General features: G+C 58.8%; 211 protein-coding genes and 3 pseudogenes (2 of these 214 running past the window's edge). 110 read left to right on the top strand and 104 right to left on the bottom strand.

Annotated elements, in window-relative coordinates:
- On the bottom strand, positions 1–1,566 hold the start of the coding sequence (gene nifJ, locus ACUW6V_RS01325; protein ID WP_454037902.1) for a pyruvate:ferredoxin (flavodoxin) oxidoreductase. 1,956 nt of this gene lie to the left of the window's left edge; 1,566 of the gene's 3,522 nt are visible here — the first part of the coding sequence; it begins with the start codon at positions 1,564–1,566; its stop codon lies off the left edge, out of view.
- 278 nt (positions 1,567–1,844) lie between these two features.
- Here nifJ and ACUW6V_RS01320 point away from each other — a divergent pair, with 278 nt between their 5' ends.
- On the top strand, positions 1,845–2,111 hold the full coding sequence (locus ACUW6V_RS01320) for a putative hemolysin (protein WP_015386690.1): 267 nt from the start codon (positions 1,845–1,847) through the stop codon (positions 2,109–2,111).
- Here the strand turns inward: ACUW6V_RS01320 and hslJ are convergent, their stop codons facing one another.
- Complete coding sequence (hslJ, locus tag ACUW6V_RS01315) at positions 2,112–2,534, bottom strand: heat shock protein HslJ (RefSeq protein WP_007896943.1); 423 nt, start codon at positions 2,532–2,534, stop codon at positions 2,112–2,114. It lies immediately after the preceding gene.
- Between the two features lie 53 nt (positions 2,535–2,587).
- A complete protein-coding gene (locus ACUW6V_RS01310; RefSeq protein WP_004388292.1) occupies positions 2,588–3,577 on the bottom strand; it encodes a 2-hydroxyacid dehydrogenase in 990 nt (329 codons plus the stop codon).
- A 211-nt stretch (positions 3,578–3,788) separates the two neighbouring features.
- Here ACUW6V_RS01310 and ACUW6V_RS01305 point away from each other — a divergent pair, with 211 nt between their 5' ends.
- The 4 genes from ACUW6V_RS01305 to ACUW6V_RS01290 all read left to right on the top strand — a co-directional run bounded on the left by ACUW6V_RS01305 (position 3,789) and on the right by ACUW6V_RS01290 (position 7,357).
- A complete protein-coding gene (locus ACUW6V_RS01305; RefSeq protein ID WP_454037901.1) occupies positions 3,789–6,431 on the top strand; it encodes a YdbH family protein in 2,643 nt (880 codons plus the stop codon).
- Positions 6,428–6,619 (top strand): YnbE family lipoprotein, encoded by a 192-nt coding sequence (locus ACUW6V_RS01300; protein WP_004388543.1) that lies wholly within the window; start codon positions 6,428–6,430, stop codon positions 6,617–6,619. Before ACUW6V_RS01305 ends, ACUW6V_RS01300 begins: the two co-directional genes overlap by 4 nt.
- An 11-nt stretch (positions 6,620–6,630) precedes the next feature.
- Positions 6,631–6,951, top strand: a complete 321-nt coding sequence (locus ACUW6V_RS01295) for a YdbL family protein (RefSeq protein WP_454037900.1) — start codon at positions 6,631–6,633, stop codon at positions 6,949–6,951.
- 79 nt (positions 6,952–7,030) lie between these two features.
- A complete protein-coding gene (locus ACUW6V_RS01290; protein WP_105600747.1) occupies positions 7,031–7,357 on the top strand; it encodes a hypothetical protein in 327 nt (108 codons plus the stop codon).
- A 59-nt stretch (positions 7,358–7,416) separates the two neighbouring features.
- Here ACUW6V_RS01290 and azoR read toward each other — a convergent pair whose 3' ends face one another.
- Complete coding sequence (azoR, locus tag ACUW6V_RS01285; RefSeq protein ID WP_454037899.1) at positions 7,417–8,022, bottom strand: FMN-dependent NADH-azoreductase; 606 nt, start codon at positions 8,020–8,022, stop codon at positions 7,417–7,419.
- A gap of 204 nt (positions 8,023–8,226) precedes the next feature.
- Between azoR and hrpA the strand changes: the two genes are divergently transcribed.
- Both hrpA and ACUW6V_RS01275 read left to right on the top strand, forming a co-directional pair.
- Positions 8,227–12,132, top strand: coding sequence for an ATP-dependent RNA helicase HrpA (hrpA, locus tag ACUW6V_RS01280; RefSeq protein ID WP_454037898.1), 3,906 nt, complete (start codon positions 8,227–8,229; stop codon positions 12,130–12,132).
- Between the two features lie 264 nt (positions 12,133–12,396).
- Positions 12,397–12,903 (top strand): REP-associated tyrosine transposase, encoded by a 507-nt coding sequence (locus tag ACUW6V_RS01275; protein WP_454037897.1) that lies wholly within the window; start codon positions 12,397–12,399, stop codon positions 12,901–12,903.
- Positions 12,904–13,122: 219 nt separating this feature from the next.
- On the opposite strand, the gene ACUW6V_RS01270 is transcribed toward ACUW6V_RS01275, so the two are convergent.
- The 5 genes from ACUW6V_RS01270 to ACUW6V_RS01250 are packed head-to-tail and all read right to left on the bottom strand — an operon-like array spanning position 13,123 to position 18,448.
- Positions 13,123–13,779, bottom strand: coding sequence for an O-methyltransferase (locus ACUW6V_RS01270; RefSeq protein WP_080322253.1), 657 nt, complete (start codon positions 13,777–13,779; stop codon positions 13,123–13,125).
- Between the two features lie 39 nt (positions 13,780–13,818).
- Positions 13,819–15,243 carry an efflux transporter outer membrane subunit gene (locus tag ACUW6V_RS01265; protein ID WP_454038051.1) on the bottom strand — a complete coding sequence of 475 codons (1,425 nt, stop codon included), beginning with the start codon at positions 15,241–15,243 and terminating at the stop codon, positions 13,819–13,821.
- The gene (locus tag ACUW6V_RS01260) at positions 15,243–16,325 is read right to left on the bottom strand and encodes an HlyD family secretion protein (RefSeq protein ID WP_454037896.1); all 1,083 of its coding nucleotides are present in this window, start codon (positions 16,323–16,325) and stop codon (positions 15,243–15,245) included. The genes ACUW6V_RS01265 and ACUW6V_RS01260 overlap by 1 nt, the downstream gene beginning before the upstream one ends.
- A gap of 36 nt (positions 16,326–16,361) precedes the next feature.
- The gene (locus ACUW6V_RS01255; RefSeq protein WP_454037895.1) at positions 16,362–18,017 is read right to left on the bottom strand and encodes an MFS transporter; all 1,656 of its coding nucleotides are present in this window, start codon (positions 18,015–18,017) and stop codon (positions 16,362–16,364) included.
- Positions 18,017–18,448 carry a MarR family winged helix-turn-helix transcriptional regulator gene (locus ACUW6V_RS01250; protein WP_004388354.1) on the bottom strand — a complete coding sequence of 144 codons (432 nt, stop codon included), beginning with the start codon at positions 18,446–18,448 and terminating at the stop codon, positions 18,017–18,019. Before ACUW6V_RS01250 ends, ACUW6V_RS01255 begins: the two co-directional genes overlap by 1 nt.
- A gap of 188 nt (positions 18,449–18,636) precedes the next feature.
- Here ACUW6V_RS01250 and ACUW6V_RS01245 point away from each other — a divergent pair, with 188 nt between their 5' ends.
- From ACUW6V_RS01245 to aldA, 4 genes are all read left to right on the top strand, one after another.
- Complete coding sequence (locus ACUW6V_RS01245; protein WP_105588752.1) at positions 18,637–19,125, top strand: GNAT family N-acetyltransferase; 489 nt, start codon at positions 18,637–18,639, stop codon at positions 19,123–19,125.
- The gene (gene fos, locus ACUW6V_RS01240) at positions 19,109–19,516 is read left to right on the top strand and encodes a FosA family fosfomycin resistance glutathione transferase (RefSeq protein ID WP_454038050.1); all 408 of its coding nucleotides are present in this window, start codon (positions 19,109–19,111) and stop codon (positions 19,514–19,516) included. The genes ACUW6V_RS01245 and fos overlap by 17 nt, the downstream gene beginning before the upstream one ends.
- 136 nt (positions 19,517–19,652) lie before the next feature.
- Entirely contained in the window at positions 19,653–20,456 is an 804-nt protein-coding gene (locus ACUW6V_RS01235; protein ID WP_454037894.1) for a YdcF family protein, read from the top strand.
- Between the two features lie 203 nt (positions 20,457–20,659).
- Complete coding sequence (aldA, locus tag ACUW6V_RS01230; RefSeq protein ID WP_454037893.1) at positions 20,660–22,099, top strand: aldehyde dehydrogenase; 1,440 nt, start codon at positions 20,660–20,662, stop codon at positions 22,097–22,099.
- Positions 22,100–22,133: 34 nt separating this feature from the next.
- On the opposite strand, the gene ACUW6V_RS01225 is transcribed toward aldA, so the two are convergent.
- On the bottom strand, positions 22,134–23,054 hold the full coding sequence (locus ACUW6V_RS01225) for an alpha/beta hydrolase (protein WP_142969064.1): 921 nt from the start codon (positions 23,052–23,054) through the stop codon (positions 22,134–22,136).
- A 100-nt stretch (positions 23,055–23,154) separates the two neighbouring features.
- Here ACUW6V_RS01225 and cybB point away from each other — a divergent pair, with 100 nt between their 5' ends.
- Both cybB and ACUW6V_RS01215 read left to right on the top strand, forming a co-directional pair.
- The gene (gene cybB / locus ACUW6V_RS01220; RefSeq protein ID WP_454037892.1) at positions 23,155–23,685 is read left to right on the top strand and encodes a cytochrome b561; all 531 of its coding nucleotides are present in this window, start codon (positions 23,155–23,157) and stop codon (positions 23,683–23,685) included.
- Between the two features lie 163 nt (positions 23,686–23,848).
- Positions 23,849–25,174: an MFS transporter gene (locus tag ACUW6V_RS01215; RefSeq protein ID WP_014728805.1), complete on the top strand. Its 1,326-nt coding sequence runs from the start codon at positions 23,849–23,851 to the stop codon at positions 25,172–25,174.
- Positions 25,175–25,195: 21 nt separating this feature from the next.
- Here the strand turns inward: ACUW6V_RS01215 and ACUW6V_RS01210 are convergent, their stop codons facing one another.
- Positions 25,196–25,555 carry a hypothetical protein gene (locus ACUW6V_RS01210; RefSeq protein WP_069682190.1) on the bottom strand — a complete coding sequence of 120 codons (360 nt, stop codon included), beginning with the start codon at positions 25,553–25,555 and terminating at the stop codon, positions 25,196–25,198.
- Between the two features lie 351 nt (positions 25,556–25,906).
- Between ACUW6V_RS01210 and ACUW6V_RS01205 the strand changes: the two genes are divergently transcribed.
- Complete coding sequence (locus tag ACUW6V_RS01205; RefSeq protein ID WP_029039387.1) at positions 25,907–26,131, top strand: DUF2188 domain-containing protein; 225 nt, start codon at positions 25,907–25,909, stop codon at positions 26,129–26,131.
- A 356-nt stretch (positions 26,132–26,487) separates the two neighbouring features.
- Here the strand turns inward: ACUW6V_RS01205 and ACUW6V_RS01200 are convergent, their stop codons facing one another.
- The 3 genes from ACUW6V_RS01200 to ACUW6V_RS01190 all read right to left on the bottom strand — a co-directional run bounded on the left by ACUW6V_RS01200 (position 26,488) and on the right by ACUW6V_RS01190 (position 28,863).
- Positions 26,488–26,970, bottom strand: a complete 483-nt coding sequence (locus tag ACUW6V_RS01200) for a DUF2778 domain-containing protein (protein WP_097640646.1) — start codon at positions 26,968–26,970, stop codon at positions 26,488–26,490.
- A 502-nt stretch (positions 26,971–27,472) separates the two neighbouring features.
- Entirely contained in the window at positions 27,473–28,345 is an 873-nt protein-coding gene (locus tag ACUW6V_RS01195) for a Kiwa anti-phage protein KwaB-like domain-containing protein (protein ID WP_312590343.1), read from the bottom strand.
- A gap of 2 nt (positions 28,346–28,347) precedes the next feature.
- The gene (locus tag ACUW6V_RS01190; protein ID WP_312590342.1) at positions 28,348–28,863 is read right to left on the bottom strand and encodes a hypothetical protein; all 516 of its coding nucleotides are present in this window, start codon (positions 28,861–28,863) and stop codon (positions 28,348–28,350) included.
- A 285-nt stretch (positions 28,864–29,148) separates the two neighbouring features.
- On the opposite strand from ACUW6V_RS01190, the gene ACUW6V_RS01185 reads away from it, so the two are divergent.
- The 4 genes from ACUW6V_RS01185 to ACUW6V_RS01170 all read left to right on the top strand — a co-directional run bounded on the left by ACUW6V_RS01185 (position 29,149) and on the right by ACUW6V_RS01170 (position 33,142).
- Positions 29,149–29,424, top strand: coding sequence for a metal/formaldehyde-sensitive transcriptional repressor (locus tag ACUW6V_RS01185; RefSeq protein ID WP_004386881.1), 276 nt, complete (start codon positions 29,149–29,151; stop codon positions 29,422–29,424).
- A gap of 31 nt (positions 29,425–29,455) precedes the next feature.
- Positions 29,456–30,574: an S-(hydroxymethyl)glutathione dehydrogenase/class III alcohol dehydrogenase gene (locus ACUW6V_RS01180; protein WP_007901873.1), complete on the top strand. Its 1,119-nt coding sequence runs from the start codon at positions 29,456–29,458 to the stop codon at positions 30,572–30,574.
- Positions 30,575–30,748: 174 nt separating this feature from the next.
- The gene (locus tag ACUW6V_RS01175; protein ID WP_038880353.1) at positions 30,749–32,446 is read left to right on the top strand and encodes a methyl-accepting chemotaxis protein; all 1,698 of its coding nucleotides are present in this window, start codon (positions 30,749–30,751) and stop codon (positions 32,444–32,446) included.
- A 195-nt stretch (positions 32,447–32,641) separates the two neighbouring features.
- Positions 32,642–33,142 carry a YciE/YciF ferroxidase family protein gene (locus ACUW6V_RS01170; protein WP_004385277.1) on the top strand — a complete coding sequence of 167 codons (501 nt, stop codon included), beginning with the start codon at positions 32,642–32,644 and terminating at the stop codon, positions 33,140–33,142.
- Positions 33,143–33,263: 121 nt separating this feature from the next.
- Here ACUW6V_RS01170 and ACUW6V_RS01165 read toward each other — a convergent pair whose 3' ends face one another.
- The 3 genes from ACUW6V_RS01165 to ACUW6V_RS01155 form a co-directional block, all read right to left on the bottom strand.
- Complete coding sequence (locus ACUW6V_RS01165; RefSeq protein ID WP_105595934.1) at positions 33,264–34,331, bottom strand: alkene reductase; 1,068 nt, start codon at positions 34,329–34,331, stop codon at positions 33,264–33,266.
- A 113-nt stretch (positions 34,332–34,444) separates the two neighbouring features.
- Complete coding sequence (locus ACUW6V_RS01160) at positions 34,445–35,374, bottom strand: LysR substrate-binding domain-containing protein (protein WP_014728810.1); 930 nt, start codon at positions 35,372–35,374, stop codon at positions 34,445–34,447.
- Between the two features lie 8 nt (positions 35,375–35,382).
- Positions 35,383–35,712 carry a hypothetical protein gene (locus ACUW6V_RS01155; protein ID WP_087599756.1) on the bottom strand — a complete coding sequence of 110 codons (330 nt, stop codon included), beginning with the start codon at positions 35,710–35,712 and terminating at the stop codon, positions 35,383–35,385.
- Between the two features lie 15 nt (positions 35,713–35,727).
- Between ACUW6V_RS01155 and hglS the strand changes: the two genes are divergently transcribed.
- The 4 genes from hglS (at position 35,728) to rimL (ending at position 41,559) form a co-directional block, all read left to right on the top strand.
- The gene (hglS, locus tag ACUW6V_RS01150) at positions 35,728–37,071 is read left to right on the top strand and encodes a 2-oxoadipate dioxygenase/decarboxylase HglS (protein ID WP_454037891.1); all 1,344 of its coding nucleotides are present in this window, start codon (positions 35,728–35,730) and stop codon (positions 37,069–37,071) included.
- Between the two features lie 44 nt (positions 37,072–37,115).
- Positions 37,116–38,627, top strand: coding sequence for a carboxylesterase/lipase family protein (locus ACUW6V_RS01145; protein ID WP_319705869.1), 1,512 nt, complete (start codon positions 37,116–37,118; stop codon positions 38,625–38,627).
- Between the two features lie 562 nt (positions 38,628–39,189).
- Entirely contained in the window at positions 39,190–40,845 is a 1,656-nt protein-coding gene (locus ACUW6V_RS01140; protein ID WP_454037890.1) for a glucan biosynthesis protein, read from the top strand.
- A gap of 153 nt (positions 40,846–40,998) precedes the next feature.
- Positions 40,999–41,559, top strand: coding sequence for a 50S ribosomal protein L7/L12-serine acetyltransferase (gene rimL / locus ACUW6V_RS01135; protein ID WP_097565637.1), 561 nt, complete (start codon positions 40,999–41,001; stop codon positions 41,557–41,559).
- Here rimL and ydcK read toward each other — a convergent pair.
- Entirely contained in the window at positions 41,556–42,536 is a 981-nt protein-coding gene (gene ydcK, locus ACUW6V_RS01130; protein ID WP_087599760.1) for a YdcK family protein, read from the bottom strand. The genes rimL and ydcK overlap by 4 nt on opposite strands.
- A 147-nt stretch (positions 42,537–42,683) precedes the next feature.
- On the opposite strand from ydcK, the gene tehB reads away from it, so the two are divergent.
- Together tehB and ACUW6V_RS01120 are read left to right on the top strand one after the other, a co-directional pair.
- On the top strand, positions 42,684–43,277 hold the full coding sequence (gene tehB, locus ACUW6V_RS01125; RefSeq protein WP_007868032.1) for a tellurite resistance methyltransferase TehB: 594 nt from the start codon (positions 42,684–42,686) through the stop codon (positions 43,275–43,277).
- Between the two features lie 215 nt (positions 43,278–43,492).
- Entirely contained in the window at positions 43,493–44,161 is a 669-nt protein-coding gene (locus ACUW6V_RS01120; protein WP_012124689.1) for a DUF3313 domain-containing protein, read from the top strand.
- 31 nt (positions 44,162–44,192) lie between these two features.
- Here ACUW6V_RS01120 and ACUW6V_RS01115 read toward each other — a convergent pair whose 3' ends face one another.
- Positions 44,193–45,356, bottom strand: a complete 1,164-nt coding sequence (locus ACUW6V_RS01115; RefSeq protein ID WP_454037889.1) for a benzoate/H(+) symporter BenE family transporter — start codon at positions 45,354–45,356, stop codon at positions 44,193–44,195.
- A 93-nt stretch (positions 45,357–45,449) separates the two neighbouring features.
- Here ACUW6V_RS01115 and ACUW6V_RS01110 point away from each other — a divergent pair, with 93 nt between their 5' ends.
- The 4 genes from ACUW6V_RS01110 (at position 45,450) to umuC (ending at position 50,072) form a co-directional block, all read left to right on the top strand.
- Positions 45,450–45,980 carry a helix-turn-helix domain-containing protein gene (locus ACUW6V_RS01110; protein WP_454037888.1) on the top strand — a complete coding sequence of 177 codons (531 nt, stop codon included), beginning with the start codon at positions 45,450–45,452 and terminating at the stop codon, positions 45,978–45,980.
- A gap of 236 nt (positions 45,981–46,216) precedes the next feature.
- The gene (locus tag ACUW6V_RS01105; protein WP_454037887.1) at positions 46,217–48,181 is read left to right on the top strand and encodes a peptidase U32 family protein; all 1,965 of its coding nucleotides are present in this window, start codon (positions 46,217–46,219) and stop codon (positions 48,179–48,181) included.
- A gap of 201 nt (positions 48,182–48,382) precedes the next feature.
- Positions 48,383–48,802 (top strand): translesion error-prone DNA polymerase V autoproteolytic subunit, encoded by a 420-nt coding sequence (gene umuD / locus ACUW6V_RS01100; RefSeq protein WP_007775328.1) that lies wholly within the window; start codon positions 48,383–48,385, stop codon positions 48,800–48,802.
- 1 nt (position 48,803) lies between these two features.
- A complete protein-coding gene (gene umuC / locus ACUW6V_RS01095) occupies positions 48,804–50,072 on the top strand; it encodes a translesion error-prone DNA polymerase V subunit UmuC (protein WP_097649483.1) in 1,269 nt (422 codons plus the stop codon).
- Between the two features lie 111 nt (positions 50,073–50,183).
- On the opposite strand, the gene ACUW6V_RS01090 is transcribed toward umuC, so the two are convergent.
- Positions 50,184–50,591, bottom strand: coding sequence for an ASCH domain-containing protein (locus tag ACUW6V_RS01090; RefSeq protein WP_032989487.1), 408 nt, complete (start codon positions 50,589–50,591; stop codon positions 50,184–50,186).
- A gap of 275 nt (positions 50,592–50,866) precedes the next feature.
- Between ACUW6V_RS01090 and ACUW6V_RS01085 the strand changes: the two genes are divergently transcribed.
- From ACUW6V_RS01085 to mdtI, 3 genes are all read left to right on the top strand, one after another.
- The gene (locus ACUW6V_RS01085; RefSeq protein WP_419669701.1) at positions 50,867–50,971 is read left to right on the top strand and encodes a protein YdgV; all 105 of its coding nucleotides are present in this window, start codon (positions 50,867–50,869) and stop codon (positions 50,969–50,971) included.
- A 126-nt stretch (positions 50,972–51,097) separates the two neighbouring features.
- Positions 51,098–51,457 (top strand): multidrug/spermidine efflux SMR transporter subunit MdtJ, encoded by a 360-nt coding sequence (mdtJ, locus tag ACUW6V_RS01080; RefSeq protein WP_454037886.1) that lies wholly within the window; start codon positions 51,098–51,100, stop codon positions 51,455–51,457.
- Entirely contained in the window at positions 51,444–51,773 is a 330-nt protein-coding gene (mdtI, locus tag ACUW6V_RS01075; protein WP_007775321.1) for a multidrug/spermidine efflux SMR transporter subunit MdtI, read from the top strand. The genes mdtJ and mdtI overlap by 14 nt, the downstream gene beginning before the upstream one ends.
- A gap of 40 nt (positions 51,774–51,813) precedes the next feature.
- Here mdtI and ACUW6V_RS01070 read toward each other — a convergent pair whose 3' ends face one another.
- The 3 genes from ACUW6V_RS01070 to ACUW6V_RS01060 all read right to left on the bottom strand — a co-directional run bounded on the left by ACUW6V_RS01070 (position 51,814) and on the right by ACUW6V_RS01060 (position 55,835).
- Positions 51,814–52,635: a trypsin-like serine peptidase gene (locus tag ACUW6V_RS01070; RefSeq protein ID WP_012124695.1), complete on the bottom strand. Its 822-nt coding sequence runs from the start codon at positions 52,633–52,635 to the stop codon at positions 51,814–51,816.
- Between the two features lie 391 nt (positions 52,636–53,026).
- Positions 53,027–54,511, bottom strand: coding sequence for a carboxypeptidase M32 (locus tag ACUW6V_RS01065; RefSeq protein ID WP_454037885.1), 1,485 nt, complete (start codon positions 54,509–54,511; stop codon positions 53,027–53,029).
- Positions 54,512–54,584: 73 nt separating this feature from the next.
- The gene (locus tag ACUW6V_RS01060) at positions 54,585–55,835 is read right to left on the bottom strand and encodes an MFS transporter (RefSeq protein WP_454037884.1); all 1,251 of its coding nucleotides are present in this window, start codon (positions 55,833–55,835) and stop codon (positions 54,585–54,587) included.
- 121 nt (positions 55,836–55,956) lie between these two features.
- On the opposite strand from ACUW6V_RS01060, the gene ACUW6V_RS01055 reads away from it, so the two are divergent.
- From ACUW6V_RS01055 to bioD, 3 genes are all read left to right on the top strand, one after another.
- On the top strand, positions 55,957–56,889 hold the full coding sequence (locus tag ACUW6V_RS01055; protein WP_454037883.1) for a LysR family transcriptional regulator: 933 nt from the start codon (positions 55,957–55,959) through the stop codon (positions 56,887–56,889).
- 94 nt (positions 56,890–56,983) lie between these two features.
- Complete coding sequence (mlc, locus tag ACUW6V_RS01050) at positions 56,984–58,201, top strand: sugar metabolism global transcriptional regulator Mlc (RefSeq protein ID WP_454037882.1); 1,218 nt, start codon at positions 56,984–56,986, stop codon at positions 58,199–58,201.
- Between the two features lie 115 nt (positions 58,202–58,316).
- Positions 58,317–59,009: a dethiobiotin synthase gene (bioD, locus tag ACUW6V_RS01045; protein ID WP_105622209.1), complete on the top strand. Its 693-nt coding sequence runs from the start codon at positions 58,317–58,319 to the stop codon at positions 59,007–59,009.
- 130 nt (positions 59,010–59,139) lie between these two features.
- Here bioD and osmV read toward each other — a convergent pair whose 3' ends face one another.
- The 4 genes from osmV to osmY are packed head-to-tail and all read right to left on the bottom strand — an operon-like array spanning position 59,140 to position 62,577.
- Positions 59,140–60,285, bottom strand: a complete 1,146-nt coding sequence (osmV, locus tag ACUW6V_RS01040; protein ID WP_004387233.1) for an osmoprotectant ABC transporter ATP-binding protein OsmV — start codon at positions 60,283–60,285, stop codon at positions 59,140–59,142.
- Positions 60,285–60,932, bottom strand: coding sequence for an osmoprotectant ABC transporter permease OsmW (gene osmW / locus ACUW6V_RS01035; RefSeq protein ID WP_004387234.1), 648 nt, complete (start codon positions 60,930–60,932; stop codon positions 60,285–60,287). Before osmW ends, osmV begins: the two co-directional genes overlap by 1 nt.
- A gap of 9 nt (positions 60,933–60,941) precedes the next feature.
- Positions 60,942–61,847, bottom strand: a complete 906-nt coding sequence (osmX, locus tag ACUW6V_RS01030; RefSeq protein WP_104672532.1) for an osmoprotectant ABC transporter substrate-binding protein OsmX — start codon at positions 61,845–61,847, stop codon at positions 60,942–60,944.
- A gap of 16 nt (positions 61,848–61,863) precedes the next feature.
- On the bottom strand, positions 61,864–62,577 hold the full coding sequence (osmY, locus tag ACUW6V_RS01025) for an osmoprotectant ABC transporter permease OsmY (RefSeq protein WP_054624777.1): 714 nt from the start codon (positions 62,575–62,577) through the stop codon (positions 61,864–61,866).
- A gap of 328 nt (positions 62,578–62,905) precedes the next feature.
- Between osmY and ACUW6V_RS01020 the strand changes: the two genes are divergently transcribed.
- Positions 62,906–63,241 carry a GlpM family protein gene (locus tag ACUW6V_RS01020; RefSeq protein WP_004387237.1) on the top strand — a complete coding sequence of 112 codons (336 nt, stop codon included), beginning with the start codon at positions 62,906–62,908 and terminating at the stop codon, positions 63,239–63,241.
- On the opposite strand, the gene dmsD is transcribed toward ACUW6V_RS01020, so the two are convergent.
- The 5 genes from dmsD to ACUW6V_RS00995 all read right to left on the bottom strand — a co-directional run bounded on the left by dmsD (position 63,238) and on the right by ACUW6V_RS00995 (position 68,381).
- The gene (gene dmsD, locus ACUW6V_RS01015; protein ID WP_032989495.1) at positions 63,238–63,846 is read right to left on the bottom strand and encodes a Tat proofreading chaperone DmsD; all 609 of its coding nucleotides are present in this window, start codon (positions 63,844–63,846) and stop codon (positions 63,238–63,240) included. The genes ACUW6V_RS01020 and dmsD overlap by 4 nt on opposite strands.
- Positions 63,847–63,891: 45 nt before the next feature.
- Positions 63,892–64,740 carry a dimethyl sulfoxide reductase anchor subunit family protein gene (locus ACUW6V_RS01010; protein WP_063265612.1) on the bottom strand — a complete coding sequence of 283 codons (849 nt, stop codon included), beginning with the start codon at positions 64,738–64,740 and terminating at the stop codon, positions 63,892–63,894.
- Between the two features lies 1 nt (position 64,741).
- A complete protein-coding gene (locus ACUW6V_RS01005; RefSeq protein ID WP_007867979.1) occupies positions 64,742–65,359 on the bottom strand; it encodes a DMSO/selenate family reductase complex B subunit in 618 nt (205 codons plus the stop codon).
- 9 nt (positions 65,360–65,368) lie between these two features.
- A complete protein-coding gene (gene dmsA / locus ACUW6V_RS01000; RefSeq protein WP_105583650.1) occupies positions 65,369–67,804 on the bottom strand; it encodes a dimethylsulfoxide reductase subunit A in 2,436 nt (811 codons plus the stop codon).
- A gap of 280 nt (positions 67,805–68,084) precedes the next feature.
- A complete protein-coding gene (locus tag ACUW6V_RS00995) occupies positions 68,085–68,381 on the bottom strand; it encodes a DUF1161 domain-containing protein (RefSeq protein WP_007867972.1) in 297 nt (98 codons plus the stop codon).
- A gap of 116 nt (positions 68,382–68,497) precedes the next feature.
- Between ACUW6V_RS00995 and ACUW6V_RS00990 the strand changes: the two genes are divergently transcribed.
- Positions 68,498–69,205: a YnfC family lipoprotein gene (locus ACUW6V_RS00990; RefSeq protein ID WP_105583652.1), complete on the top strand. Its 708-nt coding sequence runs from the start codon at positions 68,498–68,500 to the stop codon at positions 69,203–69,205.
- Between the two features lie 52 nt (positions 69,206–69,257).
- On the opposite strand, the gene speG is transcribed toward ACUW6V_RS00990, so the two are convergent.
- Together speG and ACUW6V_RS00980 are read right to left on the bottom strand one after the other, a co-directional pair.
- A complete protein-coding gene (gene speG, locus ACUW6V_RS00985; protein ID WP_004387243.1) occupies positions 69,258–69,818 on the bottom strand; it encodes a spermidine N1-acetyltransferase in 561 nt (186 codons plus the stop codon).
- A 66-nt stretch (positions 69,819–69,884) separates the two neighbouring features.
- Positions 69,885–70,214, bottom strand: a complete 330-nt coding sequence (locus ACUW6V_RS00980; protein WP_454037881.1) for a DUF1283 family protein — start codon at positions 70,212–70,214, stop codon at positions 69,885–69,887.
- A 115-nt stretch (positions 70,215–70,329) separates the two neighbouring features.
- Here ACUW6V_RS00980 and ACUW6V_RS00975 point away from each other — a divergent pair, with 115 nt between their 5' ends.
- From ACUW6V_RS00975 to ACUW6V_RS00960, 4 genes are all read left to right on the top strand, one after another.
- Positions 70,330–70,656, top strand: a complete 327-nt coding sequence (locus tag ACUW6V_RS00975) for a YnfA family protein (protein ID WP_004387245.1) — start codon at positions 70,330–70,332, stop codon at positions 70,654–70,656.
- 155 nt (positions 70,657–70,811) lie between these two features.
- A complete protein-coding gene (gene manD, locus ACUW6V_RS00970) occupies positions 70,812–72,026 on the top strand; it encodes a D-mannonate dehydratase ManD (protein WP_004387246.1) in 1,215 nt (404 codons plus the stop codon).
- 57 nt (positions 72,027–72,083) lie between these two features.
- Positions 72,084–73,361: an MFS transporter gene (locus tag ACUW6V_RS00965; RefSeq protein ID WP_032973132.1), complete on the top strand. Its 1,278-nt coding sequence runs from the start codon at positions 72,084–72,086 to the stop codon at positions 73,359–73,361.
- A 165-nt stretch (positions 73,362–73,526) separates the two neighbouring features.
- Positions 73,527–74,993 (top strand): mannitol dehydrogenase family protein, encoded by a 1,467-nt coding sequence (locus ACUW6V_RS00960; RefSeq protein WP_454037880.1) that lies wholly within the window; start codon positions 73,527–73,529, stop codon positions 74,991–74,993.
- Positions 74,994–75,148: 155 nt separating this feature from the next.
- Here ACUW6V_RS00960 and ydfZ read toward each other — a convergent pair whose 3' ends face one another.
- The 4 genes from ydfZ to ydfG all read right to left on the bottom strand — a co-directional run bounded on the left by ydfZ (position 75,149) and on the right by ydfG (position 77,931).
- Complete coding sequence (gene ydfZ, locus ACUW6V_RS00955) at positions 75,149–75,352, bottom strand: putative selenium delivery protein YdfZ (RefSeq protein WP_007867949.1); 204 nt, start codon at positions 75,350–75,352, stop codon at positions 75,149–75,151.
- A gap of 124 nt (positions 75,353–75,476) precedes the next feature.
- Positions 75,477–76,370 carry a hypothetical protein gene (locus tag ACUW6V_RS00950; RefSeq protein WP_454037879.1) on the bottom strand — a complete coding sequence of 298 codons (894 nt, stop codon included), beginning with the start codon at positions 76,368–76,370 and terminating at the stop codon, positions 75,477–75,479.
- 39 nt (positions 76,371–76,409) lie between these two features.
- Complete coding sequence (locus ACUW6V_RS00945) at positions 76,410–77,096, bottom strand: GntR family transcriptional regulator (protein WP_007901433.1); 687 nt, start codon at positions 77,094–77,096, stop codon at positions 76,410–76,412.
- 88 nt (positions 77,097–77,184) lie between these two features.
- Complete coding sequence (ydfG, locus tag ACUW6V_RS00940) at positions 77,185–77,931, bottom strand: bifunctional NADP-dependent 3-hydroxy acid dehydrogenase/3-hydroxypropionate dehydrogenase YdfG (protein ID WP_007775248.1); 747 nt, start codon at positions 77,929–77,931, stop codon at positions 77,185–77,187.
- A 159-nt stretch (positions 77,932–78,090) separates the two neighbouring features.
- Here ydfG and dcp point away from each other — a divergent pair, with 159 nt between their 5' ends.
- Positions 78,091–80,136, top strand: coding sequence for a peptidyl-dipeptidase Dcp (gene dcp, locus ACUW6V_RS00935; protein WP_454037878.1), 2,046 nt, complete (start codon positions 78,091–78,093; stop codon positions 80,134–80,136).
- A 131-nt stretch (positions 80,137–80,267) separates the two neighbouring features.
- Here the strand turns inward: dcp and mgtS are convergent, their stop codons facing one another.
- The 4 genes and pseudogenes from mgtS to ACUW6V_RS00915 all read right to left on the bottom strand — a co-directional run bounded on the left by mgtS (position 80,268) and on the right by ACUW6V_RS00915 (position 82,580).
- Positions 80,268–80,363, bottom strand: a complete 96-nt coding sequence (gene mgtS / locus ACUW6V_RS00930) for a protein MgtS (protein WP_454037877.1) — start codon at positions 80,361–80,363, stop codon at positions 80,268–80,270.
- Between the two features lie 95 nt (positions 80,364–80,458).
- Positions 80,459–81,260 (bottom strand): annotated as a pseudogene (locus ACUW6V_RS00925) (MerR family transcriptional regulator).
- A gap of 163 nt (positions 81,261–81,423) precedes the next feature.
- The gene (locus ACUW6V_RS00920; RefSeq protein ID WP_004386222.1) at positions 81,424–82,335 is read right to left on the bottom strand and encodes a bestrophin family protein; all 912 of its coding nucleotides are present in this window, start codon (positions 82,333–82,335) and stop codon (positions 81,424–81,426) included.
- An 80-nt stretch (positions 82,336–82,415) separates the two neighbouring features.
- Entirely contained in the window at positions 82,416–82,580 is a 165-nt protein-coding gene (locus ACUW6V_RS00915) for a hypothetical protein (RefSeq protein WP_004386223.1), read from the bottom strand.
- 313 nt (positions 82,581–82,893) lie between these two features.
- Between ACUW6V_RS00915 and ACUW6V_RS00910 the strand changes: the two genes are divergently transcribed.
- From ACUW6V_RS00910 to ACUW6V_RS00850, 13 genes are all read left to right on the top strand, one after another.
- Entirely contained in the window at positions 82,894–83,064 is a 171-nt protein-coding gene (locus tag ACUW6V_RS00910; RefSeq protein ID WP_004386224.1) for a con-10 family general stress protein, read from the top strand.
- Positions 83,065–83,177: 113 nt separating this feature from the next.
- Positions 83,178–83,951: an OBAP family protein gene (locus ACUW6V_RS00905; protein WP_054624795.1), complete on the top strand. Its 774-nt coding sequence runs from the start codon at positions 83,178–83,180 to the stop codon at positions 83,949–83,951.
- Between the two features lie 209 nt (positions 83,952–84,160).
- Complete coding sequence (locus ACUW6V_RS00900) at positions 84,161–85,264, top strand: cobalamin-independent methionine synthase II family protein (protein WP_454037876.1); 1,104 nt, start codon at positions 84,161–84,163, stop codon at positions 85,262–85,264.
- 881 nt (positions 85,265–86,145) lie between these two features.
- Complete coding sequence (gene atzF / locus ACUW6V_RS00895) at positions 86,146–87,960, top strand: allophanate hydrolase (protein WP_454037875.1); 1,815 nt, start codon at positions 86,146–86,148, stop codon at positions 87,958–87,960.
- 10 nt (positions 87,961–87,970) lie between these two features.
- A complete protein-coding gene (uca, locus tag ACUW6V_RS00890) occupies positions 87,971–91,579 on the top strand; it encodes an urea carboxylase (protein ID WP_454037874.1) in 3,609 nt (1,202 codons plus the stop codon).
- A 174-nt stretch (positions 91,580–91,753) separates the two neighbouring features.
- A complete protein-coding gene (locus ACUW6V_RS00885; protein ID WP_032989506.1) occupies positions 91,754–92,455 on the top strand; it encodes a GntR family transcriptional regulator in 702 nt (233 codons plus the stop codon).
- A 35-nt stretch (positions 92,456–92,490) separates the two neighbouring features.
- Positions 92,491–93,762 carry an urea ABC transporter substrate-binding protein gene (gene urtA / locus ACUW6V_RS00880; RefSeq protein ID WP_012124719.1) on the top strand — a complete coding sequence of 424 codons (1,272 nt, stop codon included), beginning with the start codon at positions 92,491–92,493 and terminating at the stop codon, positions 93,760–93,762.
- Positions 93,763–93,945: 183 nt separating this feature from the next.
- Positions 93,946–95,511 (top strand): urea ABC transporter permease subunit UrtB, encoded by a 1,566-nt coding sequence (urtB, locus tag ACUW6V_RS00875; RefSeq protein ID WP_454037873.1) that lies wholly within the window; start codon positions 93,946–93,948, stop codon positions 95,509–95,511.
- The gene (gene urtC / locus ACUW6V_RS00870) at positions 95,508–96,581 is read left to right on the top strand and encodes an urea ABC transporter permease subunit UrtC (RefSeq protein WP_007900124.1); all 1,074 of its coding nucleotides are present in this window, start codon (positions 95,508–95,510) and stop codon (positions 96,579–96,581) included. Before urtB ends, urtC begins: the two co-directional genes overlap by 4 nt.
- Complete coding sequence (urtD, locus tag ACUW6V_RS00865) at positions 96,581–97,378, top strand: urea ABC transporter ATP-binding protein UrtD (protein WP_063265598.1); 798 nt, start codon at positions 96,581–96,583, stop codon at positions 97,376–97,378. Before urtC ends, urtD begins: the two co-directional genes overlap by 1 nt.
- Positions 97,379–97,387: 9 nt before the next feature.
- Positions 97,388–98,086 carry an urea ABC transporter ATP-binding subunit UrtE gene (gene urtE, locus ACUW6V_RS00860; RefSeq protein ID WP_319703837.1) on the top strand — a complete coding sequence of 233 codons (699 nt, stop codon included), beginning with the start codon at positions 97,388–97,390 and terminating at the stop codon, positions 98,084–98,086.
- Between the two features lie 149 nt (positions 98,087–98,235).
- Positions 98,236–99,027 carry a hypothetical protein gene (locus tag ACUW6V_RS00855; protein ID WP_097642002.1) on the top strand — a complete coding sequence of 264 codons (792 nt, stop codon included), beginning with the start codon at positions 98,236–98,238 and terminating at the stop codon, positions 99,025–99,027.
- Positions 99,028–99,033: 6 nt separating this feature from the next.
- Positions 99,034–99,444: a hypothetical protein gene (locus ACUW6V_RS00850; RefSeq protein ID WP_081396379.1), complete on the top strand. Its 411-nt coding sequence runs from the start codon at positions 99,034–99,036 to the stop codon at positions 99,442–99,444.
- A 37-nt stretch (positions 99,445–99,481) separates the two neighbouring features.
- On the opposite strand, the gene ydeE is transcribed toward ACUW6V_RS00850, so the two are convergent.
- Positions 99,482–100,675, bottom strand: a complete 1,194-nt coding sequence (ydeE, locus tag ACUW6V_RS00845) for an efflux MFS transporter YdeE (RefSeq protein WP_097647646.1) — start codon at positions 100,673–100,675, stop codon at positions 99,482–99,484.
- Positions 100,676–100,882: 207 nt separating this feature from the next.
- Between ydeE and eamA the strand changes: the two genes are divergently transcribed.
- Positions 100,883–101,779, top strand: a complete 897-nt coding sequence (gene eamA, locus ACUW6V_RS00840; protein WP_454037872.1) for an O-acetylserine/cysteine exporter — start codon at positions 100,883–100,885, stop codon at positions 101,777–101,779.
- A gap of 26 nt (positions 101,780–101,805) precedes the next feature.
- Here the strand turns inward: eamA and marB are convergent, their stop codons facing one another.
- The 4 genes from marB to ACUW6V_RS00820 form a co-directional block, all read right to left on the bottom strand.
- Complete coding sequence (gene marB / locus ACUW6V_RS00835; RefSeq protein ID WP_004384917.1) at positions 101,806–102,018, bottom strand: multiple antibiotic resistance protein MarB; 213 nt, start codon at positions 102,016–102,018, stop codon at positions 101,806–101,808.
- A 70-nt stretch (positions 102,019–102,088) separates the two neighbouring features.
- Positions 102,089–102,463: an MDR efflux pump AcrAB transcriptional activator MarA gene (gene marA / locus ACUW6V_RS00830; protein ID WP_004384918.1), complete on the bottom strand. Its 375-nt coding sequence runs from the start codon at positions 102,461–102,463 to the stop codon at positions 102,089–102,091.
- 18 nt (positions 102,464–102,481) lie between these two features.
- Complete coding sequence (gene marR / locus ACUW6V_RS00825; RefSeq protein WP_004384919.1) at positions 102,482–102,916, bottom strand: multiple antibiotic resistance transcriptional regulator MarR; 435 nt, start codon at positions 102,914–102,916, stop codon at positions 102,482–102,484.
- A gap of 246 nt (positions 102,917–103,162) precedes the next feature.
- A complete protein-coding gene (locus ACUW6V_RS00820) occupies positions 103,163–104,362 on the bottom strand; it encodes a sugar transporter (protein ID WP_105622198.1) in 1,200 nt (399 codons plus the stop codon).
- Between the two features lie 210 nt (positions 104,363–104,572).
- On the opposite strand from ACUW6V_RS00820, the gene ACUW6V_RS00815 reads away from it, so the two are divergent.
- Complete coding sequence (locus ACUW6V_RS00815; RefSeq protein WP_319703841.1) at positions 104,573–105,370, top strand: PhzF family phenazine biosynthesis protein; 798 nt, start codon at positions 104,573–104,575, stop codon at positions 105,368–105,370.
- Positions 105,371–105,405: 35 nt separating this feature from the next.
- On the opposite strand, the gene ACUW6V_RS00810 is transcribed toward ACUW6V_RS00815, so the two are convergent.
- A complete protein-coding gene (locus ACUW6V_RS00810; RefSeq protein WP_097583658.1) occupies positions 105,406–106,350 on the bottom strand; it encodes an L-lactate dehydrogenase in 945 nt (314 codons plus the stop codon).
- Positions 106,351–106,519: 169 nt separating this feature from the next.
- Between ACUW6V_RS00810 and ACUW6V_RS00805 the strand changes: the two genes are divergently transcribed.
- Positions 106,520–106,993, top strand: a complete 474-nt coding sequence (locus tag ACUW6V_RS00805; RefSeq protein WP_454037871.1) for a GNAT family N-acetyltransferase — start codon at positions 106,520–106,522, stop codon at positions 106,991–106,993.
- On the opposite strand, the gene ptrR is transcribed toward ACUW6V_RS00805, so the two are convergent.
- Positions 106,953–107,825 carry a putrescine utilization regulator PtrR gene (ptrR, locus tag ACUW6V_RS00800; protein ID WP_069682227.1) on the bottom strand — a complete coding sequence of 291 codons (873 nt, stop codon included), beginning with the start codon at positions 107,823–107,825 and terminating at the stop codon, positions 106,953–106,955. The two genes, ACUW6V_RS00805 and ptrR, sit on opposite strands and share 41 nt — an antisense overlap.
- A gap of 141 nt (positions 107,826–107,966) precedes the next feature.
- Here ptrR and sad point away from each other — a divergent pair, with 141 nt between their 5' ends.
- From sad to ACUW6V_RS00750, 10 genes are all read left to right on the top strand, one after another.
- On the top strand, positions 107,967–109,355 hold the full coding sequence (sad, locus tag ACUW6V_RS00795; protein WP_454037870.1) for a succinate-semialdehyde dehydrogenase: 1,389 nt from the start codon (positions 107,967–107,969) through the stop codon (positions 109,353–109,355).
- Positions 109,356–109,744: 389 nt separating this feature from the next.
- Positions 109,745–111,334 carry a Tar ligand binding domain-containing protein gene (locus ACUW6V_RS00790; RefSeq protein WP_454037869.1) on the top strand — a complete coding sequence of 530 codons (1,590 nt, stop codon included), beginning with the start codon at positions 109,745–109,747 and terminating at the stop codon, positions 111,332–111,334.
- A 51-nt stretch (positions 111,335–111,385) separates the two neighbouring features.
- Positions 111,386–112,312, top strand: coding sequence for a glutaminase B (gene glsB, locus ACUW6V_RS00785; RefSeq protein WP_105623750.1), 927 nt, complete (start codon positions 111,386–111,388; stop codon positions 112,310–112,312).
- Between the two features lie 9 nt (positions 112,313–112,321).
- Positions 112,322–112,669, top strand: coding sequence for a DUF4186 domain-containing protein (locus tag ACUW6V_RS00780; RefSeq protein ID WP_012124763.1), 348 nt, complete (start codon positions 112,322–112,324; stop codon positions 112,667–112,669).
- Positions 112,670–112,800: 131 nt separating this feature from the next.
- Positions 112,801–114,243, top strand: a complete 1,443-nt coding sequence (locus tag ACUW6V_RS00775; RefSeq protein WP_454037868.1) for a diguanylate cyclase domain-containing protein — start codon at positions 112,801–112,803, stop codon at positions 114,241–114,243.
- A gap of 223 nt (positions 114,244–114,466) precedes the next feature.
- Positions 114,467–115,459, top strand: a complete 993-nt coding sequence (locus ACUW6V_RS00770) for a diguanylate cyclase (RefSeq protein ID WP_454038049.1) — start codon at positions 114,467–114,469, stop codon at positions 115,457–115,459.
- A 69-nt stretch (positions 115,460–115,528) separates the two neighbouring features.
- Positions 115,529–116,500, top strand: coding sequence for a sensor domain-containing diguanylate cyclase (locus ACUW6V_RS00765; RefSeq protein ID WP_032989521.1), 972 nt, complete (start codon positions 115,529–115,531; stop codon positions 116,498–116,500).
- Positions 116,501–116,587: 87 nt separating this feature from the next.
- Positions 116,588–117,115, top strand: a complete 528-nt coding sequence (locus ACUW6V_RS00760) for a GNAT family N-acetyltransferase (protein WP_054625318.1) — start codon at positions 116,588–116,590, stop codon at positions 117,113–117,115.
- A gap of 117 nt (positions 117,116–117,232) precedes the next feature.
- On the top strand, positions 117,233–118,684 hold the full coding sequence (locus ACUW6V_RS00755) for a tagaturonate reductase (RefSeq protein WP_454037867.1): 1,452 nt from the start codon (positions 117,233–117,235) through the stop codon (positions 118,682–118,684).
- Positions 118,685–118,952: 268 nt separating this feature from the next.
- Positions 118,953–120,932 carry an autotransporter outer membrane beta-barrel domain-containing protein gene (locus tag ACUW6V_RS00750; RefSeq protein WP_454037866.1) on the top strand — a complete coding sequence of 660 codons (1,980 nt, stop codon included), beginning with the start codon at positions 118,953–118,955 and terminating at the stop codon, positions 120,930–120,932.
- A gap of 64 nt (positions 120,933–120,996) precedes the next feature.
- Here the strand turns inward: ACUW6V_RS00750 and ACUW6V_RS00745 are convergent, their stop codons facing one another.
- The 8 genes from ACUW6V_RS00745 to ACUW6V_RS00710 all read right to left on the bottom strand — a co-directional run bounded on the left by ACUW6V_RS00745 (position 120,997) and on the right by ACUW6V_RS00710 (position 134,182).
- Positions 120,997–122,637 (bottom strand): alpha,alpha-trehalase, encoded by a 1,641-nt coding sequence (locus ACUW6V_RS00745; protein WP_063265588.1) that lies wholly within the window; start codon positions 122,635–122,637, stop codon positions 120,997–120,999.
- 145 nt (positions 122,638–122,782) lie between these two features.
- Positions 122,783–124,990 (bottom strand): glycosyl hydrolase 2 galactose-binding domain-containing protein, encoded by a 2,208-nt coding sequence (locus ACUW6V_RS00740; RefSeq protein WP_454038048.1) that lies wholly within the window; start codon positions 124,988–124,990, stop codon positions 122,783–122,785.
- Positions 124,990–127,671 (bottom strand): response regulator, encoded by a 2,682-nt coding sequence (locus ACUW6V_RS00735; RefSeq protein WP_454037865.1) that lies wholly within the window; start codon positions 127,669–127,671, stop codon positions 124,990–124,992. Before ACUW6V_RS00735 ends, ACUW6V_RS00740 begins: the two co-directional genes overlap by 1 nt.
- A complete protein-coding gene (locus tag ACUW6V_RS00730; RefSeq protein ID WP_004386465.1) occupies positions 127,668–128,105 on the bottom strand; it encodes a globin family protein in 438 nt (145 codons plus the stop codon). The genes ACUW6V_RS00735 and ACUW6V_RS00730 overlap by 4 nt, the downstream gene beginning before the upstream one ends.
- Positions 128,102–129,499 carry a DUF3131 domain-containing protein gene (locus tag ACUW6V_RS00725; protein WP_032989528.1) on the bottom strand — a complete coding sequence of 466 codons (1,398 nt, stop codon included), beginning with the start codon at positions 129,497–129,499 and terminating at the stop codon, positions 128,102–128,104. The genes ACUW6V_RS00730 and ACUW6V_RS00725 overlap by 4 nt, the downstream gene beginning before the upstream one ends.
- Positions 129,484–131,034, bottom strand: coding sequence for a DUF3131 domain-containing protein (locus tag ACUW6V_RS00720; protein WP_032989530.1), 1,551 nt, complete (start codon positions 131,032–131,034; stop codon positions 129,484–129,486). Before ACUW6V_RS00720 ends, ACUW6V_RS00725 begins: the two co-directional genes overlap by 16 nt.
- Positions 131,031–132,371, bottom strand: a complete 1,341-nt coding sequence (locus tag ACUW6V_RS00715; RefSeq protein ID WP_014728870.1) for a DUF3131 domain-containing protein — start codon at positions 132,369–132,371, stop codon at positions 131,031–131,033. Before ACUW6V_RS00715 ends, ACUW6V_RS00720 begins: the two co-directional genes overlap by 4 nt.
- Positions 132,368–134,182, bottom strand: coding sequence for a glycosyltransferase family 2 protein (locus ACUW6V_RS00710; protein ID WP_319738166.1), 1,815 nt, complete (start codon positions 134,180–134,182; stop codon positions 132,368–132,370). Before ACUW6V_RS00710 ends, ACUW6V_RS00715 begins: the two co-directional genes overlap by 4 nt.
- Before the next feature lie 327 nt (positions 134,183–134,509).
- Here ACUW6V_RS00710 and opgC point away from each other — a divergent pair, with 327 nt between their 5' ends.
- From opgC to ACUW6V_RS00685, 5 genes are read left to right on the top strand one after another with little or no spacing between them, the layout of a single operon-like run.
- Positions 134,510–135,730 carry an OpgC domain-containing protein gene (gene opgC / locus ACUW6V_RS00705; RefSeq protein WP_454037864.1) on the top strand — a complete coding sequence of 407 codons (1,221 nt, stop codon included), beginning with the start codon at positions 134,510–134,512 and terminating at the stop codon, positions 135,728–135,730.
- A gap of 14 nt (positions 135,731–135,744) precedes the next feature.
- Entirely contained in the window at positions 135,745–136,659 is a 915-nt protein-coding gene (locus tag ACUW6V_RS00700) for a hypothetical protein (protein WP_007848641.1), read from the top strand.
- Positions 136,660–136,668: 9 nt separating this feature from the next.
- Positions 136,669–137,889, top strand: a complete 1,221-nt coding sequence (locus ACUW6V_RS00695; RefSeq protein ID WP_454037863.1) for a PP2C family protein-serine/threonine phosphatase — start codon at positions 136,669–136,671, stop codon at positions 137,887–137,889.
- Entirely contained in the window at positions 137,879–138,220 is a 342-nt protein-coding gene (locus ACUW6V_RS00690) for an STAS domain-containing protein (RefSeq protein ID WP_007775124.1), read from the top strand. Before ACUW6V_RS00695 ends, ACUW6V_RS00690 begins: the two co-directional genes overlap by 11 nt.
- Positions 138,221–138,224: 4 nt before the next feature.
- Entirely contained in the window at positions 138,225–138,638 is a 414-nt protein-coding gene (locus tag ACUW6V_RS00685; RefSeq protein ID WP_454037862.1) for an ATP-binding protein, read from the top strand.
- Positions 138,639–138,655: 17 nt separating this feature from the next.
- Here ACUW6V_RS00685 and ACUW6V_RS00680 read toward each other — a convergent pair whose 3' ends face one another.
- Complete coding sequence (locus tag ACUW6V_RS00680) at positions 138,656–139,255, bottom strand: helix-turn-helix domain-containing protein (RefSeq protein WP_007867785.1); 600 nt, start codon at positions 139,253–139,255, stop codon at positions 138,656–138,658.
- Between the two features lie 43 nt (positions 139,256–139,298).
- On the opposite strand from ACUW6V_RS00680, the pseudogene ACUW6V_RS00675 reads away from it, so the two are divergent.
- From ACUW6V_RS00675 to ACUW6V_RS00665, 3 genes and pseudogenes are all read left to right on the top strand, one after another.
- Positions 139,299–139,969, top strand: a pseudogene (locus ACUW6V_RS00675) (B3/B4 domain-containing protein).
- A gap of 19 nt (positions 139,970–139,988) precedes the next feature.
- Complete coding sequence (locus tag ACUW6V_RS00670; RefSeq protein WP_454038047.1) at positions 139,989–140,507, top strand: GrpB family protein; 519 nt, start codon at positions 139,989–139,991, stop codon at positions 140,505–140,507.
- Positions 140,504–140,836 carry a DUF1493 family protein gene (locus tag ACUW6V_RS00665; RefSeq protein ID WP_007900259.1) on the top strand — a complete coding sequence of 111 codons (333 nt, stop codon included), beginning with the start codon at positions 140,504–140,506 and terminating at the stop codon, positions 140,834–140,836. The genes ACUW6V_RS00670 and ACUW6V_RS00665 overlap by 4 nt, the downstream gene beginning before the upstream one ends.
- Here ACUW6V_RS00665 and ACUW6V_RS00660 read toward each other — a convergent pair.
- Positions 140,796–142,024 (bottom strand): annotated as a pseudogene (locus tag ACUW6V_RS00660) (MFS transporter). The gene ACUW6V_RS00665 and the pseudogene ACUW6V_RS00660 sit on opposite strands and share 41 nt — an antisense overlap.
- Positions 142,025–142,127: 103 nt before the next feature.
- On the opposite strand from ACUW6V_RS00660, the gene ACUW6V_RS00655 reads away from it, so the two are divergent.
- Complete coding sequence (locus ACUW6V_RS00655; protein ID WP_312599780.1) at positions 142,128–143,045, top strand: LysR family transcriptional regulator; 918 nt, start codon at positions 142,128–142,130, stop codon at positions 143,043–143,045.
- A 454-nt stretch (positions 143,046–143,499) separates the two neighbouring features.
- On the opposite strand, the gene ACUW6V_RS00650 is transcribed toward ACUW6V_RS00655, so the two are convergent.
- Positions 143,500–144,411, bottom strand: a complete 912-nt coding sequence (locus tag ACUW6V_RS00650; protein WP_105622182.1) for an alpha/beta fold hydrolase — start codon at positions 144,409–144,411, stop codon at positions 143,500–143,502.
- 82 nt (positions 144,412–144,493) lie between these two features.
- On the opposite strand from ACUW6V_RS00650, the gene ACUW6V_RS00645 reads away from it, so the two are divergent.
- On the top strand, positions 144,494–144,871 hold the full coding sequence (locus tag ACUW6V_RS00645) for a MerR family transcriptional regulator (protein ID WP_454037861.1): 378 nt from the start codon (positions 144,494–144,496) through the stop codon (positions 144,869–144,871).
- Between the two features lie 441 nt (positions 144,872–145,312).
- On the top strand, positions 145,313–145,882 hold the full coding sequence (locus tag ACUW6V_RS00640; RefSeq protein ID WP_105545915.1) for a C40 family peptidase: 570 nt from the start codon (positions 145,313–145,315) through the stop codon (positions 145,880–145,882).
- 37 nt (positions 145,883–145,919) lie between these two features.
- Here the strand turns inward: ACUW6V_RS00640 and ACUW6V_RS00635 are convergent, their stop codons facing one another.
- The 6 genes from ACUW6V_RS00635 to ACUW6V_RS00610 all read right to left on the bottom strand — a co-directional run bounded on the left by ACUW6V_RS00635 (position 145,920) and on the right by ACUW6V_RS00610 (position 150,350).
- Positions 145,920–146,279 carry a hypothetical protein gene (locus ACUW6V_RS00635; protein ID WP_454037860.1) on the bottom strand — a complete coding sequence of 120 codons (360 nt, stop codon included), beginning with the start codon at positions 146,277–146,279 and terminating at the stop codon, positions 145,920–145,922.
- Positions 146,280–146,371: 92 nt separating this feature from the next.
- Positions 146,372–147,673: a PQQ-dependent sugar dehydrogenase gene (locus ACUW6V_RS00630; RefSeq protein ID WP_454037859.1), complete on the bottom strand. Its 1,302-nt coding sequence runs from the start codon at positions 147,671–147,673 to the stop codon at positions 146,372–146,374.
- 12 nt (positions 147,674–147,685) lie between these two features.
- Complete coding sequence (locus tag ACUW6V_RS00625) at positions 147,686–148,111, bottom strand: DUF2231 domain-containing protein (protein WP_004384940.1); 426 nt, start codon at positions 148,109–148,111, stop codon at positions 147,686–147,688.
- A 168-nt stretch (positions 148,112–148,279) separates the two neighbouring features.
- A complete protein-coding gene (locus ACUW6V_RS00620; RefSeq protein ID WP_007867754.1) occupies positions 148,280–149,494 on the bottom strand; it encodes an EAL and HDOD domain-containing protein in 1,215 nt (404 codons plus the stop codon).
- Positions 149,495–149,678: 184 nt separating this feature from the next.
- A complete protein-coding gene (locus ACUW6V_RS00615; RefSeq protein ID WP_454037858.1) occupies positions 149,679–149,852 on the bottom strand; it encodes a hypothetical protein in 174 nt (57 codons plus the stop codon).
- 162 nt (positions 149,853–150,014) lie between these two features.
- Positions 150,015–150,350 carry a hypothetical protein gene (locus ACUW6V_RS00610; RefSeq protein WP_080320778.1) on the bottom strand — a complete coding sequence of 112 codons (336 nt, stop codon included), beginning with the start codon at positions 150,348–150,350 and terminating at the stop codon, positions 150,015–150,017.
- Between the two features lie 147 nt (positions 150,351–150,497).
- Here ACUW6V_RS00610 and ACUW6V_RS00605 point away from each other — a divergent pair, with 147 nt between their 5' ends.
- A complete protein-coding gene (locus ACUW6V_RS00605; RefSeq protein ID WP_454037857.1) occupies positions 150,498–151,472 on the top strand; it encodes a UV damage endonuclease UvsE in 975 nt (324 codons plus the stop codon).
- A gap of 198 nt (positions 151,473–151,670) precedes the next feature.
- Here ACUW6V_RS00605 and ACUW6V_RS00600 read toward each other — a convergent pair whose 3' ends face one another.
- Positions 151,671–152,606 carry an AraC family transcriptional regulator gene (locus ACUW6V_RS00600; RefSeq protein WP_454037856.1) on the bottom strand — a complete coding sequence of 312 codons (936 nt, stop codon included), beginning with the start codon at positions 152,604–152,606 and terminating at the stop codon, positions 151,671–151,673.
- A 185-nt stretch (positions 152,607–152,791) separates the two neighbouring features.
- On the opposite strand from ACUW6V_RS00600, the gene ACUW6V_RS00595 reads away from it, so the two are divergent.
- The 4 genes from ACUW6V_RS00595 (at position 152,792) to ACUW6V_RS00580 (ending at position 155,448) form a co-directional block, all read left to right on the top strand.
- Positions 152,792–153,529, top strand: a complete 738-nt coding sequence (locus tag ACUW6V_RS00595) for an SDR family oxidoreductase (protein ID WP_007697843.1) — start codon at positions 152,792–152,794, stop codon at positions 153,527–153,529.
- 298 nt (positions 153,530–153,827) lie between these two features.
- Positions 153,828–154,025, top strand: coding sequence for a hypothetical protein (locus tag ACUW6V_RS00590; protein ID WP_004384946.1), 198 nt, complete (start codon positions 153,828–153,830; stop codon positions 154,023–154,025).
- A 1-nt stretch (position 154,026) separates the two neighbouring features.
- The gene (locus tag ACUW6V_RS00585) at positions 154,027–154,791 is read left to right on the top strand and encodes a hypothetical protein (protein ID WP_007867746.1); all 765 of its coding nucleotides are present in this window, start codon (positions 154,027–154,029) and stop codon (positions 154,789–154,791) included.
- Positions 154,792–154,854: 63 nt separating this feature from the next.
- On the top strand, positions 154,855–155,448 hold the full coding sequence (locus tag ACUW6V_RS00580) for a flavin reductase family protein (RefSeq protein WP_454037855.1): 594 nt from the start codon (positions 154,855–154,857) through the stop codon (positions 155,446–155,448).
- A 191-nt stretch (positions 155,449–155,639) separates the two neighbouring features.
- Here ACUW6V_RS00580 and ACUW6V_RS00575 read toward each other — a convergent pair whose 3' ends face one another.
- Positions 155,640–156,023, bottom strand: coding sequence for a TfoX/Sxy family protein (locus ACUW6V_RS00575; protein WP_097649531.1), 384 nt, complete (start codon positions 156,021–156,023; stop codon positions 155,640–155,642).
- A 452-nt stretch (positions 156,024–156,475) separates the two neighbouring features.
- Between ACUW6V_RS00575 and ACUW6V_RS00570 the strand changes: the two genes are divergently transcribed.
- Positions 156,476–157,240, top strand: a complete 765-nt coding sequence (locus tag ACUW6V_RS00570; protein ID WP_014728900.1) for an SDR family NAD(P)-dependent oxidoreductase — start codon at positions 156,476–156,478, stop codon at positions 157,238–157,240.
- Positions 157,241–157,295: 55 nt separating this feature from the next.
- On the opposite strand, the gene ACUW6V_RS00565 is transcribed toward ACUW6V_RS00570, so the two are convergent.
- Positions 157,296–158,381 carry an NAD(P)-dependent alcohol dehydrogenase gene (locus tag ACUW6V_RS00565; RefSeq protein WP_076726927.1) on the bottom strand — a complete coding sequence of 362 codons (1,086 nt, stop codon included), beginning with the start codon at positions 158,379–158,381 and terminating at the stop codon, positions 157,296–157,298.
- Positions 158,382–158,542: 161 nt separating this feature from the next.
- Positions 158,543–159,079: a carboxymuconolactone decarboxylase family protein gene (locus ACUW6V_RS00560; RefSeq protein WP_175568337.1), complete on the bottom strand. Its 537-nt coding sequence runs from the start codon at positions 159,077–159,079 to the stop codon at positions 158,543–158,545.
- 119 nt (positions 159,080–159,198) lie between these two features.
- Between ACUW6V_RS00560 and ACUW6V_RS00555 the strand changes: the two genes are divergently transcribed.
- Complete coding sequence (locus tag ACUW6V_RS00555; RefSeq protein WP_454037854.1) at positions 159,199–160,113, top strand: AraC family transcriptional regulator; 915 nt, start codon at positions 159,199–159,201, stop codon at positions 160,111–160,113.
- On the opposite strand, the gene ACUW6V_RS00550 is transcribed toward ACUW6V_RS00555, so the two are convergent.
- Positions 160,110–160,931, bottom strand: a complete 822-nt coding sequence (locus ACUW6V_RS00550) for an arylamine N-acetyltransferase family protein (RefSeq protein WP_454037853.1) — start codon at positions 160,929–160,931, stop codon at positions 160,110–160,112. The genes ACUW6V_RS00555 and ACUW6V_RS00550 overlap by 4 nt on opposite strands.
- Before the next feature lie 474 nt (positions 160,932–161,405).
- Between ACUW6V_RS00550 and ACUW6V_RS00545 the strand changes: the two genes are divergently transcribed.
- A complete protein-coding gene (locus tag ACUW6V_RS00545; protein ID WP_004384953.1) occupies positions 161,406–161,915 on the top strand; it encodes a ferritin-like domain-containing protein in 510 nt (169 codons plus the stop codon).
- 73 nt (positions 161,916–161,988) lie between these two features.
- Positions 161,989–162,894, top strand: coding sequence for a manganese catalase family protein (locus ACUW6V_RS00540; RefSeq protein WP_004384954.1), 906 nt, complete (start codon positions 161,989–161,991; stop codon positions 162,892–162,894).
- A 44-nt stretch (positions 162,895–162,938) separates the two neighbouring features.
- Here ACUW6V_RS00540 and pptA read toward each other — a convergent pair whose 3' ends face one another.
- Positions 162,939–163,169, bottom strand: coding sequence for a tautomerase PptA (pptA, locus tag ACUW6V_RS00535; RefSeq protein WP_080320787.1), 231 nt, complete (start codon positions 163,167–163,169; stop codon positions 162,939–162,941).
- Positions 163,170–163,431: 262 nt separating this feature from the next.
- Between pptA and nfsB the strand changes: the two genes are divergently transcribed.
- A complete protein-coding gene (nfsB, locus tag ACUW6V_RS00530; RefSeq protein WP_004384956.1) occupies positions 163,432–164,076 on the top strand; it encodes an oxygen-insensitive NAD(P)H nitroreductase in 645 nt (214 codons plus the stop codon).
- Positions 164,077–164,127: 51 nt separating this feature from the next.
- On the opposite strand, the gene blaCSA is transcribed toward nfsB, so the two are convergent.
- Positions 164,128–165,255, bottom strand: a complete 1,128-nt coding sequence (blaCSA, locus tag ACUW6V_RS00525) for a CSA family class C beta-lactamase (protein WP_454037852.1) — start codon at positions 165,253–165,255, stop codon at positions 164,128–164,130.
- Positions 165,256–165,616: 361 nt separating this feature from the next.
- Here blaCSA and ansP point away from each other — a divergent pair, with 361 nt between their 5' ends.
- The 6 genes from ansP (at position 165,617) to ACUW6V_RS00495 (ending at position 172,009) form a co-directional block, all read left to right on the top strand.
- A complete protein-coding gene (gene ansP / locus ACUW6V_RS00520; RefSeq protein WP_007848558.1) occupies positions 165,617–167,074 on the top strand; it encodes an L-asparagine permease in 1,458 nt (485 codons plus the stop codon).
- A gap of 122 nt (positions 167,075–167,196) precedes the next feature.
- On the top strand, positions 167,197–168,243 hold the full coding sequence (locus ACUW6V_RS00515) for a DUF1176 domain-containing protein (RefSeq protein ID WP_454037851.1): 1,047 nt from the start codon (positions 167,197–167,199) through the stop codon (positions 168,241–168,243).
- 174 nt (positions 168,244–168,417) lie between these two features.
- Positions 168,418–169,416 carry an ABC transporter substrate-binding protein gene (locus tag ACUW6V_RS00510; RefSeq protein ID WP_454037850.1) on the top strand — a complete coding sequence of 333 codons (999 nt, stop codon included), beginning with the start codon at positions 168,418–168,420 and terminating at the stop codon, positions 169,414–169,416.
- Positions 169,417–169,444: 28 nt separating this feature from the next.
- Entirely contained in the window at positions 169,445–170,329 is an 885-nt protein-coding gene (locus tag ACUW6V_RS00505; protein WP_080320790.1) for a TauD/TfdA dioxygenase family protein, read from the top strand.
- Between the two features lie 11 nt (positions 170,330–170,340).
- Positions 170,341–171,183 (top strand): ABC transporter ATP-binding protein, encoded by an 843-nt coding sequence (locus tag ACUW6V_RS00500; protein ID WP_454037849.1) that lies wholly within the window; start codon positions 170,341–170,343, stop codon positions 171,181–171,183.
- Entirely contained in the window at positions 171,143–172,009 is an 867-nt protein-coding gene (locus ACUW6V_RS00495; RefSeq protein ID WP_105547259.1) for an ABC transporter permease, read from the top strand. The genes ACUW6V_RS00500 and ACUW6V_RS00495 overlap by 41 nt, the downstream gene beginning before the upstream one ends.
- Positions 172,010–172,038: 29 nt before the next feature.
- Here ACUW6V_RS00495 and yncE read toward each other — a convergent pair whose 3' ends face one another.
- Entirely contained in the window at positions 172,039–173,097 is a 1,059-nt protein-coding gene (gene yncE, locus ACUW6V_RS00490; RefSeq protein WP_454037848.1) for a 7-bladed beta-propeller protein YncE, read from the bottom strand.
- Positions 173,098–173,374: 277 nt separating this feature from the next.
- On the opposite strand from yncE, the gene pqqU reads away from it, so the two are divergent.
- Positions 173,375–175,492 (top strand): TonB-dependent receptor PqqU, encoded by a 2,118-nt coding sequence (gene pqqU / locus ACUW6V_RS00485; protein WP_105622172.1) that lies wholly within the window; start codon positions 173,375–173,377, stop codon positions 175,490–175,492.
- 59 nt (positions 175,493–175,551) lie between these two features.
- Here pqqU and ACUW6V_RS00480 read toward each other — a convergent pair whose 3' ends face one another.
- Together ACUW6V_RS00480 and ACUW6V_RS00475 are read right to left on the bottom strand one after the other, a co-directional pair.
- Positions 175,552–175,839, bottom strand: coding sequence for a HigA family addiction module antitoxin (locus ACUW6V_RS00480; RefSeq protein ID WP_004388462.1), 288 nt, complete (start codon positions 175,837–175,839; stop codon positions 175,552–175,554).
- A complete protein-coding gene (locus ACUW6V_RS00475; RefSeq protein ID WP_032989567.1) occupies positions 175,839–176,117 on the bottom strand; it encodes a type II toxin-antitoxin system RelE/ParE family toxin in 279 nt (92 codons plus the stop codon). The genes ACUW6V_RS00480 and ACUW6V_RS00475 overlap by 1 nt, the downstream gene beginning before the upstream one ends.
- Positions 176,118–176,415: 298 nt before the next feature.
- Between ACUW6V_RS00475 and ACUW6V_RS00470 the strand changes: the two genes are divergently transcribed.
- Entirely contained in the window at positions 176,416–178,020 is a 1,605-nt protein-coding gene (locus tag ACUW6V_RS00470; RefSeq protein WP_454037847.1) for an alpha-amylase family protein, read from the top strand.
- Position 178,021: 1 nt separating this feature from the next.
- Here ACUW6V_RS00470 and ACUW6V_RS00465 read toward each other — a convergent pair whose 3' ends face one another.
- From ACUW6V_RS00465 to ACUW6V_RS00450, 4 genes are all read right to left on the bottom strand, one after another.
- Positions 178,022–179,008, bottom strand: coding sequence for an SDR family oxidoreductase (locus tag ACUW6V_RS00465; RefSeq protein ID WP_007888785.1), 987 nt, complete (start codon positions 179,006–179,008; stop codon positions 178,022–178,024).
- A 108-nt stretch (positions 179,009–179,116) separates the two neighbouring features.
- Complete coding sequence (locus tag ACUW6V_RS00460) at positions 179,117–181,054, bottom strand: methyl-accepting chemotaxis protein (RefSeq protein ID WP_105622170.1); 1,938 nt, start codon at positions 181,052–181,054, stop codon at positions 179,117–179,119.
- Positions 181,055–181,266: 212 nt separating this feature from the next.
- Positions 181,267–181,446, bottom strand: coding sequence for a hypothetical protein (locus ACUW6V_RS00455; protein ID WP_004387071.1), 180 nt, complete (start codon positions 181,444–181,446; stop codon positions 181,267–181,269).
- Positions 181,447–181,555: 109 nt separating this feature from the next.
- Positions 181,556–182,215: a GntR family transcriptional regulator gene (locus tag ACUW6V_RS00450; protein ID WP_012124825.1), complete on the bottom strand. Its 660-nt coding sequence runs from the start codon at positions 182,213–182,215 to the stop codon at positions 181,556–181,558.
- Positions 182,216–182,392: 177 nt separating this feature from the next.
- Between ACUW6V_RS00450 and ACUW6V_RS00445 the strand changes: the two genes are divergently transcribed.
- The 5 genes from ACUW6V_RS00445 to ACUW6V_RS00425 are packed head-to-tail and all read left to right on the top strand — an operon-like array spanning position 182,393 to position 187,981.
- The gene (locus tag ACUW6V_RS00445; RefSeq protein ID WP_454037846.1) at positions 182,393–183,886 is read left to right on the top strand and encodes an ABC transporter substrate-binding protein; all 1,494 of its coding nucleotides are present in this window, start codon (positions 182,393–182,395) and stop codon (positions 183,884–183,886) included.
- Positions 183,883–184,728, top strand: coding sequence for an ABC transporter permease (locus tag ACUW6V_RS00440; RefSeq protein ID WP_454037845.1), 846 nt, complete (start codon positions 183,883–183,885; stop codon positions 184,726–184,728). The genes ACUW6V_RS00445 and ACUW6V_RS00440 overlap by 4 nt, the downstream gene beginning before the upstream one ends.
- Entirely contained in the window at positions 184,728–185,642 is a 915-nt protein-coding gene (locus ACUW6V_RS00435; protein WP_007888796.1) for an ABC transporter permease, read from the top strand. Before ACUW6V_RS00440 ends, ACUW6V_RS00435 begins: the two co-directional genes overlap by 1 nt.
- Complete coding sequence (locus ACUW6V_RS00430; RefSeq protein ID WP_454037844.1) at positions 185,639–186,985, top strand: M20 family metallopeptidase; 1,347 nt, start codon at positions 185,639–185,641, stop codon at positions 186,983–186,985. Before ACUW6V_RS00435 ends, ACUW6V_RS00430 begins: the two co-directional genes overlap by 4 nt.
- Positions 186,986–187,003: 18 nt before the next feature.
- Positions 187,004–187,981, top strand: coding sequence for an ornithine cyclodeaminase family protein (locus ACUW6V_RS00425; RefSeq protein WP_454037843.1), 978 nt, complete (start codon positions 187,004–187,006; stop codon positions 187,979–187,981).
- Here the strand turns inward: ACUW6V_RS00425 and ACUW6V_RS00420 are convergent.
- From ACUW6V_RS00420 to ACUW6V_RS00410, 3 genes are all read right to left on the bottom strand, one after another.
- Complete coding sequence (locus ACUW6V_RS00420; RefSeq protein ID WP_171964610.1) at positions 187,978–189,591, bottom strand: dipeptide ABC transporter ATP-binding protein; 1,614 nt, start codon at positions 189,589–189,591, stop codon at positions 187,978–187,980. The two genes, ACUW6V_RS00425 and ACUW6V_RS00420, sit on opposite strands and share 4 nt — an antisense overlap.
- 75 nt (positions 189,592–189,666) lie before the next feature.
- Positions 189,667–190,707: an NADP-dependent oxidoreductase gene (locus ACUW6V_RS00415; RefSeq protein WP_004387850.1), complete on the bottom strand. Its 1,041-nt coding sequence runs from the start codon at positions 190,705–190,707 to the stop codon at positions 189,667–189,669.
- A gap of 49 nt (positions 190,708–190,756) precedes the next feature.
- On the bottom strand, positions 190,757–191,332 hold the full coding sequence (locus ACUW6V_RS00410; RefSeq protein ID WP_454037842.1) for a helix-turn-helix domain-containing protein: 576 nt from the start codon (positions 191,330–191,332) through the stop codon (positions 190,757–190,759).
- A gap of 38 nt (positions 191,333–191,370) precedes the next feature.
- Here ACUW6V_RS00410 and ACUW6V_RS00405 point away from each other — a divergent pair, with 38 nt between their 5' ends.
- Positions 191,371–191,889, top strand: a complete 519-nt coding sequence (locus ACUW6V_RS00405) for a GNAT family N-acetyltransferase (RefSeq protein WP_007888804.1) — start codon at positions 191,371–191,373, stop codon at positions 191,887–191,889.
- On the top strand, positions 191,886–192,335 hold the full coding sequence (locus tag ACUW6V_RS00400) for a DMT family transporter (RefSeq protein WP_097570543.1): 450 nt from the start codon (positions 191,886–191,888) through the stop codon (positions 192,333–192,335). The genes ACUW6V_RS00405 and ACUW6V_RS00400 overlap by 4 nt, the downstream gene beginning before the upstream one ends.
- Positions 192,336–192,338: 3 nt before the next feature.
- Here ACUW6V_RS00400 and ACUW6V_RS00395 read toward each other — a convergent pair whose 3' ends face one another.
- Genes ACUW6V_RS00395 through ACUW6V_RS00385 form a run of 3 tightly spaced genes read right to left on the bottom strand, consistent with a single transcriptional unit; the run spans position 192,339 to position 195,128 of the window.
- Positions 192,339–193,223, bottom strand: coding sequence for an NAD(P)-dependent oxidoreductase (locus ACUW6V_RS00395; protein ID WP_007888806.1), 885 nt, complete (start codon positions 193,221–193,223; stop codon positions 192,339–192,341).
- A 16-nt stretch (positions 193,224–193,239) separates the two neighbouring features.
- Entirely contained in the window at positions 193,240–193,485 is a 246-nt protein-coding gene (locus ACUW6V_RS00390) for a DUF2526 family protein (protein WP_007793270.1), read from the bottom strand.
- 47 nt (positions 193,486–193,532) lie between these two features.
- The gene (locus ACUW6V_RS00385; protein WP_454037841.1) at positions 193,533–195,128 is read right to left on the bottom strand and encodes an ABC transporter substrate-binding protein; all 1,596 of its coding nucleotides are present in this window, start codon (positions 195,126–195,128) and stop codon (positions 193,533–193,535) included.
- A 313-nt stretch (positions 195,129–195,441) separates the two neighbouring features.
- On the opposite strand from ACUW6V_RS00385, the gene ACUW6V_RS00380 reads away from it, so the two are divergent.
- From ACUW6V_RS00380 to ACUW6V_RS00365, 4 genes are all read left to right on the top strand, one after another.
- Positions 195,442–196,863: an SrfA family protein gene (locus ACUW6V_RS00380; RefSeq protein WP_012124838.1), complete on the top strand. Its 1,422-nt coding sequence runs from the start codon at positions 195,442–195,444 to the stop codon at positions 196,861–196,863.
- Positions 196,864–196,866: 3 nt separating this feature from the next.
- Positions 196,867–199,854: a virulence factor SrfB gene (locus ACUW6V_RS00375; protein ID WP_454037840.1), complete on the top strand. Its 2,988-nt coding sequence runs from the start codon at positions 196,867–196,869 to the stop codon at positions 199,852–199,854.
- Positions 199,851–202,049: a virulence factor SrfC family protein gene (locus ACUW6V_RS00370; RefSeq protein ID WP_454037839.1), complete on the top strand. Its 2,199-nt coding sequence runs from the start codon at positions 199,851–199,853 to the stop codon at positions 202,047–202,049. The genes ACUW6V_RS00375 and ACUW6V_RS00370 overlap by 4 nt, the downstream gene beginning before the upstream one ends.
- A 301-nt stretch (positions 202,050–202,350) precedes the next feature.
- A complete protein-coding gene (locus ACUW6V_RS00365) occupies positions 202,351–202,842 on the top strand; it encodes an anti-virulence regulator CigR family protein (RefSeq protein WP_454037838.1) in 492 nt (163 codons plus the stop codon).
- Positions 202,843–202,889: 47 nt separating this feature from the next.
- Here ACUW6V_RS00365 and ACUW6V_RS00360 read toward each other — a convergent pair whose 3' ends face one another.
- The gene (locus tag ACUW6V_RS00360; RefSeq protein ID WP_041460954.1) at positions 202,890–203,951 is read right to left on the bottom strand and encodes a sugar phosphate isomerase/epimerase family protein; all 1,062 of its coding nucleotides are present in this window, start codon (positions 203,949–203,951) and stop codon (positions 202,890–202,892) included.
- A 227-nt stretch (positions 203,952–204,178) separates the two neighbouring features.
- Here ACUW6V_RS00360 and ACUW6V_RS00355 point away from each other — a divergent pair, with 227 nt between their 5' ends.
- Complete coding sequence (locus ACUW6V_RS00355) at positions 204,179–205,717, top strand: methyl-accepting chemotaxis protein (RefSeq protein ID WP_004385750.1); 1,539 nt, start codon at positions 204,179–204,181, stop codon at positions 205,715–205,717.
- Between the two features lie 51 nt (positions 205,718–205,768).
- Here the strand turns inward: ACUW6V_RS00355 and ACUW6V_RS00350 are convergent, their stop codons facing one another.
- The 11 genes from ACUW6V_RS00350 to ACUW6V_RS00300 all read right to left on the bottom strand — a co-directional run bounded on the left by ACUW6V_RS00350 (position 205,769) and on the right by ACUW6V_RS00300 (position 216,870).
- The gene (locus tag ACUW6V_RS00350) at positions 205,769–207,124 is read right to left on the bottom strand and encodes an esterase-like activity of phytase family protein (RefSeq protein ID WP_454037837.1); all 1,356 of its coding nucleotides are present in this window, start codon (positions 207,122–207,124) and stop codon (positions 205,769–205,771) included.
- Positions 207,125–207,224: 100 nt separating this feature from the next.
- On the bottom strand, positions 207,225–208,079 hold the full coding sequence (locus ACUW6V_RS00345) for a 4Fe-4S binding protein (RefSeq protein WP_454037836.1): 855 nt from the start codon (positions 208,077–208,079) through the stop codon (positions 207,225–207,227).
- A complete protein-coding gene (locus ACUW6V_RS00340) occupies positions 208,079–208,915 on the bottom strand; it encodes a dimethyl sulfoxide reductase anchor subunit family protein (RefSeq protein ID WP_097565481.1) in 837 nt (278 codons plus the stop codon). The genes ACUW6V_RS00345 and ACUW6V_RS00340 overlap by 1 nt, the downstream gene beginning before the upstream one ends.
- Entirely contained in the window at positions 208,908–209,537 is a 630-nt protein-coding gene (locus ACUW6V_RS00335) for a DMSO/selenate family reductase complex B subunit (RefSeq protein WP_454037835.1), read from the bottom strand. The genes ACUW6V_RS00340 and ACUW6V_RS00335 overlap by 8 nt, the downstream gene beginning before the upstream one ends.
- Complete coding sequence (locus ACUW6V_RS00330) at positions 209,524–211,908, bottom strand: DMSO/selenate family reductase complex A subunit (protein WP_454037834.1); 2,385 nt, start codon at positions 211,906–211,908, stop codon at positions 209,524–209,526. Before ACUW6V_RS00330 ends, ACUW6V_RS00335 begins: the two co-directional genes overlap by 14 nt.
- A 172-nt stretch (positions 211,909–212,080) precedes the next feature.
- A complete protein-coding gene (locus ACUW6V_RS00325; protein WP_454037833.1) occupies positions 212,081–213,277 on the bottom strand; it encodes a c-type cytochrome in 1,197 nt (398 codons plus the stop codon).
- The gene (locus ACUW6V_RS00320) at positions 213,274–215,172 is read right to left on the bottom strand and encodes an NAD(P)-binding protein (protein WP_454037832.1); all 1,899 of its coding nucleotides are present in this window, start codon (positions 215,170–215,172) and stop codon (positions 213,274–213,276) included. The genes ACUW6V_RS00325 and ACUW6V_RS00320 overlap by 4 nt, the downstream gene beginning before the upstream one ends.
- A 102-nt stretch (positions 215,173–215,274) precedes the next feature.
- Positions 215,275–215,475 (bottom strand): hypothetical protein, encoded by a 201-nt coding sequence (locus tag ACUW6V_RS00315; protein WP_004388074.1) that lies wholly within the window; start codon positions 215,473–215,475, stop codon positions 215,275–215,277.
- A 55-nt stretch (positions 215,476–215,530) separates the two neighbouring features.
- Positions 215,531–215,869 carry an FxLYD domain-containing protein gene (locus ACUW6V_RS00310; protein WP_109996132.1) on the bottom strand — a complete coding sequence of 113 codons (339 nt, stop codon included), beginning with the start codon at positions 215,867–215,869 and terminating at the stop codon, positions 215,531–215,533.
- Positions 215,870–215,995: 126 nt separating this feature from the next.
- Complete coding sequence (locus tag ACUW6V_RS00305) at positions 215,996–216,418, bottom strand: GNAT family N-acetyltransferase (RefSeq protein ID WP_105517237.1); 423 nt, start codon at positions 216,416–216,418, stop codon at positions 215,996–215,998.
- Positions 216,415–216,870, bottom strand: coding sequence for a GNAT family N-acetyltransferase (locus ACUW6V_RS00300; RefSeq protein ID WP_454037831.1), 456 nt, complete (start codon positions 216,868–216,870; stop codon positions 216,415–216,417). The genes ACUW6V_RS00305 and ACUW6V_RS00300 overlap by 4 nt, the downstream gene beginning before the upstream one ends.
- Positions 216,871–217,127: 257 nt before the next feature.
- On the opposite strand from ACUW6V_RS00300, the gene ACUW6V_RS00295 reads away from it, so the two are divergent.
- Positions 217,128–217,607, top strand: coding sequence for a hypothetical protein (locus tag ACUW6V_RS00295; RefSeq protein WP_454037830.1), 480 nt, complete (start codon positions 217,128–217,130; stop codon positions 217,605–217,607).
- Between the two features lie 115 nt (positions 217,608–217,722).
- Here ACUW6V_RS00295 and patD read toward each other — a convergent pair whose 3' ends face one another.
- The 6 genes from patD to ACUW6V_RS00265 all read right to left on the bottom strand — a co-directional run bounded on the left by patD (position 217,723) and on the right by ACUW6V_RS00265 (position 224,893).
- Positions 217,723–219,150: an aminobutyraldehyde dehydrogenase gene (patD, locus tag ACUW6V_RS00290; protein WP_454037829.1), complete on the bottom strand. Its 1,428-nt coding sequence runs from the start codon at positions 219,148–219,150 to the stop codon at positions 217,723–217,725.
- 17 nt (positions 219,151–219,167) lie between these two features.
- Positions 219,168–219,974: an ABC transporter permease gene (locus ACUW6V_RS00285; RefSeq protein WP_007774780.1), complete on the bottom strand. Its 807-nt coding sequence runs from the start codon at positions 219,972–219,974 to the stop codon at positions 219,168–219,170.
- On the bottom strand, positions 219,964–220,908 hold the full coding sequence (locus ACUW6V_RS00280; protein WP_454037828.1) for an ABC transporter permease: 945 nt from the start codon (positions 220,906–220,908) through the stop codon (positions 219,964–219,966). Before ACUW6V_RS00280 ends, ACUW6V_RS00285 begins: the two co-directional genes overlap by 11 nt.
- A gap of 1 nt (position 220,909) precedes the next feature.
- Positions 220,910–221,923 (bottom strand): ABC transporter ATP-binding protein, encoded by a 1,014-nt coding sequence (locus ACUW6V_RS00275; RefSeq protein WP_054625753.1) that lies wholly within the window; start codon positions 221,921–221,923, stop codon positions 220,910–220,912.
- A gap of 13 nt (positions 221,924–221,936) precedes the next feature.
- Positions 221,937–223,082 carry a putative ABC transporter substrate-binding protein YdcS gene (gene ydcS, locus ACUW6V_RS00270; protein ID WP_054625434.1) on the bottom strand — a complete coding sequence of 382 codons (1,146 nt, stop codon included), beginning with the start codon at positions 223,080–223,082 and terminating at the stop codon, positions 221,937–221,939.
- A 389-nt stretch (positions 223,083–223,471) separates the two neighbouring features.
- The gene (locus tag ACUW6V_RS00265; protein ID WP_097641456.1) at positions 223,472–224,893 is read right to left on the bottom strand and encodes an aminotransferase-like domain-containing protein; all 1,422 of its coding nucleotides are present in this window, start codon (positions 224,891–224,893) and stop codon (positions 223,472–223,474) included.
- A gap of 197 nt (positions 224,894–225,090) precedes the next feature.
- Here ACUW6V_RS00265 and ACUW6V_RS00260 point away from each other — a divergent pair, with 197 nt between their 5' ends.
- A protein-coding gene (locus ACUW6V_RS00260) for a cytochrome ubiquinol oxidase subunit I (RefSeq protein ID WP_004387119.1) crosses the window boundary here: on the top strand, positions 225,091–225,792 show its beginning. It continues 708 nt past the right edge of the window; 702 of the gene's 1,410 nt are visible here — the first part of the coding sequence; it begins with the start codon at positions 225,091–225,093; its stop codon lies beyond the right edge, outside the window.

The raw sequence follows: 225,792 nt of genomic DNA, 5'->3' as shown, positions 1-225,792 counted from the left end.
CCACACCTCATCCGGCGCGTAAGGCGTGTTAATCAGAAAAATACCGCCGGGTTTCAGGCGCTCGGCCATCTGGTATTTATCGATAAACTGCAGCTGATGGCAGCCGACGAAATCCGCCTGGCTCACCAGATACGCGGAGTTAATGGGCCGCTCGCTGACGCGCAGGTGGGAAACGGTCAGGCCGCCCGCCTTTTTGGAGTCATAAACGAAATAGCCCTGGGCGTACCACGGCGTCGCGTTACCGATAATTTTAATGTTGTTCTTGGTGGCCGAGACGCTGCCGTCACTGCCAAGCCCGTAAAACAACGCCTCCAGGCGCGCGTGAGAGGGCAGCGTATTCTCCGGCAGCGGCAGGGAGAGATGCGTCACGTCGTCATAAATACCGACGGTAAAGCGCGGTTTCGGTTTTTCGGCGCGCAGTTCATTGAATACCGCCAGTACGCAGTCCGGCCCGAACTCTTTGGAGGAAAGCCCGTAACGGCCGCCGATGACGCGCGGCAGGCTGTCGCGCTCGCCGCGGTTAAAGGCTTCCGCCAGCGCGGTCATCACATCCAGATAAAGCGGCTCCGCCTGCGCGCCAGGCTCTTTGGTGCGATCAAGTACCGCGATGCGCTGGACGCTCTGCGGCAGCGCCGCCAGCAGGTGACGCGCGCTGAACGGGCGGAACAGGCGGACTTTCAGCACGCCCACTTTCTCGCCCTGGGTGAGCAGTTCATCCACCACCTCTTCACTGGTGCCGCTGGCGGAACCCATCAGGATAATCACCCGTTCGGCCTCCGGATGGCCGTAATACTCAAACGGCCGGTACTGGCGGCCCGTGGCGGCGGCGAAATCGTTCATCGCCTGTTCGACATGGTCATAGACCGCGTCATACCAGGGGTTGGTCGCCTCGCGGGACTGGAAATAGGTATCCGGGTTGGCGGAGGTGCCGCGGATCACCGGGTGTTCCGGGTTGAGCGCGCGGGCGCGGTGGGCGTCGATTTCCGCCTGCGGCAGCAGGGCGCGGATTGTGTCATCGGCGAGCGGCGCGATTTTGTTGATTTCGTGCGAGGTACGAAAACCATCAAAGAAATGAATAAACGGCACGCGGCTTTTCAGCGTGGCGATATGGGAGATCAGCGCGAAATCCTGCGCCTCCTGAACGCTTGAGGCGCACAGCATCGCGCAGCCGGTCTGGCGTACGGCCATGACGTCAGAGTGATCGCCGAAAATAGAGAGCGCATGGGTAGCGACGGTGCGCGCCGCCACGTGCAGCACAAAAGGCGTGAGCTGGCCCGCGAGCTTATAGAGCGTCGGGATCATCAGCAGCAAACCCTGGGAAGACGTAAACGAGGTGGAGAGCGCGCCGGTCTGGAGCGCGCCGTGGACGGTCGCGATAGCGCCCGCCTCGGACTGCATCTCGACCACGCGCGGGACGTCGCCCCAGACGTTTTTCATCCCGTTGCCGGCCCAGGCGTCGGCCTGTTCCGCCATCGTGGAGCTCGGCGTGATGGGATAAATAGCGATAACTTCACTGGTGCGAAAAGCGACTGAAGCGACTGCGCCGTTGCCGTCGATAGTAATCATAAAAGACCCTTACATTGCGCAACATTGTCAGATCTGTGCGGACGCAACAGACCCTGTAGTAATAAGGGAATTTTAGCAAAGCCCTGAAGCCGGGATTTTCGTTTTTGTGTACTGACTATTCGCGAGGTGAATCATTTCATGCGCAGGATCAAGAGAAAGAGGCCGAAAAGCGCAAAAAAATGTGTCTTCGTCCAAAAAAGCAGCAGCGGGAATCTCGACGCGCCGCGTCGGGCGGCCTATGATGCTCAGGTTTTGCTTGTCAACGAAAGGGGAGAAACATGCGAGCAGCGTTTTGGGTAGGATGTGCCGCGTTACTATTATCGGCATGCAGCAGCGAACCCGTTCAGCAGGCCACCGCGGCCCATGTGCCGCCGGGAATGCGGGCTGCGTTGTCGAGTGCAGGGCAGGCGAACTGCGCGATGGTCGGGGGCTCGCTGTCGGTCGCGCGCCAGCTTGACGGCACGACCACCGGTATGTGCGCGCTGCCCAACGGCAAACGTTGCAGCGAAGCGGCGCTCGCCTCTGGCGCCTGCGCCGCGTACTGATTACGACATCAGATCCGCCAGTTTATAGACCAGACTGTACTGGCGGTATTTCAGGGTGAGCTGCTGTTTCTCCACGCTCACCGTCGCTCCCTGGCTTAACATCTCATTCATCAGCTTATCCAGCTCGTTGAGCTGCGGTTCGGCGCACAGCATGCGCGTTGACGCGAGCCCCTGCACCTTCAGCGTATCGCCATGCAGTTCACCCTGACCCATAAAGCGGTTGCACATGCTGCCGGAGACATGCATACGCTCGCCAAAGCTCAGCTCCGGCACGCGGTGCGTTGAGTCGAGCGGCGCGCCGTTGACGGTTTGCAGCACGTAGCGGTGGTGTTGCAGCGTTTCAGGCGTCACGTTTGACGTCGCCGTGTTCTGGCAACCGGCGAGCGTCATTCCCGCCAGCAAGGTGAAAAGGATTTTTTTCATGGTCGTCTCCCTGAGGTAAAAAACGCGACGCGCCAGGCGGCGCGTCGGCGGTGTTACACCAGCTCGTTCGGGCAGGGCTGGCCCTGTTCCAGCTGGCGCAGATTTCCAAGCGTGGTTTCAGAAATGCTGATCAGCGCCTCTTCCGTCAGAAACGCCTGGTGGCCGGTGAACAGCACGTTGTGGCAGGCGGAAAGACGGCGGAACACGTCATCCTGAATCACATCGTTGGATTTATCTTCAAAGAACAGATCGCGTTCGTTTTCATACACGTCCATCCCCAGCGCGCCGATTTTCTGGCGTTTGAGCGCTTCAATCGCGGCCTGGGAATCGATCAAAGCACCGCGGCTGGTGTTGATGATCATTACGCCGTCTTTCATCTGCTCGAACGCGCTCTGGTTCAGCAGGTGGTAGTTTTCCGGCGTCAGCGGACAGTGGAGGCTGATGACATCCGATTCCGCCAGCAGGGTCGGCAGGTCGACATATTCCACGCCAATCTCCAGCGCGGCGGCGCTCGGGTACGGATCGAACGCCAGCAGGCGCATGCCAAAGCCTTTCAGAATGCGCAGCGCCGCGACGCCGATTTTACCGGTGCCGATAACGCCTGCGGTTTTGCCGTACATCGTAAAGCCGGTCAGCCCTTCGAGGTTAAAGTTAGCGTCGCGGGTGCGCTGATACGCGCGGTGAATGCGGCGGTTGAGGCACATCATCATGCCCACCGCGTGTTCAGCCACGGCTTCCGGTGAGTAAGCCGGCACGCGAACGACTTTCAGCCCTAGCTCTTTTGCCGCGTCGAGATCGACGTTGTTAAAGCCCGCGCAGCGCAGCGCGATAAATTTCACGCCATGCTTTTTCAGCTCTTCCAGCACCGGACGGCTGGCGTCGTCGTTAACGAAAATGCAGACGCCGTCGCAATGAATGGCGGTTTTCGCCGTGCGCTCGGTTAACAGGAAGTCATAAAATTCAAGATCGAAGCCATATTCCTGGTTAACATGCTGCAAATACTTTTTGTCGTACTGCTTTGTGCTATAAACCGCCAGTTTCATAAGACTTTCTCCAGTGATTTGCTGTGATCACGTTAGCATAATTAAAAATATCGTACAAAGTTTAAAAATTAATTGTCGAACAGGTGCTTACCTCTAATTCTAGGTCAACTATGCTTTCAGAGCCGCCCTGGCTTCACCTCGCCTGGCAAAGCTGTCAGAATAATGGCTTTCTTCGGCATAATTTCTCGCTGAATCAGGATATTAACGGCCCATGAAGGGTAAATACAGAGCCGTCATCGCTTTATTACTTCTGGTTGTGCTGCTGCCTCTGGCGCTGCTGTTAACCGCGGGCTACTGGCTGCCGACGCTCGCGGGCGTCTGGCTGCCGCAGGGAACGCGCATTGCGCTGGAGCAGCGCCCGCGCCTGACCCGCTCCGCTATTGTGCTGCCGGATCTGCGTTATTTCGCGGGCGATTGCGAACTCGCCCACGCGCAACATGTCGTGTTGAGCCACCCGACGCGCTGGCGGCTGCATCTGGACGCGCTCACGCTCAATACCGGCTGTTTCAGCGCCATACCTGACGACCCCGCGCCCGGCGCGCCGCGCACGCTCGCCCAGTGGCAGGCGATGCTGCCGGAAAGCGAGGTGGAGATAGCGCGCCTTAAACTCGCCGACCTGCCGGACTATGTCGGCACACTGCAGGCGAGCCTCAGCCCGCAGGCGCAGCGCATTGCTTTTACCGGCGACAAGCTGGACGTGAGCGCCAGGCTTGAAAGGCAGGCGCTGAAGGTGGAGCGCCTGCGTCTGTACCTCTTTGACGGCCAGCCGCCGGTGTCGCTGCTCGGCGATTTCACGTTAGGGCTGATGCCAGACGGTATTCCGACCAAAGGCGAGGCGCAGGCGCGTTTTTCACTCCCCCAGGCGCCGCATGACGCCCGCGCCGAAGTGACGTGGCGCGGCGGCGAAGGGCAGTTATTACTCTTTGCGCAGGATGATCCCGATCCGCTGCTCGATCTCCCGTGGCAGGCCGGTCACGATTCGTTTGCTTTCAGCGACGGGCGCTGGCGCTGGCCGTATGAGGGCTTTCCGCTAAGCGGTCGCGCCGCGCTGCGCGTGGAGAACTGGCGCGGCGGGCTGGATGCCGCGCGCATCAGCGGACGCGTGAATGTGGTGACGCAGGGGAATGCCGGGAAGGGCAACGCAGTCATGACCTTCGGCCCCGGCACCCTGAGCCTGCGCGAGAGCGCGATGCCGCTGCGCATTACCGGCGAGGCGAAACAGGACGCGCTGGCGTTTTACGCCAGCCTCCCCGCCATGCTGCGCGGTCCGCTGCTGTCGCCTGCGCTGCATTTTATGCCGGGCGCGCTGCTGCGCTCGCGCGGCCGGGTCATTGATGCGCTCAATATTGAAGAGATCCGCTGGCCGCTGGCGGGCGTGACGGTGACGGAAAAGGGCATTGACGGGCGTTTGCAGGCCATCGCGCGCGCCAGCGAGCCGGGTCAGGGCGATATGCTGCTGCATCTTGATGGCCGCGCCGAGGATTTTCTCCCCGATGCGGGCCTGTGGCGCTGGCGCTACTGGGGCAACGGCACCTTTGAACCGATGCGGTCGCGCTGGTCTGTCGGCGGGCGCGGCGAGTGGCGCGACGAGGTGATCACGCTCAGTGAACTCAACACGCGTTTCGACAAATGGCAGTACGGGAGCCTGACGGTCGACCATCCGCAACTGGCGTTGAGCACACCGGTGCGCTGGGCGCGGGGAGCCGCGACTCAGGGGCTGGAGGGCGCGCTGAAGCTGGATGCCGGCGCCACGCGCTTTACCAGCGGTGCCAGCCTGCCGCCGTCAACGCTTAATTTCAGCGTCCAGGGGCGCGACCCGAGCGCGTTCCAGTTTAAAGGCGATCTGCACGCGGGTGAGATTGGCCCGGTGCGCGTCAATGGCCGCTGGGATGGCGAGCGCCTGCGCGGACAGGCCTGGTGGTCGCCGCAGCCGCTCGCCGTCTTCCAGCCGCTGCTGCCGCCGGACTGGAAACTGCTGCTGCGCGACGGCGGTTTTTACGCGCAGGTGGCGTTTTCCGCCGCGGCAGGCCAGGGATTCGAGGCGGGCGGTCACGGCGTGGTGAAACAGGGCAGCGCCTGGACCAAAGACAACCAGTTTAACGGCGTGGACTTCGTGCTGCCGTTCCGCTTTCGCGATTCGACCTGGCAACTCGGTACGCGCGGGCCGGTGCGGCTGAACATCGCGGAGATCCAAAGCCAGGTGCCGGCGCGGGATATTACGGCGTCACTGCAGGGCAGCTATCCGTGGAGCGAGGCGAGCCCGCTGGTGTTAAGCGACGTCAGCGCGTCGCTGCTCGGCGGCAAAATCCGCATGCAGCAGTTGCGCCTGCCGCAGCACACAGCGGCGCTGCTGCGTCTTGAAAATATCTCGTCGAGCGAGCTGATTACCGCGACCAACGTCAAACAGGTGGCGCTCTCCGGTGCCATTAACGGCGCGCTGCCGCTGTGGGTCGATAACCCGCAATGGATTGTGCATGACGGCTGGCTCACCAGCCCCGGCCCGCTGACGCTGCGCATGGATAAAGAGATGGCGGACGCGATGGCGCGGGATAACGCGGCGGCCGCGGCGGCGGTCAACTGGCTGCGCTATATGGAAATCTCCCGCTCCTGGACGCGGCTGGATGTTGATAATCTCGGCGTGCTGCGCATGCGCTCGGAGTTCCAGGGCGAAAGCCACGTGGACGGCAAAACCAGCGGCGTGCGGCTTAACTATCAGCATCAGGAAAATCTTTTCACACTGTGGCGCAGCTTGCGTTTCGGCGATAATTTACAGTCCTGGCTTGAGCAACACGCGACGCTGCCCGCCGCGCGTTGCAAGGCAACGTCAGGGAAGACCTGCGAGGAACAACCATGAAAACCGCAATCACGCTGCTGGCAGGCGTCATCACCCTGATGCTGTGCGGCTGTACGCCGCGCATTGAGGTGGCGGCACCCAAAGAGCCGATTACCATTAATATGAACGTCAAAATTGAACACGATATCCATATTAAAGTGGATAAAGACGTCGAAGCGTTGCTGCAAAGCCGCAGCGATCTCTTCTGAGGAGGCGACCAATGAAAAGCTTGCTGGTCGTGATGCTGGCGCTGCTGCTGGCAAGCCCCGTCAGCTATGCGTTGAAGCTTGACGAGGCCCGCGCGCAAGGGCGCGTGGGCGAAACGTTCACCGGTTATCTTGCGCCGGTGGCGCAGGATGCCGAAACGGCGGCGCTGGTGGCGCGCATTAATCAGGCGCGGGCTGAAAGCTACCGCGATGTCGCTCAACAGAACGGATTGCCGGTCGATGAAGTGGCGAAAATGGCAGGGCAGAAGCTGGTGGCGCGCAGTAAACCCGGCGAATATGTCCGCGGCATCAATGGCCGGTGGATGAAAAAATAATACCGCTACTCCCCACGGGTAACAGACGAGGCTGCGCGCCTGTGTCAGGCTCGGCAAACACGCTTACAGGAGAAACGTCATGACAACCGAATACACTCTGCCGCTGGACGACGCGCAGGCGTCATCGTTACCGGCTATTGCGCAGGTGCTGCGCGCTAACGCCGGGTTGTTTAAACATCTGGTGATGTCCGAGCACCCGGACGATATCCGCTACGCGTATCAGCCGGAGTCGTTCGAGATAACCGACATTACCGACCGCACCTTTACGTTCCGCTGTCTGGTGCACTATTTCGAGCCGTGCTGCGATCGCGATATGCATGATGCGCGCACTTACACCATTCCCTATCAGGTGCGGGATAACACGCTGGTGTTTGCGCTTGATGAAACGCCGTGGGTGGTGGCGTAACGCGGGCTGCGCCCATAAAAAAACCGCCCCGGAGGGCGGTTTTTTCGTCTGGACGTCTCTTATGCAGAAACCAGTGCGTCGATAGCGGCTTTGGCGTCGCTCTGCGCTTTGGTCGCCATTTCCGGGCCGTAAGCCACGCCTTCGGCAAACACAAAGTTCACGTCGGTGATACCGATGAAGCCCAGGAACAGGGAGAGGTACGGGGTCACCAGATCGGTCGGGGTATCTTTATGGATGCCGCCGCGGCTGGTCAGCACGATAGCGCGCTTGCCGGTTACCAGACCTTCCGGCCCTTTCTCGGTGTAGCGGAACGTCACGCCAGCGCGGGCCACCAGGTCAAAATAGTTTTTCAGCTGGGTCGGGATGTTGAAATTGTACATCGGCGCCGCAATAACAATCACGTCATGCGCCTGCAGCTCAGCAATCAGTTCATCAGAGAGCGAGAGCGCGTCCTGCTGACGCGGAGTCAGCGGCGCGTCTGACGGGCGCAGGGCACCAACCATCTCGCCATCCAGTACCGGCACCGGGTTTGCTGCCAGGTCGCGCACGGTGATTTCATCCGCGCTGTGCTTTTCACGCCACTGCTCCACGAAGTAGTCGGAAAGCTGGTTGGACTGGGAGTAACCTGCCAGAATACTGGACTTCAGAACGAGTACTTTGCTCATGGGATGTTCCTTTTTGATTTGGTTGTCAGGGCCGTTGCCCCTTGCCTGACGACAACTCTATTCACAAACCGATTACAGTGATAGCGCAATATATCGAAGTCTATGTTCTAAATTTTTGAACAAGGCGCGCCAGAAAGCGGTGTGGTACTCTACGCTTAACGAAACCCTAAGATTTAACGGGCCGTGCACAGGCCGTATAACACAATGATGGAAAAACAAAATATTACTCTCTCCGCCCTGATGGCACGTCTCGACTCGCTGATGCTGCGCGATAAAAGCCGCTTCGCCCGTCGCCTCCACGGGGCCAAAAAGATTAAAAATACTGAATCTCAGCAGGCGCTTTTCGAACAGCTTTCTCAGGAGATGAGCGAGGCGGCAGGGAGAGTCCTGCTGCGCGAAGCGGCGCGCCCGGCCATTACGTACCCGGAAAACCTGCCGGTCAGCCAGAAGAAACAGGATATCCTCAACGCCGTGCGCGACCACCAGGTGGTGATCGTGGCGGGGGAGACCGGCTCCGGGAAAACCACCCAGTTGCCGAAAATCTGTATGGAACTCGGGCGCGGCGTGAAAGGGCTAATCGGCCACACCCAGCCGCGTCGGCTCGCGGCGCGTACTGTGGCGAACCGCATCGCCGAAGAGCTGCAAACCGAGCCGGGCGGTTGCGTCGGTTATAAAGTGCGCTTTAGCGATCACGTCAGCGACAATACCATGGTTAAGCTGATGACCGACGGTATCCTGCTGGCGGAAATCCAGCAGGATCGCCTGCTGATGCAGTACGACACCATCATCATCGATGAGGCGCACGAGCGCAGCCTGAACATCGATTTTCTGCTGGGTTACCTGCGCGAACTGCTGCCAAAGCGCCCGGATCTGAAAGTTATTATTACGTCGGCGACCATCGATCCTGAGCGTTTCTCGCGCCACTTTAATAACGCGCCGATTATTGAAGTCTCTGGCCGTACGTATCCGGTTGAGGTGCGCTACCGGCCGATTGTAGAAGAAGCAGACGACACCGAGCGCGACCAGCTACAGGCGATTTTCGACGCCGTGGAGGAGCTGGGCCGCGAAGGGCCGGGCGATATCCTGATCTTTATGAGCGGCGAGCGCGAAATCCGCGACACCGCCGACGGGCTGATGAAGCTCAACCTGCCGCACACCGAGGTGCTGCCGCTCTATGCGCGGCTCTCCAACAGCGAACAGAACCGCGTCTTTCAGCCGCATGCCGGGCGACGCATTGTGCTGGCGACCAACGTCGCCGAAACGTCGCTGACCGTGCCGGGCATTAAATATGTGATAGACCCAGGGACGGCGCGCATCAGCCGTTACAGCTACCGCACTAAAGTGCAGCGACTGCCGATTGAGCCGGTGTCGCAGGCGTCCGCCAACCAGCGTAAAGGCCGCTGCGGGCGCGTCTCGGAAGGCATCTGTATCCGCCTTTATTCGGAAGACGATTTTCTCTCGCGCCCGGAATTTACCGACCCGGAAATTCTGCGCACCAACCTGGCGTCCGTCATTCTGCAAATGACGGCGTTGGGGCTTGGCGATATCGCCGCGTTCCCGTTTGTCGAAGCGCCGGATAAGCGCAACATTCAGGATGGCGTGCGTCTGCTGGAGGAGCTCGGCGCTATCACCACCGACGCGCAGGCGTCAGTGTATAAACTGACGCCGCTGGGCCGTCAGCTTTCGCAACTGCCGGTGGACCCGCGTCTCGCGCGCATGGTGCTGGAGGCGCAAAAGCATGGCTGCGTGCGCGAGGCGATGATCATCACCTCGGCGCTGTCGATTCAGGATCCACGCGAGCGTCCGCTTGATAAACAGCAGGCGTCGGATGAGAAACACCGCCGCTTCCATGATAAAGAGTCCGATTTTCTGGCCTTCGTGAACCTGTGGAACTACCTCGGCGAGCAGCAGAAAGCGCTGTCGTCCAATCAGTTCCGCCGCCTGTGCCGCACCGATTATCTTAATTATCTGCGGGTGCGCGAATGGCAGGATATCTACACCCAGCTGCGCCAGGTGGTCAAAGAGCTTGGCATTCCGGTGAACAGCGAACCGGCGGGCTACCGCGAAGTTCACACGGCGCTGTTGACCGGACTGTTGTCGCACATCGGCATGAAAGACGCGGATAAACAGGAGTACACCGGCGCGCGCAATGCCCGTTTCTCCATTTTCCCGGGCTCCGGGCTGTTTAAAAAGCCGCCGAAGTGGGTGATGGTGGCGGAGCTGGTGGAAACCAGCCGCCTGTGGGGGCGCATCGCGGCGCGTATCGACCCGGAGTGGATCGAACCGGTGGCGCAGCACCTGATTAAGCGCTCATACAGCGAGCCGCACTGGGAGCGCGCGCAGGGTGCCGTGATGGCGAGCGAGAAAGTGACGCTCTACGGCCTGCCGATCGTGGCCGCGCGCAGCGTTAACTACAGCCAGATCGATCCGGTGCTTTCGCGTGAGCTTTTCATCCGCCACGCGCTGGTGGAAGGCGACTGGCAGACGCGTCACGCCTTTTTCCGCGAAAACCAGAAACTGCGCGCCGAAGTGGAGGAGCTGGAGCATAAATCGCGTCGCCGCGACATCCTGGTGGACGACGACACGCTGTTTGAGTTTTACGATCAACGCATCAGCGTTGATGCGATTTCCGCGCGCCACTTCGACAGCTGGTGGAAAAAAGCGAGCCGTGAAACGCCGGATTTGCTCAACTTCGAAAAGAGCATGTTGATTAAAGAGGGCGCGGAGAAGGTCAGCAAGCTCGATTACCCGAACTTCTGGCATCAGGGCAACCTGAAGCTGCGCCTGTCCTATCAGTTCGAGCCAGGCGGCGACGCCGACGGCGTGACGGTCCATATTCCGCTGCCGCTGTTAAACCAGGTGGAAGACGCGGGCTTCGAATGGCAGGTGCCGGGAATGCGCCGCGAACTGATCATCGCGCTGATCAAATCGCTGCCAAAACCCGTACGCCGCAATTTCGTTCCGGCACCTAACTACGCCGAGGCGTTTTTAGGCCGCGTTACGCCGCTGGAGCTGCCGCTGCTGGACGCGCTGGAGCGCGAACTGCGCCGTATGACCGGCGTGACGATTGACCGCGAGGCGTGGCAGGCCGAACAGGTGCCCGATCATCTTAAAATGACTTTCCGGGTTGTGGATGAGAAAGGCCGCAAGCTGCGCGAGGGCAAAGATCTCCACGCGCTGAAAGAGGGGCTGAAAGAGAAAGTGCAGGAAACCCTTTCAGCGGTAGCGGATGACGGCATCGAGCAGAGCGGGCTGCATATCTGGAGCTTCGGCACGCTGCCCGAGCGCTATGAGCAGAAGCGCGGCGGCTATCAGGTGAAAGCCTTCCCGGCGCTGGTGGATGAGAAAGAGAGCGTCGGCATCCGGCTGTTTGATAACCCGCAGGAGCAGCAACATGCCATGTGGCGCGGGCTGCGCCGTCTGCTGTTGCTGAACATTCCGTCGCCGATTAAATATCTGCATGAGAAACTGCCGAACAAAGCGAAGCTCGGGCTTTATTTCAACCCATACGGCAAGGTGCTGGATCTGATTGACGACTGCATCTCCTGCGGCGTTGATAAGCTTATTGCCGAAAACGGCGGGCCGGTCTGGAGCGAAGCGGGCTTTGCGCAGCTTCACGATAAAGTGCGTGCGGAACTGAACGACACCGTGGTGGATATCGCCAAGCAGGTCGAGCAGATCCTGACGGCGGTGTTCAATATCAACAAGCGTCTGAAAGGGCGCGTGGATATGACGATGGCGCTCGGTCTTTCTGATATCAAAGCCCAGATGAGCGGCCTGGTGTACCGGGGTTTTGTCACCGGCAACGGTTATAAGCGCCTCGGCGATACGCTCCGTTATCTTAACGCCATTGAGAAACGGCTTGAGAAGATGGCCGTTGACCCGCACCGCGACCGCGCGCAGATGCTCAAAGTGGAAGCTGTACAGCAGGCGTGGCAGCAGTGGCTTAACAAGCTGCCGCCCGCGCGGCGCGATGACGACGACGTGCAGGAGATCCGCTGGATGATCGAGGAGCTGCGCGTCAGTTATTTCGCCCAGCAGCTCGGCACGCCATACCCGGTATCCGACAAGCGCGTGTTGCAGGCGATGGAGCAGGTGAGCGGGACGTAGTTGCGCACAGTGGGTGCGGAATATTGTTATGGTGGGTGCGCTTACGCTTACCCACCCTACAAGTTCCTACAACGCCCACCGTATTCCGTAGGGCGGGTAAGCGGAGCGCACCCGCCGTTCCGGAATCTATATCGCAAACCTGACATCCCCAAAAAGCGAACGCCCATCGTACATGTTATAAACCCGCGACAACCCCCGTAGGGTGGGAGCGCAGCGCACCCACCATGAAAACGGCAACGGGTCTCATGGAAGGAGGCGAATCGTATGTCCCGCTATCGCAGGCTTTATATCCCTGGCAACACCTGGTTTTTCACCGTCAATCTGCGCAACCGTCGCAGCCTCCTGTTATGCCGTTACATTGACCTGTTGCGTGCGCAGGTCGCTCGGGTGAAACGCCGCTATCCCTTCACCATTGACGCCTGGGTGGTGCTGCCTGAACACATGCATTGCATATGGACGCTGCCGGAAGGAGACCACAATTATTCCGTGCGCTGGCAGGAGATTAAAAAAGGGTTTACCCGCGCGTTAACGCCGCCACGCGCGGCAGACACGGTCTGGCAGCGACGCTTCTGGGAGCATGGTATCCGGAATGAAGAGGATTTGCGGCGGCACTTGGATTATGTTTATTTCAATCCGGTGAAACATGGTTGGGTGCGCGAGGTGTGCGAATGGCCATTTTCATCGTTTCACCGCGATGTGGCGCGGGGGGTGTATCCGAAAACCTGGGCGGGAGACAGCGGGGAGTTTTGCGTTGGTGAACGGCGAAGGTAGCCGCGTCCTAGGGTGTGGTTGGATTGGGTGATGGCGGGTGCGCTTCGCTTACCCACCCTACATTACCCACATTGACCTGTGCGTAGGGCGGGTAAGCGGAGCGCACCCGCCGGGGCAACCCCCACGTTAACCTATATGTAGGGCGGGTCAGCGTAAGCGCACCCGCCGTTCCACCAAACCATACCCGCCGCCCCTCAAACCGCACCCGCCGCGCCGTAATTATTTTACCACCGCGAGCGTAAAACCGTCCCAGCCTTTGCTGCCGACGGTTTGCAGCGCGGTAGCGCGCAGGCGCGGGTGGTTGCCGAGCATCTCAATAAACGTTCGCACGCCCTGTACGCGCAAATCATCGCTCTGTGGATCGGTCACGGCACCGTCGCGCACCACGTTATCACCTACAATCACCGTTCCGGTGCGTGAAAGCGTCAACGCCCACTCCAGGTACAGCGGGTTATTCGGCTTATCGGCATCGATAAAAATCAAATCGAAAGGCGGCTCGTCGGCATACAGCGGCAGGCTCTCCGCCGCTGGCCCCACGCGCAGCTGCACTTTCGGCGTCACGCTCGCCAGCGCCAGGTTGGCGGCCGCCACTTCGGCGTGTTCGGCACTCGCCTCAAGCGTCACCACCAGTCCGTCCTCCGGCAGCGCACGCGCCAGCCACAGCGTGCTGTAACCGCCAAGCGTGCCGATTTCCAGTACGCGCTTTGCGCCGGTCATCATCACTAACAGCCCGAGAAACTGTCCCTGCAAGGGCGAGACGTCATGCGGCGGCAGGCCCGCCAGACGATTGTTCTCCAGCACCTGCGTCATCAGCGGATCGGCGGGGATCAGCGCCTGCGCCAGATATTCATCGACTTCACGCCATTGTTGCTGCATCGAACCGCTCCCCTGAAAGCGCCGTGCAGGCGCGTGAAATTACGGACTGGCTACTTTAGCAGCATAGCTGTGATTACCGTTTTGCGCAGCGGCACCGGGCCACCCGCCGCCGAGTGACCGGTAGAGATCCACCTGCGCCAGCAGCAGATTATTTTTCACCTGCACCACATTGAGCTGTGCCGAAAACAGCGTGCGGCGGGCGTCCAGCTCGTCAAGATAAGAGGCGTACCCGTTCTGGTAACGGTTGTGAGCAATGCGCAGCGTCTCCTGCGCCGCCTGCTCCTGCGCCTGTAGCTCAACAAGCTGTTCCCCAAGACGCTGCACCGCGTCCAGACTGTCGTTCACTTCCTTAAAGGCGTTGCGCACCGTGCTCTCATAACTGTAAAGCGCCTGATTTTTCTGTGACGTTGTCACGTCAACCTGCGCATTCAGCGCCTCGCGGTTGAGCAGTGGCGCGAGAACGCTGGCACCCACGCTCCAGAGCCGCAGCGGATTGGCGAGCAGTTCCGGCAGCGTATTCTCCTGCAGCGACCCCGACGCGGTGAGATTAATGCCCGGCAGCAGGCGCGCGCGAGCCACGTTGAGTTGGGCGTCGCTCGCTACCAGCGTCTGCTCGGCCTGGACGATATCCGGGCGGCGGTTCAGCAACGATGATGGCAGCTGCGACGGAATCGTGAGCGGGCTTAAAGCGTCAAATTCACCGCCGCGCGCGATCGGGCCAGGATTCTGGCCGATGAGAATGCTGAGCGCGTTCTCCTGCTGGGTTATCTGGTGCTGAATCTGCGGGATTTGCGCACGCGTGGCGCGCAGTTCAGATTCCGACTGCATCAGCTCCAGCCGAGAGCTATAGCCGGTTTCATACTGGCGTTTCGCCAGCTTCAGCGCGTCTTCGCGCGCGCTAAGCGTCGACTGCGTCACCCGAAGCTGCTCATCCAGCGCCAGCAGGGTGATATAGCCGCTCGCGACCTGCGAGGCCACCGTCAGGCTGGCGGCCGCGGCGGCGGCTTTCTGCGCCTCCAGGCTCGCCTTTGCGGCGTCGGCGGCGCTGGCGTACTGGCCCCAGATATCGACGTTATAACTGGCGTTCAGGCTGCCTTTGTAGAGATCGCCATACACCGGCAGGCCGGTCGCGGCAGATTGCGAACGGCTGCGACCGGCGCTGAAGCCCGCGTCAAGCGTCGGGAAGCGATCGCCGAGCGCCGCCTGTACCTGCGCCTGATACTGATTAACACGCTCGCGGGCGAGCAGCACATCGCTGTTGTAGCGCAGCGCCTGATCCACATAGCGGTTCAGCGCCGAATCGTGAAAATTGCGCCACCAGAAACCTTCTGTGGGCGAGGACGGGCCGATGGCGGCGCGCCAGGCGGGCGGAATGATGAGCGAGGGGCGAGCCTGCTCCACGTTGCCAGAATGACAGCCCGCGAGCAGGAGGGTGGTTGTCAGCAGAGTCAGAGCGCGGCGCATCATTTCGCCTCGCTGCGGGTGTTAATGGTCACCTGTACCGACATGCCGGGGCGCAGGCGCGCGCGTTTTCCGGCGTCGCCCAGTACCTCGATGCGTACCGGGATACGCTGAGCGATTTTCACAAAGTTGCCGGTCGCGTTATCGGGCGTGATGGCGCTGAATTCCACGCCGGTTGCCGGAGAGATACTCTGCACGCGGCCTTCGAATTTTTCATCGTTGAGCGCGTCCACAGTGAATGTGACCGACTGGCCGGTTTTTACGTCGGCGAGCTGCGTTTCTTTCAGGTTAGCGATGACCCAGTTCTGCGGCGGCACCAGCGAGGTGAGTCGCGTACCGGCGGTCACGTAGCCGCCCTGGCGCACGGCAATCTGCCCGAGCTGACCGTCGCGCGGGGCGATGATGCGGGTGTTTTGCAGATCGATTTGCGCAAGCTCCAGCGCCGCGCGGGCGTTTTCCACATCCGCCTCCAGCGACGCACGGTTCACAATCACGCTTTGCAGGTTCTGGCGCGATACCTCTAGCTGCGCGGCGGCCTGCTCTACGCTGGCGCTGCCCTGCGCGGCGCTGGCGATGGCGGCGTCGCGCTCGCGCACCGACAGCGAGCCGTCCTGCGTCAGTTCCTTCACGCGGCGTAAATCGGCCTGGTTATGCAGGCTCTGGGCGCGGGCGCTGGCGAGCGCCGCTTTATTCTGGGCGATGGTCGCCTCGGCGCTGCGGCGCTGTTGCAGGTTATTAGCCAGCGCCGCCTCGCGCATGGCGAGCGTCGCCTGCGCCTGATGTACCCGCTGTTTGTAAATGCGGTCATCGATGGTCATCAGCACGCCGCCCTGTTTCACATGCGCGAAATCCTGCACGTTGACGGCGGTGATATAGCCGTTTACCTGCGGGCTGATAAACGTCGTCATGCCGCGCACGTAGGCGTTATCGGTCGAGGCGGCGTGGCGGGTAAACGGCGGAAGCTGCCAGGCGTACATAATCACCAGCAGGCCGACCAGCCCGATGGCACCGGCGGCGAAAAAGGAAACCACGCGCAGGTTGTTTTTTTCCGGCGACGCGGGGGTCGGGGCGCCTTGTTGGCTCATCACTACTCCAGAATATGTCAGTCAAAAATCGTCAGGTTACTGGCCGCTCTGCATCGCCTGCTTCAGTGCACGGCGTGCGGCGAGCCGCAGGCGGATAAGCCGCCAGAAAATCCACAACAGCGTCGAGGCGGCGATGGCCGCCGTCAGCAGACAGGTATCGTTATAGGCCAGAATATTGGCCTCGGTTGTCGCCACGCTCTGCAACTGCTGCACCGCCTGGGTGTTTAACAGCGTCGGGTCGTTAAGCAGGTTGCTCCAGATCTGGCTGTACTGCGCTATCCGCTCGTTCACCAGCGGGCTGAGCGAGGAGAGCTGGTCGGCCAGCAGGCTGGAGTGATATTTCTCTCGCCAGGTCTGAAAGGTGCCGAGCAGCGCCGAGCCGATAAGCCCGCCCAGGTTCTGGCTCATGCCGAACAGCACGGAGAAGCTCACCAGGTTGCGCGGATCGGCGATAACACCACCAATGCCCGCGAGCATCGCCGGTGCCAGGAAAAAGGCGCTGCCGAAGCCGAGCAAAAACTGGCTTATCAGCATCTGGTCGGCGCGGGTCTGGCTGGTGGCCTGGCTGTCCATCAGCGAGGCGACAATCATCAGCGCCAGCGAGACCATAATCGGCCAGACGGTTTTCTGCGGATTGATAGTGAGCGCGCTGGTGACGATGCCGCAAATGACACCTGCCAGGATCGCCAGCGCCAGGTTAGTCATCTGTTCATTCTGCAAACCGATGTACTGCAACCAGCCGATAGCGCCGGTGTTCTGCTCCGCCAGCACGATGCGGATCAGCACCATAATCAGCCCGAGGCGCACAATACTGCCGCTGGAGAGCCAGCGGGTGTTCAGCAGCGGATTCGTGCGGTTATGCTCGAACGTGATAGCGGCGACGATAAGCACCAGCGACGCGCCAAGCGCCCAGCCTATCCACGGCGCTTCAAACCACCAGTCGAGCCGTCCGAGCGACAGCGCGCCGCAGAGCAGCGCCATGCCGGGCGCCATCAGCAGAAACGTAATAAAATCTTTTTTCTCAAACACTTTGCGCCGATCGCCCGGCGGCAGTTTTAACGCAATCACACAGGCGAGCGAAATCATCGCCAGCCCCAGTTCGAACAGATACAGACCGCGCCACTCTTCAAGTTGCAGCAGCTCGGTGGAGAAGAGGCGAGCGATGGGGATCGCGAGCTGCGAGCCGGTAATGCCGATGGTGAGCGCCTTCAGGCGATGCTTCGCGGGCCAGGCCTGGATCTGGTAATAAATGCCGAGCGAACTCAGCGCCGCGCCCACCATGCCGTGCGCGGCACGCACCATGAGGGCGGTGTTGAGATCGTTAACGAACAGATGGAAAAACGTCACCAGCACATAGAGCACCAGAAACCCTTCGGTAAAAGCGCGCAGCCCGTACTGCTGGCGAAATTTCACCAGCAGCAGGTTGATAGAAACGTTGGTCATAACGTAAACCGCGGGCAGCCAGGCGATTTCCGTCGACCAGGCGGCGAAGGTGCCCTGTAAATTTTGCAGGTTCGCCGTGACCATCGCGTTACCGAGCGCGCCGGTAAGACACACCAGCAGCCCGACGATGCCATAGGCGATGCGCTTCCAGGGCGCATGGTGCGGCGTCGACGGCGAGCCGAGCAGCATCGGTTTTTCATGGGGCGCCCACTCGCGTGGCGCATAAGGGTCGTGTTTCACCGATCGCATTACTGTTTTTCAATTTCCTGCAACAAACGGTCCAGTACGCGACGCGTGACGGCCAGTTCTTCCGGGGGAATGGTGGAAAGGATAGTCTCCCTGAGGCTATCTGCCTCGACTTTCACCTTTTCAAACAGCGCCTGGCCTTGTGGTGTGGCGACCAGCAGCCGCTTGCGGCGATCGCCAGGCGGCGTCACGCGCTCAATGAGTTGCTGTTCCACCAGGCGATTCAGCAATGGCACCAGCGTCGCGCTCTCCACGCCGAGCTGTTGTGCCAGCTCACCCTGCGACAGCGGCGTTTCATGCCGCGCAATCGCGGCGACGGCCACCCAGCTTGCCTGGCTCATGCCAAGCCCTTTCAGCCGCCGATCCATCGCGAGACGCCAGTGGTGGGCGGTCATCCACAGCAAATGTGAGAAAGTCAGGTCACGCGTATCCACGGCGGTTATCCAATCGTTAGTGCTCTAACTATTCTAGAGCGCGCCATTTTGATAATTCAAGTGAAGGTAAATTAATCTTTAAAAAATATTGTGAATGTATTGCGGCGGGTTGTCTGAATTGCAGCCACACCCATTGCCGCTGCGCTATGCTCTGATGCGGCCTGACGCCGCATGAATGAGAGGGAAAGATGCCTGATTACCTGATTGAACCGAGCGACCCGACGCACCCTGACGCTATCGTTTTGCTGGCGGCGCTCTCTGAAACGCTGGCCGCGCTGACTGGCAGCTCGGGCAGGCAGTCGTTTAATAATGACGATGTGCGCGCTGAGGGGGCCACCTTTTTACTGGCGCGCAACGCCAGCGGCACGGCCATCGGCTGTGTGGCCTGTCGGCCTCTGAAGCCGGGCATCGCCGAAATCAAACGCCTGTTCGCACTGCCGGATAACCCCGGCGCGGGCAGCCAGTTATTAAGCGCGGCGGAGCGCTTCGCGCGCGACGCTGGTTACGATCAGGCGTGGCTTGAGACGCGGCGCACCAATCCGCGCGCGGTAGAGTTTTACCTGCGCCGCGGTTACGAGATTATCGACAACTACGGGCGCTACGTCGGGCAGCAGGATGCGGTCTGCTTCGCAAAACCACTTCAGGAAGAAGGCGAAGATGATGCTCAGCGGGCTTAATCATCTGACGCTCGCCGTGCACGATGTGGCGCAAAGCCTGGCGTTTTACCACTCGCTGCTGGGGCTGCGGCTGCATGCGCGCTGGGACGGCGGGGCGTATCTCTCCTGCGGCGATCTCTGGCTCTGTCTGTCGCAGGATGACAGCGCCGGGCAGCCTGCGGCGGACTACACGCATTATGCCTTTACCGTGAGCGAGACGGATTTCCCGTTAATGGTGGATAAACTCACCGCCGCGGGCGTGAAAACCTGGAAAACCAACCGCAGCGAGGGCGACTCCTGGTATTTCCTCGACCCGGACGGGCATCAGCTCGAACTGCACGTTGGCAGTCTCGCCACCCGGCTCGCCGCCTGCCGTGCCGAGCCCTATAAGGGGATGCGGTTTTATGATTAATCACCGCGTGTTTTCTATCACGTGCACGATAAGCGGTGCGGTGATTGTCCGGCATATCGCAGATTAGGAGCTCTCCGGTAGGGGAGCCGAACGCCAGTCGGTACGCTGGATGCTGGCTTTGACTATGGAGGTGACCATGAACATGATGCCTTTTCCTTTGCTGTCGGAAGGCACGCTGCAGCGTGTTAACCTCATCGGCGCGTGGCTCGCCCGGAACGATTTTGCCGCCGCTCCTGCTGCCGGGGATGCTGAGCTGATTGTGCTGGCGGGTAACGCCGTTCTGCCCACCGTGGACGCCGCTGCGCGTCTGGCTAAAGAGAGCGGGCTGCCGCTGCTGATAACCGGCGGGCTGGGTCACTCGACCACGTTCCTCTATGCCGCCGTGGCGCAGCATCCACGCTACAACCATCTGCGCACCACCGGCCTTACGGAGGCGGGAATACTCGCCCGTATCGCCCGCGAGTTTCACGAGGTGCCGGAAGAGCAGATTATTGTTGAAGAAAAATCCACCAACTGTGGCGAGAACGCCCGTTTTACCCGCGAGCTGCTGGATGCGCGCGGTGAACTGCCTGCGCGTGCGGTGCTGATTCAGGACCCGACCATGCAGCGCCGCACCCACGCCACGTTTACCCGCGCCTGGCGCGACGCGCCGACCTCGCCGGAGTGGTTGAGTTACCCCGGCATTCAGCCGGTGCTGGAAAATGGTGCCAGGGCGGTGCAGTTCCGCGAGCCGTCGGAAGGGCTCTGGCCGGTAGAGCGGTATCTGTCGCTGGTGCTGGGGGAGATCCCGCGCCTGCGTAACGACGCAGACGGCTACGGCCCGGCGGGCCGTGATTTCATTGACGAAGTGGTGATACCGCCTGAGGTGCTGAACGCCTGGCAGGCGCTGCACGAGGAGCCGCAGCTCACCAGCTTTCTGCGTCATCGTTCACTCGCCTGACGGCCGACTGCCCGTTTGCGCGATTTATGGCGCAAACGGGCAGCGGCGTGTTGAATAATTGTTATCTCCCGGCGGGATCTCCGCCGTTTTTCCCGACCTGATTCACATTTTCAGCCAAAACGCTTCGTATACGCATTTGCTGCTCGTAATTTTTTAACAATTAATTCACCTGTTAAAAACCAATGCGACAGCAGGAGCATGCGATGACAGCACCCGTACAACATCCGATGTATATCGACGGTCAGTTCGTTCAGTGGCAGGGCGAGGCGTGGATCGATGTCGTGAATCCCGCCACAGAGGCGCTGATTTCCCGTATCCCGGACGGAACGGCAGAGGACGCGGGCCGCGCCATTGACGCCGCCGCCCGCGCGCAGGCGGGCTGGGAGGCGCTGCCCGCCATCGAGCGCGCCGGATGGCTGCGTAAAATCGCCGCCGGCATCCGCGAAAAGGCGGCGGAAATCAGCGCGCTGATTGTGGCGGAAGGCGGCAAAACGCAGCAGCTCGCGAGCGTTGAAGTCAGCTTCACGGCGGATTACATCGACTATATGGCCGAATGGGCGCGCCGTTATGAAGGCGAAATCCTGCAAAGCGACCGGCCGGGTGAAAACATTCTGGTGTTTAAGCGCGCGCTCGGTGTTACCACCGGCATTCTGCCGTGGAATTTTCCGTTCTTCCTGATCGCCCGCAAAATGGCCCCTGCGCTGATCACCGGCAACACCATTGTGATAAAACCGAGCGAATTCACGCCGAATAACGCCATCGCGTTTGCGCAGATTGTTCATGACGTGGGCCTGCCGGCGGGCGTGTTTAACCTGGTCCTGGGGCGCGGCGAAACCGTCGGGCAGGAGCTGGCCGGTAACCCGAAAGTGGCGCTGGTGAGCATGACCGGCAGCGTCGGCGCGGGTGAGAAAATCATGATGGCGGCTGCGAAAAACATCACCAAAGTCTGCCTTGAGCTTGGCGGCAAAGCGCCTGCTATCGTGATGGACGATGCTAATGTGTCGCTTGCGGTAAAAGCGATTGTTGATTCGCGCGTGATTAACTCCGGTCAGGTCTGTAACTGCGCCGAGCGCGTTTATGTGCAAAAGGGCATTTATGACCGTTTTGTCAGCGCGCTTGGCGAGGCGCTGAGCGCGGTGACATTTGGCGATCCGGCAGCGCGTGATGATATCGCGATGGGGCCGCTGATTAACGCGGCTGCGCTGGCGCGCGTGAAAGAAAAAGTGGCGCGCGCGGTCAGCGAGGGCGCGACGGTGGCGCTCGGCGGCAAGGCGGTGGAGGGCAAAGGCTTTTTTTACCCGCCGACGCTGCTGGTAGATGTGCGCCAGGAGATGAGCATCATGCATGAAGAGACGTTCGGCCCGGTGCTGCCGGTCGTCACGTTCGATACGCTGGAAGAGGCCATTGCGATGGCGAATGACAGCGAATATGGCCTGACGTCGTCGATTTACACGCAGTCGCTCGCCACCGCGATGAAAGCGATTAACGGGCTGAAGTTTGGCGAAACTTACATCAACCGTGAAAACTTCGAAGCGATGCAGGGGTTCCACGCGGGCTGGCGTAAATCCGGGATCGGCGGGGCGGATGGCAAACACGGGCTGCATGAATATCTGCAAACCCAGGTTGTCTATCTGCAAAGCTAACCGTTTCAGGGCCGCCTGCGGGCGGCCCGCTGCGTCAGAGCTTGCTTTCAATCCAGTTCATCAGCAGCGCTGGCCAGATGTGCGCGGGCAGCCCCAGGGCATCGCGAATGCCAAACCCGTGTTGCCCCTGTTCAAAAAGATGCATCTCCACCGGCACGCCCTGCGCGTGTAGCGCGTTAAACATCAGCAGGCTGTTTTCCACTTTCACCGCCGGGTCATCCACCGCGTGCAGTAAAAACGCGGGCGGGGTGTTGCGGGTGATCGCTTTTTCCGGCGAATAGCGGTGGATGGCGTGGTCATCGGGCTGTGTGCCGATAAGCGCTTCACGCGAGCCGGGGTGCGCCACCGGTTCCTCCATCGTCATCACCGGATAGACCAGCCCCATAAACGCCGGGCGGGCGCTGAACGCGTCGGTTTCATCCAGCGGCGCGTAGACCGCGTCGTTCCAGCGCGTGCCGAGGCTTGCGGCAGCATGACCGCCTGCGGAAAAGCCCAGCACGCCGAGTTTATCCGGGTCGAGTTGCCAGCGTGACGCCTGGGCGCGGATAAGCCGCATGGCGCGCTGGAGATCGGCGAGCGGAGCGTCGGCACCTTCGGCGTGGCCGTCGGCGGGCAGGCGATAGGTCATCACAAACAGCGTATAGCCGCGGTCGTTAAACGCGGGTGCCAGCGCGCTGCCTTCTTTGTCGAGCACCACGCGGCGGTACGAGCCGCCGGGCGTCACCAGAATGCCGGTGCCGTTGGGATGTTCCGGCGCGTAAACCACAATACGCGGCGCGCGCACGCCGGTGACGGAACGGTCAAGCTCGCTGTCGCCGGTCAGGCGTTCCTCAAGGGTGAACACCGCCCGGCTCTGGCGCGCGCCCGGCGCGTCGCCCTGTGGCCAGACGGATATTTCGTGGCTGCGCGCGACCGCTTCGCGCATACGGGTTAACAGAACCTCGTGGGCATTCATATGCTCTCCTTTAATATGCGGTGGCGGCATGAAAACTAATGAATATTTAATCTTCAGCCGTTATCCTGGTGTTTTCGTTGCGTTTAATCAGGATAGTCTTATGCGCAGTAAATACACGTCATTGCAAATCACGCTTCACTGGCTGGTGTTTGTTCTGGTGGTTATGGCTTATGCGGCGATGGAGCTGCGCGGGCTGGTGCCGCGTCCTGTCGGGCGGCTCTTTATCTGGACGCACTTTAGCTGCGGCATCGCGATTCTGGTGCTGATGGTCACACGCCTGCTGGTGCGCATTAAATATCCCGCGCCGCCCATCGTGCCGAAACCGCGGGCGATGTATAGCGGGCTTTCCCATCTGGTGCATCTGGTCATCTACCTGATGTTTATCGGCCTGCCGCTGCTCGGGATCGTTGCCAAATATTATGGCGGCAGCCCGTGGTTTGCGTTTGGCATCAGCATGCCGGTGGCCGCCGAGCCGGATGAAGATCTCGAAATGCAGTTGCGCGCCATTCACGCGTTTATCGCGAATCTCAGCTACTTTGTCATAGGGCTTCATGCCGCGGCGGCGCTGGCGCATCACTACTTCTGGAAAGACAACACGCTGCTGCGCATGATGCCGGGCAAGCGCGATTAACCTGCTTTGAAGTGTGATCCGGGTGGCTTTTTATGCCGGGCTGCGTGGCTTAGCTCACAATTTAAGCAGCGCGACGTGGGCGGTCTGGCGACGGCGGCTTATAGATCTATATCTATTATAGAAACACTTGCGCCCTATCAGCGCACCAGCCGGGAGAGTCAGCATGACGCAGTCAGTGCAACGTGAAGCGACAGGAGTGGAAGTGGACGAACAGGCGCAACTGGCGCGTAAACTGCGAAAGGTGCTGCTGGCGACGGGCGTGGGGCATTTTGTCGAGTGGTTCGATTTTGGGCTTTACGGCACGCTGGCGGCCATTATCGGGATGCAGTTTTTCCAGACCGGCGACCCGGCGGCGGCGCTGCTCTCGTCCTTCGCGGTATTTGGCGCAGGGTTTATCATGCGACCGCTCGGCGGGCTTTATTTTGGCTCGCTTGGCGACCGCATTGGCCGCAAGCGCGTGCTGGCGACGGTCATTCTGCTCACCTCCGGCGCCACCTTCATTATGGGCCTCTTGCCGACGTATCATCAGATTGGCCTGCTGGCGCCCGCGCTGCTGGTGCTGACTCGCCTGGTGCAGGGCTTTGCGGCGGGCGGTGAGACGTCCGGCGCGACCACGTTTCTCGCGGAGTACGCGCCGGTGGATAAACGCGGGTACTTCACCTGCTGGATCGATAACTTCGGTTTTATGGCGTTTGTGGCGGGCTCCGGGCTGGTATTTTTACTGACCGCCAGTCTTGGCGAAACCGCGATGAACGACTGGGGCTGGCGCATTCCGTTTTTGATCGCCGGGCCGCTCGGCTGGGTAGGGCTTTACCTGCGAACACACCTTGAAGACACGCCGGAATTCCAGGCGGCGGCCAAAGCAGGCACCACAAAGGCCGCGCCGCTGCGCAGTACGCTTAAAAGCGCCCGCGGCGCGCTGCTGTTTTGCGTCGGGTTTGTGGTTATCAAAGCGGTCGGCCACTGGATGCTGCAAACCTTTATGCCGGGCTACCTGATAACGCAGATGCACTTCAGCAAGCTCGACGCTTACGCCATTACGACCATCGGACTGTTCGGCATCGCGGTGCTGGTGCCGTTTATGGGCTGGCTCTCCGACCGCTATGGACGCCGGCCCCTGATGCTCGCAGGCTGCGGCGGATTTATTCTCTTTACCTACCCGGCGCTGATGGTGATGGCGAACGGCGATATGCTCTCCGCGGTGCTCGCGATGCTGCTGCTGGGCGCGTTTATCGCCGCCTTTGACGGCGCGTGCAGCGCAGCGATGGCCGAACTGTTCCCGACCAGCGTGCGCTACGGCGGGCTGTCGGTCGCCTATAACCTGTCGGTGGCCTTTTTCGGCGGCATCACGCCGTGGTTCTCGGCGTTTCTCATCGCTTCCACCGGAAATCTTTTCTCACCTGCGTTTTATGTCATGGGCGCGGCGCTGATCACCTTTATTACCGTGATGCGCGCTCGCGAAACCGCCGGGCTGCCGCTGCGCCGCTAAACCTCTACGCTTCGGCCGGGTTTATTCCCGAAACACCGGGAGATCCACCGGCCAGGCGTTGCGCAGGCTCAAAAGCTGGCAGTGGACGAATCTCGCTTCACGCTGATACCAGAAGCCGAAAGACTGCGTCATCTGGTCATACACCATGCTGTCCAGATTCGCGAACGAGAAAATCACTAAACTTCCCCGCTGCGTGCGTCCGCCGCCGGTTTCAAAATGATCGCGGCCCCACGCCTCCTGCGTATGTTCATAGCGATGCAGTATCACTTCAATGGTCTCCCTGCCGGGGCAGCGCAGCATCAGCACACTGTTGTCAAACGCGAAGGGGTAAACGGATGGGGGGAAGATTGCGAGTAAAGCCACTAACAATAATTTTTTCATACCACTCCTGTCCTCTACAGGGCGGCAGTTATGTCATCCTGCAAAGGTGTTGGTATTGAGATATATCATGCTGTTAGTTTGGTTGAGGGTTATATATACAACTGGTGAATGATTTTTAGGCAGATAAATAGTTGATGAATTTACTGGTGATAAAAAGAACTTTGCTATCATTAATTTCGTCTTACCAAGTCATAGAGATTCACAGCTAAAGAATCGTGTCTGTGTAGGATAAGTAAAATACAGCAGAGAAACTAGACTCGTAAATACAAGATCTATTTCACAAACGGCACTTTCCATTTTAAATAAAATCTTATGGCTATGTAAGTCTATAAACAATGCAGGAGGTTTTATATGGATAACTATCACATCACAAAAGAGGGTGATAAGTGGAAATTACAAAAAGAAGGTAATACGAAGCCGAGCAAGACGGCAGGCACTAAGGCTGATCTGATTAGACAGACCCAGGATTTTATGGCTGATAAAAAAGCGTCAGTCAAAATTCACACATCAGATGGCAGGATCCAGGAAGAAAGAACTTATCACAGGAAAGATGATCCAAAAAAATCGAAAGGATAGGGTAAAAATAGCCGCTTTACTCGCGGCTATATTCATTAAAAAACGAATGCGTCCAAATTTTGCTTTTTATTGATATGCAAATTTATCTATTGCGTGTCTCAGGTCTTGCTGTTTTAAAATATCATCAACTTATTCGCGTTTCATAAGGCGAAACAGGAGATAAAGCATAAGTGAACTGATCACTATAGCAGTGCAGGTAAAAACATATAAGATAAAGTCCATTACGCTTTCATCGCCGTAATACCCCATATGCTCTGCAAAGGCATATTGAAGTGTTGCTGGTATGAAAAAGTAGAGGGTCTTCACCGTGACAATGAAGATAATGAACCATGTAAATATCATTAATAAATATTTCATTAGTAAACCTGTATAACGCCATGCGCTATTAAATAATTTCCTACGTATTTCCCGCTTGTTCGGAGAATAGCTCTGGCAAGTATATCAAAATCCTGCTGACTATAAAGCGTGATGCATCCTTTACTTAACCCACTTGGACCAATCGGATGGAGACGGAACATTCCCCTAAGTACACCATTGATAAGTGTACTGTCATCAATTTTCCCATCGTCGCGATACAAAGCAAACCAGGTGCTGCGATCCGAGCCAGTAAAAAAAGCATTTGCATCATCCCTGAATCGGGCAAAGGTACCGCCCCTACCACGTAAAATAATGTAGTAACGCCCACACGGTAAGGGGCCAATATCTTTTAGCTCCGTTTTAGTTGGGTTATTAGTAGCAGAACTATTACCAGAAAAAGCTGAGAAAAAACCGACACCCGGACATGAAAGCGTGCCAATACTTTTCCCATTAAGATGGAAAGTACACCGTAGTAGATCCATTACCATCACTCCATGTGAATGTTATCGCTAAAATTTTTAACTCTTAAATGTAAGGTTGTTTTTAACAAATGTTTGGTGCATTAACGGCGATTGTTAAGTCATATAAAGATATAAAGATTGAAAAGGCATAAAAATCCTGAAAGTAGAGGAAAAATAAAATGCCGGTTTTAACGCCTGTACTTTTGATTAATTGTGCTATAAGTTTTATAGAATCAATAAATTGAATTGTATTTGTTGTATTTATTCACCGGCTCAATTACCTGTTCGCGTATTTATCCAAAGCCGTTTGCCTTCTGGCCAAAACTTTTCGCCTGAGAATGATCATTTGCAGAGATAGATGCTCTTCTATACCATACCCATTCTATATGAGTGGTCATTTAAGTCATTGATATTATTGTTTTATTTTGTTTTTTTTGTTTTCAGAGAAATATTGGGGCAAGTGTGATAATTCTACTCGCCCATGGGAAAGAGTTCTGTGCTGAAAGCTAACAAGGCTCAATTATTACACAATTCTTGTTTTAGAGTTAGAACGATATTTTATTCCGTTAATTGCAGATATATATATATCTGAATCAAGGAAGCTAAGTAACATTTTTATCTCTTTTTTGTTGTTTGGAAGTTTTATTTTATTTTCACCCTCAAGCTGTATTATATCTAATGGGTGGTTTAGCTCACTTGCAGCCTCTTGAAGAGTTTCTATTGTATGCTCTTTCAAAACACCAGACATATTGAGTAACGTAACTTTTCTACGAATTACGGTGTCGTCAAAGTCTGAAAGTTTAAAACCATCTTCACAATGGAAAACATCACTTTCTTGAAATGATTTTAGTTCACCATCAGTAGCTTCACGATAGTATTTGTCCATATTAAAAATACGTCTTAAGTTATTGAAATTTCTAAATAATAAAGTGTTTTTTTCTATTATGGCTGTTAATTTAGAACCTATAGTTAAGCCATTGTGCTCGGGGGAGGCAAAAGTTTTAGTATTATCAAAGAAAAAAAAGCTATTTGTCGTGGTTATTACTTGCCCTTTGTCAAATTTTTGTATGTAGATATGTTGCCCATTAGAGGAACCAGTGAAAAGAGCCTTAATTTTATCAAGACCAATATCATTAATATCTAATGCAGAAATGCCCTTTGGCGAGATTAAAGCTTCTGATAAAGGTGTGTGTTGATCAAAACCAGTCAACCTATAGTGTTCATTTTTTTCAAGCTTGTAATCAGCAGAATAATCCATAGAATTCGGACATGTTTCATGGAAAGCTGTTATCATATCCGTGAAAAGTTTGTTTACTTTCCCAGATGTCTTTTTCTCTAATGAAATTTTCACCACATCTGGTGTAATGTCATCTTCGGTTAGAGCAAATAATTCCATAATTAGACCTTCATGAATGTATGATCAGTAAGTTGGACGACTTTTAGTCCTTTCACATTACCTTTCTGTAATGCCTTTTTAGATATCAAAACGAAGGAAACATTTGTATCATCCTCTGCTTCATAAAACTTATAGCCCAGGAATGACATTATAGGATTAAAAGAGTAGCTGCCTGAAAACCCAATATATACGAAAAGACTAATGTAAAAAAAGACGGCCAGCCAAATATTTTCTATTAACTTGTCGTCAGTAATCAAGGGAAATAAATATGCTAAAAAATAATTGGTGATCTCCTTATTAGCAGGGGTTAAGGAAGTTAAATTAACATGGGTTTCGCTTACTGCTTTTCTGACAATACGCAAAGTTAACCAACACAAAAAGAAGCTTAATAAAGCTAGACTTAAGCTGAAGATAGAATATAACTGGTTGCCATTTAGCCATGCAACAAATGAAAGCGTAATGCACACTGGGGCAACAGCGCTGGCTGTAAGTATATATTTCGCTATGAAGCTCAGCATAGAACCCTCCATATACTGTTGATATATACAGTGTACGCATTTTCCTTTCGATAATTAACCATGACTTTAATGTGGTTAAGGTGTAACACAGATACTGCCTTGAAATCAATGGATTATAATTTTCAACTGTCTGCCTTACAGTCATAAAGTGAGGAAAAAAAGTGCTGAAGTCTAAAAAATTTTACTGAATGTCGGGAAAATAATCTTGCTATGTCACGTTACTTCTAGATTCGTAGTAGTAAAATGAATACAATACCCCCCTATAGTATCCATGAGGCGAAAACCATGCCGCATTCTCCTGAAGACAAAAAACGCATTCTTACCCGCGTACGCCGCATTCGCGGGCAGGCGGAGGCGCTGGAGCGCGCGCTGGAAGCGGGTGAACCCTGTCTCCACATCCTCCAGCAAATCGCCGCCGTGCGCGGCGCCGCCAACGGCCTGATGGGCGAAATGGTGGAAATTCACTTAAAAGATGAGCTGGTCAGCGGCGACACCACGCCGGAGCAGCGCGCGCAGCGGATGGCGGAAATCGGCCAGCTTTTGCGTGCTTATCTAAAATAACTACGACGACTCACTACAACGGAAGGACATTATGAAATCACGTGCAGCAGTCGCATTTGGCCCTGGCAAACCGCTGGAAATCGTTGAGATTGACGTCGCGCCGCCGAAAAAGGGCGAAGTGCTGGTCAAAATTACCCACACCGGCGTGTGCCACACCGATGCGTTCACGCTCTCCGGCGACGATCCGGAAGGCGTCTTCCCGGCGGTGCTCGGCCATGAAGGCGGCGGCGTGGTCGTGGAAGTGGGCGAGGGCGTTACCAGCCTGAAGCCGGGCGACCATGTGATCCCGCTTTATACCGCCGAATGCGGCGAGTGTAAGTTCTGTAAATCCGGTAAAACCAACCTTTGCCAGGCCGTGCGCGCCACCCAGGGCAAAGGCCTGATGCCGGATGGCACCACCCGTTTCTCATATAACGGCGAGCCGGTTTATCACTATATGGGCACCAGCACCTTCAGCGAATACACCGTTTGCGCTGAGATTTCACTGGCGAAAGTAAACCCGCAGGCGCCACTCGATAAAGTCTGCCTGCTGGGCTGCGGCGTCACCACCGGTATCGGCGCGGTGCATAACACCGCTAAAGTCAAAGAGGGCGATACGGTTGCCGTGTTCGGTCTCGGCGGTATTGGCCTTGCGGTAATCCAGGGCGCGGTACAGGCGAAGGCCGGGCGCATTCTGGCCATCGACACCAACCCGGAGAAATTCAAGCTGGCGGGCGAAATGGGCGCGACCGATTTCGTTAACCCGAAGGATTACGACAAGCCGATTCAGGACGTTATCGTTGAGATGACCGACGGCGGCGTCGATTTCAGCTTCGAGTGCATCGGCAACGTCAACGTGATGCGCGCGGCGCTGGAATGCTGCCATAAAGGCTGGGGTGAAAGCGTTATCATCGGCGTGGCGGGCGCAGGCCAGGAGATCAAAACGCGTCCGTTCCAGCTGGTGACAGGCCGCGTCTGGCGCGGTTCGGCGTTCGGCGGCGTGAAAGGGCGCACCCAGCTGCCGGGCATGGTGGAAGACGCGATGGCGGGCAAGATTCGCCTCGATCCTTTCATCACCCACCGCCTGCCGCTTGAGAAAATCAACGAGGCGTTTGACCTGATGCACGAAGGCAAATCGATTCGTACCGTTATCCACTTCGGCGACAAATAACCTTATCTGCCAGCGGTTTAGCGACCGCTGGCCTCTTCACTTCCCCCGGTTTTAGCCCCTCTTTTCGAATCTGTGAGCCAGGTATCGCTTTTAAGGGTAAGCGTTTACGCCATTCTGCCGATGTCCTAAAGGCAAGACTCTATATTGCATCTTACCCAAAGGGAAATCGTGGCCATGAATAAAACAACAACCCGTGATGCCGGGGCGCTCAGCTTCTGGCATCACATTCGGCTTGTCCCGCTGTTCTCCGTCATCCTGGGAGGGATTCTGGTGTTGTTCGCGCTTTGCGGCGGGCTGGCTGGATACTTCCTTATGCAGGGCGACAGCGCGCTCAACAACGTAACGCAGGAAATACAGATCCGCAGTGGGCTTGCGGACAGCGCCAACCAGCTTCGCACCGCGCGTATCAACATGATCCACGCCGGTGCGGCCAGCCGTGTCGCGGAGATGGACGCGATGAAACGCAACATCGCCGATGCGGAAAAAGCGATAGCGCAGGCCAACGTTGGCTTTAAACAGTATATGGATCGCGAGACGCACGCGGATTCAGAAGCGGCGCTCGACAGCGAGCTGAAAGCCCGTTACGACGCCTACATCAGCGGCCTTGCGCCGATGCTGAAATATGCCAAAAACGGCATGTTCGAAGCGATTATCGAACATGAAAACGAAACCGCCCGCAAGCTTGACGACGACTACAACCAGGTGCTGGCGAAAGCGCTGGCGAGCCGCACCGAGCGCGTTGAGCAACTGCGCAGTGACGCCAGCAGCCGCACCCATTTCAGCCTGATGGTGATGGTCGCCGCGTTTATTGTTGCGCTGGTGATGTCGCTGCTCACCTTCGTGGTCCTGCGTCGCGTGGTTATCGTTCCGCTGCAACATGCGGCGACGCGCATTGAAACCATCGCCAGCGGCGATCTGACGCTGCCGGAAGAGGCGACAGGGCGCAGTGAAATCGGCCGCCTGAGCCAGCACCTGCAAATGATGCAGCGATCGCTGGTGAAAACCGTCAGCGCCGTGCGCGAAGGCGCGCAGGCGATTTACCAGGGCACCAGCGAAATCTCTGCGGGCAACACCGATCTCTCTTCACGCACCGAACAGCAGGCCGCCGCGCTGGAGCAGACTGCCGCCAGCATGGAACAGCTGACCGCCACCGTGAAACAGAACGCCGATAACGCCCACCACGCCAGCAAACTGGCGCAGGACGCCTCCGGTAAAGCCACCACCGGCGGGCAGATCGTCTCCGGTGTCGTCACCACGATGGGCAATATCTCCAGCAGCTCGAAGAAAATCTCTGAAATCACGGCGGTGATTAACAGCATCGCCTTCCAGACCAACATCCTCGCGCTTAACGCCGCGGTGGAAGCGGCGCGCGCGGGCGAACAGGGCCGCGGCTTCGCGGTCGTCGCCAGTGAAGTGCGCACGCTGGCGAGCCGCAGCGCCCAGGCGGCGAAAGAGATTGAAGGGCTTATCAGCGAATCGGTAGCGCTCATCGATCGCGGCTCCAGCGAAGTGGTTAACGCGGGCGATACCATGAAGGGCATCGTCGAGGCGGTGAAACGTCTGACCGACATCATGCTGGAGATCGCGGCGGCGTCGGATGAACAGCGCCAGGGCATTGAGCAGGTGGCGCAGGCCATCGCCGAAATGGACAACGTGACGCAGCAGAACGCCTCGCTGGTAGAAGAGGCGTCGGCCGCGGCGGTATCGCTCGAAGAGCAGGCCGGACGTCTCACCCAGGCCGTCGGCGCGTTCCGCTTAAGTGGCGCTTCAGCCGCGCGTAAAAACGAGCCGCAACCGCCTGCCGCACAGCCGCTGGCGCCGGTTGTACCGCGCGCGGCGCTCGCCCAAAGCGAGCACTGGGAAACCTTCTGATCTATCAAGGGCAGCGCAGTCTGCCCGTCGCCATACTCTTAGCCTGACCTTTGCCGCTCCCGTGAGCGGCTTTTTTTTTGCGCACCGTTTTCGGATTATGCTGTATCACTTTTCGCGTTTGCCGCCTGGCTTATTTCCGCATTCCTTGTCCATGCTTAAAGGGCTTTACTTTTGACAACCCTATGGAGGCAAGAGATGCAGATCAAAACCGCTCAGGATCTTTTTGTACATTTACTTTCAGACACCTATAGCGCAGAGAAACAGCTGACCCGCGCTCTGCCGAAGCTTGCACGCGCGGCTTCTGATGAAAAGCTGGCCGCGGCATTCCGCGCTCATCTCGAGGAAACCCGGGGCCAGATTGAACGCATCGATCAGGTGGTAGAAAGCGTGCCTGAGCTCAAACTGCGCCGCATCAAATGCGTGGCGATGGAAGGGCTGATTGAAGAAGGCCAGGAAGTGATCGACGAAATTGAGCAGGGCCCGGTGCGTGACGCAGGCCTTATCGCTGCCGCGCAGAAAGTGGAGCACTATGAAATTGCCGCCTACGGCACGCTCTGCACCCTGGCAGAACAGTTGGGCTATAAAGACGCGAAAAAACTGCTGGCAGCCACGCTTGAGGAGGAGAAATCCACCGACGGCAAGCTGACCACCATCGCAGAAACGGCGATTAACGCGAAAGCCTCCAAAGCGGCGTAACCCCCGCTTACCTGCGCTTTACCCTCAAAGCGCGCACGCCCCACCCCCGGCTTACCGGGGGTTTTTTTATGCCTGCGCAAAAAGAAAAGGGCGCCGTAGCGCCCGGAAGAGAGGTTTATTTTTACTGCGTATTGTCATCAAGGAACGGATAGTCGGTATAGCCCGTCGCGCCTTCGGCGTAGATGGTCGCGTCGTTAAGCGGGTTATAAGGCCCGTTTCTGCGAAACCGCTCCACCAGATCGGGGTTTGCGATATAAAGTTTGCCGAACGCCGCCGCGTCCGCTTCGCCGCTCGCAATGACCGCCTCGGCGCTCTCTTTGGTTAACCCTTCGTTGGCAATCCACGCGCCGGTGAATTTATGGCGGATCTGCGGGCCGACGCGGTTGGGCGTGTCCAGCGCCTCACGCGAGAAGATAAACGCCAGACGGCGCGTGTTCAGTTGCTCCAGCACGTAGCCGAACATCGCCACCGGGTTGGAATCGTGCATTGAATAGGAGTTAGACATCAGGTTGAGGTGCACCCCAACGCGGTCGGCGGGCCATTCGGTCAGCAGCGCGTCCACCGTTTCCAGCAGGAAGCGGGCGCGGTTTTCAATGCTGCCGCCGTATTGATCGGTACGCTGGTTGGAGCCGTCATGCAGGAACTGATCGAACAGATAGCCGTTCGCCGCATGAATTTCCACGCCGTCAAAGCCCGCGCGTTTGGCGTTGATCGCCGCCCGGCGGAAATCTTCCACGATGCCCGGAATTTCATGGGTTTCCAGCGCGCGCGGGGTGTCGTAAGGGCGTTTCGGGCGCACCGTCGTCACGTGGCCTTCCGGGGCGATAGCGCTCGGCGCGACAGGTTTTTCACCGTTCAGAAAGACCGGGTCGGAGACGCGGCCCACGTGCCAGAGTTGCAGTACCATCTTGCCGCCCGCCTGGTGCACCGCATCAACGATTTCGCGCCACGCGCTGACCTGTTTTTCCGACCAGATCCCCGGCGTGTTCGGGTAGCCGACGCCCTGCGGCGTCACAGAGGTGGCTTCAGTGAAGATAAGCCCGGCGCTGGCGCGCTGTGTGTAATACGTTTTGACGATTTCGCCCGGCGTGCGGTCATTCACTGCGCGCATGCGCGTCAGCGGCGCCATCACGACGCGGTTTTTTAACTCCAGCGCGCCGATGTTTACCGGTTCTAACAGCGTTGACATAACAGAACTCCCGTCAGGATAAAGGCGTGTCTGTCATTTAAACGATATCACGCGCCGGATGGCAAGCCTCGGGGCTTATTACTTTTCACGCTAACGTATTCCCCGGCGCGCGTTCAGCCGCCGTTGAGCATTGATTTACGAATCGACGACAGCAGCGCCCGCGCGCCCTGAGAGAGCGGGGCATCGACGCGCGTCAGAATGCCGATAGGCTCGCCGGGGCCGGGAATGGCAATGGGCAGCGCCGTCAGCGTTCCCTGGCGTAAATCTTCTTTCACCGCGCCCGACGGCACAAACCAGACGTAGTTGTAATCGACGGTCAGCTGGCGCGAGAGCGACGCCGAAAGCGTTTCGATACAGGTGGAGGGAAGCTGGCAGCCCTGGCTTGCCAGCAGCGTTTCCGCGTTGTCGCGCGGCACGGTGCCTTTCGGCGAGACCACCACCGGCCACTCCATCACGCGGCTCAGGGTAACGGTATCCTGTAACAGCGGGTGTCCGGGGCGCACGACCAGCTTCAGGGATTCCATAAACAGCAGCTCGTAATTCAGCCCGTTCATCAGTTCCGGATCGGACATCCGGCCCACGCCGATATCCAGCTCGCCCGATTTCAGGCCCGCCAGCAGCATGGTGTTATTCATAATGGCCACCTGCAGCGTGATATCGCTCTGCTGCTTGTGAAACGGGCCAATCACTGCAGGCAATACGCCGAGCGCGGCGGTCGGCAGCGCGCCGACGCGCACCACATCGCAGCCTTCGTCCGGCTTGCGGTTGAGCGCCTGGCCTGCGTGATTGAGAGCATCGAGGATTTTCAGCGCATGCGTCAGAAACTGCTCGCCGGGCAGCGTCAGCTGCGCGCCGAGGCGTCCACGTTCAAACAGCCGCGCGCCGGTGAGTTGCTCCAGCTCGTTGAGTGTTTTTGATAGCGCTGGCTGGCTAAGATTAAGGGTTTCAGCCGCACGCCCGAGGGTTCCCTGCTGAGCGACGGCGACGAAAGTGTGCAAGTGGCGCAAGCGAATGCGCTGGGAGAACAAACCGTTTTTTTCCATAACTGATGTTAAAAACAGAGCGGGAGCCGTGACAAGGTAAGTTGTTTAATTTTGATAACTTGATAGCAAAATAATATTAACAAAACAGATAAATATGCAACATCATCGTCCGGTGAAAAGCGCAAACCGTAACGTGCGGATCGCCAGAGGATTTTCATATGACGGCCGGTAAACCCGACGGCGCAAGGCGGACGGGTTAAAACCGCCGTTCCCGTTTGTTTTGTCGCGCGTTTTGCCTGGCGTGCAGCGGCGGATGCCTTGTTACGTTTTGGATCACAAATTGTGAATTCTTCACCGCTGAAACTGCCGCGATTCTCTACAATCTCAGCAATATTCACTGGAGGCACGACACCATGGCGAACAGCATCACGGCAGATGAGATTCGGGAACATTTTTCGCAGGCCATGTCGGCCATGTATCAGCAAGAGGTGCCGCAGTACGGCACGCTGCTGGAACTGGTGGCCGACGTGAATCTGGCGGTACTGGAAAGCCACCCGCAGCTGCATGAGCAGCTCGCCAACGCTGATGAACTGGCGCGGCTGAACGTCGAGCGCCACGGCGCGATTCGCGTCGGCACCGCTGAGGAGCTGGCGACGCTTCGACGCATTTTCGCCATTATGGGGATGTACCCGGTCAGCTATTACGATCTCTCTCAGGCGGGCGTGCCGGTGCACTCCACGGCGTTTCGCCCGGTGGATGACGTGGCGCTGGCGCGAAATCCGTTTCGTATTTTCACCTCGCTGCTGCGCCTTGAGCTTATCGAAGATGAAAAGCTGCGTAAGCGCGCCGCCGCCGTGCTCGCCCGGCGCGATATCTTTACGCGCCGCTGCTATGAGCTGCTGAACATTTACGACGAGCAGGGCGAGTTTAACGCCGACCAGGCGCAGGAGTTTGTGCGCGAAGCGCTGGAAACGTTCCGCTGGCACAGCCATGCGACGGTGGACGCCGCCACCTATCAGGCGCTTCATGATGAACACCGGTTAATTGCCGATGTGGTCTGCTTTCGCGGTTGTCACATCAACCACCTGACGCCGCGCACGCTGGATATCGACCGCGTGCAGGCGCTGATGCCGGAGTATGGCATCGAGCCGAAAGCCGTGATTGAAGGCCCGCCGCGCCGCGAATTTCCTATTCTGCTGCGCCAGACCAGCTTTAAAGCGCTGGAAGAGCCGATTCGCTTTGGCGGCGACAGCCCCGGCACGCACACCGCGCGCTTTGGTGAGATCGAACAGCGCGGTATGGCGCTGACGCCCAAAGGCCGCGCGCTTTATGACGAACTGCTGGCGGCGGCGGGCAGCGGGAAGGATAACCTCACGCATCAGTTACATTTGCAGGAGGCGTTCAGCCGCTTCCCGGACAGCGACACGCTGCTGCGCCGCCAGGGGCTGGCCTATTTCCGCTACCGCCTGACGCCGGTGGGCGATACGCACCGTCACGCCATTCGCCCCGGCGACGATCCGCAGACGCTCATCGAGCGCGGCTGGCTGGTGGCGCAGCCGATTATCTATGAAGATTTTCTGCCGGTCAGCGCGGCGGGAATTTTCCAGTCTAATCTCGGCGAGGATGCGCGGGCGCGCCGCCACGGCAACGCCAGCCGCGACACCTTTGAAGCGGCGCTCGGCTGCCCGGTGCTGGATGAGTTTGCGCTCTATCAGGAGGCGGAAGATCGCAGCAAACGACGTTGCGGTCTGCTCTGAAACGGCTACGCTCCCAGGATTGCCATTAAAAAAAGGAAGCCGTAATGCGCAACCTGGATATGCCGATTGTCACCACCACGCACGGCGACGTGCGTGGGCTTACTGAAAATGATATCGCCGTGTGGCGGGGCATTCCGTATGCCGCGCCGCCGGTGGGAGAACGCCGCTGGCGCGCGCCGCAGCCGCTAACCGCCTGGCAGGGCGTGCGCGACGCGACCGCCTTTTCTGCCGCCAGCTGGCAGAACGCCGGGTTTTGCCGCGAGCTTGCCGGGGGCGATCCGGGCGCGTTCAGCGAAGATTGTCTCTATCTCAACGTCTGGGCACCGGTGGCGCGCGAGACGCCGCTGCCGGTGATGGTCTGGCTGCACGGCGGCGGCTTCACGCTCGGCGCGGGCAGTCTGCCGCCGTATGACGGCCAGGCGCTGGCGCGTCGCGGCGTGGTGCTGGTAACGATTAATTACCGGCTCGGGCATCTGGGGTTTTTCGCCCATCCGGCGCTCGAAGGCGACGATCCCGCCGGGCCGGTTTATAACTTTGCGCTGCTCGATCAAATCGCCGCGCTGCGCTGGGTGCAGGATAACATCGCTGCTTTTGGCGGAGACCGTGACAATGTCACGTTATTCGGGGAATCCGCAGGCGCGCGCAGCGTGCTGTCGCTGATGGCCTCACCGCTTGCGAAAGGGTTGTTCCATAAAGCGATCATTCAGAGCGGCTATACGCTGCCGGATATCCCGCGCCGTAAAGCGCTCATTAATGGCGCGGCGCTCAGCCGCCATCTCGGGCTTGATAACCCCACAGCCGCCGATTTGCGCGCGCTGCCCGCCGATGCCTTCTGGCCGCTCACCGCGCCGTATGTCACCGGGCCTGCGCCGATTGCGGGCGATATCGTGCTGCCGGAGCCGATGCTGGAGACCTTCTTCGCGGCGCGCCAGCATCCGATGCCGGTAATGGTTGGCAGCAACAGCGATGAAGCCAGCGTGCTGGCCTATTTCGGCGTCAATCTGGAAGAACAGATCCGTAAGCTGCGCCGCGAGCGGCGTTTCGGGCTCGGGCTTATCCGGCTGCTGTACCCGGGCGTGCGCGGTGACCGCGAACTGGGGCGACAGGTCTGTCGCGATATGGCGTTTACCACGCTCGGCTTTGTGGTGATGCAGGCGCAGAGCCGACGCGGCGTGCCGTGCTGGCGCTACTGGTTTGATTATGTGGCCGAAGGCGAGCGCGAGACGTTCGCCAACGGCGCGTGGCACGGCAATGAAGTGCCGTATGTGTTTGATAATCTGGACCAGGTAGAGCCGCTTAAAAACTACGCCACGGCGGCGGATCGCGCTTTCGCAGGACAAGTGGCGGATTACTGGGTCAGCTTTGCAAAACACGCCAGCGCGCAAAGCCAGGCGCTTGACGGCCCGGTGCGCTGGCTCGCCTGCGTGCGCGGTCGCGACCGCCTGCTGCGTATCGGGCTTGATAAAAAGGCGGGGTGGCGGCTGGAAAACCGCTTTATGCGCGCGCGTCTCGCGCTCTTTAAGCGGGTGATGCGCTACCACGTAACGCTGGATTAAGGGCTTAAAAAGCAAAACCCCGCGCGGGGGCGTGGGGCCATAGTGGTGTTTCCCGAAAGAGAACCCGGCGAAGCCGGGCCACCGTGAGCTATCATCATTAAAATTATGGTGTTGGCCGACGGTTTTGTATCGTGCTGGTGTCGGCCCCTCCCACAGGGAGGAATATTATAGGCATATACAGGGGCCTGAACGGCGCGACGCCGCCAGTCTCTGCGTGGCAGAAACTATCCTGTCCCGGTGCGGCTGGCAAGATGGCGGGTCATCGTTTTTTGTGATGGTTCCCGCGAATCCCTCCGAAACCCGCCGCGCCGCGTGGCTTTAGCGGGTGCGCATAAAATAACCCGTTGATTTTACGGCTGCCCGTACCGTCGCGCCTGACATAAATTTACCCAGCTTTATGCATCTATTAAGCTGAAAAATAAGAAATTATTTAATTTTTCAGCGGCCTGTTGGCTTCATCCTGAATTTTGTCTAGAGTGAGCGGTCATATTGCTTGTAACATTTGCCGCCGCCAGGCTTCGGCCTCGCGAAATACCTCGACAAAAAAGGACGGTTTTCAGGCATGAACCGCAGACGTTTTATCAAGGCCTCGTTGGCCCTCGCCGCGGCATGCGGCACTCCAGGTCTCGCCACGCTTTTCTCCCGCAACGCCTGGGCGCAGGAGTCCGATATCGCGGACGGCCAGACGCGCGCCTTTGATTTCAGCGTGTTACAGGCTATGGCCTCTGAGCTTGCGCAGAAACCGTGGGGCGGCGCGCCGCGACCGCTGCCCGACACGCTCGCAAAGCTCACCCCACAGGCCTATAACAGTATTCAGTATGACGCCGGGCATTCGCTGTGGAATAACATCGAGGGCCGCCAGCTCGATGTGCAGTTCTTCCACGTCGGCATGGGCTTTCGCCGCCGGGTGCGGATGTTCTCGCTCGATCCGGCGACCCGCCAGGCCCGCGAAGTGCATTTCCGCCCTGAACTCTTTAACTACCACGACGCGGGCGTCGATACCCGCCAGCTGGAAGGGCAGACCGATCTCGGCTTCGCTGGTTTTCGCGCGTTTAAAGCGCCGGAGCTGGCGCGTCGCGATATCGTCTCCTTCCTCGGCGCGAGCTATTTCCGCGCGGTAGACAGCACCTTCCAGTACGGGCTGTCGGCGCGTGGGCTGGCGGTCGATACCTTTACCGACACGCCGGAAGAGTTCCCGGATTTCACCGCCTTCTGGTTTGAAACGCCGAAAGCGCAGGACACTACGTTTGTGGCCTATGCGCTGCTGGACAGCCCGAGCGTGACCGGCGCGTATAAGTTCATCATCCACTGCGAATCAAGCCAGGTGATTATGGAAGTGGAAAACTTCCTGTTCGCGCGCAAAGACATCAAACAGCTCGGCATCGCGCCGATGACAAGTATGTTCAGCTGCGGCACCAATGAGCGCCGCATGTGCGACACCATTCACCCGCAAATCCACGACTCCGACCGCCTGGCGATGTGGCGCGGCAACGGCGAGTGGGTGTGCCGCCCGCTCAATAACCCGCAACGCCTGCAATTCAACGCCTTCGCGGATGAAAACCCGAAAGGGTTTGGCCTGTTGCAGACCGATCATAAATTCGAGAGCTATCAGGATGTGATGGGCTGGTATAACAAGCGCCCGAGCCTGTGGGTGGAGCCGCGCAACCGCTGGGGCAAAGGCACCGTTGCGCTGATGGAAATCCCGACCACCGGCGAAACGCTCGATAACATTGTTTGCTTCTGGCAGCCGGAAAAACCGATCCGCGCCGGGGATAAGCTTAACTTCCAGTATCGCCTCTACTGGAGCGGCGATGCGCCGGTACGCACGCCGCTGGCGCGCGTTTACGCCACCCGCACCGGGATGGGCAGCTTCCCGGAAGGCTGGGCGCCGGGCGAGAACTTCCCGGCGCAGTGGTCGCGCCGTGTCGCCGTGGATTTTGTGGGCGGCGATCTCAAAGGCGCCGCACCGCGCGGCATCGAGCCTGTGATCACGCTCTCCAGCGGCGAGGCGAAACAGGTGGAAATCCTTTACGTCGAGCCGTTCGATGGCTACCGCATTCAGTTCGACTGGTACCCGACGTCCGACTCCGTCGATCCAGTCGAAATGCGCATGTTCCTGCGCTGCCAGGGCGAGGCCATCAGCGAGACCTGGCTGTGGCAATATTTCCCGCCCGCGCCGGATAAACGCAAATATGTCGATGACCGGCAGATGCGCTAAGCTGCTCTCCACAAGCCCCGTTTCGACGGGGCTTTTTTTTGCGCTCAGGCGCAGGAAACCACGGAAAATCGGTTAAGCCCGCCGATTCAGGCAGTGTTTTTACATCGCCCGCTATGATAACTGTAGAGGTTTACTCATCAGAAGGAGATTCCCTTGCCAAATGCCGCCTCTCAGGACGAGATACTTATCGTTAACGAACATCTTGCGCTGCATGCCGTTCATGAACGGTTCGCAGAGCCGCTGTTCGCACTGGTACAGCGCAATAAAGCCTGGCTGCAAAAAGCGATGAACTGGCCGCAGTACGTCACCAAAATCGAAGACACGCGCCAGACCATTCAGAGCAACGCCATGCTGCACCAGCGCGGCTACGCGAAAATGTTTATGATTTTGCTGGATGGCGAGATGGTGGGCGTGCTGTCGTTTAACCAGATAGAGCCGACCAACAAAACGGCCTATATCGGCTACTGGATGGATGAGCGGCATCAGGGGCGGGGGATTATTTCTGGCGCGCTGCAAACGATGATGGCGCATTACGCGCAAACGGGCGAAGTACGACGGTTTGTCATTAAATGTATCGTCACCAACGCGGCGAGCAACCGCGTGGCGCAGCGTAACGGCTTTACGCTGGAAGGGCGTTTAAAAGAGGCCGAGTACCTGAACGGCCAGTTTCACGATCAGCATATCTACGCGCGTATTATTGACGCGGACGCTTAAACGAGCCCCGGCAGCGGCGTGCGCTGAATATGTTCGTTGCCGTGAAGCGTTTTAAAGCCGCACAGCCGAATGCTTTCGCCGGGCGGCGCGTCGATCGTGACATCATCGTTTACCGTCACGCTGTCTTCGACGATAACGTCGCCGCGGATACGCGCGCGTCCGGTGATGGTCACGTGATTATCGAGCCGCACCGGGCCGCCCGTGATGACCGCGTATTCATCGACCCGCACGTGATGCCCCAGCAGACAGTTGCCTTCAATCACCGCGTGGCCTGATACTTCTGAGCTGTAGCGCACCGTTGGCGAGGCGTTCTCCTCCGTGCCCGCCACCAGCCGGGCGTTGCCGTGGATTTTCGCGCAGTCGCAGACCCAGACGTCATTCTCGTCGTTGCCTTCGAGGATCGCGTTTTCAAACACCTGCGCGCGATGCTCGATAAACGCGTGTGTCACCAGCGCGTGGCCGTAAATCTGGGCCTGATGCACCACCCGCGAGGCGCTGACCGTGGCGTTGCCGTAAATATGCAGCGCGCTGTCGCTGTCTGCCGTTAAGCCTTTCGCACCGACCACCAGGCTGTTTTGCATCACTCGCGCGTCACCGAAAATATGACACTCGCCGCGCACCACCGAGCACTGCACCATGGCGCGGCCGCTGACGTGCGCGCCGTCGCTGATTTCGGCGGCGTCAATCCAGGCATCGTCGCCAATGACCGCGTCATGATGAACAACGCAGGTCTGGCTTAAGCGCGCATTGCCGCGAACTTTCGCGCCCGCAAACACCACGCTGTTGTGGTCATAGACCCAGCAAGAGCCTTGCTGGCTGAGGTTCTCCTCGCTCTCCACCCAGCCGCCCGGCGTTCCGGCGCTAACATCGGCGAAATCGCACAGCGCGATAAGCTGGCGCAGCGTGACGGTGCAGGGCTCGCCGTGGCGGGTATAGCGAAAGACGCGCGTGGCTTCGCTGAGCTGATATTTATTCATCAGAATTTCCTTGCCAGAGACTCCTCATTAACCGTAGCAAATTTTTACGCGCCGGGAAGGCGATAGCGTTTACCGGGGAAGTTTTATAAAATGCATGCAAAATATATCTTTGCCGCATCGCCGGCAGGAAGCGTTTAAGGAACCCCCATGATCGTTCGTGATGAAAACTATTTCACTGAAAAATATGGCCTGACGGCCACGCACTCTGACGTATTAAACGCCGTTAATTATGTCAAACCGGGCCGCGCGCTGGATCTCGGCTGCGGCAACGGGCGCAACAGCCTCTTTCTCGCCGCCCGTGGGTTTGACGTCACCGCGTGGGATAAAAACCCGGCGAGTATCGCCAACCTTGAGCGCATCGCGGCGGCGGAAGGGCTTAATAATCTGCATATCGCGGTGAAAGATTTAAATACGCTGCGTTTTGACGGGGAGTATGACTTTATTCTCTCCACCGTGGTGATGATGTTTCTTGAGCGCGACACCATTCCCGGGCTTATCGATAATATGCAGCGCTGTACCGCGCCGGGCGGTTATAACCTGATTGTCGCGGCGATGGATACTGACGATTATCCGTGCACCGTCGGTTTCCCGTTCGCGTTTCGCGAAGGGGAACTGCGCCGTTATTACGAAGGCTGGGAGTTAATTAAATACAATGAAGATGTCGGTCAGCTTCATAAAACCGACGCCAGCGGCAACCGCATTCGCTTACGTTTTGCGACGATGCTCGCGAAAAAACGTTAATGTGAGATTTTTTACGGAGCCGCCGGTAGCGCGGTTCCGCATTAATGAAATAAAGATTTTTATATATTTTTATTGTTAGTATCAATTTTATTTATTGTTCTAATCCTATTTTACGTCCCGGATCGCTTTTTTCTCTTATCCTGCCGTTTTTATTACTCTTTTCGCACAGCCGTTTGCTATAAATTCAGTGCTCATCCACTCACAGGTAACGTTCTATGCACAGCACATCGGTATTTAAAGCTTCCGGCGTGGCGGCGCTATTGCTGCTTGCCGGTTGTTCCTCCAGCACCACCAAACCCGAGCAATATTCCGGCTTCCTGAAAGACTATTCGGGCCTTGAAAAAACCACATCATCGACCGGCAAACCGGTGATGCGCTGGGTCGCGCCGGGCTTTAACCTGAATAATTATGACTCTATTGTTTACAACCCGGTGGTCTATTATCCGACGCCGAAACCGACTGCGCAGATCTCTCAGAAGGTGCTTGATGGCCTGCTGAATTACACCAACGATAAACTGAAAACCGCCGCCGCAAGCCGCAAGCCGCTGGTGACGACGCCCGGCCCGCGCAGCGTGATTTTCCGCGGCGCGATCACTGCCGTCGACAGCAGCAAAGAAGGGCTGCAATTCTATGAAGTGCTGCCGATTGCGCTGGTGGTGGCCGGAACCGAAGTCGCGACAGGCCATCGTACGATGGACACCAGCCTGTTTTTTGAAGGTGAGCTGATTGACGCGGCGACGCAGAAAACCGTGGTGAAAGTGGTGCGTAAAGGTGAGGGGAAAGATCTCAACAACGAAAAGACGCCGCTCACGGTCGACAACCTCAAACAGGTGATCGACGATATGGCGACCGACGCGCGCATGTTCGATCCCGCGCCGAAATAAACCGTACAGAGGGAGCCTGGCTCCCTCTTTTTTATCCCGCCCGTCGCGCCAGCAGCGCGTAGCTTATCCCGCCAGCCATTAACCCCCAGAAGGCCGACCCGACGCCGAGCAGCGTCACGCCGGATGCCGTCACCAGAAAGGTAATCAGCGCCGCGTCGCGGGTGCGTTCATTCGCCAGCGCCTGATGCAGGCTGCCGCCAATGGTGCCGAGCAGCGCCAGCCCGGCGAGCGTTTGCAGCCACGGCAGCGGCAGGGCGGTCATCAGCGCGCCGACGGAGCCGCCGCATACACCCGCCAGCAGATAAAACACGCCCGCCATCGCCGCCGCTATCCAGCGCCTGTCGCGGTCCGGGTGCGCCTCCGGGCTCTGGCAGATGGCGGCGGTAATGGCGGCAATGCAAATGGAAAAAACACCAAAGGGCGCAAGGAGCAGCGCCAGCAGGCCGGTTGTGACCATCAACGGCGAAACCGGCACCCGGTAGCCGGAAGCCTGCAATGTGGCGACGCCTGGCGCGTTCTGCGAGGCCATCGTCACCAGAAAGAAGGGCAGGCCGACGCCGAGCAGCGAGGAGAGGCTGAACGCGGGCGAGACAAACTCCGGCGGTGCGAGGCGAAAATGCAGCGCTGCCGTGTTCACTTCGCCCTGTAACAGACAGACCGCGACGCCTGTCAGCAGCACGGCCACCACGGCGTAGCGCGGCGCGAAGACTTTACAGAGCAGCCACGCCCCCGTCATGGCGGCGCACAGAATAAAATGCCCTTCCAGCGTGCCGAACGCCTGTAGCCCGAAGCGCAGCAGAATGCCCGCCAGCATCGCGGCGGCCAGGCCCGGCGGAATGATTTTCATCAGGCGGGCGAACAGCCCCGTCGCGCCGCAAATCACAATCAGCGCCGAGGCGAAAATAAAAATCCCGACCGCTTCATGCAGATTGCTGCCCGCAAGGCCCGTCGCCAGCAGCGCCGCGCCGGGCGTTGACCAGGCGGTCAGCACCGGCGCGCGATACCACAGGCTTAGCGCAAGCGTGCTGACGCCCATGCCGATGCCGAGCATCGTCATCCAGCCCGCCGTTTGGGCAGGCGTGGCACCTGCCGCCGCGGCGGCCTGCCAGATAATAGCGGCAGAGCTGGCGTAGCCCACCAGCACCGCCACAAACCCTGCGATAACGGCAGGCGCCGGGGGAAGCGAAAAGCGCATACATACTCCGTTGTGCGTTATAACGTCCAGCGACTCTATCATCGTGCGCTATAACGCACAAGGCGCTATACTGGCACCCTCAAAGGAGAACGTATGGACATTACCGCCCATCTCGCGCAGACGCTGAAAGCGCTGCGCCAGCAGAAAAACTGGAGCCTGACCCAGGCGTCGCAGGAAACCGGCGTGTCGAAAGCGATGCTCGGCCAGATAGAGCGTAACGAATCGAGCCCGACTGTTGCGACGCTGTGGAAAATCGCCACTGGCTTTAACGTGCCGTTTTCGGCGTTTATTACACCGCCTGCGCCGGGGGCGCGTACCGTGTTTGACGCCCAGCAGACGATGCTGGTAGAGCCGGTGTTTCCGTGGGATGAACAGCTGCGCTTCGATATGCTCGCCGTCACGCTCGCCCCCGGCGCGCAGAGCGACTCCACGCCGCATGAGCGCGGCGTAACGGAGCATGTGGTGGTGATTGAGGGCGAGCTGGAGCTTCAGACGGACGGCGTCTGGCGGCGGCTCGGCCCTGGCGAAGGGCTGAAGTTTGCTGGCGACCGACCGCACGCCTACCGCAACGCGACGTCGTTGCCGGTGCGCTTTCATTCGCTTATTCACTACCCGGCGCCATAAAAAAAAACCGCAAGCAAGCTTGCGGCCAACGACAATCTACAACGACACGATGAAACTGAGGTGATAAGTCAGGAATACCGCCTCAGCGTATCCCTTGCGGCGTGCCGCGTGAAATAAACCTTTGTGCAATACTTTCCCGCAGAACGGCAAACCCGCAGCGGTACCGTGAAACAGTTTCCGAACGCCCCGAATGTGACTACAATAGCCGCCTTTCAAATAACGGATAACGACGAATTATGCGCCTGCAACCGCATCACCTTGAACTGCTCAGCCCCGCCCGCGATACCGCCATCGCCCGCGAAGCCATTCTGCACGGCGCAGATGCAGTCTATATCGGCGGCCCCGGTTTCGGTGCCCGCCACAACGCCAGCAACAGCCTCCAGGACATCGCAGACCTGGTGCCGTTCGCCCATCGCTTCGGCGCGAAGGTGTTTGGCACGCTGAACACCATTTTGCATGACGACGAGCTGGAGCCGGCCCGCAAGCTTATCGGCCAGTTCTATGACGCGGGCGTTGACGCCCTGATCGTGCAGGATATGGGCATCATGGAGCTGGATATTCCGCCCATCGAGCTGCACGCGAGCACCCAGTGCGATATCCGCAGCGTCGAAAAGGCGAAGTTTCTCTCCGACGCCGGTTTCTCGCAAATCGTGCTGGCGCGCGAGCTGAACCTCAACCAGATCCGCGCCATTCATGAGAACACTGACGCCACCATCGAATTCTTTATTCATGGCGCGCTGTGCGTGGCTTATTCGGGCCAGTGCTATATCTCCCACGCCCAGACCGGGCGCAGCGCCAACCGCGGTGACTGCTCGCAGGCCTGCCGTCTGCCGTATACCCTGAAAGACGATCAGGGCCGCGTGGTGGCGTATGAGAAACACCTGCTGTCGATGAAAGATAACGATCAGACCGCCAACCTGGCGGCGCTGATTGACGCAGGCGTGCGCTCCTTCAAGATTGAAGGGCGCTACAAAGACATGAGCTACGTGAAAAACATCACGGCGCATTACCGTCAGATGCTCGACGCGATTATTGAAGATCGCGGCGATCTCGCACGTTCCTCCGCCGGTAACACGGCGCACTATTTCGTGCCGTCCACCGAAAAGACCTTCCACCGCGGCAGCACCGATTACTTCGTTAACGCCCGTAAAATCGATATTGGCGCGTTCGACACCCCGACGTTCGTCGGCCTGCCGGTCGGCGAAGTGCTGAGCGTCGGCAAAGAGCATCTGGATGTGGAGGTCACCGAGCCGCTGGCCAACGGCGACGGGCTGAACGTTATGATTAAGCGTGAAGTGGTTGGCTTTCGCGTTAACGTGGCGGAAAAAACCGGCGAAAACCGCTACCGCGTTTTCCCGAACGAGATGCCAGCGGCGCTGAAAACGCTGCGCCCGCACCACAAGCTTAACCGCAACCTCGATCACAACTGGCAGCAGGCGCTGCTGAAAACCTCCAGCGAGCGCCGCATCGGCGTGGATATCGAGCTTGGCGGCTGGCAGGAACAGCTGATCCTGACCATCACCAGCGAAGACGGCGTCAGCGTGACGCATACGCTTGACGGGCAGTTTGACGAAGCCAACAACCCGGAAAAAGCGCTGACCAGCCTGAAAGAGGGCCTGGCGAAACTGGGGCAGACTATCTATTTCGCGCGCGACGTGCAGATTACGCTGCCGGGCGCGCTGTTTGTGCCTAACAGTCAGCTCAACGCGTTCCGCCGTGAAGCTATCGAGGCGCTGGACGCCGCGCGCCTGGCGAACTATCAGCGCGGCGCGCGCAAGCCGGTTTCCGTGCCGCCGCCGGTCTACCCGGAAACGCACCTGAGCTTCCTCGCGAACGTCTACAACCATAAGGCGCGTGAATTTTACCAGCGCTATGGCGTGCAGCTTATCGACGCTGCGTATGAGGCGCACGAGGAAAAAGGCGACGTGCCGGTGATGATCACCAAGCACTGCCTGCGCTTTGCCTTTAACCTCTGCCCGAAACAGGCGAAGGGCAACATCAAGAGCTGGAAGGCGACTCCGATGCAACTGGTGCACGGCGACGAAGTGTTAACGCTGCGCTTTGACTGCAAACCCTGCGAAATGCACGTGGTCGGCAAGATCAAAAACCATATCCTGAAAATGCCGCAGCCGGGCAGCGTGGTCGCCTCCATCAGCCCGGAAGATCTGCTGAAAACCCTGCCGAAACGCAAAAACGCCTGACACTCCTTCCCCGAAAAGCCAGAGCCCATGCTCTGGCTTTTTTTATCTTCATTCCATACCGCTCAACAAACCCGCACAAACTGGCCGTTCTCCAGGCAATTGCGCCGCTTCGCTTAAAAATAGGGTTGTCAGAACAGCACAAATCAAACTACTGTATATAAACACAGTAAATAACAACATAATGAATGGATGGAGTACGCCATGTTAATGATGCGACTCTTGCCACAGCCTGATGCCGAGGGGTTGCCGCTGTTCCTTGAGACAGTGGCCTGCGGATTTCCGTCGCCCGCTCAGGATTACGTCGAAAAGCGTGTAAGCCTTGACGCGCACTGCATTGTGCACCCGAACGCCACCTATTTTTTGCGGGCGGCCGGGGAGTCGATGAACGGTGCCGGGATCGAGGATGGCGATCTGCTGGTGGTGGACAGCGCCCTGAAGCCCCAGGAAGGCGATATCGTCGTGGCTGCGCTGGAAGGGGAGTTCACCGTCAAAACCCTGCGGCTGCACCCGGTGGCGCAACTGGTGCCGATGAACCCGGATTTCGCGCCGATCCCGCTTGGCGGCGACGCCGAGGTAGTGATCTTCGGCGTGGTCACCTGGGTGCTGAAGAAGAGGCGCTGAGATGTACGCGCTGGTGGATGTGAACAGCTTTTACGCCTCCTGCGAGATGGTGTTTCGCCCGGATCTGCGGGATAAACCGGTCGTGGTGCTGAGCAATAACGACGGCTGCGTCATTGCCCGCAGCCGCCAGGCAAAGGCGCTCGGCATCACCATGGCGGAGCCCTATTTCAAACAGCGCGCGCTCTTTGAGCGTCATCGCGTGGCGGTCTTTAGCTCCAACTACGCGTTTTACGCCGACATGAGCAAACGCGTGATGGATATTCTCGAAGAGATGGCGCCGCAGGTGGAGATCTACTCGATCGACGAGGCGTTTGTCGATCTGCGCGGCGTCAGTAACGTCATGTCGCTGACCACGTTTGCTCATGAGATCCGCGACCGTCTCTGGCGCGAAACCCACCTGCCGGTCGGTGTGGGCATCGCGCCCACCAAAACGCTCGCCAAGCTTGCCAATTTCGCCACCAAAAAATGGCCGAAGTCGGGTGGGGTGGTCGATCTCTCCGATCCCGCCCGGCTGCGCAGGGCGCTGGCGCATTTTAAGGTGGAGGATGTCTGGGGCGTCGGGCGCAGACTCAGCAAAAAACTGACGGCGATGGGCATTGAGACCGCGTTTGATCTGGCCAACAGCCCGGCGTGGGTGATCCGCAAAAATTTCAACGTGGTGCTGGAGCGCACCGTGCGCGAGCTGCGCGGCGAGCCGTGTCTGGCAATGGATGAGTTTGTTGCGCCGAAGCAGCAGATCGTGTGCAGCCGTTCGTTTGGCTACCGCGTCACGGCTTACCAGGATATGCGCCAGGCGGTCTGCGCCTGGGCGGAACGCGCCGCGGAGAAGTTGCGTCAGGAGCATCAGTTCTGCCGCCAGGTGGCGGTGTTTATCCGCACCAGCCCGCATGACGAACCCGATAACCGCTACAGCAACCAGGCGCTGTGCCAGGCGCTGACGCCCACCAACGACACCCGCGAAATCGTGCGGCTGGCGGTAAACGCGCTGGACGCCATCTGGCGCGAAGGCTATCGCTACATCAAAGCGGGCGTCATGCTGGGGGATTTTTTCAGCCAGGGCGTGGCGCAGCTTAATCTCTTCGATGAACACCCGCCACAGGCCAACAGCGCGCCGCTGATGCATCTGCTGGATGAATATAATCGCTCAGGCCGGGGGAAGCTCTGGTTCGCAGGTCAGGGGATCGTCAAGCCCTGGGCGATGAAGCGCGAATTCCTTTCGCCTGGCTACACCACCCGTTTCAGTGAATTACCGCGCGCGAGTTTGTGGTGAGGGGTTAACAATTACGCCTTCGCCGCGCTGCTGATTAAACGTGGCCATAAAACGCTGCGCGGCGACAATAAAAGTCCGCCAGGAAGGCATTTCTGATCTTGTAATAACCCCTCAGCACCGCTCCACCAGGTCAAATTCTTCAAACATCAGCGGCATGTCGGGAGAGAAACAGCCGGCGCGGGTGAAAAACGCCTCGTGCTCATTGCGCCAGTAAGCGAGGCTTAAATCGCCTTCGCCTTCCAGTGCGGCGAGTTGTTCAGTAACGTCGCAGAATTTCACCAGCCGCAGCGTGTGGGTGCGAATAACGCACAGCGGCTCGCCCGCGCCGTTGAGGATAATGTGGTAATCCCCCGGCAGGGTTGGGTCGGCGTCTTGCCGCCAGGCGTGATAATCGCTGCAGCTGGCGCGTTTGGTGCCGTGCGCCACCAGCGCGCCCAGCTCGTCCGCCATGTGCGGTGAGTCGCCAAAGCCCCAGGCCCGCGCGCCAGGGTATTTCTGTTGCAGTTCGTCTACGGTCATTCTGATACTTCCTTGTTAAATTAATGTAAGGAAATAGCATATCGTGAAAAAAGAGAGCCTGCTAATGATTATTTACTCGCCTGGCATGATTAATTAATCGGGGCGTTAAAATAAGCCGCTGTTTTTGCCCCGATAAAAAATAAAAACTGCCGTAAATTAGTGTAAACGGGTTGAGAAAAGTCTGGCGGCATGGTTTAATTCGGGCGTGTTTGACTACCGAGGCCAATTTTGATCCGCAACGACGAGAAGCAAGACCGCGGATAAATTGAAAGATTATGGACAACCTGTTCAATTGTTTTATCTCCCTGTTTTACGTTTCTTCCACTCCTTTCCCTGCCACCTTTCTTTGCGGTGAACAGCACTGGCGCACGGCGCTTTAGTCCGTCTCTCTTCTGAATTTTTTCAGGCCGTCACTGTACGCCTGTTACTGTTTTAATCGTTTTTAATGACGCGTATTTACGCGCCATCTGATATGCCTGTGTATTTTTTCAGGCAGGAGAGAGATTATGATTTACTGGGTTTTATTAGCATTAGCTATTATGTCGGAAATTACCGGGACGCTGGCATTAAAATGGGCAAGCGTTGGCGGTGGCCACGCCGGATTTATTTTAATGCTGGTGATGATTTCCCTTTCTTATATTTTACTGTCTTTTTCTGTTAAGCGTATTGCGCTGGGTGTGGCTTACGCCCTGTGGGAAGGTGTCGGGATCGTCTTAATTACGCTCTTTAGCGTGTTGCTGTTTAACGAAACCCTGACGGTGCAAAAAGCGCTGGGCCTGCTGGTATTAATTGCCGGGATTTTACTGATCAAAACCGGCACCCGTACCGTGAGCCGCAACGCGGAGGTGCGTCATGTCGCAGGTTGAGTTACAGCATATTCTCTGGCTGCTGCTGGCGATAGGCCTCGAAATTATCGCCAATATCTGGCTGAAATTCTCCGACGGCTTTCGCCGCCCGGTCTATGGCGTGGCGTCGCTTGCCGCCGTCCTCGCCGCCTTCAGCGCGCTGGGGCAGGCGGTGGAAGGCATCGATCTGGCGGTGGCGTACGCGCTGTGGGGCGGTTTCGGGATCGCCGCGACGGTGGCGGCAGGCTGGATTATGTTCGGCCAGCGGCTTAACCGCAAAGGCTGGGCCGGGCTTGGGCTGCTGCTGGTGGGCATGGTGATTATCAAGCTGGCGTAAGCCGTAAAGCAAAGAGAGAGGGGCGCTGAGCGCCCCTTTTTTATTCGCTCGCCAGCGCTTCCAGGCGCTCGCGAAAACCGGTCACTGAAATCGCGCGGTTATCGGCGCGCCAGCGGTCTTTGGCGGCGGGCGCTGAGCTCTGCACGCCAATCAGTTGCCAGCCGGTGTCGGTGCGCAGCATCAGCGGCGAGCCGCTGTCGCCCGGCAGCGTGTCGCACTGGTGCGCCAGCACGTTACGCTGCGCCCAGCCTGTAATCAGGCAATCCTGATGGCTGTAGAGCGCGTCGAGATGATCTTCCGGGTAGCCGGACTGCGTCACGCGCCGGCCTGTCGCTTTCAGCGCGCGGTTCAGGGCCGCGCGATCGCCTTCGAACAGCGGCAGCGGCGTCAGGCCAGACGGCGGGTTACGCAGAATAATCAGCCCGAAATCTTCCGGCGCGGCGGAAGACGGCACAATCCAGCCTTCGCCGTCGGCTTTCAGTTTATGCCCGAGCGACGGCGATACGCGCCCTTCAATACTGTGAATTTCGTAGCGCCACGCCCCTTTATGCGACACAAAACGCAGCGCCACCGCACGGTCTGGGGTGCCGTCCGGCGGAGAGAGCAAACAGTGCCCGGCGGTCAGCGCCAGGTGCGGGGAGATAAGCGTGGCGGTACACAGGTTACCGCTTTCGGTTTCAAGCTGGCCAATGGCATCCCACGGGGACGCGGCCGGGTCCGGTACGGGCGTGCGGTCATCATGACCAAAAAAGAGGGTCTGAACGTCGCTTGCGGTCTCAGACGCGTCATCGCCCTCGTCGGCATGGGTAATAAAAGCGGGTAATAGTAGCGATCCCAGTAACAAGAAAACGGTTTTGCGCATATCACTCTCTGGTGGGGCAATTATGATTATTAAAGTAACCCTGTGAGGTAACTATAGACGTGACGCGAGCAAAGTGAGAATAAAATCAGCGTGCTAGCGACGTTTACCAGTAAAAAAAGATCGACAGCGCGCCGCATAACAGCAGCAGCGTCAGGATTATCTCAAACTGATAGCGGCGGATCATGTCGGGCCTCCGGAAACGCAGCCCGCGCGTCCGGCGCAAACGGCGACGCGCGTGCCTGAGCGCGCAGGCCTGACAAAAGCGGCGAAAAAAAACGGCGGGGCGTAAAGAGACTATAACGGCGCGGCGGGGCGGGCGTCCGTAGGTGATTAGTATCGGCGTGTAACGGAATGTACACACCGGGCGCGCGGCCCGGCGTATACGACGGCGCTACAGGTAGCGGGTCGTCAGGTGATCGCGGAAATAGCGCGGGTTGAGATCGTCGCCGGTGGCGTTAATCATCAGCTGCGAAGTGGTAAAGCGGCTGCCGTGCTGCCACACCGACTGACGCAGCCAGTCAAACAGCGCGCGCAGATCGCCTGCGGCAATCGAGGCGTCCAGGTTCGGCAGCGCCTGGCGCGCGGCCTGGAAAAGCTGTGCGGCATACATCGCGCCAAGCGTGTACGACGGGAAGTAACCAAAGCCGCCATCCGTCCAGTGAATATCCTGCATACAGCCGTCGCGGTAGTTGCCGGTGGTGGAGAGCCCCAGCCACTGCTGCATTTTCTCATCCCACAGGGCCGGAATGTCATCCACTTCAATATCGCCGTCGATCAGTGCGCGCTCAATCTCGTAGCGCAGCACCACGTGAGCCGGGTAGCTCACTTCATCGGCATCGACGCGGATAAAGCCGGGCTTCACGCGCTGGTTCCAGGCCAGATAGTTCTCCTCCTCAAACGCCGGTTGCTTGCCGAAACGCGAGACCACCTGCGGCAGCAGCAGCTTCAGGAACGGACGGCTGCGCCCGAGCTGCATTTCGAAGAACAGGCTCTGGGATTCATGGATAGCGGTAGAGCGCGCCAGCGCCACCGGCTGGCCCGGCCATTCGCGCGGCAGGTTTTGCTCATAACGGGCATGGCCGGTTTCGTGGATCACGCCAAACAGCGCGCTGAAGAGTTCGTTTTCGTCATAGCGGGTGGTGATGCGCACATCTTCCGGCACGCCGCCGCAGAACGGGTGCGCGCTGACATCCAGCCTGCCGCCGTCGAAATCAAAGCCAAGCAGGCGCATCGCCTCAAGGCCCAGCTCGCGCTGTTGCGCCACCGGGAACGGCCCCTGCGGCGTAATCAGCGCGGTGCGTTCCTGTTTTTCCACCGCGCGGGCGAGGAGATCCGGCAGCCAGCTGCGCAGATCGCCAAACAGCGTATCGAGGCGCGCGCTGGTCATATCCGGCTCGAAAATATCGAGCAGGGCGTCATAGCGCGAACAGCCTTTGGCTTCGGCGCGAATAGCGGCCTCTTCACGGCTCAGCTTGACCACCTCTTTGAGATTTTCCGAGAAGCCGTCCCAGTCGTTGGCCGGACGCTGGCTGCGCCAGGCGTGTTCGCAGCGGCTGCCCGCGAGCGATTTGGCCTCGACCAGCGCTTCCGGCAGCAGCGCCGCCTGTTGGTAGTGGCGCTGCATTTCGCGCAGGTTTGCCTGTTCGAGATCGTTTAAGTCTTCCTGTTCCGCGCCGCGCAGCCATTCGGCCATCTTTTTGTCGGTCAGGATCTGATGCTGCAGCACGCTCAGCTCCGCCAGGGCTTCGCCGCGCGCACGGCTGCCGCCCGGCGGCATCATGGCGAACATATCCCAGCTTGCGATAGCGGAGAGATGAGAGAAGCGGGAAAGCCGCAGGAACGTGCGGCTAAGCTGTTGATAGTTTTTGTTTTCCATAAGGCCTCGTGACGTTGTCGGCAAGCAGAAAAGGTAGCACTAACCCTGACGAAACACGAGGCCCGAAGGGCGATTAGCGGACGCGGCGGTGCAGCCCACCGCCCACCAGCAACGCCAGCACCAGCAGCAGCGCGATAAACCCGCCGACGCCGTTCCAGCCGTAGCGGTGCCAGAACAGCCCGCCGAGCGTGCCCGCGAAGCTTGAGCCTAAGTAATAGCTGAACAGATAGAGTGAGGACGCCTGGCCTTTGGCGCGCCGCGCCCGCGGGCCTATCCAGCTGCTCGCAACGGAGTGCGCCGCAAAGAACCCGGCGGAGAAGAGCAGCATACCCGCGAAAATCAGCCACAGGGATGAGAACAGCGTGAGGAGCAGGCCGCACAGCATGATGCCGGTAAAGCCGAGCATCACCGGGCCGCGGCCGAAACGCGCGGTCATCGCGCCCGCTTTCGGCGAGCTCCAGGTGCCAGTGAGATACGCGACAGACAGCAGGCCCACCGCCGCCTGGCTTAAGTGCCAGGGCGAGAGCATCAGCCGGTAGCCGATGTAGTTAAACAGCGTTACAAACGCGCCCATCAGCAGAAAGCCTTCGGCGAAGAGCAGCGGCAGGCCGTCGTCGCGCCAGTGCAGGCGAAAGTTAATCAGCAGCGTGCGCGGGCGCAGCGATGAGGCGCGAAAATGGCGCGAAGCCGGAAGGATTTTCCAGAACATTAAGGCCGCCGCGAGCGCAAAGCAGCCGATACAGGCCATCGCCACGCGCCAGCTAAAGAAATCGGTGATAACCCCGGTGAGCAGACGGCCGCTCATACCGCCAATCGAGTTACCGCTGATGTAGAGCCCCATCGAGAACGCCACCATGCTGGGGTGGATCTCCTCGGACAGATAGGTCATGCCGACGGCCGCCACGCCGCTCAGCGACAGCCCAATCAGCGCGCGCATCAGCAGAATGCCGTGCCAGCTGTGCATCATGGTGGCAAGCAGGGTGCAGATGGAAGCGAGCAGCAGGGCCGTGACCATCACGTTTTTGCGCCCGATAGCGTCGGACAGCGGCCCGGTAAACAGCAGCCCCACGGCCAGCATCCCCGTGGCGACCGAGAGCGAAATACTGCTGGCGGCGGGCGTGACGCCAAATTCCTGCGACAGCACCGGCAGAATGGGCTGTACGCAGTAGAGCAGGGCGAAAGTGGCGAGACCCGCGGAGAAGAGCGCGAGCGTGACGCGCATAAAGGCGGGCGTGCCGCGTTTGATATAGGTTGCCGGCGCGGCAGTAACGGCATCGTCAGCAGCCTGCGCCGGCGGCGCGCTGACGGTAGTGGTACGACTCACAGCATATCCTTACGTAATATCCCCGCGATTGCTGGCTGCGGGTGAGGCACACACACGAAGAGTAGAAAGCGGCGAATCATCTGTCTAATATATTAATAATCTCAAATAATATGTATTAAATATGAATATCGAACTGCGTCATCTTCGCTATTTTGTGGCGGTGGCAGAGGAGCTGCATTTTGGCCGCGCCGCCGCCCGCCTGAACATTTCCCAGCCGCCGTTAAGCCAGCAGATCCAGGCGCTGGAAGCGCAGACCGGCGCGCGGCTGCTGGCCCGCACCAACCGCAGCGTCACGCTCACGGCGGCAGGCAGGCAGTTTCTCGCCGACAGCCGCCAGATTTTAAGCGAGGTGGAAGCCGCGGCGGTGCGCGCCGCGCGCCTGCATAACGGCGAGACCGGCGAACTGCGCATCGGTTTTACGTCATCAGCGCCGTTTATCCGCGCTATTTCCGACACGCTTTCCGTGTTTCGCCGTCGCTACCCGGATGTGCATTTGCAGACGCTTGAGATAAACACCCGCTCGCAGATAGCGCCGCTGACCGAAGGGCGGCTCGATGTCGGGCTGATGCGTAACACCCCGCTGCCGGAGACGCTTGCCTGGCAACTGGTGCTGCGCGAACCGCTGCTGGCGCTCATCCCCTGCGATCATCCGCTCGCCGCGCGCGAGGCGGTGTCGATAAGTGAGCTGGCGGGCGAGCCGTTCGTCTTTTTTGACCCGCACGTCGGCACCGGGCTGTGTGACGATATTCTCGGGCTGTTGCATCGCTACGGCGTGCAGCCGCGCATCACGCAGGAGGTGGGCGAGGCGATGACAATCATCGGCCTGGTGGCGGCGGGGCTCGGCGTGTCGATTCTTCCGGCGTCGTTTCAGCGCGTGCGGTTAGAGGAGATGCGCTGGGTAAAACTGCGCGAGCCGGATGCAATTTCAGAAATGTGGCTGGTCTGGGCGCGGCATCAGGAGCAAAGCGCCGCGGCACAACGTTTTATTTCTCTGCTTAACGGGGCCGCGCAATGGCCGGAAACGGCCGCCGATCTGCATAAAAATGTGCGGTAAATCACAAGGCTAAGTAAAAATTTGACGCGCCCTGGCGAAGTGATTCACCATAGCCGAATGTTTATTTCGAAGCGCGAAAATAAGGGAGCAGGACGTGGTTGCTGACAGTCAACCGGGCCATATCGATCAGATAAAACAGACCAATGCGGGCGCTGTCTATCGCCTGATTGATCAGCTTGGCCCGGTATCACGTATCGATCTTTCCAGACTGGCGCAACTCGCCCCCGCCAGCATTACCAAAATCGTGCGCGAAATGCTGGAGGCGCATCTGGTTCAGGAGACGGAAATCCAGGAGCCAGGCAGCCGTGGTCGCCCCGCCGTAGGGCTCGCGGTGGAAACCGACGCCTGGCACTACCTTTCGGTGCGCATCAACCGCGGTGAAATCAACCTCGCGCTGCGCGATCTCAGCAGCAAACTGGTGGTGGAAGAGCAGCTCGATCTGCCGTTGCAGGAGACCCGCCCGCTGCTCGATCGCATTATCGACCATATCGATCGCTTTTTTATCCGCCATCAGCGCCAGCTGGAGCGCCTCACCGCCATCGCCATTACGCTGCCTGGCGTGATTGATACCGAACATGGGCTGGTGCGCCAGATGCCGTTTTATGATGTCGTTGATATGCCGCTTGGCGCGGCGCTGGAGGCGCACACCGGCGTACCGGTGTTTGTCCAGCATGACATCAGCGCCTGGACGATGGCCGAAGGGCTGTTCGGCGCGTCACGCGGCGCGCGTGATGTGATTCAGGTGGTTATCGATCATAACGTCGGCGCGGGCGTCATTACCGACGGCCGCCTGCTGCACGCGGGCAGCAGCAGCCTGGTGGAGATTGGCCACACGCAGGTCGATCCTTACGGCAAACGCTGCTACTGCGGCAACCACGGCTGCCTTGAAACTATCGCCAGCATCGACAGCGTGCTGGAGCTGGCGCAGCAGCGGATGAATCAGTCGATGGGCTCGATGCTGCACGGACAGCCGCTTAGCGTGGAGTCGCTGTGCGACGCGGCGCTGGCGGGCGATCTGCTGGCGCGCGATATTATTCTCGGCGTCGGCGTTAACGTCGGGCGCATTCTCGCGATTATGGTCAATCTGTTTAACCCACAAAAAATTCTGATTGGTTCGCCGCTCAACCGGGCGTCCGATATTCTCTTTCCGGCGATTGCTGACGCCGTTCGCCAGCAGTCGCTGCCCGCCTACAGCCGGAACATCAGCGTGGAAAGCACCCAGTTCTCAAACCGCGGCACGATGGCGGGCGCAGCGCTGGTGAAAGACGCGATGTATAACGGTTCGTTGTTGATTCGCCTGCTGCAAGGCTGACGACTTTCCCTTGATCCACTAAAAATTGCGCTAACTCAAGCTGACCCTGAAAGTCTTCTTTTAGACTTTTGCCACTGGATCATTCTTTTTAACACAATGGCAGATGGAGTCAGCGATGCTTAAGCGCGTCTTTATTACCGGTACAGATACCGCCGTCGGGAAAACGGTGGTTTCCCGCGCCCTGTTACAGGCGCTGGCCGCCACCGGCAAACGCGTGGTGGGCTATAAGCCGGTGGCGAAAGGCAGCAAAATGACGCCGGAGGGGCTGCGCAACAAAGATGCCCTGGTACTGCAAAGCGTCTCTTCCCTGGCGCTGCCGTATGAGGCTATCAACCCCATCGCGTTTAGCGAAGAAGAGAGCAGCGTGGCGCATAGCTGCGCCATTAACTATTCGCTGCTGTCAAACGGCCTCGCGCAGCTGTGTGAACAGGCGGATCACGTGGTGGTGGAGGGCACAGGCGGCTGGCGCAGCCTGATGAACGATTTACGCCCGCTTTCCGACTGGGTAGTGCAGGAGCAGTTGCCGGTGTTGATGGTGGTGGGCATTCAGGAAGGGTGTCTGAACCATGCGCTGTTAACCGCGCAGGCGATTGCGAGCGACGGTCTGCCGCTGGTGGGCTGGGTGGCGAACCGGATAAATCCGGGGCTGGCGCATTACGCCGAAATTATCGAGGTGTTAAGCCAGAAGCTGCCTACGCCGCTGATAGGTGAATTACCGTATCTGCCGCGCGCCGAGCAGCGCGATTTAGCGAAGTGGGTGGATGTGACGCGTCTTGGTGCAACCGACCCGTTGCGCGCCGCGGTGTGAGTGGTTTTATGGCGGGTGCGCTGCGCTTACCCGCCCTACGGAACAGACGGTGGAGCAATAATGTAGGGCGGGTAAGCGCAGCGCACCCGCCTTGTGGAACAGACGGCAGGAGACGCACCCGCCGTTTTACTCACCCTTCGTGAATATTGAGCGCCCGTCGCGTACGCCCGGAGCTGAGATAATCGGCGATATAATCCTGTGAAATCTCACCGCTGTAGCGGCCGTCTTCATCCACGATCGGCATCCAGACCGTGTTGTGCTCGTAAAGACGTGATAACACCACGCGCAGGTTATCTTCCGCTTTACCGGTCACGCGGAACGGGTGGGTGATATCGGCGCAAACGCCCGTTGCGCCGCGCGCTTCGCGACGCTTCACAAATCCCAGCGGCTTCTCGTTCTCGTCCACCACCGTTACGGAACGCATATCGTTGTCGTCCATCAGCGCGAACGCCTCTGCAAGCGGCGTCGAGCTACGCACTGTAATCGTCGGCTGTTTGTCCGTCACATCGCCCGCCTGAATCAGCAGCAGGCGTTTCAGCGTACGATCCTGGCCCACAAAAGAGCCGACAAACTCGTTGGCCGGTTTCGCGAGCAGCTCGTCGGGGCTGGCGCACTGAATGATTTTCCCCTGGCGGAACACCGCGATGCGATCGCCAAGCTTCAGCGCTTCATCGATATCGTGGCTCACCAGCATCACCGTTTTCTTCAACTGGCGCTGCATCTCCAGGAACTGATTCTGGATAACCTCGCGGTTAATCGGGTCGACCGCGCCGAAAGGTTCATCCATCAGCAGCACCGGTGGATCTGCCGCCAGCGCGCGAATAACGCCGATACGCTGCTGCTGGCCGCCGGACATCTCTTTCGGGTAGCGGTTGAGGAAGCGTTTCGGATCCAGCGCCACCATCGCCATCAGCTCGGTCGCGCGTTCCTTGCAGCGCGCTTTATCCCAGCCCAGCATCCGCGGCACCACGGTGATGTTCTCTTCAATCGTCATATTCGGGAACAGGCCAATCTGCTGAATGACATAACCGATATTGCGGCGCAGCGTGACGGTATCGAGATCGGTTGTGTCTTCGCCGTTAATAAAAATCTTGCCGCCGGAGGGCGCGATCAGCCGGTTAATCATCTTCAGCGTGGTGGTCTTGCCGCAGCCAGACGGGCCGAGCAGCACGCACATTTCGCCTTCCGGCACGTTCAGGTTGACGTTATCGACGGCGTTAAACGTCTGGCCGTTCTTCTGCACAAACTGTTTGGTGAGGTTTTCAAGTTTAATCATTAGCGGATCCCCTTCGGCGTCAGCACAACCTGCAGGCGGTGCAGTAACCAGTCCAGAATAATGGCCAGTAAACAGATCATCAGCGCACCGGCGATAAGCATACGAATGTCGCTCCCGCCGATGCCGTTAAGCAGCAACAACCCCAGACCGCCCGCGCCGATAACGGCGGCGATCGCCATCACGCCGATATTCATCACGACCGCGGTACGAATGCCGCCGAAAATCACCGGCAGCGCCATGGGAATTTCCACCCAGCGCAGGCGCTGCCAGAACGTCATGCCGATACCGCGACCGGCTTCGCGAAGCCCCGGCGGCAGGCTGTCGAGCGCGGTGTGCGTGTTACGCACGATAGGCAGCAGTGAATAGAGAAACACGGCGGTGATGGCGGGCAGAGCGCCGATGCCCTGGCCTATCAGCGAGAAGAGCGGGATCATCAGCCCGAACAGGGCGATGGACGGAATGGTCAGCACCAGCGTCGCCAGCCCCAGCACCGGTGTGGCGAGCCATTTATGGCGCACAATCAGAATGCCGAGCGGCACGCCGATAACAATCGCGAAGCCCACCGCCAGCAGCACCAGCCACAGGTGCTGGAACGTAAGGCTCGCCAGAAAACCGGCGTTATCGATCATATAGTGAATGGTATCCATCATCCCTCCTTAAAGCAGACCTTTGTCGCGCAGGAAGTCGCGGGCGACCTGCTGCGGCGTCTGGTGATCGATATCCACCTTCGCGTTAAGCGTGGTGATGGTCTCGTTATCCATCAGGCCGGAGATCGTATTGAGCGCCTCCTCAAGCCCCGGATTCGCCGCCAGCGTATCCTTACGCACGACCGGCGTAACGGCGTAGCTTGGGAAAAAGCCCTTATCATCTTCCAGCACTTTTAAATCGAAGCCTTTCACGCGCCCGTCGGTGGCGTAGACCAGGCCTGCGTCCACAAAGCCGTCGCGGATGGCGTTATAGACCAGCCCCGGGTCCATCTGGCGGATCTGCGGGCGGTCGAGCGGCATGTTGTACGCCTGTTGCAGCGGCTTCATACCGTCACTGCGGCCGTAAAACTCCAGGTCGAGCGCCAGCATCCAGTTATTATCCGGGTCGGTTTTGCGCACCTGTTCGACTTTCTGCGCCAGCTGCGAAATCGTCGAAATATGCTCCTTTTCGGCGCGCTTGCGCTGCATCGCGAACGCATAGGTATTGTTCATGCTGGCGGGTTTCAGCCACACCAGCCCGAGCTTCGCGTCGAGCTTTTTCACCGTGTTATAGGTTTCCTCGGGCGTCATTCGTTTATTGATATGGTTGAAGATAATCAGCGACGTGCCGGTGTACTCCCAGGTCATGTCCACCTGTTTGTTGATCATGGCGTTGCGCGAAATTACCGTCGCGATATTGGTGCGCGGCTCCACCTGAAAGCCTTTCTTTTGCAGGTAAAGCACCGTCATGGCAGAAAGAATATGTTGCTCGGTAAAGCTCTTGGTGGTCAGCACCAGCGGTGCGGCGCGGGCGGCGGTCGTGGCCAGCAAGAGGCCCGCGGCGGCGAAAGCCAGCCAGCGATTCAGCAGGGTCATCGGAAGCTCCTTATCATCAGGCGGTATGCGGGCTGAGCACGCGGCCAAGGGCTGCGAGCGCCATATCCAGAATCAGCGCGAACAACGCCGTGGCGGCGGCACCAAGAATGAGCGTCGGAAAATCGTTCAGATAGATGCCAGGGAAAATCAGCTCGCCGAAGCTGCTCGCGCCGATAAGAAAGGCGAGCGGCGCGGTGCCGACGTTAATGGCGGTCGCGATGCGAATGCCGGAGAGCATCACCGGCCAGGCGTTCGGTAGCTCCACCTGCCACAGCCGCTGGCCTTTGGTCATTCCAATGCCGTTGGCGGCTTCAATCAGCGAGCCCGGCACCGAGCAGAGCCCGGCGTAGGTGTTACGCACAATCGGCAGCAGAGAAGCCAGAAACAGCGCCACGATAGCGGGTTTATCGCCAATGCCGACCACCACCATCGCGAGTGCCAGCACCGCCAGCGGTGGCAGGGTATTGCCGACGTTAAAAATCTGCATCGCGTATTCTGCGAAGCGGCGCGCGGCCGGACGGCTTAACAGAATGCCGCTCGGGATACCGACGGCGAGCGCCAGCGCCATGGAACTGAACACCAGAATCAGGTGCTGTTTACCCAGATAAAGCAGATCTTCGCGGCGGGCGGCGAGGGTGTCGGGGCCGATGCCCCAGACCAGTAAGGCAATAACGGCCGCGAGCCCGGCCAGCGCCCCGATGGCGCGTAAAGTCAGTGAGGCTTTCTGCATGAGGCGTTGTCTCCCTGGTGCACGTTTTATGGCGATAAGGCTCGCCTGTTGTTATGCCGTGTGTCGGCAGGGTGTATTGAGCTATAGCAACGGGGCGGGAAGGATTCCACATTACGTGACATTTATCTGGCGAATGATTTACCCGGGCAATTAACGATTTCCCCTTATCCCGCCTCGCTTCCCGGGCGCGACAGAGAATTATCTTAAAAGGCAAGCGGAGAAAGTGACGCCGTAACAAAACGGGCGTCTATAGCGAAAAAATCCCGGCAGGGCGCGCAGTTATGGTAGCGTCAGAAAAAACCGAAACCAGAAAGTGGAACGTAAAACGATGGGGCTGTTGATTAAAGCGCTGCTCGGCGCGGCGGTAGTAGTGCTGATAGGCATGCTGTCGAAAACGAAAAATTACTATATCGCGGGGCTCATCCCGCTCTTTCCGACGTTTGCGCTGATTGCCCACTATATCGTCGTCACCGGGCGCGGCGTGGAGGCGCTGCGCACCACGGTGATTTTCGGTATGTGGGCCATCATTCCTTATTTTGTCTATCTGGCCTCGCTGTGGGTGCTAAGCGGCATGGTTAAAGTGCCGCTGGCGCTCGGCGGCGCGGTGGCCTGCTGGTGCCTGAGCGCCTGGCTGCTGATTGCGCTCTGGAGCCGCTTTCACTAACGGTAAAGCGTTTTTTGCGAAACCGGCATCAGCAGCCCGCTGCGCCAGTGGGTAAGCGTCGCACGGGTCAGCTCGCCCAGCGCCTCGTAAAACGGATGTTGCGCCTGCGCGCAGAACACCTCCAGAAAGCGCGGCGCGAAGGGCAGCAGATGCCAGGCCAGCAACTCATCGAGCTCGCGGGTTTTTCCCTGTTCCGCAAGCCAGGCCGCCAGCAGCAACAGCAGACCGATATGATCCGCGGGTTCATTTAGCGGCGTTTCAAAAGCGATGGCGTTGTCACGCAGCCACCCCTGCAGCGCAAGCGTGGAGTCGCCAAACAGCACCGATTCACGATCGAGCCAGACCGATCCCCACGGCGGCGCGGGCAGCGCGTGCGGGCCGATAAAGAGCCGCTGCCACGCCTGCGCCAGCGTTTCATCCCCGCTGTTCAGCGTGTAAAACCCGGCCACGCGCGCGCTATCAAACCCGCAGGGCCATTCGCGTTCCCAGCCCGGCATACGCAGCGCGTCCACAATGGCGCGCGCTTCGGGCGCCTCGGGCGAGTAATAAAAGAGCGCGCCCAGAATGCGGGCGCAACAGGCGATATCCGTTAATTTTTCTTTCACTGCGTCACTGTCCTGAAAAAGCCGGGCGGCGTCGCCGCCCGGAGATTATCCCGCAACGGCCATACCGACCGTCATGTGCAGCCCATAAAAGAGGCCGCGACCGATAAGTTCGCCTGCCAGTACCAGCGCAAACCCTGCCGCCAGCCCCCACGGGCGCGGCGGAACGCGGCGCACCAGCGGGCAGAGCCAACAGCCGATGCCGAGCGCCAGCAATACCATGCGCCACGCCTGCCAGAAGCCGTAATCCGGCAGCAGGGCGCTTGCCTGTTGTACGGAGCTGTGAATGCCTGCAAGGCCCGCGCTCTGCATCAGCGCCGCCGCGACGCTTATCACCAGTGCGAATACGCTTACCATCGCGAACTCTCGCGGGCCAGCGACGCCCGCGACGGCGAGCAGAAGCGCGCCGAGCAGCGGCCCGCCGAGAAACGCCGTCAGAAAAAAGCCGAGCGTGGTATAGCCGTTATGCCAGGTCGGCACGGTGTTTATCTGATAAACGCGGGTCATCGCGAAGATAAACAGCACGCCGAGCGCCATCGCCACGATAAGCCAGATTTTCCCGAGCGCGTCGGGCATTTTCCCGAGCACCGCCACCAGCCACCACAGCCCACCCACCGCGAAAAACAGCGATCCGCTGGCGATTTCATTACTGAGCGGCGAGTGCCCGAGGCGGTTCAGTGAATTGAACGCGCGCAGCGGCGAGCCGAGATGCATCACCGAGGCGAGAAAGGCGATGCCCATCAGCACCCAGAGAAAAAACATGGCGCGCACCATGCGCGGGCGTTCATCCTTAAGGCCTGTAAACCACGCCAGCCCGGTGACGATAAGCCCGCCCACCACGCACTGGCCGAGCACGGTGAATAACACCAGCGGCCATTCATGCCATCCGCTTCCCATTTCAGACCTCCTTCGGATTCGCCAGTTTGCCGGTGGTGTCACCGGTCGGGCGGCTGTTTGCATTGGGTTTAATCACAATATTCGGGCGGGTAAAATGCGCGGCGGGCAGCGGCGCGACCTGCGCCAGCGAACCGTACTTTTTACGCAGTTCGTCAATCGGCGCCATATCCAGCGCGCGCAGCGGGCAGGATTCGACGCAAATCGGTTTTTTGCCCTCAGCGATGCGTTCATAGCAGCCGTCGCATTTAGTCATATGCCCTTTGGCGGCGTTGTACTGCGGCGCGCCGTACGGACAAGCCATATGGCAGTAGCGACAACCAATGCAGACCTCTTCATTCACCACCACAAAGCCGTCCTCGCGCTTGTGCATCGCACCGCTGGGGCACACTTTGGTGCAGGCCGGATCTTCACAGTGGTTACAGGCTATTGAGAGGTAGTAAGCGAAGACGTTCTGATGCCAGACGCCGTTATCCTCCTGCCAGTCGCCGCCCGCGTATTCATAGATGCGGCGAAAGCTGACGTCAGGGGTGAGATCTTTGTAATCCTTGCACGCCAGCTCGCAGGTTTTACACCCGGTGCAGCGGCTGGAATCGATATAAAAGCCGTATTGTGTGGTCATCGGAACTCCTTACACCCTGGCAAGCTGAACGAGATTGCTGTGCGACGGATTGCCTTTCGCCAGCGGCGAGGGCCGTTGCGTGGTCAAAACATTGATAGACCCGGCGTGATCGACGCCCTCGGCGTCAGGCTGGTACCACGCGCCTTCGCCCAGCGCCACGACGCCCGGCATAATGCGCGGCGTCACTTTCGCCTCAATGCGCGCTTCGCCGCGCGCATTCCAGACGCGCACCGGGTCGCCGTCGTTGATGCCGCGCGCCTGCGCATCCTGCGGGTTGATCCAGACCTGCTGGCGACACGCGGCCTGTAACACGTCCACGTTGCCGTAAGTCGAGTGGGTGCGGGATTTGTAGTGAAAACCGGTGAGCTGGAGCGGGTACTGCGCGCGCAGCGGGTCGCTGACCTGTTCAAAACCGGGGCTGTAGACCGGCAGCGGATGAATGACATCGCCTTCCGGCAGTTGCCAGTGCGCGGCGATGTCGGCAAGCGCCGACGAGTAGATCTCGATTTTACCGGAGGGCGTGTCGAGCGGGTTGGCAGTCGGGTTTTCCCGGAAAGCCTGATAGGCGACGTGATGGCCCTGCGGATCACGAAGCTTAAAGATCCCCTGTTGGCGGAACGTGTCGAAATCCGGCAGTTCCGGGATCGCGCGCCGCGACTGCGCGTAAAGGTGACGCAGCCAGCCTTCCTGAGTACGGCCTTCGCTGAAGGTGTCGCCAACACCCATGCGCGCCGCGAGCGCGCTGGTGATGTCATAGATAGTGCGGCACTCAAAGCGCGGCGCAATCGCCTGGTCGGCGAAAATCACGTAGGCCATATTGCCGCAGGAGGCGTCGAGCGCGAAATCCATCTGCTCCGACGCGGTGCAGTCTGGCAGCAGGATATCGGCATAGCGCGCCGAGGCGGTCATATGGCAGTCGATCACCACGATCAGCTCGCACTTTTTGTCATCCTGCAAAATCTCATGGGTGCGGTTGATCTGCGAGTGCTGGTTGATAAGACAGTTACCGGCGTAGTTCCAGATCATCTTAATCGGCACGTCGAGCTTCTCTTTGCCGCGCACGCCGTCGGCGGTGGCGGTCATCGACGGGCCGCGCTCGATGGCGTCGGTCCAGGTGAACATCGAGATGCTGGTCTCCACCGGGTTTTGAAGCGTCGGCATTCGTTCGAAAGGGAGTGAAAACGAGCCTTCGCGCGCGCCGCTGTTGCCGCCGTGAATGCCGACGTTCCCCGTGAGGATGGGGAGCATCGCTATCGCGCGGCAGGCCAGCTCGCCATTGGAATGGCGCTGCGGCCCCCAGCCCTGGGCGATAAATGCCGGTTTCGCCTCGCCGATTTCACGGGCGAGTTTGATAATGCGCGCTTCGGGAATGCCGGTGATGGGCGCGGCCCAGGCGGGCGTTTTGGCGGTGCCATCCGGCCCGTCGCCGAGAATATACGCCTTATAGTGGCCGTTCGCGGGCGCGCCGGGCGGCAGCGTTTTCTCGTCATAGCCAACGCAGTAGTTATCCAGAAACGGTTGATCGACATAGTTTTCAGTGATCAACACCCAGGCGATCGCGGACGCCAGCGCGGCGTCGGTGCCGGGGCGGATCGGGATCCACTCATCCTCGCGTCCGGCGGCCGTGTCGGTATAGCGCGGATCGATGACTATCATTCGCGCCTGCGATTTCGCGCGCGCCTGCTCAAGGTAATACGTCACGCCGCCGCCGCTCATGCGGGTTTCGCCAGGGTTATTGCCAAACAGTACCACCAGCTTGCTGTTTTCAATATCAGACGGGCTGTTGCCGTCGGCCCAGCCGCCATAGGTGTAATTAAGGCCGGCTGCGATCTGCGCGCTGGAGTAATCGCCATAATGATTAAGATAGCCGCCGCAGCAGTTCATCAGCCGGGCAAGCAGCGTTTTCCCCGGCGGCCAGGAGCGCGTCATGGTGCCGCCGAGCGTACCGGTGCCGTAGTTAAGGTAAATCGCCTCGTTACCGTAGTCGCTGATGATGCGCTTCATGCCCTGGGCGATGGTGTCCAGCGCTTCATCCCAGCTGATGCGCACAAATTTGCCTTCGCCGCGTTTGCCGACGCGCTTCATCGGGTATTTCAGGCGGTCCGGGTTGTAGACGCGTCGTCGCATGGAGCGGCCACGCAGGCAGGCGCGCACCTGGTGCAGCCCGTCGTAGTCATCGCCGCCCGTGTTATCGGTTTCGACATAGCGGATTTCGCCATTCACCACATGCATACGCAATGGGCAGCGGCTGCCGCAGTTGACGGTACAGGCGCTCCAGACGACGCGCTCGTCCGGCGCGCTGATGGCCTGCCCGACGGCGGCGGCCACCTGTCTGACCCCGAAGGGCAGGGAGATGCCGCCTGCCGCGAGCGCCAGACCGCCAAGCGCGGTGGATTTCACCAGCGTGCGGCGGCTGATCCCGACCGGATTATCGGTATTTGACATTACTCACTCCTTGTCTCCGCAAAAGAGACGCAATGTGTTTTCTGATTGTGGTTTTGTTTTTATGGTCGGCCTGCTTGCCCGCGTTTCAGGCGACGCCAGAAGGGCGAGAGACAGGTGGCGACAGGTGCGACGATGAAACCGGATTGCAGAAAAGTAGATGGCTAATGATTAGCGCAGGGAAGAGTTTTACTCATAACGGAGTAGAAAACGTTAACGAGGGTCAATAGATGTGGCGTATGGAAGGCGGGAAATAAAAAAGGGGCCGAAGCCCCGTGTGCGGTTATTGCGGTTCGCTGGCCGCGCCCTGCGACGTTCCGCCGCCGCTGGCGTTGCCGCTTTGAGTACGGGTGTAGAGAATTTTCTGCGTATCGTTCGCGCAATGCCCGACAACCTGCGCATCCGGCTGGTCAGCCTGGTCGTTAGGAACGATAGTTAACGTAAATCCGGTTTCCGGTACGCCATTATTAATGATGCGCTGTTCAATATCGGCTTTAACCCGTTCACAGGAGTTTTGCGCGGCGCTGACCGGTAATGTCGCAGCCAGCAGGAGGGCACCTGCCCAGTAACGTTTTTTCATTAACGGCTCCTTATTGACGTAAAACAGATGTAGTAAGCATAGCAGTTGTTATATATATCACTGACTTTTCAGATATCATGCCGCTTTTGGCGAGGCCGCAGAAGGATAATAAAGACGTGAAAAACTACGTGACGGTAATGATGGTAACGCTTGTGCTGACCGGCTGCGATAAGCCGGACGCGCTCGCACCGTTCAGCCCGGAGATGGCCAGTTTCTCAAGCGAGTTTAATTTCGATCCGCTACGCGGCCCGGTAAAAAACTTCACTCAGAAGCTGGTTAACGACAGCGGCGAGGTGGAGACGGAAGTTAACGGCACCCTCTCGCAAGAAGGGTGCTTCGAGACGCTGAATTATTCCGACAAACCGAGTAACAGCCATCTGGCGCTGGTGCTGGACGCTAACTATTACCTCGACGCGATAAGCCGCGAAAAGCGTATCCGTTTACAGGGCAAATGCCAGCTGGCCGAGCTGCCGGCGGTGGGCATGGTCTATGAAACCAACGATCGTGAATTTGTCGTGAAAGGGCACACGTCCGAAGTATCAACCACCTACCGCTACGATGATGAAGGCTATCCGCTCGGCAAAACCAGCAAAACCAAAGACGCTGAACTGTCGACCGTCGCGACGCCGAGCGATACGCGTAAAAAACATGACTACAGCTCGGTGACGACGCTTAACAGTAAAGTGATCGATACGGCGAAACAGAGCTGCGAATATGACCGCCATCTCAACCCGTCAAGCTGCGTACTGGAAATTACCGACGCCAGCGCGATGCCGCCCGTGCTGCATAAATTCACGATTCAGAACGAAATTAATTATTACTGACAGGCCGTTAAAATGTGTACGAGAAAAGCGCAGGCAATCCTGCGCTTAAATATTACTGCGCGGTGGGTTTCAGCAGCGTCGTCCCGGCGGGTTTGAGGTTCGTCAGGTACTGATGCTGGAAAATACACATGCGGATGGTGTTGCGGTACTCGCCATTAATAAAGAATTCATGGATAAGTTCGCCTTCCACCATAAAGCCGAGCTTGCGGTAAATATGAATCGCTTTGGCGTTCTCTTTATCGACGATCAGATAGAGCTTATAGAGATTCAGCACCGTAAAGCCGTAATCCATCGCCAGTTTTGCCGCACGGCTGGCGAGGCCTTTGCCCTGATGCTCCGGTGAAATGATTATCTGAAATTCAGCGCGGCGGTGGACGTGGTTAATCTCCACCAGCTCCACCAGGCCTGCTTTATCGCCGTCACACTCCACCACAAAGCGGCGTTCGCTCTGGTCGTGGATATGTTTATCGTAGAGATCGGAGAGTTCGACGAACGCTTCATAAGGCTCTTCGAACCAGTAGCGCATGACGCTGGCGTTATTGTCGAGCTGGTGGACGAAACGCAAATCTTCACGTTCCAGCGGGCGCAGTTTGACATCAACGTAGTCTGACATCGTTCATCCTTTTATGCGCGGGAAATACCGGCCCCCGCTGTGCGGGAGCCGTGATACAAAGAGGGTTTACGGATTAATGACGCGGCCGGTGCGGCGGTCAAGACAACGCAGGGTGTTGGGCTCCCAGTAGGCGTTCAGATTCGCGCTTTTCTCGCAGTTGTCTTTGGCGTCGAACGCGACATCTGTTTTATCCCACTCTTTTTCGGTACGCTTGTTCACTTTCTGGCGTAAAGAACGGGTGTCATTCCATTGCTCTTTATCCATCGCGGCATCCTGGCGGGTCCGCGCGTTATCGCCAGACTCAATAATCAGTTTATCGGTTTGCGCGTTAGCGACGCCTGACAGCGCGCCGGTCAGCAACGCCAGCAGCAGTGAGTGGCGAAGGAATTTGTTCATAGCGATATCCTTAAGAAGCGGTTCTTGTCGTGAAGCCGACACGCTTTACTATATCATCGTGCGCGATTTGCGCACAGCGGCAGCGATTGCCGATATTACCTCAATGAGTCTCAATATGATTAAAACCACTTTGCTGTTTTTTGCCACCGCGCTTGCGGAAATTATTGGCTGTTTTCTGCCGTGGCTGTGGCTGCGCAAAGGGGCGAGCGTGCTTTTACTGCTGCCGGCGGCGCTGTCGCTGATGCTGTTCGTCTGGCTGCTCACGCTGCACCCGGCGGCGAGCGGGCGGGTGTATGCCGCTTACGGCGGCGTCTATGTGATGACCGCGCTTATCTGGCTGCGCGTCGTCGACGGCGTACGCCTGAGTCTCTACGACTGGGCAGGTGCGGCGGTCGCGCTGTGCGGCATGTTGATTATCGTCGCAGGTTGGGGCCGCGCCTGACGCGCTTCTGATTTCACCTGACTTTTCTGGCAACCACGCTTCACGCTTTGTGAAGCGTTGCGCATTTTTCCGTCAAATCAACTTGTATGGTAGTTAAGTTAGTTGAGCGTAATGCGTACAAATTACGCATCGTTGTTACACAAAAGGAAGGATGCATGAAGATCAGTAAAGCGGAAGTGTTTGTCACCTGCCCGGGGCGCAACTTTGTGACGCTAAAAATCACCACCGACGACGGACTGACGGGACTTGGCGACGCCACGCTTAACGGGCGCGAGCTTTCCGTCGCCAGTTATCTGCGCGATCACCTCTGCCCGCAGCTGGTAGGGCGCGACGCGCAGCGCATCGAGGATATCTGGCAGTTTTTCTACAAAGGCGCGTACTGGCGGCGCGGCCCGGTGACGATGTCTGCGATTTCCGCCATCGACACGGCGCTGTGGGATATCAAAGCCAAAGCCGCCGGAATGCCGCTGTACCAGTTGCTCGGCGGCGCGTCGCGCGACGGTGTGATGGTCTACTGCCACACCACCGGCCACACCATCGATGACGTGCTTGAGGATTACGCCCGCCATAAAGAGCAGGGGTTTAAGGCGATCCGCGTGCAGTGCGGCGTGCCGGGCATGAAAACCACTTATGGAATGGCGAAGGGCAAAGGGCTCGCGTATGAACCCGCCACCAAAGGCCAGTGGCCGGAAGAGCAGCTCTGGTCTACTGAAAAGTATCTCGATTTCACGCCAAAACTCTTTGAGGCAGTGCGCGAGAAATTTGGCTTTAACGAACACCTGCTCCACGACATGCATCATCGTCTGACGCCCATCGAGGCGGCGCGTTTCGGTAAAAGCATTGAGGATTACCGTCTCTTCTGGATGGAAGATCCGACGCCCGCCGAAAACCAGGCCTGTTTCCGGCTTATCCGCCAGCATACCGTGACGCCGGTTGCGGTCGGTGAAGTCTTTAACAGCATCTGGGACTGTAAACAGCTTATCGAAGAGCAACTGATTGACTACATCCGCACCACGGTGACCCACGCGGGCGGGATTACCGGCATGCGCCGCATCGCCGATTTCGCCGCACTTTATCAGGTGCGTACCGGTTCGCACGGGCCGTCGGATCTCTCGCCCATTTGCCACGCCGCCGCGCTGCATTTCGATCTCTGGGTGCCGAATTTCGGCGTGCAGGAATATATGGGCTATTCAGAGCAGATGCTGGAGGTTTTCCCGCACAGCTGGTCGTTCGACAACGGCTATATGCATCCGGGCGAGAAGCCGGGGCTCGGCATTGAATTTGATGAAAAGCTGGCGGCGAAATACCCCTACGACCCGGCGTATCTGCCGGTAGCCCGCCTCGAAGACGGCACGCTGTGGAACTGGTAACCCTGCATCACCGCGGCGTGCCGCGGTGACAATAATAAAAACCTCCGGACCCTACCTATGAAAATTAAACACTTACGCTGGTATATGATAGGCCTGGTGTCGCTGGGCACGATTATCAACGCGCTGGCGCGCAGCTCGCTCAGCGTCTCGGCCCCGACGCTGTTCACCGAACTGCATATCAATGAGCAACAATACGCCTGGATTTTAAGCGCCTTTCAGTTCGCCTATACGCTTGCGCAGCCGCTCTGCGGATTCTTTATCGACGTGGTGGGCTTAAAGCTCGGCTTTTTCATTATGATCATCGCCTGGTCCGTGACCAACATGGCCCATGCCGCCTGCAATTCGTGGGGCGGGCTGGCCTTCCTGCGCGGGCTGATGGGGCTTAGCGAAGCCTCGGCGATCCCGGCGGGCGTGAAGTGCAACTCCGAATGGTTTCCGGCGAAAGAGCGCGGCATCGCAGGCGGTGTGGCGAATATCGGCACGTCGATTGGCGCGATGCTGGCGCCGCCGCTCGTGGTGTGGGCCATCATGGCCTACAACTGGGAAATGGCGTTTGTGATCACCGGCGCGCTCGGGCTTGTCTTTGCCGTTATCTGGTGGTTTGGCTATGAATCCCCCGCGCGCCATCGGGCGCTCAGTACGGAAGAGGCGCGGCTCATCGAAGCGGGGCAGGAGAAGCATCTGGAGGCTGACGGCAGCAAACCGTCGGTGATGCAGATCCTGCGCCAGCGTAACTTCTGGGGCATCGCGCTGCCGCGCTTTCTGGCTGACCCTGCCTGGGGCACGATTAACTTCTGGCTGCCGGTCTACCTGATGACGGTGCGGCATATGCCGCTTAAAGATATCGCGCTGTTCGCCTGGCTGCCGTTTCTGGCGGCGGATTTCGGCGGCATGGCGGGCGGCTTTCTCAATAACTTCATGATGAAGCGCTGGAATATCTCGACCATTAACGCGCGGCGTATCGGGTTCAGTACCGGCGCGGTGCTGATGCTGCCGCTCTCGCTGGTGGGGTTTGTGGAGAGCGCCTATGTGGCGATAGCGCTGGTTTCCGTCTGCGCCTTCGCCCACCAGATGCTTTCAACCCAGGTGATTACGATGGCGACCGATCTCTTCCGGCGCAACGAAACCTCTACCGTCAGCGGTTTCGCGGGTACTGCGGGCTGGACGGGGATTTTCATCTGTACGCTCATTATGGGCGGCCTGGTCAACACCGTCGGCTACAACCCGTTCTTTATTATTCTGAGCCTGATGGATATCGTCGGCGCGATTATCCTCTGGACGTTCGTCAAAGCGCGCGTGGCGGATAACCTGGCCGCGAAGCCTGTGACCGTCTGATCGTTCCCCTGATTTTCTCCGGCAAAACGTAAAGCGTGATAAAAATCACGCTTTACTACCATTCTAGTTAATGTAGTTATCAAAAGCTGTCGTAAATCATAAAGCGTACCGGTGTGAAGCGTAGGCTTTATACAAATTTCTTTATTTATCAAACGAGTCACGACCATGGAAAATACGCTGCTTCACGCCCACGCCATTCTCCCGACCTATCACCGCGACGCGCTGGTCGCCCGTATTGTGCATCTGGGTTTTGGCGCGTTTCACCGCGCGCACCAGGGCGTTTACGCCGATATTCTTGCCGCAGAACACGGCAGTGACTGGGGCTATTGTGAAATTAACCTGATTGGCGGCGAGCAGCAGATCGCCGATATCCGCCGTCAGGATAATCTCTATACCGTGGCGGAGATGTCCGCCGACGCCTGGCGCGCCCGCGTGGTGGGCGTGGTGAAACAGGCGCTGCATGCGCAGGTGGATGGCCTGGAGGCGGTCTTCGCCGCGCTGTGTGAGCCGCAGGTGGCGATTGTTTCGCTGACCATTACGGAAAAAGGCTACTGTCATTCCCCCGCAACGGGCGAGCTGATGCTGGATCATCCGCTTATCGCCGCCGATCTCGCACACCCTGAAACGCCGTCATCCGCCGTAGGTGTCATTGTGGAGGCGCTGGCGCGCCGCAAAGCCGCCGGGCTCGCGGGTTTCAGTGTGATGTCCTGCGACAATATGCCGGAAAACGGGCATGTGGCCCGCAACGTTGTAATGGCGTTCGCCCGCGCCGTGGACGCCAGTCTGGCGGCGTGGATTGAAGAGAACGTGACGTTCCCCTCCACGATGGTGGACCGGATTGTGCCAGCGGTGACGCCGGAAACGCTCGATAAAATCGCGCAACTGACCGGCGTGCATGACCCGGCGGGTGTGGCCTGCGAGCCGTTTCGCCAGTGGGTGATTGAAGATAATTTTGTGGCGGGCCGTCCGGCGTGGGAAAAGGCGGGCGCAGAGCTGGTACGCAATGTGGTGCCGTTTGAGGAGATGAAGCTGCGTATGCTGAACGGCAGCCACTCGTTTCTGGCGTATCTCGGTTATCTGGCGGGGTATCAGCACATCAACGACTGCATGGAAGATACGAATTATCGCCGCGCCGCGCAGGCGTTGATGCTTAACGAACAGGCACCGACGCTCCGCGTGCAGGGCGTTGACCTGGCGCGTTACGCGGATCGGCTGATTGAGCGCTACAGCAATCCGGCGCTGCGCCACCGCACCTGGCAAATCGCGATGGACGGGAGCCAGAAACTGCCGCAGCGCTGGCTCGATTCGCTGCGCTGGCATCAGGCGCACGACAGCGCGGCGCCGCTGCTGACGCTCGGCGTGGCGGGCTGGATGCGCTACGTGAGCGGTATGGATGAGCAGGGGAATGCGATTGAGGTGTGCGATCCGCTGTTAAACGTGATTCAGGACGCAGTACGCACAAGCGAAGAGGGCGAGGCGCGGGTAAAAGCCTTGCTCGGTATTCATGCGATTTTTGGCGAGGAGCTTCCGGCGCGAACAGAGTTTGTGGCGCAGGTGACGCAGGCGTATCAGCTTCTTCTTGATGGCGGTGCCAGAGCGACCGTGGCGCAGTATGTGAAAGCGGGGTGTTGACGGGTTATTAAAGGTGGGGGGGTATTGGTGGGTGCGCTGCGCTTACCCACCCTACGAAAACCCATCGAGTTTGTTATTTGTAGGGCGGGTAAGCGGAGCGCACCCGCCGTTCACCAGCATCGGCACTCGCCGTCCAACAACACCCGCCCGAACTATTAATGCATACCCAAACGAATCAACTCGACCGGCTCGAATTTCCCTTCGCAACCTTCCACTTCGACGGTACGGCCACGGCGAATTTGTTCCGGCGTCATGCCGTCGCCGTGAATCGCTTTAATCACGCCGGTCTGCCCGGTGGTGCTGATCATGACACGACTGCCGGTGGTAATCGCGTTACGGTTGCGATCGTAGGTCATCATGGTGATATCTCCTCTGAATAGTTGGGAATGATCCAGACGAGCCCCATTTTAAAAATCACAACCTGAAAAACGTTAATCTCGATCAAAAACAAGGCATTTGTGTGATGAATATCACGGCCCGCAACTACTCGCCTGCGGGCCCGTTACGCACGATCTTCCCGCTCGCGATATCAATATCGATATTCGCCACCACCGGTGCGACTTCAGGGTCGGCCGCGCCGCGACATCCCGCGCGGGTGTGATCCTCACGCACCAGCAAACGGTAATTGCCGCCGTCCTGCGCGTTCTCATAGAAAATACACTGACCGTTGGGGTTGAGCTGCAAAGAGACGGTGCGGGTTACACGGGCCAGCGGGCTTGCGCTGATATCCTCACGCCAGGCGTCGCCCGCGCCGGTCGCGTGCAGCGCCGCCGATTCCAGCCAGCCTCTGACAATTCGCCCGTCATTGCCGTACCACGTCGCCTCGCTAAAGCCCGGCAGCGTGCGGCCCACGCTCACCGTATCGCCCGCCACCAGAAACACCTGCTGGCTGCGGCACTGCGCGTCGGGGGCGGTGTAAAAGAAATGTCGTCCTCTGCCGGTTACGTCGTAGCGGTTGGCGTTCTCCGGGATACTCTGCGTATCGTCCATCTCACGAAGACGAGCGGCGCAGATGCCTTCTGGCCGGAGCGTGTCTTGCTGCATTTTGAGCGCCGCGGTTTCCATCCAGCCGGTCGCCACGCGCCCTCTGCTGTCGCGATAGCTCACCCAGGCGAACGGGCGCGTTTTATCATCCGCGCTCTGGCTGTCACCTTGAGAAAGACGAAACACCTGCACGGCGTCGCCCGGCACCAGAAACGCGTCAAGGCGGCATTCCGGTGACGGCGCGGAATAAAAATGCGCGCGCGGCGTGGCGGTGACGGTACTTGCCGACCACGTAAAATCCGCGGCGGCCGTGGCGATAGCCTCGCTCTGAAAACAATCGGCCAGCAGCGGTGAAGAGAAAAGGGCGCAGCCTATAAGCAGTAATGCGCGCATTACATATCCATCCCTGAGTGGGTTAGCAACGCCGCGCGGTTACTCTTCGGTAAACCAGTCGCGGTTTTCCTGGCGGATCAGCAATACGGATTCGCTGATCTCCTGCAAATGCAGGCGCATGGCGTCGTCGGCGGCCTGCGGGTCGCGGCGCTCCAGCGCGTGAAAAATATCATTATGCTGGCGCAGCAGCATTTCCGGCGGAGAGACGTGATCGAGGCTCATATAGCGCACCCGGTCGATGGTCGCTTTAATGTTTTCCACGGTGTCCCAGGCGAGCTGGCAGTCGGCGACCTGCGTCAGGCGGTGGTGAAATTCGTCGTCGAGCTGAAAAAAATCGCTCAGCTGTTTGCGATCGATAGCCGTGCGCTGCTGGTTAAGGTTTTGCTCAAGCTGATAAAGATCCGCGTCAGTCACCATACCCGCCGCCCGCTGCACCACGGCGCGCTCAATCGCCTGGCGCACAAAGCAGCCGTTACGCACCTGGCGCAGCGAAATTTTATTCACAAAACTGCCGCGCTGCGGGCGGATCTGAATCAACCCGTTTTCGGCAAGCTTGATAAACGCTTCACGCACTGGCTGGCGCGACACGTCAAAGCGCACCGAAACTTCCTTTTCAGAAAGCGGTGTGCCCGGCGGGATCAAACAGTGCACGATATCGCGGCGCAGGATACGGTAAATCTGTTGGCTCACCGGCTGGGTCGGGTTGAGCGGAGTTTCAGCGGCCATTCTTTTGTCTTAATTTGCGGGTAACTGCGGCAATTTAACATTAATTGCCCACCCCGCCCAGCGCGGACGGGGTACGGGCAGAAGAGCGTTACTGGCGGTGTACGCTAAGCCCGGCGAAGCTCTGGCTCACCGGCATCATCTCGACGGTGTTGATATTGACATGCGGCGGGAGCGTCGCCACCCACCAGACCGCTTCGGTCACATCGTCCGGCGTCAGCGCGGTGGTATTTTCGTAGGTTTTACCCGCTTTATCGTCGTCGCCTTTAAAACGTACGTTCGAGAATTCGGTGCCGCCCACGAGGCCCGGCTCGATATCCGTTACGCGCACGGCGGTGCCGTGCAGATCGGTGCGCAGATTGAGGCTGAACTGGCGCACAAACGCTTTGGTCGCGCCGTAGACATTGCCGCCCGCGTAAGGCCAGCTGCCCGCCGTGGAGCCGATATTAATCACGTGGCCGCGGTTACGCTCAACCATGCCGGGCAGCACCGCGCGGGTCATATAGACCAGGCCTTTATTGTTAGTGTCTATCATGTTTTCCCAGTCTTCGACGCTCGCTTTGTGCGCGGGCTCAAGCCCCAGCGCCAGCCCGGCGTTGTTGACCAGCACATCGATATCGCGCCACTCCAGCGGCAGGCTGCTGATGGCCTCTTCGATCGCCGCGCGATTGCGCACGTCCAGTTGCAGCGTCAGCACGCTTTCGCCAAGCTCATCCTTCAGCGCGTCGAGGCGCGCCTGGCGGCGGCCTGTCGCGATGACTTTATGACCGTTCTTCACAAACCGGCGGGTAATGGCTTCGCCAAACCCGGCCGTCGCACCGGTAACCAGAATAATCATCTCGCTGTTCCTCAAGGCTTTTTCAGAGCAGTTACCTTAGCACGCCCGGCGCGCCCTGTGGAATATCACTTCCTGATGGGTTGCGGCGCGAAACCATTGCCGTTTGCGGCGAGGCTGCATAAGCTGTGTTTTTACCATCACGCTTTTGCGGAGATCCTCATGCCGGTAACGACCCCTTTTTCCTCAGCCAGTACGCTGCCTTACGAGGCGCCGCCGTTCGACGCGATAACCGATAACGACTACCGCCCGGCCTTTGACGAGGCGGTGCGCCAGAAGCGCGCCGAGGTGGAGGCGATCGCCGCCGACCCCGCCGCGCCGACGTTTGAAAACACGTATCTGGCGCTTGAGCGCAGCGGTGCGATGCTCGCGCGCGTCACCCGCGTCTTTTTCGCGATGACTTCAGCGCACACTAACGATTACCTGCAAACGCTGGATGAAGAATTTTCCACAGAGCTTGCGGCGCTGTCCGATGATATTCATTTCAATGAAACCTTATTCGCGCGCCTCAACACCGTTTATGAGCAGCGCGACGCGCTGGGGCTGGATGAGGAGTCGCGCCGTCTGGTGGAGGTCGTCTGGCAGCAGTTTATGCTCGCGGGCGCGACGCTTGGCGCGGAGCAAAAAGCGCAGCTTAAAGCGCTAAACCGCGAGGCCGCGCAGCTCACCAGCCAGTTTAACCAGCGTCTGCTGGCGGCGGATAAAGCGGGCGGGCTGCTGGTGTCGTCCCGCGAGGCGCTGGCGGGGCTGAGTGAAGCCGAGGTCGCCGCCGCCGCGCAGGCCGCGCGTGAAAAAGGGCAGGAAGGGCGCTGGCTTATCGCGCTGCTGAACACCACACAGCAGCCGGCGTTACAGTCACTGGAGCGTCGCGAGACGCGCGAGGCCCTTTTTAAAGCGGGCTGGCACCGCACCGAAAAAGGCGACGCCAACGACACCCGCGCGCTGGTATTGCGCCTGGCGCAGCTGCGCGCGCAGCAGGCGGCGCTGCTCGGCTTTAAAGATTTCGCCTCCTGGACTATCGCCGATCAGATGGCCAAAACGCCGGAGGCGGCGCTGCGCTTTATGCGCGATATCGTGCCGGCGGCGACAGCGCGCGCCAACCGGGAGCTTGCCGATATTCAGCAGGTGATTGACCGCGAGAACGGCGGTTTTCAGGCCGAAGCCTGGGACTGGGCGTTTTACGCTGAACAGGTGCGGCGCGAAAAATACGCGCTCGACGACGCGCAGATCAAACCGTATTTCGAGCTGGATAATGTGCTTATTCACGGCGTCTTTTACGCCGCCAGTACGCTGTTCGGGCTTCGTTTCCAGGAACGTACCGACATTCCGGTTTATCACCCGGATGTCCGCGTCTGGGAAATCTTCGATAAAGACGGCAGCGGGCTTGCGCTGTTTTACGGCGATTTCTTCGCGCGCGACAGCAAGAGCGGCGGTGCCTGGATGGGCAATTTCGTCGATCAGTCCACGCTCACCGGCCACAGGCCGGTTATCTACAATGTTTGTAACTATCTGAAGCCTGCCGCCGGTCAGCCTGCGCTTATTTCCTGGGATGACGTTATCACGCTGTTCCACGAATTTGGCCATACGCTGCACGGTCTTTTCGCCAGCCAGCGCTACGCGACGCTCTCCGGCACCAACACGCCGCGTGATTTCGTGGAGTTCCCGTCGCAAATCAACGAACACTGGGCGAGCCACCCGGACGTTTTCGCAAACTTTGCGCGCCATTACCAGACCGGCGAGCCGATGCCGGACGCGCTTCGCGAGAAACTCTTCCGCGCGGCGCGCTTTAACAAAGGCTATGACATGACCGAGCTTTTGGCCGCGGCGCTGCTCGATCAGCACTGGCACAGCCTGACGCCGCAATCCACTCCCGAGGATGTGACCGCGTTTGAAGCAGCCGCGCTTTCGCAGGAGCACATCGCGCTGCGCGCCGTCCCGCCGCGCTACCGGAGCAGCTATTTCGCCCACATCTTTGGCGGCGGCTATGCGGCGGGCTACTACGCTTATCTCTGGACACAAATGCTGGCGGACGACGGCTATCAGTGGTTTGTAGAGCAGGGCGGGTTAAACGCGCAAAACGGCGCGCGCTTTCGCGACGCCATTCTTTCGCGCGGCAACAGTCGCGATCTGGAAGGGTTGTGGCTCGACTGGCGCGGCCATGCCCCGCGTATCGGGCCGATGCTGGAAAACCGTGGCTTAACGGAATAAACCCACGTTTAGGTGACGTTGAACCTGCGCATGGCATGATGCGGCAATAAGCGTGATGTTGAGCGCAGGACAATAACAATCCATGCAAGCCTTACCGTCAGTCATACTGGCGGTATTTTTTTGTTTTACGCTCAGTCATCCCATTTCTTGCTGCAATACGCGGCGAGAAACCCCGCCAGCAAGACAATTGCCGGCATACAGATAAAGAGATCCGCAGCTCCCGGCATCACCACTCCCGCCTTTAGTCACACTCTCCTTTAACAAAGCCCTGAACGTGTGACGTAAAGACGACAGCGGGATAACCGTTTCGCGACACAAGCGCTTACTGAGCGTTTTCGCAGAGCGGCGCGTCGGGGAGGTTGGCGGCGTCCGGTAGCTCAGGCGGCGTTGCGAAACCAGCGCCAGCGCTGAATAGCGGCATTCCGTCAAGCTGCCACTGCTGCCAGAGCGCAAGCTGGGCGGGCGTTAACGGCACATCGCTGTAAATCAGATAGTGATCGGCGGCGAACTGCGTGAGATCGGGCAGCGGCACGGGCTGCTGCAGCACATCAATGCGAAAGCCTTCACCGGAAAAGCGAATCGCTTCCAGCCAGACGCTCAGCGGATCGTGACTGTTCATCGCTATCACGACCAGCCCGGACGCCGGACGCTTACGCAGCGTCTGCATCAGAAAGGTGGCGTATTCGATAATCAGCGTGTCGAAGCGCGCGCGGCGCGTCAGTTGCGCTGGCGTGCCCGTGCCCCAGCCACAGACGGAGTGGCAGCACGACCTTATCCAGCAGCATCCCGGCGGGCAACTCGCGGCCCATTTTAAGCAGCAGCGCGCGGCCCTTTTCAAGGCTCGTTTTCTCAAGCGTGGCGAGCAACTGCTCCTGCCATACTTCCCACTGGCTGATCTGGGTCGTCTGTTCACCCTTAAGAATACGGGCGATTTCATTAAGCGGTAGGCCGCGATCGAGCCATTTCAGGATGGCGTGAATGCGCATCAAATGGCTGTAGTCAAAATAGCGTCTGCCGCTGTCGTCGCGCACGGGCTGGAGTAATCCTGACCGCTGCCACGCGCGTAAATTAGGCATGCTGACTCCGCACTGATCGGAGAGCATTTCGATCGTGAAATGAGACATGGCGATTCCTTAATGCCAGGCTGCAATACAAAACAGGAGAGGAATGGCCCTTTCAAGAGAAACGAAGGGAAGAAGAGAACAGGGTTTACGCTAACACACTTCGTCCACCCTGCTAATCATTAACGGTGCATTATTCAATATTTGTCGTGAATATGAATATACATTAGGTAAGCTGATAATGCCGGTTCGGCAATAATTTAGCCGGTTTTTGTGCCTCTTCGTTCATTTCACGTAAGTCTATTTCAATATTATTGCAAAGCGCGTCCAGCGGCAGATCGTTATCTTCGGTGCCGAAAGGGTCTTCCAGCTCTTCGGCCAGCGTATCGAGCGCAATAAACGTGTACGAAATAAACACGGACACAAAGGGCGTCATAAAATGCAGGTCAGTCACCAGCGCGAACGGCAGCATAATACAGAAGCAATAAACCGTGCGGTGCAGCATCAGCGAATAGGCGAACGGCGGCGGCGTATTGGCGATGCGCTCGCAGCCCGCCAGTACTGCCGCAAGCTGATTAATATGCTGATCGAGCGTCTGAAAGAGAATATCGGACAGCCCGTTGCGCCGCGCGGCAAGCCACTCACCCATAATAAGTAAAATCGTATTACAAGGTGAATTGCTGTTCATTACGCGCGCCATTTCACTGCGGGTGAGATAGCGGTCAAGCACATTGTCGAGCTTCCTGCGGCGCAGCGTCAGGCGCAGGCAGTGGCAAAACGCCACTTCCAGATTCACCAGATGATGCAACTCCTGTGCGTTATCCGGCAGCAATGTGCGGGCGGTGCGCAGCAGTGAACGGCAGTGGATAACCAGTTGCCCCCAAATCAGGCGCGCTTCATTAAAACGGGCAAAACAGGTGCTATTTCGAAATCCAAGAAAAATCGCAATCGCCACCCCCAGAATACTAAAAGGGGCGGTGGTCAGTTTTATTCCGAGCGCCTCATACCACGGTAAAAAGAAAATAACCGTCACGGAGAGCAGGAAATTAAGGAGTAGACGCGTGGATATTTTGGCTAATACGGAACCATGCCAGACAAAGAGTCGGGCAAACCAGTGCTGAGGGGGACGAACAATCATGATACTCACAAGGGGTTAACAAAAGCGCTACTTATTAAACGAGATAGCGCTTTTGTCTGCAACCAGAAAAACGCAGTGTCTTACCCTAAAGGAATAAATTTCGCCTTTGCACGCGCCAGCCAGTCGCGGGACTTTCTCAGCGAACCGCCTTTGCGGAACAGCAGAAACACGTCTTGTCCCATAATCAGCACCATAAAACGGTCTTTTAACTTCATGGAGGGGCAGCAGTACCATTTCTGTTTCATTAATCACTCCTCGGCGGAAATTAAATCAACGAACGACACTTCGCAGATAAATAATAGACCTGACTGCGACCCGGAAATAATTAACGCTTTCTTTTAAGAATTTTCTTATTAAGCGAGAGCGCAAGACGATAAAACCCTTTGGTATTCAGCAGATAAACACACCCTGTAAAATATATTCGTACAAGCGCAGCGTTAAAATAGTTGATTGCGGCTAATGTGACTTGCGAAACGGAGAAGCGTGCCTATAGTTACTGCTGCGTTCGCATGGTGAGAACGCGGTTTAAATTATCTCTGCTTATCCGAGGAGAATATTATGGCTCAACATCGTGGTGGTTCAGGTAATTTTGCTGAGGATCGTGAACGCGCTTCTGAAGCCGGTCGTAAAGGCGGCCAGAATAGCGGCGGAAATTTTAAAAATGACCGCGAGCGTGCCGCAGAAGCTGGCCGTAAAGGCGGTAAAAGCAGCAGCCGTTCGTCTTCCTGACGGGCTGGCGGGCCGCATGCGCCCGGCATAACGTCCCTCCGGTATGGGTCAATGCTCATACCGGAGGTCGTTTAGCGCATGACGTAAATACCTTTTATTTGTTTAATGACCTTATGAAATTACAACGCGCAGTAAAAATAACGTTGCTTCCGCTTCTTTCCCTCGCTTTTTTAGCGCAGGCGCAAAACGCCACACCGCCGGGTGCTGATAAAAGCACGACGACCAGGTTACTGGAAACCGGTGCGGCCGTATTACAAAGCAACGCTCCGTTAAAAGGATTTGATATTTATCTGGTGGGCTTTCATCCGATGAAAGAGATCCCCGAAAAACAGATGGAAGCGCACCACTATTGCCATCAGGTCAATCAGGATTTTGCCCAGTGCGTCTTATTTGACGGAAATACCAAAGAGGCCAGGATGAATGGCCTGGAATATATCATTTCCGAAAAACTGTTTAATCAACTGCCGGCGCAGGAAAAACAGTACTGGCATCCGCACAATGGCGAAATCCTTAGCGGGCAGCTTATCGCGCCGGGTATCCCGGAGCCAGCTGAGCACCGACTGATGCAGGATAAAATGAACAGCTACGGGAAAACCTGGCATGTCTGGCATACCGGCGGGCCGGGTGATAAAGGCGATGCGTTGCCGCTTGGGCCGCCGATGCTTGCCTGGTCATTTAACCGCGACGGCGAGGCGAAGCCTGAGCTTGTCAGCGAGCGCGACAAAAAGCTTGGCGTCAACACTGACGAAATCCGCCGCTCGCGCGCCGATCTTGAAAAATTCGCGAAGCCGCAAAGCGGCGTCGATGCCCTGAAAGGGCAGTTTAAAGGCGATATCAAAGATATTCCTGGCGTAGTGGACAGCAGCGCTTCGTCTGAGAAAAAATAACCCCTGTTTGTGCCTTTCGTTTTCCCCACTTCGGTGGGGATTCTTTTATCTGCTACATGAATATTTTTCAACACCCATGAAATTTCCTCGTTTGCCTGACGCGCAGGGTAATGTCATTCTCTGGACATATAGACATCCAGATGGCTAAAAATTCAATTATTGAACTATCACCTGACGTGACCATCGCGGCAGGCTACGAGGAGAACACTATGCAGCGTCAACACGCCCCGTTTCGCGCCGATATCGTCGGCAGCTTTTTACGCCCGGATGCCATTAAGCAGGCCCGCCAGCAGTTTGCGGCAGGGGAGATAGACGCCGCGCACCTGCGTAAGATCGAAGACGACGCGATTCGTCACGCCGTTGAGCAGCAGTGCGCCTGCGGCCTGCATGTGGTAACCGACGGCGAATTTCGCCGCGCCTGGTGGCATCTCGATTTCTTCGGCGCGCTGCAGGGCGTGGAGCTGGTGGAAGTGAATCAGGGCATCCAGTTCAACGGCATCCAGACCAAAGCGCAGAGCGTGCGCGTCACCGGTAAAGTGGCGTTTGGCGATCACCCGATGCTGGAAGATTTCCGCTTCCTGAAAAGCGTCAGCGGCAACGCCGAGCCGAAAATGACCATTCCAAGCCCGAGCGTGCTGCATTTTCGCGGCGGCGCGGCGGCCATCGACCGTAACGTCTACCCGGATCTGAAAGACTACTTCGACGATCTCGCCACCACCTGGCGTGACGCCATCCGCGCCTTTTACTACGCGGGCTGCCGTTACCTGCAACTGGATGACACCGTCTGGGCGTATCTGTGCTCTGATGAGCAGCGCCGTCAAATCCGCGAGCGCGGCGACGATCCGGACGAACTGGCGCGCATTTATGCCCGTGTGCTGAACCAGGCGCTGGAGGGCAAACCGGAGGATTTAACCATCGGGCTGCATGTCTGCCGCGGGAATTTCCGCTCAAGCTGGATTGCCGAAGGCGGCTATGAACCGGTGGCCGAAGTGCTGTTTGGCACCGTGAATGTCGATGCGTTTTTCCTGGAATATGACAACGACCGCTCCGGCGATTTCGCGCCGCTGCGCTTTATCCGTCCGGGTAAACAGCAGGTGGTGCTGGGGCTGATTACCACCAAGAACGGCGAGCTGGAGAACCCGGAGCTGATTAAAGCGCGTCTGGAAGAAGCGGCGAAATATGTGGATATCAATCAGATCTGCTTAAGCCCGCAGTGCGGTTTCGCCTCGACCGAAGAGGGCAACAGCATTACGCCTGCCGAGCAGTGGGAAAAAGTGCGCCTGGTGACGAGTGTCGCCAGCGAAGTGTGGTAAGGCGGGTTTTGAACGGCGGGTGCGCGATGCTTACCCGCCCTACGAGTGGGCAGTGTGATTTGTAGGGTGGGTAGGCGCAGCGCACCCACCTTGCGGGTGGCGCTGTGTGGTTTGTAGGGTGGGTAAGCGTAGCGCACCCACTTTGCGGGTGGTGCTGTAGGGTTTGTAGGGTGGGTAAGCGCAGCGCACCCACCTTTGTTTTTTACCCTCAGCCGGGGCGAGGCGATATGCAAGACCGGTGAACAGGTTCCGTTCGCCAGAACGTGACCCTTATATGGGCGCTGCCCTCATGCGAACGTGCAAAGGGGGCTCGCCGCCGCCCCCTTTGCAATCCCGGCTCCCGGCGGAAATCGGCCCTCAGGGGCCGATTTTTTTTAGCCGGAGCAAAACCAACCTCTTTACCCTCGGTTTATTTTGAAAGGCGGGTGCGCTTTGCTTACCCGCCCTACAAAACGCCACCCTCATCGCATGGCGGGTGCGCTTTGCTTATCCGCCCTACAAAACGCCACCTTTATCGCATGGCGGGTGCGCGTCGCTTACTCGCCCTACAAAACGCCACCCTCATCGTAGGGTGGGTAAGCGCAGCGCACCCACCATTTATATTGCGAACACCCTGACACAAAATCTTCTTAACCATCGCAAAAATGTATTCCCGCCACGTTAACCATAATCTTTATTTATTTTATCGGCGCATTGCACATTAATGTCGCACCGCTGCACCATAACGAAACCACGTATTATCTGAAGGAGGGGATTTTAAAGATTAAATAGAAATTATTTTGAAATTTAATTCTTAATTCATTGAAATGTGGATGATTTTAAAAACTGGCATTCCCTTTGCTAAATAACTCCCATCTTGTATACCAGATGGGATGCCAGTTATGTCACAGAGTTCACCGCTGTTTACGCCTTTGACGCTTGCTGAGTGGCGCAGGGAATATCAGGACGATCCGACGCGCATTACGGAAATTTATTCCGCCGCTTTTACGAATGAAGAAAATAGCGATCCGGCGTGGATAACCCGCGCCAGCCCGTCGCATCTTGAAGCTCAAATCGCGCCGTTACTGGTGGCCATCAACGAGGGCAAAAGCCTTGCGGATTTTCCGCTCTTCGGCGTGCCGTTCGCGGTGAAAGACAATATTGACGTTGCCGGGTTGCCCACAACGGCCGCCTGTCCGGCGTTTGCGTATACCCCGCAAGAAGACGCCACCGTTGTGGCGAAACTCAAAGCCGCAGGCGCTATCGTGCTTGGCAAAACCAATCTGGATCAGTTCGCGACAGGGCTGGTCGGCACCCGCTCGCCCTACGGCGCGGTGCCGAACACCTTTAACCCGGCCTATGTCAGCGGCGGCTCCAGCGCCGGTTCGGCGTCCACGGTGGCGCGCGGGCTGGTCGCTTTCGCGCTCGGCACCGACACCGCAGGCTCCGGGCGCGTCCCGGCCGGGTTCAACAACATTGTCGGCCTCAAGCCCACCAAAGGCTGGCTGTCAAACCGTGGCGTGATGCCCGCGTGCCGCCTGAACGACTGCGTGTCGGTCTTCGCGTTAAGCGCCGCCGATGCTTTCCAGGTGGCGAGCCTCGCGGGCGGTTATGACGCCGCTGACGCATACTCGCGCGCCAACCCGCGCACCGCGCCCGCACGACTGCCCGCACAACCCCGTTTTGCGGTGCCTGACGCGCCCGAATTTTATGGCGATACCCACAGCGAGGCGGCGTACCGCCAGAGCCTGGCACGCCTCAAAGCGCTCGGCGCGACGCTGGTGCCGGTCGATTTCACGCCGTTTCGCACGCTTGCGGAGCAGCTCTATCAGGGCGCCTGGGTCGCCGAGCGCACCGTCGCGGTGGGCGAGATGCTCAATGAGCCAGCGGGCGTTATGGACCCGACCGTGCGCGGTATTGTGGAAGGCGGCCTGAAATACACGGCCTGCGACGCCTGGCAGGCGGAATATACCCGCGCCGCGCTCGCGCGCCAGATTGCGCAGGTGCTGGAGACCGTAGACGCGCTGGTGGTGCCAACATCGCCCACCATTCATACGCTTGATGAAATGAAAGCAGAGCCGGTGCGCTACAACTCGCACTTCGGCTACTACACCAATTTCACTAACCTGGCGGATCTCTGCGCGCTGGCGCTGCCCGGCGATTTCCGTGACGACGGCCTGCCGGCTGGCATTACGCTTATCGCGCCCGCCTGGCATGACGCGGCGCTGGCGCACTTCGGCGCGCTCTGGCAGCAGGCGGTGCCGCTGCCGCTCGGCGCAACGAATAAAGCGCTGCCCGCGGCCGAACCGTTCGCGCCATCGCCGCACCACGTGCGCCTCGCGGTCGTCGGCGCGCACCTGCGCGGCATGCCGCTCAACCACCAGCTCACCACCCGCGACGCGGTGTTTATCGAAGAGACCACCACGGCGGCGGACTATCGCCTTTATGCGCTCGCCAACACCACGCCGCCGAAGCCCGGGCTTGCGCGTGCAGACAGCGGGCAGCCCATCGTGGTGGAGCTGTGGGATATCCCGCTCGCGCGCTTTGGGGAGTTTGTTGCGGAGATCCCGCCGCCGCTCGGTATCGGCACGCTGACGCTCGCCGATGGCCGCGCGGTAAAAGGCTTTATCTGCGAACCGCAGGCGCTCGGGAGCGCCACTGACATCACCGAATGGGGCGGCTGGAAAGCCTGGCTTGCCCGCCACCAGAGCGCCTGAGGAGAAAATCATGTTCAGTAAAGTGCTTATCGCCAACCGCGGCGAGATCGCCTGTCGCGCCATTCGTACCCTGAAGAAAATGGGCATCGCGAGCGTCGCGGTCTACTCAACGCCGGATCGTAACGCGCAGCATGTGCTCGATGCCGATATCGCCATCGCGCTCGACGGCGACGCGGCGCGCGACACCTATCTTAACGTCGATAAAATTCTCGCAGCGGCGAAAGCGAGTGGGGCGCAGGCGATTTTCCCCGGCTACGGTTTTCTTTCCGAGCGTGCCGAATTCGCAGCGGCGTGCGAAGCCGCGGGCCTGGTATTCATCGGCCCGACGCCGCAGCAGATTGGCGATTTTGGCCTGAAACACCGCGCCCGCGCGCTGGCGGCACAGGCGGGCGTGCCGATGACGCCGGGCAGCGGGCTGCTGCGCTCGCTTGAGGAGGCAACCCTGGCGGCCGAAGACATTGGCTACCCGGTGATGCTGAAAACCACGGCGGGCGGCGGCGGCATCGGGCTCACGCGCTGCGACGACGCGCCTTCGCTGGCGCAGGCCTGGGAGAGCGTCAGACGCCAGGGCCTCCAGTTTTTCAGCGATGACGGCGTGTTTATTGAGAAATTCATCAGCCGCGCGCGTCACCTGGAAGTGCAGATCCTGGGCGATGGCAAAGGCTACGTGGCGGCGCTCGGCGAGCGCGACTGTTCGCTCCAGCGCCGCAACCAGAAAGTGGTGGAAGAGACGCCCGCGCCGGGTCTGCCGCAGGCGACCCGCGAGGCCCTGCACGCCGCCGCGGTGGCGCTCGGCAAATCGGTCAATTATCGCAGCGCGGGCACCGTGGAGTTTATCTACGACGCCGGGAGCGATCGTTTCTGGTTTCTGGAGGTCAACACCCGCCTTCAGGTGGAGCACCCGGTAACTGAGGCCGTGACGGGGCTCGATCTTATCGAGTGCATGATTAATGTGGCCGCGGGCGAGCCGCTGGACAGGGCGCGGCTCGCAAAAGCGCCGCAGGGCGCGTCGATAGAGGTGCGTCTCTATGCCGAAGATCCGCTGAAAAACTTTCAGCCGTCGCCGGGGCAGCTTACCGACGTGCATTTCCCTGACGGCGTGCGCGTCGATGGCTGGGTCAGCACCGGTGCGGAAGTCAGCGCGTTTTACGATCCGATGATCGCCAAAATCATCGTTTACGGCGACGACCGCCCGCAGGCGCTGTCGAAGCTACGCCAGGCGCTCGACGCCACGCGCCTGCACGGCATCGCCACTAACCTGGATTATCTGCGCCAGATTATCCGTCTGGAGGCGTTTGAAAACGCCACCATGTGGACGCGCCTGCTGGATGAAGTGAGCTACCACGCGCACGCCATCGAAGTGCTGGAGCCGGGCACCTGGAGCAGCGTGCAGGATTATCCGGGCCGTCTGGGCTACTGGGATATCGGCGTGCCGCCGTCCGGGCCGATGGACGATTACGCCTTCCGGCTGGCGAACCGTATCGTCGGTAACGCGCCGGAGGCTGCCGGGCTTGAATTCACGCTTCAGGGGCCGACGCTGCGCTTTCACAGCGACGCTATCTTCGCGCTCACCGGCGCGGACTGCGACGCAAAGCTCGATGGCGAACCGGTCGCCTGCTGGCAGCCGGTTACCGTCCGCGCCGGACAGACGCTGACGCTGGGCCGCGCCCGCACAGGCTGTCGCGGTTATCTGGCGGTGCGTAACGGCATCGACGTGCCGCAGTATCTCGGCAGCCGTTCCACCTTCGCGCTCGGGCAGTTCGGCGGCCATGCGGGCCGCACGCTGCGCCCCGGCGACGTGCTGGCGATATCGCGCCCGGCGCTCGCCGCCTGCACCACGCCTGCGCCCATCTCGCCGCCCCGGACGCCGGAGCCGGGGGTTATCCCGCGTTATGGCGAGGTCTGGAATATCGGCGTGCTCTACGGGCCGCACGGCGCGCCCGACTTCTTTACGCCCGCGTCAATGGACGCTTTCTTCGCCGCCGAATGGCAGGTGCATTACAACTCCAACCGTCTCGGCGTGCGGCTGGTCGGCCCGAAGCCGGAGTGGAGCCGCGCCGATGGCGGCGAGGCGGGGCTGCATCCGTCTAACGTCCATGACTGCGAATACGCTATCGGGGCGATTAACTTTACCGGCGACTTCCCGGTGATCCTCACCCGCGACGGGCCGAGCCTCGGCGGTTTTGTCTGCCCGGTCACCATTGCCCGCGCGGAGTTGTGGAAAGTCGGTCAGGTGAAGCCTGGCGATCGCATTCGTTTTCATCCGGTAAGCATCGAACATGCGCAGTCGCTGGAGCTGGCGCAGGAGGTGGCCTGCAACCATCTGCGCGCGGTGACGGCCCGCCCGGATGAGACGCCGACGCTGCTGCCCGGCATAACCGGAAGTGCGGCGATTTTAGCCGAAGTGCCTGCGCAAAATGGTCTGCCCGCCGTTGTGTGGCGGCAGGCGGGCGACAGCTACATTCTCATCGAATATGGCGACAACGTGCTGGATCTGGCGCTGCGACTGCGTGTGCATCTGCTGATGAAGGCGATTCGTTCGAGCGGCGTCGAGGGCGTGGAGGAGCTTTCACCCGGCGTGCGGTCGTTGCAGGTACGTTACGACAGCCAGCGTCTGGGACAGCGCGCCTTGCTGACGCTGCTGATGAGCCTTGAAAAACAGCTTGGCGATGTGGAGTCGCTGAAGATCCCCTCGCGAATCGTCTGGCTGCCGATGGCGTTTGAAGACAGCGCGACGCTTGGGGCGGTAGAGCGTTACCAGCAGACCGTGCGCGCTCAGGCACCGTGGCTGCCGAATAACGTCGATTTTATCTGCCGCGCGAACGGGCTGTCGCACCGCGACGACGTGAAAAAGGTAATGTTCGACGCGAGCTACCTGATCCTCGGGCTGGGGGATGTCTATCTCGGTGCGCCGTGCGCGGTGCCGGTCGATCCGCGCCATCGCCTGCTCAGTTCGAAATATAACCCGGCGCGCACGTGGACCGCCGAGGGCACCGTCGGCATCGGCGGGATGTATATGTGCATCTACGGCATGGATTCGCCCGGCGGCTACCAGCTGGTGGGCCGCACGTTGCCCATCTGGAACAAATTCCTCAAAAACCCGCAGTTCGGCGAGGAGCCGTGGCTGCTGAAGTTCTTCGATCAGGTGCGCTTCTACCCGGTGAGCGAAGCCGAACTGAATGATTTCCGCGACGCTTTCCGCGAGGGCCGCGCGTCTGTCCGTATTGAAGAGAGCGAGTTTGATTTTGCGGCGTATCGCGCCTTTTTAGCGGCTAACGAGCAGGATATTGCCGCGTTCCGCGAGCGTCAGCAGGCTGCGTTCAGTGCCGAGGTGGCGCACTGGCATACCCAGGAGCCGGAGGATGACCCCCATGAGGCGCAGGCAGAAGATGAGGCCGAAAGCGAAGGGCAGCTGGTGAGCGCCGATCTCAACGGCAACATCTGGAAGATTCTGGTCGAGCCGGGCCAGCGGGTGAAGCAGGGCGAGCCGCTTATCGTGGTGGAGGCCATGAAGATGGAGCTGATGGTGCATGCGCCGGTGGATGGCGTGGTGGCGCGTATTCGTTGTCAGCAGGGGCGGCCTGTGGCACCGGGCGATGCCCTTTTGTGGCTGGGCTGATCTGGCATGTCGGACGGCGGGTGCGCTGACGCTTACCCGCCCTACAACGCAAGCCGCCCCGTAGGGCGGGTAAGCGTCAGCGCACCCGCCACATTAAACCATGCACGGAAAGCCCGTAGGGCGGGTAAGCAACGCGCACCCGCCATGTTAAACCAGACGCAAAAAGGAGGCGCTATGCCGCTTACCGCCCGACACCGCGAGGCGCAACCGGAGGCGCAGGGCGATCGCATCTACCGGCTGATGAAACAGGCGATCTTCGATTTCCGCCTGCTGCCGGGCGATCGCTTCAGCGAAAACGACGTCGCCGCGCGCATGGGGGCAAGCCGCACGCCGGTACGCCAGGCGCTGCACCGGCTTGAACAGGAAGGCTATCTCGACGTTCAGCCGCGTAGCGGCTGGCAGGTGCGGCCGATCGATTTCGACCATCTGGAGGCGCTCTACGATCTGCGCATCGTGCTGGAAACCGAAGCCGTCGCGCGCCTCTGCGCCTTACCGGCGCACGTCACGCCGTTGCCGCTGCGTGAGCTGCGCGAATTCTGGATTGACGCGCCGCCGCTCGCGGACGGCAGCGATGTCGCGCCGCATGATGAGGCATTCCACCTGACGCTTGTTGCCACCGCGGGCAACCCGGAAATGGCGCGCGTGCATCGTGAGGTCACGGAAAAAATCCGCATCGTGCGCCGCATGGATTTCACCCAGGCGTCACGCGTCAGCGCGACCTACGCCGAGCACGGCCAGATCCTGCTCGCCATTTTTGAACGCAACCTGAAGGAGGCCCGGACCCGACTGCACGACCATATCGCTCAAAGCCAGAAAGAGGTTCGCAAGATTACGCTGCACGCCCTGCAACAGGCGCGGCGTGGCGCGTCAGATTAACCGTACACACAGCATCCATTATCAGGAGTGACCTTATGCATCGTCGTACTTTGTTAAAAGCCTTCGCCCTTTCCGCCTCGGTCATCAGCATGGGGTTCGCGTTCAGCGCCCAGGCCGCCGACACCATTAAAGTGGGCATTATGCACTCGCTCTCCGGCACGATGGCGATATCGGAAACGCCGCTCAAAGATGTGGCGCTAATGACTATCGATGAGATCAACGCCAAAGGCGGCGTTCTCGGTAAAAAGCTGGAGCCGGTGGTGGTCGACCCGGCCTCCAACTGGCCGCTGTTCGCCGAGAAAGCCCGCCAGTTGCTGAGCCAGGATAAAGTCGCGGTGGTCTTCGGCTGCTGGACATCGGTATCGCGCAAATCGGTGCTGCCGGTCTTTGAAGAACTCAACGGGCTGCTCTTCTACCCGGTGCAGTACGAAGGCGAAGAGATGTCGCCGAACGTTTTCTACACCGGCGCCGCGCCTAACCAGCAGGCGATCCCGGCGGTGGAATACCTGATGAGCGAGGACGGCGGCGGCGCGAAGCGCTTCTTCCTGCTCGGCACCGATTACGTCTATCCGCGTACCACCAATAAAATCCTGCGCGCGTTCCTGCACGCCAAAGGCGTTCAGGATAAAAACATTGAAGAGGTCTATACGCCGTTTGGCTACAGCGACTACCAGACGATTGTCGCTAACATCAAAAAATTCTCCGCGGGCGGTAAAACGGCTGTCGTATCCACCATTAACGGCGATTCCAACGTGCCGTTCTATAAAGAGCTGGCGAACCAGGGGCTGAAGGCGACCGACGTGCCGGTGGTGGCGTTCTCGGTGGGCGAAGAAGAACTGCGCGGGATCGACGCCAAACCGCTGGTGGGCAACCTGGCCGCGTGGAACTACTTCGAGTCGGTGGATAACCCGGAAAACAAAAAATTTGTCGCCGATTACCGCGCTTACGCCAAAGCGCACAAGCTGCCGAACGCCGATACCGTCGTGACCAACGATCCGATGGAAGCGACCTATGTCGGCATTCATATGTGGGCGCAGGCGGTAGAGAAGGCGGGCACGACGGATGTCGACAAGGTGCGCGCGGCGATGGCCGGGCAATCGTTCAAAGCACCGTCCGGCTTTACGCTGACGATGGATAACACCAATCACCATCTGCATAAACCGGTGATGATTGGCGAAATCGAGGGCAACGGCCAGTTCAACGTGGTGTGGCAGACCGAAGCCCCGGTGCGCGCGCAGCCGTGGAGCCCGTATATCGCCGGGAACGACAAAAAAGCCGATACGCCGGTGAAAACCGCCAGCAATTAAGGGGCGGTCACGGGCCACGCAATTGTGCCGGTTAATGTGGCGGGTGCGCTTCGCTTACCCGCCCTACATGGAATAAACGTGTTTTGTAGGGCGGGTAAGCGAAGCGCACCCGCCGTAAAAACCCTGTAACCGCGCACCCGCCATAACCGCCTGCAAGCCACAACGGTTGCAAAGGAGATAACCATGACATTATTCCGCTGGCTGATGGTCGCCGTCTTGCTGGTGCCGTGGCTCGCCCGCGCCGGTGACGCCGATGATTTTGCGGCCGCCAACCGAAGCACACAGGCGACGCTGCTGCAAACCTGGGCGACAGCGCCGGACGCCGCCCGTCTGCCGCTGCTGGTCGCGCTCGGCCAGGAGAATCTGGTCGTTGATACGCAAAAGCATCCGTTCGCACAGCGTCCGGAAGGGTTGACCGCGCTTGGTAGCGTCGCCACGCCGGTAGGCGCGGTAAAACCGCTTCGGCTCACCAATCGACTGCGCAATCTGGCTGCCGCGGCGCTGGCCGCGCATCGCCTGGTGAGTGACAACGTCACGCAGCGCCTGGAGGCCGTCCGCGCCTTACAGCGCGACGGCGACCCGCAAATGGCCTCCTTACTGACGCAGCGCCTGGCCGTTGAAAAAGACGACACCGTGCGCTACGCGCTCGCCACCGCGCTCGCCAGCCTGCAACTGGCAAGCCCGGATGCGACGGTGCGCCTGAATGCCGTCACGCGGCTTGGCGAATCCGGCGATCCGCAAACCCGCGCGCGGCTCCAGCCCTTTACCGACGCGGCCAGCGAGCCTGACGCCCGGGTGCGCGAGGCCGCAGCCGCAAGCGTTCGTGCAATTGACCATCGCCTGCTGGTGGGCGATCTGCTCGGCCAGGCGTTTATGGGGCTGTCGCTCGGCTCGATTCTGCTGCTGGCCGCGCTCGGTCTTGCCATCACCTACGGCCTGCTTGGCGTTATTAATATGGCCCACGGCGAAATGCTGATGCTCGGCGCGTACGCCACCTGGTGCGTGCAGAACGCGCTGGCGGAATTTGCACCGCAGTGGCTGACGTTCTATCCACTGCTGGCGCTGCCGGTGGCGTTTCTGGTGACGGCCTGCGCCGGGATGGCGCTTGAGCGCACCATTATTCGCCACCTGTATGGCCGCCCGCTGGAGACGCTGCTCGCCACCTGGGGCATCAGCCTGATGCTTATCCAGCTGGTGCGCATGGCGTTTGGCGCACAAAACGTCGAGGTGGCGAACCCGGCCTGGCTCTCCGGCGGCATTCAGGTGCTGCCGAACCTGATCCTGCCGTGGAACCGGCTGGTGGTGATGGGCTTTGTGCTGCTGGTGCTGTTTTTCACCTGGCTTGTGCTCAATAAAACGCGGCTTGGCATGAACGTGCGGGCGGTGACGCAAAACCGCGCGATGGCCGCCTGCTGTGGCGTGCCGACCGGGCGCGTCGATATGCTGGCCTTCGGGCTTGGCTCCGGTATTGCGGGGCTTGGCGGCGTGGCGCTCTCACAGCTTGGCAACGTCGGGCCGGAGCTCGGTCAGGGCTACATCATCGATTCGTTTTTAGTGGTGGTGCTGGGCGGCGTTGGTCAGCTCGCAGGGAGTGTGGCGGCGGCGTTCGGTCTGGGCATCTTTAATAAAATCCTCGAGCCGCAGGTGGGCGCGGTGCTTGGCAAAATCGCCATCCTGGTGATGGTTATCCTGTTTATTCAGAAACGCCCGCAGGGGCTGTTCGCACTCAAAGGGAGGGCCGTGGAATGACGCAGCCGGTGACTTTAACGCTGGTCCGAAATGCGCCGCGCCTGAGCGTTATCGCAGGCGGGCTGGCGCTGGCGGCGCTCTTCGCGCTGCCGTTTCTGACGCTGTTACCCGCAAGCCACCCGCTCGCGGTCTCCACCTGGACGCTGACATTAATGGGCAAAATCCTCTGCTACGCGATTGTCGCGGTGGCGCTGGATCTGGTCTGGGGCTACGCCGGGCTTTTATCACTCGGCCACGGAATTTTCTTCGCGCTCGGCGGCTACGCGATGGGCATGTATCTCATGCGCCAGGCGGCGGGCGACGGGCTGCCCGCGTTTATGTCGTTTCTCTCCTGGAGCGAGCTGCCGTGGTACTGGTGGGGCACGTCGAATTTTCTCTGGGCGCTGCTGCTGGTGGTGCTGGTGCCGGGGCTGCTGGCGCTGGTTTTCGGCTTTTTTGCGTTCCGCTCGAAAATCAAAGGCGTCTATTTTTCCATCATTACCCAGGCGCTGACCTTTGCCGGGATGTTGCTCTTTTTTCGCAATGAAACCGGCTTTGGCGGCAACAACGGCTTTACCGGCTTTACCACGCTGCTCGGGTTTTCGCTCACCGCGACCGGCACGCGCATCGCGCTTTTTATCGCCACGCTTGCCTTGTTGCTGGCCTGCCTGGCGGTCGGGCTGTGGCTCGCGCGCAGCAAATTTGGCCGGGTGCTGACGGCGGTGCGCGACGCGGAAAGCCGCCTGATGTACTGCGGCTACGATCCGCGCGGCTTCAAGCTGCTGGTCTGGACGATTTCGGCCGTGATGTGCGGTCTCGCAGGCGCGCTCTATGTGCCGCAGGTCGGCATCATTAACCCCGGCGAAATGTCGCCGACCAACTCCATTGAAGCCGCCATCTGGGTGGCGCTCGGCGGGCGCGGCACGCTGGTGGGGCCGGTGTTCGGCGCGCTGCTGGTGAACGGGGCCAAAAGCCTCTTTACCGTGGTGATGCCGGAGTACTGGCAGCTCTTTTTAGGGCTGATATTTATTCTGGTCACCCTGTTTCTGCCGCGCGGTGTGGCGGGGCTTTTGCGCAGAGGAGAGAAATAATGCACGCCACGGATACGCTCTATACCCGGCAGTATGAGACCGACCGCTTTCGCGCCGAGACCGATCCGGTGCTGCAACTGGAGAAAATCAATGTCAGTTTTGACGGCTTCCAGGCGCTCACCGATCTGACGCTCTCGACCGGCGTCGGCGAACTGCGCTGCATTATCGGCCCCAACGGCGCGGGCAAAACCACGCTGATGGATGTCATTACCGGCAAAACCCGGCCCCAGAGCGGGCGTGCGATTTACGATCAGCAAACCGACCTGACGCGCCTTGAACCGGTGGAAATCGCCCGGCGCGGTATCGGGCGCAAATTCCAGAAGCCGACGGTGTTTGAGGCGCTGACGGTGTTTGAGAATCTGGAGCTCGCGCAAAAGGGCGATAAATCGGTGCGCGGCACGCTGCGCGCGCGGCTGAATGCCGAGCAGACCGACCGTATCGACGCGATGCTGACAACGCTGCGCTTAGGGGCAGAGCGCCAGCGCCAGGCTGGCGCGCTGTCACACGGGCAGAAGCAGTTTCTGGAAATCGGCATGCTGCTGATGCAGGAGCCGCACCTGCTGCTGCTCGACGAGCCTGCGGCGGGCATGACCGACGCGGAAACCGACTACGCCGCCGAGCTGTTTCGCGCGCTGGCGGGCAAACACTCTCTGATGGTGGTGGAGCACGATATGGGCTTTGTGGAGACCATTGCCGACAAAGTGACGGTGCTGCATCAGGGCCAGGTGCTGGCGGAAGGCTCGCTTGCCGAGGTTCAGGCCAACGAGCAGGTGATCGACGTCTATCTCGGGCGTTAAGGAGCAACGATGTTAAAAGTAGATGAACTGCATCAATACTATGGCGGCAGCCATATCCTTCGCGGCGTGTCGCTTGAGGCGCGCACGGGCGAAGTGACCTGTCTGCTCGGGCGCAACGGTGTGGGCAAAAGCACGCTGCTGAAATGTCTGATGGGGCTGATTCCGGCGAAAACCGGCTCGGTCACCTGGCAGGGCGACGTTATTACCCGTTATAAACCGCACCAGCGCGTGGCGGCAGGCATCGCGTATGTGCCGCAGGGGCGTGAGATTTTCCCGCGCCTGACGGTGGAGGAAAACCTGCTGATGGGGCTGTCGCGCTTTCGCGATACAGAGGCCAGAAGCGTGCCAGAGGAAATTTATACGCTCTTTCCGGTGCTGAAATCGATGCGCCAGCGGCGCGGCGGCGATCTCTCCGGCGGGCAACAGCAGCAGCTCGCTATCGGCCGGGCGCTCGCCAGCCGCCCGCAGTTACTGATCCTCGACGAGCCCACCGAAGGCATTCAGCCATCGGTCATCAAAGAGATTGGCGAGGTGATCCGCGCGCTGGCCGCCCGCGGCGATATGGCCATTCTGCTGGTAGAGCAGTTTTATGATTTCGCCGCCGGGCTTGCGGATAACTATCTGGTGATGTCCCGCGGCGCTATCGTGCAACGCGGCCCTGGCGCTGCGATGGAAGCCGACGGCGTGCGAGGGCTGGTAGCGATTTGATAGCGGTAAAAAGGCTGGCAGGAGGCTGGCCACTGTTTTTCTGAGCATAGCTTCTGAGATAAATATTTTCTGATAAAAAGGGGAGGATACTTAATCAAAAGGGTGACTGGCGTAAAGTGCTGCAAATTGTCGCAGTAAACGGAATGGCCATGAAAAAAACTCAACATATTATCAATGGGCGAGCCTATAATTTCCAGACAGAGAATGGCGGCACACATCTTGTCTACTATTCACATACCCGGCCAGTTACAGAAAACTACGTCCAAACGGTTTATATCCCTTCCTGTAAAATCATTACGCGAACTAATGGTGATATTTTGTTTGCGCTTGGTTTAAAAGAAGGTGAAATGTTTGAGATAATTACAGCGAAAGAATTATACGATCGCTATGCATGGCAATGGTTTGAACCACTGGCGGATAATTATCATCCGATGATATATTTTAATCATGAGCAAGAAGTTCAGAATGCCTATAAGCATTTCAGCTGGCAGGATATCGTCGATTTCGCTGAAACAGACCGGCCTTCATTATCATTCGCTTCGGGAATGCCGGGAGACTGGAAAGCCAGTGCGCAAGGTGCCGATGGATATCTTTTGGTACTCATTAATGGCTTACCTTATTGGGCTGACGCTGTCGGACAGATCCCTTATGCCGTCGATACCTATCGGGCTACGCATTCTGTGGAGCAAACGCTGGAGATAGCAAGGCGTTGGGCGGACGGAACGTTTACCAGTCGTTATGATGACTCCAATACTTATGATAATTTCTTTGTTCTACGCGGTGCGCTTTATGCCAGTAAGCGATTCACTTATAACGTCGTGACCAACAATCAATATTATCCTCGTGTCATGGTGTACGAAAGTACTTTTCCAGTTAAAAGTGAGATGCTCGCGGAACCTATCACCGAAGCGGATTTAAAGCGCTATGGCAGAAAAGGTTAAAAGAGCATGGATAACGATTTCAGTCGTTTCTTTTGTGAGATAATTTCTCGTCCACTGATGGTAATCTTATCTATGATTTGCGTGCTCATGCTGCACGATGCGATCTATTTTTCTGTCTACAGAATATTTTACGGCACTTATAGTGTTCGGGAAACCGCCTCGCTTAATTTAGCCTTGTGGTATGGCATATTTCCAGCATTCATTATAATGGCGTTATTACCGCTTCGCTTAATGAAAGGGCATTTGTTGCTGATGCTTTTAATACCGGTAATGCTCTTTGGCTTCGGTGGCTCAACACATTTCATACTCTGTATATTGTTAAGCTTTTACTGGCTACTCGGTGGTGGGCTGATGCTTTTTATGAAATATGTGGTCTATCGACAGGTCGCCGTTTTACTCAAAATCCCTCCGCTATAAACGTGCGGGCCAGGCGTTTACCCGGCCCGCACTTCACTCAGCCCGGTTGCATCACCCCAACGGCTTTCACGCGCATGCCTTTTACCATCATCAGATACGCCATAGCTGCGAAAACCATCAGCGACGCGAACAGCGACCATGACGGCAGCGTGGTCAGCACAAAGCCGCTGTACATCGGGTTGAACGCCGCGCCCAGCCAGCCGAGCGACTGCACGGAGAAGTAACCGGCTTTCAGGCCCGGCGGGGCAATATTGTCGATCAGCATATATTCACCCGGCGCATAGATGATTTCGCCAAGCGTAAAGACCGCCGCTGCCGCGCCCCACATCCAGAGATTAGTGCCCGACATCAGAAAACCGCCGAGGCCGAGAATAAAGCAGACAGTGCCGAAGAGCATCAGGCGGCTTATGTTGTCGGCGCGCAGTTTTCTGCCCACCAGGTACTGCAGCGAAACCACAAGGACAGCGTTGACCGGCAGTACCACCGCGACAACCTGTTGCGCCAGCGCGCTGTCGGAAAAGGTTAAGACGTATTGCGAAATACAGACGGCAAAGGACCCCGCCACCAGCGAGCCGAGAAACGCCGAGCCGGTAAACCACAGCAGACGCTGGTCACGCCACAGCAGCGAGAGCGGCGGCGGGCCTGCGGGAGAATCCGCCTGTTCGTGCGCCGGCGCCACGCGTTCAACAAAAAAGCCGATCACCATAAAGGTCATGCCGGACGTCACCGCCGAGAGCCAGAACGGCATATTGAGGCCATAGACCATCAGCAGCGTGCCGATGGGCGGGCCAACCGTCCAGCCGATATTCAGAAAGGTATAGTTAAGCGAAAAAATACGCGCCTTGGCCGCCGCCCCCAGCGTGTCGGCGAAATAGCTCTTCAGCACGGTAGAAAACACCGAATACGCGCAGTTAATGATGGCGAAAAAGAGGATCACCAGCAGGGCGTTATGCATCAGCGGGATCGCCACAAAGCCCGCCACAAAGATCGCAATAGCGATGAGCATATAGCGCTTTTTGTCGAAGCGGTCGGCGAACACGCTAAACGCCAGGCTGAAAAAAACGCCTGCGGTCATCGCGCTCGTTAGCGCGACGCCAATTTCATCGACCGACATCGCGAAACGCTTCGCGAGATAAATCGCCATAAACGGCAGTGTGGCGCCGCGGCCAATGGTTAACATTAACGACGAGCCCAGCAGCGCGACGGTGGAACGCGTTTTCTTTGATAACATTTTCTTATCTTTTTTATCGGGTGAGCGGGAGCGAGCGCCTGTTCAGGCCTCTTTTAAAGCAATAACATGCCATCCGGGCGCTGTACACCCTGTCGGGGGTTCAGAAGTGCTTTACGTTCCCCCCATAAATTAGTGATCTGTCTCTCACCTTAAGATTCCGGTATGGTGAAGTATTAACATAATTTTAATAAATAACAGGGGCAGGGGATGACGCGTAAAGACGGGCTGCTGGCGCTGCTGGTGGTGCTGGCCTGGGGGTTGAATTTCGTCGTAATTAAAATCGGTTTACACGCCATGCCGCCGCTGCTGCTGGCGGGGCTGCGGTTTTTGCTCGTCGCCTTTCCCGCGCTGCTGTTTGTCGCCCGCCCGAAAGTGCCGTTTCGGCTGCTGCTCGGCTACGGACTGACGATAAGCTTCGGGCAGTTCGCGTTTCTCTTCACCGCCATTAAGTTCGGCATGCCCGCGGGACTCGCCTCGTTAGTGTTACAGGCGCAGGCGTTTTTCACCATTGTGCTCGGCGTGTTCGCCTTTCGCGAACGTCTCCAGGCCAAACAGCTCACCGGCATTGCGCTCGCCGTCGGCGGGATGCTGGTACTGATTGAGGGCAGCCTTAACGGCCAGCATGTGGCGCTGACCGGTTTTATGCTGACGCTCGCCGCCGCGCTGAGCTGGGCCTGCGGCAATATCTTCAACAAAAAAATCATGCAGCTGCCGACGCCGCCTGCGGTGATGTCGCTGGTGGTGTGGAGCGCGCTGATCCCGGTGCTGCCGTTTTTTTCGGCGAGCCTGATGTTCGACGGCGCGGATGCGGTGGTGCAGAGTCTCGTGAATATCGACAGCGTGACGGTGCTGTCGCTGGTTTATCTGGCCTTTATCGCGACTATTCTCGGTTATGGCATCTGGGGCACGCTGCTCGGGCGTTATGAGACCTGGCGCGTGGCGCCGCTTTCACTGCTGGTGCCGGTGGTGGGGCTTGCCAGCGCCGCGCTGCTGCTGGATGAGCGGCTCTCGGTATTGCAGATTATTGGCGCGCTGTTGGTGATGGCGGGGCTTTATATCAACGTCTTTGGCTGGCGGGTACGGCGGGCGGTGCGCAGCGCATAAAAAACCGGGCCAAAGCCCGGTTTTTTTTAACGCGACTGGTTGTAGTACGGCACGCCCAGCTCGTCTGATTTATCGCTGCCTGCGCTGCGATGGCTGAGATCCAGCGATTCATGATGCTCAATCGGCACCATCATTGTGCTGGTGTCCCCGGCGCACGCGTCAGTTTTGGGGCTGCCTGCCAGCGCATAGCCGGAGGTCAACGCCAGCAACAGCGCAGCGGCGCACGTGACGGATTTCATAATTTCCTCGGTTATCTCCCGAAAGGAGAAGTGTAACGGCGGAATGCCGCCGTCGGCGTTCTTTAACTACTCAGTGATTCAGCGGGTGGAGGTACTTGCCTTCGCCCGGCATCCGCGTCACGCGATATTTATGCGGCGGCACGGAGAAATAGTTCTTAAACGTGCGGGTCAGCGTCTGCTGGGATTCAAACCCATAGCGCTCGGCCAGATAAAGAATCGGTTCGTCGCTCTCTTTGAGTTTGAGGGCAATCTCGGTCAGTTTCCGGTTGCGGATATACTGGCCCAGCGAGTGACCGGTCTCTTTTTTGAACATGCGTTGCAGGTGCCATTTCGAGTAACCCGAACGCGCCGACACTTTCTCAAGGGAAAGGGGGGATTCCAGGTTATCTTCAATCCAGTCCAAAATGCTATGAATAGTAATGGCATCATTGTTGCGTCTGGACATCGTCTTACCTCTTTGCTGTTACGGCAGCACCCTTTTAAGCAGGTATTCGAGGGTCGCCACTTCGTCTGCCGTCAGGTTTTTTGTTAATTCTTGATGCAGGTTTTGTCCTACCAGCTGGTGGCACTGTTCACACAGCACCGCGCCTTCTTCCGTGAGCTCAACCAGGATGCCCCGTTTATCGTTAGGGTTAGGCAGACGCGCCACCCAGCCCTTGCATACCAGACGATCCAGCATGCGCGTCAGAGCACCTAAATCTACTGAGAGCACTTTTTTCAGCTCCCCTGGCGTGATGCGGCCAGGACAGCGAATGGAACAGAGCACCTTAAACTGCGCTGCCGTGATATCGAGCGGCGCAAGGTACTCATTGAGCAGGCGATCCTTTTTCTGATTCACAAGGTGAATCAGTCGTCCTAAGGGAATAATCTCGTTAAACAGATCGCTGTTATTTTCCAACATAGTTGCCCAGGCAAGTAGATTAGTCACGCGAGATATTATTGCCCAGGCAAACATAAGTCAACCGAATGATTTTCGCGATCACACGATCTGCTAAAACGTGTTAAAAACCCTTCAAAATCAAAGGAAAGGTAAGAGCAATCGCTGCGATAGCGCGCGCCTGTTAAGCGCGGAAAGGCGTAACGCGACGCGGTGAAAACAGAGAAAAAGAATAAAAAAACGCCGCCTGAAGCGGCGGCGTTAAGATTAACCGTGGTGCGGTTGCTCTTCAGGAAGCTGAACCGGCCAGCGGCGGAAAATTACAATCGCCCAGACAAACGCGACCAGCGCCGGAATAGCGCCCATATAACCGATGGACGACATCGAGAGTTGCAGGCTCACCTGGTTGCCCACCAGCGCGCCTGCGCCGATACCGATGTTAAAGATGCCGGAGAAGAGCGACATCGCCACATCCGTGGCGTCCGGGGCCAGCGCCAGCACTTTCACCTGCATACCGAGGCCGATAAGCATAATCGCGATGCCCCAGAACGCGCCAAGAATGGTCAGGTTTACAGCGCTGTGCGAGGCAGGCAGCAACAGCAGCAGGCAGATAACCAGTACGCCGATGGCGCTACTGATAAGCCCGGAGGCGTGCAGATTGCCGAGCTTGCCGAAAATCACGCTGCCGATAATGCCCGCGGTGCCGAGCACCAGCAGCAGGAAGGTGGCGAAGTTTTCGCTCAGGCCCGCGACGTTCTGCACGAACGGCTCAATATAGCTGTAGGCCGTGAAGTGCGCGGTCACCACCACGGCGGTCAGCACGTAGATGCACAGCAACGCCGGGCGACGGAACAGCGCCGGCAGACTCGCAAGAGAGCCGGAGTGTTCGCTCGGGATTTTCGGCAGCAGTTTCATAAGGCAGGCGAGCGTAATCAGCGCGCCGATGCCGATGGCGAAAAACGTGGTGCGCCAGCCGAAATATTGCCCGACGATGCGCCCGATGGGCAGACCGAGTACCGACGCCAGCGCGGTGCCGGTCGCAATCAGGCTCAGCGCCTGGGCGCGTTTGCCCGGCGGGGCGAGGCGAATGGCCAGCGACGCGGTAATCGACCAGAAAATCGCATGGGCGAAGGCGATGCCGATACGGCTGATGACCAGCACCTCGAAGCTCCAGGCCATAAACGACAGCATATGGCTCGCGATGAACACCACAAACAGCGCAATAAGGAGCTTGCGGCGCTCCACCTGGCTTGTCAGCAGCATAAACGGCAGCGACATCAGCGCCACCACCCAGGCGTAGATGGTCAGCATAATGCCCGCCTGCGCGGATTCCATATGGAAGCTCGCGGCGATATCAGAGAGCAGGCCCACCGGCACAAACTCGGTGGTATTAAAGATAAATGCCGCGACCGCAAGCGTAACCACCCGCAGCCACGCGGTTTTGCGAGAGACTGTATTCATCGTCATAGAAAAGATTCGCGCTGGTCAGAAGTGAATAAGAAGCGAGCGATCTTAAAACTTTCGCCCGTCGGGACACAACCATTTTGTGACGCAAATCTCACTTTTATACCCAGCATGTAACAAACGAAGCGGCAGAAACGCAATTGCCGTCACGGATTACAGACCGCGTGATAGTGTGTAAAAACAGCAACGACAAAAAACAGGGTGGGGATGACAATGCAATCAGTTGATTTTTATATGGTGGACGCGTTCGCCGATAAAACCTTCAGCGGCAACGCGGCGGCGGTCTGTCCGTTAAGCGAATGGCTGCCGGATGAAACGCTGCTCCTGATGGCGCGGCAGCATAACCAGTCAGAAACCGCGTTTTTTGTGCGCACCGACGACGGCTTCGAACTGCGCTGGTTTACCACGCGCTATGAAATCAACCTCTGCGGCCACGCCACGATTGCCGCCGCGCACGTCATTTTAGAGCACCTCGATTACCCGCACAGCGAAATCCGCTTCTCGACGCGCTTTGTCGGGGAGGTGTCCGTTACGCGCCGCGGTGACTGGCTGACGCTGAACTTTCCGGCGTGGCAGGCGCAGCCGGTGGACGCGCCCGCGCTGCTGCTGAGCGCGCTGGGGATTGACGGCGCGGTGTCGGTGGCGGTGTATCGTGACTATCTGGTGGAGCTACCAACCCAGGCGCAGGTAGAGGCGCTGACCCCGGATATTCACGCGTTGATTCCGCTCGGCAAACAGGTCTGCGTCACCGCGCCCGGCACACCCGGCGGCCCGTATGATTTCGTCAGCCGCTTTTTCTGCCCCGGAGAGGGCGTGCCGGAAGATCCGGTGACCGGTTCCGCGCATAGTATGCTGATCCCGTTCTGGGGTGAGAAGCTTGGCAAGACCGCGATGATGGCGCGTCAGGTCTCGGCGCGGGGCGGGGATTTACGCTGTGAATGGCAGGGCGATCGCGTGCTGATTGGCGGCCAGGCGGTGACCTATCTTATCGGCCAGGTATTGCTGCGCTGATGCTTCGGCGCCCGTAGCGGGCGCCGTTTTCATGCTCAGGGCAGACGGGCGATATTCTCTTTAATCACCGCGACCGAATGCTGAAACTTCGCCTGCTCCTCGCCTTCCAGCTGCAGTTCGATAATCTGCTGCACGCCGTTTTGCGCCAGTACCGCCGGAACGCCTATCGCCACGTTGTCGACGCCATATTCGCCGTCAAGAATGCACGATACCGCCAGCGCCCGGTGGCTGCCGGTGAAGATATTGCGGCAGATCTCCGCGATAGTGCCCGCGATGCCATATTCCGTACAGCCTTTGCGGGCGTAAATCTCAAAGCCCAGCCTGCGCACGCGCTCGGCAAGCGCCGCGGTATCCAGTGGCGTACCCGTTTTGCGCTCGTAAACCTGCGCGACCGGCGAGCCATACACGGAAGAGTGCGACCAGACCGGGAACTGGGTGTCGCCATGTTCGCCCAGAATAAAGGCGTCGATGCTTTGCGGGCCGATATCCAGCGCTTCGGCAAGCGAGCGGCGCAGGCGGGTGGTGTCGAGCCAGACGCCGGTGCCGATCACCTGGTTGCGCGGCAGGCCGGAGAGCTTCCACACCTGCCAGGTGATGATATCGCAGGGGTTGGTGGCGACGAGGAAAATGCCATTAAAGCCGCCCGCCATCATCTGCGGCACAATCTGGCCGACGATGCGCGCGGTGTTGGTCAGCTCGTCAAGGCGCGTCTGGCCGGGCTTCAGCGCGCCGCCGGAAACGGTGATCACCGCGATATCGACATCCGCGCACTCCTGCGCCTGGCGGGTGGAGATTTTAATCATCCCCGGCATATACGCGGCGGCGTCGCGCAAATCCTGGCAGTGCCCTTCGACGCGCGCGGCATCGAGATCCACCAGAATCAGCTCCTCGCCGATATTCTGGTTGAGTAAGGCCCAGGCGGCGGCGGTGCCCACGTTGCCCGCACCGATAATCATCACTTTTCGTGCTCTGTTATTCATGGTGTCATTCCTTGTTAACCCATTTCGCCGCACAGAGTACCTGCACAACCCGCTGCCAGGAAATCCCCATTGTGTATTAAAGCGCGCATCATAAGACAATCGTCTGACCGGCGGGTTGTCGGCGGCGCGCGCAACCGGTAAAGCTAATAAAAACAACCAAGGAGCCGCTATGTACCCGATAACCGCCGAAGCGCCAGGCAGCGCTGAAAGCCGGGCGCTGATCGCCGCGCTGGACGCGTATCAGAGCACGCTGTACCCGGCAGAGAGCAACCATCTGGTGGATCTCGCCGACATCCCCGAAGATGAGATGATTTTTATGGTGATCCGCCATCAGGGCGAGGCGGTGGGTTGTGGCGCGGTGATGCTGAACACTGACGGCTCTGGAGAAATTAAGCGGGTGTATATCGATGCGCGCCACCGCGGGCAGCGCCTCGGTGAAACACTGATGGCAGCGCTGGAAGCCGCCGCGCGCTCACGCGGCTGCCACATGCTGCAACTGGAAACCGGCATTCACCAGCATGCGGCGGTGAAGCTCTATGAGCGCTGCGGCTATACGCACACCGCACCGTTTGCACCTTACCAGCCCGATCCGCTGAGTGTGTTTATGCGAAAGCGGGTGTCAGACACGGCAGCAGTTCTGTAAAGGCGTCGAGCTGACGGGTTTTCGCCCCGCGCCGCCAGATAAGCCAGGTATCGATATAGCGCCATTTATCGGCCAGCGGCCACGCCTGCACCTGATGGCTGCCTGGCATACTCTCCAGCATACTGCGCGGGATCATCGCCACACCGGCACCCGCCACCACGCACGCCAGCATGCCGTGGTAAGACTCCATTTCGTGGATTTTGCCCGGCATCGCCTGATCTTCTTTAAACCAGCTTTCGAAATGCCGCCGGTAGGAGCAGTTCGCGCGAAAGGCGTAAATGCTCGCGCCGTTAATCTCCTGCGCGCGCGTAACCTCAGGGTGATTCGCGTGCGCCACCAGCATCATCTCTTCCTGATAGACCGGCATACCTTCCAGATTCGGATGCAGAACCGGGCCGTCGACAAACGCCGCGCTCAGTTCGCCCGCCAGCACGCCGTCAATCATGGTACCGGACGGGCCGGTCGCCAGATCGAACTGAATTTTCGGGTAGCGCTGGTTAAAGGCGGCCAGCACAGCGGGAATGCGCACCGCCGCGGTGCTCTCAAGCGATCCGAGCGAGAAAATCCCCTGCGGCACGTCACCGGAGACCACCTCGCGCGCCTCCTGCACCAGCGCCAGAATGCGTTTGCTGTAGTCAAGAAAACTGTGCCCGGCGGGCGCGAGCTTCAGGCGCTGGTTCTCGCGGATAAACAGATCCACGCCCAGATCTTCTTCAAGCTGGCGGATGCGGGTGGTCAGGTTAGACGGCACCCGGTGAACGCGCTGGGCGGCGGCCGTGATGCTGCCAGTTTCGGCCACGGCGTTAAACATCTCAAGCTGGGTTAAATCCATCGCATTCTCTCCGGGTGAATGGAATCGTTAATATTATTCACTTTTCAGAAATACCAGAGCAGGCCAGGCTATACCAGAAGTTTTGACGTGTCTGGTGTAAAAAAGCGTCACCGATAACAACACATAAGAGAGAGGCCATTGATGAGCATTTCCCCTGCCACCCATGCGATTTCCGTAAACCCGGCCACCGGCGAAACCCTGGCGGCGTACCCGCTGGCAAGCGCTGAACAGGTCGAGCTGGCTATTACCCGCGTAAGCGAAGGCTTTCGCCGCTGGCGCGCCAGCCGTATTGATGAACGCGCGCAGACGCTGCGTAACATCGGCAATGCACTGCGCGCACGCAGCGAAGAGCTGGCGCAGATGATCACCGCCGAGATGGGCAAGCCGATCCTTCAGGCACGCGGCGAAGTGGCGAAATCCGCCGCGCTCTGCGACTGGTACGCCGAACATGGCCCGGCGATGCTCGCGACGGAGCCGACGCTGGTGGAAAACCAGCAGGCGGTGATTGAATACCGTCCGCTCGGGCCTGTGCTTGCCGTCATGCCCTGGAACTTCCCGCTGTGGCAGGTGATGCGCGGGGCGGTACCGATCCTGCTGGCGGGCAACACTTATCTGCTTAAGCATGCGCCGAACGTGATGGGCTGCGCGCTGCTGATTAATGAGATTTTTGAAGACGCGGGCGTGCCGGCCAGCGTGTTCGAGGTGATTAACGCCACCAACGACGGGGTGAGCCAGGCGATTAACGATCCGCGTATCGCCGCCGTTACCGTGACCGGCAGCGTGCGGGCGGGTGCCGCAATCGGCGCGCAGGCGGGCGCGGCGCTGAAAAAATGCGTGCTGGAGCTGGGCGGTTCCGATCCGTTCATCGTGCTGGCGGACGCCGATCTCGACGAGGCCGTGAAAGCCGCGGTGGCGGGGCGCTACCAGAACACCGGGCAGGTGTGCGCTGCCTCCAAGCGTTTTATCGTCGAAGCGAGCATCGCCGATGCCTTTACCGAAAAATTCGTGGCCGCCACGCAGCAGCTGAAAATGGGCGCGCCGACCGACGAAACCACGTTCCTGGGCCCGATGGCGCGTTTTGATGTGCGTGACGAGCTGCATGCGCAGGTGACGGCGACGCTCAGCGAAGGCGCGACGCTGCTGCTGGGTGGCGAGAAGGTAGCCGGTGCGGCGAATTTCTACGCGCCGACGGTGCTTGGCAACGTGACGCGCGAGATGACCGCGTTTCGTCAGGAGCTGTTCGGGCCGGTGGCAGCCATTAGCGTGGCGCGCGACGCCGAACATGCGCTGGAACTGGCGAACGAGAGCGAATTTGGCCTGTGCGCGACCGTCTGGACCGCCGATGACGCCCGCGCGGAGGATTTCGCGGCGCGTCTGGAGTGCGGCGGCGTCTTTATTAACGGTTACTGCGCAAGTGACGCCCGCGTGGCGTTTGGCGGCGTGAAGAAGAGCGGTTTTGGCCGCGAGCTGTCGCACTTTGGCCTGCATGAGTTCTGCAATATCCAGACCGTGTGGAAAAACCGCCGCTAAGTGATGCGGTGAATAAAAGCGTTATCCCGCCGGGCCGCGCATAGTTGTTTGGTTTTATCGGCGGGTGCGCTTCGCTTACCCGCCCTACATGAGCTGCAATATCCAGACCGTGTGGAAAAACCGCCGCTAAGTGATGCGGTGAATAAAAGCGTTATCCCGCCGGGCCGCGCATTGGTTCAGCCTGACTGGCGGGTGCGCTTCGCTTACCCGCCCTACGAGCTTACCCGCCCTACGGTGGCCGTGGTTCAGTTTGACCGGCGGGTGCGTTTCGCTTACCCGCCCTGGGAGTAAGGGGCCGCTCATGCGGCCCTTTGTCATATCCGTGACATGGTTCTGTCATTTTTGCTTTGTAGACTCGCGGAGGTTTTCGCTGTTTAACGAAGAAAAACATGAACCTAACTAAAATTTTCCGCGCCATCCGGCGCGTCGTGCCGCGCACTCGCTTCGGGCTGATGGCCGGCATTCTGTGTGTTATTACGCTCTTCTCCGCACTGCAAATTCTCTCCACACTGATGCTCTCATCGCTGCTTGGCGACACGCAGCAGCAGGTCCAGCACCACGAGGCGCAGCGCCAGCAGCAGGTGGCGATGGATGACGCCCGCGTCACGCTCCTGATGGCAAGTGACTTACTGAACCGTGCAGGCATCTACTTTATGCAGGATAAAGAAACCGGCTCGGTGGGGAGCTGGAACAGCCTGATGGATGAGGCGCAGGCCGCGCTGAAACGCTCCCATGCGGCGTTTGAGCGCTACGGCAAACTTAACCGGGCGAAAGATGATCCCTTAAAGGCGAGCTATGAAAATTTTTATGGCGCGCTGAAAGAGCAGGCGGACGGCCTTGTCAGCACTAACAGCATTGACGCGTTTTTCGCGGTGCCGGTGCAGGCGTTCCAGGCCGATTTCAACGACAACTTCGCCCGCTATCAAAGCGCCAACGCGCAGCGGGCGGACCGCGACAGCCGCGAGCTGCTGGGCGGTCTTGAGCAGGCGCAGCGGCTGTTTATTATGGCGCTCGGCGTGCTGCTCGCCATTGCGCTGCTGGTGTGGCGCAGTATGGCGGTGTGGGTGATCCGCCCGCTAAGAAGACTTATCACCCATATCAACCGGCTGGCGGCAGGCGATCTTAGCACGCCGCTGCCGTCAGATAAACTGGTCAACCGCGAGATGGCGGAGCTGAGCCAGAGCATCGGCCAGATGCAGGGCGGGCTGCAACAGCTGGTTAACGAGGTCCGCGAGGCGACGTCCGCGATGGTTGCCAATATCGGCGAGCTGGCGGCGGGCAACGAGCAGCTTTTCAGTCAGTCGGCACTGCAGGCGGAAGAGTTGCGAAAAGTCACCGAGCATATCGAAACGCTGGAAGCGCACGTGGAAGAGAACAGCGAGTACGCCCGCGTGGCGAACGCCCGCGCCGATGAAGCGCGGGGGGTGGCCGCAGGCGGCGATGAAATGATGGTGACGGTGAACCACTCGATGCAGGATATCGTCTCGCGTTCCTCGGAGATGCGCGGGATCGTGGCGATGATCGAAAGCGTCGCGTTCCAGACCAATATTCTCGCGCTTAATGCCGCCATTGAAGCGGCGCATGCCGGGAATCACGGCCGCGGTTTCGCCGTGGTGGCAAAAGAGGTCGGGCTGCTGGCGCGTAAGAGCAGTCATTCAACACAGACCATTCAGGAACTTATCCATCACTCGTTGCAGGGAATCGAGAAAGGCTCGCAGGCGGTATCGAAGCTTGAAGAGAATCTGGGGCGGGTGATGGCGCTGGTGAGCCATCTGACGGGGTTGCTTGGCGAAATCGCCGTGGCGACCGTCAATCAGGGCGACAGCATTCATCAGGTAACGCAGCGCATCGGCGCGCTCAACCAGGTGGCGGGCGAGACCGGGACGCTGGTGCAGCACACCACCCAGGCATCGCTGCGCCTGCGTGATGAATCGCGCAGGCTCACGGAAGCCGTCTCGCGCTTTCGTCTTTCCGCCTGAGATTGCTATACTCCCGGCCCGAACGATCGTCCTTCGCGCCGGGAGTCTCTGGTGACCCACACGCTTAATAACGAATTACTGGCTTCAATTCTCGAACAGGTGCGCCCGCTCGCCGCACAGGGCAAGGTGGCGGACTATATACCCGCGCTGGCGGATGTGCCCGCCGACCGGCTTGGGATCGCCGTCTGTACGGTCGGCGGCGAGTGTTTTGCCGCAGGCGACGCCGATGAGCGCTTCTCCATTCAGTCTATCTCCAAAGTGCTGAGCCTGGTGCTGGCGATGGGGCGCTACGACGACGACGAGATCTGGCAGCGCGTCGGGAAAGATCCCTCCGGGCAACCCTTTAACTCGCTGGTGCAGCTGGAGCTGGAGCAGGGCAAACCGCGTAACCCGTTCATTAATGCGGGCGCGCTGGTGGTCTGCGATATGCTGCAAAGCCGCTTAAGCGCGCCGAAACAGCGGATGCTGGAAGTGGTGCGTAACCTCTGCGGCGCGCCGGATATCATCTATGACACCGCCGTGGCGCGCTCCGAGTTTGAACATTCTGCCCGTAATGCCGCTATCGCCTATCTGATGAAATCCTTCGGCAATTTCCACAACGACGTCATCACCGTCTTGCAGAACTATTTTCACTACTGCGCGCTGAAGATGAGCTGTGCGGAGCTGGCGCGCGCCTTTCTGTTTCTGGCGAATCAGGGAAGGGCGCCGCATCTGGACACGCCGGTAATCAGCCCGGTGCAGGCGCGACAGGTTAACGCGCTGATGGCGACCAGCGGCATGTATGAAAGCTCCGGCGAATTCGCCTGGCGCGTGGGAATGCCGGGGAAATCGGGTGTCGGCGGCGGGATTATCGCCGTGGTGCCGCATGAGATGTCTATCGCGGTCTGGAGCCCGGCGCTCGATCACGCCGGAAACTCGCTCGCCGGCATCGCGGCGCTGGAAATTCTTGCCCGCGAGATTGGCCGTTCCATTTTCTGAGGAGGCGTTATGGATGCGCTGTTCGCGCGCCTGAACCGTTCCGCCTTTCGCCGCCGTTTTCACCTCGGCGCGAAAGAGCGGCAGTATTGCATCGATAAAGGCCCGGAGGTGATTGACCAGCACGCCGCGGACTTTATCGCCAGACGGCTGGCACCCGCTGAGCCCGCGAATGATGGTAAGCAGACGCCGATGCGCGGGCACCCGGTGTTTATCGCCCAGCACGCCACCGCCACCTGTTGTCGCGGGTGTTTGGCGAAGTGGCATCACATCCCGGCGGGTGTGGCGCTCAGCGCCGCACAACAGGCCTATATCGTTGCCGTGATCCACCGCTGGCTGGTACAGGAGATGAACCGCTGAGCGGCGGCGCGATTTTGCGCTGGCACGCGTAAACACCCGCCGATTTGTGTTTAAAACGTGTTAAGCTTATTGCCATTCCGTTATCCCGGCGCCGTCTTTCTGCCGCCGCCCGCAGCCGTAAGCGATACACTATGTTTAACCAGGTGAAGCTGACTGGTTTTCGTGAAGAAAAAATGTTGCTCAACGCATCCCTTCTTTTTCTTCTGACCACCCTGTTTTATTTCCTGGGCGCGATGATGCGTCTGGTTGAGCCCTTGTCGCTGTTCTGGCCGCTGAATGCGGTGATGGCGGCGGTGTTTGCGCGCTATCCATTCCTGAACCGCCCTGGTTACTACGCTATCTGCTATGTGGCGATGCTCGCTTATGACGCGATGACCACCACGTGGGGCGCGGCTTCGCTGCTGATTAACTTCTCCAATATGGTGTTTATCGTGACCGTGGCGCTGCTGCTGGTGCGCGATAAACGTCGCGGGCCTGCGCTCGCCCGCCCGGTTAATGCGCTGCGGCTCTTTAACTACTGTCTGGCGGCGGCGCTGCTGTGTGCCTTTTTCGGCGCGACGGGCAGCCTCGGCATTAACGCGCAGGGCTTTCTGCCGCTGTTGTGCGACTGGTTCAGCGAGCAGTTCTCGACAGGCGTGCTGCTGATGCCGTGGATTTTGACGCTTACGCGCCCGTCGTGGCCGTCGCGCGTGAAACCCGAAGCGCTGTGGCCGTTTCTGGCGCTGGTGGCGTCGCTTGCGGCCTCGGTGGTCATCGGCGGCGCGGGCTGCCTGGCGTTTCCCGTCGCGGCGCTTATCTGGTGCGCGGTGCGCTATCCGCTGAACGTGACCTGTTTCTTAACGCTCTGCACCGGTGTGCTGCAAATTATTCTGGTCAGCGCCGGGATCATTGAAATCAGCTCCGCGAAGCTCTCGGTCGGCAGCCAGATGTTCTCGACGCGTCTTGGTGTCGCGACCATCGCCATCTGCCCGGCGATTGTGGCGGTGAGCGTCAGCGCCATTAACTCGCTACTGGCGCAGATCTCCCGGCGCGCCAATTATGATCATCTCACCGGCGTGTATTCACGCTCCGGGCTTTTTGAGGCGCTGGCGCGCGACGATAACAATCCGGCGCTCGCCGGTCGGCCGCTGTGCGTGATGCTGATGGATCTCGACCACTTCAAAAGTATTAACGATAACTACGGGCATGAGTGCGGCGACGCGGTGCTGGCGGTGTTTGGCCAAAAACTGCGAGAGATAACGGGCGAGGCCGGGCGCGTGGCGCGAATGGGCGGTGAGGAGTTCGTGGTGGTCTGCCCGACTATAACGCTCGACCGCGCGTGTCATCTGGCCGAAACGATTCGCCAGCAGGTGGCGGGTCAACCGGTGGTGTGCGAAGGGAAAAGCGTCTCTTTTAGCGTCAGTATCGGGCTTGGCTATGACGCCGCACCGCGTGAGCGGGTGAGCGACGCGTTCACCCGGCTGATGCGTGAGGCGGACACGCTGCTGTATCAGTCCAAACGACAGGGGCGCAACCGCACGTCGGTAGATGATGAACATCAGCCCACGCTCCGCCTGGCGCAGCATCTCTCATAACGTGACGCAAACGCTCAGTGACAGTGTCACGTGAATAAGATATTGAACTGCCGTTTCTTTTCGGAAACGAAGTAATTGTTTCTGTCAGCGCTTTAAAGTACTTGCCCCCAGGATCCGGGGTTACTAAGATGGCGGGGTTTCGTCACCGGATACTGGTATGAAGAGCGCATCTGAGCAGCTAAACCGTCATCAGCATTCCTCCGCGCTCAGGTTCGTCAGGCGCATGTTTTTTATGCGCCAGCTGGGTACCACCCTCTGCTTTATTCCGCTGTTCGCCTTATTACTGGAACTCCACCGCCCGTTATGGACGCAGGCGCTGCTGGCCGCGAATGCGTTTCTCTGGCCGGTTGCCGCGCGTTATCGCGCGCGCCGCAGCCCTCATCCTGCGCGTACCGAACTGCAAAACCTGCTGGCTGACGCGGCGGCGGGCGGCTTCTGGATAGCGCAGACGGCGCTTTCACCCCTGACCTCGGTGACGATCGCCACCATTTTGCTCGCTGACCGGCTCGCCGCAGGCGGTTTTCCGCTGATGCGGAAGGCGGCGGGCGTCATGGCGCTCATGTTCGGGGCAACGTGGATGGCGCTGGGTCTGCCGGTCACGCTGTCGGTCTCATCCCGCACGCTTTACGCCACGCTTCCGCTTATTTCCGTCTATGTGCTGGCGCTCAGTATGGTGAGCCACGCGCTCTCAGCGCGGCTGCGAGAGAAAACCCGCGAGCTGGAACGCTTCGCTAACACCGATCCGCTGCTCAATATCGCCAACCGGCGCAGGCTTGAGCATGATATCGACGCGGCGCTGCAGCGCTTTCACCAAAGCGAACAGCCTGCGGCGCTGATGTTTATCGATATTGATGATTTTAAAGCTGCGAACGATCGCTACGGGCACGAGGCAGGGGATCAGTTGCTGGTCACCTTTTCTGACATCCTGCGCGGGGCGACGCGCGGCGGCGATACCGTGGCGCGCTTCGGGGGCGACGAGTTTGTGGTGTTGCTGCCCGATACGTCATTCGGACGCGCCTGTGCGGTGGCCGATCGCATCATGGCGCAGACCGCGCAGATGGACGTTTTCCCGAAGCCTGCGCTGCGCTGCACGCTCAGTATCGGCATCGCGCGCGCCACGGCGGAGATGCGCGAAGCGTCGCAGTGGTTAAAAGCCGCAGACGAGGCGCTTTACAGCGCCAAGCGCGAAGGTAAAAATCGTATTTACGCGCTTTGACGGCGGCGGTCTCTTTGCCTGATGCCGGATACGCTATGCTTCAATTAAACAGTGCTTACAGGTTGCGCAATGAAAACACCCGATATCCCGGTTAATGAGCAGGCGCGTCTTCAGTCCCTGCATGATTCTGGCCTGCTTGATGCGGCGCCGACAGAGCGTTTTGACCGTCTTACCCGGCTTGCGAAGCGCCTTTTTAACGCGCCGGTGGCGTTGATTAGTCTCGTCGATCAGGAGCAGCTCTGGTTCGTCTCCTGTGATGGCGCAGAGCCGAAACCCATCCCGCGCCGCGTCTCGTTCTGCGGGCATACGATTTTAAGCAATGCGCCGCTTATCATCACGGATGCACTCAGCGACGAACGGTTTCGTGATAATCCGCTGGTAAATGGCCCGCCGCATATCCGCTTCTATGCCGGTTGTCCGGTCAGGCTGCCCGACGGCGCGACCGCCGGTTCGCTGTGCATTATCGATACCGAACCCCGCGCGTTCAGCGAGGCAGACGCGCATCTGCTACGCGATCTGGCGGCGATCGTTGAAGATGAGTTTATGGTGCTGAGCGTGGCGACGAGCGACGAACTGACGGGCCTTTTGAACCGTCGCGGTTTTACGTCACTTGCCGGTTACGCGTTCTCAACCCATAAGCGTCGCAGCGAGCCGATGTCGCTCGGGTTTATCGATCTCGACGATTTTAAAGAGATTAACGATACCTGGGGCCACGCGGCGGGGGATGAGGCGTTAAACGCGATGGCGATGCTGATGAAAAACGCCTTTCGCGACAGCGATCTGCTGGGACGGCTCGGCGGCGATGAGTTCGTCGTGCTGTTTAACGATACCGACGAAAAGGGCGCATGGATTGCGCTGCAGTATCTGGTCGAGCAGACCGACGCGTTCAACCGCGACAGCGGTAAACCGTGGCGGCTTGGCTTCTCGTGGGGCGTGGTAAAATTTGATGACGATAAACATCAGGATCTCGCCGGGCTACTGAACGCCGCTGATAACGAGATGTATCAGATGAAAACCACCCACAAGCGCGCCGCAGGATAAGATTTTCCTCTGACCAATTGCGGCGTTTCTCCGCCATGATAAGGATTATCGGTTAACCCTTTGATAAATCCTCATGGCGGAGTGTCAATGTCTACATCCTATAGTGTTCGTCGTCTCAGCGCGGCGGAAATTCCGACCCACCTTGATTCCCTTTGTGATGTACTGACCGACTGCGTAGAAGGCGGCGCGTCGGTGAGTTTTATGCTGCCGTTCAGCGTGGAGAAAGCGCGCGCCTTCTGGCTGGATGTGGCCCAAAGCGCGGCCCGTGACGAGCGCGTTGTGCTCGCCGCATTTGATGCGCAGGGGAAGGCCGTCGGCACCGTACAGCTTATTCTCAGCCAGCCGGAAAACCAGCCGCACCGCGCGGACGTCTCAAAACTGCTGGTACACCGACGCGCGCGTCGGGCCGGTATTGCACAGGCGCTGATGGAAACCCTGGAAAGCGAGGCGCGTCGGGCCGGGAAAACGGTGCTGGTGCTGGATACGTCCACCGGCAGCGATGCCGAACGTTTTTATTCGCGTCATCAATGGGAGCGGGTCGGTGTGATCCCGCATTACGCTCTGATGCCGGATGGCAGTCCCTGTGGCACCACGCTTTTTTTTAAGCAGCTATAAAATTTTTTAATAAAACGGCTCAGTTTGATCGAAACGGGGTTTCATAAACGGTGGTTCTGATAGCGTGGAGCGCAATATCCGTCAGCAGTCTGCTGTTAATCCATCAAGGAACCCATTGTGAAAACATTGAATCGTCGTGATTTTCCCGGCGCGCTCTGGCCGGAGCGCATCATCCAGTTTGGTGAAGGGAACTTCCTGCGTGCTTTTATCGACTGGCAGGTTGATCTTCTTAATGAACATACCGATCTCAACGCTGGGGTGGTCGTAGTGCGTCCTATCGCCAGCGATTTCCCGCCGTCGCTCAGCACACAGGACGGGCTGTATACGACGATTATTCGCGGTCTGAATGAGAAGGGCGAGGCGGTCAGCGAGTCACGACTCATTCGCTCGGTGAATCGTGAGATCAGCGTTTATGCGCAGTATGACGAGTTCCTGAAGCTTGCGCATAATCCGGATATTCGCTTTGTGTTCTCAAATACAACCGAAGCGGGGATTAGCTATCACGCCGGGGATCAATTCGACGACGCGCCTGCGGTGAGCTATCCGGCGAAACTCACGCGCCTGTTATTCGAACGATTCAGCCATTTTGACGGCGCGCAGGATAAAGGCTGGGTGATAATTCCCTGCGAGCTGATTGATTATAACGGCGAGGCGCTGCGTGAACTGGTACTGCGCTACACCCGCGAATGGGCGCTGCCGGCGGCCTTTACCACCTGGCTTGAGAATGCGAATACGTTTTGCTCGACGCTGGTTGATCGTATCGTCACGGGCTATCCGCGCGATGAAGTCGCGCAGCTGGAGGAAAGCCTCGGCTATCACGACGCGTTTCTGGATACCGCCGAACACTTTTATCTTTTTGTGATTCAGGGGCCGCAGTGGCTCGCACAGGAGTTACGCCTCGATAAACTGCCGCTCAATGTGCTTATCGTCGATGACATTAAGCCGTATAAGGCGCGTAAGGTGGCGATTCTGAACGGCGCGCATACGGCGCTGGTGCCGGTGGCTTTCCAGGCCGGGCTGAATACGGTCGGCGAGGCGATGAACGACGCGCAGATTTGTGCGTTCGTTGAGAGGGCTATCCATGACGAGATAATCCCGGTGCTGGATCTGCCCCGCGACGAGCTGGAATCTTTCGCCGATGCGGTGGTGAGCCGTTTTCGCAACCCGTACATCAAGCATCAGCTGCTTTCCATCGCCCTTAACGGCATGACCAAATTCCGCACCCGTATTCTGCCACAGCTGCTGGCGGGGCAGGCGCAAACGGGCACGCTGCCGCCGCGCCTGACCTTTGCGCTGGCGGCACTCATTGCGTTTTATCGCGGCGAGCGAAACGGAGATGGTTATCCGCTTCAGGATGACGCCCATTGGCTCGCGCGGTTTGAGCAGCTCTGGACGCAACGCGGCGATAACACCATTACGCTTCGCGAGCTGGTGGACGCGGTACTGGCGGACTGCGAGCACTGGGAGCAGGATCTGACAGCGGTACCGGGGCTCGCGGCGCAGGTGACGCGCGATCTTGACGCCATTCTCAATCAGGGCATGCGTCACGCGGTCGCGCCGCTGTGCTGACAGGCGCATACGATTCAAAACGAACCCGGCACCTGCCGGGTTTTTTCATAAAGTTATGATTTTAGTTACAACATACTATTTATTCAAAAAACCTTACGCTTAAGCCACAACGCTGTTTGCTTTCTGGCAGTGAACATAAGGCAAACCGTCACATTTCTCGCGCAGACTCTCAATTCCAGGTGTTAATCGGGTGGGCTGGCGCAAACGCTCTACACTCTATAACGCATGGTTTTCTTTAAATATTGACCTCTGAAACGCAGGAGCGCGTATGTCTTTTTCACTCTCTGGTCTTTCCCTGCAGGTAGGGCTGGCGCTGGGCTTAGCCTGTGGCGTTGCCGCGCCCGCCGCCGCGTGGGATAACCTCTACGTCTTTGGCGACAGCCTGAGCGATACCGGCAACAATGGCCGCTACACGTTCGACAGCAATCGTTATCCGCTGTATGACGAAATCCTCGCGCAAAAATATGGCCTGACGCTTGCGCCCTCGGATAAAGGCGGCAATAACTACGCCGCAGGCGGTGGGGTGGCGGTGCCGGCGCTTGGCACAGACAACACCCAGGAGCAGGTGCAGCGCTATCTGAGCCAGACGAATGGCCGGGCGGACCGCGACGGGCTCTATATCCACTATGTGGGTGGTAACGATTTGGGTGCCGCGGTGCTGCAACCGCTACAGGCGCAATCCATTGTGACCGGCAGCGCCACGGCGGCGGCGTCGCAGGTGCGCACGCTTTTAAACGCGGGCGCAGGCACGGTGATTGTGCCAACGGTGCCGGACGTCTCGGCAACGCCGACGTTAATTGAAACCGTTGTTCAGCTGGGAACGGCCGGTAACAGCGCCGCGCTGCAGGCTGCGTTCGCGTCGCTTGGCAATGCGCAAACCCCGACACTAGCCGCGCGCGAGGAGGCGATTCGCAACGCGTTTTATGCGGCGGCGGGAGAAGTGAGCCCGGTTCCGGCGCTTTCGAAGGCGCTTGGCGACGGCCTTTATGCGGCGTATCAGGCGGCCGCTGAACAGGTCTCTGCGTTAAGCCAGCTCTATAACGCGACCGAGGAGCAGGCGCTGGTCGCGAACGGCGGCGGCAATATCGTGCGTGCCGATATCAACGCTATCTTTAATGAAATCCTCGCGAATCCGGGCCAGTTCGGCATCACCAATACCGCGGGGATGGCGTGCCCGCCGGGCCTTTCCGCCGCTGATTGTACGTCGTCGAGCGCCGGGTTTAATGGCAGTCAGGCGTGGCTCTTTGCCGATCATCTGCATCCGAGCCCGCAGGTGCATCGCCTGATGGCGGATTATATCCAGTCGATACTCGCCGCCCCGGCGCAGGTGGCGCTGCTGAACAAGGCGACGGCGGCGCAGGTACAGAACAGCCGCGCCACGCTCGACAGCCGTTATCAGCAACGCCGTACTGAACAGGCGGAGCAGGGCAGCGCGGGCATTTTTGGCGGCTACAGCGGCGAATATGCCCGCTACACCAAAAATGAGACCGGCGACGGCAGCGCCAACACCAACAATCTGACGATCGGCGCGGATTATCGGGTGACAGACAACTGGCTGGTCGGCGCGCTGATTGCCGGATCGCTCGACGATCAGCGCCCGACCGATAACCTGAGCTACGACGCGCGCGGTTATCAGGCGGCGCTCTTTACCGCGGTCGATTTCGGGCCGGGCTGGGTCAACGCCGATGTCCACTGGCTGAAAGGTGAATACCGCAATATTCAGCGCCGCGTGGAGTTAGGACCGTTGACGCGCGTTGAGACAGGCGAAACGGATGCCAGACTCTGGGGCGCGCGCCTGACCGCCGGGCTGGATCTGCCGGTGACCCGCGCACTCACGACCGGGCCGGTGGTGCAGTACGCGTGGGATTACAGCCACGTGGATGGGTACAGCGAAGCGGGCGACGACAGCACCGCGATGCGCTTTCGCGATCAGAACTTCCATTCGCAAATCGGCAGCATCGGCTGGCGTCTCGATGCCGATATCGGCCCGGTGAAACCGTACGCGCAGGTGGATTACAAACACCAGTTCGGTGATTCGGTCTGGCGCGGTCAGGGCGGGTTGAAGTCAACATCGCTCACTTTCAGCCGCGACGGGGCGCAAGATGATAAAAACTGGATGGATATCACCGCCGGTGCCAGCGTCGCGTTAAGCAGTAATGTGTCGGCGTTTGCGGCGCTGTCGCAAACCGCAGGCCTCAGCAGCGGCGAGCAGACGCGCTATAACATCGGCCTCAGCGCCTCGTTCTGAGTCCATTGCCGCCATAAAAAAGGGCAGCCATCAGGCTGCCCTCTGTTTTTACACGGTAAACGGCTTACGGTTCGCCATAAAGTGCAATCAGGCGGCGCGTAACGCCGTTGGTCCAGCCGAAGCCGTCCTGCAACGGGTATTCACCCCCGCCACCCGGGCGCGGCGAATAGTCGGCGATATGGTACTTCTCAATGAGCTTATGGTTCTCATTGTAGAATCGTTTCACCGTACGCAACCAGTTATTGGCAATGATGTCAGCCAGCGCGTCGTCGCCATAGTTTTTCAGCCCCTGAATGGCCATCCACTGGAGCGGCGCCCAGCCGTTCGGCTTATCCCACTGCTGTTCCGTTTCCACTTCGGTAGTCAGGATACCGCCTGGGCAGAGCAGGCGTTCACGCAGATTCGTCGCGATACGATCCGCCTGCGCATAGCTGGCAAGCCCGACATACAGCGGCACCACACAGGCGGCAGAGAACGATGCGAGCTGGCCACGACGCCAGTCGTAATCGCGAAACGCGCCCATGTCGTTATCCCACAGATAGCGGTTAACCGCCTCGCGGCGGTCAATCGCTTTTTTGCGAAACATCGTCGCGGTGGCCGGAATACCTTTTAACTGCGCGATGTTGGCGATAGCGGTTTCCAGCTTGTAGAGAAACGCGTTGAGATCCACCGGCAAAAAGTGTGTGGTGCGGATGCTCGCGAGGCGGTCCGGATCGCGCAGCCAGCGGGAGGAGTAATCCCAGCCGGAGGCCGCGCCCGCGCGCAGATCGCGATAGACCTCGCTCGCCGGACGCCCGGAGAGTTTTGCGGTTTCCACATCCTCGCGCCAGGATTCATCGCGCGGGGTGTCGCGGTCATCCCAGTAACGGTTAAGCACTGTGCCGTCGGCCATTTTCACCACGTGGCGAAACGCCTGGCCTGCCTCCAGCGTGTCAGCGCCATCCATCCAGAACGCGTATTCCATCAGCAGATGATCAAGATAGCGCCGCGCGCCGCGTACGCCATCCTCTTCAAACAGCTCCACCATCAGCGCAAACACCGGCGGCTGCGAGCGGCTCAGATAATAGGTGCGGTTGCCGTTCGGAATATGCCCGTAGTTTTCAATCATCCAGGCGAAGTTATCCGCCATGCAACGCAACATATCGTGGCGGCCACTCTCGGCGAGGCCGAGCATGGTGAAGTAAGAATCCCAGTAATAGGTCTCGGTAAAGCGTCCGCCTGGCACGATATACGCCTGCGGCAGCGGCAGCAGCGATGAGTTCTCCAGATGCTCATGCGGCTGGCGCGTCAGAATCGGCCATAAGTTGTCGATGTGCTCAGTCAGCGTCCGGTTCGGGTCCGAGACATACGGATTGGTGTTGATCACCGGAAAGTAAAAGTGCTCCTCGACAAAGCGGCGCAGGTCGAAGTTCGGCAGGCGTTTGGCCTGACGGTAGTTCATCAGAATGGTCAGCGGCGACACTTTCGGCGCGCAGTCCGGGAACGTTTTACTGTCCGCAAAAATACGGGAGGCCTGAACATGCTCAAACAGCTCTAAATAGCGGTCTGCCGGCGTCAGCGCGTCGGGGGATGGCATGCCTTCGATCGATTCAGGCTGCGGCTCGACGTCGCGGGTATCCGGAATAATTTCACCCGATTCAGGGTCCATACGCGCCTTCTCAGCTAATTCCTCTGTGAAAGGTAAGCGTGTTGTCTGTTGAAACATGCTAATACGTACCTCCAGAGCGGCTTTCGTTTCAGATTCTGTAAGTTTAGCAAATCGTTATCGCTCTTTAACCGGGCGGCAAAGAGTTTAAGAAGAGACTGAACGCCGCGGAGCGTCCAGTTATTCGTACAGCGTGCTTAACGCCTCAGGGCGCGACGGTGGTTTCATAAAAGTTATGGCCAACCGTTTTGCCTTGCGCATCAAGAATTTCGTACTCGATGCGCAGCGCGCCAGGGGCTGTGGGAGTGAACGTCAACTGCGCCACCTGGCGACCAGAGTCAGGCGGGAGGGTCATCGGTTTGCTCTCTTGCTGCCCGGTGATGCCGGGCGTTTTTACGCGCCAGCGCAGTGTACACCCGTCGCAGGGCGAAAAACTATCGTTTATCGCCCATAATTTAACCACTCCGGGCGTGCCGGCGCGCCAGTTAAGCGTCACCGGCTCGATGGACGGCAACAGCGGCTGATACGCGCGTTGCAGCGCGTAATAACCGGCTTTCGGCTGGCGCAGATAGTCCACAACGCCCCAGTTAATCGACGGCCAGGTTTCAACAAACATAAAGTGGAACAGGGCGGTCACCGGTTGATAGCGCTGGCGACGATAACTCTCCGCCGCCATGCCCACTAAATCGGCCTGGTATTTCTGCGTGTTGTGGATAAATTCGTCCATATTTTGGCCGCGCGGAATTTTCGCAAATCCGAAGGTCTGGAACGGCTGGAAGTTATGGTATTTCCAGATTTCCCAGTCGGGATCGTCCGCTTTTGTCGAGGCGGGCCAGCGTTTGTCGGCAGGGATAATCGTTTTCAGCGTCGAGAGTTTCGGCAGCGCCTGGGCACCGAATTCCGTAATGATGCCGGTTTTCGCCGGTTGCAGCACATCCGTGGTGACCCCGAAATACCAGCCTTGCCAGTAATGTTCTTCCACCGCCGAGAAACGGTGCACGATGCGGCTGTTGTCTTTGGCGAGCGCGTCGGCGACACGTTCCGTCAGAACGCGGTTGAGATCCTTATGCCAGTCCGGGAAGCGCTTTTCCATCCACGGCGAGTTCCACGGCGGCTCATTATGACCGCCCCAGGCGATGATAGCCGGCGAATTGCCGAACTGCTCCGTCATCTCCAGACTCTGCCGCGCGGCGTTATCGGCAAATTCAGGCGTGTCCTTATAGCCCCACTGGAGCGGCACGTCCTGCCAGATCATCAGCCCCATTTCATCAGCCATGCGGTAGAGCGGGCGGCCCGCCACGTGGCCGTGGACACGAATGGCGTTGGCGTTCATATCCAGCACCAGTTGCAGATCGCGCCGGTACTTTTTCTCATCCATCTCGCTAAGCCACGGCGAGCCGATATAGTTACTGCCCTTAATGAAAATGCGTTTACCGTTGAGCACCCAGCCTTGGTTATCCGGCTGTTCGACAATCTGGCGCAGCCCGGTACGGCTTGTAATGCGCTCCATCTCGCCCTTGTCATCGTTAAACGCCGCGCTGACGCGGTAAAGGTGTGGAAAGCCGTAACCTTTCGGCCACCAGAGCTGCGCGTTTTCCATCGGCAGGGTTACTGTCAGACGCTGCGGCGTGCTGTCGGTCGCCTCAAGTTGCACCTTCTGTTTTTGTGTAAAACGCTCGCCGCTAAAATTTGCTGGCCGGGCGCGCAGGGTTAGATACACCTCGCGCGCCTGCGTGGCGCGATAGACCAGCTCAACGCGAAGCGCCGGTTTATCAAGCCCGTGCTGGAAATCGGGGCGCAGAATCAGGTTATCCACCGTCACGCCGCGGCTCAGATGCAGCCGCACCGGCGCCCAGATCCCGCCGGAGTTCGCGTCCTGGCCGCGCGGCGACCAGGCACCGCCGGGACGGGTATCGTGCTGATTCAGCACGCCTTTTACCATCGTTTTATGCAGTGGCCAGATGGTTTTGGGGTCTTCAAAGGGGCTGTCGACACGTACCGCCAGCTTATTGTGACGTTGTAACTTATCGGTGATATCATACGCGAAACGCTGGAAATAGCCTTCGTGTCTGCCGAGCGGCTGTTGGTTCAGCCACGCGTCGGCGTAGTAATCCACGCCGTCAAACACCAGCGTCGCCATCGTATCTTCGGGTAACGGCGGCAAGGTGAATTCATGGCGATACCAGAGCACGCCCTGATGATCCCAGCCTGCGGTATACCAGTTCGACGGCACCGGTAACGCGCGCCAGTCGCGCACCGGGCCTTGCTGGCCCATAAACGCGGCATCGTTGCCGTCGTGGGCGCGCCAGCTGCCCGCAAGCGACCAGCTGGCAGGCACCGGCACCGGGGGCGCTTCTCTGGCGGCCACCGCGCCGCTTGTGATGACCAGTAATGCACAGGCCAGACGTTTCATCATCCCTCCAGCAGTTGTATCAGGAATTCACGCACGCGACGCTGCTGCGTCCCGAGCGCCTGACGCCACGCCTCGCGCTGCGCCGGTGTCGCGCCAGGCTCCTGGCTTTCTATCTCCAGTAACCGCGCGGTCAGCCCGTCAAAGCCGAACGTCGCGGCCTCGCCGCGAAGCTTATGCGCCAGCCGGTGCGCCTGCTCGCCGTCGCCTGCGGCAAGCGCGGCATCAAGCAACCCGGCCAGCTCGTCAAATCCTTCGGAAAAGAGCCCGAGCAACTCTTTTAACAGCGCCATATCGCCGTCGAACGCGGCCAGCAGTTGCGTGCTGTCCGGCAGGCCATCAGGCGGCGGCGGGGCGCTTTGCGGGGCAAAGCGTGAGAGTTCGTCGGCGAGCGCGACCAGCGCCACCGGTTTTGAGAGATAGCCGTCAAAGCCCATCGCGAGGCAGCGCTCTTTATCGCCCTGCATGGCGTGAGCCGTCATCACAATCGCTATCTGATGGCCACCGCGCAGCGCCTCTTCCTGGCGCAGCGCGCGGATCGCCGCTTCGCCGTCCATGACCGGCATCTGCAAATCCATCAGGAGAATATCAAAGCCGCCGCCGCGCCAGGCCTCCAGCGCCAGCAGGCCGTTATCCACCGTCACGCACTCATGGCCGAGTTTTTCCAGCAGGCGCACCGCCAGCAACTGGTTCACGGGGTTATCTTCCGCCAGCAAAATGCGCATTGGCGCGCTGTGCGCCAGTTCCGGCATCACGGGCGCTACGGGCGCGGCCTGCGCGGCGCTGGCGGGTTCCGGGCGCAGCGCCTCGCCGAGCGCACGCGCCAGCTCCTGCTGATCGACCGGCTTATTGAGATACCAGGCGATGCCGGTACGGCGCAGCGTGGAGAGATCGAGATCGCGGCTCATGGAGCTGAGCATAATAATTTTGCTGCGCGACGCCTGCGGCAGCACGGAAATCTCCAGCGCCAGCGAAATGCCGTCCATTTCCGGCATCTGGGCATCAAGGACGATCACCGGGAAATCGCTGTCGTTCTCAAGTAACGCCAGTGCGCCCGTCGCCCCGGAAACGCAGACCGGGGTTAAGCCGAGCTGTTTCAGCATCGCCTGCATCAGACGGCGGTTAGTGGCGTTATCATCCACCACCAGCACCCGCTCGCCGTTGAAATGCGTTTGCGCAGGGATTTCCGGCGTCGCCTGCGCCGCGCTTTGCAGCGGTAGGGTGAAGCTAAATTCGCTGCCCTGATTCGCTTCACTGGCGACGGTCAGCAACCCGCCCATCATCGCCACCAGCCGTGCGGAGATCGTAAGCCCGAGCCCCGTACCGCCGTAGCGGCGGGTCGTGGAGGTATCTGCCTGGCTAAAGGCTTCAAAAATCACTTGCTGTTTTTCCGGCGGGATACCGATGCCGCTGTCGCGCACCCGAAAGCGCCATTCGCCAGGCTGCGGGCCTGGCGCTACCGCCAGCAAAATTTCGCCCTGATGCGTGAATTTGAGCGCGTTACTAAGCAGGTTGGTCAACACCTGGCGCAGACGCACCACATCCACGCGCAGCGTCTGCGGCACACGTTCATCCACCTCGACCAGCAGCTCTATCTGCTTTTCGCTCGCAAGCGGCATCAGCGGGCGCACCAGCGACTGTATAAACGGCCGCAGCGCCACATACTCTTCATGCAGGACGATTTTGCCCGCCTCGATTTTCGAGAAATCGAGAATGTCGTCGATGATATGCAGCAGCGACTGCGCGGAGCTCATCACCAGCGTCAGGTATTCGCGCTGCTCGCTGTTTAAATCCGTATCGAGACAGAGCTGCGTCATGCCGAGAATGCCGTTCATGGGCGTGCGGATCTCATGGCTCATGTTGGCAAGAAACGCGCTTTTGGCCTCATTCGCGGCGCGCGCGGCGTTGGCCGCCTCGCGTGAAATCAACTCCGCCTCTTTGCGCCGGGTGATGTCCTGAAGGGTGCCAATCAGGCGCTCAATCTCGCCGGTGACGGTGAGCGCGATGATCTGCCCCGAGAGCAGCATCCACAGCCACTGGCCGCTGCGATGCTGCACGCGGATCTCGCACTCAAACACCGGCATCTGGTGTTCGCTGGCGCGCTGCATCGCGCTTTTCAGCAGATCCCGGTCGTCCGGGTGGATCAGCGAGAGCAGAAAATGGCTGGTATGTTGCAGCTGACCGCGCGGCTCGCCGAGCAGATTCAGAAAGGCGTCGTTGAGATGCAGCGCGTCGGTCGTGACCTGCCAGTCCCAGATGCCAATATGAATTGATTCGGCGGCCAGCAGGAAATCGTCATGCAGCAACTGGCGCGTGTTCTGCACGTTATCCAGCGCGCTGATATCGGTGTGCAGGCTGATGATGCCGCTGTCGGCGGTACGCTGATGCTGAATAAAAAGCCGCCGCTGTTGTAACTGACGCACTTCGCAGTGGCCATCGTGACGACAATTTGCGATGAGTGAGGCGACAAGCGTGTCGCGGCTGCGGCTGTCGGTCTGATAGCCCGTATGGATAAACGTCTGCGCCAGCGCGCTTAACGCCGCCCCCTCAACCAGATGCGCTTCGATGCCGGGGTAAAAACGGCTCACCTGCGCGTTCCAGGCGACCAGCCGTTCGTCTTTATCGTAAACCAGCAGGGCGGCGGGCAGCGCGTCGAGCGCCGGAGCCAGAGAGGCGCTGTTCATAATGCCGCCCCTGGCTGGTAATGCAGCTCCGCCTGACGGCGCATATATTCAAGCCCCGGCGCGATGGTCATCGCCCAGGCGGTCAGTACTTCTTCATCGCACGCCGGGTCGCGTTCCGCCACGGTATCGAGAATAGCCCGCCGCCAGTGGGCGAAGAAGTTCGGCGGCAGTCGCACGCCGTTGCTCTCCTGCTGGCGCGCCAGGCGCTCCAGAAAATCAGGCACCATCAGCACGCCATCCACCATCAGCATCGCGAAAAAGCTTTTATACACGAAGTTGCGTAACAGCCGCGGTTCGACCGCCGCAAAATGCTGTTCGGTTTCCGGCGTCATATGAATAAAGCGGTTAAAAAAGGCGTCAAAAAAGGGCTGTTTATCGTCGTCCGGAAACAACCGGCTGTAGCTTTCGTCGAACAGATCCCGATAGAGCATCATGGGCGAACCTCCGGGCGGCTTTCGCCAGGCAGGCACTGGCGCAGGGGGTTGAACACGTCACTCAGACGGCGGCTGAAATAGCTGCCGGGCGCGGGGGTGTCGCTTGCCAGCAACGGGCCGCCGTTCGCTTTATAGAACAGCGCTTCAAGGACAGTGGCGTTGGTGGAAAGCGTCAGCGAGCGGTTGTAGTCGCCGGTCGCCTCGACGCGCCCTTCGTACCAGCCGCGTTTTTCGTCATACATCAGGCGTGTCGCCTGCATCAGCGCATCGGTGTACGGGGTATCCCACAAGACCCACAGCGAAAAAACCGCTTTGGTGGAAACCTGGGCGAGGCGCGGGTACTCTTTGCCGTCATCGCCGAGGGTATTCCAGGGGTAGCCATTCGCCCAGACGGTGTCCGAAGCGTGCCACGGCGCGGCGCTGGTACTGAAATCGGCGCGGGCGGTGAGAATATTCTCCTGCTGCCAGCGGCTCTCCTGGGAGAGATACACCAGCTTCGCGCGCTCGCGCAGGTTATCTATTTGCGCGCGATCGACGCCCGGCACTTCCCAGCCAAATTCGAGCCCCGGCAGCGTATACGGCAGCGTGGTGATAAGCGACGGCTGCCAGGTCGTGCGCGGATCGCGGGCGTCCACCGGCAGCGCGCGGTCATAGAGAATCACATTCTGCGACGGCGGCCCCCAGGCTTTTGTGGGCTGGAATCCCCACAGGCTGAAGCCCGCGGCGGCGTATTCGCTTTCGCCAAGCCGAATTTCATCGCGCGGTGTCAGCAGTCCGTTTTGCATCTGCGCGGCGTAAAGCGTGCCATCTTTATCGATGACCGGGCAGAAATTCCAGCGCATCACCACGCGTTCCAGATATTCGCTGTATTGCGGGTGATACTGCGCCACCAGACGCAGCGCCAGCATCAGCCGCGCCATATCGCGCGCCGACCAGCCCATCACGCCCGGTTTGCCGGTGAAATCCACCATCGTGGGAGACCACGTGGAATAGAGGCGGTTTGGCGTCTGACGAGGGGTGAGCGGCAGGCGATTAAGCGTGCCGAGCAGACGTGTCAGGCGCTCATCGAAAATTTTTTCGTCTATCAGATTCAGCTCGCGCGCGGCCGTCAGCGCAATCAGCGAATCGCCTATCTGCCAGAGGGACACGACGGGGCGTTTGTCGCTGCCGTTCACGAGACCCGTGGCGTCCTGGGTATTGTTTTCAAAATAACGCCAGGCGATGGCGGCCCATTCGCGCTCCTGCGGCGTGAGCGTGCTGATGCGCGCGGTGGTGTGCCAGCCCCCGTGCGAGAGCCAGCGCCAGCCCGCGCGATCGTCGCGAAGCAACAGCCAGGCGAGCGCCACGCCCAGCACGGCGAGGATAAGCAGCAGGCGGCTTACTGTTTTAAGCATGTCGCGGTAACCGGTGGCAGTTTCACAGGTTCGTCCTCTTTACAGGTCGCGCACTGGCAGGCCTGACAGGTCGGTTTGCTGCGTATCGCGGTGCCGTTCTGCTGACACCAGTTCTGGATGCCAGGCGTCATATTGAGGAACGGGCGGTTGCGACGCGAGTTGTTCTCCTCAAACAGATCGACCAGTTTTTTCTCCCACATGGACGGAGCGTAATTTTTATTCTTGGGATCGTTGGTGTTAAAGCGCAGCAGCTTGCCCTGTTTCTTAAAGAGCAGCGCTTCCAGCATGATGCCGTTATTGTTACCGGTGAAGGCGTTAATGGGCCCGTCGCCGTTCTCATAGATACCTTCGTAATAGCCCTGTTTCGGATCGTTGGCATTTTCAATGGTGGTGAAGAGACGGTCGGTATAGGGTGAATCCCACAGCACCCACATGCCAAGCGCCGCCTTGAGCGACACCGCCGCCGCCTGCGGCACATACTGGCCCTTGTCGGTGATGGTGTTCCAGTTAAAGCCGTCGCTGAACACGGTGTCGTAAACGAAGTACGGGGATTTATCGAGCTGATGCTCAGAGCGTGCGGTCAGCACGCCGGTGATGGTGTAGCGGTTCTCCTGCGCCTGATAGACGCGGTCAGCGAAGTTTTTCATCCACGGATGCGAGTAGTTGTTCGGGCTGTCGTCGCGATCTTTCGCGGTATCCCAGCCCATCTCCAGCCCGTAGAGCAGGTACGATTCCGTTACCACATAGTTATGCTGGCTGGTACGGCGCGGGTCGCGGGAATCATAGGGCACCAGCACGCAGTAGATATCCGCCAGCGCATACGGCTCCGGACGGCTCGCCTGGCAGGTGTTAAACCCCCACAGTTGATAGCCTGCCGCGCCATACTCTTCATACCCGAGACGGCCTTCCTGAACATATTTCGGCTGGTTGTTCTCAAGATACGCGCCATACATGGTACCGCACGGATCTATCACGTTAGTGAAATCCCAGCCCAGCACGATGTTGTCGACGCTGTTGCTGTATTCCGGGTAGCGCTCTTTAACGTTCTGAAGCCATATCAGCATGCGGCCAATATCCAGCGCCGAAAAACCGATTTCGCCCGGTTTGTTCAGGTAGTTTACTTTCTGCGCCGTAATGGTGTTGTAGGCTTTGTTGGGCACCTGGTTGCGGAAAAGATCGAGTTTATTCAGCGTGCCGAGCAGCTTTAGCATCCGGCGGTCAAATTCCGCTTTATCAATAATCCCAAGTTCGCGGGCGGCCACCAGCGCGCCGATATAAGAGCCGGTATCCCACATGGTAGTGGACGGATACTGGTTAACGGCGTTAACCAGCCCGGTCGTCGGCTGGTAGTTGACCACGAAATATTGCCAGGCGTTTTTCGCCATTTTCATTTCGCGCTCGGTCAGTTCGCCATGACGCGCCGGATAGTCGTTCGCGGGCAGTTCGCCCCGGCCCTGTGCGGTGACAGCGCATCCCAGCAGCAAAAAGAGGCAGGCTACGCTGCGAATAAACAGGGGCAAAGATTTCAGACTCATGGCGTAACTCCCGCAGAAGCAGTGGCGGTGGAAGGCGTGTGCTGGCATCCCAGACAGAGCAGTTGCCCGCCCGCAATATAGGCAAGGCTCTCCAGCACCACCGCGTTGGTGTCGGCATCAATTACGTTATTCACGCTGTTATTCAAATTCAGACCACGTTGCCAGCCTTTACCCGGCACCAGTAGCGGCTGTACCTGCTGGCGCAGCGCTTCGCTCCAGCCGTTGCGAAAGAGCGCATACCAGGCGAAGGCGGAGCGGGTCGAGGTAATGGCGGTGCGCTCCGGCGCGGCTTTGTCATACGCCGTTTCGCCCGGCGCACGCTGAGGCTGGCGTTCAGGGATAGCGGTGGCGAAATCGGGCGCCTGTTCGGCGTAGTCGGTGCTGATGGGCGGCTTGCGCACCCGCAGGCTGTGACGGCGCTGCTGGATCTGCATGATGCGCCACGCGACTTCGCCACTCTGCGCGTCAAAGCCAAGCTCAAGTCCGGTTAACAGCCAGGGGAGGCTCACCAGCGAGGGCTGTTTGCCCCAGGGTGTGCGCAGGCCTTCATCCGGCACCATGATCCCGTCGATGTCGATCATGCTCTGACCCTCCGGCGGCTGCGTGACGGCAAGCCCGGCGGTGGTATTAATAAAACGCAGCGTATGGCTTGCGTAAGTGCGATAGCCAAAGCTGTCGCGCGGCTCGTCGGTTGGGATAACCCAGTGGCGTACCGCCAGCGCCGCGTTGGTGTTTTTCGCCTGCACAAACAGCGCGTCGAGATGCCAGTGCGAGAGCAGCGCGTTTACGGCAGGGGCATGCTGCGGGTAGTGCCACAGCAAAACCTGAAGCGCCATCAGTAACCGTCCGACGCCAATCGCGCTGCTTTCCGGCTTGCCTAAAATCTCCTGTTTATCGCCGCGGTAATACGCGGCAGGCAGGCCGTCCGGCGTCAGCGGCAGTTCGCCCAGCGCGAACAGCGCCTGGCTGATGCGTTCGTCAAATTCGTCACGGGTGATCACGTCCAGCCGGTAGGCCGACACTGCCGCCAGCAGATAACTGCCGGTGCTCCAGAGGCTGAACCACGGCGCGCCGTCCTGAGCGTTCACCAGCCCGTCGGGGCGGCTGTTATTAACGAAATATTGCCAGGCCACGCGCGCCCAAATCGCTTCATCAAAGGTGAGCGGGCGGGCATCGGGCAGCGGCGGAAAATCGTCGCTTAGCGTAATGCCGCTGCTGCTCTCCACGCGCGTCGGCATCTGGCGCTCCACCCAGACCACCACCGCGAACCCGATCAGAAAGCCCACCAGAATGGTGATATAACTGCGCGCGCTAAGCAGCGCACTGGAGACTTTCATGCGCCGCTCTCCTCATCCGCGGGCTGCCACATGGCGGCCATGATCATGGGGAGCATGGCGGCGATATTCACCGCGCCCCAGAAGATGTTTATCACGTAGCCGGAAGGGTCATCGACCGCGCCGCGCGCCACCTGAATCCCGCCCCAGATAAGCCCGATAAGCGTCAGCACCACAATGGCGATTTGCGGTTTCACCAGATAGAGAAACCGCCCGGTCTGGCGCTCTTTTGGCGTGACGTGAAACTTAATCTGTTCACCGCGCAGCACCGTATCGAGCGCTTTTAAGTTCATCGAGAAAAACGACAGGTACGAGGCGCGCCCGTCCCACGCGGAAATTCCCCAGGTACCGAACATAAACGCCAGCTCCGAGACAATGAAAAAAGGCAGAAAGTGCAGATAGAAGGGCGTCGACCACGCGGAGACGGGCGGGATGCCGGTAAAGAGATAAATCAGCGGCGAGACAAGAAACACCGTATTCCAGATGCAGGCCAGATAAGACCAGAACGTGGTGGCGTACATCAGCGTTTGTGGCAGCGAGAGCTTAAAACGGTGGCGGCTGAAGATATTGTCGTGAAAGAGAATATCCAGCGAACCCGCGGCATATTTGAAGCGCTGGATAATCCAGGTCAGCATATCCTGCGGCGAGAGCATTTTCGATTCGATGCGCGGGTGCATCACCGAGCGCCAGCGGCGCGCGCTGTCGCCATGCAGCACAATGGAAGTGTAGATATCTTCTGAAACGTGGAATTTATAGGGCGTCAGCTCGGTGTCATAGAGCACATGCGGGCGCATCGCGTCCTGAAGCGCTTCGCGCATCGACGGGTCGCGGATATCGCGCGTGTGGCGGTCAATCTCTTCTTCCACCGTCCAGACATAGCTGCGCAGCGCCGCCTGCATAATCGCCTCGCGACGATGCACCGACGCCGCGCCACAGCAAAACGCCGCGTTGGCCCAGTTGCGACGGCGCAGGATCACGTCATAAAACATGCGCGGATCGTTAAAGAACGGATCGCGCCCGATGGTCACCGGGCCGACGATTTTCTCCGACAGCCAGCCGAGCGCGTAACCCGGTTTGCCCGCTTTACGTGACAGCCAGCGCGGTAGCCGCTCGCCTTCGGGGAGATCGAAAAACCACTGCGGCGTCTGTACCCAGGCGACGTCCGGGTCGCGGAAATAGCCGAGCGTATGCTCAAGCAGCGTCGGGAAGACGCGGGTGTCGGCGTCGCAAATCACGATAAAATCGCCGTCGGTCTGCTCAAGGCCGTTGCGCAGGTTGCCCGCCTTAAAGCCGATATTGGTTTCGCGGGTAATGTAATTGACGCCTTCTTCCTCGCAGACCTCCCGCATCGCGGGCCTGCGGCCATCGTCCAGCACGTGAATACGGTAATCGAGCGGGCCGGGGTAGCGCATTTTCAGCGCATCCTGAATGGAGAGCCGCACCAGCTCGACATCTTCAGAGTAGGTGGCGATAAAGAGATCGACGCGTACCGGGCGCGGCTCGGCCTGATCTTCCGCGTTCAGACAGTCGTTAATATCCAGCGGGGCGGGCTGCTGCGGCGGGTCGTCTTCCCGCCAGAGATTAATAGTGAACAGCACGGTGCCAATCCAGGCGCAGGTTTCGGCGATGACCAGCGGCAGGGCATACCACAGCGCGTCCATATTGAGCGATTCCATCCAGCGCCAGCGAATATAATTCGCGCCCAGCACCAATGCCGCGACCGACATTATCTGCCAGAGAATTTTTACGACGCGGGGCGTTTCTAAGGGCTCCGGCGGTTTACGGTTTTCAAAACGCGAGAAATAAAAACCCATAGCGGCATCATCATCCAGACACAACAAAGACAGTGGCGTTGAATAATTATCAATGGTAACTATTCATCGTCAGCGGAATATCTCTGGTTCAGTTTTAGATTCGTTTTAAGTTTATGAAGTGATTGTAGATGCCCGCGCTGAACTTTCCAGAAAGATAAATTTATGGCGCACTTTGCGCCGTTTCGCTTTTTCGTTTACTGCTGCGGGAAAATATATTTTCCGCGAAACGCTGACAGCCGCTTATTGCCGTATACACTTTCCTGATAATACTCAGAATATATTGCGCTGCCCGGAGCAGGCGGCCCCAGCCGATAAGAAACCGTGCCGATGAGCGATACTGCAAGCGTAGCTTCAACCCGCGATATACCGCCCGTGCGCGTCTCCTGGCGCTATGTGGCGGCCGACCGGCGCGATCTGCGTATCGACCTGATGCGCGGCATTGCGCTTGTGATGATGGTCGTCGCGCATACTGAAGTGATGTCGATATTTAATATATTGACGTGGGAGCGTTTCGGATTAACTACAGGCGCTGAAGGATTTGTGATCCTGGCCGGTTTTATGCTCGGCATGCTTAACCGCCAGCGGTTGCAAAAAGCGGTATTACTGACGGTAGGCTGGACACTCTGGCGGCGTGCCTGGAAGATCTATCTGGTTAATATCATTATTATCCTGAGCGTGCTGCTGTTATCGAAAATACCTTTTATTAATACGTTTGAAATAACCCACTTTGTGGACCGTTACTCGGGGAATAGCTGGTCGTTGTTTCCCACCACGCCGCAAATTAAAGAAACCTGGTTCAATATTATTTTGTTTTTACAGATTGGCCCGCACCAGACACAAATTCTGGGTCTGTATGTGTTTTTGCTGCTGTTGAGCCCGCTGTTTCTCGCTTTACTGCACTATCGTAAAACCGCCTGGCTGATTGCCGGTTCGGCAGGGGTGTATGGCCTGTATCAGGTGACCTCATTTCGTCTGACCGCCAGTGAGTTTGAGTTCGCATTTCCGCTGATGGCCTGGCAGCTCATTTATATTCTGGGGATGTGTTGCGGCTGGTACAAAGAGGAACTGTTATCGCTGGCGCGCACTGGCCCTGGCAAAGTGACCGTCGCGTTTATGATCCTCTGCGCGCTGATGCTGATGTTTATCGCCCAGAACCATACCAACCCCTTTATGCCGCCGGGCCTGCTGCTGCATATTATTCCGCCCGCCGATTTCAATGCGCTCTACCATACGTGGGCCGCCAAAAACGCACTCGGGCCGCTGCGCGTGCTGAACGATTTTTGTCTGATGGTGGCGGTCTATGCGCTGCTTACCTGGTGCTGGACCCCCATTTACCGACTGACCGGCTGGTTTCTGATCCCGCTTGGCCAGCACTCGCTCTATACCTTCATTTTGCATGTGTATGTGGTGCTGCTGGTAAGCCAGGTAGTGCATTTCGATTTATGGCATCAGGCCTGGCTTGTGAATACGCTGGTTCATAGCGTGGCGCTGGGCATTCTCTGGCTGATGGCGAAGTATGACGTCGCCGGACGCTGGATCCCCAATTAAGGAACGACAAGGGTATGACGAGGATATATCACTGCGTTGGTCTGGCGATGCTTACGCTTGCGGGCTTCCCGTGTCATGCTGACCAGCCGCCTGCGAGCACGCAGAGTGGGGCGAGTGCGGATAACGAATCCGAGCCGATTCAGGCGGGCGTATTCACGAGCCGCTGGGGACGGCTGTTTTCGGGCAACGACAAAAAATTCTCCGGCGCGCTGAGTTTTAACAGCGGGCTGAAAGAGCAGTACGTCACGATCCCAAACAGTAGTGATACGGCGACGCAGACCAATAAAATTAACCAGACCGTCAACCTGAGCCTGCAATATTCGCCGTGGAGTTATCTCTTCGCCAACGTCACGCTGCGCGCACCGGTGCGTGATTTAACACGTTATTCCAGCGATTTCCGCTACAGCTTTGGCTATGACGACTGGCACGCCAATACCTTCAGCCTGGTGTACAGCAACTACGGCGATAACCATATCTGGCCATCGGGCAACAAACGTCACACCTATTTTGAACAGGGCGGCGTGACGGCAGCCTATAAATTCTCGCTGCCGAAACCGCTTGAGAAACATCTGCTGATCAATAAAGGCGATTCGATTATCTGCCAGGTGGGCTACACGTGGGTGCCGCGCTATTACGATCTCAACAGTAACGACATTCGCAGTAATAAAAATGTGGTGCTGGGTGGCTGTGGCTATACGCTCAAACAGCATTTCTTTGTGCGCGCCACGGCGTTCTGGTTCCCCGACAGCAGCCAGCAACAGCCGTGGAACGGCGATTACAGCTACAGCTTTGGCTACGCAGGCTATACGCCGGGCTCGTTCTCAATTCAGTACGCCAACTACAGCGGCACGCGGTATCCCGGTCATGCCAGCGGCAACGGCAAATTCCGCGAAGGCACCGTCAGCCTTATCTGGTATTTACCCCTTTAAGGAGCTTTGATGCCGGACAGACAGCGGGTTTTGATTGTTGATGACTCCACCGTTTACCGGCGGCTGCTCGGCAGCATGCTCGGCAAATGGGGCTACGAGGTGCTGGAAGCGGTCAACGGCGTCGCGGCGCTGGACGTGCTGGCCACAAAGCCGGTCAATATGGTGCTGAGCGACTGGGAGATGCCGGTGATGGATGGCCTGACGCTGTGTCAGGAGATCCGCGCGCGTTTTCAGGAACACTATATCTACCTGATTTTATTAACGGCGCGGGAGAGCGTGGACGACCTGGCGTTAGGGTTCGAGGCGGGCGCGGATGATTTTCTCAGCAAGCCGGTAAACCAGAGTGAACTGCGCGCCAGGCTGCACGCGGGCGAGCGCATTCTGGAGCTGGAAGCGACGCTCGCGGCGCGAAATGCGCGCCTTCGCGAGGCGCTCTCCCAAATCGAAAGCGATCTCCAGGCAGCGGCGCAGTTACAGCGCTCGGTGCTGCCGGCCCGGCGCATGCAATACGATAACTTTTTCGCCGACTGGCTGTTTGTGCCGTCGGCCTATGTCTCCGGCGACATCTTTAATATTTTCCCGCTCGACCGCCATCTCGGTTTTTACTGCGTGGATGTGGCGGGGCACGGCGTGGGCGCGGCGATGATGTCGCTTGCCGTAGCGCGCCAGTTTCTGCATGGGCGGGCGGTGGAGCGTTTTTTATTTGATGGCGACGGCGTCACCGCGCCGCATGAGGTAATCCGGATCCTCAATGAACGTTTCTGCCATGACGACACCGAAATCGTCAGCTATTTCACAATGATTTACGGCGTGATCGACACAGAAACCGGCGAAGGCAAGCTGTGCCAGGCCGGACACCCGACGCCGTTTATTACGCATCCGGACGGCTCCATGACCCGTATCGGCAGCGGCGGTGCGCCGGTGGGCTTGCTGGCAAGCTTAAGCTGGGAAGATGCCACGTTTACGCTTAACCGCGGCGACCGGCTGTGCCTCTACAGCGACGGCATTACGGAGTGCGAAAACCCACAGCAGGAGCAGTTTGGCCATGAGCGGCTGGAACAGTGGTTACAACGTCACGTTTCCAGCCAGCTTAGCGCGATTTTTCCGGCCCTGCACGACAAGCTTGTCGACTGGCGCGTCAGAACGCAGGGCGATCAGGTGGCGATGGCCGACGACGTCTCACTGTTAATTATTGAACGAAGCCACGAGGGAGTGCGCGATGAATCTTGAGACTGAACATCTGGACGGCGTGAGCGTGATAACGCCGGTGGCACGACGGCTTGACGCCTCGGTCGCCGCCGCGTTTCGCCAGGGCGTAAGCGAAGAGATAAACCGCACCACGGGCGGGCTGGTTATCGATTTCTCGCGCGTCGATTTTATCGACAGTAGCTGCCTCGGCACGCTGATAGCGCTCTTTAAGCAGATGAACGGCAAAGGGGAGATGGCGCTGTGTTCGCTCAACAGTAACATCATGAATATGTTTAAGCTGACCCGCATGGACCGCGTATTTATCCTTTGCCCGGATCGCGCCGCTGCGCTGGCCCGGTTGCAAAAAGGATGAACCGGTGAGCGTTATTCTGACGCTTCCCGCGCGCCTCGATGCGCTTGGCCCACTCGCCGACGCGCTGGCACAGTTTATGGCGCCGCTACCGGTGGATGACGGCTGGCGTTTCGAATTCGATCTGGCGGTGTGCGAGGCAGCAGCGAACGTAATTCGCCATGCGCTAAATGAGACACCGGAGCGCACGTTTAGCGTCGAATTTCAACACAGCGAAACCTTCGCGCGGGCGATTTTCACCGATGACGGCAATGCTATCCCTGACGGCAAACTGGACGCCGCGAGAGCAGGCGCAAAGGATGATGACGTTGCGCTGATGAGCGAAGGCGGGCGAGGGCTGATGCTGATCGTTGCCTGTGTCGACGACGTGGATTACCGGGCGGGGCAGATCAACCGCCTGACACTCTGCAAGCGGTTTTAAGGTGACGTTGTCACGGATCAGTGCGGTTCATGAACCGTCATGGTAAAGATAAGCGTCTCCTGCTGTTCATTCGCGTAGCGGTGCGGGGCATCGGTGCGCGCCACGGCGGACGCCCCCGCGTTGACCTGCAACACTTCATCATTGACGCCAAGCGTGAGTGTGCCTTGCTCAACGTGTAATAGCTCAGACGTTCCCTGCGGATGGCCCGGCGAGGTAAAGACATCGCCCGGCTGCAACTCCCAGCGCCACAGCTCCACCATATTTGGCCCGCTGGTTCCGGCAAGCAGACGCGCCGTACCGCCATGGTCACCTGTCCACAAAACCGGAATTTGCGTGGCTTCTATCAACCGCGCGGCAGGCTGGCTCGCCACATCCAGCAGGTCGGCTACTGATAACCCCAGCGCGGCGGCGACTTTGCAGAGGATAGCGATACTCGGGTTGGCCGCGGCTTTTTCAAGCTCAACCAGCATACCTTTGCTGACGCCCGCGCGCTGTGAGAGCGCATCCAGCGTCACTTTATGTTCCTTACGCCAGCTTTTTAGCTTTTGCGCCAGGGCGACGCTAAGCGAGTCAACATCCGCACCCGCGTCGGTCATTATATTGACTTTATGGGTCACTGGTCATTACCATGAAATAAAATAGTCATTACAGGATTATCTGATGAAACCATTAACACCGTCAATTGCCCCGGAGATCGCCCGTCTCGCGCCGGGGTTCCGGGCTATCAGCATTAACGTTATTGCCGCGCCGCTGGCAGATGAAAGCGTGGGAAGAAGGGCGCTGGAAGATGCCTGCCGCCACGTGCAGGAGAACGATTTCCCCTGGGCGCAGTCGCATCTTGCTGCATGGGACGCCGTTTTTCAGGCATTCGGCGCAAAGCCGAAACGCACGCCGTGTTCCGCCCAGGCGCTGCGTAAACGGGTCGCGCGTGACGGCGCAATGGCGTCGCTCGATCCGGTGGTTGATCTCTATAACGCCGTGAGCATCAAATACGCCGTGCCAATTGGCGGGGAAAACCGCGCGGCATACCAGGGTGAGCCGCGTCTGGTCATTGCCGACGGCAGCGAAGCGTTCGATACCTTTAAAGACGGCGAGCCGGTGAATGAATCCCCGGAGCCTGGCGAACCGGTCTGGCGTGCCGCCGCTGGAACTGGCGTCAGGGCGTGCGCACACGGCTGGATTCGCAGGCGCAGGAGATGTGGTTTATTCTGGAATGCTTACCGGCCATGCCGGAGGAAGCCGCTGACGCCGCCGCGCGTGAACTGGCCGAAGGCCTGGCCGCGATGATGCCGGGCGCGCAAATCACCACAGAAACGGTTCAGCCTGGTTGACCGTATACAGGAGAAAATGATGGCCGGACGACAGATAGTGCTGGAACCTTACAACCCGGCCTGGCCTGCGCAATTTGCTGAAGAAGAGAAAAGGGTGTGTGAAGTGCTCGGCGACGTTGCGCTGGCCGTTCATCATATTGGCAGTACGTCGGTGCCGGGGCTCGCGGCCAAACCGGTTATCGATATGCTGATTGAGGTCTCCGGTTTAAGCGCGCTTGATGGCTGTAACGCCGTGATGCAGGCGCTGGGCTATACACCGCGCGGTGAGTACGGCATTCCCGGCAGGCGTTACTTTATTAAAGGCCACGCTGTGCGAACGCATCATATTCACGCATTCGTGGCAGGCAGCCATCACGTAACGCGGCATCTGGCGTTTCGTGATTATCTGCGCCGGCATGATGACGTCATGCAGGAATATGCGCAGACAAAATTTACGGCCGCGCGCGACAGCGGTTTTCAGTCGGACATCTACAGCGAACTGAAAAACGAGTTTATCGCGCGGGTTGAACAGCAGGCGCTGGCGCGGAGGCAGCAATGAACAGCGACAGCCTGGAAGCGCAGGTTTATGCCCATGTGCGCAAGCATGACGGCTTTTATCTGTTCGGCAAACCTGAACTGACCGAACAGACCGATCTCGATTTTGACCTGCAGCTGGACGAGGACGAAGCGCTGGCGCTGATGGAGGATTTTTTTACGACATTTAGCGTGGCGCGGGGAAATTTCTCCATCACGACTTACTATCCGCCCGATCCACCGCTGAGCGTTATGCTCAATCCATTTCGTAAACGCGAAATCCCCATAGTGCCGTTTTTTACCATCGGTATGCTTATTGAATCTGCCCGGGCTGGCCGCTGGCTCTATGACTAACGGCGCGTTTAGCAAGTTTTTTCTGCATGATGACCACCATGACGGGAAATCCCGCCGCGCTCAGCGCACTTATGACCAACAGGCAGTTCAGGTTTTGCGGGTTTATTACGTGCTCAGGAAGTAATGAAGTAATAAAGAAGAGAGAAAGAACGCGAGCGTGGTTATCAGATACATTATTGCTGTCTGTAGTGACGAAAAACTGGCTCTTTGCTCATTTGCAGGGTACTGCATCGCCAGCGCCGAGGCGCAAACCAGTCGGCTATAGGAGGCACCAAGAAACAGGGTGATAAAGAGAAAGATATGCTTAAATCCCATCGCAGGAATGAGCAAGCTTACTACAAATAACAGCGTTGAAAGGATGGACAGGGCCAGCGCAGATATTTTAGATGTAAGAATCCCTGTTATTTTCGTAGACGCATAACCTGCAATGCCACCACTTAAAAATAATAACGGCAAGAGAGATTCCTGTGCGCCAATAAACTGAATCAGCAAAGGCGTTAAAATGGGGATAATAAGCATGGGGCTAAATTGCACCAGTGCCGTTGATGATGCAAAAAGTAAGGTTTGACTATCAAAAAAGAGCTTAGCCTTTATGCCTGATGAAACCGCGTCGCGGGGCAGGGTAAACACAATTAGCGGCAAACAAACCAGGCATAACGCACTGATTAACCACAACGAAGCCTGCCAGCCATAATGGGTACATAAAAACATGACCGCTGGCATACCGACGATACTCACCATCGAAAATGAAGCTATCACCGTGGCCAGCATTTTCCCGCGCAATGGTGCTGGGGCAGAATTTATTAAAATACTCATACCCACACCCATCGTCGTACCACCCACCAGGCCTGCGCAGAATCGTATTATCAGAAGCGTGCCAAAATGCGTGGTCACAGTGCACAAACAAGTAAATATTCCAAGCAGCAGCATATTGCGGAATATAAATCGCTTTTTATTAAATCTCTCAACCCAATAAAACGCCGCTACGCCAGAAATAACCGCCCCTGATGTATAAATACCCGATGCATAGCCAGCAAAGGAGACAGGAACAGACAATGCGTCCGTCATAAAGGTAAAAACGGGCGTGAACGCTATGTATTCCAGGGCATTGGTGAACTGGATAAAAGCGATAACAAGGGCTGTCCGCATAACGGATTTATAATTAACGATCTGTGTTTCCACTGGCATAACAAGCAACCTGTTGATAAAAGAAGCCTGATTTTATCTAATATCAATAGTGATTTTTATATGGTAAAAAAGGCATTCTTTGTTATCAAAATTGGGATATCAGATGCGTCCGGCGCTGGATTTTAATAGCCTGAAAGTGTTCATCACGGTAGTTGAAAAGGAAAGTTTTGTCGGGGCATCGAAAGCCCTTGCAATGCCGACATCGAATGTCAGCCGCTGTATTGCGCAGTTAGAAGAAAAACTGAATCTGCAACTCATTGAGCGCAGCACACGGCATATGAAACTCACTCAGGCAGGGCATCTGCTTTACAGCCGGGCGAAGCCATTACTGGAGGCGCTTGAGCAAACGGAGACGGAATTAACGTTGCGGCAAATGCAGCTTAAGGGGCCGCTGCGTATCTGTATTCCCAGTGAATCAGGTCCTGCGTTGCTGGGTTCGGCTATCGCCGATTTCGCCTGCCAAAACCCTGATCTTGAAATCAGCTGCATCACTAATTTGTCAGGTTTCGAATCCCTGCGAGACGATCTCGATGTCGCAATCATTATTACCCGTGGACAACTGGATGACAGTGACTACATTGCCCGTCATCTGATAACCATTCCGTGCACCATTGTCGCCGCGCCCGCGATCATTGCGCGCTATGGCACGCCTTCCGATATAAGACAATTTGAAGCATTGCCTTGTATTACCACGGTAACTGCGCTGAAAGGCGCTCCCTGGCAGTTTGTGAACCGCAAAGGGGAGTTCGAGACGATAAAGGTTAAAGGGCATTATCGCGTCAACAGCGGAGAGATGGCGGGACGCGCGGCAGTCGCCGGCGTCGGGTTTGCCATTCTGTCAAAACAAGCCTGTCAGCCTTACATTAACGATGGACGGCTCATCGAGGTTGAGTTTGAACAAGCGGCAGCGCCGTTGCAGTTGTTCGCGGTGTATTCAAACCGGCGTTTCTTGCCCGCGAAAACAAGAGCGTTCATTGATTTCGTACATCAGCGATTGAGCGCGATGCCTTCAGCGACATAAGGCGGCAGCGCCAGCCAGTAATTCAACGTAACAAATGAAGCCAGTAGCGCGGGTAAGCGAAGCGCACCCGCGATGGGCAATTAATTCAACGTGACAGATGAAGCCGGTAGCGCGGGTAAGCAGAGCGCACCCGCGGTGGCAAATTAGCATGCCGATTCTCAGGCGTTATGTGCACCCGAAACATCTTATCGACGTGAGGAATGCGGCCCGAACTCACTGAACATTGCCTGGATTCTCCTTTGGTACGCATAATGTATATTATGTTAAATTGCATTTGGTATCAGAACCACGCTTATCAGCCCTGGCCGCCTGACGCCGCTATTGCCTGCCCTGCGTGTCTGCACTCGCTTAAGACCCAAACCTCTCTATCTCTCCCGGTGCGCTACGCGAAATCTGCAGACCTGAGCCTCACAACTTTTCTCAGATTTCACGTAGCGCACCGTTTTTATATTGTTTATCGCGGGTGCGCTCTGCTTACCCGCGCGACGGCGTTATCAGCAAACGCCGCCAGTTGTGCGTTAAACCGCGCGGCGTCTTCCATAAATGGCGCATGTCCGGCGTTCGCATAAATGTCGGAACGTATGTGCGGATTGATCGCGCTCGCTCTTTTCAACGAAGCCTCCGGATTTACCAGCGCGTCGTGCTGGCCGTAGATAAACAGCAACGGCACGCGCGTGGCGTTCAGCGCTTTTTCTGCGGGAACCGCTATGCGCGGCACGTTCCGCTGCATGGTCCAGGACGCCATCGCCGCGTTAGCCAGCAGACGCTCAAACGTGTCGCGGTCAGGCTGCTGATAAAAACAGAGCCGCAAAAATTGGCGCTCGCCATTGAGATGTGTTTGTAAATCCGCCGCCGTCATGTCGCGATAAATAGCCGGATGCGCGGGTATCAGCGCGGGCGTTAGCTCCACCACGCCGCCCACGTATAACGCGCCGCCGATCCGGCTGTCGCCATACTCGGCCAGATAAGCCGAAATCACCGCGCCGCCGAGCGACCAGCCGACTAATACCGGCCGCTTCGCCTGGCTCTTGTTGATAACCGCCGCCAGATCGTCTCCCCATCGCCTGCCCTCCCGATACGCCGCGTCGGTGTCAGGCTTCCCGGAAAGCCCGTGGCCGCGTAAATCAAAGGTGATGAGCCGGAAACGTTGCAGCCGCGGGTCGGCGATTTGCCGGTTCCAGTTGAGATGGCTGCCCAGCAGCCCGTGAATGAAAATTATCGCCGGGCCGTTCGGGTTGCCGCTCTCCTGCACGGCAATCGGAACGCCATCCGGCGCGGTGACGGTAAAGTGTCGTTCAGCGGCAGTCGCGTTTGCCATCACCATGAACAGCAGGCTTATCACAATACGGTTAATCAAAGCAGGCATTTTCACTTCCTCATTAATAGGTTCCTGGCTAGCCTGAACGATGACACTAGTGTCAGAGTCAAGCGCCTGATGAGGAGAAACCATGCAACTGACCATTGGCGAACTGGCTAAAGCCACCGGCGTGAGCCCTCGATCCATCCGCCACTATCACAACAACGGCTTACTGGCGGCCGTTCGCGCCTGTAACGGCTACCGCTATTTTGATAAGCAGGCCATTACCCAGGTGCGCCAGATCCAGCGCCTGATTGCGACTGGATTTAGCGTGGCCGAGATCCGCCGTTTCCCCGATTGCATGTTGCTCATTGAAGGCGCGACGTTCTGCCCGGAAACCCAGGCCATACAGTATCAGCGGCTTAAAGAAATCGAAGATCAGATAAGCGAACTTGAGCAGCGCAAAGCGCGTCTGCTGGAGACGCTGCGGCAGAATGGTCACAGCGATGCGGTAACGTTACATAAATAATAGCCTTCCGCGGGTGCGCTCCGCTTACCCGCGCTACGCTTTTGTCATTTACGTAGGGTGGATAAGCGAAGCTCATCCACCATTGGCTTAATCCGCGGGTGCGCTTTGCTTACCCGCGCTACGCGTTTGGTATTTCTGTAGGGTGGGTAAGCGGAGCGCACCCACCGTTGGCTATCAAAAATAACATTAATTCTTCCCAGGGATAATTACCGCATGTTATTTCTATGTGCCGAAAATATCATTTCCGGCCCGATGTAAAGCCCCGCTTTTACATTGAGTTGTTTCTGAACGTGAATATCTGCGCCAGAATGCGTCGGTGACAGATTAATATTCTTTTGCAATGTCAATAATTGTAAAGGATAAGAAAGCGCTGGAGATGATACGCATTTTTAGTAAGAATTCGGGCACCTAACGTAAATTACCGCGTGCCAGTGAGTCGATATGGATTTCCCCGCCAAACCTTTATTTGCCCTTTTGTTCTGTGCTTATCTGACGGGATGCGCCACCAAAGCCCCAAAACCCAAAACGGTCGCCCCGCTGCCTGACGCCACCGCCAGCAGCCGCCAGCCTGACCTGATCCCCGTTATCGCCGCCCTTCACGACCAGATGAACACCTGGCAGGACACACCTTATCAATGGGGCGGCACAAAGCGCGATGGAATCGACTGCTCCGGTTTTGTCTGGCGCACGCTGCACGACCGGTTTAATCTGCCGATGGCGCGCGTCACCACGCGGGAATTAATTCACATGGGCAAAGGCGTTGATAAAAATAAACTGCGCCCGGGCGATCTGGTGTTCTTTCGTATTAATGGTGGGCTACATGTTGGCTTTTATGATTCTGACAACGAATTTATTCACGCCTCAACCAGTAAAGGCGTCACCCGCTCCTCTTTAGATAATCCTTACTGGCAGACCGTTTATTTAGAAGCGCGTCGCCTGCCGGATAATATCAGTTCGGTCGTGACGCTAAATCATAATACGCCGCCCGATCTCGCCAGTAATCGCGGGTAAGCCTGAGGGCCACAGATCTTCTGTGGCCTCCCGCTGTTTACACCACCGGCGGGTTATCGTCACCACCCTTGTCGCTCAGTTCACTGAGCACAATCTCTTTCGCGGGGGCGTCATCAAGCTTTCCTGCGTAATCGTCCGAGAGATCCGGCAGGCTGGTAAACTGCCCGTCGATAAACAGAAACGTCAGGTGTCCGGCGATATCATCAAGCACCGCATCGGCATTGTTCAGCCCTTCGCCATGTTCATCATTGCCATCAAGACGCCAGGCGAAAGCGCCATTCTCTTGTGTGGCTTCGCCGAGATCGATAATCCGGCCATCGATGTTTTGCGCCAGCACGCGGCCTTCGCAGAGAAACAGAAAATAAGGCATCCCGTCGCGTTGGGTAGATTCCGGCATCGTGAACTCCTTGCTGATGAATGAAAGAAAAGTATAGCAGGCGCTTTCACGCCCTTTTGGTAAGGAAAAAGGCCGCGCGCGGCGGCCTGATTTTACTGCGCTGCGCTCACGCGCCAGATGGCGTTACCGGCGTCGTCGGCAATTAGCAGCGCGCCGGAGTTATCCTGCGTCACGCCAACCGGCAGCCCGCGCACCTGCTTTTGATCGTCGGTCAGGAAACCGGTGACGACCGGCTGCGGCATCCCGACCGGTTTGCCGTTTTCAAACTTCACCCAGACCACCTGATACCCATTGAGCGGCGAGCGGTTCCAGCTGCCGTGTTCGCTCACAAACGCCCCGCCGCGATACTGCGGCATGTTATCGCCGGTGTAGAAATGCAGGCCAAGCGGTGCCACGTGCGAGCCGAGCGCGTAGTCAGGCTTGATCGCTTTGGCGACCAGATCCGGGCGCTGCGGCTCAGCGCGTTTATCGACGTGATTGCCGAAATAGCTGTACGGCCAGCCGTAGAACCCCTTCTCCTGCACCGAGGTCATATAATCCGGCACCAGATCGGAGCCGATTTCATCGCGCTCGTTCACTATCGCCCACAGCTTGCCGCTCTCAGGCTCCCACTGGAGGCCGGTCGGGTTGCGCAGGCCGCTTGCGTAAATACGGCTGGCGCCGGTCGCGGCGTCTACTTCCAGCACCGCGGCGCGGCGATACTCCGCGCCGATGCCGTTTTCGGTGATATTACTGTTAGAACCCACGCCCACGTAGAGCTTGCTGCCATCGGGGCTTGCCAGCAGCGCTTTGGTCCAGTGGTGGTTGATCGGCCCACCCGGCAGTTCAGTGACCTCTTCGCCCGGCGTGCGGATCTCCGTTTGCCCTTCCTGATACGGGAATTTCACCAGGCTGTCGGCGTTCGCCACCCACAGCGTATTGCCGGTGAGCTGAATGCCGAACGGCGCATTGAGATTTTCAATAAAGTGATGCTTTTCCCATTTGCCGTTCACGTTACGCAAAAGCGTAATGCGGTTGCCGCCCGGCCCGCCCTTGCCCGACGCCTTTTGCACCACGCCCATGATGAGCTGTTTCGGGCGCGTCGTCGGTTTTGGCGTGCCGTTGGATTCCGCCACCAGAATATCGTTATTGGGCAGCACATAGACCTGGCGCGGATGCATCAGCCCGTCGGCGATTTTTTCAATCTTCAGCCCCTGCGCCACCTTTGGCTTTTCGCCCTCTTTCCAGGCGACGCCTTCCGGCACCTGCATCGGCGGCAGCAGGAAATTTTTCGCTTCCGGAAGTTCCGGGTTTGGCCCGACCTGTTTTTGCGGATCGAGTGTTGCGCTGTTATCACAGCCGCTAAGCAGAACGCCCAGCGACACGGCCAGCGCGAGACGATGAATGTTGTTCATGCGGGCTTCTCCTTAAGCAGCGCGTTGGCGTAACGCGAGTTGAACATTCGCCAGCAGCATCAGCACCACGACCAGCGTTGAAAGAATGACGCCCGCAGGCACCACGGCGTAAGCATCACGGCTGTGAATAAAGGCGTTGAAAATGGCCAGCACTATCGCCACCAGATTCAGCCAGAAGTGCAGCCGCTGCGCCGGGCCATGCAGATGGCGACGCCCGGGCCAGATCTGCCCGAGGCTAATCAGGCGCGGAATAATCGCGATAACAAGGCCGATAGCGATAAGCCAGCTGGCGGCATCGGTCCACATCTGCACGTAGCTTTTCATGTAGAGGATGTCGAAAATCCAGGCGGCCGTGAAAAAGCCTAAAGGAATGGGATTAAGCAGTTCATAAAGCGCCACGGCGGCTGCCGGGGATCGTGCGGTCGTGTGCGGGTGCATGTCCGTCTCCTGAAGTCATCCAGAACCAGCGACGGCAGCGCCCAGGCGCCGCACGTCAGCGTGCCTGTAAAAGCGTAGTCAAGATGCGCGAGAATGACGGAAATATCGAAACCGCGTTTTAGCCTGAGTGCGCGCAGGCGGCGTCAGACGGGCCGCCCGCTGTAAAAATCAGATGATAGTGTCGCCCCATTTCACCGCTTCGTGCGTCATATCGATGATATCCCGCTCGCTAAGATTCAGCTCCTGCGCCACTTCAACCACCTGCGGCCAGTCGGCACGCTCGAACGCTTCGCACAGACGGACCAGCGTACCCGGAACGCCCTCACGGTTGATCAGCGCTTTTTTGACTTCCTTCGAGACGTAGATCTGCTCAAGCAGCGCATCCATGGGGATATCCATAATCGCGTCGAGGCGCGAGAACAGCCCGGCGATAAACGCGTCGTCCTCGCTCACGCCGCCGATACGGTGCGCCGCCAGTTCGCAAAAGCGCCCGTACACCAGGCTGACGTTGTAAAGTTCGCTTACCGACGGATCGCTGATGTGCGTGACCGCGAGGATAGTAATGAATCTTTTCAGCTCATAGAGCCCAAGAAACGCGAAAATGCTGCGAAATGGCAGCGATTCGGCGTTGGCGTGGTAGTTATGCTGATATTTGATGTTATTGACGTAGCGCATCAGCTTATAGGTGATCGCCACGTCGCGGCTAATCAGCTTTTCGATCTTCGCCATATCCGGGCGCGCCGCGTTAACTTCGCGGATAAGCTCAAGAATAAAGACTTTTTGTTCAGGCAGCTTTTTCGTCTTAATGAGTTCTGGCTTGCTGTAAAAATAGCCCTGAAAAAGATGAAAACCGAGTTTCTGGTACTGTTCCAGCTCTTCACGCCGCTCGACTTTTTCAGCCAGCAGTTTGCAGCGCAGGTTCGGGTGCGCTTTCAGGAACGCGTTGATTTGTTCAACGCTTGTGGACTGAATATCAAACTTAATGACGCTGATGTAAGGCAGAAAGCGGCTCCATTCGCTCTCCAGCGTAAAATCATCCAGCGCGAAGCAATACCCCTCCTCATACATCGCGCGCACGGTGGTAAACAGCGCGTTATCCGGCACGCTATTCTCAAGAATTTCAATCACGACATTCTGGCGCGGCAGCGACTGCGCCAGCCCGTTGACGATCATTTCATACGGGAAATTGATAAATGACGTATGTTTCCCGGACAAACGCTGTAACGGCGTGACCAGAAAATGATCGGCAAGCAGCTGGCTGGTCGCGAACTCGGCAGTCACGGGTGGAAAGGCGTTCGTGAGCCCGTCCCGGTAGAGTAGCTCGTAAGCCACCGTGTTCAGCGACGCATCAAAGATAGGCTGTCGCGCTATGAAGGAATACATTTCAACCTCCGGTTTCGTTTTTCGACGTCCATTACAGCGGTGCGCTGCTTGTTCGACCGGCACTAAAACATTCCTGGATACACTCTTCCGGCACTCCGCCGGCAGAACCGCAAGCCAGGCGTAAGCTCCCGAGGTATTACGCTTACGCCTGTCACGCCCCTTAAGGCGAGGCTTTATAAGATGCTTATCGGCGTGCGGCAGGCTTTCTTGAGCATATATCCGGGAGCGCATTTTCTGTTCGCTCAGCCGGTAAACAGAGTGCGAGCAGCGTCAGTAGCACGAAAATACCGAGCGCAGGCACGGCGCTTAAGGTATCCAGCAGCCAGCCAAAGAGTGCGCCGACCAGCGTCGTCGACATTGAAACATCCCGGATAACCTCGGGTAGCTGTAATCCCCACGAGAAACGCGCCAGCCCACAGGCGGCGGCAATAAGCGAGAACCCGCTCAGGGCGAGGAATTGATGTCCGGACAGCAAGGCAACCTCAGCGAAGTAAATGACCCCCACTGAGTGTAGCCGCCCTCAGCGCAACAGACGGGCGAGTTGCTGGCCGCAGGTTTGCGGGTTGCTCGCGAGCGCCGCGCGCTGCGTGCTATCGAGCCCCTGCCAGGTGCTGATGATTTCACGACCCAGCGCGGCGGAGTAGTGCTGACGTTGCAGCGCGTAGTCGTTGTTGCTGCCTTCAATCACATTTTCCATGCTCGCCGCCCAGTTATCGGGCTTGTCTGTCTGGATCGTGCAGAACACCGAGGCGTAGTACGCCTTGTCCTCATGGCTGAAGTGTGGCGTCAGCCACCAGTACGCCAGCGCCGCACAGGCGACAACAGGAAGAATAAAACGCCAGGAGAGTAATTTCATAAGTTGATTCTGATACGTCAGTGAAAGCGCGGTATGGCCGCGGCAAACGGAGAGTATAACCGTTTTGCTTAAACTTAAGCTCTACGGCCCACCGAAACGCCCGGTTAGCGACCTGCTACACTGGAAATACTGACAACCGGAGGGTGCATGAAATTAGGTTTCGCGTGTAAATTTTTAGATTCAGGGCTCAAACAGGAATTTCCCTTTAAATCGACGACCCGCACCCGTTTTTTAAGTCTCGGTCATGAGGCGCGTCTGACGTTGTTATCGCAGCTCGCACAGACCAATCTGAACAATCTTTATCTCACCCTGGAACAACTCGCGCAGTTACCGGCGGCGTTAAGGATGATGCGTATCGGCAGCGATTTACTGCCGCTTTATACCGTGCCGGAGGCCGGCCCGTTCTATCAGGAATTTCTATCCGATCTGGCACCCTTATTTACCCGCTGCGGCGAGTTTGCCCGCACACACGATATTCGTCTCTCTTTTCATCCCGGCCAGTATTCGGTACTGGCGTCAGATAACCCTGATGTGGTCGAAAGAGCCATTGAGGATGTGGAATATCACACCCTGTGCGCCGTGATGATGGGGTATGGCCAGCGGTTTCAGGATTTCAAAATCAATATCCATATGAACGGCAAGCGAGGTTTCGAAGGCTTTCGCGAGGCGTTTGGCCGGTTAAGCCTACAGGCGCAGCGGATGCTGACGGTGGAAAATGACGAAATTTCCTGTTCGCTGGACGATGTATTACAGGCGCAGGCGCTCTGCCCCATTGTGCTGGATATTCACCACCACTGGGTAAAAGAGAATGCATTTATTACGCCGGACGATCCGCGTATTGAACAGATAAAAGCCTCGTGGCGCGGCGTGCGCCCGGTCATGCATTATTCCATCTCTCAGGAAGGACTTATTCCGGAACAGGGTTTTCCGGAACAGTCACAGCTCGGCATTCCCAAAACTAAACTGCGCGCGCATTCCGATCATTATTTCAACAGTACGCTGAATGACTGGGCGCTCTCTTTCATCGATTTCGACATTATGTGCGAAGTGAAAATGAAAAATATCGCCCGCGACCGGTTGTATGATTATGCGTTATTAAAAGGGGTGGTGAAGGCAGCGTGAAAAAATGCATGTATGGATATTCAATCTGATATGTTTGTAGCGCACCCGCGGATTTAACCAATGGTGGGTGCGCAAGCTTACCCACCCTACAGAAATAATATGGCGCGTATACCGCGTAGCGCGGGTAAGCGGAGCGCACCCGTCGGTCTAACCCAAAAACCACGCCAGAAAATAGTCGCGAAAATCATTCGCGGGCCGTTAATGATTGGTCGTCATCGCTTCAAACTGCGTCGGTGGTAGCAGCGCGAACGACTGTTTCATTTCACGGGTTTCCGCCCCCGGCGTGCGGCCAAACAGACGGCGAAACTCGCGGTTAAACTGCGACGGGCTTTCATAGCCGACGCGCAACGCGGCGGTGGCGGCGCTGAGGTTGTCGCGGATCATCAATAGCCGCGCCTGATGCAGACGCACCGCTTTGATGTACTGCACGGGCGAGTTGCTGGTCACCGCTTTGAAATGCGCATGAAAGGCGGGCGCGCTCATGCCGGCTTCGGCGGCGAGCGTTGCGACATCCAGCCGCCCGGCGTAGTCGGCGTGAATGCGTTGCAGCACGCGCGAGATGCGGCTGAACTTGCCGAAGCTTGCCAGCGCCGCGCGGATAGCGCCGCCCTGCTCACCCATCAATACGCGGTAATACAGCTCTTTGACAATCGCCGGGCCGAGAATGTGCGCCTCCTGCGGGTGGCTCAGCGCGCGCAGGAGCCGCAGCGTGGTGTCGGCAAGCGGCGCGTTAAGCGGCGTGGAGAGAATGCCTTCCGGCGGCGCGGCGTTTGCGCCCCGCTCGTCGTCGAGCGCCAGCACCAGTTCAGCAATCACGGTCATTTCAAGCCGCACCGCCACGGCAAGCAACGGCACCTGCGGCGTGGCGTCGGTTTCGGTTGAAAACGGCAGCGGCACCGAGAGCACCAGATAGTGTTGGGCATTGTAGGTGTAGATCTTATCGGCGAGATAACCGCGCTTGCAGCCCTGGCAGACAATCACAATACAGGGCTCATACAGCACCGGCGTGCGCGACAGCGCGCGGTTGGAGCGCATAAAGCGCACCGCATCAAGCTGTGAGCGGGTGTAGCCCTCCTGTGGGGCGAGCTGTTCCAGAAGTTCGATAGTTTCACGCTGTACTGATGACATCGTCATTGCGGCGTCTCCTTCATATTTTCCTGCAACGATTGTGGCACGTTGCGCGCAAAGCTTCACCAGGGCTAATAGGATCAGGCAATACAGCGAGAGGAATGGCGCTATTGAGAGAACCGCTGCGGGCGTAGCCTTTATGCATACGGCACCGGCAGCCCGCCGGGCCTTCTTGTGAAGGAGTAAGCACCATGACGATGACCGAAGAACGCAAAGTTATCCTGCTCACCGGCGCCAGCAGCGGGATCGGCGAAGCGACGGCGCGCCTGCTGGCCGCCCAGGGCTACCGTTTACTGATTGGCGCGCGCCGCACCGACCGTCTCGCGGCGCTGTGCGAGGAACTGCGCTTTAACGGGGCGCAGATAGATTACGCGGCGCTGGACGTGACGAAACTCGACAGCATGGAAGCCTTTGTGCAGACGGCGCTTGATAAATATGGCCAGGTTGACGCCTTCATTAATAACGCAGGCGTGATGCCGCTCTCGCCGCTGGCCTCGCTGAAAGTGGACGAGTGGAATCAGATGCTGGATGTGAACGTGCGCGGCGTGCTGCACGGCATCGCCGCCGTATTGCCGGTGATGCAGGCGCGCAATCGCGGGCAGATCATTAATATCGCGTCCATTGGCGCGTACCGTGTTTCCCCGACCGCCGCCGTGTACTGCGCCACCAAATATGCGGTGCGCGCGATAACCGACGGGCTGCGCCAGGAAAATGAAACGATCCGCGTGACGCTAATCAGCCCCGGCGTGGTGGAATCTGAACTGGCGACGCATATCACAGATGAAACCGCCCGTGTGGCGATGGATGATTTTCGCCGCATTGCGCTGCCTGCTGACGCCATTGCCCGCGCCATCGCCTACGCCATCGAACAGCCCGATAACGTCGACGTGAGCGAAATCGTGGTGCGTCCGACGGCCAGCCCGCATTAATGCTATTTATCTCTGCCGGGGTTCGCCCCGGCTTTTTGCCTCTGCATGCCCTTTGCGTTTTTTTACAGGCCCGTTTACCCCGCTGCCAGCAAGACGGCGGCACGCGGCGCTCATCACTTTGACGATCCCGGCCACGCGCCGCCAGTCGAGGCACCGCGCGGCTGGATGCCCTGAAGCCGCTCAAATAACCCTCAGTCCGCCCCGCTGGCGGGCCTTTTTCATCAGATAAACCCGTAAAACCCGCCACTTTTACCCTGCATCCACCAGGCTTTCTATACTGTTGGCCGGGAGGTTTTACATGCTAAGAATATTTCGCTCGCTTTTTACCAGCCCGGAAAAGCTGGTTCATGCCGTTCATCCGGCGCATATCCAGGATGCGATTGACGAAGGAGAACGCATTATTATCGACGAGGATGGCAACGCCTCGGTTAATGTGGAGTGTCTTGCCGTACAGGAAGATTTCGCCCGCCACGTCGAAATGCTGAAGAGGGCTTAAGATGGGAACGGCGATATTTATGGTGTTGATGGTGTGCGGTTACTGGTATACCAGCCGCGATCTCTCCACCCGGTTTAAGTTTATGCGCACCTCCGGGTGGGACGTCTATTTCCTGGTGGCGCTTTACGGCTGTATTTTCGTGTTGCAGGGCATTATCGCCACCGGCCTGCTGTGGCTGGCGCTGCTTGGCGTCTCAAGCGTGCTGAATGCATTCCCGGCGTGGTCCGGCAGCGACGATTATCACTACCAGATGGCGTTTATGAACTGGAGCTTTCTCGGCATCCAGGCGCCGGTGGTGCTGATGCTGGGCTTTGCCATTCTGTTTTGCCTCTACCGCGCGAACTGGTCGCCGACGGCGAAGCTTGATAACACTGGCCGCCGCACGCTCTACCGCACGCTCTCGCGCGCCAACGGCATCGAAGGGCTGCTGTATGAGTGCATGGAAGAGGGCGAGCTTATCTGGATAACGATGAAATCCCAGCGTGTGTATATCGGGATGATCCATAGCGCCACCTTCGACAGTACCCGCAGCGATATCAGCAATCTGGTGCTCATTCCGATGCTGAGCGGCTACCGCGACCACGAAACGCTGGATTTGCGCGTCGAGCATAATTACAGCGCCTGGTATGACAGCCATGGCATCACGCTGCAGGCCGGAGAGAAATCGGCGCTCGCTTATCGCAAAGTCATTCTGCTCAATCAGATTGAGAGCCTGTCGCTGTTCGACCCGGCGCAGTCGCTGGCGCTTGGGATGCGCGACACGTAGCGCAAAATGGTGCCCGGGCGGCTGTGTTACCCTGCCCGCCTGGGTCAATACAGGGTTATGCGAATGAACGACACTCACTCTTTTATGACACCGGTGCCGCTGGACAAAGCGTACCGGTTAATTAATCACGGGCCAACGGTGCTGGTTTCCGCTCGTCACGACGGCGTGGAAAATGTGATGGCCGCCGCCTGGGCCTGCGGGCTGGATTTTATGCCGCCAAAGGTGACGGTGGTTATCGATAAAATCGCCCGCACCCGCGAACTGCTTGAGCGCAGTGGGTCATTTGTTTTACAGGTGCCGACCGTCGCACAGCGGGAAATGACGTATCAGGCGGGCACGCTGAGCCTGCATAACGAGCCTGAGAAACTGAAACTCGCCGGTGTGGAACTGTTTCATATGGACGGCGTTGAGGCACCGCTGGTTGCGGGCTGCTCGGCATGGCTCGCCTGCGAGCTGATTCCCGAGCCGCATAATCAGCAGCAGTACGATCTGTTTATCGGTCAGGTGACCGCCGCATGGGCGGATACCCGCGTCTTTCACGATGGCCGCTGGCACTTTGAAGATGCGCCGTCTGAGCTACGCAGTCTGCATCACGTCGCGGGCGGACATTTTTATGCTATCGGCGAGGCTTTCCCGCGTACTGATAACGAAATCTGAACGCCCTTCTCACGTCCATTCCAAAGCCAGCGCGTCTGGCTTTTTTTGTCTCTTGCAAACGGTAAATCCTGCCATTCACCGCCATTTTATTCTGGAAAGCTTTTTCTCCAGGCGCTGACGCTGAAGCAGATTTGTTGGATCGTATTAAGTATGTTGTAACTAAAGAAGGTGATTATCGTTCGGTTAAGCCTTTACCCCGGTTTTTTCGTGGTTTTGCGAGGTTTTTTCTCCGGTGCGCGCATGGCAGCGGCAATTCCTTCATGCGCCCAGCGCAACAATTCCTGATTATCTTCCACCAGCTCTTCGGCAATGCGGTAATAACCCAACGCGACTTCCTGCTGGTCACCGCTGCGCCGGGTGGTGACATAGGTAAAAGGCGGGAAGCCTTCGGCGATAAACCGCTCGCGGTTCTGATCGTCTGCTTTGATGTAAAGCTGCGCGTCGCCATCCACCAGCGCAAACATCCGTCCGGCCTGAAACAGCGCCACGCAGCCAAACATACGGCGGGTTTCTACCACGCCGAGCGGCGCCAGCTGGTCCAGTACAAACGTCACGTATTCACGGGAAACGCTCATCACTCTCCTCCCGGTTGGGGTACAGGAATTAACTCCGACTTAAAAAGGTCGGGATCTAAATTAAGATCTGTTTAATTAAAAAGGATCGCTAAAAGTGACAGGGTTAGTCGCTTTGCATGCGGCGGGATCAAATGCGATCGTCTATCAGGATATTTTTTGTTCACTTTGCACATGTTATCCACAAGAAAGCGAACCCGCGCAAGAATATCTTTATGATAAATCACTAACCCGTTGATAAGCAAAGTTAAACCCTCCCTCTCTCCGGCCCCCTTTATTTGCGGCGCGAAATTTTGGTTTGCGTCACATTTTTTAATGACTTTTTATTTGAACGAAAACAGAGGCTTATAAGGAATAGTCAACCTGAGACTTGCGAAGCGTGCAATGAATGCCAGAGTTAACAAGGACTTGATGATTAAGCACAGCATTGTGCCAGACACTGGAAAGGAGGATGTATGAACCGTTTTCAAGAGAAAGTCGTGGTCGTGACGGGTGCAGGATCAGGCATTGGTGCCGCCGCCGCGCGTCGTTTTGCGCATGAAGGCGCAAGCGTTGTGCTGGTTGGGCGCACAAAAGAAAAACTCGATAAAGTGGCCGCGACGCTTACGCAAGGCAAGCACCTGGTCGTGCCCTGCGACGTTTCTGACGCGCAACAGGTACAGGCGCTCGCGCAGCGCGTGGCGGATGAATTTGGTCGCGTCGATGTGTTAGTGAATAACGCTGGCGTGATTGTACAGGGCAAAATTCATGAGATTACGCTTGAGGACTGGGAAACGCTGATGGGCACCGATCTGAATGGCGTTTTCTACTGCCTGCACGCGTTTATGCCGGGCCTGCTGAAAACCAAAGGCAACGTGATTAATATTTCATCGGTCTCCGGGCTGGGTGGCGACTGGGGCATGAGCGTTTATAACGCGGCAAAAGGCGCGGTCACAAACTTTACCCGATCGCTTGCGATGGATTACGGTGCCGATGGCGTACGCGTGAATGCGATTTGTCCGGGCTTTACGTTTACCGATCTCACAGAAGATATGAAGCAGGATGAAGCGCTGCTGCAAAAATTCTATGAGCGAATCCCGCTGCAACGTGCGGGCGAGCCGGAAGATATCGCCGATGCGATTGCGTTTCTCGCGAGCGACGACGCCCGGTATATCACAGGCGCGAATTTGCCGGTGGATGGCGGCCTGACGGCCTCAAATGGTCAGCCGAAACAGGCGTAACAAAAAAGCGGGCTTCATGCCCGCTTTTGCTTTCCGCATCAAAAATAAGAGCGTTTTAAGCCGCCGTCACGGGTTCCAGACGCGCGCCCTGCTGCAGTGACGCCATATCGATCACAAAGCGATATTTCACATCGCTTTTCAGCATCCTTTCCCACGCCTCATTGATTTCCTGAATGTTGATCACTTCCACGTCGGCAGAGATGTTGTGCTTCGCACAGAAGTCGAGCATCTCTTGCGTCTCGGCGATCCCGCCAATACACGAACCCGCCACGCTACGCCGCCCCATAATCATGGGGACCGTATTGACCGCAGGCTGTACCTCTCCAAGGAGGCCGACAAAAACCAGCGTGCCGTCAATTTTAAGCGTCGACAGATACGGGTTGATGTCATGCGCGTAAGGCACGGTGTCGATAATTAAATCGAAATGTCCGGCGACCTGCTGCATCTGGCCTGGCTCTTCAGAGAGCACTACGTGATGCGCACCAAGGCGGCGTGCGTCTTCCTCTTTCCCTGGCGAGCGGGTGAACAGCGTCACGTCGGCACCGAGCGCATGGGCAAGCTTGATAGCCATATGCCCGAGACCGCCAAGCCCAACCACCGCGACACGGCTGCCTTTGCCGACGTTCCAGTGGCGCAGCGGCGACCAGGTAGTAATCCCGGCGCAGAGCAGCGGCGCGGCCCCTTTGAGATCTAACCCTTCGGGGATGCGCAGCACGAAGTCCTGCGAGGCGAGAATAATCTGTGAGTAGCCGCCAAACGTCAGCTCGCCATCATGGCGATCGATACCGTTATAGGTCTGAATGCAGCCTTCAAGACAGTATTGTTCCAGCCCCTCGCGGCACGGAGGACAACTGCGACACGAATCGACCATACAGCCGATGCCCGCGAGATCGCCCGGTTTGAATTTTTTCACGTCGCTGCCGACCGCCGTGACGCGGCCAATGATTTCATGGCCCGGCACAATGGGATACTGACTGAAACCCCAGTCGTCACGAGCCTGATGAAGATCGGAATGGCAGACGCCGCAGTAGAGAATTTCGAGGACGACATCGTCGGGGCGCGGCGCGCGGCGGGTAAACTCAAAAGGCGCGAGCGGCGCTTCGGGGCTCTGCGCGGCATAGCCCAGCACTTTCATGGTCATTATTGTCTCCGGTTACGCGTATCAGCGGTGTTTACTTCTTATACTGCGCATCGGTGACTTTTGCCAGGCACCGGGCGGTGCCGGTTATGGTGGGTTGTAAGGAGCGGAGCGCTAACGTCTTGATATCGTTAGTACCGCTCCCCTCCCCCGCCAGGTGCGGATTATTCTGCTTTAGGAAAATCCACCACGGTGTCGTTCACCCGGTTCACCATGTTGGTAAACAGAATGGCGCTGATGGCGCTTAAGATCTCAATAACCTGACGGTCGTCGAAACCGGCGTCGCGCAGCGCGGTCACGTCGCTTTCCGGCAGCGTGCCGCGCGTCGTTATCACGGTTTTCACAAAGCGCAGCAGCGCATCGATATGGGCATCCTGGGCAAACTGCCCGGCACGCAGCGCGCGGGTATCATCGGCGCTGTAACCCGCTTTTTTCGCCATCAGGGTATGCGCGGCGAGGCAGTAATCACAGCCGGTCGTCTCGCTCACGACTAGGTTAATGGCTTCCAGCTCGCGGGCGCTCAGCGCGCCCTTTTTCAGCGCCATATTGTGTTGCAGCGCCTGGGAGAGAATATCCGGCGCGTTGCTGCCGATGGTGGCATACGCGTTAGGGACTTTACCCATCGCGCTTTTCAGCGTATCAAACAGCTGGGCGGTTTTACCGGTGGCGGTTTCTGTCGCAATGGTCTGTAAACGGCTCATGATGCACTCCTTCGTCAATAAATGCCCGTCTGCGGGCGTTGTGTGCATACTACGCGTGACGCCTTACGCCATCTGCCGCCGGGCGTCGCGGATTTTTGTCTTATCGTCTCAGGAGCTTTATGGACAGCCTCAGCCAGCTTATCGCCCTTCTCGCGCCGGAAAGTTCTGTCGATTTGCACTGCCGCTTCGCCGGACGCTGGCAGTCGGATCATGCACAGAGCCCGGCTGGCCATATTCCCTGGCACGCCATCCTCTCTGGCAGCGCGCGACTGGTGCTCAATGGTGAAGTCATTCATGCACGGGCGGGCGATATCTTTCTGCTGCCTCACGGCGCACCGCACCGTCTGGAAAGCCATAAGCAGGACGGTGCCACCGCCCGCGTGCAGCGGCACGAGAATGCGGTGGTTACGGAAGTCGTGACGGAAGGCGACGATACGCCGCTGGTGATGCTGTGCGGTGAGTTTCGCACCGGCATCAGCGGCGCACTGCTTTTTAGCGGTCAGCCTGCATTGCAGCGTATCGCCACAGGCGGACGGGAAGACTGCCGCTCGCTCGCGGCGCTTCTGACCATGCTGTCGGATGAGAGCCTGAGCGGGCGACCGGGTGCCGCGGCGATTGTACGCGAGCTTTCTTCTACCCTACTCACGCTGGTCTTACGCGCCCTGCTGGCCGATGAGAACGGCGCGCCAGGCATGTTGCCATTGCTGGCGGATAAACGCCTGGCACCGGCCGTCAGCGCGGTGCTGACGAACCCGGAACAGCCGTGGACGCTGGAAAGCATGGCGGCGCGCTGTTTTCTCTCCCGCGCTACCTTTGCAAGACACTTTGCAAGCCGTTACCCGCTTACCCCCCAGGCCTGGCTGAATCAGGTGCGGATGGCGCGCGCGGCAAGGCTCCTTGAGCGCGAACAGGACGCTATCGGCCGCGTGGCGGAGGCGTGCGGCTATCTGACCCAGGCCGCGTTCAGCAAAGCGTTCAAAAACGCCTGGGGCGTTACGCCGGGCCAGTTCCGCCAGCAGCACGCCCGCCCTTAGGGGTTATCGCGAGCAAGCTGCGCCATCATCGCGCAAAACGTCTCGCGTGAAACGCCATGTACCGGATGAGTAAAGCGCATCCCGAAATCCTTTTGCAGGCAGTCATAGACCGCGCCGTCGTCGGCAAGCGTCCGGCGCTCGCCATTCACGGTGAGATGGCGGTTAAGCAGTTTTAAGGGCGTTTGTCCGGGAGGGTGTAGCGCCGCCAGCAGGTGATGGCGGAAATGAGAATCCGGCCAGTGGGCAATAAAATGGTTGGCCATCAGGTAATCTGCCGGATACTGACGCGCCTGGTCAAAGCGGTAAAGTGCGTGCCAGTCGTCGCCCTCTTCTTTTAAGAGCAAAAACTCGCTTTGTCGGCTCTCAATACGAAAGCGCCCTTCCGGGCCGGTTATCTCCGCGCCATGTGCAAGCGGGATCGGCGCGCACAGCGTCGCCCCGCCAAAACCGACATCGGCTATCCACGGCGCATCGTCAATCATCACCTGCACCAGGCGGTGCGTGCGCGGCGGCATAGCGTCAGGATCGGCGATTAATACTCTCGCGGCGAGCGCTTCCACGGCAAAGCCGCATTCCGCGAGCGCGCGGGAGAACAGCGCGTTTTGCTCAAAGCAGTAGCCGCCGCGCCCGGCTTCCACCAGCTTGATGAAAATCGCGTCATCATCAAGCAGGATCTCGCGCCCTAACAGCACATCGAGATTTTCAAAAGGAATGGTCGCGGTGTGGCACTTGTGCAGCGCGGTAAGCGTCTCAAGCGTTGGGCGCGGTTCACCGGTGTAGCCAATTCGGGAGAAGTAATCCTGTCGTTTGAATGCCATGCGAAGTCCTTAATCTGCGTCCTTTGTCTGTCTGATGATAGCGCTTTTCCCGTAAAGCATGTGGCAGGGCGTGTTCAGGCTATTGAATTGTCACCGCATAACGAAAAAGCACCATGCATCGGGCGATATATTAATGAAAATCGTAGTCGCTCCTTTTTACCGCTTCGCTTAAAACCGCTTTCTACATTTATTTCCTTTTATGTAAAGCGAATGTAAAAATAAAATTCACATGCAATTATTTGCTTCCTGAAGTTATACAGAAAAGGAGTTTTCGTACATATTTCGCCGCAAGTGGATAATAATTATCCAGTTAATTTTGGTTGAGATTACTCTCAAAAAACAGAATATCCGCGATTCCGTCTCCCGTTTAAAAATATCTGCTACGCTTTTTAGGGCGTATCAAATTTATAAATTCTGTAGAGGACGCATAAATATTTCTTTACAGGTAACTGTATATTTCGGAAGAGGTGATTTATGACGACATACGAAGAAAATTATCATGACTGGCTGCGTGACGCTCATGCGATGGAGAAACAAGCGGAACAGATGCTGGAGTCAATGGCCTCCCGTATTGAGCACTATCCTGACCTCAAATCCCGTCTTGAGCAGCATCTGGAAGAGACGCGCCACCAGCAGCAGCTGATTAATTCCGTTATTGAAAGAAATAACGTTTCAACCTCTGTTGTCAAAGACACCATGAGCAAAATGACGGCGATGGGCCAGGCCGTGGGCGGTATGTTTGCTTCTGATGAAGTGGTGAAAGGCGCTATCAGCGGCTATGTCTTCGAACAGTTTGAAATTGCCTGCTACACCTCGCTGATTGCGGCGGCAAAAGCCGTGGGCGATGAACAGGGTGTGGTGATTTTTAAACAGATCCTGGAACAGGAAATTGCGATGGCGGAGTGGTGTCTGAACCATTTACCGGACGTTACTCAGCAATTCCTTAATCGCGCAGCCGCGCCAGGCGTTGAAGCGAAAAAATAATTTCTGAATAAATTCGCCTGTCATTTATATGGCAGGCAAAAAATGAGTGTTGTCGTGTAAACAGGAGAACCTGATGTTCCGACATGTAAAACAATTGCAATATACGGTCCGCGTCGCGGAACCGAACCCGGGGCTGGCAAATTTACTGCTGGAACAATTTGGCGGCCCGCAGGGCGAACTCGCCGCGGCTACCCGCTATTTCACCCAGGGGCTGGGTGATGAAGATCCGGCACGTAAAGAGATGCTGATGGACATCGCCACAGAAGAACTGAGCCATCTTGAAATTATCGGTTCCCTTGTGGGGATGCTCAACAAAGGTGCTAAAGGCGATTTGGCGGAAGCCACTGAAACCGAAGGCGAGCTTTACCGCTCCATTACGGGTGCGGGTAACGACAGCCATCTGACCCAGGTGCTTTACGGAGGCGGGCCGCCGCTGACTAACTCCGCAGGCGTACCGTGGACGGCGGCGTACATCGATACCATCGGTGAAATCACCGCGGATCTGCGCTCGAACATCGCGGCGGAAGCACGCGCCAAAATTATCTATGAGCGACTGATCAACCTGACGGACGACCCGGGCGTTAAAGATGCCCTCGGCTTCCTGATGACCCGTGAAGTCGCGCATATGCTCTCGTTTGAGAAAGCGCTCTACTCTATTCGTAATAACTTCCCGCCGGGCAAACTGCCGCCGGTGGAACAGTACACGAATGTTTACTACAACATGTCCAAAGGTGACGACCTGCGCGGCAGCTGGAACAGCGACGAAAACTTCGAGTACGTCGCCGATCCGCAGCCGGCAGTTAATGGAGGCGACGGTATGATTGATATCCAGCTTTCGCCGGAACAGCAGGCGAGCGTACTGACCATGGCACAGCGTCTGCAGTCCGATCCGGGCATCAACCCGGTGACCGGCGCGGAAATGGGCGCATCAGTGCCCCCGGTAGAGCGTCAGTCGAAAAAGCCGGTTGAGAAAAAATAACCGGCCTTAAAAGAAAACCCTGCTCCGGCAGGGTTTTTTATGGCTTACATCTCATAGCCTGGTTTGCGGGCCAGCGTATCAAGCTGTGGCGCTATCTCGGTATCCCACACCTCGCTTTTCCACTGCTCCGGCTGGACTTCATTGAGCGCCACCGAAACGGAACTCTCTTTGCTTTGCAGATGTTTAACGATGACCTGAGTGAGTTCATCGGCCAGCGCCTGCTGTTGCGCGTCGCTCAGATCGCGCGGGAAGAATTTCACATCGATATGCGGCATAACGGTTCCTTGAAACGTGAACGGTTCATCATCATGCCCCAGACCAGACTGTTCATTCACGCTTTTTTACGTGCAACACCTTCCCTCCTTAGTGACGTTGTCACGCATTTTGGCATTTTTTGCCGTCAAGCGGGCTTACCCGTGGCGACAGGTGTTGCTGCCGTCAGGTTTAGGCTACTATCGTTTCCCTTAACGAAGATAATAATGGTGTAACCTGCTCGCGGCCTTTGATAAAGGCACGGCATTCAACCGGGAAACATTTATGAACCTTAATGAGATCATTCGCACTCGTCATACCAGCAAAGCCTACGACAACAGCCGTAAACTGACGGCCGAACAGCAGCAGGAGCTGCTGGATCTGCTGCGTTTTAGCCCCTCTTCCGTCAACTCCCAGCCGTGGCACTTCTTTGCCGTGACTACTGAAGAAGGCAAGGCGCAGATCCTGCCGGCGCTGATGGACGCCAACCAGGTAAAAGCGAAAAACGCCGCCATGACCGTGGTGTTCACCATTAAAGAAGAGCTGAACGAAGCGCATCTGCTGCAGCTGCTGGAAAAAGAGCAGCAGGATGGTCGCTACGACAGCGAGGAAGCGCGCGCCGCGAACGATAAAGGCCGCCGCTTTTTTGTTGGTCTGAACAGCGAAACGCCAGAGCAGCAGCGCGAATGGATGACCCGTCAGGCCTATCTGGCGCTCGGTTTCCTGCTGCTGGGCGCGGCCGCGATGGGCCTCGACGCGACGCCTATCGAAGGTTTCCATCCGGAGAAAATGGATGAAGTGCTGGGCCTGAAAGAAAAAGGTCTGCGCAGCGTGGTGGTAGCGACCATCGGTTATCGCAGCGATGCCGACTTCAACGCCACACTGCCGAAATCCCGTCTGGATCAGGATGTGGTGATCACGCAGCTCTGAGTGCGTTGATTGACGAAAAGGCCGCCCACGGGCGGCCTTTTTTATGATGCGTTATTTATCAAGCTCCTGAATAATCGCATACGCCGCTTTAACACGGTCGTCATTCGGGAACCACTTGTTGGCGAGCATAATCAGCGCGATACGCTTTTCAGGAATAAACACTGCATAGGTGGAAAAGCCGTTGGTCGAGCCGGTTTTGTTATACCACGCGGCCTGCGGCGCAGGCTGCGGCGGAACGATAGCGGTGGCCGCAAGCCCTTTCATGATGCGCTGGCTGCTGTTGCCTTCCAGAAGACGCGAGAGTGGTGACGGCCACGGATAGTATTCCCACATCAATCCCTGCGTGAACTCACCGCTGCGGTAGTAGCCGTTGTGCGTGGCGTTAATCGCCTGACGCCAGCCTGGCGCGACCTCCTGCTCGCCAAGCTGGATTTGCAGATAACGCAGCAGATCCGCGCTGCCGGATTTCAGCCCATACGATTCGGCGTCCAGCGGGCCGGGCGTCACCCGCACCGGTTTGTCGTCTTTGTTATAACCCTGGGCGTAGTTGTCCATCGCGGCCTCCGGCACGTTGATAAAGGTGTGCGTCATGCCGAAATCCCTGAGCAGCCCCTGCTCCATCGCCTCGCTGAACGGCTTATCGAGCGCCTTCGCGGTAATCATCCCGAGCAACCCTATCCCAAGATTCGAGTAAACGCGCTCTGTGCCGACCGGCTTTTCAGGCTGCCAGGCGCGATACCAGTCCATCAGCTGTGTGGTGTTTTTCACCGCATCCGGCACAAAGAGCGGCGTTCCCGCGGTGTGCGTGGCGAGATTCAGCAGCGTCACGTGGTCGAATGCGCTGCCTTTCAGTGCAGGAAGATACTGGCTGGCGGGCGCGCTGAAATCCAGTTTGCCGTCTTGCTGCGCCTTGCTTGCGAGCGTCGCGGTAAAGGTTTTACTGAGCGAGCCGATTTCGAAAAGCGTGTTTTCATCCACCGGCTTGCGCGTCGCTTTTGACGCCACGCCGTAATGCCAGAAATGCGTTTCGCCGTTAACCGACACCGCCACCGCCATGCCCGGGATCTGGTAGCGCGCCATCAATGGCTTAACGACCGCATCCGGCGGCGCAACGGGCGCGGCCTGCGCATGGCCCGCAAGAACTATCATCATTAACAGCGCACTGACTTTGCTTTTCATCGGCTCTCCTCGCCTCTTTCACCGCACACAAACCGCCATTATCTCCGCTTACTGTGACAAAACTCCATTATTTTCCCTAACAAAGGACGTTTTCTCGCCGGATTTGGGTTATCGCGCATACAACAACCCTGACACTTTTACGGGCTAATCCGTTCTGGCTCACACCCTTACTGGTAGGCTTTGCGAAGCCCCCGGTTTGCGGTTAGGATGCTGCGCCATGTTTTGTCTTATCCGCACAACATAATCACAGGAAAGACGAACATTTGCCGTACAAAAAACCAGCACAGGCAAACGTTTGGTTGGTATACGGCGGTCGGTTATTTTGGCTCGTTCAGGTTCAGACAGGACTACAGGAAAACCAATGAAAACAACGAAGCAAAACGCGGCTGAGCATCGCGCCGCGAAACGACGCTGGTTGAACTCTCATGAAGAGGGTTATCACAAAGCGATGGGCAACCGTCAGGTGCAGATGATAGCCATCGGCGGCGCTATCGGTACCGGTCTGTTTTTGGGCGCGGGCGCGCGTCTCCAGGCGGCCGGGCCGTCGCTGGCGCTGGTCTATCTGGTGTGCGGCATCTTCTCTTTCTTCATTCTTCGCGCGCTGGGCGAGCTGGTGCTCCACCGTCCGTCCAGCGGCAGTTTTGTCTCTTACGCCCGTGAGTTTCTCGGCGAGAAAGCCTCCTACGTGGCGGGCTGGATGTATTTCGTTAACTGGGCGATGACCGGTATCGTCGATATCACCGCCGTGGCGCTCTATATGCACTACTGGGGCGCGTTCGGCGATGTGCCGCAGTGGGTGTTTGCGCTCGGCGCACTGGCGATTGTCGGCACCATGAACCTGATTGGCGTGAAATGGTTCGCCGAAATGGAGTTCTGGTTCGCGCTCATCAAAGTGCTGGCTATCGTCGTGTTCCTGATTGTCGGCGTGGTGTTTCTCGGCACCGGTAAACCGCTCGACGGCAACGCTACCGGTTTCCATCTGATAACCGACAACGGCGGCCTCTTCCCGCACGGCCTGCTGCCTGCGCTGGTGCTGATTCAGGGCGTGGTATTCGCCTTCGCGTCTATCGAGCTGGTCGGTACCGCCGCGGGCGAATGTAAAGATCCGCAGACCATGGTGCCAAAGGCGATTAACAGCGTGATCTGGCGTATCGGCCTGTTCTACGTCGGCTCCGTCGTCCTGCTGGTGCTGCTGCTGCCGTGGAACGCCTACCAGGCGGGTCAGAGCCCGTTCGTCACCTTCTTCTCGAAGCTTGGCGTGCCCTATATCGGCGATATCATGAATATGGTGGTGCTGACCGCGGCGCTCTCCAGCCTCAACTCCGGGCTCTATTCCACTGGCCGTATCCTGCGCTCGATGTCGATGGGCGGCTCCGCGCCGAAGTTTATGTCGAAGATGAGCAAATCCCAGGTACCGTTCGCGGGCATTCTGGTGACCGTGTGCGTCTATATCGTCGGCGTCTTCCTGAACTATCTCGTGCCGTCGCAGGTGTTTGAGATCGTCCTGAACGTGGCATCCATCGGCATCATCTCCTCCTGGGCGTTTATCATGGTTTGCCAGATGCGCCTGCGCAAAGCCATCAAAGAAGGCAAAGCGGACGATGTCTCCTTCAAGCTGCCGGGCGCGCCGTTCACCTCCTGGCTGACGCTGCTGTTCCTGGCCGCCGTCGTCGTGCTGATGGCGTTTGACTACCCGAACGGCACCTTTACCGTGGCCTCCATTCCGGTTCTCGCTATTCTGCTGATTGCGGGCTGGTTTGGCGTGCGTAAGCGCGTGGCGGAAATCCACAGCACCGCGCCGCAACCGCATCAGGATTAAATAGCATGTTGTGAAAAGGAGCCGTAAGGCTCCTTTTTTTATGCGTACTATTACTGGTAGCTTGTCCGAAACGCTCCAGCGCTTCACGCTATGGCGCTGCACTACGTCTACAAGGAACCGTTATGAAACCTGCAATCCTTCGCGCACTGGCACTGACGCCGCTCTGTGTGGCACTCAGCGCCGCCGCTGTTACGCCGAAACCGCCTTACTTCAATCATAAAGACTGGAGCATGGTCTGCGATAACACCGGCACCTGCCGCGTCGATGCCTACGAGGCCGATGAAGGCACCGGCGGCTCGCTGCTGCTGACCCGCAAAGCCGGGCCTGACGCGCCGCTTGCCGCCATGATCCGCTTAGGCGAGATGGATGATGACGTGAAGCCCTCAAAGGGGCCGATGCGCCTTGAAATCGACGGTAAAGATACCGGCATGCTGAAAGAAAATAAGCAGGACGAAACCTGGGAGCTTAACGACGCGCAGACCGCGGCCGTCATTAACGCCGTGAAAGGCCGCGGCAACGTGGTGTTTGCCTCAGATAACCGCCGTTTCGCGCTCTCCGCGGCCGGTGCCAGCGCCGTGCTGCTTAAGATGGATGACGTGCAGGGCCGCATCGGCACGCCCGGCGCGCTCATGAAAAAAGGCAACAAGCCGGAAAGCGCGGTACCGGCGCCGATCGCCGCCCCGGTGATCCACGCCGCCGCCGTGAGCGACGCACAGCCTACTACGCTCACCGGCGCGGCGCTCGCCACGCTGCTGCCGCGTCTTGAAGCCACCAAACTCGACGGCGACAGCTGCGATGGGCTCACCGATGAAACGCTGCGTAACGAGCCGGTGACCGTCACGCCATTAAGCAATGGCAAAGCGCTAATCTCGGCGACCTGCTGGCGCGCGGCCTATAACGAAGGCGACGGCTACTGGGTCATTGACGAGGCGCTGAAAGGCAAGCCAACGCTGATAACGCTTATCGGCAACGATTATCACAATGGCGTCATCACGTCCGTACAGCGCGGGCGCGGCATCGGCGACTGTATGGGCGGCGCGAACTGGACGTGGAATGGTGAAACGTTCATTCAGAGCGAAGACTACACCACCGGCGAATGCCGCCTCATTCGCGCAGGCGGCACCTGGGAGATGCCGACGCTGGTCACGCAGGTCATTCCGGCGAAATAATTACAGCGGGCGATGGCCCGCTTTTTTTATTTCCGGCAAAGCTTCGCTAAAAAAAGCATTTATTTATTCGCGCTAAGTTATTCCAATAAACACTTTTCATTTTTAATCCCGCCCCTGCACGATAAAAGCCAGAACGATATATCACCCTTCACTTTTATTATTAGCGGGATAGCCATGAAAAAAATCACGGGGCGCGCCTGGCTCGGGCTGGCGTTAATGTCGGCTGCCGGACTGGCGCAGGCGGAAGGTAATATCAGCATCGCGCAGCAGTTCGGCATTGGTTATTTACTGCTGGATGTGGTGCGCGACCAGCAGCTTATCGAAAAAGAAGGCAAAAAAGAGGGGCTCGATATTAAGGTGGAGTGGCGCACGCTCTCCGGTGCCACCGCCATGAACGAAGCGCTGCTCTCGGGCGCGCTGGACGTCGCCTCGGCGGGCGTGCCGCCGCTCCTCACGCTCTGGGATCGCACCAAAGGCCGCCAGAACGTTAAAGCCATCGCGTCGCTCGGCTCGATGCCCAATTATCTGCTGAGCAACAATCCGGCGGTCAAAAACGTTCGCGATCTCACCGATAAAGACCGCATCGCCGTACCGGCGGCGGGCGTGGGCTTTCAGTCCCGCACGCTGCAAATCGAAACCGCCCGGCTTTATGGCAACGGCGACTATAAACGCTTTGATAAGATCAGCGTGAGCCTGCCGCACCCGGACGCCAGCGCGGCGCTTGTCGCCGGGAAGTCAGAAATCACCGCGCACTTTTCCAGCCCGCCGTTTCAGTACCAGGCGCTGGAGCACGGCAACGTGCATAAGATCTTAAGCTCTTACGACGTGCTGGGCGGCCCGGCCACTTTCAATGTGCTCTACACCACTCAGAAATTCCACGATGACAACCCGAAAACGTACCGCGCGTTTTATCGCGCCTTAAGCGAGGCGGCGAAAATCATTAACGCCGATAAAAAGGCGGCGGCTGCGGCGTATATCCGCACGGAAAAATCGCGCCTGCCGCAAGCGTTAGTCGAAAAAATTGTGAATGACCCGGAAATTGATTTTACCGTCTCACCGCAACGCACTTTTGTTTATGCCGAAAAGCTGCATGAGCTTGGCGTATTAAAAAATAAAGCCGACAGCTGGAAAGAGTATTTCTTTAACGAAGCCTGGGAAAACCCCGGCAGTTAATTCACCTGCGACGATAAAGGAAAAACCGATGACCACAACGCTCAACGCCACGCCGGTTGCCGCGCAGCCGTTTACCATTACGCCCTTCGCGCGCCTCGGCGCGGAAATTACCGGGCTGGATCTGCGCCTGCCGGTCAATAACGCCGACTTTGCGCGCATTCATCAGGCGCATCTCGACCATCACGTGGTGGTGTTCCGCGACCAGAAAATCACGCCGCGTCAGCAGATCGATTTCAGCCGCCGCTTCGGGCCGCTGCAAATCCATGTGCTGAAGCAGTTCCTGTTGCCTGACCACCCGGAAATCCTCATCGTCTCGAACATTATTGAGAACGGCCAGCCGATTGGTCTTGGCGACGCCGGTAAATTCTGGCACTCGGATCTTTCATACAAAACGCTGCCAAGCCTGGGCTCCATGCTCTATGCGCAGGAGCTGCCGGAAGAAGGCGGCGACACGCTGTTTGCCGATATGGAGCTGGCGTATGAAACGCTGCCGGACGACCTGAAGCGCGCCATTGAAGGCAAAAAGGCGGTGCATTCCTACACCGCGACTTACAGCCGCCCGAAATTCGGCAGCCACTGGCGACCGCAATTAACGGAACAGCAGCTTGCCGAAGTGCAGGCTGTGTCGCATCCGGTGGTGCGCACCCATCCGGAAACCGGGCGCAAGGCGCTGTTTGTCAGCGAAGGGTTCACCACGCATATCGAAGGGCTGCCGGAGGCGGAGAGCCGCGACATTCTGGAGGCGCTTTGGGCTCACAGCGTGCGCCCGGAGCATCTCTACCGCCACCAGTGGCAACCGGGCGATATGGTGTTCTGGGATAACCGCTCGCTGATCCATCTCGCGACCGGCTGCCCGGCGCACCTGCGCCGCAAGCTCTATCGCACCACTATCGAAGGCGACGCGCCATTTTAACGGAGGCAGCCATGCAGAATGCACAGACCCACGGCCCGCTGCTGCGTCTCGACGCGCTGAGCCTGGAATACCGCACCCGGGAAAGCCGCGTTCGCGCGGCGCATGAGGTCTCTTTTGACGTCTGGCCCGGCGACCGGTTCATCCTGCTTGGCCCGTCGGGCTGCGGTAAGTCGAGCCTGCTCAAGGCCATCGGGGGGTTTCTTGCGCCCGTGAGCGGCACCATTCGCCTTGAAGGTGACGTTGTCACAAAATCCGGCCCGGAGCGCATGATGGTATTTCAGGAATTTGACCAGCTTCCGCCCTGGAAAACGGTGCTGGAAAACGTCATGTTTCCGCTCGTGGCGAGCCGTCAGGCCAGCAAAGCCGAAGCGCGCGAGCGCGCGCTGCACTTTCTGAATAAAGTGGGGCTTGCCGCCTTTGCCGACGCGCTGCCGCATATGCTCTCCGGCGGCATGAAGCAGCGCGTGGCCATCGCCCGCGCGCTGGCGATGAAGCCGAAAATTCTGCTGATGGATGAGCCGTTCGCCGCGCTGGATGCCCTGACGCGCCGCCATATGCAGGAGGAGCTGCTGGAACTCTGGGAGGACGCCGGCTTTACGCTGCTGTTCGTGACCCACTCCATTGAAGAAGCGCTGATGGTTGGCAGCCGTATTCTGGTGCTCTCGCCGCATCCGGGCCAGGTGCGCGCCGAGATCAACTGCCACCAGTTTGGCATGGATGACACCGCAAGCCCGGCCTTCGCGCAGGCCGCCCGCCACATTCACGACCTGCTGTTCCCTGTTAATGCTACGCAACCGGCGAAGGAGACCCGCTATGGCGCAACTGCCGCCCGTCCGTCCCGAGTATCAGCGTGAAACCGCGCTCCCCGGCGCGCTGCCGCTGGACACACCGCTGCCGCTCACCACCCGGCTGTGGAACCAGGCCTGGGTACGTAAAACGCTGCTGGTCATTGCGCTGCTTGCCCTCTGGGAAGGCGTGGCGCGTATCCAGAATAACGATTTGATGCTGCCGGGATTCTGGCAAACGCTGCGCGCCTTCAGCGAAGATATGCACAGCGGCGAGCTGCCAGAGAAAATCATTAACTCGCTCGGCACGCTATTAAAAGGCTATGCCATTGGCAGCGTGCTGGCGCTGGTGTTCAGCGCGCTGGCGATTTCCACTCGGCTGGGGCGCGACTTGCTCAGTACGCTGACCGCCATGTTTAACCCGCTGCCCGCGATTGCCCTGCTGCCGCTGGCGCTGCTCTGGTTCGGGCTTGGTCAGGGGAGCCTGATTTTTGTGCTTGTGCACTCGGTCATGTGGCCTATCGCGCTTAACACGTGGTCCGGGTTTCAGAGCGTGCCGGAAACCTTACGGATGGCCGGGCGAAACTACGGGCTGAACGGCCCGCGGCTGGTGCTCAATATCCTGATCCCGGCGGCGCTGCCGTCGATTATCTCCGGGCTGAAAATTGGCTGGGCGTTCGCATGGCGCACGCTTATCGCCGCCGAACTGGTGTTTGGCGCCTCAAGCGGCGACGGCGGGCTGGGCTGGTATATTTTCCAGAACCGCAACGAGCTGTTTACCGACCGGGTATTCGCCGGGCTGGCGACGGTGATTATCATCGGGCTGCTGGTGGAAGGACTGGTGTTCGCCACGCTCGAAAAAGCGACCGTGCGGCGCTGGGGCATGCAGCGTTAAAAAAAGCCCCGCCAGTGCGGGGCCTTTTTTTACAGCGAGATGCGGATAACGTCATCCGGGCTGGTGGCTTCCTGCTGGCGGCTGGAGGCCTGCTTCACCGTAACATACAGCGTTTTACCATCCGGCGAGAGCGCCAGGCTGTTCGGGTGTACCGGCGTTTTAAAGGTTTTCGTGACAGTGTAACCTTTAGCCTCTATTACGCTGACGCTGCCCGCCTCGCGGTGCGTCAGATAGACCTCGTTACGTACCGGGTTGAACAGCACCGCCAGCGCGTTTGGTGCCTCGATGGTTTTGATAACGTTGCCGGTGCGGGTATCCACCACGAGCAGTTGCGGCTGCTTCGAATCCGCCACAAACGCGCGGTGGTTAGCCGTATCCAGGCTCAGGTTGATAAAGAAGTGCTCTTTACCGTCTTCGGCTAGCTTTTTGCGCGACAGGATTTTATTGGTCGCGGTGTCGATGGTAATAAATTCGCCGTCGGCGTTGGTGGTATACAGGCGCTTCGCCGCGGCGTCGAGCGCGAGCCCGGCGCTGTATTTACCAAGACCCGTAATGCTTGCGCGGTGTTTTACCGTCTCGCCATCCACCACCCAGATCTCGCTCTCGTTACCGATGCCGCCGATATAAACGGTATTAGTGTTTTCATCGACCACCAGCTCGCGCGGCTGCAACGGCTTCACGCTTTCTGAACGCACGCGCCCGTCAAGCACCAGACGCCCTTTAACGTCGCCGGTTTTCGCATCCACCGCCGTTACCGCGCCATTGACCGTATTGCCGAACCACAGCGTATTGGTTTTGGTGTTAATCGCGGCACCGAACGGTTTGAGATCGTTATGAATGGTCTGGGTAATATCCAGCGTCGTCGGGTCGAGACGGTAAATCACGCCGCCTTTATCCAGCTTGCGGCTCTGGGACGTGGCGACGAACAGCGCCTGCTCCGCCGGGCTGTAGGCCATTTCATACGCGCCTTTGCCGACCGGCTTGCGCAGCAGCTCGTCGGCCGCCTGCGAGGTGAACGACGCGAACGTACCCGCGATAAACAGCGCGCCGAGCAGCGCGCGCAGCGTGGAGAGGTGACGTAACGGCATAAGAACTCCCTTTTAAACAAACAGAATGGGTTGCATCACACTGGAACCAAAAGGAAAAACATGGCCCGGTCTGGCCGGAACCTTTTATTATGGATGAGAATAATAATCATTATTCACGTGAAAGGAAGCCTTTTTATGGCTCGCGAAATGACAAAAGGCCGCTACACTTGCCTGAGTTAACGCAACGTGCCGTTAAGTTTTTCAAAAATTTACATAACGTTTAAGATTACATCACAGATTTTATTGATTTTGTTACTTCCGGGACTTTGTAAACCGCATGAAAATCTCCCGCGCTGTCTATGCGCCCTTCGCTTTTCTGCTGCCTGTCGCTCTCACCCACGCGCAGGCCGCCGCTACAGATGAACAAACCATGATTGTGACCGCCGCGCCCGGCGGGATCTCTGAACTCGACACGCCCGCGTCTGTCAGCGTCGTCAACGGCGACGATCTGCGTCACGCCGCGCCTCAGGTCAATCTCTCTGAAAATCTGGGCAGCGTGCCGGGCCTGCAGATCCAGAATCGGCAAAACTTCGCCCAGGATTTGCAGCTCTCCATGCGCGGTTTCGGTTCCCGCTCCACCTACGGCGTGCGCGGCATTCGCATGTATGTCGACGGTATTCCAGCGACGATGCCGGACGGCCAGGGTTACACCTCGAATTTCGATCTCAACAGCATTGAGAGCGTGGACGTGCTGCGCGGGCCGTTTTCGGCGCTTTACGGCAACGCCTCCGGCGGCGTGATCAATGTGAAAACCGAAACCGGCGAGCAGCCGCCGAAGATTGAAGCGGGCACCTGGTACGGCAGCTACGGCAGCGTGCGTTACGGCCTGAAAGCGTCCGGCGCGACCGGCGACGGCACCCAGGCGGGCGATGTCGATTACACGGTTTCAACGACCCGTTTCACCACCCACGGCTATCGCGACCACAGCGGCGCGCGTAAAAACCTCGCTAACGCGAAGCTCGGCGTGCGGCTTGACGAGGCCAGCAAGCTGACGCTGCTCTTTAATAGTGTGGATATCAAAGCCAACGATCCGGGCGGCCTGACTCGCGACGAGTGGCGTGAAAACCCGCGCCAGTCGCCGCGCGGCGATGAATTCAACACCCGTAAAACCACGAAACAGACCCAGGCGGGCCTGCGCTACGAGCGCGCGCTGACAGAGAATGACGATATCAGCGTCATGGCGTACGCGGGAGAGCGCGAAACCACGCAGTTTCAGTCGTTCAACCAGGGCTTCCAGGCAGAGCCCTCCAACCCCGGCGGCGTTATCGACCTCACCCGCCACTATCAGGGCATCGACAGCCGCTGGACGCACCGCGACGCGCTGCTCAGCCTGCCGGTGAGCTTCACGCTCGGTCTCGATTACGAAAATATGAGCGAAGACCGCAAAGGCTATAAAAACTTCCGCCTGGTCAACGGCGCGCCGCAATTTGGTGAGAAAGGTGAGCTACGCCGCAACGAGCGCAACCTGATGTGGAACGTCGATCCGTATCTGCAAACCACCTGGCAGTTGACCGACAAACTGAGCCTCGACGCGGGCGTGCGCTACAGCAATATCTGGTTCGACTCGAACGATTTTTACGTGGTGCCGGGCAACGGCGACGACAGCGGCGAGGCCAATTATCACAAGTGGCTGCCGGCGGGCTCGCTGAAATATGCCCTGACCGACGCCTGGAACGTCTATGCCTCTTATGGCCGCGGCTTTGAAACGCCGACCATCAACGAACTTTCTTATCGCTCAAACGGTCAGAGCGGCCTGAACTTCGCGCTTAAGCCATCCACCAGCGATACGGCGGAGATCGGCAGCAAAACGCGCATCGGCAATGGCCTGCTGACCGCCGCGCTGTTCCGGACCGATACGGACAACGAAATCGTGGTGGATCAGAGTGTGGGCAGCGGGCGCAGCAGCTATAAAAACGCCGGAAAAACCCGCCGTCAGGGCGTTGAACTGGCGCTTGACCAGCAGTTCGGCGACGCGTGGAAGCTGAAAGCGGCATGGACCTACCTTGACGCCACCTACCGCACCAACGTCTGTCGCACTGGCGACTGCAACGGCAACCGGATGCCGGGCATCGCGCGCAATATGCTCTACACCTCGTTCGGTTACGAGCCGGAAACCGGCTGGTACGCGGGCGGCGATGTGCGCTATATGAGCAGCATCATGGCTAATGACCCCAATACCGACAAAGCGTCGTCTTACACCACGGTGGGCCTCAACACCGGCTATAAATTCCAGCGCGGCAACTGGCTGCTGGATGTGTTTGGCCGTGTCGATAACCTGTTTGATAAATCGTATGTCGGCTCGGTCATCGTTAACGAATCCAACGGCCGCTACTACGAGCCTGCGCCGGGCCGCAATTACGGTGTTGGCGCAAGCGTCAGCTACCGCTTCGAGTAACGCTGGCGAGTGTTTTCAGCGGCAACGCAACAAAAAAACGGGCCTCACAGCCCGTTTTTTTATGCCCTCTGCAACCGTTGCAGATGCGAGAAATCAACAGACTGGCGCGCCTGAAAGAGATCGTATTCGTTCTGCATACCCAGCCAGACATGCGGCGAGCTGCCAAGGACTGCCGAGAGACGCAGCGCCATTTCCGGGGAGACGTCAGATTTGCCGACCAGCAGCCGCTGCACCGTCGACGGCGCGACGTCCAGCGCTTTGGCCAGCGCACGGGCACTGAGGCCGAGCGCTTCCATTGACTCCTGCACCAGCCTGCCTGGGTGCGGTGGGTTAAACATCGTTGCCATCAGTGGTAATCCTCATAATTGACGATAAAGACATCGCCATCCCGAAACTCAAACGTGATGCGCCAGTTTCCGCTGACGGTCACAGCCCATATACCTTTACGATCCCCCGTCAGGGGATGCAGGAAAAATCCCGGTAAGTCGACGTCAGCGGGTCTTATCGCCTGATTCAGCACCGCCAGCCGCAGAGAAATCTTTCTGGCATGGAGGGCATGAATGCCTGCGGTGGAACCCGTTTCGAAATAGCGTTGCAGGCCTTTATGCCTGAAGCTTCTGATCATCCCTGCCACCTCGCTCCTGATGAAGATTTTAAATCAGTGTTGCGCCATGCGCAACACCCAGATAAGCGTTAAGTTACGGCTTACGCTTTCCACTGCGCAGCACCTTATCAGCGTTGCGCATACGCCAGAAGCCTGATGCTGAATGACGGTTAAAACGTTCGGCACGGCTCGCATTTGTGATGAAACCTCTCTGCGCGCTTTACAACACAGAGACACATCGTTCGCCATGCAGGCCGTGCCGTCGCGCCTATACTTAACATTCGTCGAATTCCGTTTAACCGCCAAAAGGAATCCGCTTATGAGCCGTCTGTGGCACCAGAACGCCGTCATTTACCAGATAGATCCCACCCGCTTTTTTGACAGCAACGCCGACGGCTGGGGAGACCTGCGCGGCATTGTCGAAAAGCTCGACTATGTTGAATCGCTTGGCGCAACCGCCATCTGGCTGACCCCGTTTTATCTCTCGCCGCGTCGGGATAACGGCTATGACGTGGAAAACCACACCGAGCCAGACCCGCGTATCGGCTCGCTGGACGATGTCGAGTGGCTGATAGCCGAGGCGGAGAAGCGGGGAATTAGTGTGATTATCGAACTGGTGGCACAGCACACCTCAGATGCCCACGACTGGTTTCAGGAGGCGCGCAAAGGCCGCGACAACCCGTTTCATGACTACTATCTGTGGCGCGACACGCCAGGCCCGGATGAACCCGCGCCGATGTTTCCGACAATCGAGCCGCACATCTGGCGCTGGGATGAGCAGGCGCAGCGCTACTACCGCCATCTCTTTTACCATCATGAGCCGGATCTCAACCTGCGCCACCCGGACGTGATTCAGGCTGTCGATCACGTGCTGCGCTTCTGGGCCGAAAAAGGCGTGGCGGGCTTTCGCGTCGATGCCGCTTCGCACATGGTGGAACAGGCCAGCCTGCCGGGCGATAAAGAGAGCGGCTACCGGCTGTTTAACCACTTCTACGACCTGCTGACGGACGATCATCCGGATATGATCCTGCTTGGCGAAGTGGACGTGAACGTCTCGGAATTTGAAGATTTCTTCGGCGGCGGCGAACGCCTGACCACGCTGCTTAATTTCTGGATCAACAAAAACACCATTCTGGCGCTGGCCCGCGAAGAGGCGGCACCGCTGGTCAAAGCGCTTAACGAGCTGCCGATGCCGCCCGCCAACGGCGGTTACTGCTTCTGGCTGCGCAACCATGACGAGCTGGATCTTGAAGATCTGGAGCCGGAAGATTACGACTTCGTAATGGAGAAATACGCCCCCGATCCCGACATGCGCATTTACGGGCGCGGCATCCGCCGCCGCCTGGCACCGATGCTCGACGGCAACGAACGCCAGCAGGCAATGGCGCATGCCCTGCTCTTTTCGCTGCCCGGCACGCCGGTGGTGCGCTATGGTGCGGAAATCGGTATGGGCGATCTGCTTTCACAGCCGGAGCGTGAATCGGTGCGCACGCCGATGCAGTGGAATGCGGGGCCGGGTGCCGGGTTTTCCGCCTGCGATCCGGCGCGCTTTGTGGAGCCGTTAATTACCGACGGCCCCTTTCGCTATCAGGCGATAAATGTGGAAGAGCAAGAAGCGCGCGACGGCTCACTGCTGCACCGTATCCGGCAGATTATCGCCGTCTGGCGCACGCTGCCGGAGATCTGCTATCAGCATTTCCACCCGTTCACGGTGCAAGAAAAGAGCGTGTTTGCGGTGCGCTATCAGAACCATAACGTCGCCACGCTGATGCTGACGAACCTGAGCCATGAGGCGGTGACGGTGGATTTGGGCGAGTTAAATCTGGAAGGCGCCTGCGAGATACTGGCGGATGATGAGTATCCGCCAGTCGCCTGCTCACTTCGCATCAACGGCTATGGCTACCGCTGGCTGCGGGTAAAGTAAATTAACGGCGGCGGAACAGGGCTTTAACCAGCAGCCCTGCTACCGCCACGGCTGCCACGCCCATCACGCGGGAATCCACGGCAATGGCCTTGTTCTTTGCGTGGCTGTCAAAGCGTCCGTGCGCCTGATGGCCGTTCTCCAGCGGCTGAAACAGGTAATCGGGGCGCTGTGTCGGTTCGGCTTCGTCGGTGAGTTGCCCTTCCCAGGTTTTCGCCACATAACGGTCGAGTAATCCCGGAAAGAACATATTGCCGACAATCGACATCACCGTGTTTTTCCCAAGCCACACTTCGCGCGGCGGACGGCGCGCCACGGCGGCGTCGTAAATCGCCTTGGCGGCCACTTCCGGCTGGTAAATGGGCTCTATCGGCTGCATCCGGTGATGAAACTTATTGCGCGCCCAGTTGAACTGCGTGGTGTTAATGGCAGGCAATTGCACCATCGAGACCCGCACCCCGCTTTTCTGATGCAGCAGTTCGCAGCGCAGGGAATCGGTAAACGCGCGGATCGCCGCTTTCGCGCCGCAATAGGCGGACTGCAACGGAATCGAGCGCCACGCGAGCGCCGAACCCACCTGAATGATGGTGCCGCTGTCACGCAACTGCATATAGCGCAGCGCGCTACGGGTGCCGTTCACCGCGCCGAGATAGGTCACCTCGGTGACACGCCGGAACTCGTCAAAGCTGATATCCTCCACCGGCGCAAGCACGGTTGTCATGGCGCAGTTCACCCACACCGCCATTGGCCCCAGTTCTTCTTCGATACGCTGTGCCGCGTTGCTTACCTGCTGCGGGTCCGCCACGTCAGCGCAGATGCCAAGCACCCGGCCGCCGTAACGCTTTAAGTCTTCTGTGGCCTCCGCCACGCCCTGCTCTCCACGGGCAATGATCGCCACATCATAGCCAGAGGCCGCAAAGTAACTGGCTGTCGCGCGCCCGACTCCTGAACTGCCGCCGGTCACGACAGCAACAAAGGCGTTTTTTGTCATGTCGTTATCCTGATTTGCGTTAAGGGTAACGAAAGCTTAGTACAGCGCAGGAAAAGTGGGCGCCCGGCGAACCGGGCGCGAGAGAAGAAAGTGCGGGGTAACGCGGCGTCAGAACGTGGTCCAGCCCTCTTCCGTGACGGGTTTGCGCGCGGTCACGGTGACAGGCGCTGCCGAACGGATGGGCCCGGTGGCTTCCGGTCGCGGCGAAGCCGGTTGCGTATTCAGGCGGAACGCGCCCGCAAGCTGGCGCAGACGCGCCGCCTCGGTGCCGAGCTCGCCTGCGGCCGCCGAGGACGCGCTGACAAGCGTGGCGTTCTGCTGCGTGGTGGCGTCCAGCTCGCCAACCGCGCGGGCGATCTGCTCAATACCGCGGCTCTGCTCCTGCGACGCTGACGAAATCTCCTCCATAATATCGTTCACGCGGGTAACGGAACTCACCACTTCATTCATCGTTTCACCGGCGCGGCTCGCCAGCGTGCTGCCGGTTTTGATGCGGTTGACCGATTCATCAATCAGTAGCGCGATATCTTTCGCCGCCTGCGCGCTGCGCTGGGAGAGACTGCGCACTTCAGACGCCACCACCGCGAAGCCGCGACCATGTTCTCCCGCACGCGCGGCTTCCACCGCGGCGTTGAGCGCCAGAATATTGGTCTGGAAAGAAATACTGTTGATGACCTCGGTAATGTCAGCGATTTTACGCGAACTGGCGGAGATATCCTGCATCGTCTGCACCACATCACGCACCACGTCACCGCCGCGCCCGGCGGTCTGTGATGCCTGCGACGCTATCTGGCTGGCATGGCGGGCGTTGTCGGCATTATTTTTCACGGTCGCCGTGAGCTGCTCCATGCTGGCGGCCGTCTGCACCACCGCCGTGGTTTGCTGTTCGGTACGCGCCGCGAGCGCATGGTTGCCAGAGGCAATCTCCTGCGCCGTGTGAGTGAGACGCCCGACGCTTGCGCGCAGCTCGCCAGTCATACTGCGAAGCCTCTCGTTCACGCGAGCCATCGCACCCGTGAGTTTGCCGAACTCGTCATGGCGATCGATCTCAATCTGCGCGCTCAAATCCCCCCCGGCGATGCGCTCGGCAAACGCCAGGTTAAGCTTTAACGGGCGAATTATCTGGCGGCTGATGGCCCACGCGACGATAACGCCGAGCAGAATCACAAACGCGCCCAGGATCAGGGCAAGCGTTGAGGAGCCGGACGCCAGTTCGTCATTCTCAGCTTTAGTGAGCGCCACCATCTGTTTAATCGCGCCACTACTTTGATCCCCTGCCGTTTTCACCGCGCTTTCCGCGCCTTTCAGCGATTCCCGGGCGGCGTAATAATCACGACTCAGCGTTTGATAGCGCACTGTGTCCTGCCAGAGCCCCGCGAACGGCGGCAGCAGTTCCGGCGAGAGACGGCTCACGAGCGCCTGATACTGGCTTTCTACCGCGCTGAAACGGCTCTGAAGCGCCTCGCTCGCCTGCTCTGTGCCGGTAAAGCGCAGCGCGTAGGCGTAATCCCGCAGGTTACTGATGGCGAACAGGAGATCGTAAATCGCGTATGAGAGCTCGGGGTCGGCCACCGGCGTGCGGATAAGCTGGGTATACCGCGCGGTTTCATCCTGGCCTGCCAGCGCGTCAAGCGCGCTTCGGATCTGGCTGAGCTTCGCCGTGGCGTCGCTCATGGTGGTGACGCTGCCCTGGAAGCTTTCCAGATAACGCCTGATATCGGCGACGATGGCGCGCTCGTTGGCGGGCCAGTCGAGGGCGCTGGCCTCAGCGGTTTTCGCGAGCGCCTCGTCAACATAGCGACTCATCAGCGCGCGGGCGTCGTCATCGCCGGTATAGAAATAGTTAAGACGGTTAATTTTGGCCTGTAAGACGTCGATATTAATGTCGTCGATAAGATTACTTTTGAGGTTAGCGTCGCGGATGGCCATAAAACGCGCCACAGAGAGCGCTGTCGCCAGCGCCACCAGCAGCAACACCACGCCAAATCCGGCGGAGAGCTTGCGGGTTATGCGAACGTTGCGTAATCGGTTTACCAGTACAGCCATCCTGCCTCCTGTTTTACGATAGTCGGGCCTCGTCAGAGCGCCACAGGAGGTTATCGGCTAAGCCGCCGATTTTTTTAGCAAAATGTGGAAAAAATGGGCAATAAAATGGCCTTTTACCCGACAGCCTCGCGGGAAGCTGTCGTGACAAAGGCCATCTGAAGCGCGTGCACAGTTCATTCCAGTAACGCAGCCGGATACCGCGTCGATACCGGTTAGCGCGGGCGGTGCAGGCCCGGATCGATATTGCCGAAATCAAGACCATAGAGATGTCCGTAAGGGATAAAGGATTCCAGCATCAGCGCACGCGTTTCGGGCGGGTGCGGCGTGAGCCAGGCGCGGAGAATGCGACGAATACGTGAGCGCGACGCGTGACGACGTACGGAGATATGCATGATGATCGCCTCCTCGGCGGTGCGCAGGCGTTGTGCTGCCCTGCCAGTAAAGCGCCGGGGAGACGAAAAGGGAAATACGCATTCCGGCAATGTTTTGCCGGTGTGCGGATTAGCCGAAATACTGTTTTTTCAGGATAAGCGCGCCGTCGTTAATCGCTTTATGCACCGCGCGTGCCGCCGCTTCGCCATCGCCCGCCTCAAGCGCTTCCAGCAAATCATCATAATTATGATGACCGCGCACAAAATCATCAGACTGCGGATAGAGATAGTTAAAGCATGGGCCGATGCGCATCCAGAGCTGCTCTATCAGCGACACCAGCGTTGGCATTTCAGCCCAGTTGTAGAGCTGAAAACGAAACGCGCGGTTAGCCTGCAAAGCCTGCTCGACACTGTCGGACATTTTGGCTTCGCGAAATGCGTCACAGAGTTCACGCAGGTGAGCCATACGCGCTGGCGTCATATTTTTCGCCGCCGCTTCCGCCGCCATTCCTTCAAGATTTTTACGGATCTTCGTCACTTCGTCGTAACGCGCCTCGCTGATTTCCGGCACCAGAAACGCCTGTGCCGGGGTCGCGTTGAGCGCACCGGAGGAGACCAGTCGCAGCAGCGCTTCGCGTACCGGCGTGATGCTGATCCCCAGCTGATCGGCGATTTCCTTCGTGACCAGACGGGCACCCGGACGCAGGCTGCCAACGATAAGGGCGTTTTTCAATCTCACTTCCACTTGCATGGTTAAACTCAGGCGTTGCGCTTTTTCCAGATCCAACATGTTTATTTCCTGTCGTAAAAAATTTACTTTGTATTAGCAGGCGCTTAACTAACGTCTCGTCATCCTGACCAGAGGATATATTCTATATCTTTGATAACACGGTTTTTATGGTCAGGAAAACCAAAAATAACCAAAACGTTCACTGACCAGTACGACAACCATTAAGGTATTGACCTAATGAAACGACTGTCCCGTAAGCTTCTCTCACTTTCTGTGGGGCTTTCTTTATTCGCTCCGCTCAGTCAGGCCAGTTCGCTGACGATTGCGCAGCCCACTTCCGCTACTGCCATGGATCCCGGCTTCCTGAAAGAAGCCGCGACCCTGGTGGATAACGTTTTCGATACTCTGGTGCTGCGCGACGCGCAGATGCAACTGAAACCCGGCCTCGCCACCCACTGGGAAGCCATCAACGACACCACATGGCAGTTCGATTTACGTAAGGATGTTAAATTTACCAACGGCGAGCCAGTCAATGCCGCGGCGGTGAAATTCTCCATCGACCGCATTCTCGACCCGGCCAACCACGCCCCCACCATTTCTTATATTCGTACGATTAAATCGGTAGAGGTCACCGGCGACTATCAGGTGCGTATTCACACCAACGGCCCCGATCCGCTCCTGCCCACACGCATGAGTCGTTATCCGGCCTATATCGTGCCGCCTGGTTATGTAAGTAAAGTCGGTGCTGCGGAATTTGCACGAAAACCTGTCGGAAGTGGCGCTTATATCGTCAAAACTTTCATTCCCGATGAGCGTGTTGTGATGGAGGCCAACCCGAACTACTGGCGCGGCAAGCCATCAATCGATGAAGTGACCTGGCGCCCGATCCCGGAAGCGACCGCGCGCATCACCGCGCTGCTGACCGGCGAGGCGCAGCTGGTGGAAGGCGTTCCGGCGGATCTCGCACCGCTGGTGAAAAGCAAACCCGGCGTGAAGCTTGAGCAGGTCAAAGGCGGCGGGCTGACGATTTATCTCGGCATTAAAAACAGCGAGCCGCCGCTAAACGACGTGCGCGTGCGCCAGGCGCTGTCGCTGGCGCTGAACCGCGACGCCTATACGCAGTCGCTGCTGCACGGCTTCGGCACGCCGACCGGCACGCTGGCAGGCCCGAAAGACTACGGCTATAAAGCCATTACCGCGCCGAAACAGGACCGCGAAAAAGCCAAAGCGCTGCTGAAAGAGGCGGGCTACCCGCAGGGCTTTACCGTTAAATTCCAGGCACCGCGCCGTTATATCGCCAGCGCTGACGTAGGCCAGGCCATTGTGGCCGATCTCGCCGCTATCGGCGTAAAAGCGCAGCTCGAAGTGCCGGAGTGGTCGGTCTACACCCAGCAGGTGGCGTCCGGCAAACAGGCACCGCTCTATATGCTGGGCTGGGGCTCCACCCAGACGCTGGACGCCGACGCCGCGCTCTACCCGGTGCTGCACGGGGGCGAGCCGTACTCAACGGTAAGCGATCCGGCACTGGATAAGCTCCTGAACGACAGCCGTGCCACGGTGGATGCCGCGAAACGTAAAGCGCTGCTGGAGCAGATTCAGGAGCGCGTCGCGACCGAACAGCCGCTGATCCCGCTCTACCGCGAAGACGCGATTTACGCCTCCAGTGACAACGTCACGTTTAAAGGCCGTGAAGACGCCCGCGTGTCGTTGTTCGATATGAGGGTGAAATGATCTTCCCTGGCCGTTACGCATCACGTTCACGTCGCCGTCCCCTGCCGGGGGACGGCCTTCTCGGCGGCGCGCTGCTGGCTGTCCTTATCCTGGCAGCGCTGCTCTCTCCCTGGCTGCCGTTACCCGATCCGCTGCAAAGCGATCTCGCGGCGGTCTTTCAGGCTCCTGGCCCGCAGCACTGGCTGGGTGCCGATCAACTGGGCCGCGACGTGCTCTCGCGCATTCTCGCCGGTGCCCGTCTTTCGCTGTTCGTGGTGATTATCGCCGCCCTCATCGCCGCCACCATGGGCACGCTGATGGGCATGGTGGCCGGTTACTTCGGCGGCTGGGTCGATGCGCTCATCATGCGGCTTATCGACATTCAGCTGGCGGTGCCGTTTATTCTGCTGATCCTGCTGGTGATGGCGCTGTTTGGCACCTCGCTTGCTAACATTATTGTGATTATGGGCGTGACCAGCTGGGCGATTTACGCCCGCGTGGCGCGCGCCAGAACGCTGGAAATCCGCGAGCTGGAGTACATTGAAGCCGCGAGAACCATGGGTTTTTCGCACCTGCGTATTATGCTGCGCCATATTTTACCGGCGCTCGCGACGCCGTTGCTGGTGCTGCTGACGTTCGATATTCCGCGTCTCATTGTGCTGGAAGCCTCCGTCGGCTTTCTCGGCATGGGCATCCAGCCGCCGACGCCGACGCTTGGCAATCTTATCGGCGAAGGCCGCGCCTATATGCTGCTTGCGCCGTGGCTGGTGGTCTGGCCCGGCTGCGCCATCGCGATGCTGGTGGTGGGCTGTAATTTGCTCGGCGACTACTGGCTACGCACTACCCAGGCGAGGGTCGAATAATGGCGCGCTATCTGATTTCCCGTTTTTTCCAGGCGCTGCTGGTGATGTTCGGCGTCTCGCTGCTGATATTTTTCAGCCTGCATCTGACAGGCGATCCGGCGGCCGTGATGATGCCGCCGGGTGCCACCACGCAGGAGATTGCCGATTTTCGTCACGCGATGGGCTTTGACAGGCCGCTGCTCACCCAATACGCCGATTACGCGGGACACCTTCTGCGCGGCGATCTGGGGGATTCCCTGCGCTTTGGCCAGCCGGTCTCCGCGCTGATTGCCGAACGTTTGCCCGCCACCGCGCTGCTTGCGCTGACCGCGCTCGCCTGGAGCACGCTCGCGGGCCTGGCGCTCGGGCTGGTGAGCGCGCTGTGGCGCGACACTATCTGGGACCTGCTGGCGCGACTGGTGGCCTTTAGCGGCCAGGCGGTGCCGGTCTTCTGGCTGGGGCTGCTGATGATTTTATTCTTCAGCCTGCAGCTGCGCCTGCTGCCCTCCGGCGGCTACGGCGAGCCGTTGCAGCTCGTCATGCCTGCTGTCTGTCTTGGCGCATACTATATGAGCGCGATGGCGCGTCTGGTGCGTGCCAGCCTGATTGACGTGCTGGACCAGGATTATATCCGCACCGCGCGCGCCAAAGGGCTCAGCGCCTGGCGGGTGCTGGTGCGTCACGGGCTTCGCAACGCGCTAATCCCAGTTGTGACCGTACAGGGCATTTCGCTCGCCGCGCTGCTTGGCGGCGCGCTGGTGACAGAGATTATTTTCGCCTGGCCGGGCATTGGCCGCCTGGCGGTGCAGGCTATTCAGAACCGCGATTTTCCGCTGGTGCAGGGCGTGGTATTGCTCGCCGCACTGACGTTCGTGGTGGTGAACCTGCTGATTGATTTGCTTTACCTGGTACTGAATCCAAGGATACGTTTATGACCGTTCAGCCGCATGCCAGCCTGGATGCGACCCTGGAGCTGCTCTCTTCTCTTACCGCCTGGCAAAGCGTGGCGGATCAGCCGGATGAGCAGCGATCTCTCGCCGCCTGGCTCGAAGCCTGGCTTATCGACGCACTGGACGCCGAGGTGATATTGCCGGTGGCGCAACAGCCCACCGACAGCCCGCCGCTGGTGCATGTCCGCGTGGACATCGGCGCGCCCGACACGCTGGTGCTCTACAACATGTATGACGTCATGCCCGCCGATGCAGAGGGCTGGCAGGTTGATCCGTTCTCCGGCGGCATTCGCCACTGGTCCGATAAAGGCGATGTGTTTATTTCGCGCGGCGCGGAGAACAACAAAGGCCCGCTCGCCGGCATGCTCACCGTCGTGCGCGATCTGTGGGAGAGCGGCAGGCTCACCACCAATCTGGAGATCCTGCTGGAGGGCGAAGAAGAGTGTGGCAGCGGTACGCTCCGGCGCTATCTCGCACGCACACCCTGCCCGGTTTCGCCCGCGCTCGCCGTGCTATTTCCGTCGCTGTGCGAATATGGCGGCGGCGCGCCGCGGCTCTATCTTGGCTTTACCGGCATGACCGCAGGGCGTCTGCGCGTCGCGGGCGGCGACTGGGGCGGCCCGCAGGCCGCCATTCATGCGAGCAACGCGGCGTGGATAGCCAACCCCGCGTGGCGGCTGGTGCAGGCGCTCGCCGCCATCGCGCCTGCCGGGCGCAACGGCGTGCTGGAAACGCTGCCGCTGGATGACGCCGCATTGCGTATCCTTGACGAGCTGGCCCCGCAGTTCAGCATTGCCGATGAACTGACGATGCGCAAAAGCCAGCGGCTGACGATTTCAGGCGATACCCGCGAGGCGCTGGCGTTTTTACTTGGCAGCGCGGTGCTGAACTTAAGTGAGATCCGCACCACGCCGCTACCGGGCCGCGGCATTATTCCCCCACTCGCCTGCGCTGAATTCGCGCTGCGCACGCCGCCGGGCAGTTCTCCGGATATATTGCTCGACGCCATGCGCGCGTCGCTTTCTCATCAGGAGATCGCAGGCGTGGAAATGGTTGTTGATGACAGTTATCCCGGCAGGCGCTTTTCGACTGACGACGCGGGCGTCATGGAACTTCTCAATAGCTATCACCAGCAGCAGACGCGCCCACAGATCTGGCCCTGGGCGCCCGGTTGCGCGCCAGCCTACGCCTTTGCGCCCGTCGCGCCCGCGTTTCTCATCGGCGGGCTCGGCTATGGCGGCAACGCGCACGGCGTGAATGAGTTTGTCACCCTGCGCGGGCTTACGCGCTATACCCGGTCGCTGCGCGACTGGCTGCTCTCATTCTGACGGATTCAGGAGATAACCATGCGATTTCTCACCGGCCAGCAGGTGGCGGCGCTCGGCGGGCTTGACCCGCACGCCGCACTCAGTGACGTCACCGACGCGACGCTGCTGATGGCGGCAGGCGATGCCGTGATGCCCGCCGAAACGCACGTGCCGCTCGATACCGCGCCGGGTAAGGTTTACGCCCTGCCTGCGCGCGTGGGCGGGCGGTTTAACGCCACCGGCGTGAAGTGGACGGCGCACCGCCCGCAGCCGCATGACGCGCTTCCGATGGCGCTGACGGTGACGCTCATCAACCGTGCCGACACCGGCGTGCCGGTGGGGCTGGTGGAGAGCGGCGGCCTGACGGCAGTGCGTACCGCCGCGGTCTCGGCGCTCGCCCTGCGCCACGCCGCGCCGCGCGAGGTGAAACGCGTCCTGTTGCTCGGCGCGGGCGTACAGGCGCGCGCGCATCTGGAGATGCTACGCGCGCACTTTCCGGCGCTCTCGTGTTTAGGGTTGTGGAACCGCACGCCCGCGCGGCTGGAAAGTATGCCCGTTGCGGCGTTGCCGTTCCCGTGTGAAATCTACGGCGATCTTCGTGAGGCGCAGAAACAGCCGTGGGACGCCGTTATCACCTGCACCGGCGCGCAAAAGCCGTTTCTCGGCCCGGAATGGTGCCAGCCGGGGCGGCTTATCATGCAGATTGGCTATCACGAAGTGAGTTTTGCGGCGATTAAACGCGCCACCCAGGTGGTGGTGGACGCCTGGGGGGAGTTTCGCCACACCAGCGCCAAAAGCCTGTTCCAGATGTACCGCGCGGGCGAATTTGCCGATGACGGCTGGTCAGCGGATCTCGCGGCACTGTTAACGGGCGCATGGCGCGCAGCGCCGGACGACTGCGTTTACTTTTCGTCGTTCGGGCTGAACGTGTTTGATATCGCGCTCGCCGCCCGCGTGTTGCAGCGCGCGGCGCAGGAGAATGTCGGCACCGCGCTGCCGCTCTTTGGCGTCGCTTAAGCGCTTTCGCGCAGGCGCAACGCCTGGTGAATATCCGGCGCGCTGTCGATAAGCCGCCGGGTATACGCATGGGCAGGCGTTTGCAGTACCTGACGCGTCGGCCCTTCCTCCACCACGTTCCCGAGATAGAGCACTAAAACGCGATCGCAGAGCTGACGCACCGCCTGGAGATCGTGGCTGATAAAGAGCACCGACAGCCCGAGCTTATCGCGAAGCTCCGCCAGCAGGCGCAGGATCTGGCCTCTCACGGGTAAATCGAGCGCCGCCACCGCTTCATCCGCCACCAGCAGTTCCGGCTCCAGCGCCAGCGCGCGGGCGATGGCGATTCGCTGGCGTTGCCCGCCGGAGAACGCCGCAGGACGCCGCTGCGCCCATTCCGGTTTAAGCCCGACCAGCGTCATCAGTTCGCTCACCCGTTCGGCAATCGCCGCGCCGTGGCGCAGGCCGTGCACCCGCAGCGGCTCGGCGAGCTGATCGCCGACACTCATGCGCGGATCGAGGCTCGCGTAAGGGTCCTGAAAAATCATCTGCGCGCGGCGGCGCACGCGTTTTTGCTCCGTTCGGCTCGCCTGCGCCATATCGACGCCGTCAAAGAAAATCTGGCCGCTGTCGGCCTCGATAAGCCCGATAGCCGCGCGCCCGAGCGTCGTTTTGCCGGAGCCGGATTCGCCGATAAGCCCGACGATTTCACCGCGCGCCACGCTAAAGGTAGTCGGGTGCAGTACACGCTGGCGCTCTGAGGGCATAAACGGCAGCCGTGCGCGGCGTGCAAAGCTTTTCACGATACCTGTCACCTGCAACAGCGGCGTGTCATTATGCGCCACCACACGCGCCGGCGGCTCCTGCGGTGTTGAAGCCGCAATCAGCCGCCGCGTCCAGTCGGCCTGAGGAGAGTTAAAGAGCGGCTCCACCGGTCCCTGCTCGACAATTTCGCCGCCGTTCATCACGCAGGCGCGGTCGGCATAGCGCGCCACCACGCTAAGATCGTGTGTCACCAGCAGCACGCCCATGCCCATCTCCTGCTGGAGATCTTTCAGCAGGCCGAGAATTTGCGCCTGAAGCGTGACGTCCAGCGCGGTGGTCGGCTCATCGGCAATCAGCAGATCCGGTTTGCCGCTGATGGCGCTGGCTATCATCACCCGCTGGCGCATCCCGCCGGAGAGCTGGTGAATATACTGACGCGCCCGTTTTTCCGGCTCGCCGATGCCGACATGGCCCAGCAGCGCCACTGCCTCGCGGGAGGCGGCTTTCCAGCCCAGCCCGCGATGGCGCACCAGCACTTCGGCAATCTGCTCGCCCACTTTCAGCACCGGGTTCATGCTGCTCATCGGCTCCTGGAAAATCATGGCGATGTGACGACCGCGCAGGCCCGCCGGGTATGGCGCATCAGGGAGAATGGGCGTGGTATCGTCAAAGCAGATCTCGCCGCCGCTCTGCCAGACGCCGCGCGGCAAAAGGCCGGTGACGGCAAGGGAAGTGAGCGTTTTGCCACAGCCGGATTCGCCGACCAGCGCCACCATTTCGCGGCGTTCGACGGTCAGACTGACATCACGCAACAGAGTTGCCTGGCGACTTTGCAGGCTAAGATGAGAGAGGGTTAACAGCGGCACAGGCGGCTCCCGACAACAGGCTTTGGTCGAGCATATCGGCAGCCGCCGTGGTTAACAAGTTGTTATTCAGCTGGTTTATGCATCGTCCTGGCCGACGCGGATAACGAGCTTGCCGAAGTTTTTCCCTTCCAGCAGGCCGATAAACGCCTCCGGCGCGTTCTCAAGGCCATCCACAATGTGCTCGCGGTAGTGAATGCGCCCTTCGGAAACCCACTGGCCCATTTCGCGCTGGAACTCTTCGATGCGGTGACCATAATCCTGGTTGATGATAAAGCCCTGCATACGGATGCGTTTTTTCAAAAGCGTGCCCATGAGCAACGGCAGGCGATCCGGGCCAGGCGGCAGGTCGGTGGCGTTATAGCCGGAGACCAGACCGCACAGCGGCACGCGCGCGCCGGTGTTGAGCAGCGGCATCACGGCATCGAAAACTTTCCCGCCGACGTTCTCGTAGTAAACGTCAATGCCCTGCGGGCAGGCGGCGGCGAGTTTATCGGCGAAATCCGCCGCGCGGTGATCGATACACTCGTCAAAGCCCAGGTGTTCCACCGCGTAACGGCACTTCTCTTCACCGCCCGCCACGCCGACCACGCGACAGCCTTTGATTTTGCCTATCTGCCCGACGCTTGCGCCGACCGGGCCGGTCGCGGCGGCGACCACCAGCGTTTCACCCGCTTTCGGCGCGCCGATATCCAGCAGGCCCATATAGGCGGTAAATCCTGGCATGCCCAGCACGCCGAGGAACCACGACGGATGCTCGGGCGATTTTCCAAGCGGCGTCAGCTGTTTTGGATCGCAGATGGCGTAATCCTGCCAGCCGCTGTAGCCGACCACCCAGTCGCCGGGGTGGAAATCCGGATGACTCGATTTTTCCACCACGCCAACGGTGCCGCCGACCATCACTTCACCGATTTGCACCGGCGGCGAATAGGACGGCTCATCGCTCATGCGCCCGCGCATATACGGGTCGAGCGACAAATACACTGTGCGCACCAGCACCTGGCCTTCGCCCGGCTCGGCGATGGAATCTTCCTCAAGGCGAAAATTCTCCGCCACCGGTTTGCCATGCGGACGCGAGGCCAGCACCCAGCGGCGATTACGGGACGATGATTGAGTCATGATGTTCTCCTTCGTTTTCAGGGCATCCAGAAAGCGTAGTGCATTCACATTAACTGGCGACGTTATTCAGACGCACAATCAGATAGACGCACGGCGCGTCGCTCTGGTTAATGAAATGGCATTCATTCGGCGGGCCGAGTTCGAGGCAGTCGCCCTCATGCATCTGGTGGCGGATATTGCCTTCCTGAAACACCAGTTCACCCTGCTGAACCCAGATGAGCTGGCGGGCAAAGGCATAGGCCGAGGCCGGCATCGGGATGTCGCTGCCGGCGGGCAACTCCACCTGAACCATATCCAGCGGCAGATCAGATTTCGGCGAGACGTGGCGGCGCAAATAGTGGCTCTGCGGATCGCGCCAGACCGGCTGATCGGCAAAGCGCAGCAGCCGCCCTTCGTTCATCTCCGCGCGGGCGATAAGCGTGGACATGCTCAGCCCCAGCGCGCCGGAGAGCCTCCCTAACAACATCGCCGTCGGGCTACTTTCGCCGCGCTCAATTTTGTGGATCATGGCGCGGGAAACCCCGGCGCACTCGGCGAGTTCGCTCAGCGACCAGCCGCGGGTTTCGCGCTCGACGCGAATGCGTTCACCAATCCGTTGATTTAATGTGTCGATTATATTATTCATAACGTAACATTATAGTGAACGACTGCCGGGGTTCAACCATGCTGATTCGCCATGCCACTGCGGACGACTGCGCCGCTATCGCTGAGATTTATAACTATGCGGTGTTACACACCGCCGCCATCTGGAATGACGCCACGGTCGATACCGAAAACCGCCTCGCCTGGTTTTATCAGCGCGGCAACGCGGGGTATCCGGTACTGGTGGCGGTGGAAGGCGAACTGGTCGTCGGTTACGCCTCGTTCGGCGACTGGCGCGCCTTTGACGGCTTTCGCCATACCGTTGAGCACTCGGTCTATGTGCACCCGGAGCACCACGGCAAAGGCATCGGCAAAGCGCTGATGACGCGACTCATCGTCGAGGCGCGGGCTATCGGCAAGCATGTGATGGTGGCGGGCATCGAATCGCGCAACGCCGCCTCCATCGCGCTGCATGAAAAGCTCGGCTTTACCCTCACCGCGCAGATGCCGCAGGTAGGCACCAAATTTGGTCGCTGGCTGGATCTGACGTTTATGCAATTGCAGCTTGATAATCGCACCGAACCGGACGCCATTGGATGAACTCGTCATTAAGCCTGCTGTTTCTGGCCGCCGCCGGGGCGGGACTCGTGGTACAGAATATGCTGATGGTGCGGATCACGCAGTCGGCCTCCACGATCCTCATCGCCATGCTGCTCAATTCACTGGTAGGGATTGTGCTGTTCTGCGCCATTCTACTGCTGCGTAACGGCACGGCAGGGTTCAGCGAGCTTATCGCCACCGTACGCTGGTGGACGCTGCTGCCGGGGCTGCTCGGGTCGTTTTTCGTCTTCGCGAGCATTAACGGCTATCAGCATCTTGGTGCGGCCACGACGATTGCCGTGCTGGTCGCAAGCCAGCTGATTGGCGGGTTACTGTTTGATATTGCGCGCACCAGCGGCCTGACGCTGCGTATGCTAGCCGGGCCGGTGGCGGGCGCGGTGCTGCTGGTGATTGGCGCCTGGCTGGTCGCCAGGCGCACGTTCTGAAGGTTACGCTTTCGGTTTCTGCCCGCTGCGGCGCGCGCTGACGGTCGCCAGCGCCGCCCAGTCGAGTTGCTCATCACCGTGCGCCAGCGCGTCAAGGTAGTTATCGCGAAGCACCCCTGCAATTCCCATCGGTACGTTTTTACTCTCGGCCGCCTGCTGCGCGAGACGCACATCTTTAAGCCCCAGCTTCATGGTGAACCCTGCGGGCGTATAACGGTCTTCGGCAATCATCGCGCCATAGTTTTTATACGCAGGCGCGGAAAACAGCGTGCTGGTCAGCATACCGAGAAAATCGCCTTTGCCAACGTTATAGGCCTCGACCAGCGCCGACGCCTCGCCCATGGTCTCAATGGCGCTCGCCAGCATAAAGTTTGCCGCCAGTTTCACCGCCGCGGCCTGCGCCGGGTTGTCGCCGAAGGTCCAGGTTTTCTGGCCCAGCACGTCGAAAATCGGCTGCGCTTTCGCAAGCCACTGCGGCTCGCCCGCCGCGAGAATATTCAGATTGCCTGCGGCGGCAACATCCACGCGCCCGAGCACCGGGGCGGCGAGATAGCCGATGTTCCGCTGGCGGGTCAGCGCGTCCATCGCTTCAGTCAACGCCACGGAAACCGTCGCCATGTTGATCCACAGCGCCCCCGGCGCGAGCGACGCCAGCGCGCCCTGCTCCACCACGACGTTTTCTGTGACTGCGTCATCCGCCAGAATGGTGATGAGCACATCAGCGCCGTGAATATCTTTCGGGCTTGCCGCTACCTGCGCGCCGGATGCGCGCAATGCCTCTGCGGGCGCAGGCGAGCGGTTCCAGACCGTCACCGTAAAGCCCGCTTTAACCAGATTTTCCGCCATCGGCTGGCCCATGCCGCCAAGACCGAGAAAAGCAATATGCATGAGAATTCCTTATAAATTATAAAATGGTGCCGCCGCGGGTCAGCTCCGCCAGGCGTTCCGCCGCCTCGCGCTCGCGATCTTCTTTATGCTGACGGCCATGATGGGCAATCGCGGTGCGCAACTGCTGCTGCAGATCGTAACGCTCCTCACGGCTGAGTTGCGCGTCATCGCTGAGCGCAATCAGCAGTTCATTCATCGGCGCGATAACGTGTTGTTCAATCACCGCGTCAACGCGGCGCTGCATGTCATCACGATGTGACATAAAACCTCCTTAAACGCATCGCCGCGGCAGGGGCCGCGGCGCAGTGCTTAGTTGATTTTCGCTTTCGAGAAGTCGCTGCCCATCAGGCTTACGCTGTATCCCGTCACGTTACTGCGGGTCGCGTAGAAGGTGCGGCCATTGGCGAGCGGCACCCACGGTGCCTGCTGGTAGAAGATCTCCTGCGCCTGTACATACAGTTTAGCGCGTTCCGCAGTCGTGCTGACGCGCTTCGCCTGATCGATAAGCGCAGTGTATTTCTTATCGCACCAGCGCGCGGCGTTCGAGCCGCTCTGGATGCTGTCGCAGCTCAGCAGGACATCGGCAAAGTTATCCGGGTCGCCGTTGTCTGACATCCAGCCATACAGCGCGGTGTCGTGCTCGCCTTTACGAATGCCGGAGAGGTATTCACCCCACTCATAGCTGACGATTTTCGCCTTCACGCCCACTTTCGCCCAGTCGCTCTGGATCATCTCGGCGATGCGACGCGAGTTCGGGTTATACGGGCGCTGCACCGGCATCGACCACAGCGTCGCTTCAAAGCCCTTCTCCAGCCCCGCCTGTTTCAGCAGCGCTTTCGCTTTTTCGGGATCGTAATCGTAGGTTTTCAGGTCCTTATCATAACCGAGCATATTCGGCGGGATCGGCGATTTCGCCACCGAACCGCTGCCCATAAAGACCGCGTTGATGATCGATTTTTTATCGACGGCGTAGTTCAGCGCCTGGCGCACCAGCACGTTATCGAACGGTTTTTTCTCGGTGTTAAACGCGAGATAACCAACGTTCAGCGCCTCAACGCTGTGCAGCGTCAGGTTTTTATCAGCTTTAATCGCTTCGAACTGTACCGGGCTGGGGGCCGGAATAATCTGGCACTCGTTCGTCTTAAGCTTGGCGAGGCGCGTCTCGACGTTCGGAGTAATGGAGAAAATTAAATGCTTAGTCGGCACTTCGCCATCCCAGTAGTTCGGGTTGGCGATATAGCGGATAAGCGAATCGACTTTGTACTGCTGCAGCGCGTACGGACCGGTGCCGATGGGCCAGTTATCGACGTTTTCCGGCGTGCCTTTTTTCATCATCGCATCAGCGTATTCCGCTGAAAGAATAGAGGCGAAATCCATTCCCCAGTCGGCCAGGAACGCGGCATTCGGCTCGCTCAGGGTGAACTGGACGTGGTAATCGTCGAGCTTTTTCACCTCTGTGATGAGCTTATCAAGCCCCACATCCTGGAAATATTCGTAGTTGCCCTGTGACACCTTGTGGTACGGATGATTCGGGTCTTTCTGGCGCATCACCGAGAAGATAACGTCGTCGGCGTTAAAATCGCGCGTCGGTTTGAAGAATTTATTGCTGTTAAATTTCACGCCCTGACGCAGCGTGAATGTCCAGGTTTTGCCGTCCGGGCTCACCTTCCACTCGGTCGCCAGCGACGGCACCGGCGTATTGGTTTTCGGATCGAAATTCACCAAGCGGTTATAGAGCACCTGAGAGCTTGCCACAAAGCTCGGCCCTGAACTCGCGATCTGCGGGTTGAAGGACTCGGGTGATGCCTCAGAGCAGTAAATCAGGGTATCGCTGTTCGCCGCGATCGCGCTTGCCGGTAACAGGGCGCTTAACAGCAGCCCGATCAATGTTTTTCCTGTCTTCATCTTGCGCCTTTTATTTTACTTTTCAGGAGGAAAGCCATCTCATCACAGCACGCTCTGAGTGGCAAATAACAAAAAACTGTAGCTTTATGCCTTTCCGGCATTTTTCGCCTGAATATCAGTCAATTTCAGATAAAAATGATTTACGCTCCGGTTAAGTCGCGTTAACACCGCGAATTTTTGCTTAAGTCAAGAAAATTCCTAAGATTCAATGACCCGAGAATTTACGCTTTTTCGCGTTTCTTTCGCCCTTTGCTTGACCGGTCTATCGTTCAAAGTAGAGCCGTGAAAAAGTTTTCCCAGCAGAGAGAATGACGTGGCAAAAATTTTATTGCGCAGTGGCGACCTTGACGACTTCCAGTCGGTCGGCGAAAACGGTCAGGCGGTTTTCGAGTCGGCACTGCAAATCCGTGAAACGCTTCGCCTGCGCAAACAGCCGCTGGTGGAGTTGCTTGCTATCCCTCAGCTTAATGAAGAGGGCGACCGCGTGGACTGGTATTCGCCGGTCAGCGGCAAAGTCATGGGCTGGGCGTCCGCCAGCCGCGAGGAGCGCGAGCGCGCCCTGCGCTTTCTGGAAAGCGCGCTCTCCAGCGCCCGCGCGCTGAGCAAGCGCTGCCTGGAATCGGAAAAGACCGCCCAGCAACTTTTTGGTGCGCTGCTTGCCAAAGCCGTGCAGTTCCCCGGCGCGAATTTCCTCTATCTGGTGGACGGCAAACCGGTTATCACCTTCTGGGGCTTCGTGAATTTGAACCAGGGCGCGCGCGATGACGTGCTGGAATGTCTGCGTGAAGCCGAGCCCATTGAGCCGGAAATCATCATGACGCCGCAGGAAGAGCCGGAGCCGGAACCCACGCCGTTGATGATGACCGAGCCGGACGCGCCGCTGCTGGCAACGCCGCCTGTCTCGCCTGCGCCCGTAGCGCCAGCGCCTGCCGCCCCCGTACACGCGTCTGCCGCCGCGCTGGCGGCCTATGCCGCTGAAGCTGAGGCGACCACACCACCTGAAGAGACCGCGCCAGCCCCGGTAAAAGCGCCAACGCCAGCCCGCCGCTCGCGCGTACCGCTCTGGACATGGCCGCTTGCCGCCGCCGTCGTGATGGGGGCCGTGGCCGCACCTGTGACCTGGTATCTGTTGCAGCAGAAAGAAACCGCCGCGCCAACCGTTTCGGTCGCGCAGATCAAAGCGCAGGAAATCGCGCCCGCGCCGGTGAAATCGGTCGACGCGCCTGCTGCTCCGGCGGCACCTGTCGTTCCGGTGGCACCGACAACCTCCCTGCCGCTGGCTGAAGCGAAAGTCACTCCGCCTGCGCCGGTTGTGGAAGAGAAGCCTGTCGCTGCACCCGCGCCGGTTGATAAAAACGCACTGGTCATGGACGCCAACCAGGTAAAAGCCGGGACCACCCGCTTCCTGAACGGCACCTGGCGGCTCAGCATCGGCAGCCCGGACCCGATCACCGGTAAAGCCACTTCGATGCGTGTTGAGATGAAAAACAACAAAGGCACCGCCCGTGTGACGCTTGGCGATAACGTCGTCTGCAAAGCCGAGCTGTTCTCGGGCCTGCACCAGACCGGCGAGCTGATGATCAAGACGCGCGGTAAAGCCCGCTGCAGCGACGGCTCCCGCTACCCGATGCCGGAAGTGGCCTGTAAAGCTGGCCCGAACGATGTTGCCGAATGTACCGGTCGCTATGATGAAAAGACCGTGCTGCCCCTGACCATGAAGAAAGTGAGCGCCTGATTTATGCTGGCAAACCTGTGTGATTACAAACAGAGCGTCACCCTGATTGAAAACAGCGGGGTGCAATTTCTTGATTTTGGCCTGACGCCCGTTGAAGCGCCTCACGACGGGCGCTTTGTGCGCAAAACGGCCAACGGGCCGCTGCTGCGCCTCGATTACGATATCACCTCCGGCAAATTCACCCTGCCCGCCCGCCACGGCGGCCAGCCAGAAGTGGTGAAACCGGAAAGCAGCGTCGCGCTGAGCCAGTCGCTCGCCATTCTGGATGGCGTCTGGCTGCCGCTGCCGGTGCTGCGTTTTAACCCACCGCGTACCTTTGTGCAGGGCCCGGACAACTGGGCGCGCGTGCAGATCCGCAAACTCAGCGAGCCGGACGGCGCAGGCAACACGCACCGCGTGACGCTGGCGTTCGACACGCAAATTCAGGCCGATGAAGGCGCGACCTTCCAGCTCGCACCCGTCGAAAATGACGTGCGCAACGGCACGCGTTTCGCGCTTGCCTGGCGCGACGACGAAGTGGCTGATTTCCTTGACCAGACCTGGGTTGACGGCTGGCTGCGTGAAGCCTTCACCCAGTTTGTCGGCGCGAATGAAGGCCGCAGCGAGCAGGAGATCCAGCGCGCGCTGAAAGTGTTTGAATATCAGGCTCACTGGCTCAACCTGATGTCGCTCCTCGGCAACCAGCTCAATGTGCCTGAGCTGAAAATCGTGACCGGCACGCTGAGCTCGCAGCCGGTGGCGGTGGATCTCATCCTGGATGTCGGCAACACCCACACCTGCGGCGTGATTATTGAAGATCACGCTGAAGCGAATGACGGCCTGCGCCAGACGATGGAACTGCAGGTACGATCGCTTAGCGAGCCGCAGTTTATGAATGCGCTGATGTTCACCAGCCGTCTGGCCTTCGCCGAGGCGCGCTTTGGCAAACAGCATTTTTCGGTGGAGAGCGGGCGCGACGAGGCGTTCGTCTGGCCTTCTATCGTGCGTGTCGGTGACGAAGCGCGCAAACTCGCGATGCAGCGTCTTGGCACCGAGGGCAACAGCGGTATTTCCAGCCCGCGCCGCTATCTGTGGGATGAAACCCCGGCGGCACAGGAATGGCGCTTTAACCTGATGACGCCGAAAACCCAGCGCGAGCCGCTGGCGACCGCGGGCCCGCTGATGAACCTGATGAACGACGACGGCGAGCCGCTCTGGCAGCTGCCGCCGGAAGAGCGTCTGCCGGTTTTTTCGCCGCAATACAGCCGCAGCTCTCTGATGACGCACATGTTGTGCGAGCTGCTCGCCCAGGCGGTCTGCCAGATTAACAGCGTTGCCAGCCGTCTGCGCATGGGCAACGCCAGTTCGCCGCGCCAGTTGCGCCAGCTGATTCTGACGCTCCCTTCGGCGATGCCGAAACAGGAGCGCGAGATTTTTCGCCGCCGCATGCAGGAGGCCATCGCGCTGGTCTGGAAAGCGCTGGGCTGGCACCCGCACGATGACGATTTCAGCGCCGATAAAGGTCAGCGCAAGAGCCGCGTGCCGGTGCCAGAGATCCAGATGGAGTGGGATGAAGCGAGCTGCGGCCAGCTGGTGTGGCTTTATAACGAAGCGATGGTGCATTTCGCCGGGCAGACCGAGCGCTTTTTCGCAAGCCTCGCCCGCCCGGACCGCGAAACGCCGCCAGGCGCGACGCCGGGCCGTCAGCTGCGCGTCGCCTCGATTGATATCGGCGGCGGCACGACGGATATGGCAATCGCCGAATATCAGCTTGATGACGGCGTTGGCAGCAATGTGAAAATCAGCCCGACGCTGCTGTTCCGCGAAGGCTTTAAAGTGGCGGGCGATGACATTCTGCTGGATGTCATTCAGCGCTGCGTACTGCCTGCGCTTCAGGAACATCTGCAAAAAGCGGGCGTGGCTGACGCTGCGACGCTGATGTCCACGCTGTTCGGCGATTCCGGGCGTATGGACACGCAGGCGATTCTGCGCCAGCAGACCGCGCTGCAGCTCTTTATGCCACTCGGCCACGCCATTCTCTCGGCGTGGGAAAACAGCGACCCGACTGACACCCAAAGCGGCCTCTACACCACGTTCGGCGAACTGCTGAAACAGCCGCCGACCCGCAACGTGCATAACTATCTCCACCAGGCGATTGAGCATGCGCTGCCCGCTGGCAGCCCGGCTTTTAACGTGCTGGACGTACCGCTGCAGGTGAGCTTCAGCGAGCTTGAAGAAGCGCTGCATAGCGGAAAGTTCAGCATCTGCGCGCCCATTCAGGCGCTGTGCGAAGCTATCTCTTACTACTGCTGTGACGTGCTGCTTATCACTGGTCGTCCGGGCTGCCTGCCGGGCCTGCAGTCGCTGATCCGTCTGCTGCAGCCGGTGCCGGTCAGCCGTATGGTCTGGCTCGATAACTATGAAGTGCATGAATGGTATCCTTTCAGTCAGCACCGCCGCGTGGGCAATCCAAAATCCACCGCCGCCGTAGGCGCGATGCTCTGCAGCCTGGCGCTGGATCTGCGCCTGCCGCGCTTTAACTTTAAAGCGGCGGATATTGGCGCGTATTCCACCGTGCGTTACCTGGGCGTGCTGGATAATGTCGTCAACACGCTGCGCGACGAAAACGTCTGGTATCGCGATATCGATCTTGACGCGCCGGGCGCGAAGCTTGACGCCCGCTTACACTTCCCGCTGCGCGGCAATGTGACGCTCGGCTTCCGCCAGCTCGATAACGCCCGCTGGCCCGCCACGCCGCTCTATACGCTCTCGGTCAACTCACCAGAGCTCGCAAAAGCCATTGCCGGCGACGGCGTACTGAACGTGCGTCTGCAACTGACCGGTGGCAGCAAGCATGAAGCACCGGAAGGCTTTATGCTCAGCGAAGCCTGGCTCTCAGACGGCACCCGCGTGCCGCCGGAGCAGGTCACTTTTAAACTGAATACGCTGGCTGACCGTCGCAGTTCCGGCAGCCATTACTGGATCGACAGCGGGAGCGTTTATCTGAAATGACAGTCTCTACCCTCATTAACCAGACACTCACTACGCCTGTCGCCCTGACCCGGTGGGTCGAAACCACCCGCGCGCACGCGCCGCTGCTGGATGAGGACGCAGGCCCGTTGCTGGCGCGTCTGAACGCGCTGCGCGCCAGCGCACAGACGCTTAACGCGCTCGCCAGTGAGCCGCGCACGCTCGGCCTTTATGGTCATTCCCAGGCGGGCAAAGCGCACCTGCTGGCGACGCTTGCCAACGGTTCGCAGGGCCAGGTGTCCGTGGCACCTGGCGATAAGCACCTCGACTGGCTGACCCATATCAACCCCGGTCACAGCGCGACCGCGATGGCGGTGCGCTTTACCCGCACGCCGCCAACGCTTCCGGAGGAGTTTCCGCTGCGCCTGCGCCTTTTCAGCGAAGCGGAACTGGTGCAGATTTTCCTCGCGCACTACCAGACCAGCGGTCAGTCGCGCGCCGTCAGCGAAGAGGAACTGCGCCAGCGTTTAGCCCAGTTGCAAAGCCTCGGCCAGCCGCAGAGCCACCCGGCCATCAGCGCGCCAGACGTCATGACGCTCGCCGCCCGCTGGCGTGAACTGACACCCGCGCGCCAGCGCACGCTGAGCGACGACGCGTGGCATCAGCTCGCAGAGCTGCTGCCGGCGCTGAATCTCCCAGAACGCGTGCGGCTGTACGCGCTGCTGTGGGGCGATATCGCAGAGCTGACGCAGCAGTTCATCAACCTTTCCGAAGGCCTGTTGCTGCTCGGCCATGCCCGCGAAGTGGCCGCGCCGCTGAGCCTGCTCGTCGATAACTTTTCGCTCCCGGTGGAAGGCTTTCTGCTCCCTGCGGGCTCCGGTGAAGACGCGCTGCCGGATGAGGTCCTGGTACGCGCCCTCGAACAGCAGCAATTACAGGGTATGGTCAGCCTCCCGCTTACGACGCTGACGCTGCTGTGCGCCGAACTGACGTTGCCGCTCGCTACACCTTCTGTACCGGAAGGCGTCGATTTGCTGGATATTCCCGGCGCGACGTTTGACCAGAACGACAGCCTGAACGCCAGTAAGATCGCGTTTCTGCTCGACTATTATCGTCAGCACCAGCAGCCGGACGTGCTGATGGTGTGTAACGCCGTACAGCGCCGTGCTGATATCGCGCCGGTCGCGCGCGCGCTGCTGCGCTGGGTGAACACCTCGCAACCGGCCTCTCCGGACGCGCTGCCGGGGCTCGTGTGGGCCATTACGCCGCATGACGCCCGCTTCCTTGACGGCCAGCATCTTGACGAAGGCGTTCAGCGCTTACTCGGCAAGCCGGGCCACACCTGGGGTACATTGCAGGCGCTCGACGGGCGTAACCTGCAACGTCTGACCGAATGGCTCTCGCAGGCGCTGAGCCAGAGCAGCCGCGAGCGTCGTCTTGCGTTACTCATCGAGCAGGCACAGGAGCAGCCCGCGCTGCTGTTCAGCCGTTATCTGGCCCCGCTGACCAATGACGCGGCGACGCTTCGCGCCACGGCGGAAAACGGCGTACGCACGTTGCAGCGCCAGGCCGCGCGCCACGGCGATCTGCTCCAGGCGCTGCTGCCTGACCCGGCCGCATTGCAGGCGCTGTGTGAAACCGAAGAGCGCCACGAAGAGACGCCACAGGGGCTGTTCAGCGCCGAGATCGATCTTTTCGGCGAATCCACTTCCGTGCGTCCGGTTGATACCGCCTCCGGCGCGTCGCTCGCCCGTCGCGCACATCGCCTGTGGGTGAACCACGTTCGCCAGTGGATGCAGAGCGAGGAACACGCCGCACAGCTCGGCATTGACGTCGCGACGCTGCACTGGCTCGGCGATACGCTGATTATCGCGAGCTATAGGCTGCATCTCGCGGCGCGTCTGGAAACGCTGGCGGCGCATGAAGGGCTTTCCGGGGCACAATTACGCGCTGAGCTTGGCAACTTCGTAAGCTGGCTGGGCTTTGAGCGTGTGCCGCAGGCCGAGCGCCCGGCGAGCCGCGTTAATCCGAACGAGCGCCTGTTCGCCTCTGCCGTTGCGCAGGATAAGCGTCTGACGCGGCTTGGCGAAAAACCGGTTCATGCCGCCACGCGTTATGTCTACGACTGGCTGGTCGCGCTTTACACCCGCGCGATTGAAAATATCGGCTACGAACATCCGCTCGATATCAAACCCGCCGACCGTCAGGCGCTGGCGAAAATCATCGGCCTGCGTTAACGCCTCCCGCCGGTGCACCCGCACCGGCGTTTCTATCCTGCGATTCTCTGTTGCACTGTGCTAAACGCGCTGCACACTTTTAATAAGTTGTACCCGAAACGCTGTTCGTTTCTGCGACGCTTTCGCGCTCTGTTTTACTGTTTATTTGTACAGGCATATTGCCGCTACAAACGGGCGCAGGCAAACCGGCGTTACAATTTTGCGAGACATCTTCCGAAGTGTGAAATCCAGGAAAAAGCGCCATCGATTTTTGTTGCCGTTGTGCTGAAATAACGCTGCACCACCTGAATGAGGAAGGGTTATGAAAACGAAACGTTTAAGTGCGCTGGCGCTTCTGCTGGCAGCGTTTACGGTGTGCGCCACGCCTGCGCTGGCGAATCCCGGCAACGGGAACGGCCACGGAAATGGTAACGGTCATGGTAACAGCGGCAATCACGGCAACAATGGTCATCATGGCGCCCACGACCAGAATGACAGCGGCAACGCGTCGGGCCGTAAAAACTACGGTAAACCCGACCACGTTGAGGCGGATATCAGTTACAGCCGCGCGCGCAGCCTCGCTGTGAATTCCGGCCTCACCGGCTATGAGTCGCTGCCGCCAGGTATCGCGAAAAATCTCGCACGCGGTAAGCCGCTGCCGCCGGGCATCGCGAAAAAATCGGTGCCGACCAGCATGCTGAACGAACTGCCGTATTATCCGGGTTATGAGTGGAAAATGGTCGGCGACGATCTGGTGCTGATTGCGCTGAGTACGGCGCTGGTGACCGCCGTTATCAACAACGTATTTGACTGATCAACGCTTTCTCAGAGAGTAACGCCGGGCGCGACCGCCCGGCGTTTTTATTGAGGTTCCAAACCGAGCATCCCGCGCACCGCCTCCCGCTCATGGCTTCCCGGCGCGTAATTCTCAAAGTTTTGCGAAGACACTTTGATGATATGTTCAGCGATAAATTTGGCCCCTTCCCGCGCGCCGGTTTCGCCGTCTTTAAGGCAGCACTCCCACTCAAGCGTCGCCCAGCCGGGATAGTCATAACGCGCAAGCTTACTGAAAATAGCCCTGAAATCTATCTGCCCGTCGCCCGGCGAGCGGAAACGGCCTGGCCGGTCTATCCAGGGCTGATAGCCGCCATAAACGCCGCTGTCCGCTGACGGCCTGAACTCGGCGTCTTTCACGTGAAACGCCCGGATGCGCGAATGCCAGCGATCGATAAACCCGAGATAATCCATGTGCTGAAGCAGCATATGGCTCGGATCGTAGAGGATATGGCAGCGCGGGTGGTGGCCGGTAAGTTCCAGAAAACGTCCGAACGTCACGCCATCATGCAAATCTTCACCGGGGTGCAACTCAAAGCAGAGATCCACGCCAGCCTCGTCAAAACGGTTAAGAATCGGCAGCCAGCGGCTGGCCAGCTCGTTAAACGCCTCTTCCACCAGCAGCGGATTGTGCGGCGGCCACGGATAGAAAAACGGCCAGGCGAGCGAACCGGAAAAGGTGGCATGCGCCGTGAGATTCAGATTTTGCGAGGCGCGCGCCGCAAGCTTCAGCGTGCTGACCGCCCACTGCTGGCGCGCAACCGGATCGTGGCGCACCGCCTCGGGTGCGAAACCGGCAAACGCCTGGTCATACGCCGGGTGTACCGCCACCAGTTGTCCCTGGAAATGCGTCGACAGCTCGCTGATTTGCAGGCCCATATTGCCGAGCGTCTCGCGCACCTGCGCGCAGTAATCCAGGCTTTCCGCCGCTTTGGCCAGATCAAAAATATGCGGCAGATGCGTTGGCAGCTGCACCGCTTTATAACCGAGCCCGGCAGCCCAGGCCGCCAGCGTATCGAGCTGGTTAAACGGCGGACGGTCGCTGATAAATTGCGAAAGAAAAAGAGATGGCCCCTGTAGCGTTTTCAATCTCACTCCTATGGCGCACGTGCGCGAATCGCTGATGCCAGCGTTAAGCATAGCCTGGCGAAACATAAGCCTCGCTTATTGTACCTGATATAGATATAACCCTTTGTTTTGTTGGGAAAAACCCATTTAACCTAAATTTTTTGGCTGACATTCCGATAACCGTCTGGTGGCACTCCTCTTTTTGAGTGACCGGGTCGCTGTGTTACAACCTCACGCAAGGGAACAACATGTCAGTAAGGCGTTTTTCATTTCTCGTTTTCAGTCTGTTACTTTTCATCTTTCTCGTCAGTACCGTCTCTAACCTCTGGTCGCTCACGCGCAGTAACCAGTCGCTGGATAACGTGAATAAAGAAATTCGCGTGGTGCTTTCGGTGATTGATCCGATTAACCATAGCCGTACGCTGCGCGTGCGCCTGATGGAGGCGATGATTAACGCCTCTCTTGGCGATACCCAGAAAACGCAGGCGTCGCTTGAAACCGCCAATGAGGTGATGCAAAAAGCCATCGCGGCGTTCAATAACTACAAAGCAGCCCCTGCGGTTGAAGGCGAAGAAGCGCTGGCGGCCCCGTACCGTCAGGCCTGGCAGGCGTATGTTGATGACGGCCTGCGTCCGCTGATGGATGCGGCGAGTCGCAACGATACCGCGCGGTTTAACCAGCTCGTAAGCACCACAATTCCGCAACTGGATCGTCAGTTTGAAATTACGCTCGATCAGCTGCTGGCGTTTCGTGAGAAATATGCCCAGCGTCTGAACCAGGAGGCGCAGGAGCGCTTTGTAAACAGCATCGTTACCATCGCGGTGTTCGCCCTGCTGTTTACGCTGCTGATTGGCGCGATGTTTATTCTGCTGAAACGCCGCGTACTGTCGCCGCTGGATGCCGCGCGTCGCCACTGCCAGCAGATGGCGGAAGGCGAGCTGCACACGCCGGTGCTCTCCGGCTCGAAAGATGAGATTGGCGAGATGCTCGGCTCGCTTGAGCAGATGCGTCTGTCGCTGGTCAATATCATCGCCCAGGTGCGCGACTCCAGCCAGAGCGTGGCCCACGCCGCGGAAGAGATCGCCGCCGGTAACGTCGATCTCTCGGCGCGTACCGAAGAGCAGGCCGCGTCGCTCGGCGAAACTGCCGCCAGCATGGAACAGCTGACCTCGACCGTGAAACACACCTCGGAAAACACCGCCGAGGCGAATAAGCTCGCGGGCAATATGCGCAGCGCCGCCCAGGAAGGCAACGCGATTGTCGAAGAAGTCGTCGTCTCCATGCAGGAGATCGAATCCAGCTCCAGCAAGATCGACAACATTATCGGCATTATCGAAGATATCGCCTTCCAGACTAACATCCTGGCGCTCAACGCCGCGGTGGAAGCCGCCCGTGCGGGTGAGCAGGGTCGAGGTTTTGCGGTGGTGGCAAGCGAAGTGCGTAATCTGGCGCAGCGCTCGTCGGTGGCTGCGAAGGAGATCAAAGAGCTTATCGAGCAGTCCGGCGAGCAGGTGGTGCTGGGCAGTGACCGCGTGGCGCGCGCGGGCGAGAGCATGAAGCGCATTATCGGCTCGATTAAACAGGTCTCTGAGCTGATGTCAGAAATCGCGCTCTCCACCGGCGAGCAGAGCCGTGGAATTGAGCAGATTAACCAGGCCGTCGCGCAGATGGATTCCGTTACCCAGCAGAACGCCGCGCTGGTGGAAGAAGCCTCTGCCGCCGCCCACTCGCTGAAAGAACAGTCACAGCTGCTCAATCAGGCGGTCGCGGTATTTAAACTGAGCTAACGGTTGTAAAACGAGTCAGGGCAGGTGTCGGCCTGCCCTTTTTTATTGCCTTTACAGCGGCTTATCGAGCTTTATCACCCACAGTTCATTCTGCGAGGCGGGTTTTTCCAGCGGCTTAATGCCGATTTTGCTGGCAACCGGCTTGCCGTCCAGCGTCAGATGCCCCTGCCCGTCCACGTTGTAGTCATCCATCTCTTTTTTATCGCCCTGCGGCTCCAGCAGCTCTGACTGTAAACCAAAGTCGTTATCATTGATGACCGCGAGGGTTTGCGGGTCGATAAGCGCCAGCCCTTCCGCTTTTTCCTGCTGCCAGCCCAGTTCCCGCAAATCGACCGCCAGCTGTTTTGTGGCGAGCTGCACACCGCGCGCGTTGAGTTTTTCCGCATCGTCGAATTCCGGCGGCTCGGTCTTATCCAGCGTGCTCAGATCGGTGGCGTTACTGAGATCAACTACATAAACACGGTTGCGCATGGTTTTGTTCTTATCGCCGCCCTGTTCGATAAGCAAAATGCGGTGGTCGTCCAGCGCCACGATATCGCCGATTTTGGCGTCTTTGGCTTTTTTATAGACGTCGATGTCGATCGGATAACCATACATCGCGGTTTTGCCGGTAGCCGGGTCAAAACTCACCAGCCGCGTAAAGCGCGCGGTGTTTTTGGTTTTGCCGTCGATATCCAGCGTGCTCTGTACCGCCGCGATAATGCGCCCGTCCGGCATCCGGGTCAGCCCTTCAAAGCCGCGGTTAGGCTGACGCCACTTAATGATATTTGGCAGTCCGCCGGCCACGCCTTCTTCGCCCTTGCCCGCCTGCGGGCCCTGTTTAGCGAGGATCGCGCCGCTGGCGTCAACATGAATAATAAACGGACCATATTCGTCACACAGCCAGTAGCCGCCCTTGCCGTCTGGCGTGATCCCTTCGGTATCCAGCCCGCGTTTATCACCGGTGAGCGTTTGCAGCGCGTCGTTAAGCGCCAGCTCGTTGGTGGCGCCGATGAGCCCGGCGGGCAGCGGCAGACCGCTGATATTGCCTTTATCGTCATGCAGCGGCATCGGATCGCTCGCCTGCGCCTGGTCTTTACTGACGCGAATGGTCATCATCAGCGGCGTGTACTCCGGGCTTGCGAAGATTTTCGACTCCTGCTTGCCCATTTTCGGCGAGTCGGCGTTGGGGCCGCGGTCGGTGACGGTCGCGAAAATCAGGTCATCGCCCTCTTTGCGTAAAAACAGCAGGCCGGAGCCCACGCCTACCGGCAGACCATTGGGAAACGCACTGGCGTAGTTGCCGGAATAGACCACGTGATCTTCCTGCGGAAACGTCACGACATAGCGTTCCACCTGCGGCGCGGCGGCAAGGGAACAGAGCGGAAAAAGCGCGGCGAAAGCGAGCGTAAGCGGTTTGAATTTCATGGTTCTCAGATCCAGAGTCGGGGTGGCACTGTTATAAGACGCAGGCGTGACAGATTAATGACAGCGTCCTTTTCTCCTGTGGATTCAGCGAGTCACCGCGTTAACCGCCGCGCATGCTGAAGCCGTGACGCTGACAAACCGGGCACACTTTCTCGCCCGGATGCCAGGCGCGCCACGGCTCGCCGCAGCGCTCGCAGCGGGCGTGATGCAACGCCCGGCGGATCAGCGGCCCGGCGTCGCCCTCCGTTATCGTTATAGCATCAACCGGGCACACCGCCGCGCAGTCGCCACAGCCATCGCAACGTCCTGTATTGAGCGTGAAATCCTGTTCGCCAAAGCATATCGCGCCGCTGGCGCATGCCCGGCCACAGGCACCGCATAGTAGGCAGCGCGTGGTATCCAGCATGACGGCGTATGCGGATAAAAACGCCCCCGCCGCACGCCGGGTGGCAACGTCGTGCGCTACGCGTGCGCGTTCACCGTCCGGGCGCAGCAGACGGCGCTTGGCCTCACCTGCCGCCGGTGAAACCGCAACACACTGCCAGCCCGGCTCGCCGCGCTTTTTCAGCCACAGGTTAAGTTCAGCCAGTGGCCGCAGCCAGAGCGTGTCACGCGTGAGATCCACCGCGACCGCGCGAATGCGGTACAGCGTGTGCAAGAGCATCAACTCCTCTGCCGCGACAGGCTGGGTAAACGGCCCGAGCAGCACGCCCTCGCGGTGAATTCGCGCCAGCGGTACGAGATCCTCCAGCGCGTCCGCCGGGCAGACAAACAGGCAGATCCCACAGCCGGTGCAGTGCTCCGGCGCGAGAATCACCTCATGATGGTGGATGCTCAGCGCGCCCGTCGGGCAGCGTTTTACGCAAACATCGCAGCGGCTTTTGGCCAGCCGTTTTCTGGCGCAGCGCGCGCCCACACAGGGTTGTGCGGGCGCTATGGTGTTGAAGAGACGCATCAGGCGTCGATGGTGAAAAACGCGAGGCGCAGCAGCAATTCGCCAAGAAGAATCAACGCACTGCCCGTCATTTGCGACGAGCGCGAGCCGTGCGGGCGCGTCAGCCCGGTCATCAGCAGCATCGCCCCTGCGGCAGAGCAGCACCAGCCCGTAAGACGCAGCCCGGCGCAGGCGTTAAAGGCCGAAAGCGGCTGTAGCGGAAAGGTCACCGGCACTACCGTTTGCGCTAAAAAGTGATAGTACGCAGGCTGAATGAGAAGCCGGATCAATACCACCGCCAGGGCCAGCAGCGAAAGGCGACGGCTTGCCGCGAGTTCTGCCTTTGCGTTAAAGGCCGGACGCAACGCGAGGCGAAGTTGTAGCACCGACGCGCCGATAAGCACGACCGAACCCAGGAACATGGCCCAGGTGTTAACGTGCTGCCAGGTCACGACCGACGCGTGGCAGTAGATGGACGCCATAGCGAACATATCTGCAAGCCCCGCCAGGGCTGTCAGCCACAGCAGCGGCCACGGTGTTGCGCGCTTCATCATCAAAAGCAAAATACTGACAGCAATCAGCGCCATAAACACGCCCGCCAGCGCAATCTCCCGGCTGAGCCAGGAGCTGGAAAGGTGGCGCAGCGCATTAAAGGCGTTCAGCGGATAACCCAGATGCAGCGTCGAGGCGAGTAAACCAAGCGCCGCGGCGATGCCTGTACAAACCAGCGCAGGCAGCGTCGCGAGCGTGTGTCGCCCCGCGCGCGGCATCTGCCCGGCGGTGAAGCAGAGCATCAGCGTAAAGCCCACTGCACCCTGCATGAACAGCGTAAAAATCACTAACGGAAACTCATGCATCGTGCTGTTCCTCCTGCTGTGCGCCCTGATGCGGCTTAATGACCAGATTGGGTCTGGTGACAGATGACGGCGGCAGCCCGTTGACGTCACAGAGCGCGCCGAAGCGTTCGCGCAGCGCGCTAATCGGGCCGAACTGAATCGCCCCGAGCGGGCACGTGGCGACGCACACCGGCGGCTCGCCCTGCGCCAGTCGATCGACGCAGAAATCGCATTTCGACATCTGCCCGGTCTGCGTATTACGCTGCGGCGCGCCGTAAGGGCACGACCAGGCGCAGTAACCGCAGCCGACACATTTGTCGGTGTTTACGCGCACGATGCCGTCGCCGTCGCGCTTGTGCATGGCGGTCGTCGGGCAGTTGCGCGTGCAGATGGGATCGGCGCAGTGGTTGCACGAAATCGATAAGGTATAAGCGAAGACGTTTTGCATCAGTCCGCCTGCGCCGGTCGGCGTGAAGCCGCCGCCATGAACTTCATAGACGCGCCGAAAGCGCCGCCCCGGTTCGAGATTATTTTTGTCTTTGCACGCCACCTGGCACGCTTTACAGCCGGAGCAGCGCGACGAATCGATAAAAAAGCCCAGCTGCTCGCCGCTGACCGGGGGATAATCCTTAAACTGGCTCATGTCTGGTTACCTCAACGAGCAGGGTTTGATGGGCATTGCCTTTGGCAAGCGGAGTGATACGCGCGCTGGTGAGCACATTCGGGCAGCCGCCGTTATCGACGCCTTCCGCGTCCGGCTGCCACCAGGCGCCTGCCTGCATCGCCACCACGCCGGGAATAATGCGCGGCGTCACGTCGGCGGGAATGCGTACCACGCCGCGATCGTTATAAATCCGCACCAGATCGCCCTGCTGAATGCCGCGCGCGCGGGCGTCCTGCGGGTTGATCCAGAGCTGCTGGCGCTGTACCTCCTGCAGCCACGGGTTGGCGTATTGCGTCGAATTGGCGCGGTTTTTCCCCTTCCACGTGATGAGCTGTAGCGGGTATTTGTCTCGCAGCGCGTCTTGTGGCCCTTCTTTCGCGGGCACATAGTGCGACAGCGCCGGGATCTCCGGGTGATTCATCTCCCAGAGCCGTTTTGAGAAGATTTCGATTTTGCCCGAGGGTGTCGGGAACGGATGGTTGTCCGGGTCGAGAATGTTCTCTTCAAACGCGACATACGGCGGCGATTTCAGGTAGACGTGCGGTTTTTTGCAAAGCCCGGCGAAATCCGGCAGGTCGTGATCCGCCAGCGCCTCGCGGGTTTTCTCCCAGATATGTTCCACCCACGCTTTTTCGCTGCGCCCTTCGCTAAAACGCGCCTCGATGCCGAGCTTGCGCGCGACCTCGCGCAGCCAGTCGTAGTCCGAGCGGCGCTCAAACTCCGGCTCCACCAGCTTTTGCGACAGCAGCAGATAGTTGCCAGTGCCCCAGGTTTCGCCGATGTTCCAGCGCTCCATAAAGCTGGTTTCGGGCAGCAGCAGATCGGCGTAGCGGGCGCTTGGCGTAAGGAAGAGATCGCTTACCACGATAAACTCGACCTTGCTTTCATCTTCCAGCACTTTCACGGTCTGGTTGATGTCCGGGTTCTGGTTCGCCAGATAGTTGCCCGCAAGATTAAAGATGAATTTGATGTTGCTGGTGAGCGTTTCAGCGCCTGTTAAGCCGTTTTCCGGCGTGACTTTCGCCGCGTCGTCGCAGGCCTGCACCCAGTTCATGATGGAGATTTTTTCCGCCACCGGGTTCGGCACGCTGTAGGGATCGGCACAGAACAACCGGTTGCCGATGCCGCCGTAGCCTGCCGCCCAGCCGCCCTTCACGCCGACATTGCCGGTGATGGTGGCGAGCAGCGTGGAGCCGCGCGCGGTGCGCTCGCCGCAGATATGGCGCTGCGGTCCCCAGCCCTGGATCAGCGCCGCCGGTCTGGTGGTGGCGTAGTCGCGGGCGAGCTGGCGGATGGTCTGCGCGGGCACATGGGTGATGCGCTCCGCCCACTCCGGCGTTTTTTTCACGCCATCTTTTTCACCAAAGAGATACGCCATCAGCGATTCGCCCGCCGGTACGCCTTCCGGCATCGTATTTTCATCAAAACCGATGGCGTGACGCGCGATAAACGCGCTGTCGTGCAGGTTCTCGCTGATGATGACGTACATCATCGCGTCCATCAGCGCGTTATCGGTGGTGGGCAGCAGCGGCACCCACTGTTCGGCGAGCGACGCCACGGTATCGGAGTAGCGCGGATCGACCACGATAAACCGCGTACCGTTGCGCTTCATCTGCTGAAAGTAGTGGTTAGTGTGACCAAAAACGGTTTCGTTCGGGTTATGGCCCCAGAGGATCACAAGCTTTGTGTCTTTGAGTGTATTAAGCGAGCTGCCGCTGGCGGCGGTGCCGTAGGTATAGGGCGTGGCGGCGGCGGTGTTTCCCATACTCACTGAGTGATAGGACTCCAGATAACCGCCGGTCAGGTTCAGTAAACGCCGCGCCATTTTGTCGCCGGAGAACGCGCCGCCGGAGACCGCCGTATCGGTGTGCATAAAGCGCGACGCCGGGCCGTATTTCGCGGTGATACGCCGCAGGTTATCGGCGATAAGCGTCGTCGCCTCATCCCAACTGATACGCTCGAATTTCCCTTCGCCGCGTTTGCCGACGCGCTTCATCGGGTATTTCAACCGGTCCGGATGGTAAACAAACTGACGATAACCGCGCCCGCGCACGCAGGCGCGCATCAGCGGCATATCAGGATCCACTTCGTTATCCGGGCAGGTGGAGATGCGCGTCACTACGCCTTCTTTAACGTGCGCGCGGATATCGCATTTGCCGCCGCAGTCAAAGGTGCTGCAGGTGGGCACGACGGTTTCCGTTTCCTGTACCTCTGCCGCGGGCGTTTGTGCTTTCGCCACGCCGGCCTGCACAAAAAGCGGCGCGGCCGCGAGCGCCGACGTGGCGCGCAGAAAGTCGCGGCGCGACAGCCCGCTTTCGTCCGGTTCATCCTTTGGGGTTAATGGTTCCATTCTGTTCCCTCATAAAAAGGGCGTATTCTGCAAAGCCCCTTAACGGGAAAGCTTGATGAGTATCAACGGGAAAAAACTGGACGGCGCGTAGCGGAAAGTTTCAGAAAAACGGGCGGGGAAAAAGATGAAAAGGAGGAAAACGGCGCCGCCTGAGCCAGCGGCGCCGTATCGGTTACTCGTGGTGCTGTTGCTCGCGGGCGTCTTTCACCTGCGCAGGCGTGACGGGTGCGGCATGGTTGCCGAAACTGCCGCGAATGTAGTTAGTCACATCCGCCGCGTCCTGGTCGCTAAGCGCCCAGCCGTAGCCTGGCATGCTGTACGGCAGATGGTTTTGCGTCACCGCCGTTTTGCCGCCCTCCAGCACCACACGCAGCAGCGTCAGCGGGTTATCGGCGTTGACGGTGAGATTGTCTTTCAGCGCCGGAACGGCGTATTCCGCCCCTTCGCCGTTGCTGGCATGACAGGTAGCGCAGTAGCGGGCATAGAGCCGATGACCGTTCTCCATTTCCGCTTTCGCCACCGTCGGCGCATCACGCTTCACCGGCTCGCTGCCCGGCAGGCTTAAGAGATAAGCCGCGATGGCGCGGTTGTCGTCATCGATCAGGTACTGCGTGCTGTTGGTGACGACCTCATCCATTGGCCCGCTGAGCGCCGCGTGCTTGCTGCGCCCGTCGCGCAGCAGCACGGCGAGATCCTCTTCGGACATTTTCAGCCCGCGCAGCGACGGCGCGTACCAGCCGTTCAGCGCCTCGCCCGCGAGGAACTGCTCGTCGCGCTCGTCAAAGGCTTTCTCCTGCATCCCCACGCCGCGCGGCGTATGGCATGCGCCGCAGTGGCCCGGCCCTTGCACCAGATACGCGCCGCGGTTCCAGGCCGCGCTTTTATCCGCGCGCGGCGTAAACGGTTTATCGTCCACAAACAGGCTGTTCCAGATGCCAAGCGGCCAGCGTATCGAGAGCGGCCACGGAATGTCGCTCTCGCGGTTGGCGGTGGCCTGCGGTTTGACCTCTTTCATCAGATAGTCATAGAGCGCGCGCAGGTCGTCATCGCTCATTTTCGCATAGGACGGATACGGCATCGCCGGGTAGAGATGATGGCCATCTTTCGCGATACCTTCGCGCATGGCGCGAGCGAACTCGTCGTAGCTGTAGCTGCCGATTCCGTGAGTGTTATCCGGCGTGATGTTGGTGGAGTAAATATCGCCAAGCGGTGTGGCGAATTTCAGCCCGCCCGCGAGCGGCGCGCCGTCCGCGGCCGTATGGCAGGCCATGCAGTCGCCCGCGCGCGCCACATATTCGCCGCGCGACATCTCCTGCGCGCCCGCGTGCGCCGCCCACAGGCTTAACGCCAGTAACGTAATACGTTTCATGCGCCCTCCTTCGCCATCTCGTGCAGCTCTTTCACCGCGCGGTAGCCCTGATCGATGGCCGAGTTGGCATACGGGCTCCAGTCGGCGTCTGAGTTGGCGATGGTGATGCGCCCGACCGGCTGGCGGGCTTTTTCAATGATTTTCTGCGAGCCCTCTTCGTCGTCAAACAGGCCACTGAAAAAGTAGGAGTAGCCGTGGGACCAGCGGTTAACCGTGATCGCCGCGATATCCCGCTCGTGGTCAAATCCGGCCGCGCCAAACATGCCCTGGAGCTGGTCGCGGATCATCTTCTCATGCACCTCGAACGGCGTACCTAGCAGAAACGCGCGCCCTTTGCGGAACTGTTCGCGGGCGCTGAGCCCGCTGCCGGGAAACGTCGGCACGTAAACCATGTGCAGACCGATGGGCGCGTTCGGATCGCGTGGGTGCTGATAGCCGCCCATATCCACCGGATAATCGAGCTTAACCCGGCTGTAAGGTGCCGCGGGCGAGTAGATTTCATGTACGCCGAGCTTCATAAACGGCTGCCAGTTGCGAATGACCACTTTGCTGTAGACCAGCGGCGCTTTGACGTTCTGCTTCAGCGCCTCCTGCTGGTCATGCGGAATTTCCGGCACCAGATACGGGATCATCATGTTGTAGCCCGCCATTACGGTCTGCCCGGCTTTTACCTTGTGCAGTTTACCGTCGCGCAGGTACGTCACTTCCACGCCGCCCGCCACATTGGCGGCATGTACGCCGGTGCTGTTAAGGCGCAGACGCACCGGATGCGCCGGTTTATCCAGCTGGCTGTAGTCGAAGGTCGCCAGCACGATATCGTCCATGCTGTTACCCGGTGCCACAGCCGGAATAAGATGCCGCACCATCAGGCGCGCCAGCCCGGCGTTGCCGTCCGGGAAGTGGTAAATATACGGCTCTTCGAGATCCGCCAGCGATTCAGCGTCAAGCGGCGGCAGATCCATACCATCAAGCCCCGGCAGCGCGCAGATACGCGCGTCGCTCGCCGACGTGCCGTCGATGCCAATCGCCTGAAAATCGTTGGTGCGCTGCTGGAAATAGCGGATGGCGCTGTCGCTGAGCCCCACCTTTTCACGCAGGAACTGACTGTAGCTGTGGGAATCGAGCCACGCGACTTTTTCCTCAACGCGCATCCCGGCGAGATAATCTTTTTTCTCAGTGTGCAGCGCGATGAGCGCGTCGCGGTCCGCCTGCGGCAGCGGGAAATCGTTAATAAAGGCGCGAATGTCGCGGGCGTTCATGCGATCGGGCGGAATATCGTCCGCCACCGCGCGCCCCGGATCGCCGCTGACGATTTTATCGACGCCAAAATTGGTTTTATCGAAATAGACGCCGCGGCTTAAGTTGAGATCCGGGTAGAAGGTTTGATCGAAGCTTTTCGCCATGCGCTCAATGCTGACGTTCAGCGTTTTCAAAAGCCCCATCGCGGTTTCGCTGAAGTTATTCGCAGGCGACTGGAAAGATTCGCTGCCGCCGTAGCCGAGCACGGTTTTCCCGTCGACGTGAAATTCGTTGCGCTTGGCATGTCCGCCGAAGTCGTCATGGTTATCGAGCAGCAGAATGCGCTGCTGCTTGCCGCGCATCTCCTGCCAGAAACAGGCCGCGGCAAGGCCACTGATGCCCGCGCCGACAATCACCAGATCGTACTCCTCCTCCACCGGAACGCTGGCCGGGTCGAAGTGCTTACCTTCACGCCCCAGCGCGTGCGCCTGTTCGAACGAGCCCGGATGGTTACCGCGAAGCCCCGTAAGGGTCGGCGGATAATAGAGCGACTGCGCTGCCGTCTGTGGCGAGGCGCGCAGAATTTGCCACGGCGTCATTCCGGCGGCCACGGTGATGGCGACGCCATTAAGAAAATCACGTCGGGTGATTGCCATAGAACTTCCTTAAAGGACAAAAATTATTGTTTTCAGTTTGTTATATAATGGTACAGAATTTTTGCCTGCCAGACACCCCGGCAGGCGTGGATTGCGGAAGGTTTATGCAGAAAGTTTGCCGGTTTGCGCGACTTCATCGAGCCGCTGCTGCATCTCTTTCAGGTTATCAAGCAGATTGGTATCTGCCTCGGTCGCCGTTTCGCCTTTGCCGGTAATGACAAAGTGGTAATTTTCCTCGCGACAGGTGGCGGTATATTCATACGCCCCGCCCGGCTGCTGTTTTTTGTCGATAGACAGTGACATACATCCTCCTTTCAGTCGTTATCTCTTAAAAGGTAGAGTATTTTCGCGCACTGCGTCAGGGGATCGCCGAAAGCTCAGCCAGCCGAAAGTGATCGGGTTTGAATATGCGCGTGCGGCATGGCGCTTCAAAATGCCAGGTATCATCCGGCGCGAGGTTGAAGGTGATGGCGGTGGTATAACCCACCACCATGCCGTTACGCAGGAGATTAAACGCCACGTAAACCTGCCGTAAGGAACTGTCGGTAAGGTTTTTGACCATCCCTTCAAGGCGCAGTTTCCCCGCCTCGGTTGTCACAAAATGGACATCAGTGAGCGCCACCGGCGCGATATCCGCCCGCGCGCACTGGATAAACAGCGCGCACGCGAGCGCAAACAAGGTTAACAGTCGTTTCATGGGTTCTCAGCGTTATGCGGGTGTGATGTCTGTTCAGAATGTTAACCGATTCATAACGCTGATTTAACCAACAAAACCGCTAAAGGGTAAAGGGATGTGAATGTTAAGAGGTAGCGGAATTGGTGTTTATACCGGGCGCTTCACAAACCGCTTACGGACTTCGCGATAACCCTGCGCGTCGTAAAAGTGATGCGCGCGAACGCGGCTTTCACTACTCGAAAGCTCAATCTGCGTGCAGCCCTGCGCGCGCGCCTCGTCGTGCGCGGCTTCAAGCAGCCTCGCGCCAGTTCCCGCGCCGCGTAATGTTTCATCAACTATCAGCGCGGAAATGAGCCCCCATTTTCCGGTTTCATGCAGCGGCTGAATAACGTGCAGCACTATTGCGCCACAAGGCTTCCCGGCGGTTTCGGCCACCAGCACACGTGAACCATTAGCCTCGCTGTGCGCAAGCATTGCGGTCACATCTGGCAAGGCAATCGTATAGCCGAGCTGTTCAAACAGCCGGCAAAGCGCGGGCACATCGTCAATGGTTGCATGGCGAATTATCACTGCTCGCCTCCTTCGAGCCCGGCAGCAGCCAGCGATTTACACAGATATTTCGGCGATTCCGTGTAGCCCTGACGGTAATAGAAGCGATGTGCGTCGCTGCGACGACTATGGCAGTGAACCTCAATGCGATCGCAGCCGCGCGCACGGGCAAGCGCTTCGCCTTCGCTTTCCAGCAGCCTGCCGATCCCTTTGCTGCGCGCGTTGCTGCTCACACAGAAATAGCTGATACGGCAGAAATCCCCTTTAAGCGCCAGTTGGGGAATAAAATGCAGTGACAGAACGCCCAGCAGCGCGCCATCTTCTTCCGCCACCAGCACTCTTTCATCCGGGTGCGCCAGCAGCTCAGCGAGGCGTTGGTCAATAAAGTGCGCCGTATCCAGGTAATCCAGTTCGGTTAATAAAGCGCTGATGGCCGTTGCATCAGCAGGCGTCGCGGTTCGGGTTGTTATCATGGTTATCTGTCTCTTTACGCTGGCGAAGTACGAATGGTGATGGAATGACATTAGCCTGTGCCGCGATAAGTGGCTGTGTCAACTGCGGTTTTGGGGGCAGTGGTTTGCTATAAGCTAATGACAACGGCTCTTGCATATCGTAAATATTCCCTGCCGGGCCCTTTTATCGTGATAACCCTGTTATTTCACGTAGGTGAAAAATAATAAAAAAAGCTTATTATTCTTTTTTTTTTACGAGACCCTACAAAGGAAGAGACATGCCGGACCCAGCAACGTATTCAGCGATAGCAGCGACCTGTGCAGCGATTGCCGCAGGAATTAATGCTTACATTGGTTATAAAAACCGAATGGACGCTCTCGATAAGCCCGTTCTGGACAGGCTCATAAAAAAAGCAGAAGAGTGTAATGCCCTGATTATTAAGAACCACCATTCAATGATTTATGAAGATGATAAAATGGGTGATACCTCTCGTATCTATACATTGCTTTGCCTTTCCATGAAAGACTGTGAAAGCATCGGCAAAGGCATACCGCTTATCAACAGAATTGGTTATTTTAAAAACAAAAGAAATTCAAAAGTTGAAGAACTTAAAGAGTATTTTTTTGATACATTGCACTCAACTATCTGGGTTGATCTGAAAGATAATAATGCGTCAAAGATGTCAAGAAACAAAATTTTAGTATCTCAGGCTAAGAGCGTTATCGAATTTTATGAAAAGCAAATAAAAAGCAAATAATGCCAATATTATTTTTCAGGTGACACCATTATTTAACCGGAAATTTAAATTCGCACTCACTGCCCGCCATGACAAAAAGCTGATTTGCCTGTTTACGGCAAATCAGCCTCTGTATTTAACCGTGTTTTATCATCACATGCCGCACCACGGTGTAATCCTCAAGCCCGTACATCGACATATCCTTACCGTAGCCGGAGAGTTTCTGGCCGCCGTGGGGCATTTCGCTCACCAGCATGAAGTGCGTATTCACCCAGGTGCAGCCATATTGCAGACGGGCACTGAGGCGGTGCGCACGGCCCACGTCGCGGGTCCAGACGGATGACGCCAGGCCATATTGCGAATCGTTGGCATAGGTGAGCGCCTGGGCTTCATCTTCAAACGGCGTCACGCTGATAACCGGGCCGAACACTTCGCGCTGCACGATGGCGTCCTCCTGCTTCGCGCCGGCGAGAACGGTCGGCTGGAAGTAATAGCCCGGCCCGTCGACTTTCGCGCCGCCAGTCACCACGCGGATATGCGGCAGCGCTTTCGCGGCTTCCACCGCCTGGCTCACGCGCTCCAGATGCGCTTGTGAACTAAGCGGCCCGAGTTCGGTGGTTTCCTCCTCCGGCGCGCCTGTTTTCAGGCTGCCCACCGCCGCGCCGAGCTTTTCAACGAGCGTGTCGTAAATCCCTTTTTGGGCGTAGATGCGGCACGCCGCCGTACAGTCCTGGCCCGCGTTATAGAACCCAAAAGTGCGAATGCCTTCGACGACGGCGTCGAGATCGGCGTCGTCAAACACCAGCACCGGCGCTTTACCGCCAAGCTCCATATGGGTGCGCTTGATGGACGACGCGGTACGGCTGATGATGTGTTCTCCGGTGGCGATAGAGCCGGTGAGCGACACCATACGCACTTTCTCATGGCTGGTCAGCGGGTCGCCCACCGTCTTCCCGCGGCCAAACAGCACGTTCAGCACACCCGCCGGGAAGATATCTTTGGCAAGCTCCGCGAGCTTAAGCGCGGTGAGCGGCGTAATTTCTGAGGGCTTGAGCACCACGCAGTTGCCCGCCGCCAGCGCGGGGGCCAGCTTCCAGGCGGCCATCATTAGCGGATAGTTCCACGGCGCAATGGACGCGACCACGCCCACCGGATCACGGCGGATCATCGAGGTGTGATCCGCCAGATATTCCCCGGCGGCAAGCCCGTTTAAGCAGCGCGCGGCACCGGCAAAGAAGCGGAACACATCCGCCACCGCCGGGATTTCGTCACCCGCCACGCAGTGCAGCGGCTTGCCGCAGTTTTTAGATTCAAGCTGCGCAAAGGTCTGCGCGTTGGCCTCAATCACATCTGCAAGCTTGAGCAGCGCCTCGGCGCGCTCTTTGGGCGTGGTGAGACGCCAGTGTTCAAACGCCGCGTCGGCACTCTTCACCGCCGCATCCACCTGTTCCGGGCTGGCTTCGGCAATCTCCAGCAGCACCTCGCCCGTCGCGGGGTTATAGACCGGCAGGCGCTCGCCCTTGCCTTCCACCAGCGCGCCGTTAATCAGTAATTGACTCTGCATAGCGTGTTCCTTTGAGGTTATTTGCCGCTACCGGCGACAGTTTCATCATCGCGCGTCAGCCACCATGCGCCCAGAATAGGGATCATGGTGAGGAGCATGACGCACAGCGCCACCACGTTGGTCACCGGCACGTCGCGCGGACGGCCAAGCTGGTTCAGCAGCCACAGCGGCAGCGTGCGCTCGTGGCCTGCGGTAAACGTGGTGACAATAATTTCATCAAACGAGAGCGCGAAGGCGAGCATGCCGCCCGCCAGCAGCGCGGTGCCAAGATTGGGCATCACGATATAGCGAAAGGTCTGCCAGCCATCGGCACCGAGATCCATCGACGCCTCAATCTGGCTGTATGCCGTGCGCCGCAGCCTCGCTATCACATTATTAAAGACCACCACCACACAAAAAGTGGCATGGCCCACTACCATCGTGAGAAAGCCCGGTTCGATGTCGAGCTGTTTAAAGGCGGTCAGCAGCGCGATACCGGTGATAATCCCCGGCAGTGCAATGGGCAGCAGCAACAGCAGCGACACCGCGCTTTTGCCGAAAAACTCGCGTCGCCAGAGCGCGGCGGCGGCCAGCGTACCAAGCACGAGCGCCAGCAGTGTCGCAAGCGTCGCCACTTTAAGTGACAACGTCACGGATTCAAGAATATCCGCACGCTGCGCCGCCACCTCAAACCAGCGCAGCGTGAAGCCCTGCGGCGGAAAGCTAAAGGCGGATTCTTCGGTGTTAAACGCGTAAAGCGCGATAATCGCCAGCGGAAAATGCAGGAAAATCACGCCGCCCCAGGCGGCGATTTTGAGCGGCCACGGCGCGCGGTCAGAGTGCATCGAACGCTCCCAGGCGCTTCACGAACGCCAGATAAACGGCAATCAGGATAATCGGCACCAGCGTAAACGCCGCCGCCATCGGCATATTGCCAATCGCCCCCTGCTGGGAATAGACCATATTGCCGATGAAAAAGCCCGGCGGGCCGACGAGCTGCGGCACGATGAAATCGCCGAGCGTTAATGAAAACGTGAAAATCGAACCGGCGGCGATGCCCGGCACCGCCAGCGGCAGCACCACGTGGCGAAACGTCTGAGAGGGCCTGGCACCGAGATCGGCGGACGCCTGCAACAGCGACGGCGGCAGACGCTCCAGCGCCGCCTGCACCGGCAGGATCATAAACGGCAGCCAGATATAGACGAACACCAGAAACCGCCCGAGCCCCGAGGTAGAGAGCGTGTTGCCGCCAATGCCCGGCAGCGTCAGCAGCGCGTTAAGCCCCCCTTCCAGCCCCAGATGTTGCAGGAACCACTGCGCCACGCCGTCACGCGCCAGCAGAAGCGTCCAGGCGTAGGCTTTCACGATATAGCTCGCCCACATCGGCAGCATAACGGCGATATAGAAAAACGCCTTCAGCGAGCCGCGCGTGTAGCGCGCCATATACCAGGCCATCGGAAACGCGAGAATGGCGCAGGCGATGGAAACAGCAATCGCCATGACCAGCGTGCGCACGATGATGTCGTAGTTGGCGGGATTAAACAGCGCGCTCAGGTTGGCGAGCGTGAAATCCGGCGTCACCGACATCGTAAAGTCATCGAAGGTGTAAAAGCCCTGCCAGAGCAGCGTCAGCAGCGAGCCGAGATAGATAATCCCGAACCACATCAGCGGCGGCAGTAACAGCAGAAACAGCCAGAGATTCGGACGCCGCCACAGCAGCGCCGCCGCGCGTCGCAGCGGGCCACTGGCGCGTGAGGGAGGTGAAAGCGTCATGTCCATCTCACCCCTCTCCCTGCAACCGGATCATGGCGGCGCGCGCCCAGGAGGCGGTCACCGCCTGGCCCGCCCGCGGCAGCGACGCATCGGCCACTGGCGACGGGTTCGCCTGGCTTACCAGCAGCTTTTCGCCGCCCTCAAGCGCCAGCTCCACGCGCGTGGCCGCGCCCTGAAACTGCACCGTCTGCACCGTGCCGCGCACCTGGATGTCGCCAGGCTCGTTAAGCCGGATATGCTCAGGACGCAGCGAAAAGGTGCCCGGCTCGCCGCCGAGGTGTCGCATCATGGATTCGCTCAGCACATTGGCGGTGCCGACAAAGCCCGCGACAAACGGCGTGCGCGGGCGCATGTAGAGTTCGCGCGGCGCGTCAATCTGCTCAATACGCCCGTTGTTAAACACCGCCACCCGGTCGGACATCGACAGCGCCTCGCCCTGATCGTGCGTAACGAACACAAACGTAATGCCGAGCGAGCGTTGCAGATTTTTCAGCTCCACCTGCATCTGTTCGCGCAGTTTGAGATCGAGCGCGCCGAGCGGTTCGTCGAGCAGCAGCACGCGCGGCTGATTGACCAGCGCGCGGGCGATGGCGACGCGCTGGCGCTGCCCGCCGGAGAGCTGCGAGGGCTTGCGCGCATGGGTAAAACCGAGCGCCACCCGCTCCAGCGCCTCGCGGGCGCGGTTAAGCCGCGTTTTTTTATCAACGCCTTTGACCATGAGCCCATAGGCGACATTCTCCAGCACCGACATATGCGGAAACAGCGCGTAATCCTGAAACACCGTGTTAACGTCGCGCTCCCACGGCGGCAGCTCGCTGGCTTCCCGCCCGAACAGGCGAATCGCGCCGTCGCTCAGTTGCTCAAAGCCCGCAATCATCCGCAGGCAAGTGGTTTTGCCGGAGCCGGACGGCCCCAGCATCGAGAAAAACTCCCCGTCTTCAATCGTCATGCTGACGTTATCAACCGCGCGCACGTCGCCGTAGCGCCTGGAAACCTGCTGAAACTCCACTGCGTAAGCCATACGTCCCCCGCGCTTAGCGCCCGCCCATGATGGCGATGTAATCCTGCGTCCAGCGGCTGTAGGGCACATATTTCCCGCCCTGCGACACCGGCGTTTTCCAGAAGGCGATTTTGTCGAAGAAGGTAAAGCCGTTGGTTTCGCAGCCCTTCTCGCCAAGCAGCGTGCTGGCCTTACAGCCTTCCGGCACCGCCGGGAGCGAGCCGAACCAGGCGGCGACATCGCCCTGCACTTTCGGCGTCAGCGACCAGTTCATCCACTGATAGGCGCAGTTAGGGTGTTTCGCGTCGGCATGCAGCATGGTGGTGTCGGCCCAGCCGGTCACGCCCTCTTTCGGGAAAACGGTGGCAATGGGCTGGCCTTCGTTTTTCAGCGCGTTCGCCTGGTACGGCCAGGCGCTGGCGGCCACGACGCCCTCGTTTTTGAAATCGCTCATCTGTACCGTGGTGTCGTGCCAGTAACGGTGGATCAGCTGATGCTGGTCGCGCAGCACTTTCAGTACCGCGCCATACTGCGCCTCGGTCAGTTGATAAGGATCGGTGATGCCAAGCTCTGGCTGAGTGGCTTTGACGTAGAGCGCCGCGTCGGCGATATAAATCGGCCCGTCGTAGGCCTGCACGCGGCCCTGATTGGATTTGCCATCCGCCAGCGTTTGTTTCACAAACAGCACGGCCCAGCTGTCCGGCGGCGTCGGGAACGCTTTGGTGTTATACATCAGCAGGTTTGGCCCCCACTGGTACGGCGTGCCGTAGACTTTACCGTCGAGGTTAAACCATTCGCCTTTGACGAGGCGCGGGTCGACATTTTTCCAGTTCGGGATGAGCGCGGTGTTAATCGGCTGCACGCGTTTGCCCATGATGAGGCGCAGCGAGGCGTCGCCGGAGGCCGTGACCAGATCGTAACCGCCTTTCGCCATCAGACTGACCATTTCATCGGACGTAGCGGCGGTTTTGACATTCACCGCGCAGCCGGTCGATTTTTCAAACTCCGTCACCCAGTCATAAGCTTTGTCGGTCTGGCCGCGTTCGATATAGCCCGGCCACGCGATGATATCGAGGCGGCCTTCCCCCTGGCCGAGTTGGGAAGGCGGCTCGGCGGCGCTGGCGATAGTGGTCGTCAGGCACAGCGCGGCGGCCGCGCTAAGCGCGAAGGATTTGGTCATGGTCGTTGCTCCTGTCTGAATGATGAGTCGGCCGCCGTGCCGTAAAAATATCTCCCAAAATAACCATATACAGGCACAGATAAACGCGCCTGCGGGCGCTGGCGGAATTTATTCAGGTTGTGACAAACCGCGCACTCTTTATTGTTTTAGTGCTTACGTTGCATAAATCAGGTGGTGGTTTTTCACAGTGTAGACAGTCGCTTAGCGATGTGAAGCCTTTTCCGTTAACTATTATGATTTCATATGCCCGAGCGGAAAGACGATTAACAGAAATAATCGTTGTGGAATAAGCCTGAATCAGGCGGGGTTTTTTATTTCGGCAATAACCTTTTCTTTATTTGAGAATATAAACGCGCATTACCGAAAGGTTATTTCGCGCGTTTATCGCCTCATTGCGGCGCTTTCGCCATTGCTTCGCGGATGAGCCGCGCGAGCGTCTTCACCGCCTGCTCTTCGCGCTCGCCCCACGCCCAGGAGGCGTTGAAGCGAAAATAGTTATGCCAGCGCGCGCTGGTGGTGAACATTTTGCCGGGCGCAATGCTTATCTGGTGCGCCAGCGCCTGCTCGTGAAGCTTTCCTGCATCCAGCGATGCGGGCAATTCTACCCAGAGGAAATAGCCGCTCTCGCTGCGGTGAATTTTAACGGCCTGCGGAAAGTGACGGCGCAGCGACTGCCACGCCGCCTGTTTGCGCTCCGCCAGCACGCGGCGCAGACGCCGCAGGTGGGTGTCGTAGCGTCGTGTGGCGAGATAATCCACCAGCGCCATCTGCATCGGCGAGCTGGTAGAGAGCGTGCTCATCAGCTGAAGCTGCTGGATGCGCTGCGCATGGCGGCCCGCCGCCACCCAGCCGATGCGAAACCCGGCCACCAGACATTTGGAAAACGACGAACAGTGCAGCGTCAGCCCCTGGTCATCCCAGGCTTTCACCGGCAGCGGTTTCTCGCGCCCGTAGTAAAGCTCGCTGTAAACATCATCTTCAATGAGCACCACGTTGTAGCGCGAAAGCAGCGCCATGAGCTGCTGTTTTTTCTGCGCGCTCAGCGTAAAGCCGAGCGGGTTCTGGGCGTTGCTCATCAGCCAGCAGGCTTTCACCGGGTACTCCTGCAGCGCCTTTTCGAGCGCCGCGAGATCGATGCCGTTGACCGCGTCGGTCGCCACAGAGAGCGCCTTCAGCCGTAAACGCTCCAGCGCCTGAAGCGCGCCGTAAAAACAGGGGTTTTCGACAATCACCCAGTCGCCTGGCTCGGTGACGGCCTGGAGGCTCAGATTTAAGGCTTCGAGCGCGCCTGCGGTAATGACAATTTCATCGGGCGAGACGTTCATGCCCTGCATCGCGTATCGCCGGGCGATGGCGTGGCGCAGCGCCTCGTTGCCCGGTGGCAGGTTTTCAATCACGCTCATGGCGTTGGCCGAGCGGCTGACGCTTGAGAGCGAGCGGTTAAGCTGCGCCAGCGGAAAGAGGCGCGGATCGGGAAACGCCGAGCCGAACGGCACCACGGCGGCGTCGGTGCTCGCCTGGAGCACATCAAAAATATAGGTGTTGATGTCGACCTGTTCGTCGCGGGTCACCTGTTCGAGCGCCTGCGGCGCGCGGGGCGTGGGTTTCGGGGCGACGTAGTAACCGGACTGCGGGCGCGCCACGATGATCCCCTGACTTTCCAGCGTCTGATAGGCGTGGCTCACGGTCATAAAGCTCATGCCGCTGCTCACCACCTGCTCGCGCAGGGACGGCAGCCGGTCGCCAGGGTGCCACACCCCGAGGGCAATCTGATCGGTTATCTGCTGAGCCAGCCGCTGGTATTTTTTCATCGCACCTCGCGGCATCCGGCCGCATTCACAAGGGGTTAACGCAGAGCGCGTATCATCGTGCCGTCTGGTTAGATCAGGCAAGCAAAATCGCAACTTTTTATTTAACTGTTATAGTCAAATAACGTTTTTCTGTTTCTGCACGTTCGTGCTGCCCCGGATTACCATGATCGCGGACAACATTATGTCATGAGGTTTGCATGTTTGGTTTAGATGCGTTTCATCTGGCAAGGATTCAGTTCGCCTTTACTGTCTCTTTCCACATTATTTTCCCCGCTATCACTATCGGTCTCGCCAGCTATCTGGCGGTGCTGGAAGGGCTGTGGGTGAAAACAAAAAATCCGGTATGGCGCTCGCTGTACCATTTCTGGTCGAAAATTTTCGCCGTTAACTTCGGGATGGGCGTGGTCTCAGGCCTGGTGATGGCCTATCAGTTCGGCACGAACTGGAGCGGCTTTTCGCAGTTTGCGGGCAGCATTACCGGCCCGCTGCTGACCTACGAAGTGTTGACCGCCTTCTTCCTCGAAGCCGGTTTCCTCGGCGTGATGCTGTTTGGCTGGAACAAAGTCGGCCCCGGCCTGCACTTTTTCTCCACCTGCATGGTGGCGCTCGGCACGCTGATTTCGACCTTCTGGATCCTCGCCTCCAACAGCTGGATGCACACGCCGCAGGGCTTTGAGATCCACAACGGCCAGGTGGTGCCGGTGGACTGGGTGGCGGTAATTTTCAACCCCTCCTTCCCGTACCGCCTGCTGCATATGTCGATAGCGGCGTTTTTAAGCAGTGCGTTTTTTGTCGGCGCGTCTGCCGCCTGGCATCTGCTGCGCGGCAACGATACACCCGCGATTCGCCGCATGTTCTCTATGGCGCTGTGGATGGCGCTGATAGTCGCCCCCATTCAG

The organism is Cronobacter sp. 153480017-3, from assembly GCF_053627815.1.
The sequence above is the reverse complement of the archived record's forward strand: the minus strand, read 5'-3'. Positions and strand labels throughout refer to the sequence as shown.

What these genes read in the sequence shown, in the direction of transcription:
- ACUW6V_RS01320 (WP_015386690.1), top strand. Translation starts at nt 1,845, where the DNA reads ATGCGAGCAGCGTTTTGGGTAGGATGTGCCGCGTTACTATTATCGGCA.
- hslJ (WP_007896943.1), bottom strand. Translation starts at nt 2,534, where the DNA reads ATGAAAAAAATCCTTTTCACCTTGCTGGCGGGAATGACGCTCGCCGGT.
- ACUW6V_RS01310 (WP_004388292.1), bottom strand. Translation starts at nt 3,577, where the DNA reads ATGAAACTGGCGGTTTATAGCACAAAGCAGTACGACAAAAAGTATTTG.
- ACUW6V_RS01305 (WP_454037901.1), top strand. Translation starts at nt 3,789, where the DNA reads ATGAAGGGTAAATACAGAGCCGTCATCGCTTTATTACTTCTGGTTGTG.
- ACUW6V_RS01300 (WP_004388543.1), top strand. Translation starts at nt 6,428, where the DNA reads ATGAAAACCGCAATCACGCTGCTGGCAGGCGTCATCACCCTGATGCTG.
- ACUW6V_RS01295 (WP_454037900.1), top strand. Translation starts at nt 6,631, where the DNA reads ATGAAAAGCTTGCTGGTCGTGATGCTGGCGCTGCTGCTGGCAAGCCCC.
- ACUW6V_RS01290 (WP_105600747.1), top strand. Translation starts at nt 7,031, where the DNA reads ATGACAACCGAATACACTCTGCCGCTGGACGACGCGCAGGCGTCATCG.
- azoR (WP_454037899.1), bottom strand. Translation starts at nt 8,022, where the DNA reads ATGAGCAAAGTACTCGTTCTGAAGTCCAGTATTCTGGCAGGTTACTCC.
- hrpA (WP_454037898.1), top strand. Translation starts at nt 8,227, where the DNA reads ATGATGGAAAAACAAAATATTACTCTCTCCGCCCTGATGGCACGTCTC.
- ACUW6V_RS01275 (WP_454037897.1), top strand. Translation starts at nt 12,397, where the DNA reads ATGTCCCGCTATCGCAGGCTTTATATCCCTGGCAACACCTGGTTTTTC.
- ACUW6V_RS01270 (WP_080322253.1), bottom strand. Translation starts at nt 13,779, where the DNA reads ATGCAGCAACAATGGCGTGAAGTCGATGAATATCTGGCGCAGGCGCTG.
- ACUW6V_RS01265 (WP_454038051.1), bottom strand. Translation starts at nt 15,243, where the DNA reads ATGCGCCGCGCTCTGACTCTGCTGACAACCACCCTCCTGCTCGCGGGC.
- ACUW6V_RS01260 (WP_454037896.1), bottom strand. Translation starts at nt 16,325, where the DNA reads ATGAGCCAACAAGGCGCCCCGACCCCCGCGTCGCCGGAAAAAAACAAC.
- ACUW6V_RS01255 (WP_454037895.1), bottom strand. Translation starts at nt 18,017, where the DNA reads ATGCGATCGGTGAAACACGACCCTTATGCGCCACGCGAGTGGGCGCCC.
- ACUW6V_RS01245 (WP_105588752.1), top strand. Translation starts at nt 18,637, where the DNA reads ATGCCTGATTACCTGATTGAACCGAGCGACCCGACGCACCCTGACGCT.
- fos (WP_454038050.1), top strand. Translation starts at nt 19,109, where the DNA reads ATGCTCAGCGGGCTTAATCATCTGACGCTCGCCGTGCACGATGTGGCG.
- ACUW6V_RS01235 (WP_454037894.1), top strand. Translation starts at nt 19,653, where the DNA reads ATGAACATGATGCCTTTTCCTTTGCTGTCGGAAGGCACGCTGCAGCGT.
- aldA (WP_454037893.1), top strand. Translation starts at nt 20,660, where the DNA reads ATGACAGCACCCGTACAACATCCGATGTATATCGACGGTCAGTTCGTT.
- ACUW6V_RS01225 (WP_142969064.1), bottom strand. Translation starts at nt 23,054, where the DNA reads ATGAATGCCCACGAGGTTCTGTTAACCCGTATGCGCGAAGCGGTCGCG.
- cybB (WP_454037892.1), top strand. Translation starts at nt 23,155, where the DNA reads ATGCGCAGTAAATACACGTCATTGCAAATCACGCTTCACTGGCTGGTG.
- ACUW6V_RS01215 (WP_014728805.1), top strand. Translation starts at nt 23,849, where the DNA reads ATGACGCAGTCAGTGCAACGTGAAGCGACAGGAGTGGAAGTGGACGAA.
- ACUW6V_RS01210 (WP_069682190.1), bottom strand. Translation starts at nt 25,555, where the DNA reads ATGAAAAAATTATTGTTAGTGGCTTTACTCGCAATCTTCCCCCCATCC.
- ACUW6V_RS01205 (WP_029039387.1), top strand. Translation starts at nt 25,907, where the DNA reads ATGGATAACTATCACATCACAAAAGAGGGTGATAAGTGGAAATTACAA.
- ACUW6V_RS01200 (WP_097640646.1), bottom strand. Translation starts at nt 26,970, where the DNA reads ATGGATCTACTACGGTGTACTTTCCATCTTAATGGGAAAAGTATTGGC.
- ACUW6V_RS01195 (WP_312590343.1), bottom strand. Translation starts at nt 28,345, where the DNA reads ATGGAATTATTTGCTCTAACCGAAGATGACATTACACCAGATGTGGTG.
- ACUW6V_RS01190 (WP_312590342.1), bottom strand. Translation starts at nt 28,863, where the DNA reads ATGCTGAGCTTCATAGCGAAATATATACTTACAGCCAGCGCTGTTGCC.
- ACUW6V_RS01185 (WP_004386881.1), top strand. Translation starts at nt 29,149, where the DNA reads ATGCCGCATTCTCCTGAAGACAAAAAACGCATTCTTACCCGCGTACGC.
- ACUW6V_RS01180 (WP_007901873.1), top strand. Translation starts at nt 29,456, where the DNA reads ATGAAATCACGTGCAGCAGTCGCATTTGGCCCTGGCAAACCGCTGGAA.
- ACUW6V_RS01175 (WP_038880353.1), top strand. Translation starts at nt 30,749, where the DNA reads ATGAATAAAACAACAACCCGTGATGCCGGGGCGCTCAGCTTCTGGCAT.
- ACUW6V_RS01170 (WP_004385277.1), top strand. Translation starts at nt 32,642, where the DNA reads ATGCAGATCAAAACCGCTCAGGATCTTTTTGTACATTTACTTTCAGAC.
- ACUW6V_RS01165 (WP_105595934.1), bottom strand. Translation starts at nt 34,331, where the DNA reads ATGTCAACGCTGTTAGAACCGGTAAACATCGGCGCGCTGGAGTTAAAA.
- ACUW6V_RS01160 (WP_014728810.1), bottom strand. Translation starts at nt 35,374, where the DNA reads ATGGAAAAAAACGGTTTGTTCTCCCAGCGCATTCGCTTGCGCCACTTG.
- hglS (WP_454037891.1), top strand. Translation starts at nt 35,728, where the DNA reads ATGGCGAACAGCATCACGGCAGATGAGATTCGGGAACATTTTTCGCAG.
- ACUW6V_RS01145 (WP_319705869.1), top strand. Translation starts at nt 37,116, where the DNA reads ATGCGCAACCTGGATATGCCGATTGTCACCACCACGCACGGCGACGTG.
- ACUW6V_RS01140 (WP_454037890.1), top strand. Translation starts at nt 39,190, where the DNA reads ATGAACCGCAGACGTTTTATCAAGGCCTCGTTGGCCCTCGCCGCGGCA.
- ydcK (WP_087599760.1), bottom strand. Translation starts at nt 42,536, where the DNA reads ATGAATAAATATCAGCTCAGCGAAGCCACGCGCGTCTTTCGCTATACC.
- tehB (WP_007868032.1), top strand. Translation starts at nt 42,684, where the DNA reads ATGATCGTTCGTGATGAAAACTATTTCACTGAAAAATATGGCCTGACG.
- ACUW6V_RS01120 (WP_012124689.1), top strand. Translation starts at nt 43,493, where the DNA reads ATGCACAGCACATCGGTATTTAAAGCTTCCGGCGTGGCGGCGCTATTG.
- ACUW6V_RS01115 (WP_454037889.1), bottom strand. Translation starts at nt 45,356, where the DNA reads ATGCGCTTTTCGCTTCCCCCGGCGCCTGCCGTTATCGCAGGGTTTGTG.
- ACUW6V_RS01110 (WP_454037888.1), top strand. Translation starts at nt 45,450, where the DNA reads ATGGACATTACCGCCCATCTCGCGCAGACGCTGAAAGCGCTGCGCCAG.
- ACUW6V_RS01105 (WP_454037887.1), top strand. Translation starts at nt 46,217, where the DNA reads ATGCGCCTGCAACCGCATCACCTTGAACTGCTCAGCCCCGCCCGCGAT.
- umuD (WP_007775328.1), top strand. Translation starts at nt 48,383, where the DNA reads ATGTTAATGATGCGACTCTTGCCACAGCCTGATGCCGAGGGGTTGCCG.
- umuC (WP_097649483.1), top strand. Translation starts at nt 48,804, where the DNA reads ATGTACGCGCTGGTGGATGTGAACAGCTTTTACGCCTCCTGCGAGATG.
- ACUW6V_RS01090 (WP_032989487.1), bottom strand. Translation starts at nt 50,591, where the DNA reads ATGACCGTAGACGAACTGCAACAGAAATACCCTGGCGCGCGGGCCTGG.
- ACUW6V_RS01085 (WP_419669701.1), top strand. Translation starts at nt 50,867, where the DNA reads ATGGACAACCTGTTCAATTGTTTTATCTCCCTGTTTTACGTTTCTTCC.
- mdtJ (WP_454037886.1), top strand. Translation starts at nt 51,098, where the DNA reads ATGATTTACTGGGTTTTATTAGCATTAGCTATTATGTCGGAAATTACC.
- mdtI (WP_007775321.1), top strand. Translation starts at nt 51,444, where the DNA reads ATGTCGCAGGTTGAGTTACAGCATATTCTCTGGCTGCTGCTGGCGATA.
- ACUW6V_RS01070 (WP_012124695.1), bottom strand. Translation starts at nt 52,635, where the DNA reads ATGCGCAAAACCGTTTTCTTGTTACTGGGATCGCTACTATTACCCGCT.
- ACUW6V_RS01065 (WP_454037885.1), bottom strand. Translation starts at nt 54,511, where the DNA reads ATGGAAAACAAAAACTATCAACAGCTTAGCCGCACGTTCCTGCGGCTT.
- ACUW6V_RS01055 (WP_454037883.1), top strand. Translation starts at nt 55,957, where the DNA reads ATGAATATCGAACTGCGTCATCTTCGCTATTTTGTGGCGGTGGCAGAG.
- bioD (WP_105622209.1), top strand. Translation starts at nt 58,317, where the DNA reads ATGCTTAAGCGCGTCTTTATTACCGGTACAGATACCGCCGTCGGGAAA.
- osmV (WP_004387233.1), bottom strand. Translation starts at nt 60,285, where the DNA reads ATGATTAAACTTGAAAACCTCACCAAACAGTTTGTGCAGAAGAACGGC.
- osmW (WP_004387234.1), bottom strand. Translation starts at nt 60,932, where the DNA reads ATGGATACCATTCACTATATGATCGATAACGCCGGTTTTCTGGCGAGC.
- osmX (WP_104672532.1), bottom strand. Translation starts at nt 61,847, where the DNA reads ATGACCCTGCTGAATCGCTGGCTGGCTTTCGCCGCCGCGGGCCTCTTG.
- osmY (WP_054624777.1), bottom strand. Translation starts at nt 62,577, where the DNA reads ATGCAGAAAGCCTCACTGACTTTACGCGCCATCGGGGCGCTGGCCGGG.
- ACUW6V_RS01020 (WP_004387237.1), top strand. Translation starts at nt 62,906, where the DNA reads ATGGGGCTGTTGATTAAAGCGCTGCTCGGCGCGGCGGTAGTAGTGCTG.
- ACUW6V_RS01010 (WP_063265612.1), bottom strand. Translation starts at nt 64,740, where the DNA reads ATGGGAAGCGGATGGCATGAATGGCCGCTGGTGTTATTCACCGTGCTC.
- ACUW6V_RS01005 (WP_007867979.1), bottom strand. Translation starts at nt 65,359, where the DNA reads ATGACCACACAATACGGCTTTTATATCGATTCCAGCCGCTGCACCGGG.
- dmsA (WP_105583650.1), bottom strand. Translation starts at nt 67,804, where the DNA reads ATGTCAAATACCGATAATCCGGTCGGGATCAGCCGCCGCACGCTGGTG.
- ACUW6V_RS00995 (WP_007867972.1), bottom strand. Translation starts at nt 68,381, where the DNA reads ATGAAAAAACGTTACTGGGCAGGTGCCCTCCTGCTGGCTGCGACATTA.
- speG (WP_004387243.1), bottom strand. Translation starts at nt 69,818, where the DNA reads ATGTCAGACTACGTTGATGTCAAACTGCGCCCGCTGGAACGTGAAGAT.
- ACUW6V_RS00980 (WP_454037881.1), bottom strand. Translation starts at nt 70,214, where the DNA reads ATGAACAAATTCCTTCGCCACTCACTGCTGCTGGCGTTGCTGACCGGC.
- ACUW6V_RS00975 (WP_004387245.1), top strand. Translation starts at nt 70,330, where the DNA reads ATGATTAAAACCACTTTGCTGTTTTTTGCCACCGCGCTTGCGGAAATT.
- manD (WP_004387246.1), top strand. Translation starts at nt 70,812, where the DNA reads ATGAAGATCAGTAAAGCGGAAGTGTTTGTCACCTGCCCGGGGCGCAAC.
- ACUW6V_RS00965 (WP_032973132.1), top strand. Translation starts at nt 72,084, where the DNA reads ATGAAAATTAAACACTTACGCTGGTATATGATAGGCCTGGTGTCGCTG.
- ACUW6V_RS00960 (WP_454037880.1), top strand. Translation starts at nt 73,527, where the DNA reads ATGGAAAATACGCTGCTTCACGCCCACGCCATTCTCCCGACCTATCAC.
- ydfZ (WP_007867949.1), bottom strand. Translation starts at nt 75,352, where the DNA reads ATGATGACCTACGATCGCAACCGTAACGCGATTACCACCGGCAGTCGT.
- ACUW6V_RS00950 (WP_454037879.1), bottom strand. Translation starts at nt 76,370, where the DNA reads ATGCGCGCATTACTGCTTATAGGCTGCGCCCTTTTCTCTTCACCGCTG.
- ACUW6V_RS00945 (WP_007901433.1), bottom strand. Translation starts at nt 77,096, where the DNA reads ATGGCCGCTGAAACTCCGCTCAACCCGACCCAGCCGGTGAGCCAACAG.
- ydfG (WP_007775248.1), bottom strand. Translation starts at nt 77,931, where the DNA reads ATGATTATTCTGGTTACCGGTGCGACGGCCGGGTTTGGCGAAGCCATT.
- dcp (WP_454037878.1), top strand. Translation starts at nt 78,091, where the DNA reads ATGCCGGTAACGACCCCTTTTTCCTCAGCCAGTACGCTGCCTTACGAG.
- mgtS (WP_454037877.1), bottom strand. Translation starts at nt 80,363, where the DNA reads ATGCCGGGAGCTGCGGATCTCTTTATCTGTATGCCGGCAATTGTCTTG.
- ACUW6V_RS00920 (WP_004386222.1), bottom strand. Translation starts at nt 82,335, where the DNA reads ATGATTGTTCGTCCCCCTCAGCACTGGTTTGCCCGACTCTTTGTCTGG.
- ACUW6V_RS00915 (WP_004386223.1), bottom strand. Translation starts at nt 82,580, where the DNA reads ATGAAACAGAAATGGTACTGCTGCCCCTCCATGAAGTTAAAAGACCGT.
- ACUW6V_RS00910 (WP_004386224.1), top strand. Translation starts at nt 82,894, where the DNA reads ATGGCTCAACATCGTGGTGGTTCAGGTAATTTTGCTGAGGATCGTGAA.
- ACUW6V_RS00905 (WP_054624795.1), top strand. Translation starts at nt 83,178, where the DNA reads ATGAAATTACAACGCGCAGTAAAAATAACGTTGCTTCCGCTTCTTTCC.
- ACUW6V_RS00900 (WP_454037876.1), top strand. Translation starts at nt 84,161, where the DNA reads ATGCAGCGTCAACACGCCCCGTTTCGCGCCGATATCGTCGGCAGCTTT.
- atzF (WP_454037875.1), top strand. Translation starts at nt 86,146, where the DNA reads ATGTCACAGAGTTCACCGCTGTTTACGCCTTTGACGCTTGCTGAGTGG.
- uca (WP_454037874.1), top strand. Translation starts at nt 87,971, where the DNA reads ATGTTCAGTAAAGTGCTTATCGCCAACCGCGGCGAGATCGCCTGTCGC.
- ACUW6V_RS00885 (WP_032989506.1), top strand. Translation starts at nt 91,754, where the DNA reads ATGCCGCTTACCGCCCGACACCGCGAGGCGCAACCGGAGGCGCAGGGC.
- urtA (WP_012124719.1), top strand. Translation starts at nt 92,491, where the DNA reads ATGCATCGTCGTACTTTGTTAAAAGCCTTCGCCCTTTCCGCCTCGGTC.
- urtB (WP_454037873.1), top strand. Translation starts at nt 93,946, where the DNA reads ATGACATTATTCCGCTGGCTGATGGTCGCCGTCTTGCTGGTGCCGTGG.
- urtC (WP_007900124.1), top strand. Translation starts at nt 95,508, where the DNA reads ATGACGCAGCCGGTGACTTTAACGCTGGTCCGAAATGCGCCGCGCCTG.
- urtD (WP_063265598.1), top strand. Translation starts at nt 96,581, where the DNA reads ATGCACGCCACGGATACGCTCTATACCCGGCAGTATGAGACCGACCGC.
- urtE (WP_319703837.1), top strand. Translation starts at nt 97,388, where the DNA reads ATGTTAAAAGTAGATGAACTGCATCAATACTATGGCGGCAGCCATATC.
- ACUW6V_RS00855 (WP_097642002.1), top strand. Translation starts at nt 98,236, where the DNA reads ATGAAAAAAACTCAACATATTATCAATGGGCGAGCCTATAATTTCCAG.
- ACUW6V_RS00850 (WP_081396379.1), top strand. Translation starts at nt 99,034, where the DNA reads ATGGATAACGATTTCAGTCGTTTCTTTTGTGAGATAATTTCTCGTCCA.
- ydeE (WP_097647646.1), bottom strand. Translation starts at nt 100,675, where the DNA reads ATGTTATCAAAGAAAACGCGTTCCACCGTCGCGCTGCTGGGCTCGTCG.
- eamA (WP_454037872.1), top strand. Translation starts at nt 100,883, where the DNA reads ATGACGCGTAAAGACGGGCTGCTGGCGCTGCTGGTGGTGCTGGCCTGG.
- marB (WP_004384917.1), bottom strand. Translation starts at nt 102,018, where the DNA reads ATGAAATCCGTCACGTGCGCCGCTGCGCTGTTGCTGGCGTTGACCTCC.
- marA (WP_004384918.1), bottom strand. Translation starts at nt 102,463, where the DNA reads ATGTCCAGACGCAACAATGATGCCATTACTATTCATAGCATTTTGGAC.
- ACUW6V_RS00820 (WP_105622198.1), bottom strand. Translation starts at nt 104,362, where the DNA reads ATGACGATGAATACAGTCTCTCGCAAAACCGCGTGGCTGCGGGTGGTT.
- ACUW6V_RS00815 (WP_319703841.1), top strand. Translation starts at nt 104,573, where the DNA reads ATGCAATCAGTTGATTTTTATATGGTGGACGCGTTCGCCGATAAAACC.
- ACUW6V_RS00810 (WP_097583658.1), bottom strand. Translation starts at nt 106,350, where the DNA reads ATGAATAACAGAGCACGAAAAGTGATGATTATCGGTGCGGGCAACGTG.
- ACUW6V_RS00805 (WP_454037871.1), top strand. Translation starts at nt 106,520, where the DNA reads ATGTACCCGATAACCGCCGAAGCGCCAGGCAGCGCTGAAAGCCGGGCG.
- ptrR (WP_069682227.1), bottom strand. Translation starts at nt 107,825, where the DNA reads ATGGATTTAACCCAGCTTGAGATGTTTAACGCCGTGGCCGAAACTGGC.
- sad (WP_454037870.1), top strand. Translation starts at nt 107,967, where the DNA reads ATGAGCATTTCCCCTGCCACCCATGCGATTTCCGTAAACCCGGCCACC.
- ACUW6V_RS00790 (WP_454037869.1), top strand. Translation starts at nt 109,745, where the DNA reads ATGAACCTAACTAAAATTTTCCGCGCCATCCGGCGCGTCGTGCCGCGC.
- ACUW6V_RS00780 (WP_012124763.1), top strand. Translation starts at nt 112,322, where the DNA reads ATGGATGCGCTGTTCGCGCGCCTGAACCGTTCCGCCTTTCGCCGCCGT.
- ACUW6V_RS00775 (WP_454037868.1), top strand. Translation starts at nt 112,801, where the DNA reads ATGTTTAACCAGGTGAAGCTGACTGGTTTTCGTGAAGAAAAAATGTTG.
- ACUW6V_RS00770 (WP_454038049.1), top strand. Translation starts at nt 114,467, where the DNA reads ATGTTTTTTATGCGCCAGCTGGGTACCACCCTCTGCTTTATTCCGCTG.
- ACUW6V_RS00765 (WP_032989521.1), top strand. Translation starts at nt 115,529, where the DNA reads ATGAAAACACCCGATATCCCGGTTAATGAGCAGGCGCGTCTTCAGTCC.
- ACUW6V_RS00760 (WP_054625318.1), top strand. Translation starts at nt 116,588, where the DNA reads ATGTCTACATCCTATAGTGTTCGTCGTCTCAGCGCGGCGGAAATTCCG.
- ACUW6V_RS00750 (WP_454037866.1), top strand. Translation starts at nt 118,953, where the DNA reads ATGTCTTTTTCACTCTCTGGTCTTTCCCTGCAGGTAGGGCTGGCGCTG.
- ACUW6V_RS00745 (WP_063265588.1), bottom strand. Translation starts at nt 122,637, where the DNA reads ATGTTTCAACAGACAACACGCTTACCTTTCACAGAGGAATTAGCTGAG.
- ACUW6V_RS00740 (WP_454038048.1), bottom strand. Translation starts at nt 124,990, where the DNA reads ATGAAACGTCTGGCCTGTGCATTACTGGTCATCACAAGCGGCGCGGTG.
- ACUW6V_RS00735 (WP_454037865.1), bottom strand. Translation starts at nt 127,671, where the DNA reads ATGAACAGCGCCTCTCTGGCTCCGGCGCTCGACGCGCTGCCCGCCGCC.
- ACUW6V_RS00730 (WP_004386465.1), bottom strand. Translation starts at nt 128,105, where the DNA reads ATGATGCTCTATCGGGATCTGTTCGACGAAAGCTACAGCCGGTTGTTT.
- ACUW6V_RS00725 (WP_032989528.1), bottom strand. Translation starts at nt 129,499, where the DNA reads ATGCTTAAAACAGTAAGCCGCCTGCTGCTTATCCTCGCCGTGCTGGGC.
- ACUW6V_RS00720 (WP_032989530.1), bottom strand. Translation starts at nt 131,034, where the DNA reads ATGAGTCTGAAATCTTTGCCCCTGTTTATTCGCAGCGTAGCCTGCCTC.
- ACUW6V_RS00715 (WP_014728870.1), bottom strand. Translation starts at nt 132,371, where the DNA reads ATGAAAGTCTCCAGTGCGCTGCTTAGCGCGCGCAGTTATATCACCATT.
- ACUW6V_RS00710 (WP_319738166.1), bottom strand. Translation starts at nt 134,182, where the DNA reads ATGGGTTTTTATTTCTCGCGTTTTGAAAACCGTAAACCGCCGGAGCCC.
- opgC (WP_454037864.1), top strand. Translation starts at nt 134,510, where the DNA reads ATGAGCGATACTGCAAGCGTAGCTTCAACCCGCGATATACCGCCCGTG.
- ACUW6V_RS00700 (WP_007848641.1), top strand. Translation starts at nt 135,745, where the DNA reads ATGACGAGGATATATCACTGCGTTGGTCTGGCGATGCTTACGCTTGCG.
- ACUW6V_RS00695 (WP_454037863.1), top strand. Translation starts at nt 136,669, where the DNA reads ATGCCGGACAGACAGCGGGTTTTGATTGTTGATGACTCCACCGTTTAC.
- ACUW6V_RS00690 (WP_007775124.1), top strand. Translation starts at nt 137,879, where the DNA reads ATGAATCTTGAGACTGAACATCTGGACGGCGTGAGCGTGATAACGCCG.
- ACUW6V_RS00670 (WP_454038047.1), top strand. Translation starts at nt 139,989, where the DNA reads ATGGCCGGACGACAGATAGTGCTGGAACCTTACAACCCGGCCTGGCCT.
- ACUW6V_RS00665 (WP_007900259.1), top strand. Translation starts at nt 140,504, where the DNA reads ATGAACAGCGACAGCCTGGAAGCGCAGGTTTATGCCCATGTGCGCAAG.
- ACUW6V_RS00655 (WP_312599780.1), top strand. Translation starts at nt 142,128, where the DNA reads ATGCGTCCGGCGCTGGATTTTAATAGCCTGAAAGTGTTCATCACGGTA.
- ACUW6V_RS00650 (WP_105622182.1), bottom strand. Translation starts at nt 144,411, where the DNA reads ATGCCTGCTTTGATTAACCGTATTGTGATAAGCCTGCTGTTCATGGTG.
- ACUW6V_RS00645 (WP_454037861.1), top strand. Translation starts at nt 144,494, where the DNA reads ATGCAACTGACCATTGGCGAACTGGCTAAAGCCACCGGCGTGAGCCCT.
- ACUW6V_RS00640 (WP_105545915.1), top strand. Translation starts at nt 145,313, where the DNA reads ATGGATTTCCCCGCCAAACCTTTATTTGCCCTTTTGTTCTGTGCTTAT.
- ACUW6V_RS00635 (WP_454037860.1), bottom strand. Translation starts at nt 146,279, where the DNA reads ATGCCGGAATCTACCCAACGCGACGGGATGCCTTATTTTCTGTTTCTC.
- ACUW6V_RS00630 (WP_454037859.1), bottom strand. Translation starts at nt 147,673, where the DNA reads ATGAACAACATTCATCGTCTCGCGCTGGCCGTGTCGCTGGGCGTTCTG.
- ACUW6V_RS00625 (WP_004384940.1), bottom strand. Translation starts at nt 148,111, where the DNA reads ATGCACCCGCACACGACCGCACGATCCCCGGCAGCCGCCGTGGCGCTT.
- ACUW6V_RS00620 (WP_007867754.1), bottom strand. Translation starts at nt 149,494, where the DNA reads ATGTATTCCTTCATAGCGCGACAGCCTATCTTTGATGCGTCGCTGAAC.
- ACUW6V_RS00615 (WP_454037858.1), bottom strand. Translation starts at nt 149,852, where the DNA reads ATGTCGACGACGCTGGTCGGCGCACTCTTTGGCTGGCTGCTGGATACC.
- ACUW6V_RS00610 (WP_080320778.1), bottom strand. Translation starts at nt 150,350, where the DNA reads ATGAAATTACTCTCCTGGCGTTTTATTCTTCCTGTTGTCGCCTGTGCG.
- ACUW6V_RS00605 (WP_454037857.1), top strand. Translation starts at nt 150,498, where the DNA reads ATGAAATTAGGTTTCGCGTGTAAATTTTTAGATTCAGGGCTCAAACAG.
- ACUW6V_RS00600 (WP_454037856.1), bottom strand. Translation starts at nt 152,606, where the DNA reads ATGACGATGTCATCAGTACAGCGTGAAACTATCGAACTTCTGGAACAG.
- ACUW6V_RS00595 (WP_007697843.1), top strand. Translation starts at nt 152,792, where the DNA reads ATGACGATGACCGAAGAACGCAAAGTTATCCTGCTCACCGGCGCCAGC.
- ACUW6V_RS00590 (WP_004384946.1), top strand. Translation starts at nt 153,828, where the DNA reads ATGCTAAGAATATTTCGCTCGCTTTTTACCAGCCCGGAAAAGCTGGTT.
- ACUW6V_RS00585 (WP_007867746.1), top strand. Translation starts at nt 154,027, where the DNA reads ATGGGAACGGCGATATTTATGGTGTTGATGGTGTGCGGTTACTGGTAT.
- ACUW6V_RS00580 (WP_454037855.1), top strand. Translation starts at nt 154,855, where the DNA reads ATGAACGACACTCACTCTTTTATGACACCGGTGCCGCTGGACAAAGCG.
- ACUW6V_RS00575 (WP_097649531.1), bottom strand. Translation starts at nt 156,023, where the DNA reads ATGAGCGTTTCCCGTGAATACGTGACGTTTGTACTGGACCAGCTGGCG.
- ACUW6V_RS00570 (WP_014728900.1), top strand. Translation starts at nt 156,476, where the DNA reads ATGAACCGTTTTCAAGAGAAAGTCGTGGTCGTGACGGGTGCAGGATCA.
- ACUW6V_RS00565 (WP_076726927.1), bottom strand. Translation starts at nt 158,381, where the DNA reads ATGACCATGAAAGTGCTGGGCTATGCCGCGCAGAGCCCCGAAGCGCCG.
- ACUW6V_RS00560 (WP_175568337.1), bottom strand. Translation starts at nt 159,079, where the DNA reads ATGAGCCGTTTACAGACCATTGCGACAGAAACCGCCACCGGTAAAACC.
- ACUW6V_RS00555 (WP_454037854.1), top strand. Translation starts at nt 159,199, where the DNA reads ATGGACAGCCTCAGCCAGCTTATCGCCCTTCTCGCGCCGGAAAGTTCT.
- ACUW6V_RS00550 (WP_454037853.1), bottom strand. Translation starts at nt 160,931, where the DNA reads ATGGCATTCAAACGACAGGATTACTTCTCCCGAATTGGCTACACCGGT.
- ACUW6V_RS00545 (WP_004384953.1), top strand. Translation starts at nt 161,406, where the DNA reads ATGACGACATACGAAGAAAATTATCATGACTGGCTGCGTGACGCTCAT.
- ACUW6V_RS00540 (WP_004384954.1), top strand. Translation starts at nt 161,989, where the DNA reads ATGTTCCGACATGTAAAACAATTGCAATATACGGTCCGCGTCGCGGAA.
- pptA (WP_080320787.1), bottom strand. Translation starts at nt 163,169, where the DNA reads ATGCCGCATATCGATGTGAAATTCTTCCCGCGCGATCTGAGCGACGCG.
- nfsB (WP_004384956.1), top strand. Translation starts at nt 163,432, where the DNA reads ATGAACCTTAATGAGATCATTCGCACTCGTCATACCAGCAAAGCCTAC.
- blaCSA (WP_454037852.1), bottom strand. Translation starts at nt 165,255, where the DNA reads ATGAAAAGCAAAGTCAGTGCGCTGTTAATGATGATAGTTCTTGCGGGC.
- ansP (WP_007848558.1), top strand. Translation starts at nt 165,617, where the DNA reads ATGAAAACAACGAAGCAAAACGCGGCTGAGCATCGCGCCGCGAAACGA.
- ACUW6V_RS00515 (WP_454037851.1), top strand. Translation starts at nt 167,197, where the DNA reads ATGAAACCTGCAATCCTTCGCGCACTGGCACTGACGCCGCTCTGTGTG.
- ACUW6V_RS00510 (WP_454037850.1), top strand. Translation starts at nt 168,418, where the DNA reads ATGAAAAAAATCACGGGGCGCGCCTGGCTCGGGCTGGCGTTAATGTCG.
- ACUW6V_RS00505 (WP_080320790.1), top strand. Translation starts at nt 169,445, where the DNA reads ATGACCACAACGCTCAACGCCACGCCGGTTGCCGCGCAGCCGTTTACC.
- ACUW6V_RS00500 (WP_454037849.1), top strand. Translation starts at nt 170,341, where the DNA reads ATGCAGAATGCACAGACCCACGGCCCGCTGCTGCGTCTCGACGCGCTG.
- ACUW6V_RS00495 (WP_105547259.1), top strand. Translation starts at nt 171,143, where the DNA reads ATGGCGCAACTGCCGCCCGTCCGTCCCGAGTATCAGCGTGAAACCGCG.
- yncE (WP_454037848.1), bottom strand. Translation starts at nt 173,097, where the DNA reads ATGCCGTTACGTCACCTCTCCACGCTGCGCGCGCTGCTCGGCGCGCTG.
- pqqU (WP_105622172.1), top strand. Translation starts at nt 173,375, where the DNA reads ATGAAAATCTCCCGCGCTGTCTATGCGCCCTTCGCTTTTCTGCTGCCT.
- ACUW6V_RS00480 (WP_004388462.1), bottom strand. Translation starts at nt 175,839, where the DNA reads ATGGCAACGATGTTTAACCCACCGCACCCAGGCAGGCTGGTGCAGGAG.
- ACUW6V_RS00475 (WP_032989567.1), bottom strand. Translation starts at nt 176,117, where the DNA reads ATGATCAGAAGCTTCAGGCATAAAGGCCTGCAACGCTATTTCGAAACG.
- ACUW6V_RS00470 (WP_454037847.1), top strand. Translation starts at nt 176,416, where the DNA reads ATGAGCCGTCTGTGGCACCAGAACGCCGTCATTTACCAGATAGATCCC.
- ACUW6V_RS00465 (WP_007888785.1), bottom strand. Translation starts at nt 179,008, where the DNA reads ATGACAAAAAACGCCTTTGTTGCTGTCGTGACCGGCGGCAGTTCAGGA.
- ACUW6V_RS00460 (WP_105622170.1), bottom strand. Translation starts at nt 181,054, where the DNA reads ATGGCTGTACTGGTAAACCGATTACGCAACGTTCGCATAACCCGCAAG.
- ACUW6V_RS00455 (WP_004387071.1), bottom strand. Translation starts at nt 181,446, where the DNA reads ATGCATATCTCCGTACGTCGTCACGCGTCGCGCTCACGTATTCGTCGC.
- ACUW6V_RS00450 (WP_012124825.1), bottom strand. Translation starts at nt 182,215, where the DNA reads ATGTTGGATCTGGAAAAAGCGCAACGCCTGAGTTTAACCATGCAAGTG.
- ACUW6V_RS00445 (WP_454037846.1), top strand. Translation starts at nt 182,393, where the DNA reads ATGAAACGACTGTCCCGTAAGCTTCTCTCACTTTCTGTGGGGCTTTCT.
- ACUW6V_RS00440 (WP_454037845.1), top strand. Translation starts at nt 183,883, where the DNA reads ATGATCTTCCCTGGCCGTTACGCATCACGTTCACGTCGCCGTCCCCTG.
- ACUW6V_RS00435 (WP_007888796.1), top strand. Translation starts at nt 184,728, where the DNA reads ATGGCGCGCTATCTGATTTCCCGTTTTTTCCAGGCGCTGCTGGTGATG.
- ACUW6V_RS00430 (WP_454037844.1), top strand. Translation starts at nt 185,639, where the DNA reads ATGACCGTTCAGCCGCATGCCAGCCTGGATGCGACCCTGGAGCTGCTC.
- ACUW6V_RS00425 (WP_454037843.1), top strand. Translation starts at nt 187,004, where the DNA reads ATGCGATTTCTCACCGGCCAGCAGGTGGCGGCGCTCGGCGGGCTTGAC.
- ACUW6V_RS00415 (WP_004387850.1), bottom strand. Translation starts at nt 190,707, where the DNA reads ATGACTCAATCATCGTCCCGTAATCGCCGCTGGGTGCTGGCCTCGCGT.
- ACUW6V_RS00410 (WP_454037842.1), bottom strand. Translation starts at nt 191,332, where the DNA reads ATGAATAATATAATCGACACATTAAATCAACGGATTGGTGAACGCATT.
- ACUW6V_RS00405 (WP_007888804.1), top strand. Translation starts at nt 191,371, where the DNA reads ATGCTGATTCGCCATGCCACTGCGGACGACTGCGCCGCTATCGCTGAG.
- ACUW6V_RS00400 (WP_097570543.1), top strand. Translation starts at nt 191,886, where the DNA reads ATGAACTCGTCATTAAGCCTGCTGTTTCTGGCCGCCGCCGGGGCGGGA.
- ACUW6V_RS00395 (WP_007888806.1), bottom strand. Translation starts at nt 193,223, where the DNA reads ATGCATATTGCTTTTCTCGGTCTTGGCGGCATGGGCCAGCCGATGGCG.
- ACUW6V_RS00390 (WP_007793270.1), bottom strand. Translation starts at nt 193,485, where the DNA reads ATGTCACATCGTGATGACATGCAGCGCCGCGTTGACGCGGTGATTGAA.
- ACUW6V_RS00385 (WP_454037841.1), bottom strand. Translation starts at nt 195,128, where the DNA reads ATGAAGACAGGAAAAACATTGATCGGGCTGCTGTTAAGCGCCCTGTTA.
- ACUW6V_RS00375 (WP_454037840.1), top strand. Translation starts at nt 196,867, where the DNA reads ATGCTGGCAAACCTGTGTGATTACAAACAGAGCGTCACCCTGATTGAA.
- ACUW6V_RS00370 (WP_454037839.1), top strand. Translation starts at nt 199,851, where the DNA reads ATGACAGTCTCTACCCTCATTAACCAGACACTCACTACGCCTGTCGCC.
- ACUW6V_RS00365 (WP_454037838.1), top strand. Translation starts at nt 202,351, where the DNA reads ATGAAAACGAAACGTTTAAGTGCGCTGGCGCTTCTGCTGGCAGCGTTT.
- ACUW6V_RS00355 (WP_004385750.1), top strand. Translation starts at nt 204,179, where the DNA reads ATGTCAGTAAGGCGTTTTTCATTTCTCGTTTTCAGTCTGTTACTTTTC.
- ACUW6V_RS00350 (WP_454037837.1), bottom strand. Translation starts at nt 207,124, where the DNA reads ATGAAATTCAAACCGCTTACGCTCGCTTTCGCCGCGCTTTTTCCGCTC.
- ACUW6V_RS00345 (WP_454037836.1), bottom strand. Translation starts at nt 208,079, where the DNA reads ATGCGTCTCTTCAACACCATAGCGCCCGCACAACCCTGTGTGGGCGCG.
- ACUW6V_RS00340 (WP_097565481.1), bottom strand. Translation starts at nt 208,915, where the DNA reads ATGCATGAGTTTCCGTTAGTGATTTTTACGCTGTTCATGCAGGGTGCA.
- ACUW6V_RS00335 (WP_454037835.1), bottom strand. Translation starts at nt 209,537, where the DNA reads ATGAGCCAGTTTAAGGATTATCCCCCGGTCAGCGGCGAGCAGCTGGGC.
- ACUW6V_RS00330 (WP_454037834.1), bottom strand. Translation starts at nt 211,908, where the DNA reads ATGGAACCATTAACCCCAAAGGATGAACCGGACGAAAGCGGGCTGTCG.
- ACUW6V_RS00325 (WP_454037833.1), bottom strand. Translation starts at nt 213,277, where the DNA reads ATGAAACGTATTACGTTACTGGCGTTAAGCCTGTGGGCGGCGCACGCG.
- ACUW6V_RS00320 (WP_454037832.1), bottom strand. Translation starts at nt 215,172, where the DNA reads ATGGCAATCACCCGACGTGATTTTCTTAATGGCGTCGCCATCACCGTG.
- ACUW6V_RS00315 (WP_004388074.1), bottom strand. Translation starts at nt 215,475, where the DNA reads ATGTCACTGTCTATCGACAAAAAACAGCAGCCGGGCGGGGCGTATGAA.
- ACUW6V_RS00310 (WP_109996132.1), bottom strand. Translation starts at nt 215,869, where the DNA reads ATGAAACGACTGTTAACCTTGTTTGCGCTCGCGTGCGCGCTGTTTATC.
- ACUW6V_RS00300 (WP_454037831.1), bottom strand. Translation starts at nt 216,870, where the DNA reads ATGATAACAACCCGAACCGCGACGCCTGCTGATGCAACGGCCATCAGC.
- ACUW6V_RS00295 (WP_454037830.1), top strand. Translation starts at nt 217,128, where the DNA reads ATGCCGGACCCAGCAACGTATTCAGCGATAGCAGCGACCTGTGCAGCG.
- patD (WP_454037829.1), bottom strand. Translation starts at nt 219,150, where the DNA reads ATGCAGAGTCAATTACTGATTAACGGCGCGCTGGTGGAAGGCAAGGGC.
- ACUW6V_RS00285 (WP_007774780.1), bottom strand. Translation starts at nt 219,974, where the DNA reads ATGCACTCTGACCGCGCGCCGTGGCCGCTCAAAATCGCCGCCTGGGGC.
- ACUW6V_RS00280 (WP_454037828.1), bottom strand. Translation starts at nt 220,908, where the DNA reads ATGGACATGACGCTTTCACCTCCCTCACGCGCCAGTGGCCCGCTGCGA.
- ACUW6V_RS00275 (WP_054625753.1), bottom strand. Translation starts at nt 221,923, where the DNA reads ATGGCTTACGCAGTGGAGTTTCAGCAGGTTTCCAGGCGCTACGGCGAC.
- ydcS (WP_054625434.1), bottom strand. Translation starts at nt 223,082, where the DNA reads ATGACCAAATCCTTCGCGCTTAGCGCGGCCGCCGCGCTGTGCCTGACG.
- ACUW6V_RS00265 (WP_097641456.1), bottom strand. Translation starts at nt 224,893, where the DNA reads ATGAAAAAATACCAGCGGCTGGCTCAGCAGATAACCGATCAGATTGCC.